Origin of the sequence: Variovorax sp. 679, assembly GCF_003952185.1 — a bacterium.
Lineage (GTDB): Bacteria > Pseudomonadota > Gammaproteobacteria > Burkholderiales > Burkholderiaceae_C > Variovorax.
On sequence record NZ_RXFS01000010.1, the window covers coordinates 55,827 to 276,414 of the forward strand.

The window sequence follows — 220,588 nt, forward strand, 5'->3', positions numbered from 1 at the left end:
AGTGAACGTCATCCATGCAGTGCCCTTGATCGACTGCGTCTGCACGCCGATCACATTCATTTTCTCGCGCGCGAACACATCGGAGATATCGCGCAGCAGGCCCTGGCGATCGGCCGCCTCGACGGCCACGTCCACCGCATACACAGGCGCGTCGGCTCCCTTCTTCGCAACGCCCCACTCCACATCGATGACGCGCTCGCCATCCTTCGCGGCCATTGTGCGAAAGTTGCTGCAGTCACTGCGGTGCACGCTGACGCCATGGCCTCGCGTGACGAAGCCGCGAATGGCATCGGGCGGCGCCGGCTTGCAGCACTTGGCAAGCTGCGTCATCAGCGACGACACCCCCACCACGAGCACGCCGCCCTTGCCCGACTTCTCGCTGCCGCGCGCCTTCTTGATGAGCACACCATCGTCGGGGCCCGGTGCGGGCTCCGGCGGACGCAGCAGCGTCTCGATGTTGCGCAGCGAGAACTCGTCCTTGCCCACCACTTCGAACAGATGGTCCGCCGACTTGAAGCCGAGCTGCGAGGCCAGGTCTTCGAGCCGCACCGCCGTCTTGCCCTCGCGCTGCAGCAGCTTCTCGACCGCCTCGCGCCCGCGCGCCACGGTCTCGTGCGTGATCTGCGCGTTGAACCACGCGCGCACTTTCGCGCGCGCACGATGGCTGGCCAGATAGCCCAGCTCCGCATTGAGCCAGTCGCGCGAAGGCCCGCCTTCCTTGGCCGCGATGATCTCGACCGTCTGCCCGTTCGACAGCGGCGTGTTCAGCGGCACCATCGCACCGTCGACACGCGCCCCGCGGCAGCGATGGCCCAGCGTGGTGTGCACCGTATAGGCAAAGTCGACTGGCGTAGCGCCCTGCGGCAACTCGACGATCGCTGCGTCCGGCGTCAGCACGTAGATGCGGTCGTCGAACAGCCCCTGCCCCTGCAGGCCGCCCGAAAGATCGCGCTCCCACGCCAGCAGTTGCCGCAGCACCGCGATCTTCGCGTCGTATTCGCCGCTGGCCCACACGCCCGCGTAGCCTTTATGGCCCGCTTCCTTGTAAGCCCAGTGCGCCGCCACGCCGTGCTCGGCGTGATCGTGCATCTCCTCGGTGCGAATCTGGATCTCGATCGGCTTGCCCGCCTTGCCGTCCACCAGCTCACGCACCACCGTGTGCAGCGACTGATACCCGTTGGGCTTCGGCCGCGCGATGTAGTCGTCGAACTCCTCGTCGATGGGCTGGAAGTGCGAATGCACCCACGCGAGCGCGGCGTAGCAATCCTTGACGTCGGGCACCACCACGCGCAGCGCGAGGATGTCGAAGACCTGCTCGAAGTCGAGCGACTTGCCACGCATCTTCTTCACGATGCTGTAGATGTTCTTGGGCCGCCCCTGCACCACGGCCTTGACGCCCTCGGCCTGCAACTCGCGTTCGAGCTGCGAGCGCAGTTGCTCGACGTGTCCTTCGCGCTCGATGCGCTTCTCGTCGAGCAGGCGCGCGATCAGCTTGTAGGTTTCGGGCTCGAGGAAGCGGAACGACAGATCCTCGATTTCCCACTTCACCTGCCAGATACCCAGCCGGTTGGCCAGCGGCGCGAACACCTGCAGCGACTCTCGCGCCACGCCTTCGGGCGCCGGCTGCTTGCTCGCAGCCGCATGCCTCAGCGTCTGCAGGCGCGATGCCAGCCGCAGCATCACCACGCGCAGGTCGCGCGAGAACGCAAGCAGCATCTTGCGCACGTTCTCGGTCTGCGCACCGGCGCCTTCGCTGTGATGCCCCTGCGAGGCCGAGCGCGCCTGCTCCTGCACACGCACGAGCTTGGTCGTCTCGACCGCGAGCGCCGCGAAGTTGTCGCCGAACACCTTGGCGATCACTTCCTGCGGGCGGTTCAGGTGCTGGCATGAATAGACTAGGTAGCTCGCAGCCTGCATGGCCTCGGAACCGCCCATCTTCGCGACGATGGCGGCCACCGCGTCTGCGTGCGCGAGCGTGTTCTCGCCGGTGTCGAGCTTCTCGTCGGCGATCAGAGGCTCGGCGAAGGCACGCGCGCGCGCCAGCATGTTCTCCATCACCGGCGTGCGCTCGGCCGTTGCCGCGGACAGCGGATAGTCGACCATCATCGCGTCGGACGCGGATGTCGTCTGGAGACTCGAAGAATCGCGCTTCACGCTTCGCTCACTCAATCGCTCGATCAGTCGAAAAGGAAGTTGGTGACGGCGGCGATCTGTGCGGGGTCGACGAAGGTCGGCGCATGGCCCACGCCCTCGAACTCGACCAAGGTGGCACGCGGGCCGCGCTGCGTCATGGCCAGGGCCGTTTCGCGCGACAACAGATCCGACTCGGCACCGCGCGTCAGCAGCGTGCGCGCCGTGATGGCGTCGTACAGGCTCCACATGATCGCGCCGCCCTGCGCCGCGGCCTCGGGCGTGATGGCGCGAAGCGCCACGCCGATGGCCGGGTCGTAGTGAAGCAGCCAGGAGCCATCTTCACCGCCGTTCGCCTCCATCTTTGCAGAGCCGTCGGCAGTGCGCTGCGAGGCAGGCACGACCATGTGCCGCGACAGCGCCAGCCACTGGGCCGGTGTATGGGGGCCGAAGGTGGTCGACAACGCCCACATGGCATCGGCCGCCGCCTGCACGCTCTTGAAGCTGCCGTTCTTGCCGACATAGGCACCGATGCGCTGCAATGCGACCGGCTCGATCGTCGGGCCGACATCGTTCGCGACGAAGCGACGAATGGAGCGGGCCAGCGGCAACTCCTTGTGCCCCGCCAGCACGAAACCGATCAGCCCGCCCATGCTGGTGCCTAGGTAGTCGAGCGTGTCGATGGCCTGTTCGCGCTGCAGTTGCGCAATCAGCGCAACCATGTCGGCCGCGTACACCGGCACCTGATAAAGAGACGGATCGCGCAACCAGTCGCTGCGCCCGCGGCCCGCCACATCGGGGCAGACCACGCGCACCTTGCCGCCGGTGCGCTCGACGACGGCCTGCGCCAGCAGATCGAAATCGCGGCCCTGCCGGGTCAGCCCGTGCACGCAGATCACGACGTGTGCGCTGCCCGCGTCGCCCCATTGCCAATAAGCCATGCGATGGCCGCCTTGGGCGTCATCGCACGCCACGTAATGAAGCGTCGGTTCGGTCATGGAAACGATGTTGTTCTGGTGCGGATAATTGTCTCGTCGCATCCTAATTCATCCGGAGATTGATCTTCATGCTCAAAGGCAAAACCGCGCTTGTCACGGGGTCCACCAGTGGCATTGGCCTCGCCATCGCCAAGGCTCTCGCCCAACAGGGAGCAAACATCGTGCTCAACGGCTTCGGGGACGCCGAAGCACCCAAGGCCGAGATCGCGGCGCTCGGCGTGCGCGCCGAGTACCACGGCGCCGACATGAGCAAGCCCGACCAGATCGAGGACATGATGAAGTTCGCCGCGTCGAAGTTCGGCCGCGTCGACATCCTCGTCAACAACGCCGGCATCCAGCACGTGGCCAAGGTGGAAGACTTCCCCGTCGAACGCTGGGACGCCATCATCGCGATCAACCTCAACAGCGCGTTCCATACGACGCGCCTGGCGATCCCCGCGATGCGCGAGGCCAATTGGGGCCGCGTCATCAACATCGCGTCGGCGCACGGCCTCGTGGCTTCGGCGCAGAAGTCGGCCTATGTGGCGGCCAAGCACGGCGTCGTCGGCCTGACCAAGGCGGTCGCGCTCGAAACCGCGACCACCGGCGTCACGGTCAATGCCATCTGCCCGGGCTGGGTGCTGACCGCACTGGTACAGAAGCAGATCGACGACCGCGCGGCACGCGAAGGCATCACGGTCGCACAGGCGCAGAACGACCTGCTGGGTGAAAAGCAGCCTTCGCTGCAGTTCACCACCGTCGAGCAACTGGGCGGACTGGCCGTCTTCCTGTGCTCGCCGGCGGCCGACCAGGTCCGTGGCCAGGCCTGGGCCATGGACGGCGGCTGGACTGCCCAGTAATGGGTAGCCCGCCGGTACGCGCCTCTCTTATTTGAGCTGCACCGAGCCCGAGACGTTGACCATCACGCTGGTCTTGCCGGCCTCGACCGGCACGGCCGAATCGGCGGACGAGAACGACTTGGCCTGCACCGCCATCATGCGCGGGCGGATCGGGCCGTTGTCGTTCGCATTCACCGACACCTCGCGCAGTGTGTAGCCGCTGAAGCCGAAGCCCTTGGCGAGCTCGTCGGCCTTCTGCTTGAAGTTCTGGATGGCGATGGTCTGCGCCTCGGTCTCGGTCTTGGCCCGCTGTTCGCGGCTCAAGCCGAAGCCCACGTTGCCGACGCTGAGCGTGGTGATGCGCCCGGCCGTCTGCGTGATGCGCGGGAAGTCGCGGCCCTCGAGCACCAGCTCGGTCGAGCCCTGCCAGCCGTTGATCTTGCCGTCCTTGGTGTAGCGCGGCGACAGGCTGAAGTTTCCGGTGCGCACGTCGAGTTGGCCGGCCTGGGCGCTCTTCTTCGCTTCGGCCAGCGCGGCGTCGAGCGCTGCCTTCAGTTGCGTCTGCACGGTGGCCGCGTCATTCGCGTCGCGGGTGGTCACGAGCGTCATGCTCAGCATGTCCTGCTGGACTTCGACCGCACCCGATGCCATGAGCTGCAGCACGTTCTGGGGCGCCGGCGCAGCGGCGTTCTGGGCCAGTGCGGTGCCGGCAGCAGCCAGGGCAGTGCAGGCCGCGAGCAGTTTGATTTTTTTCTTCAAGGCGAATCTCCCGATGTTGGTATGAAAGGACTTGGCCTGCGCCCGCAGGCCGGCTCATCAGCGCTGCGCTGCGTCAGCGGCGCTGGCTGGACGGCGCGATGGGCAACGGGCGGGCCGCAGCCGGCGGCACCGGCACGATCCGCTCGGCCGGCTGCGATTCTGCCGAATTGAGCAAAGCACCCGTGGCGGGCGGGGTCCATTGGCCGCGAACCTGCTGTCGCAACTCGAACAGCTCGGCGGGCGTGAGGCGCCGCCCGGCAATGGCCTCTCCGCGGCGGACCTCCTCGCGCTGTGCGGCCCGGTGCGCCGCCACGGCGTCTCGTACTTCGCTGCGACGCGTTTCGCCCACCCTGAAAAAATCGCCGGACATCGCCAGCGAGGACCCGCAGGCGAAAACAAGGATGAACGGCAAGGCGGATGTAGGACGTCTCATTGATCGGAAGTCGGCAGGAAGCGCGACTTTGCCACCTCCCGGCTAACGTCGGATGACCAGACCGCGAGCGTCCGCAAGTTTTGTAACTTAGTGTCAAACCATAAGTAAATCCGGCTCAACGACCCCTCAACGCCTTCAGAATCGGCCCTGTTACAAATTCAACGTTGTAGAAATGACTCAAGTTCCCGCTCGCACCGACAAGATCGTGATCGTCGACGACGACGCCCGCATCCGCGACCTGCTGCGCCGCTACCTGACGCAAGAAGGATTCGAAGTGATCGTGGCCGAGGACGGCAAGGCGCTCAACCGCATCCTGTTGCGCGACACGGTCGACCTGATCGTGCTCGACCTGATGATGCCCGGCGAAGACGGCCTCTCCGTCTGCCGCCGCCTTCGTGCCGCCAACGACCGCACGCCGATCATCATGCTCACCGCCAAGGGTGAGGACGTGGACCGCATCGTCGGTCTCGAAGTCGGCGCCGACGACTACCTCGGCAAGCCTTTCAACCCGCGCGAACTGCTGGCCCGCGTCCATGCCGTTCTCCGCCGCCGTCCGCCGCTCGAGGCGCCGGGCGCCCCCTCCACCGAGAACGAGACCGTCACCTTCGGCCCGTTCGCATTCGACCTCGGCTCGCGCACCCTGAAGAAGGATGGCGAAGAACTCTCGCTGACCACCGGCGAGTTCGCGATGCTGAAGGCGCTGGTGCGCCATCCGCGTCAACCGCTGTCGCGCGAGAAGCTGGCACAGCTGGCGCGCGGCCGCGAGTTCGAGCCCTTCGACCGCAGCCTGGACGTGCAGATCTCGCGCCTGCGCAAGCTGGTCGAGTCCGACGCCGCTGCGCCGCGCTACATCCAGACCGTCTGGGGCGTGGGCTACGTGTTCGTGCCGGACGGCACGGCCTGACGCCACGTTGACAGGTGGCCGTCGGCCAAACCACCGGACCAGGCTCTGCCCAGGAGGACGGCGCGCAGGTCACGATGCCGAGCCCGCTCGAAGCGAGCGCGCAACGTGACCGCCGCCCCGGCCTCAAGCTGGGCTTCAGCCTTTTCTGGCGCACCTTCTTCCTGCTCGCTTTGCTGCTGATCGGCTGCACGGTCGCCTGGCTGCAGACCTTCCGTTCGCTCGAATACGAGCCACGCGCCATTCAAACGGCGCACCAGATCGCCTCGCTCGTGAACCTCACGCGCGCGGCGCTGGTGTATTCCGACGCCATCACCCGGGTGTCGCTGATCAAGACGCTGGCCGACCAGGAAGGCGTGCGCATCCTGCCGCGCGAACCCAACGACCGCTTCCAGCCCTACACCAGCGGCGCGCTCGACCTGCGCGTGACCGAGGAGCTGATCGACCAGCTCGGCGAAGGCACCACGGTTGCAAGCCGGGTGAACGACGAGGCCGGCCTGTGGATCGGCTTCACCATCGAGAGCGACACCTACTGGCTGCTGCTCGACCCGACGCGCTTCAGCCGCGTGGGCGGGCGAACCTGGCTGGTGTGGCTGAGCACCGCCATGGCGCTGTCGCTGGCCGGCGCGGCATTGATCACCCGGCTCATCAACCTGCCGCTCAAGCAGCTGTCGCGCGCGACCATGCAGGTGCGCGAGGGTGAATACGAGGCGCACCGGCTCGACGAGCGCGCCCGCACCAACGAAATTCGTGCGGTCAACATCGGCTTCAACCGCATGGCCGACCAGCTCGCCAAGATCGAGCAGGACCGCGCCATCATGCTGGCCGGCATCTCGCACGACCTGCGCACGCCGCTGGCCCGATTGCGGCTCGAAACCGAGATGAGCGTGGCCGACGAGGACGCGCGCGACCACATGGCCGCCGACATCGCCCAGCTCGACGCGATCATCGACAAGTTCCTCGACTACGCCCGCCCCGACCACGTCGACCCCAAGCCGGTGCTGCTGCGTGACGTGGTCGACGCCTGCACCTACGCCGTGCAGGACTACGAGGAGATGAACATCAAGGTCGAGGTGCCGCCCGACCTGCGCGTGATGGGCGACGAGGTCGAGCTCACGCGCGTCATTTCCAACCTGGTCGAGAACGCGCGGCGCTACGGCAAGACGCCTTCCACGGGCGTGGCCGACGTGACGATCCAGGCGCAGGCCAACAACGACGCGGTGTTGATCAAGGTGCGCGACCACGGCGCGGGCGTCGAGCCCGCCCTGCTCGCCCAGTTGACCAAGCCCTTCTTCCGCGGCGATGCGGCGCGCACCTCGGCCGCAGGCGCGGGGCTGGGCCTGTCGATCGTTGCGAAGAACATCGAGCGCATGGGCGGCACCTTCGCGCTGACGAGCACGCCAGGGCGCGGCCTGGCTGCGCACATCCGCATGCCCCGTGCGATGCCCCCCGGCGCCAGGCCGGGCGAGCCGCAGGGCAGCGGCGCCAAGAAGCCGGCCTGAGCGCCGGCCGCTTCCTTCTCTACTTATTTGTGGAGAAGAACGGCCGCGCGGGCTTCCATCGCGCGGCCCTCGCCCACCGGGCCCAGCTTCTCGGCCGTCTTGGCCTTCACATTCACCTGTTCCAGTGCCACGCCCAGCGTGTCGGCGATGCGCTGGCACATGAGCGGGATGTGCGGCGCGAGCTTGGGCGCCTGCGCGATCACGGTGCTGTCGACGTTGCCGATCTCCCAGCCAGCCGCGCGCACCCTGCGCGCCGCCTCGGCCAGCAGCACCGCCGAATCGGCACCGCGAAACTGCGGATCGGTGTCCGGAAAGTGCCGCCCGATGTCGCCGAGCCCCGCGCCGCCCAGCAGCGCGTCGGTGATGGCGTGCAGCAGCACGTCGGCATCAGAGTGGCCCAGCAGCCCGGTGGTGTGCGGCACCTCGACGCCGCCCAGGATCAGCTTGCGCCCCGCCACCAGCTGATGCACGTCCCAGCCTTCGCCGATGCGGATATTGAAAGCGCCGGTCATGCCAGACCCTTCCTGCGGCCCAGCAGAACCGCTTCGGCCAGGGCGAAGTCTTCGGGAAAGGTCACCTTGAAATTCTGGGCGCTGCTCGGCACCAGCAGCGGCGACAGGCCGATGGCCTCGATGGCGCTGGCCTCGTCGGTCACGGCGTCTCCGGTGCGCTCCAGCGCATCGAGCAGCATGCCGATACGGAACATCTGGGGCGTCTGCGCCAGCCATTTGTCGGCGCGAGACAGGGTCTGGGCCACGCGGCTTTCGGCGGTGGACGACTTCAGCGTATCGGCCAGCCGCTGCGCCAGCAGGCCGCCGACGGCGTCGTGCTCGCAGGCGGCGATCAGCGCCTCGATCTGGCTGGAGCTGACCAGGCAGCGCGCCGCGTCGTGCACCAGTACCCAGTCGTGCGCGCCCGCGCCCTTCTGCCTCAGCGCCACCAGTCCGTTGCGCACCGTGGCCGCCCGGGTCACGCCGCCAACGCGCAGCAGGTATTCGTTCTCCGAGGGAAAGCGCGGTAGCACCGCATCCACGTCCCGGTCGTCCGGCGACACCACCAGCGCCAGCCCGGCGAAGCGCCCCGCCAGTGCGCGGAAGGCCTCCAGCGTGTGGGCCACCATCGGCAGCCCGGCCAGGCGCCGGTACTGCTTGGGCTGCGTGGACTGCGCATGCCCCGCGCGGTGGCCGGAGCCGGCGCACGGGATCAGCACGAATAGTCGGGAAGAGGACATGAGGGCCCTGCGTCGGCTGCGGCCGACAAGCGGATAAAGGGCCGCCATTCTAGAATTGCCCGCTACGCACACCCCTCGCCAGCCGGCGCGGGGTGTTGTGCATTTCCATCAAGCGTTCCATGGACCTCCCCCACCTCACGGCGGGCAAGCGTTTCACGCTGCCGCGTCCCCCGTTGTCGGCCGATGCACTGCTGCTGGCGCAGCTGGCCATGCGCGAGAAAGCAGCCGGACGCGCCACCGCGATGTTCACGGCCGACGCCAACGACGCCCAGCGCCTGATCGACGAGATCGCCTTCTTCGCGCCCGACCTGCGCTGCGCCCTGTTCCCCGACTGGGAGACGCTGCCCTACGACAGCTTCTCGCCCCACCAGGACCTGATCAGCGAGCGCCTGGCCACCCTCTGGCGCATCAGCCAGAAGGAGGCCGACGTGGTGCTGGTGCCCGCCACCACTGCGCTCTACCGGCTGGCGCCGCCGTCCTTCCTGGCCGGCTACACCTTCCAGTTCAAGGCCAAGCAGAAGCTGGAAGAGTCGAAGCTCAAGGCCCAGCTCACGCTGGCCGGCTACACCCACGTGACTCAGGTGGTGAGCCCCGGCGAATACGCGGTGCGCGGCGGCCTGATCGACCTGTTCCCGATGGGTTCGCCCGTGCCCTTCCGCGTCGACCTGTTCGACGACGAGATCGACAGCATCCGCACCTTCGACCCCGACACCCAGCGCAGCCTCTACCCCGTGCCCGAGGTGCGGCTGCTGCCGGGCCGCGAGTTCCCGATGGACGACGACGCGCGCGGGCGCTTCCGCAGCCGCTGGCGCGAGCTGCTCGAAGGCGACCCGACCAAGAGCCGCATCTACAAGGACATGGGCAACGGCGTGGCCACCGCCGGCATCGAGTACTACCTGCCGCTGTTCTTCGACGAGACGGCCACGGTTTTCGACTACCTCGGCCCTGACGCCACCGTGGTGCTGCACGGCGACCTCGAACCCGCCTTCCAGCATTTCTGGCAGGACACGAACGAGCGCTACCGGCTGGTGCGCGGCGACCCCGAACGCCCGGCCCTGCCACCCGAGGCGCTCTTCCTGAACGCCGAGCAGTTCTACCAGCGCGCCAAGCCCCACGCGCAGCTCGCCATACGGGGCGACGTGACCACCGATGCGCCGTACGCCGAGTTCGACAGGCTGCCGCCCTTCGCCGTGGTGCGCGGCGCCGAAGACCCGCTGGTCGGCCTGAAAGCGCACATCGCGAAGACACCGCACCGCGTGCTGCTGATCGCCGAGAGCGACGGCCGCCGCGAGAGCCTGCTCGACTTCCTGCGCGCCAGCGGCGTGAGCCCGCCGGCCTTCGATTCGCTGGCCGAGTTCGAAGCCTCCGCCGACGAGAAGACCGGTATCGCCACCGCCGCGCTGGCCTCGGGCTTCGCGTGGCGCGAGCAAGGCATCGACTTCGTCACCGAGACCGAGCTGTTCGCCACCGCGCCCACCACGCGCCGGCGCAACAAGAAACAGGAACAGGTCAGCGACGTCGAGGCGCTCATCAAGGACCTGTCGGAGCTCAACGTGGGCGATCCGGTGGTTCACAGCGCGCACGGCATCGGGCGCTACCGCGGCCTGATCCACATGGACCTGGGCCAGGGCAACGGCCCCGACGGCAAGCCGCTGCTGCAGGAAATGCTGCACCTGGAGTACGCCGACAAGGCCACGCTCTACGTGCCCGTCTCGCAGCTGCACCAGATCAGCCGCTACACCGGCGTCAGTGCCGACGAGGCCCCGCTGCACAAGCTGGGCTCCGGCCAATGGGAAAAGGCCAAGCGCAAGGCTGCCGAACAGGTGCGCGACTCGGCCGCCGAGCTGCTCAACATCTACGCCCGCCGGGCCGCGCGCGAAGGCCATGCCTTCCGCTACTCGCCGGCCGATTACGAGGTGTTCGCCAACGACTTCGGCTTCCAGGAAACCGCCGACCAGAAGGCCGCGATCCACGCCGTGGTGCAGGACATGATCTCGCCCCAACCCATGGACCGCCTCGTGTGCGGCGACGTGGGCTTCGGCAAGACCGAGGTGGCGCTGCGCGCCGCCTTCATTGCCGTCACCGGCGGCAAGCAGGTCGCCTTCCTCGCGCCGACCACGCTGCTGGCCGAGCAGCACTACCAGACGCTGGTCGACCGCTTCGCCAAATGGCCGGTGAAGGTGGCCGAGATGAGCCGCTTCCGCTCGGCCAAGGAAATCACCGCCGCCGCCAAGGGACTGGCCGAGGGCCAGGTCGACATCGTGGTCGGCACGCACAAGCTGCTCTCGCAGTCGGTCAAGTTCAAGAACCTGGGCCTGCTCATCATCGACGAGGAGCACCGCTTCGGCGTGCGCCACAAGGAGGCGATGAAGGCCATGCGCGCCGAGGTCGACGTGCTCACGCTCACCGCCACGCCGATTCCGCGCACGCTGGGCATGGCGCTCGAAGGCCTGCGCGACCTGAGCGTGATCGCCACCGCGCCGCAGCGGCGCCTGGCCATCAAGACCTTCGTGCGCAACGAGGGCACCGGCGTGATCCGCGAAGCCGTGCTGCGCGAGCTCAAGCGCGGCGGGCAGGTCTACTTCCTGCACAACGAGGTCGAGACCATCGAGAACCGCCGGCAGAAGCTGGAAGAGATCCTTCCCGAGGCCCGCATCGCCGTGGCCCACGGCCAGATGCCCGAGCGCGAGCTGGAGCGCGTGATGCGCGACTTCGTGGCGCAGCGCTACAACCTGCTGCTGTGCTCGACCATCATCGAGACCGGCATCGACGTGCCGACCGCCAACACCATCGTGATGAGCCGCGCCGACAAGTTCGGCCTGGCGCAGCTGCACCAGCTGCGCGGCCGCGTCGGGCGCTCTCACCACCAAGCCTATGCCTACCTCATGGTGCCCGACACCGAGGGCCTGACCAAGCAGGCGGCGCAGCGGCTCGACGCCATCCAGCAGATGGAAGAACTGGGCTCCGGCTTCTACCTCGCCATGCACGACCTGGAGATTCGCGGCACCGGCGAGGTGCTGGGCGAGAACCAGAGCGGCAACATGATGGAAATCGGCTTCCAGCTCTACAACGAGATGCTCAGCGAGGCGGTTCGCGCGCTCAAGGCCGGGCAGGAGCCCGACCTGCTGTCGCCGCTGTCGGTCACGACCGAGATCAACCTGCACGCCCCCGCCCTGCTGCCCGACGACTACTGCGGCGACGTGCACCTGCGGCTATCGTTCTACAAGAAGCTGGCCACGGCGAAGACGCCCGACCAGATCGACACGCTGCTGGAAGAAATCGTCGACCGCTTCGGCAAGCTGCCGCCCCAGGCGCAGACGCTCATCGACACCCACCGCCTGCGCGTGCTCGCGCGGCCCTATGGCGTGGTGAAGGTCGACGCTGCGCCGGGCATCATCAACATCACCTTCAAGAAAGATCCGCCGGTCGATGGCATGGCCATCATCCAGCTGATCCAGAAGAACAAGCACATCAAGCTCGCGGGCAACGAGAAGCTGCGCATCGAGCGTGAGCTGAAGGAACCCAAGGATCGGGCCCAGATGGTGCGCGACGTGCTGCGCAGCCTGGGCCAACCCACAGTCAAGGAAACCGTCACCGCATGAGCGCTACTGAAATCTCCCCCGGCCTCGTCATCCAGCGCGTGAAGCCGCCGCTGAAGCTCGCCGACTTCAAACTGATCGCCTTCGACATGGACTCGACGCTGATCAACATCGAATGCATCGACGAGATCGCCGATGCCGTCGGCAAGAAGGCCGAAGTCGCCGCCATCACCGAAGCCACCATGCGCGGCGAGATCAAGGACTTCAAGGAAAGCCTGCGCCGCCGCGTGGCGTTGCTCAAAGGCGTGCCGGTCGAGGCGCTGCAACAGGTGTACGACGAGCGCCTGAAGCTCAACCCCGGCGCGAGCGAGCTGGTGGCCGCATGCAAGGCGGCCGGCCTCAAGGTGCTGCTGGTGTCGGGCGGCTTCACCTTCTTCGCGAACCGCGTGAAGGACCGGCTGGGCATCGACTTCGCGCGCTCCAACCTGCTCGACGAGGCCGGCGGCAAGCTCACGGGCGAGGTGGTCACACAGAGCTGGGGCGACATCTGCGACGGCGCCGAGAAGCGCCGCACGCTGCTCGAGGTGGCCTCGCTGATGGGCATCTCGCCGCAGGAAACCATCGCCGTGGGCGACGGCGCCAACGACCTGCCGATGATGGGCGAGGCCGGCCTTTCCGTCGCGTACCACGCCAAGCCGAAGGTTCGCGAGCAGGCCATGGTGGCCATCAACGAAGGCGGCCTTGACCGCGTGCTGGAAATACTGAAATGACCGACACCGCCCCGCTCTACCGTGCCGACGCGCTCAGGGACTACGCCAGTGCCTTGCTGCAGAAGGCCGGGCTCGCACCGTCGAAGGCCGACAGCGTGGCCCGCACGCTGGTCGAAGGCGACCTGCTGGGCCACGACACGCACGGCCTGGCCCTGCTGGCGGGGTACGTGAAGGAACTCGAATCCGGAGGAATGACGCGCGACGGCGCCCCCGAGGTGCTGTCCGACCGCCCCGCCGCCGTGCTGTGGGACGGCAAGCGCCTGCCCGGCCCCTGGCTCATGGACCAGGGCATGGACCTGCTCGTGCCGCGCGCCCGCGAGCTGGGCACGGCCTCGCTGGTCATCCGCCGCAGCCATCACATCGCCTGCCTTGCCGTCTACATGCTGCGCGCGCTGCAGGAAGACATGCTGATGCTGCTGGCCTGCTCCGACCCCAATGCCGCCAGCGTCGCGCCCTTCGGCGGCACACAGGCGGTGTTCACGCCGAACCCGCTGGCCATGGGCTTTCCGCTGTCGCAAGGCGGCGTGATGGTCGACATTTCGGCCTCCATCACCACCAACGGCATGAGCAACCGCAAGCGCGCGGCAGGCGAGACCTTCGCCGAGGAGTGGCTGATCGACGCCGCCGGCAAGCCGTCGAACGACCCGCAGGTGCTGTTCGACCAGCCGCCCGGCACGCTGTTGCCGGTCGGCGGACTGAGCCACGGGCACAAGGGCTACGGCATGGCACTGCTGGTGGAAACGCTCACGGCCGGCCTCGCGGGCCACGGCCGGGCCGACCCGCGCGAGGGCTGGGGCGCGACGGTGCACATCACGCTGCACGACCTGAACGCCTTCGGCGGCAAGGACGCCTTCCTGCGCCAGATGGACCATGTGGCGGCAGAGTGCCGCGGCAACGTGCCCATCGACCCGGCGAAGCCTGTGCGGCTGCCGGGCGAAGGCGGATTGAAGCGTCGGGAAGTTCAGTCGAAGGACGGGGTGCTGCTGCACCCGTCGATTGCGCGCTCGCTGCAGGATGCGGAGCAGCGCCACGGCCTGCGGCTGGCGCAGGCGCTGGTCTGAGCGAGGGTCAGTCTTCGGCGTCGGGCGACGCCGCTTCTTCGCCCGCGGGGCGCGGCTTGCGCTTGGCCGGCCTTGCCAGGATCTCGATGTAGAACTGCTTGCCGGCCTCTTTCACCACGCCGTCGATCAGGCCGGTGATGGCGGAAAGGTGAACGACTTCGGCCGATTCCTGCGACGCGCCGAACCTGCAGTCGAAGTCCCAGAAGTCGGCGCCTTCGGGCAATGCGCGCCGCCGTTCGCGCTTGATGTACTTGCGGATCTCGTGCTTGATGGCTTCGAGTAGACGGTCGGGGTGCTTGCCCTCGACCTGAAGCTGGAAGGTTTTTCTCATGGGTGATCGTAACCAATGTGGGATGGGCACCGAACTTGCTGGCTACCATGGCCGCCGGGCCCATTCCGCGGCGACCACGCCGAGTCATCCATGCTGACCTTTTTTCATCCGGAACAACTGTTGCACCACCCGCGCAGCTACCTGTCGCGCGGGCAGATGCGCACCCCGCAGGAAGTCCCCGAGCGCGCGCTGCGGCTCGTCGAAGCCGTGCGTTCGCTGGGCTTCGAGCTGCGGACGCCGGCCGATGCCGGCATGGCGCCCCTTTCCGCCGTGCACGGCGACGACTACCTGCGCTTCCTCGAGGAAGCCCATGCCGAATGGAAGCAGATGCCCTCCGACTGGGGCGACGAGGTGATGTCGAACATCTTCGTGCGCGAGCCCAACCGCCTGCGCGGCATCCTCGCCAAGGCGGCACGCTACCTGGCCGACGGCAGCTGCCCGGTCGGGGCCCAGACCTGGCGCTCGGCGTACTGGTCGGCCCAGAGCGCGGTGGCCGGCGCGGCAGCCATCACCGAAGGCGCCCGCGCGGCCTATGCGCTGTGCCGCCCTCCCGGCCACCATGCGCGCGTCGATGCCGCCGGCGGCTTCTGCTACCTCAACAACGCCGCCATCGCCGCCCAGGCGCTGCGCGGGCGCTTTGCCCGCGTGGCTGTGCTCGACACCGACATGCACCATGGCCAGGGCGTGCAGGAGATCTTCTATGGCCGCGGCGACGTGATGTACGTCTCGATCCACGGCGACCCGACCAATTTCTACCCGGCGGTGGCCGGCTACGAGGACGAGCGCGGGGCCGATGAGGGCGAAGGCTTCAACGTCAATTTCCCGATGCCGCACGGCGCACCGGAATCAGTCTTCTTCGAGCGGCTCGACGACGCGACGCAAGCGCTGCGCCGCTTCGCGCCCGACGCGCTGGTCCTGGCGCTGGGCTTCGACATCTACAAGGACGATCCGCAGTCGCAGGTCGCGGTGACGACCGAGGGCTTCGGACGGCTGGGCAAGGCCATCGGCGCGCTCGGCCTGCCGACGCTGATCGTCCAGGAAGGCGGCTATCACCTCGAGAGCCTGGAAGCCAACGCACGGTCGTTCTTCGGAGGATTCGCAACTGCAGCGTGATGGTCATGCCAGCGACCGGCGCCGCGCTGTGTACAGTCGGCGCTTCGAACGAAAGCAGGTGAAGACGACATGGCGCGCGCAAACGACTGGGCAAGCAAGGTGATGGCATTGATCAACGGAGGCAATCCCACCGCCGCCATCGCGCAGATCAAGGTCGCGCCCTCGGTCAAGGACCTGAAGGCGCTGCAGACCATCATGACGCTCTCGAAGATGAAAGGCCGCTATCCGAACGTGGATGCGGCCATCTCAGACAACCTGGACCTGCTCGCGGCGCCCAGGCTGCACCGGTCCCCCTGATCGACAGCGTCTTTTACAGCGCCTGGCCGAGGCGCTTCACGCCCTCTTCGATCTTCGCCACGTCGGCCGTCGCGAAGCTCAGGCGCAGCGTGGCCACGTCGGGCTTCTCGGCGAAGAACGGCGCGCCGGGCACGAAGGCCACGAGCTTCTCGATGGCGCGCTTCGCCAGCTCGTTCGCATCGGCCAGCTTGCCGTTGGCGCCCGTGAGGCGTGCCCAGAAGAACAGGCCGCCGTTGGGCTGGGTGAAGCTCACCGCATCGCCCAGCTCGCGCTTGAGCGCCGCGCCCATGGCCTGCGCACGCTGGCCGTACACCTCACGCACATGCGCCAGGGTTGCGGGCATGCGGCCGCTCTTGAGGTACTGGGCCGCCGTGGCCTGCGAGAAGGTGCTCGTGTGCGCGTCGCTGAACTGCTTGCACATGGTGGCCTTGGCCAGCAGCTCGGGCGGAGCGATCATCCAGCCGATGCGCAGGCCGGGGCTCAGCACCTTGCTGAGGCTGCCGCAGTGCGCGAGCAGCTCGCGGCTGCCGGGCACGTCCTTGCTCAGCGACATGATCGAAGGCGGCGGGGCTTCGCCGAAGTAGAGGTCGCCGTAGGGGTCGTCCTCGACGATCAGCGTCTTGTACTTCACGGCCAGCTCGAGCACCTTCTTGCGGCGCTCCAGGCTCAGCATGGCGCCGCTGGGGTTGCCGAAGGTGGGAATGAGGTAGACGAACTTGGGCTTGTGCTCGGCGATGAGCTTCTCGAGCTCGTCGGTCTTCACGCCGTTGGCGTCGATGGGCGCGCTGATGAGCTGCGCGCCGTAGAGGCGGAAGCACTGGATGGTGGCCAGGAAGGTCGGGCCCTCGACGATCACCTTGTCGCCGGGCGAGATCATGGTCTTGCCCAGCAGGTCCAGCGCCTGCTGGCTGCCGGTGGTGACGATCAGGCCGCTCGGCTCGACGTCGACCCCCTTGGTCTTCATGAAGGCGCCGAGCTGGGTGCGCAGCGGCTCGTAGCCTTCGGTGGCGCCGTACTGCAGGGCGGCGCCGGGTTCTTCGGTGAGTGCTTTATGGCTCGCCTCCTTGAGGCCCTCGACGTCGAACATGGCGCTGTCGGGGAAGCCGCCCGCAAAACTGATGATGCCGGGCTTGCCCAGCAGCTTGAAGAGTTCGCGGATGGCGGAGGTCTCGACGTTGTCGAGGCGGGAGGCGAATTGCATGGTCAGTCTCACTTTCTGGGTGCCATTGTCACCAAAGCCGGGGCAATAAAGCTGCGTAAGGCTATCGGCTTTCGACGATATATTGCGCGTGCCGCCCTCACGAAGCCCCATGAAAAAAGACAACATCCCCCTCTTCTTCGCCACCCTGCAGGCGGCCAACCCCGAGCCCGAGACCGAGCTCGAGTACACCACCCCCTTCGAGCTGCTGGCCGCCGTGCTGCTGTCGGCGCAGGCCACCGACGTGGGCGTGAACAAGGCCACGCGCAAGCTCTTCCCGGTGGCGAACACGCCGCAGGCCATCCTCGACCTGGGTGTCGAGGGGCTGGAGGAATACATCAAGACCATCGGCCTGTACCGCAGCAAGGCCAGACACCTGATCGAGGCCTGCCGCATGCTGGTGGAACTGCACGGCGGCGAGGTTCCGCGCACCCGCGCCGAACTGGAGGCGCTGCCCGGCGTCGGCCGCAAGACGGCGAACGTGGTGCTCAACGTGGCCTTCGGCGAGGCGACGATCGCGGTCGACACGCACATCTTCCGCGTCGGCAACCGCACCGGCCTCGCGCCGGGCAAGACGCCGCTGGAGGTGGAACTGAAGCTCGAGAAGCGCGTCCCACCCGAGTACCGGCTGCACGCGCACCACTGGCTGATCCTGCATGGCCGCTACATCTGCGTGGCGCGCAAGCCGCGCTGCTGGGAATGCGCGGTGGCGAGCTTCTGCTCCTACAAGCCCAAGACGCCCGCGCCGAAGACGGCCTGAGAGATGAAGAAAGAACACAGCGACGAATGACGAGAAGCAAGACCACATCGACGAACGCCCGCACGCTGCTGGGCGCGGCCCTGCTGGCCGCGCTACTCCCGGCCTCGGCCTGGGCACAACAGGGCGGCGGCCAGTTCCCCAACTCCATCGGGCAGTACACGGGCCGCTGGTCCGCCAACTGCGCCGACAACTCGGCTCCCACGCTGCAGGTGCGCCAGGACATGCTGATCGCCGAGAGCGGCAAGCGCCGCGTGGTCGCCCGCGAGCCGCAGACGGCCTACAGCTTCTTCGGCAACAGCCCGCCGCCGGCCGGCTTCGATGTGGCGCTGATGAGCGACGCGGGCAAGGCCGGTTCGATGACCTTCCTCGTCTACCGCGGATCGCGCGGCCAGTACATCGCGCTGGATGCCGACAAGCCGGTCGCCGGCCAGCTCGGGCCCGAGATGATGAAGCAGCGCTACTGGCGCTGCAACGGTGCCGAGCGGGCCCTGCCTCCCCCGTCCGAGCCTGCCGCCAAGGTGCCGCCCCCGCCCACCGGAAGCCCCGCCGCGCTCGCGCAGGGCCCCGCCATGCAGAAGGCCTGGCGCGCAGCTCTGGGCCCGCGCGAGAACGACCGCTGGCTGGTGCGCCGCGAAGGCCCGGCGCCGGAGCCGCAATGGGTCACGATCGACGGCACGCGCTACCTGCTGCACGCCTTCTGCAAACCGCACGACTGCTACGACAACAACGCCATTGCGCTCTACGACCAGGGCTCCGGCCGCATCTACGGCCTGGTGCAGCGCAACGGCGCCAACCGCCTCGTGGGCACGCCGCCGCAGGCGCTGGCGCCCCAGCTGGACAAGCTCTGGCGCGAACAGTGGCGGCAGAAGAACTGAAGAACTGAACGCAGGCCCGCTCAGGCCAGCTTGAACATGCGCACCGCGTGCACCAGCCCTGCGGCCTGGTCGTTCATCGACTGCGCCGCGGCCGAGGCCTGCTCCACCAGCGCCGCGTTCTGCTGGGTGGTGCGGTCCATCTGCTTGATGGCATCGTTGACCTGACCGATGCCGGCCGCCTGCTCCTGGCTGGCCGCGGTGATCTCGGCCATGATGTCCGTCACCCGCCGCACGCTGCCCACGACCTCCTCCATGGTCTTGCCGGCCTCGTTGACCAGCGTGCTGCCCGCCTTCACCTCGTCCACCGAATCGCCGATCAGCGTCTTGATTTCCTTCGCCGCGGCGGCAGAGCGCTGCGCCAGGCTTCGCACCTCCGACGCGACCACCGCGAACCCCCGCCCCTGCTCGCCCGCGCGGGCCGCCTCCACCGCCGCATTGAGCGCGAGGATGTTGGTCTGGAACGAGATGCCGTCGATCACGCCGATGATCTCCACCACCTTCCTCGACGAGGCGTTGATGGACGCCATCTTCTCCACCACCTGATCGACCACCGCGCCGCCGCGCGAAGCCACCTGCGAGGCAGAGTCGGCAAGCTGGTTGGCCAGCCGCGCGTTGTCGGCGTTCTGCCTGACGGTGCCGGTGAGCTCCTGCATGGCCGCCGCCGTCTGCTCCAGCGAGCTGGCCTGCGCCTCGGTACGCGACGAGAGATCGCGATTGCCCGAGGCGATCTGGCCCGATGCCGAGGCGATGGAATCGGTGCCGTCGCGCACCTGCCCCACCACCTTGGCCAGCTCGTCGTTCATCGAGCGCAGCGCGCGCATCAGCATGCCCGACTCCGAGGTGTCCGACACCTCGATGCGCGCCGTCAGGTCGCCGGAGGCCACCTGCTGCGCCACGTTCACCGCCTGGCCCAGCGGCCGCGTGATGGAGCGCGTCATGAGGAAAGCCAGCAGCAGGCCGCCGGCCAGCGAGGCACAGCTGATCCCGAGGATCATCCACTTCGCGCGCAGGTACGCGGCCTGCGTCGATGCCGTGCCTTCGTCGGCGCTCTTCCTCAGCAGCGACTGGAAGGCAGAGACATGCGCCAGCACCTGGTTGAGCAGCGGCATGCATTCCTGCGTCAGCACCTTGACGGCGGCGTCGGTCTGGCGCGAGGTGGCGAGGGCGACGACGTTGCCGGCGATGGGCAGGTACCGGGCCTCCAGCGCACGGAGCTGCTCTAGCATCCGGCGCTCCTCCGGGGTTGCGGCGGCGGGATCGGCCATCACCGTCGCCAGACCCTGCAGGCCCTTGTCGATCTCGCGCTGGGAGCTTCCGACGAGTTCGATGTCGCCTTTTTGCAAGGCCGAGTCCGTCACCAGCGCCAGGTTGCGCGCCGCGATGGCCCGCTTGCCGATGGCCGACTGCACGTTGTTGAGCTCGTCGAGCTTGCGTTCCCCGATCTCGGTCGCGAAGGCGACGCGCTCCGAGAGATTCGCCATCTCGTGCAGGCCGATGCCGGTGATGAGGAGCTGCAACAGCAGCAACAGCGCAAAACCCAGCCCGAGGCGGGCTCCGATCCTGAGATTCGAAAGACCGAACATGTGGCGTTCTCCAAATTGGTTGCGGGGTCTCCCCGCTCTCATCGGCAGCGCCACCGCGCGCCACCCCACCCTCGAAGGGTGGGAATGGGCAAACCCTTGAATATGGGATCCGATCCGCGCGCGAGATGACCCAGAATCCGCACGAATGCAATCTGCCTCAACACCCGGCACACCAGCGCAGCGCACCCGGAGCCGCCGTCTCCTGGTCCGCCAGGGCCTGCTCGACCGGCTCGACGGGCCCGACGGCCGCCGATGCGTGGTGCTGCGTGCACCCGCCGGCTTCGGCAAGAGCTCGCTTCTGCTCACCTGGCAGCGCGAACTCGTATCGGCCGACGCCGGCATCGCATGGCTCAGGCTCGCGGACCTTCCCGAGGGCGACCTGCACTTCATGACCGCCCTGATGACGGCCCTGGCCGGCATCGACACGGCGATTCCGAAGCAGGCGATGGCGCATGCCCGCCCCGACGCCCTGGCGATGGAGCGGCTGGTCATCGCGCTCGTGCGCGGCATTGCAGCGCACGGCCGCAGGGTCGTGCTGATCGTGGACGACGTGCAGTGCGCGCAGAGCGGCAACGTGCTGCACGCCCTGCGCCTGCTCGTCGAGTACGCGCCGGCCAACCTGCTGTGCGTCTTCGCCAGCCAGGACGAACTGCCGATGACGCTGGGACACACCCCGGCCTCGAAGACGGTGCTGGAACTGCGCAACGACGACCTGCGCTTCAGCCTGCCGGAGTCGATCGACTACCTCGGCATGCGCCTGCCGCAACTCGACGAGCGCGCCGCCGCTGCGATCCACCGGCTGACCGAGGGCTGGCCGGCGCTGCTTCGGCTGGCCAGCGCCGACGTGCGCCGCCGGCGCGGCGTGCAGTCGCCCCTGGTCCATGGCGTGCCCGATCCCGAGCCATTTGCCGCGTACTTCCACGCGCACGTCTTCCCCCGCCTTTCGGCGACGCAGTTGCGGCTGCTCATCTGCTGCGCCGCCTGCACGCGCTTCAGCGCGTCGCTGTGCGCCGACCTCGTGGGCGACGGGTACACGCCGGCCCAGTGCGCCGAGCTGCTGGAACCGCTGGCGCGCGAGGGCCTGCTGTCCGCCGCGCCGGAAGCGTCCGCCTCGCCCGCGCAGGAGCACTGGTGGCACATGCACCCGCTGCTGCGCAGCGTGCTGCTCCTGCGCTTCTCGGCCTGGCCCGAAGCCGAGCGGCTGAAGATTCATGCCACGGCCTGCCACTCGTTCATGGCCCGGGGCATGCACCACCAGGCCGTGCGGCACGCGCTGGCGGCCGGCAACCGCGAAACCGCCGCCTGGCTGGCCGAACACGGTGCGCAGGCGCTGTTCGTGCAGGGCCGCATGAGCGAAATGATCGCGCTGGTGCGCCAGCTCGACGCCGAAACGATCAAGGACAACTCCAATCTCGGTCTTTGGACTGCCTGGGTCGAGCTGGCCGACTACCGCCTCGACGACTGCGCCCGCAGCATCCAGCGGCTGCGCGGAAAGCCCGGCGCCCTCGAACCGGCCATGCGCTACCGGCTGACGCTGCTGGGCTGCCTGTTCGCCATCCGCAACGACGACAACGACGCGCTCTCGCGGCTGTTGCCCGAGTTGCTGGCCCCGCCGCCGTCGGCCGATGAGTTCGCGCTGGCCGGGCGGCGCAACGTGCTGACCTGGCTGCACCTGCATCGCGGCGAGTTCGTGCAGGCGCGGTGCATCCAGCGCGACGAGCCGACACCGCGCATCGACGGCGAGCCCGTCGTCGGCACCCTGTTCGGGTCGCTGGTGGGCCAGTGCCTGGTCGGGCTGTCGTATGCCGTCGAGGGACAGATGCACCGCGCGGAGCGCATCTACCGCCAGGTGCTCGGCGAGGCGCAGGAGCGCGGCGCGCGTTGCGCCGAGGCGGCCCGGCTCACCGCCCAGCTGCTGGTGGAGGTGCTGTACGAGCAGCACGGCCCGCTGGTGGCGGCGCGCTTCATCCAGGAACAACTCGGCACGCACGACGGCCTGATTCCCGACACCAGCCTGCGCATGATCCTGGTGGCGAACCGCGCCCAGCAAGCGGCCGGCCGCTGGCGCGAGGCGCTGGAACACCTCGCGCAGGCCGGGTGCTTCCTGCGGCGCTTCCGCATGGACCGCACGCTGGCCTGCGTGCTGCTGGAACAGCTCGGGATCCAGCTCGCGAACGACGAGACCGACGCGGCGCGAGCCTCCCTGCAGGAACTGGAAGCGCTGCACGACCGGCACCCGGGTGTCGAGCCCGGCACCCTCCGGCGCATTGCCGACATCGTGGAGCGGGCGCGGATCCGCATGGCGATGCACGACGGCGAACTGCTGCCCGTGCTGGCACGGATCGACGCCCTGTCGCAGTGCTACGAGGAACGCGGACAGCTCAGCCTCTCGGTCACGCTCCAGCTCCAGGCGGCCGAGGTCGAGCGCAGGCTCGGCCGCACCGAGGCGTCGAACGCGCGCGTCTGCAAGGCCTTGCGGCTGGGTCATTCGCTGGGGCTGCTGCAGACCCTGCTGGGCGCGCACGACAACGCCCTGCAGCTGATCCGCACGGCCGGCGCGATACCCAATCTCGACCCGGTCCTGGGCTTCTTCATCGAGCGCATCGAGGCGCTGGCGCAATCGCAGCTCGAGGTGCGCATCGAGCCTCCGCCGGTGCCGCATTTCCGGGACGACGAGCGCCTGACCCGCCTGCTCACGCTGCGCGAAGCCGAGATCGCCGAACTGCTGCTGAAGTCGCTGCCGAACAAGAAGATCGCGCTCACGCTCGGCGTGTCGCTCGACACGGTCAAGTGGCACCTCAAGAACATCTACATGAAGCTGGACGCCCACGGGCGCGGCGCCGTGGCCGAACGCATGCGGTACGAGCTCGAACGCGGCGGCAGCGGCAAATAGAGGGCGCCGATCAGGCACCGCCGCCCATGTCAGGTGAGCGATGGATTGTCGAAAACCAGCCAACCGCCGAATGGCATCTCGCCGGAAGGCCAGTCGCCCGCAGTGGCCGGGCAACGGATGCCGCGCTGCAGCAAGGTCACCGCGCGCAATACGCCGGCATGCGTGACCCAGAGCACGTCGCGCTCCTGCGCCAGCCATTCGTCGTGCGCCTGTGCAACCCGCAACATGAAGGCGCGCACGCTCTCGCCGTGCACGCCGGCCCGCAGGTCCGCGAAATCGGCGGTCCAGGCGTCGAAGTCCTCGCGGGGAATGTCGGCCCAGGGCCGGCCCTCCCAGGCGCCGAAATCCATCTCGGCCAGCCGGGCGTCGTGTTGCACAGGCAGGTCCGGGCGCAGTGCGGCGATGGCTTCCGCCAACGCGGCGCAGCGCCTCAGAGGAGAGCTGCGCAGCGCGATGCCGGCCGGCAGCAGCGGCGCGATCCGTTCGGCGGCGGCCAGCGTGGCGTCCGCATGGGCTTCGAGGTCCGTCGCCCCGTAGCAGAGGCCGGGTTCGGCCACTACCGGGGCGTGGCGCTGGAGCCAGAGGGTGGTCATGCGCTCCAGGCCAGCGCGAGGTAGATCGCGAGTTCGCAGACCTGCTGGGTCGCGCCCAAGCCGTCGCCGGTGAAGCCTTGCAGCCTGCGCAGGAAGAGACGCGCCATCCAGCCCGCGGCAAGAACGGCCGCGAGAACGGCGGCCACGACATGCACCGCGTCATGCGCGCACAGCAGCAGCGCCACCGCCGGAACAGTCCACACCACGGCGATCGCCAGCGCTCCCCGGCTGATCGCATCAGCCAGCGGCTTGGCCTTGCTCGCACCACTGTCGCCCACATAGGGCAGCCAGCGGATCAGGAAGAGCGGCATCAGCCGCGACAGCACGTGCGCGCCCACGATGGCAATGGCCACAGCCGCCAGGCCGCGCCCGGCCAGCAACGCGAGCAGCGCGAACTTCAGGCCCAGCGCCAATACAAGCGCGACGGTGCCGAAGGCGCCGATGCGCGAGTCCTTCATGATCTCCAGCGCCCGCTCCCGGTTGGCCGAGCCACCGAGGCCGTCGGCCACGTCGGCCAGCCCGTCCTCATGGAATGCGCCGGTGAGCATCACGGTGGCGACGGTGCTCAGCACGGCCGCCGCCAGCGCGCCACCGACGCCGGACAACCCAACGGCCACGCCCGCGAACACCAGCGCCGCCACCCCGCCTACCAGCCAGCCGATGCCGGGCAGGTGCGCCGCGCTCGCGCGCAGCATCTGCGGGCTGTAGCCGACCCATGCGGCCAGCCGCCCCGTCACCGGCACCCGGGTGAAGAACTGCAGCGCGAGCAGGAAATGGCGGATGCTGTTCATTGAAGTACCTTCGTGCTTCGCACTGCGGTGCGAGCTTGCTTGGGGCGGCCCGGCGCGACGCTCATGCGTCCTTGCGCGACACGCCGGCCGATTCGAAGCTCGCCATCTCGCGCAGGATGCGGCAGGCGGATTCGAGCAGCGGCCAGGCCAGCGCGCCTCCCGAGCCCTCGCCCAGCCGCAGGTCGAGCAGCAGCAGCGGCTCCAGCCCCAGCCGCTCCAGCAGCAGCGCATGCCCCGGCTCGGCCGAGCGGTGCGCCGCCACGCAGCGCTGCACCACGTGGGGCTGCAGCGCCTGCGCCACCAGCACCGCCGCGCTGGCGATGTAGCCGTCGACCACGATCACCCTGCGCTCGGCAGCCGCCTGCAGCACGGCGCCGACCAGCGTTGCCAGCTCGAAACCGCCGAAGGCCGCCAAGGCATCGAGCGGTGCCGCCGCGTCGGCGTGCAGCGCCAGCACCTGACGCAGCACTTCGCGCTTGCGCGCCAGCCCTGCCCCGTCGAGGCCGGTGCCGATGCCGATGCAGGCGTCGATGTCCAGCCCGCCCAGCCGCGACAGCAGCAGCGCGGCGGACGAACTGTTGCCGATGCCCATCTCGCCGAGCAGCAGCGCATTGCCCGGCAGCACCTTCACGACTTCGCGCCCGTTGGCGATCGCCTGGGCGCATTGCGCGGCGGTCATGGCCGGCTCCAGGGAAGCGTCGGCAGTGCCCGCGGCGATCCGGCGCGACACCAGCCCCGGGCGGGGCTGGAAGTCTTGCCGCACGCCGCAGTCGACCACGGTGAGCGCAAGCCCGTGCTGCCGCGCGAGCACGCTCACGGCCGCTCCGCCGGCGAGGAAGTTCTCGACCATCTGCCAGGTCACCTCGCTCGGGTAGGCCGAGACGCCGCGCGCCGCCAACCCGTGGTCGCCGGCGCAGACCAGCATCTGCGGAGCCTCGAGCACGGGGCTTTCGGTGCCGAGGATGCAGCCGATGCGCAAGGCCAGCGCCTCCAGCCGGCCCAGCGCGCCGAGCGGCTTGGTCTTGTTGTCCAGCACGGCCTGCAGGCGGGCGGCCAGCGCGGCGTCGCCGATGTCCGGAATGGCGGGAATGAGTTCGGTCATGCAATCAGTCCGGCGAGCACGCCGGCGTCGAAGTGGGTGTCGATGAAGTCGGCCAGGCCGTCGAAGGTGGCCTCGAGGGTGGGCGCCGAGGCGCCGAACAACGCATGCAGCGCGCCAGGGTCCTCGAACAGGCCGTGAAGGTAGATGCCGAGCACGTTGCCGCGCGCGCTCTGCCAGGCCAGCCCGTCGGGCATCACCGCCTGGCCGTCCTGCGCCATCTGCGGGTGCTCTGCGGTCTGGCCGTGATGGATTTCGTAGCCGGCGACCGGCACATCGGACAGCGCCGCCCAGGCACCGGTCAGCTCGCCGAAGCGCGCGACGCGATGCCGCACCGTCTTCTCGCGCTCGAACACCGTCACCAGCGGCAGCAGGCCGAGTCCCGGCGCGTTGCCGTCGATGCCGTGCGGATCGACCAGCGCCTCGCCCAGCATCTGCAGGCCGCCGCAGATGCCCAGCACCACCCCGCCGCGTTCGGCATGCGCGGCCACGGCGCGGTCCAGCCCCTGCGCGCGCAGCCAGGCCAGGTCGCCGCTGGTGTGCTTGGAGCCGGGCAGCACGATCCAGTCGGCCCCGGCCACGTCGGCCGGCGTGCGCGCCCAGACGAGGCGCACGCCGGGCACATTCTTCAGCGCCTGGAATTCGTCGAGATTGCTGATGCGCGGGTATGCGACCACCGCCACGGTTCGCGTGACCGTGCCGCTCGCGCGGCTGCGGTCGTCGAACACGCCGTCCTCCTCGGGCAGGCCGTGCTGCCACCACATGGGCAGCGTGGCAACGGTGGGCACGCCGGTCAGCTCCTGCAATTGCTGGGGCGCCGGCGCGAGCAGCGAGGCATCGCCGCGGAACTTGTTGAGCACGAAGCCGCGCAGCAGCGCGCGGTCGGCCTCGGGCAGCAGCGCCCAGGTGCCGTACAGGTGGGCGAAAGCGCCGCCGCGGTCGATGTCGGTCGCCAGCAGGCAGCGCGCCTGCGCGTGGCGGGCGATGCGCATGTTGACGATGTCGCTGGCCATCAGGTTGATCTCGGCCGGCGAACCGGCGCCCTCGATCACGACCACGTCGTTTTCGGCGCGCAACTCGTCGAGCGCCCCCGAGATCTCGGGCCACACGCGCTCGCTGCGGCCGCGCCAGGGCAAGGCCGAGAGCTCCTCGTTCACCTGCCCCATCAGCACCACCTGGCTGTGGGTGTCGCGCTCGGGCTTGAGCAGCAGCGGATTCATGCGCACGTCGGGCAGCGCATTGGCGGCCAGGGCCTGGAAATACTGGGCGCTGCCGATCTCGCCGCCATCGACCACGCGGGCGTTGTTGCTCATGTTCTGCGCCTTGAAGGGCGCCACTTTCAGGCCCCGGCGCGCATACCAGCGGCACAGCGCCGTGGCCAGCCAGCTCTTGCCGGCGCCGCTGGTCGTGCCCAGGACCATGACGCACCGCGCCGGCCCGCTATTCGCCTTTGAACTCATCGGCGGATTGTCGTTGAGCGCCGCGAGCGCCCCCAAAGGGTCGGCTGGAACCCGCTAATTGCGACATCTTTCACGGTGTGGCGCGGCAAATGCACCCCGGTGAATCCGGTTGCGGATTTCCTGCGTACACCCGCGACAGCACGTTCGCATCGCACCCAGGGAACCCATGCCAGCCTTGAACGATTTGGCGCTGACCGTCGAGGAGCACGAGCCCGGCCAGTTCTTCTGGACCCTGCTCGAGGCCCACCACGGCGACGCAAGCACCGAGACCCTCGACTACCGGATCTACCGGACCGCGGCCAGCCCGCAGACCAGCTATTCCAACGCCATGGCCATGGGCGCGCTGGAGCTGCAAAAAATAAGCGCCGCCGCGAACCTCGCCGGCAATGCCGGCTGAGCCCACGACGGCGCAAGACCGCCTTGCGGCGTTCAGGCTGTCAATTTCTACAAGGCCGATCGCGCCTCGGCCCCCGATTCAGCGCACGGCCACGGTGGTCTTCGCGCCGCCGGCCGCCGCCACGGGCGCCGGCACGTCCCAGCCCCCGCCGATGGCGCGGATCAGGCCCACGGCCGCCTGGTACTGCGCCGACTTCACCTGCAGCGCCTGGCGACGGTTGCGCAGTTCGCTGCGGCGCGCGTCGAGCAGGTCGAGCTGGCTGATGTAGCCGTTGCGGTAGCGGGTGTCCGACAGGCTGGTCGCACGCGCCGCCGAGGTCACGGCCTGCGCCTGCACCACCGACTGTTCCTGCAGCGTGCGGATGGCTGCCAGCTGGTCCTCGACCTCCTGGAAGGCCACCAGCACCTGCGTGCGGTAGCTCGCGAGCGCACCGTCGAGCTGGGCATTGGCGCCCTGCACGCCGGCCTCGCGGCGGCCGCCGTCGAAGATCGGCAGCGACAGCAGCGCGCCCACGCCCCACGAGCGTGCCGACCACTTGAAGAGGTCGCCGATCTCGGGCGAGGCATAGCCGGCGGCGCCGGTCAGCGAGATGTTCGGGAACCACGCGGCCTGCGCCACGCCCACGCGGGCCTGTGCGGCCAGCACGGCGCTCTGCGCGGCCGACACGTCGGGCCGGCGCGTCAGCACCGTGGCCGGCAGGCCGGCAGGAATCGACGGCAGCGCCGTCGACCAGTCATCGCTGCGCAAGCCGAAGCTGGAAGCCGAATCGCCCACCAGCACCGCGAGCGCGTGCTCGACCTGGGCACGCTGGCGGTCTAGCGCGAGCGCGTCCGACTCGGTGGACGACACCTCGGTCTGCACGCGCGCCACGTCGAGCTCGGCGATGTCGCCGGCCTGCTCGCGGCGCTGCGACAGGCGCAGCGTGTCGCGGTAGGCCTCGACCTGTTCGCGCACCAGCACGCGCTCGGCGTCGAGCGCGCGCAGCTGCAGGTAGGTCTGAGCCGTCTCGGCCTGCACCGCGAGCCGGGTGCTCTGCAGCAGGGCCTCGCGGCCGGCGGCATCGAGATTCGCCGCGTTGCTGGCGCCCGAGAGGCGGCCGAACAGGTCAACCTCGTACGAGAAGGTGGCGCCGATGTTGGTCATCGTGGCCGGGCGCGTGCTGGCCGTGGCCTTGTCCAGGCCGGCGCCGCGGTTGGCACCGCCGCTCAGGCCGATCTGCGGCAGGCGGTCGGCGTTGGCGCTGCGCGCCAGCGCGCGGGCCTCGGCCAGCCGCGCGGCAGCGGCCTGGATGTTGCCGTTGTTGACGTCGGCCTTCTCGACCAGCGCATTCAACGTCGTGTCGTTGAACGCCAGCCACCATGCACCGCGCGATTGCGCCTCGGAAGGCACAGCACGCGTGAAGCCGGCGGGCGGCGTGGGCCCCTGCTCCTTGAACTGGGCCGTGGTCGTGATCTCGGGCAGGCCCGAGGGCACGGTGGCACAGCCGGCGAGCACCAGGGCAGCCATCAGCGGCAGCAAGGCGGTACGAAGAGGCCTCACCAAGGGTTGTACTGAGAATTTCATGATCAGCTTTCTTTGTTCTTCCCGATCAGTCATGCGAACCGTGCGAGGGGCGCGGCGACGCAGGCACCGGATGCAGTCCGCCACCGCCCGAGCCGCCGTGCGATGCCGGCGTCACGGGATGGTCGGCCGAGACGAAGTCGTCGCCATGCGGCACTTCGCCATGCAGCTTGAGCGGACGGTTGCCCGCGAGGCGGCGCAGCAGCACATAGAACACCGGCGTCAGGAACAGGCCGAAGGCCGTCACGCCGATCATCCCGGCGAACACCGCCACGCCCATGGCCTTGCGCATTTCAGAGCCCGCGCCGGTGGACAGCACGAGGGGCAGCACGCCCATCACGAAGGCCAGCGAGGTCATGAGAATCGGGCGCAGGCGCAGGCGGCTGGCTTCGATGGCGGCCTGCACGGGTGTGCGGCCGGCGAATTCGAGCTCCCGCGCAAACTCCACGATAAGAATCGCGTTCTTCGCACTCAACCCGACAAGCACTATCAGCCCGATCTGCGTGAAGACGTTGTTGTCGCCTCCGGAGATCCACACGCCGGTCATCGCGGCCAGGATGCCCATCGGCACGATCAGGATGATCGCGATCGGCAGCGTCAGGCTTTCGTACTGCGCGGCCAGCACCAGGAACACCAGAAGAATGGCCAGCGGGAACACCAGGAAGGCGGAGTTGCCAGCCAGGATCTCCTGGTAGGTCAGCTCGGTCCACTCGAAGCTCACGCCCTTGGGCAGCGTCTCGGCAGCGATCTTCGTGATCGCGTCCTGCGCCTGGCCCGACGAGTAGCCCGGCGCCGGACCACCGTTGATGTCGGCGGCGAGGTAGCCGTTGTAGCGCATGGCGCGTTCCGGACCGAAGGTCGAATTCACCTTCATCAGCGCGGCCAGCGGCACCATCTCGCCCGAGGTCGAGCGCACCTTCAGCAGGCCCACGTCTTCGGCACGGGCGCGGTAAGGCGCATCGGCCTGGACGCGCACGGAGTACGTGCGGCCGAACTTGTTGAAGTCGTTCGCATACAGGCTGCCGAGGTAGATCTGCATGGTGTCGAAGATGTCCGTCACCGGCACGCCGAGCTGGCGCGCCTTGGTGCGGTCGATGTCGGCATACAGCTGCGGCACGTTGACCTGCCAGCTCGTGAACATGCCGGCCAGCTCGGGCGCCTGGTAGGCCTTGGCCATGAAGGCCTTCACTGCCGCGTCCATCTGGTCGTAGCCCACCGAGGCGCGGTCTTCCAGCTGCAGCTTGAAGCCGCCCGTGGTGCCCAGGCCCGCCACCGGCGGCGGCGGGAACATCACGATGAAGGCGTCCTGGATGCCGGCGAAGGCACCGTTGAGCTGGCCGGCCACCGCGCCGCCGCTCTGGTCGGGGCGCTTGCGCTGGTCGAAGGGCTTGAGCGTGGCGAACACGATGCCCGAGTTCGAGCTGTTGGTGAAGCCGTTGATCGACAGGCCCGGGAAGGCGATGGCGTCTTCCACGTTCGGGTTCTTCTTCATGATCTCGCCCATGCGCTGGATCACTTCGTCGGTGCGGTCGAGCGTAGCGCCGTCGGGCAATTGCGCAAAACCGATCAGGTACTGCTTGTCCTGCGCCGGCACGAAGCCGCTGGGCACCGCCTTGAAGAGGCCGAAGGTCACACCGATCAGCGCGAGGTAGATGGCCAGCATCAGGGCCTTGCGCGAGATCACGCGCTTGACGCCGCCGCTGTAGGCCTCGGAGCCGCGATGGAAGAAGCGGTTGAAGCCGCGGAACAGCCAGCCGAAGACGCGGTCCATGCCGCGCGTCAGCGCGTCCTTGGGAGCGTCGTGGCCGCGCAGCAGCAAGGCGGCGAGCGCAGGCGACAGCGTCAGCGAGTTGATCGCCGAGATCACCGTCGAGATCGCGATGGTCACCGCGAACTGGCGATAGAACTGGCCCGTGAGGCCGCTGATGAAGGCCAGCGGCACGAACACGGCCACCAGCACCAGCGCGATGGCGATGATCGGGCCCGACACTTCACGCATTGCGCGATAGGTCGCTTCACGCGGCGTGAGCCCCGCCTCGATGTTGCGCTCGACGTTCTCCACCACCACGATGGCGTCGTCCACCACGATACCGATGGCCAGCACCAGGCCGAACAGGCTCAGCGCGTTGATCGAGAAACCGAGGATGTGCAGCACCGCGAAGGTACCGATCACCGACACCGGCACGGCCAGCAGCGGGATGATGGAAGCGCGCCAGGTCTGCAGGAACAGGATCACGACCAGCACCACCAGCATGATGGCTTCGAGCAGCGTGTGGATCACCGATTCGATGGACGCGCGCACGAACTGCGTCGGGTCGTAGGCGATGCGGTATTCCAGGCCCTCGGGCATGTTCTTGTTGAGCTCGGCCATCGTCTTGCGCACATTGGCCGAGATGTCGAGCGCGTTGGAGCCCGGTGCCTGGAACACGCCCATGCCGACGGCCGGGTCGTTGTTCAGCAGCGAACGCAGCGAGTAGTCGGCGGCGCCCATCTCGAGGCGGCCGATGTCGCGAAGACGCGTGACGGCGCCGTCGGTGCCGCTCTTGACGATGATGTCGCCGAACTCTTCCTCGCTCTGCAGGCGGCCCTGCGCATTGATCGACAGCTGCATGTCCACGCCCGACAGGCCAGGCGAAGCGCCGACCACGCCGGCCGCGGCCTGCACGTTCTGGCCGCGGATGGCGGCCACCACGTCGGAAGCCGAGAGGCCGCGCTGCGCGACCTTCTGCGGGTCGAGCCACACGCGCATGGAGTAGTCGCCGCCGCCGAAGATCTGGACCTGGCCCACGCCTTCGATGCGCGCCAGCGGGTCCTTCACGTTCAGCACTGCGTAGTTGCGCAGGTAGTTGATGTCGTAGCGATTGTTCGGCGAGACGAGGTGAACCACCATCGTCAGGTCGGGCGCGCTCTTGACGGTCGTGATGCCGAGCCGGCGCACTTCCTCGGGCAGGCGCGGCTCGGCTTGCGAGACGCGGTTCTGCACGAGCTGCTGTGCCTTGTCGGGATCGGTGCCCAGGCGGAAGGTGACGGTGAGCGTCAGCACGCCGTCGGTGGTCGCCTGGCTGCCCATGTAGAGCATGCCTTCGACGCCGTTGATCTGCTCCTCGAGCGGAGTGGCAACGGTTTCGGCGATCACCTTCGGGTTGGCGCCGGGGTACTGGGCGCGCACCACCACCGAGGGCGGCGCGACTTCCGGGTACTCCGAGATCGGCAGGCCGCGCAAGGCGATCAGGCCCGCTATCAGCATCAGTAGCGACAGCACGCCCGCAAAGATCGGCCTGTCGATGAAGAATTTTGAGAGATTCATGTTCGTTTACTCCACCGCGTCGTGCGCGGTCCACGCCGCATGCAATGCATGCGGCATCCAGGTGGCTCCCATATCAGGATCAGGAACACCGCGGAACCGGCTCTGCCGGGCCGCTGGTGTTGCCCCCGCGAGGGGGTTGGCGGCTACACGAAGTGAGCAAGCCTGGGGGTGGTTCAAGATTTCGCAGCCTCGGCCACGCGTTCCGGTTGTTGTTGCTTGGGGTCCGCCTTGGCGTCCATCGTCACTTGCTGCGGCGCCACCAGCGCACCCGGGCGGATGTGCTGCAGGCCGTTGACGATCACGCGGTCGCCCGCCTTCAGGCCCTTGCTCACGACACGCAGGCCGTTGATCGAGGCGCCCAGCGTCACTTCGCGGTAGACAGCCTTGCTGTCCTCACCCACGACCATCACGAACTTCTTGTTCTGGTCGGTGCCGATGGCGCGTTCGCTCACCAGCAGCGCGGTGTCGTTGCGGGCCTGGCCCATGCGGATGCGGGCGAACTGGCCGGGGATGAGCGCGCCGTCCTTGTTGTCGAACGAGGCACGCACGCGCACCGTGCCGCTGCGGGCGTCGACCTGGTTGTCGATCAGCTGCAGCTTGCCGGTGAAGGGCGTGCCGTCGAGGCCGGCGGTGCCCATCTGCACGGGAATGCTCTCGATCTGGCCGCGGGCGCTGGAGCCGCTCGGCAGGTCTTTCAGGGCCCGCGTGATGACTTGCTCGTCAGCGTCGAAGCTCGCGTAGATCGGGCTCACCGACACCAGCGTGGTCAGCACCGGGGCGCCCGGACCGGCCGCCACCAGGTTGCCCACCGTCACCTCGATGCGGCCGATGCGGCCCGACACCGGGGCGCGAACCTGGGTGTAGCCCAGGTTCAGTCGCGCCGACTGCAGCGAGGCTTGCGCCGCACGCAGGTTGGCTTCGGCTTCGCGACCGGCGTTCACACGCTCGTCGTACTCGCGCTGGGCGATGGCCTTGTCGTCCCACAGGCGCTTGGCGCGCTCCTGCTCGCTGCGGCTGAACGACTGGCGGGCCTGCGCGGAAGCCACCTGCGCCTCGGCGCGCTCGACCTCGGCCGCGTACGGCGCGGGGTCGATGGTGACCAGCAGGTCGCCCTGCTTCACCAGAGCGCCTTCACGGAAGTGCACTGACTGCACTGCGCCCGCGACGCGGGAGCGCACGTCGACGCGCTGGACGGCTTCGAGGCGGCCCGAGAACTCGTCCCAGGCGTTGATCTCGCTCGACGCCACCGTGGCGACCGACACCGGCGTGGCCTGGGGCGCCGCCGGAGCGTTGTTGGCCTCGGCCTTGAAGCTGTACATGCCCACCACCGCGGCAGCCACTGCCAGCAATGCGGTGAGGCCGGTCACGGCGGGCCAGAGGCCCTTGCGGGCGGCGGAAGACAGCTTTTTCTCGTTGTTCGACATGATGATGAGTCCTTCTCGATGACTTTGGGATGCAACAGGCCACCCCGGCGCTTTTGGCACCAGGAGGCGGATTTCAGGGAAAAAGAGGCCCCGGCACGCTGCCGCGCTGGCAGCGTGTCGATCAGGCAGCCGGTGACCGGCGGGAAACTAGCTGGGGTGGTTCGCCGTCACGGGTGGCGGCGTGGTCGCGCTGAAGAATTCGCGAAAGTGCTGCTGCACCGATGCTTCGCAGGCCACGCAGCCCGTGTTCTCGGTGTCGTACAGCGCCTTCGGCCAGTTCGACGCGCTCGGCAGAACGCTGCTCGTGACCTCGATGCCGGCTGCACGCAGGCGGCCCGCGAAGGTCAGCGCCTCGTCGCGCATGGCGTCGTCCGCGCCCACCAGCACCAGTGCGGGGGCCAGCGATGACAACCGCAGCGAGCCGCTCGGCACCGCATAGGGGTGCATGGCGTTCGAGGGGCAGCTCAGGTACTTCTCCCAGCCGCTGGCCCAGCGGCATTCGGCCGCGTCGTTGGTGGCATTGCGCAGCGAGGCGGTGCCGGCGCACGGGTCGAGCATGGGCGACAGCAGGATCTGGCCTGCGAGCGGCGGATGCGCCCGGTCGCGGGCAATCAACGCCACCGCGGCCGCCAGGTTGCCACCGGCTTCCTCGCCGGCCAGGTACACCTGCGCGCCCTTGCCGCCGAGCTTGGTGCGCTGCTTGTAGAGCCATTCAAGTGCGGCATAGCCCACCTCGATGGGCTCGGGGAACGGCGACTGCGGTGCCAGCGGGTAGGCCAGCGACACCACCACCGCACCCGCCCCGGCCAGCAGCCGCGCCACGTTGCGGCCGTTGTCGAGGCCGCCGCAGACGAAGGTGCCGCCATGGAAATGCAGCACCAGCGGTGCCACGTCACCCTTGGCGCGCTGTCCGTACACACGGGCACCGACCGGTTCGCGGCCGGGCAGCTCGATCGACAGATCGGCTTCCACGCCTTGCGCCGCAGCGCGGGCAGCAGCTTCGGCAGAACGGGACGATGGAACGGGTGACATGGGCGACCTCGGGGATTTGGGCGATGGTTGAAATATAAGTCGCCCGATGCAGCGTTAAACAGGAAACATGCCCCCACTCTGTTTCCAAACCGACAACAATCCGGGCGCTCCGCAAAGGTCGGGCGGCTTGTGTGAGAATCCGCGTCCCCCGGTGTGGGCCGGGTACCAAGAACAGGCATTCAATGGATCAGATCCAGGCCATGCGGATCTTCGTCCGCGTCGTGGAAGCCGGCACTTTCACCCGGGCGGCTGACTCGCTCGCCCTGCCCAAGGGCACCGTCACCAAGCAGATCCAGGCGCTCGAGTCGCGCCTGCGCGTGAAGCTGCTCAACCGCACCACGCGGCGCGTCACGGTCACGCCCGACGGCGCGGCCTACTTCGAGCGGGCCGCGCGCCTGCTCAACGACTTCGACGATATGGAAGCCAGCATGACGAATGCGCAGTCCAACCCCACGGGTCGGCTGCGCATCGACGTCGGCACTTCGGTGGCGCGGCTGATCATCCTGCCCGCGCTGGCCAGCTTCTGCGACCGCTACCCCGACATCCAGGTCGACCTGGGCGTGAGCGACCGCACCGTCGACCTCATCAGCGACAACGTCGACTGCGTGATCCGCGCGGGCGAGCTCAACGACCAATCGCTGGTGGCGCGCCGCATCGGCACGCTCGACTTCGTCACCGTGGCGTCACCGGCCTATGTAAAGCGCTACGGCGTGCCGCAGCACCCGAACGACATCGAGAAGCGCCACCACGTGGTGAGCTACTTCTCGGGCACCACGCGGCGCGTATACCCGCACGAGTTCAGGAAGGGCGACGAGCAGATCGAGCTGAACGGCCCCTACCGCGTGGCGGTGAACGAGAGTAACGCCCACATCACGGCGGTGCTGGGCGGCTTCGGCATCTCGCAGTGCATCACCTTCATGGCCGAGCCGCTGATCGAGAGTGGCGAGCTGATCCAGCTGCTGCCGGACTGGAACCGCGAACCGCTGCCGATCCACGTGGTGTACCCGCCCAACCGCCACCTGAGCGCCAAGGTGCGCGCCTTCGTGGACTGGGCGGCCGAACTCTTCGCGAAGAATCCGAGGCTCCAGCGGCGCTGATTGCGCAGCACCTGCAACACACGATTCACGCCGGCGCCCTAAATTCTGGCCGGTTGGTGCCGTTAATAAGATCGGCCCGACACCGGAAAGCCGCCCGGATTTCCGGTTGAACGCGCGTACCGCGGCCTCGACGGAGGCCGCCCGAAGGCCCGGGAGAGCCCCTGGCACGCGCCCGCAAGAACATACATACCGGCAAGCTCATGGATACAGACCAGTCGAACGGCGAGACCGAAGCGCTCGATCAGCCGCACGCCCCGCCAGACGAGGGCACGAGCGAATTCGGCCGCCGCACGCCGGTGGAGATCGGCGTTCACCTGCGCAACCTCGCCAGTCGCCGCGACAACCTCACCGTCCAGTACGCGGGCGGCCACCTCGTGACGCAGCTCCTCGACGTGGACACGCGCGCCCGCGTCTTCACCTTCGACTGGGGTGCATCGCCCGAGCAGAACCGGGGTCTGCTGGCGGCGCCGCGCTGTCATTTCGAGGCCCAGCAGGACGGCGTGCGCATCGAGTTCTCCATCGCCACGCCGCGCGAGACGCGCTACGAGGGCCTGCCGGCCTTCGAGGCCGACTTCCCCGAAACGCTCTTCTACATGCAGCGCCGGGAGTATTTCCGCGTCGATGCGCCGATCGCCGATTCGTACACATGCACGGGCAGCCTGCCCAAGGGCGACGCGTTCTCCTTCGAAGTGCAGGACCTGTCGCTCGGCGGCGTCGGCCTTCGCACCCGGGACGAACGCGCAGCCGCATTGCCGATCGGCTCATACCTCCGTGACTGCGAACTGTCGCTCGGCACGCTCGGCCGGCTCGCGCTCGACATGGAACTCGTGTCCAGCCGCTCCACCACGCTGCCGAACGGTGCGCTGCAGCACCAGCTGGGCTTCCGTTTCCTGGCGCTGCCGCCGGGCGCCGAAAGCGCGCTGCAACGCCTGATCACGCGGCTCGAAATGAAAAGCCGCTCGCTGGTCGGCTGACGCCGTCAGAACACCGGCTCGCAGCGCACCTCGGTCTTCACCGAGTTCGCGATGAAGCACTCTTCGTGCGCCCGGTGATGCATCTGCACGATCTGCTCGCGCGTCGGCAGGTTGTCGCCGGAGAAGACGACCTCCGGCCGCAGCGTGACGACGGTCATCGCCATCTTGCCTTCCGCGTTCTTCTCCATCACGCCGGTGGCCGCGTCGAAATACCGGTCGACGACGAACTTGCGCTTCACCGCCATCGTGAGGAACCACAGCATGTGGCAGTTCGACAGCGAGGCCACGAACATCTCCTCGGGATCGACCGCCGAGGCATCCGACATCGGCAGCGGCACCACGTGCGGCGACGACGAGCCTGCAACCTCCGCTCCGCCGTCGAAGCGCAGCGAATGCCGCCTGCTGTAGGTGTTTGCGAGAAAGTCCTGCTCGCCCCGGAGCCAGAGGATTTCTGCTGTGTACTGGGCCATGGGATTCCTTTTTCCGATGTTCAAAGATCGATGCGATATCGCAACTTGGTCAGGCTGCCCTGGCTCGGCAGCGTGATGAAGGTCTCGATCAGCACGCCGCCGTTGGCCTCGATCACCTTCTGCGACGCGAGGTTGCCCGGGCTAGTGGTGATCTCGACGCGGCCCAGGCCCTCGCCCGCGGCCAGCTTCAGCATCGAGCCCAGCGCGCGCGTCGCGTAGCCTTTGCGCTGCTTCCAGGGCACGACGTTGTAGCCGATGTGGCCCAGGCAGTAGAGCGGCAAGGCGTCTGTGCCCGGCTGCCAGCGCAGGTCGATGCTGCCGCAGAACTCGCCGTCCCACATCCAGCACTTGTAGCCCGGCAGGCGCCGTACCTTGGAGCCGTCGGGCATGCGGATGCGCCCTCCCCTGGCTTCGCGGTCCACGAGGCTGGCAAGAAAGCGGTCGGGGTCGGCCTTGATGGCAGCGCGCTCCTCGGCACCCGACTCCGGCCGCGTCTCGTCGCGCGCCCAGCCGCGGTTCAGCGCCGACACGTAGCTGGCCAGGTAGGCCCTCGCAGGCCAGACCAGTTCCATCGGATACGCCCCTGGTACGGGCTTCGCCATCCTGCCTAGGCTCCCATCAACCTGACGATCAGCGGCACCAGCAACGCCGTGGCGATGCCGTTCAGCCCCATGGCGAGCGCCGAGAAGGCGCCCGCCGTCTCGTTCACCTGGATGGCCCGCGCCGTGCCGATGCCGTGGGCGGCCATGCCGACCGCGAAGCCGCGCACCGCCGGCTCCCGGATGCGCAGCAGGTTCAGCAGCCCGGTGGCCATGATCGCGCCCGAGATGCCGGCAATGGCCGCAGCCACCGCCGCCAGCGAAGGCAGCCCGCCGATCTTCTCGGCCACGCCCATCGCGATGGGCATGGTGGCCGACTTGGGTGCGAGCGACATCATCAGCTCGTGCGAGCCGCCCAGCACCCAAGCGATGCCGACGGCCGACACGATGGCCGCCACCGACCCCACCAGCAGTGCCACGCCGATGGGCAGCCACAGCCGCCGCAGCCGGTCGATCTGCCCGTACAGCGGCACGGCCAGCGCCACGGTGGCGGGGCCGATCAGGAAATGCACGAACTTCGCGCCCTCGAAGTACGTGTCGTAGGGCGTGCGCGTGAGCAGCAGCACCGAGACGATGACGATCACCGACACCAGCACCGGGTTGACCACCGGATTGCGCCCGCTGCGCGCATGCAGCCACAGCGCGCCCAGGTAAGCCAGCAACGTGAGCGACAGCCACAGCAGCGGCGACTGGGCCAGGAACACCCAGATCTCGAAGAGCTTGGCGGGCGCGCTCACTGGGCGTCCTTGCCGGTGATGCGGATCATCCAGCGGAATGTGAGCGCCGTGACCGTCATGGTGAAGGCCGCGCCCACGATGCCGGCCGCGAGAAATGGCAGCCACTCGCGCCCGACCCGCTCGAAATGCAGCATGACGCCGGTCACGGCCGGGATGAACAGCAGCATCAGGTTGCGCAGCAGATGCCCCGAGGTGTCGGTCAGCACCTGCGGCACGCTGCCGCGAACCAGCAGGCCGATGAACAGCAGCACCATGCCGATCAGCGGTCCGGGAATGGGCAGGCCCAGCCACTGCACGAGCAGTTCGCCGGCAAGCTGGCAGAGAAAGAGCGTGGTGATGGCGTAGAGCATGTTCTTCTTGTGGTTGTCGTGGGTGTATGTGTTCAGGGCACGCTTGTCCAGGCGTCCTTCAAAGCCTGCTGGCTGGCGGGGGGCTGCACTCCCAAGCGCACATGACCCGGCAGGCCGAAAGAAGCGCAGTCGCGCAGCTTGATGCCAGCGGCGCGCAGCGCGGCGGCCACGCCGGGATACGGCCGGTCGGTGCGTGCGCAGAAGAAGTTGGCGTCGCCCGGAAGGCATTGCCAGCCCAGCGATTCGCACAGCGCGCGTTGCCGGGCTTTCCAGTCCTTCAGGGTCTGGAGGCTTTGCGCGAGCCAGCGTTGCGCCTCGTCGCCGGTCCAGGCTTCCAGCATCGCGACACCGTGCGTACCCAGCGGCCATGACGGAGCCAGTTCTTCGACGCGCTGAATGAAAAGCGCATCGACGTCCTCGGGGGCGATCGCGTAAGCGGCGCGGATACCGGTCAGGCCCATTGCCTTGTTCGGCGTCCACAGCTGCCAGATGCGGTTGCGCTGTACGGCATCGAGCGATGGCCGGCCTTCGAGCCGCAGCGGTTCGTAGGCCATGTCGAGCACGCAAGCCCCATGGGTGCTCGCAGCCTGCACCGGCAGATCGGCTTGCGGCTGCCCCATCGGGCTCGACGGTTCGCAACACCAGCGCAGCGCGGCATCGGCATGTGGCTGCGGCGCGCGTACCACCTGCAAGCCCCAGGCTCGGGCGGAACGCTCATAGTCGCCGTAGCTGTGCGCCGGCAACCAGACTTGCTTGCCCCCGCCCTGCGCGACAACCGCGCTGATGCGATGAATGAACTCGCTCGCACTCGCCGCGATCACGATGCGATCGGCCGTCACGCCATGAAAGGCCGCCAGACGGCCTCGCAGCGCCGTGTAGTGCGGGTCCGGATAGTGCGCGGCATCGGCAGCGCGCAGCGCGAACAGCACTGCCGGGCACGAACCTACCGCGTTGCCATTGGTCGAGAAGTCATGCGGCGCCACGCCTATCGCGTCGGGACCGCCGTGCAGGACCGTGCTCATGCCCATCTCCAGCCGGTGGTCGCCACGATGGCCAGCGACGCGAACACACCCAGGGCCAGGGCGGCCCGTCCGCCCAATTGCGCGGTGCGTTGCATGTCGGACGTGGAAGGCGCTCGCCCCTCCGCGTTCAGTGCATAGACACCCGGCTTCGCCAGCCGCACGCCCAGTAGCAGCGCCATGGTCGCCATCGGCCAGCCGCTGTTGGGCGACGGTGTGCGGCGCGCCTCTTCAGGCAGCCCAGCGGGCCAGCGCCACGCAGCCAGCGCAAGCAGCAGCACGGTGATGCGCGCAGGAATCCACGAGAGCACGTCGTCCGCGCGCGCAGCCCATTTGCCGAGCCAGGTCCAGTCACGGCCATTGCGCTCGCCGCGGTAGCCCCACATCGCATCGGCGGTGTTGGCGAAACGGTAGAGCGCCGCACCCGGCAAACCGAGCAGCACGAACCAGAAAACCGGGGCGACCAGCGAGTCGTTGAGGTTTTCCGCGAGCGATTCGATGGCGCTTTCGCGCACCTCGCGCTCGCTGAGCTGTGAGACATCGCGGCTCACCAATCGCGCCAGTTGCTTGCGACCGGCATCGAGCGAAACCGCCAGCGCGGATTCGACCGCGAGCACTTCGTCGCGCAGCATGCGCCAGGCAAAGAGCGGCTTGAGCAGGAGGCCCAGCAACAGCGCGACCGCCCACGCGGGCAGCGACAGCGTGACGAGCGTCTGCAAGGCCATGGCGATGCCCCAGACGCATGCCGCCCCCACGCACCACAGCAACGCACCGATGAAGAACATCGGCAGATCCACCCGCTTCGCCGGGTACGCCGGCGGCGCAATGCGCGAACCCATACCGAGGTAGCGCCCCATCCACACGACCGGATGCAGCGGCGCGGGCGACTCGCCCAGCCAGCGGTCGATGGCCAGCGCGATCCACAGCGCGGCGGCGACAGCGAGGGCGTATTCGGGGATCTGGTGAGGCATGGAATCCGCCATTCTCGCCTCGCGAATCAGGCGTGCGCCCTGCCCCGGCGCCACTGCATCAGCGCACCGAGCGCAACGAGCAACGCGGCGCCCAGAGCCACCCAGAGCCGGAGGACGACTGTCTCGGCCTTGGGCGATGGCACCTCGGCCGGCGTCGGCTCGAGCTTCAAGCCCCTGACGGGTTGGGAATCGTCCGATGCAGGCTCCGCCGCCGGGGCTTCGGCCGGAGCGGGCACAGGCGGCTGCACAATCACGGGAGTCGCCGCCGGCATCGATCTGGGCGAAGGCGCATGCGGCACCAGCTCCGCCTGGGCGAACCGCTGCACGCCCGCATTGCGCTCGCGCAGCCCGGTCGCGCGCACAGCCTCCGCATAAGCCTTCGCCAGTTCGCGCCTCGTGGCGGCATCGGGCTTCCAGTAGTTCAGGCGCACCGCGTCGAGCATGCGCTCCAGCGTCTGCGCAAAGGCCGCGCGGTTGTCGCCCTCCAGCCATTCGCGCGTGCCCAGCCGGTACCCGTCGCGCACGTAGACGTCGTGCAGCGATTGCCACTGGTCCTGCCGCACGGTGGCCGGCGCCGTGACCTGCCAGCCCCAGAGGAACTGCGCGGTCTTCAACACCTGCAGCGTGCCGCTGTAGCCCTCGGCCTTCTGCGCCTCGATCCACTGCGGATGCAGGTAGCGGGTCTGCATCTCGCGCGCGATGGCGCCAGCCGCGGTATCGGTGCGCACCGCGCTACCGTCGCGCAGGTTCTGCACGTACAGCGCCGGGTCCTTTCCGGTGAGCTGCCGCACGGCCTGCGAGATGCCGCCGAGATACTGGAACGGGTCGTCGTTGGTCAGCACGCCGTACAGGTTGGAGCTGCGCGCCATCAGCGCCGCATCGACCTGCATGAGATTGCCCGCGTAGGCGCCCGGCCGGGCCGTGCCGTCGAGGCCCTTGCCGTAGGCGTGGCCCATGCGGTCCATGTAGAGCTGCGCCATCTGCGCATCGCCGCCGCCGCGTTGCTGGCTCTTCCACACATCGCTGGCGAGCGCCGCTTCTTCCAGCCCCGCGCCGTAGCTGCCCTGCTCGTTCGAGAACACGCGCGCCGTCGACCAGCGCCGGGCCTCCTGCTCCGACGCGCCTTCCGCACGCAGCCTGCGCGCCATCGCGTCGCTGTGCTGCGCGACCGCATTGCCGGGCTCGCGCAGGGCCGCCACCTGCTGCACCGCCTCGTCGAGCCAGCGCATCACGGCGGGGAACTGGTCGCGGTAGGAGCCGGTGACGCTGACCAGCACATCCATGCGCGGCCGCTTCAGCATCGAGCCCGGAATGATCTCGATGCCGGCCATGCGCCCACCCTCGTCCCAGCGCGGCTTCACGCCCATGGCGTAGAAAGCCTGGCTTTCGAGCACGCCCTGGTGGCGCGAGGCCTCGCCGGCCCAGAGCGTGAAGGCGATCTTTTGCGGCGCCTTGCCCGCATGGGACTTCGCGTGTTCGGCGATCCAGGCATCCATTGCGGCGACGCCTGTGTCCCAGGCCGCGCGCGTGGGCACGCGGCTCGGGTCGAAGCCATAGAGGTTACGGCCGGTGGGCAGGCTATCGGGATTGCGCACCGGGTCGCCACCGTAGCTGGACTTCAGGTAGCGGCCGTCGAGAGCGGTCAGCAGGCCTTCGATTTCCTCGTTGTGCGCGAGCACGGCGTCGAGCTTCTGCGCGCGCTGCGCCAGCTCGCGCAGGCTCTGCGCGTCGGCAGCGGTTTTGCCCATCGCCGCGGCAGCTTGCGCATCGCTCAGCGCAAGCTCGACCCAGCGCGCCGGCCGCGAGCCGGCGACGTTCTTCGCGTCGATCAGGAAGGCCTCGTCGATGTCTTCGCCAAGCGCTTCGACCAGCGGCTTGCCCAGGATCTGCAGGATCGTCATGCGCCGCCGCTGCGCATCGGGCGCCTGCCCGAAGGTCGCAAGGCCCAGCGGCTGCGCGGTCTGCGCGAGTTCGTCGAGATACGGGTGCAGCACGGCGATGAAGCCCGCGAAGTCCGAGCGGATGCGCGCGGGCGTCCAGCCGAGGTCACGGTCGTAGTGCTGCCCAACGAACTCTGCTGTCAGCTGTTTCTCCAGCGCTGTCTTCACGGGTCCGGGCGACAGCGTCTCCCAATCGTGCATGCGCTCGTGCGTTTCCTGCACGCCGGGGCGAAAGCCCGCGGGCGCGAACATCGGCGTCGAATGGCTCACCATGGTCGCGCGGCCGCGGCGCTTGGCGGTGGTGGCCTCGCCGAGGTTGTCCATGATGTACGGGTACACGTTGGGCAGGTCGCCCAGCGCGAGCAGCGGGTCGTCCTGCACCGACAGCCCGCGCTCCTTGCCCGCCGACCATTCGACGGTGCCGTGCGTGCCCACGTGCACCACCGCGCTGGCGCCGAACTGCGTGCGCAGCCAGAGGTAGGTGGCGAGGTAGCCATGGCTCAACGGAATTGAAGAGCGGTGATACACCTGCTCGGCCTTGCCCGCCACCTGCGTGCCGGGCTCGAAGCGCGGCGGCTGGCGCAGCACGACGACGTTGCCGAACTGCACACGTGGAATCACGAAGGCCGGCTCGCCCGCGACGGGGCGCAGCATGGTCGATTTCTCGGGTGCACCCCAATAGTTTTCGATCCGGCGCTGCGTTTCCACCGGCAGCGACCGGAACCACGCGAGGTAGCGCGGCAGCGGCATCGCATCGGCCAGTCCCTTGTCGAGCAGCGGCTGCAATTCGTCGCCATGCCCCGTCGGGTAGTAGGCGCGCATCGTCGCCTGCACCTGCGCGATGAGCGCGTCGGCGCCCGGCAGTTCGGTGCGGTAGCCGGCCGACTTCATCGCGGCGAGCATGTTGTTCACGCTGCGCGGCACATTGAGGAACGAGGCGCCGAAGTTGGCTTCGCCCGGCGGGTAGTTGTAGACCAGCATCGCCACGCGGCGCTCGGCGGACGGCGTGCGCTGAAGCCGCAACAGCGCGGCCGCCTTGCCGGCCACCGCGTCGATCTGCGCGGGCAACGGCTGCAGCGTGCCCGTGGCGGCGTCGCGGGCGCTCACGAGCATCGGATCGGTCATGCCGGCCAGCTCGCTCGGGCTGTAGTAGGCGGCGATGTCGGTCTGCGCGAGGCCGTCCCTGCTCTGCGCCCATTGCGTGGCATCCATGGCCAGCGAGGGCAATGTCTGCAGCACCGACACGCCGATGCGCTCGAGCTCTGCCTTGCGCTCGTTCGGGCTGAAGACCAGCGAGGCATTGACGATCGCATCGGCCACGCGCCGCTCGCCGGCATGCGTCATGCGGAAGAACAGGTCCTTCTGCTGGCGCGGGCCGTAGAACGCGTAGGCGCGCAGGCCACGCTGTTCCAGCGAGGCGATCAGCGCGTCGAGCCAGCCGGTGTCGTCGCTTGTCACGGTGGCGCTGTTGATGGCAATGGCGACGGTGCCGCCGCTGCCGGGCAATCGCTCGACGGCGGAGATGTCCGTCTCGATGCGAGGCCAGCCCGGGTGATAAAGGCCGGCCAGCGGCTGCGGCACGGGATCGGGCAGGCCGTCCAGCCTGCCGGGCTGCGACAGGGCCTTCATCGCCGCGCCGAGGTTGGCTGGCCCGGAGAAGCGCCAGTATTCGCGCAGCCGCTGCGCCCACGCGGCATCGACGCCGCGCTCGGCCGCGAGCGGCGCGGCAACGGAAGCCTGCCCCTTGGCCACCAGCGCGAACTCGCCGATCAGCACATATGGCGTTGCGCCGCGCGAGATCGTGTCGCCGAAGCGCGCAGCTGCCGCCTGCGCGACGCTGATGTGCGGTGCGTCGATGACGAGCAGCCGTGCGCCTTCGAGCGCGGCGGCCAGCGTCTCCGGCGAATCCTGCGACGCCGACACCACCTGCAGCGGCAACCCGGCCTCGCGCGCAGCGGACTGCAGCCGCACCACCCGCGCCGGCGACACCAGCGACGTGCTCAAGACGACAACTCGCTCACCTGCAGGCTGGGCCCGCGCTGGCGCCACGAACCCGAGCACCACCGCCAGGAACCAGAAAAGAAAGACCCGCGTCACTTCCCGTCCTGCGCGGGCACTGCATCCGCCGGCACATAGACCATCGTGCCGTCCTTCAGCCGCCAGGCGGTACCGGCCTTCTCGCCGTCACCCTGCCCGGTCGCACCGCTGGCCTTGAAGCGCGTGATCTTGCGGCCCTCGCGCGTGACGATCTCCATGTTCGGCTGGCCCTCGTTGCGGATGATCGTCACCTTGTCCTGCGCGAAGGGGTTCATCGGGTTGTTGATGACCGCGATCATCAGCATGCCGATCACCACCATGAACACGTCGATCAGGTTGATGGTCGAGAGCACCGGGTCGTCGTCGTCGCTGTCCAGGCTGCTCAATATCGAGAACTGGCGACGGCTCATCGGTGCACCCTTGGCGCTGCGCGCCTTCCCGCCGGGCGGGAGCGAGCTTGATTGGGGCGGCCCGGCGCGGCGCTCATGACAGCCGGTCCCGCGCGTCGAGCACCGTCACCAGCTCGCGCATCAGCCAGCGGCGGCGCACGGTGTAGACAACGAAGGTGATCGAGGCCGATGCCAGCGCCACGATCACGCTCGCGAACGCGGGAGCCAGGCTCTGCGCCACGCCCTGCGATTCGCCCGAGGCCACGGCCACCAGCGCGGGCCCCATCGGGATCATGGTGGCGATCAGCCCCAGCATCGGTGCCACGCGGCTGCACAGGCGCACGCCTTCCAGCTGCTTGAGCACGACCAGCTCCATCTGCTCCTGGCTGGCCTGCGCGTGGGGCTGCAGCACCAGCGCGCGCAGGGGGTCGCGGCGGCGCTGCCAGTACTCGACCCCGAACGCGCCGAGGCAGTACACGGCATAGACGAAGGACAGAAGCACGCCCAGCGTCACCGGCCAGAGGAACAGGCGCGCCAGCTCGAAGAGAACGGTGTCGAAGGCCAGCATCAGGTCGGCTCCACGGAGGACGGTTGATCGAAAAGATCCGAAGGCCGGCCCCAGCCCTCGTCGAACACCAGCGACGCGAGCGGCTCGCGCTTCGCCCAGCGTTCGCGCTGCAGCATCGGCTCTTCATAGAAGCCGTGCACGGGCCCCAGGCACAGCAAGGCGATGGGCTCGGCGCCCTCGGGCAGGCCGAGCAGCGCCGACACCTCGGCCGGATCGAAGAGCGACACCCAGCCCATGCCCAGCCCCTCGGCACGCGCCGCGAGCCAGAGGTTCTGGATGGCGCAGGAGGCCGAGGCCAGATCCATCTGCGGCAGGGTTCGGCGACCGAACACGTGCTTCTCGCGGCCGTCGGCCAGCGTCACCGCCAGCAGCTCGGCGGCGTCGAGCAGGCCCTGCACCTTCAGGCGCATGAACTCGTCCTCGCGTTCGCCGAGCGCGCGGGCCGTGAGCACGCGCTCGTTCTCGACGACGCGGTGCAGCCGCTGCCGCAACGCCTCGCCGCGAATGCGGATGAAGCGCCACGGCTGCATGAAGCCGACGCTGGGCGCGTGGTGGGCCGCATCGAGCAGCCGGCGCAGCACTTCCGGCGCAACCTCGCCACCCGCGAAATGGCGCATGTCGCGCCGCTCGTGGATGGCGCGGTACACCGCCCTCGCCTCGCCGGCCTCGAACGCTTGCGCCATGGCGCTCAATCCTCGATGCCGCGCTGCGCCGGAATGCCGGCCTTGAAGGCGTGCTTGACCAGCGTCATCTCGGTCACGGTGTCGGCCAGCTCGATGATCTCGGGCGGGCAGCGCCGGCCGGTGAGCACCACATGCACATGCTTGGGCCGCGCGCGCAGCGTTTCGAGCACGCCTTCGAGCGGCAGCCAGCCGTAGATCAGCGGGTATGTGATCTCGTCGAGCACCACGAGGAAGAATTCGCCCGACAGGATCGCCGCCTTGGCCTTCTCCCAGCCGTCGCGCGCGAGCTGGCCCGAGCGTTCGAGGTCCTGGCTCTTCCAGCTGAAGCCGTCGCCGAGCCCTTCGATCGGAATGCCGATCTGCTCGAACATGCGGTGCTCGCCGAAGCGCGCGGTCGGCACCTTCATGAACTGGTAGATCTTCACGGCCTTGCCTCGACCATGCGCGCGCAGCGCAAGGCCGAAGGCGGCCGTGCTCTTGCCCTTGCCGTCGCCGGTGTTGACGATGACGAGGCCGCGGCGTTCGCCCTCGGGTTTTTCGTACGGTTTCTCGCTGGGGGGTGTTTCGATCTGCATGGTGTCGGTTCCTGTGTTCTGTGCTTACTTCGGCAATGCGATCCATTGGTCCGCCACCCGGTGCACGCGGATGCGGTGGTCGAACACCTGTTCCAGCGCGGCATGGGTGGCCGGGTCGTCGCAGCCGCCGTGGTGCGTGACGCGGCCTTTGTCCATCACCACCAGTTCGTCGCTCGCCAGCGCCATCGGCAATTCGTGCAGCACGCTGACCACGGTGCGGCCTTCGGCGACCAGCGCGCGCACGGTCTGCATCCAGTCGGACTGATGCGGCGGGTCGAGGTTGGCGAGCGGCTCGTCCATCAGCAGCAGCTCGGCCTCGACCGCGAGCGCGCGCGCCAGCAGCACGCGCTGGCGTTCGCCGCCGGATAGCTGGCCCAGCGGGCGGTCGCGCCAGTCCCAGGCCTGCGTGGTGCGCAGCGCCCGCTCGACGGCCTCGCGATCGGCCTCGCCCGGCACGGCCAGCCAGCGCTGGTGCGGAAGCCGGCCGAGCATGGCGACGTCGTAGACCATCAGGTCGTCGGCGCTGCCCTCGCCCGTGCCGCTCTGTCCGAGCCAGGAAAGACGCTGGGCACGGATGCGGGCCGGCACCTTGTTCTGCGCCTCGCCGAAGAGCAGCACCTCGCCGCGGTGCGCGAGCAGGCCCGAGAGCGCCTTGAGCAGCGTCGACTTGCCGGCGCCGTTCGGGCCGACGATGCTGGTCCAGCGCGCGGCCGACAGCTTCAGGTCGATGTCGTGCAGCACCTCGGTGGCGCCGAGCGTGGCGCTCACGCGGCGTGCCTCGAGCGCGGGCGCGTTGTTCTGCCGGCCGCTCATGCCACGCCTCCGCGCGCGCCGCGCCGGTGCATCAGCCACAGCAGGTAGCTGCCGCCCAGCACGGCCGTGAGCACGCCCACCGGCAGTTCCTGGGGCGCGATCAGCCAGCGCGCCAGCAGGTCGGCCGCCATCAGCAGCAGCCCGCCCATCAGCGCCGACAGCACGATCAGCCGCGCATGCGTGGTCTTGACGACCGAGCGTACGAGGTGCGGCGCCGCCAGGCCGACGAAGGCGATCAGCCCGGTCTGCGCCACGGCCGCACCGGTGGCCAGCGCCAGCACCACGATCAGCGCCGCGCGCATCGCGCCCAGCGGCAGGCCCAGGCTGCGCGCCGTGGCCTCGCCGAGCGCGAGCCCGTCGAGCACGGGCGCCAGCGCCCAGCCCGCCAGCAGGCAGACCGCGCCCACCATCGCCATCACCGCGCAGGCGCTCCAGCCGACGAGGCCGGTGCTGCCGAGAATGAAGCCCTGGATGGCCTGCAGGATGTCGGCCGAGGCGATGGTGATGAGGTCTTTCGCGGCGCCGAGCACCACGCCGACGATCACGCCAGCCAGCAGCAGCCGCAGCGTCTGCTGCACGCCGCGCGCCAGCATCAGCGTGAGCATCACCGCCAGCACCGCGCCCAGGAAGGCGGCGCCCGTGAGCCCGAGCCGCATCACCCACTGCATGCTGGCGGCCGAGCCACCGAACATCAGCAGCGCCAGCGCCACGCCCAGCGAGGCGCCCGAGGCGCTGCCCAGCAGGTACGGATCGGCCAGCGGATTGCGGAACAGCCCCTGCGCCACCGCGCCGGCCAGCCCCAGCAGCGCGCCCGCCAGCCACGCGCCAAGCGTGCGCGGCAGGCGGATGTCCCAGACGATCTGCAGCGCCACCGGGTCGTGCCGCGCCGCGAACAGGCTTTCGAAGCCGGTGCTGCCGATGCCCAGGCCCAGCAGCAGCAGCGCCGCACCCAGCACCAGCAGGCCGGCACCGAGCAGCAGGACGCGGCGCAGGTGAATCGTGTGCCTTCGCGCCGCGTTCACCGACTGCCTTCCTTGCCGCTGCCGCCCTTGTCGACCAGGCACTGCGCCATCAGCCGCGCGGCCTCGTCCATGCGCGGGCCGGGGCGCACGAGCACGTCGGACTGTTCCGCGCTGAAGCGGCAGATACGACCTTCGCGCACCGCGCGGATGCCGGCCCAGCCGGGCCGCTGCTCCAGCCCCTGCGCGCTGCGCACGCTGACCATGATGAGGTCGGGATTGGCTCGCACCACGTACTCGGGGTTGAGCTTGGGAAACGGACCGAGCGATGCCGGCACGATGTTCTTCACGCCGAGCCGCGTGAGCGTTTCGCCGATGAACGACGACTCGCCCGCCGCGTACGGTGCGCTGTTCACTTCGAAATACACCCGCATGCCCTTTGCGCCCGCGGGCACCGACTGCGCGGCGGCCGACACGCTGGCATCGATCACGCGCCAGACCTTCGGCGCCTCGTGCGTGCCCAGCACCTGGTCGAGCTTGTCGAGTACGCGCCGCACGTCGGCGTGGCTCTTGGGTTCGAGCACCAGCACCTTCATGCCCAGCGCCTCCAGCCGCTGCGTGACGCGCGAGGACTTGGCGAGCAGCACCGCGTCGGGCTTGAGCGCGACGATGGCTTCCACGTTCGGATCGATGCCGCCGCCGAGCTGCGGCAGCGCCTTCACCTGCCCGGGGGAATTGGAATAGCGGTCCACGCCCACCAGCCGGTCGCAGGCGCCGAGCGCGCAGACCGATTCGGTGAGCGACGGCAGCAGCGAGACGATGCGCTGCGGCGACTGCGGCAGGCTCACGGAAACGCCGCGCTCGTCGACCACGTCCAGGGCATGCGCCGACAGCGCACACAAGGCAAGGCCGAGCATGGCCAGCAAAGTACGCATCGTCTTCATGCCGCGGGCGCCTTCAGGCTCAGCGGCAGGCCGGCTGCCATCAGCGTGACGCGCTCGCAGGCGGCGGCCACGTCCTGGTTGAGCCGGCCGAGCGCGTCGACGAAGGCTCGCGTCTCGCGACCCATCGGGATCACGCCGAGCCCGATCTCGTTGCCCACCAGCACCACCGGCCCGGGTACATCGCGCAGCGCGACCAGCAGCATCGCGATGTGCGTCGCGGGGGTGCGCGTCACGGGGCGGGCGTCTTCGGAGGGCATCGGCATCAGCAGGTTGGTGAGCCACATCGTGAGGCAGTCGACCACCACCAGCGTCTCGGGCGTGCTCTGCGTGACGATGGCACGCGCGAGCTCGACCGGTTCCTCGATGGTGCGCATGCCGGGCACCCGCTCGGCGCGGTCGGCCTGGTGGCGCACGATGCGCTCCTGCATCTCGTCGTCGTAGGCCTGCGCGGTGGCGATCAGCACGGCGCGATGCGTTCGGGCGTCGGCAGCGAGCCAGTCGATGGCGCGCTGCTCCGCGCGGCGCGACTTGCCGCTCTTCTGGCCGCCCAGGATGAACTCGTGCCCTGCTGTCCTAGGCTTGGTCGGTTGATGCGGCATGGCTCTCCAACTCGATGGGCATGGCGCCGAAAAGGCGGGCCGTGGCTTGCGGACTGGACGCAAACCACGCATGGAAGTAACTCGCGCGCACCGGGCCGTGCACATACAGCGCTTCGCCGCCGCGCGGGCCGGCGGCCTGCGTCGCGCCGGGCCGGGTGGTGCGGGCAGCGGGTACGAGCGGCGTTTCGCAGCTCGAATAGTGAAAGGTGTGGCCGCGCAAGACATGCTTGCCGAGCGCGAGCTGCTGCGGGCCGAGGCCGGCGAGCCGCTTCTGCATGGTCACGCGGCCCGGCAGCAGGCCCCAGAGGCGATGGACCTGCGGGTCGTCCTGCCGGGCCAGTTCGTCGAACAGCGCCATCATCCCGCCGCACTCGGCCCAGACGGGCTTGCCCGAGGCGACATGCTCGGCGAGCGATTCGCGCATCGGCGCGCAGGCGCCCAGCGCTTCGGCATGCAGCTCGGGGTAGCCGCCGGGCAGCCAGACCGCGTCGCAGGCCGGCAAGGCGTCACCTGCGAGCGGCGAGAAAAAGGACAGCCGCGCGCCCAGCGCTGTGAGCACATCGAGGTTTGCCGGGTAGATGAACGAGAAGGCAGCATCGCGCGCAATGGCGATGGTGCGGCCGGCAAGCAGCGGCGGCACGGCCTCCGCATCACCGGACGCGGGCGCTTCGAAACGTACCTGCGGCAGATCGCCAACCTGCATGCGCCCCAGCGGCGTGCCGGCCAGAACGTCGGCTGCCGCATCGAGTCGCGCCATCGCGTCGCCGAGCTCTGTGGCGGCCACCAGCCCCAGGTGCCGTTCGGGCAGCGTGAACCCCGCATCGCGCGGCAAGGCACCGAGCCACTGCGAGGGGTCGCGCAGCGCATCCTTCAACATGTTCGAGTGCCTTTCGCTGGCCACGCGGTTCGCCAGCACGCCGGCCCACGGCAGGCCGGAACGAAAGTTCTGCAGCCCGAAGGCCAGTGCGCCGAAGGTGCCTGCCATGGCGTGCGCATCGATCACCGCCAGCACCGGCAAGCCGAAGCGCTGCGCCAGGTCGGCGGCGCTGGGCGTGCCGTCGAACAGGCCCATCACACCTTCGACGATCAGCAGGTCGCATTCGGCCGCTGCCGCGTGCAGGCGCTCGCGGCAGTCGGCCTCGCCAGTCATCCAGAGATCAAGCGAATGCACCGGCGCGCCGGTGGCCAGCGCCAGCCAGTACGGATCGAGGAAGTCGGGTCCGCACTTGAAGGCGCGCACGCGCCGGCCCTGCCGCGAGTGCAGCCGGGTCAGCGCCGCCGCGACGGTGGTCTTGCCCTGCCCCGAGGCCGGAGCAGCCACCAGCACCGCGGCGCACGAGGCCGCCGCGGCACCGGCGGTGCCGCCTGGCTGGAGAGCTTGGCTTGTCAGTGAGGCGTCCACTTGAGACCGACGTACGCGGTGCGGCCTGCCGTGGCGTACAGCCGCGCGAACTGGTAGTCCTTGTTGCCCACATTGTCGACGCGCGCGACGAGGTTGAGGTCGCGCGTGATCTGCGTGGTGGCCGACAGGTTCAGCACGGTGTAGCCGCCGAGCTTGACGCTGTTGGCTGCGTCGTCGTAGCGGCGGCCGGAGGTCTGCACCTCGGCGCCCAGCGTCCAGCCGGCGATGCGCCAGTCGGCGCCGAGGGTGGCGTGGCGCTGGGCACGGCGGGCCAGCAGGTTGTGGGTGGCAAGGTCGCGCGGGTCCTGGAAGTCGAACGAGCCGCGTAGCGTGACGTCGCCGATGCGGTGGCTGCCCGACAGCGTGACGCCCTGGTAGCGCGCGCGCGCCGTGCTCGCGTAGCAGCCGAAGGAGGAGGCGCAGCCCTTGGCCGAACCGTCGAACACGATCAGGTTCTGCACGCGGCTGCCGTACGCCACGACGCCCAGTTGCGTGGCGCCTTCGGTGTACTGCAGGCCCAGCTCGACGTTGCGGCTCGATTCGGGCTTGAGCGTGGCCAGTCCGTATTCGCTGAAGCGCTGGTACAGCGTGGGCACGCGGAAGGCGGTGCCGGCCGATGCCGTGAAGCGCAGCGAAGGCGTGATGGCGTAGCCGTAGGCCGCGCTGCCGGTGGTCCTGCCGCCGAACTCGCTGTCCTTGTCGTGGCGAACGTGCAGCTGCAGCGAATGCGGGCCCTGCACGAAGCCGTAGCCGAGCGAGATCGCGTCCTGCGAGCGGTCGCGCGACAGCAGCTTGGAGGTGGTGGTGGGCGCGTTCTCGAGGGCGTCCTCGCGGCGCTCCAGGGTGGCCGTGACGAGGTGCGGGCCGAAGCGGAACTCGTTCTGGAACAGGTAGCCGCGCAGGTTGGTCTCGGTGCGGTAGAACGAAGGCTGCGTCTTGTAGACGGACTGCGAGTCGGTCACCTGCACGCGGGTGCTGTAGACGTCGTTCCACTTGGCCGACCAGGTCAGGCCGGCGGTGCGCAGCGTGTTGCTCGACTCGTCGTTGCGGAAAATGATCGGCAGCTTGGTCTTGTAGGCAACGGTGGTGTCGTAGCCGGCCTTGATGTCGCTGCCGAGCAGCGTGGCCTCGATGCGCTGGTCGGGCGTGATCTGGAAGCCCAGCTTCACGTTGCCCGAGGTGCTGTTGTAGCCGTCGCGGTCGGGGCTGGTGAAGCCGTCCTTGACCACGTTGCGCTTTTCCACCGGCTGCACGTTGAAGCCCTTGCTCTCCTCGTGCGCCACGCCGAACGAGTAGTCGAACAGGCCCGATTTGCCGCTCACGCCGCCTTCTATCTTGCGCAGGCCGTAGCTGCCGATGCCGATGCCCGCGTAGGGCGACACGCCCTCTTCGCCACGCTTGGTGAAGAGCTGGATCACGCCGCCCACGGCGTCGGAGCCGTACACCGCGGCGGCCGGGCCGCGCAGCACTTCGATGCGGTCGATCTGCGCGAGCGGGATGCCTTCCCAGCCGGCGCCGCCGGTCGATTGCGAGTCGATGCGCACGCCGTCGAGGTACACGGCGGTGAAGCGGGTTTCCGCGCCGCGGATGAACAGGCTGGTGGTGTTGCCCACGCCGCCGGAGCGCGAGATCTCGATGCCGGGCAGGCGCGCGAGCACGTCGGCCACGCCGGTCGCGCCGCTGCGCTCGATGGCCTGGCGGTCGATGATGGAGACGTCACCCACGAGGTCCGACAGCGGCTGCGGCGTGCGGTTGGCCGTGACCACCGTTTCGCCGAGGGTGGGCGCCTGTTGCGCATGGGCCGCCAGGCCGCCGAAGGCGGAAACCAGTGCCAGCGGCAGGCAGGCGTGGCGGAAACGGCGCGCGGGAGCGCGGCTGCGGGAAAAGCAAACGTGGGAAATCATGAATCAAGCGAACGGACGTCAATACCCCTGGCCGGCCTCCCCGCCGGCGCCTGGGCGCAATGGCTGCGACATGCGTCGTTGTCGACACATGCGGCAGCCGCCTTGTTGGCCGGTATCCGGGCTGGCAGAACGGCCCCTCGCCGCCTTCCCAGACACCTGTTTCAGGGCGTCCAGTGGCTTCGATGGAAAGGGGTTGGCGCCTTTCGGCGCCGTCTGCTTGACCGTTGCGGGGGCAGCGCAGGCGGCTTCGGCCTTGTTCCGGTGTGAACCGGGGGCTTCCACTCCTGCTTCCCGTTGAACTGCGCCGTGCGAACCACGGCGCGAGCACCAACGGGCGGAATTCTATGCCCTGCCCGGCGGTGCTTAAGTCGAAAGTTGCGGTACCGCTAACATCGGCGGCCATGATGCGGCCCGCCTCGGTCTTCCTGAATCTTCGCTCGGCGCTGCAGCGTCTCTTCGGTGTCTCGGGCTGGCAGTCGATGCTGCTGTGGTCCATCGTGGCCGGCCTGCTCGGCACGCTGGCGACCGAACTCTTCCGCGCGGCGCTGCTGGCCTTCGAGCACCTGGTGCTCGGGCCGGGCGAAGGGCTGGTGGCGATGGCGAAGCACCTGCCGTGGTGGGCGCGCATCGCCTGCCCCACGCTGGGCGGGCTGGTGGCAGGGCTGCTGCTGGTGCTCGCAAAGCGCGTGGCCGTGCGCAGCGCCACCTCCGACTACATGGAGGCCATCGTGCTCGGCGACGGGCGCATTCCCGTGGCACAGACGCTGGCGCGCAGCGCGTCGTCGCTGGTGAGCATCGGCACCGGCGGCTCCATCGGGCGCGAGGGTTCGATGGTGCAGCTGGCGGCGCTGGCCTCTTCGCTGCTCGGGCGGGTGTTCCGCTTTCCGGCCGAGCGGCTGCGGCTGCTGGTGGCCTGCGGTGCGGCGGCCGGCCTCACGGCCGCCTACAACGCGCCCATCGCGGGTGCCTTCTTCGTTGCGGAGATCGTTCTCGGCTCCATCGCGATGGAGAGCGTGGGGCCGATCATCATCGCCTCGGTGGTCGCCAACGTCGCGATGCGTGCGCTGCCCGGCTACCAGCCGCCGTACAGGATGCCGGCCTTCCCGGAGATCCACGGCACCGAGGTCGTACTGTTCTGCGTGCTCGGCGTGCTGCTGGGCTTTGCGGCCGTCGGCTTCCTGCGTGCGCTGCAGGGCAGCCGGGCACTGTTCTCGCGGCTGCCTGTCGCGCTGCCGTGGCGGCTGGCCCTGGGCGGGCTCGTGATGGGCGCGGTGTCGGTGCCGATGCCCGAGGTCTGGGGCAACGGCTACAGCGTGGTCAACTCGGTCCTGCACACGCCCTGGCCGTGGACGCTGATCGCGATGGTGCTGGTCGCCAAGGCGGTCGCCACGATGGCGACTGCCGGCTCGGGCGCGGTGGGCGGCGTGTTCACGCCGGCCCTCTTCTTCGGCTGCATGGTTGGCGCGCTGTTCGGCCAGGGCGTGCAGGCGCTGTGGCCGGCAGCCACCTCGGCGCCGTTCGCCTACGCCATCGTCGGCATGGGCGCCTTCCTGGCGGGCGCGACGCAGGCGCCGCTGATGGCCATCCTGATGATCTTCGAGATGACGCTGAGCTACCAGGTCATGCTGCCGCTGATGGCGGCGAGCGTCATCGCGTACTTCGTCGCGCGCTCGGCCAACGCGGGCTCCATGTACGAGATCACGCTGCACCGCAACGAACAGCGCGACGCGCAGATGCGCCTGCGCGGGCTTCACATGCGCGACCTCGTGCAGCCGGCCGAGACAGTGGTCGGCCCGCAGGCGGACCGCGAGGCCATGAGCAAGCTCTTCCTGCAGTACCCCGTGAAGTACCTGTACGTCGTCGACACGGACAACCGCTACCTCGGCGTCGTGCCGCTCTCGGCGCTCGGCACGGCGCCCCGGGAGACGACGGCAGCCGCCCTGCTCTCGCAGATCATCCAGCCGATCACCGCCGACACCGGGCTGGGCGAGGCGCTGCAGCGCTTTCTCGACCACCTGGGCGAGCGCCTGCCGGTGATCGAGAGCGCCGGCAACCCCGTGCTGCTGGGCGTCGTCGCCAAGAGCGCGCTGCTGGCCACCTACGTGCGGCTGAGCGAGTAGCGGGCGCGCACGCTGCCTTGTCCGGCTTACTTGGCCGGACGCACCGCCGTCACCTCGATCTCGACCAGGTAGGCCGGATTGACGAGCGCCGCCACCTGCATCGTCGAACGCACCGGCAGCCGGGGCTGCGCGGTGGTGCCGAAGAACTGGGTGTAGCCCTCCATGAAACCGGCGAAGTCCATCTTGTTGTCCTTGGCCGGGTCGCCGACGAGAAACACCTGCATCTTCACCACGTCGCCCATGGTCAGGCCCAGGCCCGCAAGGCTCTTCTCGATGGCCTTGAGCACACCGACGGTCTGGCCCTTGGTGTCGCCGCCATAGGCCGCCGCGCTGTTCTTCGGCGCAGCCGCGTCCTGCAGCGGCGGCACCTGGCCGGAGAGGTAGACGTTGGTGAACGACGACGGGACCTCCACCGCCGCCGCGATCGGGAAGGTCGAATTCGGAATGCGGTGGCGGATGATTTCATCGGCCGCGTTGGCTGCGCCGCAGCCGGCTGCGAACACTGCGGCGACGAGCGCCAGCTTCTTCGTGATGGAGGTCATGGTCATGCGGGTTGTCTCTCTGCTGGAGTGGAGGAAGGGTGTGCCGGACAGCGGAAGAAGAAGCTTCATCAAGGCCGCAGCTTCTTGACGCTCTCCGCCTCGATGGCGTCGGGGTACTGGTTGCCGAAATGGGTGCGCGCGTAGCCGACCACGGCGGCGATCTGCTCGTCGCTCAACATCTTGCCAAAGGCGGGCATGCCCTTCTGGCCGTTGATCACCACGTAGAGCGGGTATTCGGGGCTCGCGAGCCTCGGGTTCGAGGCGAGCGCCGGGTACGCGCCCGCGCCCTTCGCCCCTTGCCCCTGCGCCATGTGGCAGCCCTGGCAGGTCGCGCGGTAGATCGATTCGCCCGAGCTTTCCTGGAACCGGGGGCCGACGGAAAAGGCCGGCTCCGGCGACTGCGCAAAAGCGGCCTGGCCAGCCACCGAGGCCAGCGTGGCGAACGAAAGGCCGAGCAGTGCGCGCCTGATGAAGGTTCTGGTGCCGTGATTCATGATGCGTGTTTCCTCCTTCATTCGTTCACGCGGCCTGCGCCACGGCGCGGGCATGCAGCCGCTGGATGGCATCGAGCGACGAGAGCAGTGCGCCCTCCTGCCAGGCCGGGATGTAGGAAGCGTGCTCGCCGGCCAGCGCGATGCGGCCATCGACCTGGCACAGGTTCCTGTAGTGCTTCTGGCGCGTCTCGTCGGTCCACATGCCGTAGCAGCCATGCGAGCCCGGAACGCGGTGCCAGCCCACCGAGATGCCGTTGTCGAATTCGCTCGCGTACTGCGGATGCAGCTGCGTGCCGAACTCGACCGCGCGGCGCACGCGCTCTTCGGGAGCCATGGCCGTGAATTCGTAGGAGTTCGGGCCGTCGAACACATAGGCGCCCAGCAGCACCGACTTGCCCTTGGCTCCGTATCGCGTCGAGGGATACGAGATGCGCGAGATCGGCAGGTCGGTGTAGCTGATGCCGCCGTAGATGTGCTCGTCCTCCTCCCAGAAGCGGCGCTTGAACTGCAGGCCCACCTTCACCGATGCGCCGTAGGGCACGGCGTTGATGGCCTCCTGCATTGCCGAGCCCACCTGGATATCGATCTGGCTGAGCACCGACAGCGGAATGGTGCACAGGCACCAGTCGGCCTTGGCCTGCGCGACCGCACCGCCCTTGGACGCATCGGCGTAGGTGACCGTCACGCCGCGGTCGTTCTGCTCGATCTTCGTGACCTTGGCTCCGTAGCGGATCAGGCTGCCGACTTCCTTCTGGAACGCCTTGGCGATCATGTCCATGCCGCCCACGGGCTGGAAGATCGCGCTCTGGAATTCGTAGTCCTGCCCACTCGCGATGTAACGCCAAAGATTCGATTGCAGCAGCTCGCTCATGTCGAGCGGCTTCGAAGGCTTCGCCAGCGGCATGAGGCCGCCGCCCGCGTCGACTTCATAGCCGCGGCGGTCGCTGCTGACGGTGCCTTCGCGATAGCGGAACTGCGTGTCGAGCGCACCCCAGCGGCGCAGGCCTTCGAGCAGTTTCTCCTTGTCTTCCTTCGTCAGGGCCGCGTCGAGGTTGCCTTGCGTCGCGGCCTTGCCGAGCAGTTCGGCGACATGGCCCTGGTAGTCGGCCTGCACGTGGCGGTAGCGCTGAGGCTTGCCGCCGTAGGCCTTGCTCGAATGCACCAGCGCGTTGTAGTTGACCTGAATGAAGGGCTCCAGCGCCACGCCCAGCCGCTTGCAGTAGCCCAGCACCGCATGGTGGTGATAGGGAATGCGCCACGGCCCCGGATTGAAGTACTCGCCCTTGGCGAAACCGCATTGCTGCACGGCACCACCCAGCTCCGTGAAGGTATCGCCGCCGCGCAGCGTCCAGCATCGGCCGCCTGCGCGATTGCTGAACTCGAGAACCTTGACCGAGTAGCCCGCGTTGCGCAGCTCGAGCGCGGCGACCATGCCGGCCAGGCCTGCACCAAGAACCAGCACCGACGCACCCTTTCTCGCGCCGTCGAGCTTCGGTGGTCCGTTGTAGCCGGATTCGGCAGCAAAGCCGAGAGAGGTCATCGCCTGGTACATCGCGCCGCCCCCTGCGGTCTTGCCGATGAGCGCGAGCAGGTCGCGCCGGCTGAATAAAGTGTTGCTCTTCGTGGTCATTGGCTGCTTCTAGGAGTTTGAAAGGCAACTGGAAGGCAGCAGAATCCATGCCACGCCCCAGCCTCGGCGGGACCGCCTTCCCCGGGAAACTACAATCGCCAACCATGCCCGCCTCCAGCCCCATCGATCAGATCGCCGAGCGCGTCGAACGACTGCTCGTGCGTCATGAAGAGGTGCAGCGCACCAACGCGCTGCTGCAGGAACAGGTCGATGCGCTCACGCGCGAACGCGACGCCCTGAAGTCGCGCCTCGTCGCTGCCCGCACGCGCCTCGATGCCCTGCTCGAACGGTTGCCGGCTGAACCACCTTCCGAAGATTCCCCCGCATGAAGCAGATTGAAGTACAGATCATGGGACAGAGCTATCTGCTCGGCTGTCCCGATGGCGGCGAGGCGCAGTTGCGCGAAGCCGTCGAACGCGTGGACGCTGCCATGTGCAAGATCCGCGACGCGGGAAAAGTCAAGGCCCGCGACCGCATCGCCGTGCTGGCCTCGCTGAATCTCGCATTCGACCTCGCCGCCCAGCAGGCGGCCGCCACCGCCGCACCCGTGGTTGCCGCAGCACCGGATACCACAGAGACCGACCCGAAGGCCGCCCAACTCATTCAAAGACTCGATCAGGCCCTGGCGGGCGATGGACATTTGCTCTGAGCGGGTTCCACCGGCACGGCCGGAGCGGTAAAATCCGATCCGTCTGCGGTGCGCGTTGGGCTTTATATGTCCTTGTTCCAATGCTCTACGGAGCCGGGCTTGGTAAATCGCTCGACGGGTGTGATCATCTCGCGTCAGATGAACCCGAAGTCTTGCTGCCCTCGCCCACCTGAACCCCGGTTCAGGATGCGAGTCCGGCGCCCACTTGCAGACACCTAATTCCGCCACGGCCCCCTGCACGCACTGCTCGGGGCCGTTGCCTTTTCTGAAACATCATTTCCGTGAACGTCTCCAGCCTGCTCGACCCCATCCTCATCGCCGAACTCGCCGTCCTCGGGCTCGGCACCGGTTTTCTCGCAGGCTTGCTGGGCATCGGCGGCGGCATGCTGATGGTGCCGTTCATCACGATCATCATGGGCCATCGCGGCGTGCCGGCCGATCTCTCGGTGAAGATGGCCATCGCAACCTCGATGGCGACGATCATCTTCACCTCGGTGTCGAGCGTGCGCGCGCACCACAAGCGCGGCGCGGTGCGCTGGGACATCGTGAAGCGGCTCGCGCCCGGCATCGTCATCGGCAGCCTGATCGGCAGCCTCGGCGTGTTCTCTCTGCTCAAGGGCACTGCCCTGGCGATCTTCTTCGCGCTGTTCGTGGGCTTCTCCGCCACGCAGATGTTCCTCGACAAGAAGCCCGCCCCCACGCGCCAGATGCCGGGCACGGGCGGCCAGCTCGCTGCGGGCGGCGCGATCGGCTTCATCTCGGGCCTCGTGGGCGCAGGCGGCGGCTTCATCAGCGTGCCGTTCATGACGTGGTGCAACATCTCGATCCACAACGCGGTGGCCACCAGCGCGGCGCTGGGCTTTCCGATCGCGGTGGCGAACGTGCTGGGCTATGCGGTCAGCGGCCAGTCGGTGCAGGGCCTGCCGGCCGGCTCCTTCGGCTACATCTGGCTGCCTGCGCTGACAGTGATCGCCATATGCAGCGTGCTGACCGCGCCCCTGGGCGCGAAGGCAGCGCACAACCTGCCGGTGAAGAAGCTCAAGCGGGTGTTCGCGAGCATCCTCTACCTGCTTGCGGCCTACATGCTCTGGAAGGGCCTGCACGGCTGATCCGGCGGGGCCCAAAGCCCTTCGCCGGGAGGTGCGACTCGTTGCCGCCCCGAAAGGGCGCGCCGTATAACGAGGCCATGAAAATCCTCATCGCAGTCGACGGCAGCGCCTACACGCAGAAGGCACTGTCCTATCTCATCGCCAACCGCGCCATGTTCGTGGACGGCCATGACCTCGTGATCGTGCATGTGTCCACCGGCATCTCGGGCCACGTCACGCGCCACCTCAGCAAGGAGATCGTCTCCGACTACTACGCCGAGGAAAGCGCCAAGGTCATCGAGCCGGTGAAGGCGCAGCTCGCCGCGCAGGGCGTGAGCAACTACACGGTCGATGCGCGCCACGGGCACATCGCCGAAGAGATCCTCAAGTCGGCCGCCGCGGCGCAGGCGGGGCTGATCGTTCTCGGCACGCACGGCCACGGCATCTTCGGTCGCGCGCTGATGGGCTCGGTCGCCACCAAGGTGATCGCCGAGACGGACACGACGGTGCTGCTGGTCCAGTAGCAGCAGCTAGTGCGTGCGCTGTTGCTGCTGCCGCCACTCGCGCGGCGAGCAGCCGAAGCGCTCCCTGAACGCGCGGCTGAAGTGCGCCGCGTCGTTGAATCCCCTGCCATAGGCGATGTCGGCCACCGGGCGGCCCGCGAGGCGCGGCTCCAGCAGGTCGCGGCTGCACGCCTCCAGCCTGCGCTCCCAGATGTACTGCGACGGCGTGAGCGGCTCGCTCCTGAACACGCGGTGGATGTGGCTCACCGACACGCCCAGCCCGGCAGCCAGCGTGCCCACCGACAGCGAAGGATCGGCAAGTTGCTCGTCGATGAGCCGCTTCACGCGCGCAAGGTGATATGCCGTCAGATTGCTCAGCGATGGCGCACGCGCGGCGGGCAGCGTCTGCAGCCCCGCCACAAGGATGCTCTGCACGCCGTTGGCCACCGCGAGCGCCGACGCAGGCTGCAGCGTGTCGATGTCCTCGCGCAGCGTGTGGATCATGCCCAGCAGCAGGTGCCCCGCGCCCTCGCGGCCCGACACCGTGGTGGCCGTCAGCGCCTCGGTGTCGCGCAGTTCGCTGCGCAGACGTTCGCCGGGCAGCTTGAGCACGATCTGCTCGAAAGACTCGTCGAACAGCAGCTGGTAGGGCCGCGTGCTGTCGTACAGCGCGAAATCGCCGGCCGACAGTACCGCGTCGCGCCCGTCCTGCCGCACCACGCCGCGGCCGCGCGCCTGGATGCTCACGAGGAAATAGTCGTCGCCTGAATGCGAGATGTGCCCCGGCGTGCGCATCACCTTCTGCGGGCTCGAGGTGACGACCGACACGTCGAGACCGGGCAGCGTGTGCTGGCGGATGCTGCCCTCGAAGTCGCCCACATCGCCTTCGCGCGCGGGATCGCAGCCCAACTGCACATACACGTTGCAGATCATGTCGGTCCAGTAGGCAAGCCGCTGGTCGCGCGGAACGGCGTCGGTGCTGAGCAACTGGTTCATCGGGGTTCCTCGGAAAGCCTGGGCGGCAAGGGCATGCAACGCTGGAACAAGAACGCCGCCAATCCGGGTCAAGGCGTTCCGGCGGCGCGAATCTACGCTTCAAGCAACCCGCATGCCACAGCGCAAACCCGGTGCAGGCATGCGGCGGACGCTTCGTTACTTTCATTGCATCTGGAGAACCACCATGCCGACCACCGTCCATCCCAAGCTGCGCGTTGCCGCAGTGCAGGCCGCCCCCGTGTTCCTCGACCTCGACGGCACCATCGACAAGACCATCGACCTGATGGCGCAGGCCGCGAAACAGGGCGTGAAGCTCATCGCCTTTCCCGAGACCTGGGTGCCCGGCTACCCCTGGTGGATCTGGCTCGACTCGCCGGCCTGGGGCATGCAGTTCGTGCAGCGCTACCACGACAACTCGCTCGTCGTCGGCTCGGCCGAGTTCGAACGCATCGCGCAGGCGGCGCGCAAGCTCGGGATCTGGGTATCGCTCGGCTACAGCGAGAAGGCGGCCGGCAGCCTCTACATCGCACAGGCACTCATCGACGACCAGGGCCGCACGGTGCAGACGCGGCGCAAGCTCAAGCCCACGCATGTGGAGCGCACCGTGTTCGGCGAGGGCGACGGCTCGGACCTTGCCGTGGTCCAGACACCGCTGGGCAACATCGGATCGCTGTCGTGCTGGGAGCACCTGCAGCCGCTGAGCAAGTACGCGATGTATTCGCAGAACGAGCAGATCCACTGCGGCGCGTGGCCGAGCTTCTCGCTCTACCGCGGCGCGGCCTACGCACTGGGCCCCGAGGTCAACAACGCGGCGAGCCAGGTGTATGCGGCCGAGGGCCAGTGCTTCGTCGTCGCGCCCTGCGCCACCGTATCGAAGGCCATGAGCGAGCTGATGTGCACCGACGCGGGCAAGCAGCAGATGCTGCGCACCGGCGGCGGCTATGCGCGCATCTACGCACCCGACGGCTCGCCACTCGGCACGCCGCTGGCGGAGGACGAGGAAGGCCTTGTCGTCGCCGACATCGACCTCGGCATGATCTCGCTCGCCAAGGCCGCCGCCGATCCCAGCGGCCACTACTCGCGCCCCGACGTCACGCAGCTGCTGCTGAACAAGACGCGCCGCGAACCCGTGGTGGTGCAGCAATCACCCGAGCCCGAGAGCAGCGTGCCCGAGCCGGTCGCGGCCTGAACGCACGGAGGCACGCCATGGAATCCGCCATCGCAGAGCACCTCAAGTGCCCCCGCACGCGCCATCGCCGCGTGGAAGACGACTACGTGCCGCCCTACCCCGTGTGGTCGGCACGGGCTCCCGTTGCAGTGAAGCAGGTCGTGATGGGCTACTTCGGTGTGCAGTCTCGCGGCCCCGAAATGCAAGGCCGTGCCTGCGCCGCGCTGATGAAGATCGCTCGCGACTTCGCGCTGCCCGACGGCCCGGGACACCACGACCTGACGCACTACGTCGACGCGCAAGGCTTCGACAACATGATCGCCATCGCCTACTGGGGCGATGCTGCAGCCTTCGCACGCTGGTGCGCCACGCCCGAGATCGACGCATGGTGGCGTTCGGACGAACGGCTCGGCGAGGGCCTCGGCTACTTCCGCGAGATCGCGTCGCCGCGCGTAGAGCACTTCGAGACCAGGTTCAACACGCCCGACCGCTTCGAAGGTGTCGGCGTGATCATGGGCGGCGCCAGCGGCGAGCTGCAGGAGCACGGCTACTGGGGTTCGATGCGCGACCGCATTCCGCTGTCGCAGACCGATGCGATGGCGCCTTCGGGCGCTCGCGCGGTGATCGCAGGTGCCCCAGCACCCGGGCAGCGCGTGCGCATCGCAGGCCACGAGAACATCGCGATGATCCGCTCCGGCCAGGAGTGGACCGACACCACCGGCCAGGAACGCAAGCTCTACCTGGAAGACATGGAGCCCGTGCTGCGCGAGGGCATGGACTTCCTGCGCGACCAAGGCCAGCCGATCGGCTGCTACAGCAACCGCTACATGCGCCACCTCGACGCGCACGGCTCGCCGCTGCAGAAGTCATTCGGCCTGAGCTGGTGGCGCTCGCTGGCCGACATGGAACGCTGGGCCGAGTCGCATCCGACGCACGTCGCGATCTTCGGCAGCTTCATGCGCTACGTGCAGGCGCTGAACTTCCAGCTGCAGCTGCGCGTGTACCACGAGGTGTCGGTGCTGAAGGCCGACGAGCAGAGCTACGAGTACATCAACTGCCACGCGGGCAGCGGGCTCATGAACGGGCTCGCACCCGCCGCATGAGCACGCGGGGGCGCTCAGGCGGAGAACAGCTCCTTGTGCTCCGCCCGCAGCAGCGCCTTCTGCACCTTGCCCATCGTGTTGCGTGGCAGCTCGGGCACCACGAAACAGCGCTTCGGAATCTTGAAGTTCGCGAGCCGGGCTTTCAGCTCGGCCACGATGGCATCGGCGTCGAGCGCCGCGCCCGCCTTGGGAATGACAATCGCCACGCCCACCTCGCCGAAGTCGGGGTGCGGCACGCCGACCACGGCGCTCTCCGCCACGCCGGCCATCTCGTTGATGTAGCCCTCGATCTCGGCCGGGTACACGTTGTAGCCGCCGCTGATGATCAGGTCCTTGCTGCGCCCAACGATGACGGCGTAGCCCAGGCCATCGATCTTGCCCACGTCACCGGTCTTGAAGAAACCGTCGGAGGTGAACTCCTCCTTGGTCTTCTCGGGCATGCGCCAGTAGCCCGCGAACACGTTGGGACCGCTGACCTCGATGTTGCCGATCTCGTCGGTTGTGCACTCGCGGCCGCTGTCATCGCGCACGCGCAGCTGCACGCCCGGCAGCGCGAAGCCCACGGTGCCGCCGCGGCGCTCGCCCTGCTCCGGCTTGTAGGGGTTGGAGGTGAGCATGACCGTCTCGCTCATGCCGTAGCGCTCCAGGATGGTGTGGCCGGTGCGTTCGCGCCATTCGTCGAAGGTCTCGATCAGCAGCGGCGCCGAGCCCGCGACGAACAGGCGCATGTTGCGCACTGCCTCGCGCGTGAGGCCCGGCTCGGCCAGCAGCCGCACGTACAGGGTGGGAACGCCCATGAACACCGTGGCCTCGGGCAGCTTCTGCACGACGCGCTTCGGATCGAACTTCGCGAACCACAGCATCTTGCTGCCGTTGAGCAGCGCGCCATGCAGCGCGACGAACAAGCCGTGCACGTGGAAGATGGGCAGCGCGTGGATCAGCACGTCGCCTTCGGTCCAGCCCCAGTAGTCCTTCAGCACCTGCGCGTTCGACAGCAGGTTGCCATGCGTGAGCATCGCGCCCTTGCTGCGGCCGGTGGTGCCGCTGGTGTAGAGGATGGCGGCCATGTCGTCGGCCTTGCGCTTCGCAGGCGTGTGCCGGTCGCTGCATTGCGCGGCCACTTCGAGCAGCGTGCCGGTGCGGTCGTCGTCCAGCGTGAAGACGTGCTTCGTGCCCGCCGCGACGGCAATCGGAGCCACCCATGACGCATTGCGGCTGGTGCACACCACCACGGCCGGCTCGGCGTTGCCGATGAAGTACTCGATCTCGGCACTCTGGTAGGCCGTGTTCAGCGGCAGGAACACATAGCCCGCGCGCAGCGTGGCGAGGTACAGCAGCATCGCCTCGACCGATTTCTCGACCTGCACCGCGATGCGCGCGCCTTTCTCCAGCTTCAGCGCATCGAGCAGGTTGGCGATCATGGCGCTGGCGCGCTCGATGTCGCGCCAGGAATAGAACAGGCCGTTGTCGGTCTCGACGGCGATGCCGTCCAGGTCGGAGGGAAATGCCGCGCGCAGGGCGGCGAACAGGTTGGCGTTGGCGGTCTTCGTCATTCGGACAGGTCTTCTCTTCAGAAATTCGGGGTGCGCTTGGCGAGAAACGCGGCGATGCCCTCGCGGTGCTCCGCGGAATCGGCGTAATCGTAGGCAGTCGCAAGCAAGCCGTGGGCCGAGGGGGCGCCGGCGCGCAGCACGGCGAAGGTCGCCTTGTGCAGGCGCGCGGCCTGCGGCGAGAGCACGGCGATGCGCTGGGCGTGCGACTGTACGGCGAGCGCCACCTCGTTGTCGGGCAGCACCTGCAGCAGGAAGCCCGCGTCGTACAGGCGTTGCGCACCGTGCACGCCGGCGGCCAGCAGCATGTCGCGCGCGAGCACGTCGCCGATGGCTCCATGCACCAGCGCGGCTTCGCGCGGCGCCATCGGAAAGCCCAGCTTCGCAATGGGCGCGCCGAACTTCGCGGAAGCGCCGGCCAGGCGAATGTCGCAACAGCTCGCGATCTCGATGCCCGCGCCCATGCAGGCGCCTTCGATCTGCGCGACCAGCGGCAATGGGCAGTCGAGCATGGCCTGCAGCGCCGCCCACACTTCGTTCTCGTGGAATTCGCGCAGGCTGGGCTCTTTGAAGCGGAACGACGGGTACTCGGAAATGTCGCCGCCCGCGCAGAAGGCCCCGCCCTCGCCGCGCACGATCACGCAGCGCGGGGCGTCGTTGCCGTCCCCGCGCAGGCCGTCGAACACGGCGCGCAACTCGCGCCACATGGCGCGCGTCATGGCATTGAGCCGCCCCGCGTTCGACAGCGTGACGACCGCGATGGCGCCTTCGCGGCGCAATGAAATGGAACTGCCTGCGGTCATTCGAGCTTGGCGCCCGACGCCTTCACCACCGCTGCCCAGCGCTTGATCTCGGCATTGACGAAGGCGCCGTAGGCCGTGGTGGTGAGGGTCGGGATCTCGGAGCCGTTCTGGGCCCAGATGGCCTTCAGGTCGTCGGTGGCGAGCGCCTTCTTCATGTCGTCGATGGCGCGCGCCTGCGCATCGGCCGGCGTGCCCTTGGGCGCCCAAAGGCCGTACCAGGTGGTGACGGTGTAGTCGGGCAGGCCCACTTCGGCGGCACAGGGCACGTCGGGGAAGGCGGGGTTGCGCTTGCTGCCGGCCACCATCAGCGCCTTGATGCGGCCGCTCTTGATGTGCTGCGACGAGGAACCCAGGCCGTCGAACATCAGGTCGACGTTGCCCGAGATCAGGTCGGACAGCGCCGGGCCCGCGCCGCGGTACGGAATATGGGTGATGAAGGTACCGGTCTGAAGCTTGAACAGCTCGCCCGCCAGGTGGTGCGAGGTGCCCGAGCCGGCCGAGCCGTAGTTGAACTTGCCGGGGTTGCGCTTCACGAGCGCGATGAATTCCTGGATGGTGTTGGCCTGCACGCGCTTCGGGTTGATGACCACCACCTGCGGCACGTTGGCCAGCAGCATCAGCGGCACGAAGTCTCTCTCGATGTCGTAGTCGAGCTTCGGATAGACGGACGGCGCGATCGCATGGTGCACCGCGCCCATGAACAGCGTGTAGCCGTCGGCCGGCGCCTTGGCTGCGATGCTGGCGCCCAGCGTGCCCCCTGCCCCACCGCGGTTGTCGATGACCAGCGTCTGGCCCGCGATGCGCGAGAACTGGCCCGAGATCGGCCGCGCGAAGGCGTCGGTGCCGCCACCGGCCGGGAACGGCACGATCATCGTCACGGGCTTGGTCGGCCAGCCCTGCTGGGCCCGCGCGGCGCCGCACAGGACAGCCGCACCGGCGGCGGCCACGCGCAGTACGTCGCGGCGTTGAAAGCTTGGGTTCATTTGTCTCATCTCCTGTCTGTCGTTGTGGATCTTGCCGCACGATGCGGCTGCCGGCCTTTGGCGCGCCGGCTCTTGACTGAACTTCTTCCGGACCTCAGCCTTTTTTGAAATACAGGCCTTCGACGTCTCCCGATACAGCCACCTTGCCGTCCGCCAGCCAGGTGCGATGCTTGTCCAGGCGCTTCAGGTCATAGAGGTAGTTGACCATGAGCCCGTACGACTGCTTGTGCCCCTTGGGCGACGGATCGCCCGCCCAGTTCAGGCGCTCCACGCGGGCGCCGTTGCCCAGGTGAAAGCGCGCGACCGGGTCGGCCGGCGTGCCGTCGACCAGCGCGCGGCCGAGGTATTCGGCGGCGGCCTGCAGCAGCCATTGGCGCAGCGGCGATTTCGCGTCGAAGGTGGCGGCTGCGTCCACAGCGGCGAGCAGGCGCTCGGCGGTCGGCGGCAGCGAACCGATGAGACGGCCGAGCTCGGCCTCGCGCTTCTCGTCGAGGCGGGGCAGCAGGTCGGCGGCGTTCTTCGCGAGCCAGGTGCGAAAGCCCGGTATCGGCGAGAGCGTGGCGAAGGTCTTCAGGCGCGGCAGTTCTTCCTGCAGCGTCTCGACCACGCGCTTGATGAGCGAATCGCCGAAGCTCACGCCGCGCAGGCCGTTCTGCGTGTTGCTGATCGAATAGAAGATCGCAGTGGTGGCCCTTGCCGGCAGCACCGGCACGGCGGCCTCGTCGAGCAGCGGCGTGATGCCGTCGCTGATGCGGTCGACCAGCGCCACCTCGACGAAGATCAGCGGCTCGTTGGGCAGGCGCGGATGGAAGAAGCCGTAGCAGCGGCGGTCGCTGTCGTCGAGCCGGTTCTTCACGTCGGACCAGCTCTTGATGTCGTGCACCGCCTCGTAACGGATGAGCTTCTCGATCAGCGAGGCCGGCGAGTCCCAGTCGATGCGGCGCAGCTCGAGGAAGGCCACGTCGAACCAGGTGGAGAAAAGCTGTTCGAGCTCGGCGTCGAGCGCGAGCAGGCGCTTGTCGGACTTCAGGCACGGCAGCAGGTCGGCGCGCAGGTCGACCAGGAAGCGCATGCCCTCGGGCTCGACCGCGAAGCGCTGCAGCAGGCGCATGCGGGGCGACACCAGTGCGCGGCGCAGGCGCAGCTCGGCCTGGCCTTCGTCGGGCGTGCCGACAGCCGCCTGGTGCTGGTCGCGGGCGGTCTTGAGCTTTTGCGCGTCGGCGGCGAAATGCTCGCTCATCAGCGCCCAGTAGTCGCGGCGCTCCTCTGCGGTGGCGGCGCGGTAGGCGTCCGCGATGGCGTGGGCGCGACGGCCGCCCTCGACCTCGCTCACGCGCGGGTCGATCACGGCCTGCAGGTCGGCCAGCACACGGCGCAGCGCGCGCGGAGACAGCGCCTCGTCGGCCTTGCGCAGCGTGGCCTGCAGGCGCTCGGCGATCGGACGCGCACTGGGCTTGGGCGCATTCTTCGACGCGCCCTTCGACGCGCCTTCGGGTGCCACCGGCACCTTCGACTTTTCGCCAGAACGCAGCCGCGCCTGGAACCATTCGGTCGCACTCATCGAAACACTCCAATGCTTGATGGGACGGTCACGGCATGACCCTGGATTTCTGATTGCGCATGACCTCTCGCAGCGCCTCGCGCTGGCGCGTCATGTGGGTGCGCATGGCGGCGTCGGCGCCTTCGCTGTCGCGCGCCTTCAGCGCCGCGAACACGGCAAGGTGCTCCGACAGGCTCTGGTCGAGCCGCCCCGGCGCATGCAACTGCTGCAGCCGCGCGAGCTTGAGGATCTTGCGCAAGTCGCCGATCACCTGCGCCAGCCACTTGTTGTCGGCGAGCTTGATGATCGCCTCGTGAATGATGTGGTTGGTGGCGTAGTAGTCATTGATGCGCTTCGCCTTGGCATGGCGCACCAGCCGTTCGTGCAGCGCGTCGAGTTCCTGCAGTTCGGCATCGCTGGCATTGCGGGCGGCCTCGTAGGCGCAGCGGCCTTCGAGCAGCGCGATGACGGGAAAGATCTCGTCGAGGTCGCGCTCGGTCACCTCGTTGACGAAGCAGCCGCGCCGCGGCTCGTGCCGCAGCAGGCCTTCGGCGGTGAGCACCTTGAGCGCCTCGCGCAGCGGCGTGCGCGAGATGGAAAGCCGCTCGCACAGGGCGACTTCATCGACGAAGCTGCCGGGAGCCAGCGTGCCGGCGAAGATCTGCTCGCGCAGCGTGGCGGCGACTTCGTCATGCAGGGAGTTGGGGACCAGGCGCATACGGATCGGGGCAGCAAGTGCAGCGTAATTTCCTGTAATTACGCGTAATTCTGAGCCCGCATCCGATCCGGCGCAAGGGCCGCGCACGCCGTGCGCGGCTGGTACTTACCCTGCGAACTTCCGGCTGAAGCAGCCGGAACGGCTCAGGCGCGCGCGGCAGCGGCCTTGCCGGCGGTGCGGCCGAACCAGAACCAAAGCGCGATGCCGGCGATGACCATCGGCACGCTGAGCCACTGGCCCTGGCTCAGGTTGAGCGCCCGCAAGCCCAGGAAATCGTCGGGCTCGCGGAAGTACTCGGCCACGAAGCGCAGCACGCCGTAGCCGATCAGGAACACCGAAGCCACCTGCCCCTGCTTGCGCTCCTTGCGCGCATAGAGCCACATCACCACGAAGAGCAGCAGCCCCTCGAGCAGGAACTGGTAAACCTGCGACGGGTGGCGCGGCAGCATCGAATTGCTCTGCGGAAACACCATGCCCCAGGGCAGGTCGGGGCTGCTGAAGCGCCCCCACAGCTCGCCGTTGATGAAGTTGCCCACGCGGCCGGCTGCGAGGCCGGTAGGCACGCAGGGCGCGACGAAGTCCATCACCTGCCAGAACGGGCGCTTGCGCGAATGCGAAAACCACACCATCGCGCCGATCACGCCGAGCAGCCCGCCATGAAAGCTCATGCCGCCCTGCCACACGTAGAGGATTTCGAGCGGATGCGTGAGATAGAACTCGGGCTTGTAGAACAGGCAGTAGCCCAGCCGCCCGCCGACGATGACGCCCATCACGCCGAGGAAAAGGATGTCCTCGATGTCCTTGCGCTGCCATGCGCCCGCCCCCACCAGCGAACGGAACGGCTCGTGCCGCAGCCGGCGCGTGCCGAGAAAGTAGAACAGCGCGAACGCGGCCAGATAGGTCAGGCCATACCAGTGGATGGCCACCGGCCCGAGCTGCAGGGCGATGGGGTTGATCTGCGGATACATGAGCATCCGCGGATTGTGCCCCGGCCGAATGTCGGGCCCGAGGCGGGGCTTTTCAGGCGGAAATCAGCGCCCGAACTTCCACCACAGCAGCCCCGCGACCACGGCCGGCGCCGCGAAGATCAGCAGGAAAATCGGCAACTCCTCGGCCACCGAGTACCCCGCCTTGATCACGCCCACGGCCATGTTGATGCCCGCGCCGACGAACCACGCCGGAATGAACCACCTGGCCGCCACCGCCAGCGCCGCCGCGGAGCCATCGCCCAGCAGGCGCCCGGCCAGCAGGAACACCACCAGCAGCGCGAAGCCGCCGCCCATCACCATGATCGTGTGCATGTCGTTCGTCCTCCAGGCGGCATCTTGCCGGATCAGCGAGTCGTGTAGCCGCCATTGGCAAAGATCGTCTGGCCGGTGATCCACCAGCCTTCGGTGACAAGGAAGCGCACGATGGGCGCGATGTCCTCGATGTCGGTCAGGCCCTTCTTCGAGAACTTGCTGAGCGCGGCGGCGCTGCTGTGATATTCGACGGCCTCCTTGCTCTCCTGCCCGTAGAAGAACGGCGTGTCCATGGGGCCGGGGCCGATGGCGTTGACCGAGATGCCGCGCTCACCGAACTCCTTCGACGCGGCGCGCGTGTAGTGCTCCACCGCCGCCTTCGAGCCCGGGTAGATCGCATAGAACGGCGTGTACGCCGCCAGCAGCGAGCTCACCAGCGTGACGATGCTGCCGCCGTCGGCCAGCGTGCGGCCCGCCTGCTGGATGAAGAAGAAGGCGGCCTTGGCGTTGGCGTCGAAGCTCTTGTCGTAGTCGGCCTCCGTGACGTCGAGGATCGGCTTCTTGATGACCACGCCTGCGGTGTTGATGGCAATGTCGACCTGGCCGAAGTGCTTCACGGATTGGTCGAACAGCTTCACGCTGTTCTCGACCACCGAGAGGTCGCCCTGCACCAGCAGCGTGTCGGCGCCCTTGGCCTTGAGCGCGGCGGCGGTTTTCTCGGCGTCGGCGCGCGAGGCGTCGCTGTTGTAGTGGATGGCGATGCCGCGGGCGCCGCCGTCGACCATCTGGTGGCCGATGAGCGCGCCGAGGTTCTTGCCGCCGCCGGCGATGACGACGACCTTGTTCTTGAGGGTACGTGCGGACATGGGTGAGCTCCTTGAAGTAAAGCGTGATGCGTGACGAGAGCCTTCAGTCTATTGATGGCACAGTCGCTGATAAATCACTCATCCAAGGCTAGACTGTTCAATAAATCACGAACAATCAAACCGATATCGAACAGCGACGATGGACCGCATCGACCTCCTCCAGGTTTTCGTGAGCGTGGCCGAGACAGGCAGCTTCACGCGCGCCGCCGACCGGCTGGGCCTGCCGCGCGCGAGCGTCTCGACGGCCGTGCAGCAGCTCGAAACCCGCCTCGGCTCACGCCTGCTGCACAGAACCACGCGCCGCGTGGGCCTCACGCCCGACGGCGAAGTGATGCTGGAGCGCGCCCGCGCGCTGGTGGCCGACATGGAAGACATGGAACAGCAGTTCCTGCCCGCGAACGGCCAGGTCAGCGGCCGGCTCAAGGTCGACGTGCCGAGCCGCATCGCGCGGCGGCTCATCGCGCCTGCGCTGCCGGATTTCTTCGGGCGCCACCCGGCCATCGAGCTCGAGCTGGGCTCCAGCGACCGGGCGGTGGACCTCGTGCTCGAAGGCGTCGATTGCGCGCTGCGCGTGGGCCCGATGGCCAGCAGCAGCCTTGTGGCGCGGCCCCTCGGACAGTTCACGCTGATCAACTGCGCGAGCCCTGCCTACCTGGCCCGTCATGGCACGCCGCGCACGCCCGCCGACCTGCCGCAGCACACGGCCGTCAACTACGCCTCGCCGACCAGCGGGCGCGCCGCGCCGTGGGAATGGCAACGCGACGGAGAAACCGCGACGCTGCGCATGCGCAGCCAGGTGGCGGCAAACAATGCCGAGACCTACATCGCCTGCGCGCTGGCCGGGCTCGGCCTGATCCAGATTCCGGCGTACGACGTACGCGAGCACCTCGCGGCCGGAGAGCTGATCGAGGTGCTGCCCGACGCTCGCGCCGAGCCGCTGCCGGTGCAACTGGTGTACCCGCATCGACGCAATCTTTCGCGGCGCATGCAGGCCTTCGCGGGCTGGCTTGAAACGGTGCTGGGCGATGCGCTCGATCGACCCGCGCAACCCACTGCCGGACGGGCCCGCAAGGCGCGCTGAGCCGGCCCCGGGGACGTCAGTCAGGCCGAGGTCCCGCCTTCACTCGGTGCCCTCCTCCCGGTTCTTCGAACTGGCGCCTCGCTCGCGCACGAAGGCAACGAAGCGCGCGAGCGCCGGATTGGCCGCGCCCTCAGGCCACACCAGACTGGTTTCGCAGCCGGGCAGCTCAGGCGCACTCCGGCGCCGCGCGGCCGGCGCGAATTCCGCAGCACGCCGGTACACCACGCCCGCGCGGCGGAACTGCGTGACGCTCTCCGGCACCCAGGCCACGCCGATGCCGCCCGAGACGAGGTTGACGATGGTCTGCATCTGGATAGCTTCCTGCCCCAGTTGCGGCGTGCGACCGGCCGCGTGGTACAGGTCGAAGATGGCGTCGTGCAGCGAAGGCACGATGCGGCGCGGGAAGATCACCAGCGGCTCGGCAAGCACGTCGGCGAGCAGCAGCCTGTCGATGCTCGCGAGCGCATGCCGCGCGGGCAGCGCGAGCACCAGGGGCTCTTCCGACACGGCAAGTCGCGCAAGCCCTGGCGGCGCGGCGCCGGGCGAATGCAGCATCAGCCCGGCGTCGATCTCGCCGCGCGCGAAGGCTTCGAGCTGCACGTCGCCGGTGGCCTCAACCAGTTCGAGTGCCACCTCGGGGCACAGCACGCGGAATTCGCGCACCCACGCCGGCAACTGCTCGAAACCCACCGTCGAGACGAAGCCGATGCGCACCCGCCCCACCTGCCCCGCCGCCGCCGCCCGGGCCCGCGCCGGCAGCGCCTGTGCGCGGGCCAGCAGCTCGCGCACGTCGGGCAACAGGGCCTCGCCGGCGGGCGTTAGCGCCACGCGGCGCCGGGTGCGGTCGAACAGCACCACGCCGAGCGTCTTCTCGAGCTGGGCGATGGCCTGCGTGACAGGCGGTTGCGTCATGTGCAGGCGCAGCGCGGCGCGGCCGAAGTGCAGCTCTTCGGCCACTGCGACGAACTGGCGCCAGGCCCGCAGGTCGATCAGGACTTCATTCATATGCCAAGCATATCAATCTGCACTCGAAAATGGATTGGAAGCAATCAATCAGAAGTCCGATACTTGGGCTCCCACCGATCTCCCCACGACAGAAGAGACACCATGGACACCAAGCCAATCCAGATCAACCGCCGCAGCGCCAACATCGTCGAAGGCAAGAGCCGCGCCCCCAACCGCTCGATGTTCTACGCCATGGGCTACGAAGAAGGCGACTTCAAGAAGCCGATGGTCGGCGTCGCCAACGGCCACAGCACCATCACGCCCTGCAACTCGGGCCTGCAAAAGCTGGCCGACGCGGCCATCGCGGGCATCGAGGAAGCCGGCGGCAACGCGCAGGTGTTCGGCACGCCCACCATCTCCGACGGCATGGCCATGGGCACCGAGGGCATGAAGTACTCGCTGGTCAGCCGCGAAGTCATTTCCGACTGCATCGAGACCTGCGTCGGCGGCCAGTGGATGGACGGCGTGCTCGTGGTCGGCGGCTGCGACAAGAACATGCCCGGCGGCCTCATGGGCATGCTGCGCGCCAACGTGCCGGCCATCTACGTGTACGGCGGCACCATCCTGCCGGGCCGCTACAAGGGCCAGGACCTGAACATCGTGAGCGTGTTCGAAGCCGTGGGCCAGAACGCCGCCGGCAACATGAGCGACGAAGACCTGCTCGAGATCGAGAAGCGCGCCATTCCCGGCACCGGCTCGTGCGGCGGCATGTACACCGCCAACACCATGTCGAGCGCATTCGAGGCGCTGGGTATCTCGCTGCCCTACTCGTCGACCATGGCCAACCCGCACGACGAGAAGGCCAACTCGGCCAAGGAGTCTGCCAAGGTGCTGATCGAGGCGATCAAGAAAGACCTGAAGCCGCGCGACATCGTGACCAAGAAGGCCATCGAGAACGCGGTGGCGGTCATCATGGCCACCGGCGGCTCGACCAACGCGGTGCTGCACTTCCTGGCCATCGCGCACACGGCCGGCGTCGAATGGACCATCGACGACTTCGAGCGCATGCGCAAGAAGGTGCCGGTCATCTGCGACCTGAAGCCTTCGGGCAAGTACCTCGCGGTCGACCTGCACCAGGCCGGCGGCATTCCGCAGGTCATGAAGGTGCTGCTGAACGCGGGCCTGCTGCATGGCGACTGCATCACCATCAGCGGCCAGACCATCGCCGAGGTGCTGAAGGACGTGCCTGACGTGCCGCGCGCCGACCAGGATGTGATCCGCACCATCGACAACCCCATGTACGCCGAAGGCCACCTCGCGATCCTGAAGGGCAACCTGTCGCCCGAAGGTGCGGTCGCCAAGATCACCGGCCTGAAGAACCCGGTCATCACCGGCCCGGCGCGCGTCTTCGACGACGAGCAGTCGGCGCTCAAGGCCATCCTGGACGGCAAGATCAAGGCTGGCGACGTGATGGTGCTGCGCTACCTCGGCCCCAAGGGCGGCCCGGGCATGCCCGAAATGCTGGCGCCGACCGGTGCGCTGATCGGTGCGGGCCTCGGCGAGAGCGTGGGCCTGATCACCGACGGCCGCTTCTCGGGCGGCACCTGGGGCATGGTGGTGGGCCACGTGGCGCCCGAAGCGGCGGCCGGCGGCACCATCGCCTTCGTGAACGAGGGCGACTCGATCACCATCGATGCGCACGAGCTCAAGCTCGAACTGAACGTGCCCGAAGCCGAGATCGCCAAGCGCCGCGAAGGCTGGAAGGCACCGGCCCCGCGCTACACCCGCGGCGTGCAGGCGAAGTTCGCGTTCAACGCGTCGAGCGCCAGCTCGGGCGCGGTCCTCGACAAGTTCTGACCCTTCGAGAAACACCGAGGAACCGGCTCCGCCGGGCCTCAGGTGTTGCCCCCGGTTGGGGGAAGGCGTAGCGACACGAAGTGCGCGCAGCCTGGGGGCGAGCCTTGTCTAGGCCATCATCCACGCGCCGTAGCCGAAGGCGATAAAGCCAAGGCCCACGATCGCGAGGATGCTGCGCGACTGGAACTCCATCGCTGGCGGCAGGCTTTGCACGAGAAAGTGCAGCATGGCGCCGGCACCGATGGTCATGAAGCCCGCTCCGAACTGCTTCATCGGGTTCGGATCGGGATAGAGAAACACCAGCGCGAAGCCGGCCAGGAAGACGAGGTTGGCAAGCACGGTGCCGCGCGTGCGCCAGAGCTTCTGTCCGGGGGTGGGTTCGCGCGCCGGTGGCGGCCTGCTGCCGTAGCCGTACCCGCTGCGCCCTTCCTTCAGCGCCATGCCGATGAAGAACAGGCCGAACATCGCCGGAAACGCGCCGAAGATACCGAGCCCCCAGACACCGCCCCACATGTTCTGGAAATCGGCCACCAGTGCCTGCGAAGGGTCGGCCACGCTGTAGCGCACCTCCACCGGATCGCCCCACTCCTTGTCCGACAGTCCGCCGCCCAGCCCCTTGACGCGGCGCTTCTGCCCATCCGATGCGGTGTATTCGACGACGGGCGCGCGCGACACCGTAGTGCGGCCCTTGCCATCCGTGGTTCGCTCGTCGACGAACTCGACCAGGCTGCCCTGCACGCTGGCGGTGCCGGCAATCGACTGGTACCGGTGCCAGCCGATGGTGGCCGAGCCATAGAGCCCGGCGCAGCCGATCAGCAATGCGCCTACGCCCACGCCCCAGAAAAAGTTCTTGAGCCACCCCACGAGCCCGCCGATGGCCGGGCCAAGCAGCAGCGAAAGTCCGAAGACGATCAGCGCTCGGGTGGTGGCTTCCTCGTCCATGGCACGTCAGCGTGAAGCATGCAGTGCGGGGACTCGGGCCGACGGCGGCTGCGACTCAGCGGCGCGGGCGCTGCCCGTTGCTGGTCTTCATGCCCATGTTGGTCTTCTGCCGGTCGATGCGCGCCTGCTTGCGCCGGTCTTCCCGCTCGACGACCTTGCGCTTCGTATAGCCCGACGAGTCGGCCCAGGCCCACCATGCGACGGCCATTGCGAACGGGGACAGCACGATCCACCAGCTCCAGCTGGCAACCATGCCCACTTCGAAATACTTGAGGGCCAGCGCAAGCAGGCCCAAGCCGAGAAACCACATCGCGAATCCCTCCGGGTCGTACTGGCAACGCATCCGTGCGCCGTGCACGGTGCTACCTACAATCGCGTTGAGTCGAATGTAACTCAGCCCTTACCAATTACATCCCCATGAAAAGAGTCTTGTTGTCGGCAGCCCTGGGCCTCGGCCTTGCGGCACTCGCCGCGCCCGCCTTCGCCGACCTGGCGCTGGCAACCTCGAAGAACTGCATGAGCTGCCACGCGGTGGAACGCAAAGTGCTCGGCCCGTCGTTCAAGGACGTGGCCGCGAAGTACAAGGACGACAAGGGCGCGGTCGACGCCCTCGCCAGCAAGATCATGAAGGGCGGCTCTGGCGTGTGGGGGCCGGTGCCGATGCCGGCGAACAACCAGGTCAGCGAAGCCGACGCGAAGAAGCTCGCCGCCTGGGTGCTGTCGACGAAGTAAGCCCCGGAGGCCTCAGGCCTGCGGATTGATGTCCGCGGGCACCGGCCGGCGCTCGATGCGGTCCTCGAGCTGGCCGATGTGCGCGGCCATGGTGTTGTCGGTCTGATCCGAGCGCAGGCGGATCGCGGTCTCGAGCTGCTCCAGCCGCGCCAGCATCGCCGACTGGCGATCGGCGTTCTGCGCCATGTGCTTGTTCTCCTGCGCCTCCAGGAAGTTGCGCAACTCGGTGAAGCGCGAAGCCTCGGCCTTGTCCGCCAGGTCGCGCTGGACCTGCATTTCCTTGGTGTGGCGCTTGGTGTCCAGGAGCACCGAGCTGTGCAGGTACAGCACGTAGACGAGGAAGAAGGCGGCCAGCACCGTGGTCAGGCCAAGCATGATCAGGCCCAGCGGTGCCGAGACGGTCATGAAACCCAGCCACACATCGGTGGGCGCGGACAGCGTGCCCCAGTTCAGCGTGGCCAGCGCCGCAATGAGCAGCACGACGACAAAGAGAAAAGCGGATCTCACGCCCATGGGGGCCTCCTTCGGAAAGATCGAACACGTCGGAACCCGTGCGCATCGAGGCGCACGGTGGTTGCGACGGTTTTACCTCAGCGAAGAGCCCCGTTCGGCGCAAATGGCCGCATTAACGGCCACGTCCTACAGCACTAGTGCTCAGTTGGTCTGAGACAGCTGCTCCAGGATCGCAGGATTCTCAAGAGTCGACGTGTCCTGCGTGATCGCTTCGCCCTTGGCGATGCTGCGCAGCAGGCGCCGCATGATCTTGCCGCTGCGGGTCTTGGGCAGGTTGTCGCCGAAGCGGATGTCCTTCGGCTTGGCGATGGGGCCGATTTCCTTGGCGACCCAGTTGCGCAACTCGTTGGCGATCTGCTTGGCCTCCTCGCCGGTCGGGCGCGCGCGCTTGAGCACGACGAAGGCGCACACCGCCTCGCCGGTCACGTCGTCGGGGCGGCCCACCACGGCGGCTTCGGCCACGAGGTCGGTCTTCGAGACCAATGCGGACTCGATTTCCATCGTGCCCAGGCGGTGGCCCGACACGTTCAGCACGTCGTCGATGCGGCCGGTGATGCGGAAGTAGCCGCGGTCGGCGCTGCGCACCGCGCCATCGCCGGCGAGGTAGATCGTGCCGCCCATCTCCTCGGGGAAATAGCTCTTCTTGAAGCGCTCGGGGTCGTTCCAGATCGTGCGGATCATCGAGGGCCACGGCCGCTTGATGACCAGCATGCCGCCCGCGCCGTTGGGCAGGTCTTTACCCGTCTCGTCGACGATGGCGGCCATGACACCCGGCAGCGGCAGCGTGCACGAGCCCGGCACCAGCGGCGTGGCGCCCGGCAGCGGCGTGATGACGTGGCCGCCCGTTTCGGTCTGCCAGAAGGTGTCGACGATGGGGCAGCGCTCGCCGCCGATATTGCGGTGGTACCACATCCACGCCTCGGGATTGATCGGCTCGCCGACCGAGCCCAGGATGCGCAGGCTCGTGAGGTCCCAGTTCTTCGGATGCACCTTCTCGTCGCCGTCGGCCGCCTTGATGAGCGAGCGGATGGCGGTGGGCGCCGTGTAGAACACGCTGACCTTGTGCTTCTCGAGCATCTGCCAGAAGCGGCCCGCGTGCGGGAAGGTCGGGATGCCCTCGAACACCACCTGGGTGGCGCCGGCCGCGAGCGGGCCGTAGGCGACGTAGGTGTGGCCGGTGATCCAGCCGATGTCGGCCGTGCACCAGAACACGTCTTCGGGGCGGATGTCGAAAGTCCAGTCCATCGTGAGCTTCGCCCACAGCAGGTAGCCGCCGGTGGAGTGCTGCACGCCCTTGGGCTTGCCGGTGGAGCCCGAGGTGTAGAGGATGAAGAGCGGGTGCTCGGCGTTGACCGGCACGGGCGCGCATTCGGTGCCCTGCCCCTTCAGCGCCTCGGTGAAGCTGATGTCGCGGCCCTCGACGCGATTCCACGCGGTGGGCGTGCGCTCGTACACGAACACGGTCTTGATCGACTCGCAACCGCCGAGCGCGATGCCGTCGTCCACGATGGCCTTGAGCGGCAGTTCCTTGCCGCCGCGCAGCTGGTAGTTGGCCGTGATGACCGCCACCGCGCCCGCGTCGATGATGCGCTCCTGCAGCGCCTTGGCCGAGAAACCGCCGAACACCACGCTGTGGGTGGCGCCGATGCGCGCGCAGGCCTGCATGGCGACGACGCCCTCGATGGTCATCGGCATGTAGACGATGACGCGGTCGCCCTTCTTGATGCCCCGCGCCTTCAGCGCATTGGCGAACTGGCTCACGCGGGCCAGCAGCTCCTTGTAGGTGACGCTGGTGACAGTGCCGTCGTCGGCTTCGAAGATGATCGCGGTCTTGTTCTCGACCGGGGTGCCGACGTGCCTGTCGAGGCAGTTGGCGCTGGCGTTGAGTTCGCCGTCGCCGAACCACTGGTAGAACGGCGCATTCGATTCGTCGAGGGTCTTCGTGAAGGGCTTGGTCCACTGCAGGTTGCCCTTGGCCAGGCGGGTCCAGAACCCTTCGAAGTCCTGCTCGGCCTCCTTGCACAGGGCCTCGTAGGCAGCCATGCCGGAAATGCGCGCGCCATCGGTGGCGCGGGCGTCGGGCGGGAACACGCGGTTCTCGACCAGGACGGATTCAATGTTCTTCGATGCGCTGCTGCTCATGCTCTTTGTCTCCAGGATGGGTGCGGCCGTAATGTCGGCGGACCCACTTACGGGTCACTGACGGTTGCGATGTTAGAGCCTGTCCGATAGCCCACTCGGGGTTATCACGAGTGCGTCACTGGGACACCCCTAGAATCCCCGGTCCTCAAACACCGCCCTGCCGATGTCCGCACCCGATCCCTTCGACACCCGGAACCCGCCCGTACCACGCCGTGGTTCGCCGCTGCGGCCCCTGCCCAAGCTGATTTTCGCGAGCCGCTGGCTGCAATTGCCGCTGTACCTGGGCCTGATCGTGGCGCAGGCCGTGTACGTGGTGCACTTCCTGGTCGAGCTGCTGCACCTGGTCGAGGCCGCCTTCGGCAGCAAGGAAGCGCTGCAGGCGCTGATCACCAGCATCGGCTACAAGACCACCGCACCGGTCGGCACGCTGAACGAGACGGTCATCATGCTGGTGGTGCTCGCGCTCATCGACGTGGTGATGATCTCCAACCTGCTCATCATGGTGATCGTGGGCGGCTACGAGACCTTCGTGAGCCGCATGGACCTCGAAGGCCACCGCGACCAGCCCGAGTGGCTGAGCCACGTGAATGCCTCGGTGCTCAAGGTGAAGCTGGCCACCGCCATCATCGGCATCAGCTCCATCCACCTGCTGAAGACCTTCATCAACGCGGACAACTACACCGACCGCGTGCTGATCGCGCAGACCGTGATCCACATCGCGTTCCTGCTGTCGGCCATGGCCATCGCCTACACCGACCGGCTGATGAGCCCGCCGCCCCACGCCGGCGACGGCCACTGAGCCCTGCCCCTAGCCTGCGTGCTGCACAACGTCCCACGCAGGCACTTCGGTAAAACGCGCGGCCAGGAAGTCGAGCATCGTGCGCAGCGTTGCCGGCATGTGCTTGCGCGAGGCATACACCGCGTACATGCCCACCACCTGCGGCTCGAAATCGGTAAAAAGCCGCACCAATTCCCCCTTCTGCAACAGCTCCGACGTGAGGTAGGTCGGCAGCATCGCGATGCCGGCCCCTGCCCTCGCCAGGTGCATCAGGCTCGCCGCATCGTTGGTCGACACGTTGCCGCCCACGGCCACCGACACCGGCTCCCCGCTTTCCTTGCGCGTGAAGTTCCACAGGCTGCGCCCGAAGTAGGAATGCGTGAGGCAGTTGCGCTGCGCCAGCTCTTCCACGCTCGACGGCCGGCCGTGCTCCTTCAGGTAGCCCGGTGACGCGCACACCACCGAGCGGCAGTCGGTGAGCCTCCGCGCGATCAGGTTGGGGTCGATCTCCGCCGCCACGCGGATCGCGAGATCGATGCGCTCGTCGACGAGATTCACCGCACGGTCCAGCAGCACCAGGTCGACCGCCACGCCCGGGTACAGGCGCACATACTCGGCCATCGCATCGGCCAGCTGGGCCTGCGCGAACGAGGTGCTGGCGGTGATGCGCAACTGCCCGCGCGGTGCCTCGGCGGGGTGCCGCACCGCGGCCTGCATGTCGCCCGTGAGCTCGAGCACCTGACGGCAGCGTGGCAGCAATTCTTCGCCGGCGGCAGTGAGGCTCAGGCGGCGCGTCGTGCGGTGCAGCAGGCGCGCGCCGGTCCATTGCTCCAGCTCGGCCACGTAGCGCGTGACCACAGGGCGGGACATGTCGAGCTTGTCGGCAGCGGCTGAAAGGCTGCCCGAATCGACCACCGCCACGAACACGCGCATTGCATTCAATCGGTCCATTCGAACGATTTTAGGAATAAACAAGCGCGTAAATCGAGGTATTTCTTTCGAAAGCAGAAACCTAAGATTCGACTCATCCCATCCGATCTTTCACAGGAGTCACTCATGAGCCATATCGCCATCATCGGCGCCACCGGGCGCGCCGGCAGCCAGCTTCTCGAAGAGGCCCTGCGCCGCGGCCACACCGTCACCGCCATCGCTCGCAAGGCCAGCACCAAGCTGGCCGGTCGCGCCAACGTGAAGGCCATCGACCTCGACGTGCTCGACGGCGCCGCCCTCGAAAAGGTTCTGGCCGGCCACGACGCCGTGTTCAGCGCCGCGCACTTCGCCACGGTGCCCCCCGCAGCCATCATCGAGCCGACGAAGCGCGCCGGCGTGAAGCGCCTGCTGGTGGTCGGTGGCGCGGGCAGCCTGTTCGCAGCGCCCGGCCTGAAGGTGATCGACACGCCGAACTTCCCCGATGCCTATCGCGCCGAAGCCTCGGCCGGCGGCGTGTTCCTCGACACGCTGCGCAACGAGAAGGACCTGGACTGGACCTTCCTTTCGCCCTCCGCCGAATTCGTCGAAGGCGAGCGCACGGGCAAGTTCCGCCTGGGCAGCAACGACCTGCTCGTGAGCGCCGAAGGCCGCAGCTGGATCACCTTCGCGGACTACGCGATCGCGTTCATCGACGAGCTCGAAAGGCCTGCGCACTCGCGCCAGCGCTACACCATCGGCTACTGAGCCGCAGGCAACAAAAAAGGACCCTCGCGGGTCCTTTTTTGTTTGAGCGGGCCTGGTCAGCGGCCGGTCATGTTCTCCGGCACCACCCATTGGTCGAACTGCTCGGCCGTCAGGTGACCCGAGGCGATCGCCGCCTCGCGCAGGCTGGTGCCTTCCTTGTGCGCCTTCTTGGCGATGTAGGCCGACTTGTCGTAACCGATGTGCGTGTTCAGCGCCGTCACCAGCATCAGCGAACGCTGTACCAGCTCGGTGATGCGCTCGCGGTTGGGCTCGATGCCCACGGCGCAGTGGTCGTTGAAGCTCACCATGCCGTCGGCCAGCAGGCGCACGCTCTGCAGGAAGTTGTGCGCCACCATCGGGCGGAACACGTTCAGCTCGAAGTTGCCCGAGGCGCCGCCGATGTTGATGGCCACGTCGTTGCCGAACACCTGCGCGGCCAGCATCGTCACGGCTTCGCTCTGCGTCGGGTTGACCTTGCCCGGCATGATCGACGAGCCTGGTTCGTTCTCGGGAATGCTCAGTTCGCCGATGCCGCTGCGCGGGCCGCTGGCGAGCCAGCGCACGTCGTTGGCGATCTTGTTCATGCTGGCTGCGAGCGTCTTCAGCGCGCCGTGGGCGTGCACCAGCGCGTCGACGCTGGCCATGGCCTCGAACTTGTTCGGCGCGGTCACGAACGGCAGGCCCGTGAGCTTCGCCAGCTCGGCCGCCACCTGCTCCGCATAGCCCTTGGGCGCATTGAGCCCGGTGCCGACGGCCGTGCCGCCCAGCGCCAGTTCGCACAGGTGCGGCAGCGCGGCGCGCACGTGCGCCTCGCCGTGCGCGAGTTGCGCGACATAGCCCGAGAACTCCTGGCCCAGCGTGAGGGGCGTGGCGTCCTGCAGGTGGGTGCGGCCGATCTTCACGATGTCGGCGAAGTCCTTCGACTTCTGCTCAAGCGTGCCGCGCAGCTTGGCGATGGCGGGCAGCAGCCTGTGCGTGATGGCCTCGACGGCGGCCACGTGCATGGCGGTCGGGAACACGTCGTTGCTCGACTGGCTGCGGTTCACGTCGTCGTTGGGGTGCACGAGGCGGCCTTCGCCGCGCTCGCCGCCGAGGATTTCGCTGGCGCGATTGGCCAGCACCTCGTTGACGTTCATGTTGGTCTGCGTGCCCGAGCCGGTCTGCCACACCACCAGCGGGAACTCGCCCGGGTGCTTGCCGGCGACGACTTCATCGGCCGCGGCCACGATGGCCTTGGTCTTCTTCTCGTCCTGCAGGCCCAGCGCGTGGTTGACCACGGCGGAAGCGCGCTTGACCTGGGCCAGCGCCTTGATGATTTCGCGCGGCTGCTGCTCGCCGGAGATGTCGAAGTTCTGCAGCGAGCGCTGCGTCTGCGCGCCCCACAGCTTGTCTGCCGGCACGTCGATCGGTCCGAAGGTATCGCGCTCGGCACGGGTCTTGGGGGAAGTCGTCATGAGAAAAAGCTCCGCAGGATCATGAAAGGTCGCGCCGCTTTCCGGCGCGCCCCGGAGTATCGCCCCGATGAGAGTAGCTCTCATCTGACGAGGGCATTGCGCTGTCGCCGACAGAGGCGCCACGGCCTTCGCCTTGACCTCATCATGTCAAAAAGTTATGATCCATAGCTTCTGACGACCAACAAGTCATGATGACGCTGTTGGTCAAGCCTTCACTACTCGCGGATCCTCGAATCCCGTCGCGGTGCAAGGTGCTCCCGCCGGGCCATGCCCGGCAAACCGGCCGGATCTTTCCGTCCCCATTGCCACGTCACGCTCATCCAGGCGGCGCCCCTCGACCAGGCCCGTCGCGCTGCGAATGAAGCATCCGGCGGGCACTGGCTTCGTCGCCCTGTCGTCCTCAGTGCCTGTCGGCAGCCCACATCCGTTGGGCTGGGGGCGTGGTCGCGTCGCCCTTTCGGAGGGTGGCGATCTGTCAACCCTTCACCCAAGGAGCCCCGACGTATGGCCAAAGGAATTCTCATCGACCATGTCTTCAAGGTGTTCGGCGACGAGCCCGAGCAAGCCCTGGAGCTGGTCCGGCAAGGACTTTCCAAGAAAGAGATCCTGGCGCGCACCGGCCAGTCGATCGGCGTGTTCGACGCCACCTTCGAGATCCAGGCTGGAGAAATCTTCGTCATCATGGGCCTCTCGGGTTCGGGCAAGTCGACGCTGGTGCGCCTGCTGAACCGGCTGATCGAGCCGACCGCGGGTCGCATCGTGATCGACGGCGCGGACATCAACGAGCACTCCGACGCCCACCTGCGCGCGCTGCGCCGCAAGGACATCAGCATGGTGTTCCAGTCGTTCGCGCTGATGCCGCACATGACGGTGCGCGAGAACACCGCCTTCGGCCTCGAACTCTCGGGCACCGGCAAGAAGGAGCGCCTCGCGCAGGCCGACAAGGCGCTCGCGCAGGTGGGCCTGGCCGGCTGGGGCGACAGCTACCCCGACGAGCTCTCCGGCGGCATGCAGCAGCGCGTGGGCCTGGCACGCGCGCTGGCTTCCGACCCGTCGATCCTGCTGATGGACGAGGCCTTCTCGGCGCTCGACCCGATCATCCGCACCGAGATGCAGTCGGAACTGCTGCGGCTGCAGCAGGAGCAGCGCCGCACCATCGTCTTCATCTCGCACGACCTCGACGAAGCCATGCGCATCGGCGACCGCATCGCGATCATGAAGGACGGCCAGGTGATCCAGGTCGGCACGCCCGACGAGATCCTGCGCAGCCCCGCCAACGACTACGTGCGCAGCTTCGTGCGCGGCGTGGATGCTGCGGCGGTGTTCAAGGCGGGTGACATCGCGCGCAAGTCGCTCACGGTGGTCTGCGAGCATCCGGAGCGCGGCGCACGCGCGGCGCTCAAGCTGCTGGAAGACCAGGACCGCGACTTCGCCTACGTGACCAGCCCGAACAGGCGCTACCTGGGCGTGGTGTCGGCGGACACGCTGCGCAGCGCGCTCGACGGGCACTCGGGCCCGCTCGGGCTGCAGCACGCGTTCCTCGACGACCTGCCGCGCATCGACGCCGAAGCCCCCGTGGCGGGCCTGATCGGCCAGCTCGCGCAGGCGCCGTGCGCACTGCCGGTGGTTGCGAGCGACGGCCGCTTCTGCGGCGCGATCAGCAAGACGACGCTGCTCAAGTTCCTCGACCGCGACACGCCGCCGATCGAGCCCGTCTCGCCCAACGCCGCCCCCGCACTCGCCGCCGAGCCGCACTGAATTCACGGAGGACCTTGAACGATGAACGACAACACACTTCCTTCCGACCTGAGCGCGCCGGTGCTGGATGCGCCCGCGGCCCCGACCTTCGTCGATCCATGGGAAGCGCTCTCGGCCGCGCCCGACGCCTCGGCAACCAGCGCCTGGCTCGACGCTCCGGTGAACGCCGCCCACCAACTGGCCGGCCAGGCCGACGCCGCCACCGGCGGCTTCCAGTTGCACCGTCTCTGGGACGGCTCCCTTCCCGTCGAGTCCTGGATCAACAGCGGCTTGGGCTGGGTGGTCGAGCACTTCCGCCCCTTCTTCCAGACCGTTCGCCTGCCCATCGACAGCACGCTGAACTGGGTGCAGGCCATGCTCACCGGCCTGCCCACGCTCGCGATGATCGCGCTCATCGGCCTGCTGGCCTGGCAGTTCGCCGGCCGCGCGCTGGCCATCGGCACCACGGTGGCGCTGCTGCTGGTAGCCATGCTCGGCATCTGGCCCGAGGCGATGGTGACGCTGTCGCTGGTGCTGACCTCGCTGGTGTTCTGCATGGTCATCGGCCTGCCGCTGGGCGTGCTGCTGGCCAGCAGCGACCGGGCGCAGCGGATCATGCGGCCGGTGCTCGACGCGATGCAGACCACACCCGCCTTCGTGTACCTCGTGCCGGTGGTGATGCTGTTCGGCATCGGCAACGTGCCGGGCGTGATCGTCACGATCGTCTTCGCGCTGGCACCGCTGGTGCGCCTGACCAACCTCGGCCTTCGCCAGGTGCGCCCCGACCTGATCGAAGCCGCGCGCGCCTATGGCGCCTCACCGTGGCAGATGCTGGTGAAGGTGCAGCTGCCGCTGGCCATGCCGTCGATCATGGCGGGCATCAACCAGGCGTTGATGCTGTCGCTGTCGATGGTGGTGATCGCCTCGATGATCGCCGTGGGCGGCCTGGGCCAGATGGTGCTGCGCGGCATCGGCCGGCTCGACATGGGCCTGGCGACCGTGGGCGGCCTCGGCATCGTGCTGCTGGCGATCTCGCTGGACCGGCTGACGCAGGCCATGGGCAAGTCGCGCCGCAGCGGTGGCCGCCGCTGGTGGCATACCGGACCGGTCGGCCTTGGGCTGCGGATGCTGCAGCGCGCCGTGGCTCCCGGCCGCGCGGACGCCGAGCCGGCACCCGCCCTGTCAACGCAGGCCCAGTGACAGGAGGCGCCGGACACATGCTCAAGAAACCCCACCTCATCGCACGCGGCCTGCTGGCCTTCGCCTTCGTAGCCTCGGGCGTGGCCGCCCAGGCCGCCAACGACCTTCCGGGCAAGGGCATCACGGTGCAGCCGCTGAAAAGCTCGCTCGCCGAGGAAGCCTTCCAGACGCTGCTGGTGATGCGCGCGCTCGAGAAGCTCGGCTACAAGGTCGAGCCCATGAAGGACCTGGAGCCCGCCACCGAGCACCTGGCCATCGCCAACGGCGACGCCACCTTCATGGCCAACCACTGGAGCCTGCTGCACGCCGACTTCTACAAGAACAGCGGCGGCGACGCCAGGCTGTGGCGCAAGGGCGTGTACTCCGACGGCGCGGTGCAGGGCTACCTGATCGACCGCAAGACGGCCGAGCAATACGGCATCACCAACATCGCGCAGCTGAAGGATCCGGCCATCGCGAAGCTGTTCGACACGGACGGCGACGGCAAGGCCGACCTCACGGGCTGCAACCCCGGCTGGGGCTGCGAGCTGGCCATCGAGAGCCACCTCACGGCCTACCAGCTGCGCGACACCGTCACCCACAGGCAGGGCAGCTACGCCGCGCTGATGGCCGACACCATCGCCCGCTTCAGGCAGGACAAGCCGGTGCTGTACTACACGTGGACGCCCTACTGGGTGAGCGCCGTGCTGCGCCCGGGTGCCGACGTGGTGTGGCTGCAGGTGCCCTTCTCGTCGTCGCAAGGCGACGGCGGGAACGTCGACACCCAGTTGCCCAACGGCAAGAACTACGGCTTCCAGGCCAACCAGGAGCAGATCGTCGCCAACCGGGCCTTCGTCGAGAAGAACCCGGCGGCAGCGAAGCTCTTCGAGGTGATGAAGCTGCCGATCGGCGACATCAACGCCCAGAACCTGCGCATGAGCCAGGGTGCGAACACGCAGCAGGATGTAGAGCGCCACACGGATGGGTGGATCCGGGCGCACCAGCAGCTGTTCGACGGCTGGGTGGATCAAGCCCGGGCTGCGGCGCACTAGGCGCCCCGGCTGAGATAATCGGGGGGCGTTTCACACTCCAAAAAACTCCCCCCACCATGACGACCACGATCCAGCAGGCCGACCTGATCGAATCGATCAGCGCCGCGCTGCAGTACATCAGCTACTACCACCCCGCCGATTACATCGCCCACCTGGCCCGCGCCTACGAGCGCGAGCAGAGCCCCGCGGCCAAGGACGCCATTGCGCAGATCCTGACCAACAGCAAGATGAGCGCCACGGGCCAGCGCCCGATCTGCCAGGACACCGGCATCGTCAACGTGTTCCTCAAGGTGGGCATGGACGTGCGCTGGGGCGGCTTCACCGGCAGCCTGGACGACGCCATCAACGAAGGCGTGCGCCGTGGCTACAACCACCCCGACAACACGCTGCGCGCCTCGGTCGTGGCCGACCCGCAGTTCGACCGCAAGAACACCAAGGACAACACGCCCGCGGTGATCTTCACGGAGATCGTTCCGGGCGACAAGCTCGAGGTCACCGTGGCCGCCAAGGGCGGCGGCAGCGAGAACAAGAGCAAGCTGGTCATGCTGAACCCCGGCGACAGCGTGGTCGACTGGGTGCTCAAGACCGTGCCCACCATGGGCGCCGGCTGGTGCCCGCCGGGCATGCTGGGCATCGGCATCGGCGGCACGGCCGAGAAGGCCGCGCTGATGGCCAAGGAAAGCCTGATGGACGACCTCGATATGCACGAGCTGCTGGCCAAGAAGAAGTCGGGCGCCGAGCTGAGCAAGGTCGAGGCGCTGCGCATCGAGCTGTACGAGAAGGTCAATGCACTGGGCATCGGCGCGCAGGGCCTGGGCGGCCTGGCCACCGTGCTCGACGTCAAGATCCAGATGTACCCCACGCACGCGGCGAGCAAGCCCGTGGCGATGATCCCCAACTGCGCGGCCACGCGCCACGCGCACTTCACGATGGACGGCAGCGGCCCGGTCTACCTCGAGGCGCCCTCCCTCGACCTGTGGCCCGACGTGAACTGGGCACCCGACGAAAAGAAGAGCAAACGCGTCGACCTCGACAAGCTCACGCCCGCCGAAGTGGCGAGCTGGAAGCCGGGCGACACGATCCTGCTCAACGGCAAGATGCTCACCGGCCGCGACGCCGCGCACAAGCGCATCCAGGGCATGCTGGCCAAGGGCGAGAAGCTGCCGGTCGATTTCACCAACCGCGTCATCTACTACGTCGGCCCGGTCGACCCGGTGGGCGACGAGGCTGTCGGCCCCGCCGGCCCCACCACCGCCACGCGCATGGACGGCTTCACCGAGATGATGCTGGCCGAGACCGGCCTGATCGCCATGATCGGCAAGGCCGAGCGCGGCCCGGTCGCCATCGAGGCCATCAAGAAGCACAAGAGCGCCTACCTCATGGCCGTGGGCGGCGCTGCCTACCTCGTCAGCAAGGCCATCAAGACCGCCAAGGTGGTGGGCTTCGAGGACCTGGGCATGGAAGCCATCTACGAATTCGACGTGGTCGACATGCCCGTGACGGTGGCGGTCGACGCCGGCGGCACCAGCGCGCACATCACCGGCCCGGCCGAGTGGCAGAAGCGCATCGCCAGCGGCGAGTTCAAGACCATCATGATGGAAGAAGCTTGAGCCCCGTAGGCGTCTTCGACAGCGGCGTCGGCGGTCTCAGCGTGCTGGCCGCGCTGAGGGCCGAGCTGCCGCACGAGAACTTCGTGTACTTCGCCGACACGGCCTATGCGCCGTACGGCGAACGCGGAGACGCCTACGTGATCGAGCAGTCGCGCAGGGTAATCGAGCACCTGCGGCGCGAGCACGGCATCAAGGCGCTCGTCATCGCGTGCAACACGGCAACGACCGCCGCAGTGCACCTGATGCGGGCCGAGAACCCCGACCTGCCGATCGTGGGGCTGGAACCTGGCCTCAAGCCCGCTGTGGCCTCAACCCGCACCGGGCGCATCTCGGTGCTGGCCACGCGCGGCACGCTTGCCAGCGCCAAGTACGCCGCGCTGCGCGCCTCGTTTGCCGGGTCGGCCGACGTCCGGCCCGTGCCCTGCGACGGACTCGTGAAAGCCATCGAAGGCTTCGATTCGGCCGGCATCGCGGCACTGAGCGAACGCTACATGGCCGAGGCCGGCCCCTTCGGCGATGCGCCCGGCGAGGTCGACACGGTGGTGCTCGGCTGCACGCACTATCCACTCGTGAAGGAGGAGCTGAGCAGGCATGCGCCGGCAACGCTGCGCTTCATCGACACGGGCGTGCCGGTCGCCCAGCAGACGCGGCGCCTGCTCGCCTCGGCGGGCCAGCTTGCCGAGGGCAGCAGCGGTAGTCTTCTGCTGCAGAGCAGCGGCAATGTCGCCGTGCTCGAAGCCGCAGCCGCCAAATGGCTCGGGCTTTCCGTTGCAGCCACGGCCTGAGCCCAAAGACCGAACCATGCGCCTGCCGCGCCGCGCCGCCTTCTCCGCCCTCTTCCTCCTGGGCCTTTCGGTTGCCGGCCTGAGCCATGCAGCCTGCGAGAGCGGGCTTGCCGAGCGCATGCACGCCAAGCTGCATCCCAATCGCCAGCTCGACGAGCGGCTCGCGGCCTGCAAGGTGTGGCCGGCCTTTCCGGGACGCAGCATCGTCGTGCTGCCGATGCCGCGCGAAACAACCGACCGCGGCGCCAAGGTGTTCGACCTCGAGATCCTGCTGATCCAGCGCCCCGACAACGGCAACACCGACCGCGACACCGTGATCGGCCGGCTCATGCAGCCCGAGGCGCTCGACGAGGACGCCGCCACGTCGATCCAGGACATCCGCATCGACACCGCGCGCTACGTGCTGTCGCCCGAGGCGCGCGCCTTCGGCCTGCGCGTGCGCTATCGCGGCAGCGACTCGCCCGGCAACCCGCTGGCCAGCGAGACGGTGCGGCTCTACGTGCACCACGGCAAGCAGCTGCGCCAGGTGCTGCAGGAGATTGAGCTCGATCACGACCACGGCGGGTGGGACTCCACCTGCACCGGCCATTTCGAGAAGCTGCGCACCATGCTGTCGGTCGGCAAGGGCAGCAGCAACGGCTTCGGCGACCTGCAGCTGTCGCGCACTCTGCTGCAAAGCCGGGCGCAGGAGCAGGAAGACCAGGGCTGCGTGGAGAAGGCGCTGCCCCCGAAGTTCAACACCGTCACGCTGCGCTACGACGGAGAGCGCTACAAGGTGCCAAAGTCGCTCCAGCAGCAGACACCCTGACGGAGGCCTGACCCGAAACTACTTTTTCACCGGGTCGTCACACAAAAGTACCAGCATGCGCGGTTTGTCAAAAAGTATTGCCGCGCACAATGAACTCACACTTCCAGGCCCGCATTCCCTTCAAGCCCCTCCTGCTCGCCGGCGCGCTCGCGCTGATGCTGGGCGCCTGCGGAGGCGGCAGTAGCGGCTCAGGCTTCGGTGGATTCCTCCCGCCCACGAACACCGCGCCGCCAGCGGCCCAGCCGGCACAACCTCCGGCCGCGCAGCCCGAGCCCGACCAGCTCGTGTCGGAGGCCCGCTTCACTCCCAATGCGGGCACCACCAAGGGCTCTTCCGACGCATCGACCGCTTTCGCACTGCCCGACAACTTCATGATCGTGGCGGACGACGAGGCCAACGTGCTGCGCGTCTACCCCCGCGGCGGCGGTGCCGCCGTGAAGGAATGGAGCTACGAGCTCGAAGGCCCCAAGCTGGCCAAGGAACTCGACCTGGAGGCTGGCACGCGCATCGGCGACACGCTGTATCTCACCGGCTCCAACAGCAACAAGAAGGACGGCGCCGACGCGGCCGCCGATCGTTCGCACCTCTTCGCGGTCAAGGTTGGCGGCACCGGCGCGGCCACCACCTTCGACTATGTCGGCAAGTTCTCGCAGCTCGAGGCACAGCTGGTCGCCTGGGACGTGAGCAACGGCCACGGCCTCGGCGCCAACCGCCTCGGCTTCGCGGTGTCGGCCGGCGCCGGCATCGTGCCCGAGCGCGTCGACGGCTTCTCCATCGAGGGCATGACAAGTTCGCCGGGCGACACCGCCCTGTGGCTCGGCTTCCGCGCGCCGCAGACGGGCGCGACGGTGCGTGCCAAGGCGCTGATCGTGCCGGTTCAGAACTACGCAGCACTGATCGCCGGCACCGCCACGCAGGCCGCCTTCGGCGCCCCCATCGAGCTGGAACTGGGCGGCCGCGGCATCCGCTCCATCGACAAGGGCACCGACGGCAACTACCTGATCACCGCCGGCCCGGCGGGCCCCAGCGTGCCGGAGGTGGACCGCAACTTCGCGCTGTTCGCCTGGGACGGCAACCCGAACAGCGCGCCGGTCGAGCTGTCGAACGACCTCGACACGCTGCGCAAGAAAACCGGTGGCAGCTTCGAGTCAGTGGTCGAGGTACCGGGCCCCGTGAAGGCCGGCACGCAGGTCCAGCTGCTGCTGGACAACGGCGACACCAAGTGGGACGGCAAGACCGCCTCCAAGGACCTGCCCCCCGCGGACCAGAAATTCGACGGTTTCGTCGTACGCCTGGGCAAGCCCCTGGTCGATACCGCCGCCCCGATGCTGAAGAAATCGATGCCGGCCGCCGGCCGCGTGGGCGTCAACCTCGACACGTCGATCACGCTGTCGTTCAACGAGGCCGTGCGCCTGGGCTCCGGCAGCATCGTGCTGCGCAAGGCCGACGGCACCGTGATCGAGACCTTCCACGCCAACAGCCCCGCCGCGCGCCTGCAGGTGGCCTTCAACGTGGTGAAGCTGGTGCCGACGGCACCGCTCGAACTCAGCACCGGCTACTACGTCACGGTGGATGCGAACGCCGTCACCGACGCGGCCGGCAACGCCTTCGCGGGCATTTCCGATGCGACCAAGCTGAGCTTCACGACGACCGCCGGCGCCACGCCGCTGATCGCCGGCGACCTGCTCTTCATGGCCGCCAATGCCGAAGCACCCGATGCCTATGCCTTCGTGCTGCTGAAGGCCGTGAGCGGCGGCACGCAGGTGCTCTTCACCGACCGCGACCGCAAGGCGGGCACGGCGGAATTCACCGGCATCACCAATGAATCGGCCTTCTTCTGGACCGCCGACCAGAACCTGCCGGCCGGCACCATCGTGACCATCCAGACCGACGTCACGGGCAATCCGATCGCGGACAAGGGCTTCACGCTCGGGTCGCCGGGCGGTATTGGCAAATCGGAAACCGTCTATGCCATCGCAGGCGGCACCATCGCCGGACTGGGCGACGGTCAGGCGGGACAGATCACAGCTGTCGGCAACTACCTTGCGACCATCACTCTGGGCGGCACAGCGGGCAGCATCCCCGATGCCGTCACGACGGCCGGCACGGGCATGAGCTTCACGGTGACGCCCGCCAACCAGACGAATGCGATCTACACCGGTTCACTCGACCGCACGGACCTGGCGGCCTTTGCGGCTCGAGTGAAGGACCCGGCGAACTGGACCAAGCGCTACGCACCGGAGGTTGGCTGGCCGCTGACCAACGACAGCCTCTTCGGCGACAAGCTGCCTTGATCCAAAGGCTGGTCAAGCACGCAGCGCGGCTTGCCGGCCGCGCTGCATGTCGATCGGCAGCAGCAACAACAGCCCCGCCACGAACAACACCGCGGTCGATAGGATCGCGATGCGCTGGTTGCCACCGGTCATCCAGGTGATGGCGCCGAAGCTCAGCGGACCGACGATGCTCGCCAGCCGCGTAGCGAAGGTCCAGAGGCCGAAGAACTCCGCGAGCTGCAGCGGCGGCGCCAGGTAGCCCGTCATGGCGCGGCCCGCCGACTGGCTCGATCCCATGGCCAGCCCGGCGATGGATGCGGCCCACCAGAAGCCGCCCTTGGTCGTCACCATCGCGGCAATGATGCAGACCGCGATCCACGCGACCAGCGTCGCGGCCAGCGAGACCTTGTGGCCGATGCGGTCCTGGACGTAGCCGAAAGAGAAGGCGCCCAGCGCCGCCGCGATGTTGAGCACGAAGATCAGTACCATGGTCTCGCTCGCCACGAAGCCGATCACCTGCTCCGCATAGATGGCCGCAAGCGTGATGGCCACCGCCACGCCGCCCTGGTAGCAGACCGTGCAGGCCAGCAGCCACATGAAGTCGCGATAGGCCCGTGCCTGCCTGTACGTGGCGCGCAACTGCTGCCATGCACCGAGCCCGGCATCAGCGGCTCGGGGCTGCGCGCGCTCGGGCAGCAGCGCGAAAGTGGCGCAGGCGGCCAGCCCGTAGATGGCGGCCGTAATCAGCATCGTGACCGGCACGAAATGCGCCGCCGGCAGGCCCCTTGCCTGCGACCACAGCACGTAGGCAAGGCAGATGCCCAGCGCCAGCATGCCGCCGACATAGCCGAAGGCCCAGCCCCACCCGCTTACCTTGCCCATACCCTCGGCCGTGGCGAGCTCTGGCAGAAAGGCGCCCGTCAGGGACTCTCCGTAGGAATAGAAGGCGTTGGAGACGACGATCAGCGCCATCGCCAGCGCGACGCCGGTGGCGCCCGAGAAGCTGGGCGTGAAGGCAAGCGCCGCCGTCGCGAAGACACAGCCGATGGTCGCGAGGACGAGCACCCGCTTCTTTGCCGCGCGCAGGTCGGCCCAGGCGCCGATGGCAGGCATCGTGAGCATCACGATGGCATACGAGGTGCTGAGCGCGGCCGTCCAGGCGAAGGCGGCCCATGGTGCGCCCTTGGCGATGCCGCCCACGAAATAGGCGGCGAATACAGCGGTGATGACGACCGTGGTGTAGCCCGAGTTGGCGAAGTCGTACATCGCCCAGCCGAACACCTCGCGCTTGCGCACGCCAGGGCGCAGCGCGGAGGCGGGAAACAGGGCCATGAGGCCTCTTCTCGCGAGCTAGCGGGTCTGGATCAGTGCAGGTGGCGCGGACGGCGGCCGCCGCCATGGCCACCACCGCTGCCTCCGCTGCCCGGCCCACCGGTACCACGCGGACGCTTGCCGATCTCGAGCGAGTTCACGAGTGCGTCGAAGCGGTCGCTGAAGAGGCGGTCGATCTCAGCGACCACGCCGCCCAGTTCCGCGCCGTCGAAGTGGCGCTCCATGAGATTGACGACGTCTTCCACCAGCAGGTCGCGCTGCACCTGCATGATCGCGGCCGGATTCGGGCCGACGAACAGCATCAGGAAGTCGTCGCGCGATTCTTCTTCGGGGTCGCCCTCTTCCTCGTCGAAATCGGTGTCGTAGAAGGTGACCTCGATGGCCGCCCCGCGTTCGGAGAGCTCGTTCAGGCCCATGCACATCTCGTCGAGTGCCTGGCGGAAATCCTCGTCGCCGGCCACAGTCCAGCACATCTGGAGCATGTGGTCCTTCTGCTCGAAGCGGATGCCGGGTTCTTCCTCGTAGCTGCTGGTGGCGCCATCGGCCAGCGACTTGGCGCCAGCGTATTTCCAGAGCGGCTTGAGCGCCTCCTGGATCTGCTCGAAGGTCGCATCCGAACGCAACGGCACGTCGCCGTGCACATGGATCTCAAATGGAGCGTTGTAGCGAGGCATCTAATGCTCCCTTGTAAGTTTGGTACCCGGAACGGGGGTCGAACCCGTATGCCCCGATTAAGGAAGCGGCGGATTTTAAGTCCGATGTGTCTACCAATTTCACCATCCGGGCGTCAGGTTGGACATCGACGATAACCCAAACAAAACAAGCCCCGGCAACGTCGGTTGGCGGGGCTTGGTGTTCGGGGTCGAATCTGGTTGAACCGAGAGAGTGGAGGCGCGACCCGGAGTCGAACCGGGCTAGACGGATTTGCAATCCGTTGCATAACCGCTTTGCTATCGCGCCACGCAGAAATACGAAATCGAACTAGCGAAAAAAAGGGAAGCTGCTGCTTCCCTTTTTCAAAACTGGAGCGGGAAAAGAGTCTCGAACTCTCGACCTCAACCTTGGCAAGGTTGCGCTCTACCAACTGAGCTATTCCCGCGTTTCGAGCCTTGAATTATATACCAGTTTTTCGAGGCTCTACAAGTTCTGCGATTGCTCGATCAATGCTTGACCGAACCTTCGGAAGCGGGCGCGCCTGCCCGCTGCTTGGCCAGTTCGGCCACGGCAGCCGCTGACGCAGCGACTTCTTCGTCGGACAGCGGCTCGGGCATCTTTTCAAGCGCGATCTCAAGCACCTTGTCGATCCACTTCACAGGCACGATCTCGAGACCGTTCTTCACGTTCTCGGGGATCTCCTGCAGGTCCTTCGTGTTTTCCTCGGGGATCAGCACGGTCTTGATGCCGCCACGCAGCGCGGCCAGCAGCTTTTCCTTCAGGCCACCGATGGCCGTCACCTCGCCTCGCAGCGTGATTTCGCCGGTCATCGCAACGTCGCCGCGCACGGGGATGCCCGTGAGCGCCGACACGAAGGCCGTTGTCATCGCCGCGCCCGCGCTCGGGCCGTCCTTCGGCGTTGCGCCGTCGGGCACGTGGATGTGGATGTCGCGCTTCTCGAACGCCTCGTCCTTGATGCCCAGGCGCCGCGAGCGGCTGCGCACAACCGTGCGCGCGGCCTCGACCGATTCCTTCATCACGTCGCCCAGCGAACCGGTGCGGCTGATCACGCCCTTGCCGGGCATGGTCACGGCCTCGATCGTCAGCAGGTCGCCGCCGACTTCGGTCCACGCGAGGCCGACCACCTGGCCGACCTGGTTCTGCTTCTCGGCGAGGCCGAAGGTGTACTTGCGCACGCCCAGGAACTCGTTGAGGTTCGCGCCATTGACCGTGACCTTGGGCGTGAGCTGCTTGAGCAGCAGGCCCTTCACCACCTTGCGGCAGATCTTGGACAGCTCGCGCTCGAGCGAACGCACACCCGCTTCACGCGTGTAGTAGCGCACGATGTCGCGCACGGCCTCTTCGGTGACGTGCAATTCGTCATCCTTCACGCCGTTGTTCTTCATCTGCTTGGGCAGCAGGTACTTGATCGCGATGTTGGTCTTCTCGTCCTCGGTATAGCCCGAGAGGCGGATGACTTCCATGCGGTCCAGCAGCGCCGGCGGGATGTTCATCGAGTTCGAGGTGGCGACGAACATCACGTCGCTCAGGTCGAAGTCGACTTCCACGTAATGGTCGCCGAAGGTGTGGTTCTGCTCGGGGTCGAGCACCTCGAGCAGCGCGCTCGACGGGTCGCCGCGGAAGTCCGTGCCCAGCTTGTCGATTTCGTCGAGCAGGAACAGCGGATTGCGCGTGCCGATCTTGCTCAGGCCCTGCAGCACCTTGCCCGGCAGCGCGCCGATGTAGGTGCGGCGATGGCCGCGGATCTCGGCTTCGTCGCGCATGCCGCCCAGCGCCATGCGGGTGTACTTGCGGCCGGTCGCCTTGGCGATCGACTGCCCCAGCGAGGTCTTGCCAACGCCCGGAGGCCCCACGAGGCACAGGATAGGCGCCTTGACCTTGTCCACGCGCTGCTGCACCGCGAGATATTCGAGGATGCGGTCCTTGACCTTCTCGAGGCCGTAGTGGTCGGCGTTGAGCACGGCCTCGGCATTGGCCAGGTCGTGCTTGATCTTGGTCTTCTTGCTCCAGGGCAGGCCGATCAGCACGTCGATGTAGTTGCGCACCACGGTGGCCTCGGCCGACATGGGCGACATGAGCTTGAGCTTCTTGAGCTCGCCCTCGGCCTTCTTCAGGCCTTCCTTGGACATCTTCGCGAGCTTGATCTTCTTCTCGATCTCCTCGATGTCCGCGCCCTCTTCGCCTTCGCCGAGCTCCTTCTGGATGGCCTTGACCTGCTCGTTGAGGTAGAAGTCGCGCTGGTTCTTCTCCATCTGGCGCTTCACGCGGCCACGGATCTTCTTGTCGACGTTGAGGATGTCGACTTCGCGCTCGAGCTGGCCGAACAGGTTTTCCAGGCGCGCCTTGACGTCGTCGAGGTCGAGCACGGCCTGCTTGTTGTCGAGCTTGAGCGGCAGATGGGCGGCAATGGTGTCCGCCAGGCGGCCCGGATCGTCGATGCTCGAGATCGAGGTCAGGATCTCGGGCGGAATCTTCTTGTTCAGCTTGACGTACTGGTCGAACTGCTGCATCACCGCGCGGCGCAGCGCCTCGACCTCGGTGCCCTTCTCGCCGCCTTCGGATGCCTCGACGGGCGTCACGTTGGCCGAGAAGTGGGTCTCGCCGTCATCGATGCGGTTCACGCGTGCGCGCTGCTGGCCCTCGACCAGCACCTTCACAGTGCCGTCGGGCAGCTTGAGCATCTGCAGGATGGTCGAGACGCAGCCGACCTCGAACATGTCCTCGACCGAGGGCTCGTCCTTGGCGGCGGCTTTCTGGGCCACCAACATGATGCGGCGCTCCGCCTCCATGGCCAGCTCGAGCGCCTTGATGCTCTTGGGGCGGCCGACGAAGAGGGGAATCACCATGTGCGGAAACACCACGACGTCGCGCAGCGGCAGCAGCGGCAGGTCGAGTGCTTCGGGAGGCAGAGGGGTATGGCCAGACATGCAGATCCTTCGCGTCTTTGGCTTTAAGCCTTTTTCGCCGCTTCGCGGTACACGAGCAGCGGGGGCTTGTTTTCGTCGATGGTCGATTCCTCGACCACCACCTTGTCGACATTGGTCGCGTTCGGCAGTTCGAACATGGTGTCGATCAGCGACTGTTCAAGGATCGAGCGCAAACCGCGTGCACCGGTCTTGCGGGCCAGCGCCTTGCGCGCGATCGCCTTGAGCGCCGCCGGGCGGATCTCGAGGTCCACGCCCTCCATCTGCAGCAGCTTGGTGAACTGCTTGACCACCGCGTTCTTCGGCTCGGTCAGGATCTGCACCAGCGCGTCTTCGGAAAGCTCAGCGAGCGAGGCCACCACAGGCATACGGCCTACGAGCTCGGGGATCAGGCCGAACTTGATCAGGTCTTCGGGTTCGACTTCACGGAACACCTCGGTGATGCTGCGCTGCTGCTTGCTCTTGACCGACGCGCCGAAACCAATGCCCGAGGCCTCGGTGCGGTTCTCGATGACCTTCTCGAGGCCCGCGAACGCGCCACCGCAGATGAACAGGATGTTGGTCGTGTCGATCTGCAGGAAGTCCTGGTTCGGGTGCTTGCGCCCGCCCTGCGGGGGCACGCTAGCCATGGTGCCTTCGATGAGCTTCAGCAGGGCCTGCTGCACGCCCTCACCCGACACGTCGCGCGTGATCGATGGGTTGTCGGACTTGCGCGAGATCTTGTCGATTTCGTCGATGTAGACGATACCGCGCTGTGCGCGCTCGACCTCGTAGTTGCAGCTCTGCAGCAGCTTCTGGATGATGTTCTCGACGTCCTCGCCCACGTAGCCGGCTTCGGTCAGCGTGGTGGCGTCGGCCATCACGAACGGCACGTCGAGCATGCGCGCCAGCGTCTGCGCCAGCAGCGTCTTGCCCGAACCCGTGGGGCCGATCAGCAGGATGTTGCTCTTGCTGAGCTCGACGTCGTCGCCCTTTGCCTTTTCCTTGTGGCGCAGGCGCTTGTAGTGGTTGTAGACCGCCACCGACAGCATGCGCTTGGCCGGCTCCTGGCCGATCACGTAGTTGTCGAGGTTGGTCTTGATCTCGAGCGGCGTCGGCAGGTCGTTGCGTGCCTCGCGCGCTTCCTCACCCGCAGGGAGTTCGTCGCGGATGATCTCGTTGCAAAGGTCGATGCACTCGTCGCAGATGAAGACCGAAGGGCCCGCGATCAGCTTCTTGACCTCGTGCTGGCTCTTGCCGCAGAACGAGCAATAAAGCGTTTTTTCGCTGGAGGAGCCTTTTTTATCGGCCATGGACTTTTGCCTCGTTACAGGGTATGGACAATGATAACTAAACAAAAACGGCGTTTCCCGTGTGGAAAACGCCGTTTTTTGCCATTTGGCGCCCTCGGCGCCGGCGTTCAACCGCGCTTGGCGACGACCTGGTCGACCAGACCGTAGTCCTTGGCCTCGTCGGCCGTCAGGAAATAGTCGCGTTCGGTATCGGCCTTGACCTTTTCCAGCGGCTGGCCGGTGCGCTCGGCCAGGATGCGGTTCATCTGGTCCTTGGTGCGCAGGATGTCGCGCGCGTGGATCTCGATGTCCGTCGCTTGGCCGCGTGCGCCGCCCAGCACCTGGTGGATCATGATCTTGGAATTGGGCAGCGAGAAGCGCTTGCCCTTCTCGCCGGCCGCCAGCAGGAAGGCGCCCATGCTGGCCGCGAAGCCCAGGCACATGGTCGACACGTCGGGCTTGATGAACTGCATGGTGTCGTAGATCGCCATGCCGGCGCTCACGCTGCCACCCGGGGAGTTGATGTAGAACGAGATGTCCTTGTCCGGGTTCTCGCTCTCGAGGAAGAGCAGCTGGGCCACCACGAGGTTGGCGGTCTGGTCGTTGACCTCGCCCACCAGGAAAATGATGCGCTCCTTGAGGAGACGCGAATAAATGTCATAAGACCGCTCGCCGCGGCCCGATTGCTCGATGACCATCGGGACCATGCCGAGGCCTTGGATTTCCTGTGCGCTCATGAATTTGCTCTCCGAGAAATGGAATCGTTCGCTGTTTCTGAACTGTACGTCAGAGTGAAATGGGGCTCGTGCCGCAAAGCACAAGCCCCATTCGCGTTGCGGGCGGCGGAGGCGGAAATCAGCCTTGCTGCTGCGCCATCAGTTCGTCGAACGACACCGACTTTTCGTTGACCTTGGCCTTGCCCAGGACGAAATCGGTCACGTTGTTCTCGATGACCACGGCCTCGACTTCGGCCAGGCGGTTGTTGTCGCTGAAGTACCAGCGCACCACGTCGGCCGGCTTCTCGTAGCTGGCGGCCAGCTCGTCGATGTGGGACTTGATCTGCTCGGGCTTGGCCTGCAGGTTGTTGGCACGCACCAGCTCGGCCACCACCAGGCCCAGGCGCACGCGGCGCTCGGCTTGCGGGCGGAACACTTCGTCGGGGATCGGAGCCTTGTCGGCGTCCTTGATGCCGCGCTGCTTGAGCTCGGCCCGGGCACCTTCGACCATGCGGCTGACTTCCGACTGCACGCTGGCGTTCGGCAGGTCGAGCTCGGCGTTGGCCACCAGGGCGTCCATCACGGCGTTCTTGTTGCGGGCCAGCAGGCGGAACTTCACTTCGCGCTCGAGGTTGCGCTTGATGTCGGCGCGCAGGCCTTCCACGGTGGCTTCGGCAATGCCGAGCGACTTGGCCAGTTGCTCGTTGACTTCGGGCAGGTGCGAGGCTTCGATCTTCTTCAGGGTGACCATGAAGTCGGCCTGCTTGCCGGCCACGTCCTTGCCGTGGTAGTCGGCCGGGAACGACAGCGGGAAGGTGCGGCTGTCGCCGGACTTCATGCCGCGCACGGCGTCTTCGAATTCCTTCAGCATCTGGCCTTCGCCGACGACGAACTGGAAGTCTTCGGCCTTGCCGCCCTGGAAGGGCTCGCCGTCGATCTTGCCTTCGAAGTCGACCGTCACGCGGTCATCGTCTTGCGCCACGGCGTCTTGCGCGCGCTGGGCGAAGGTGCGGCGTTGCTTGCGCAGGATGTCGAGGGTCTTGTCGATGGCGTCGTCGCCCACTTCGGCCGAGAGCTTCTCGACTTCGGCGCCCGACAGGTCGTTGATCTTGACGTCGGGGAACACTTCGAAGATCGCGTCGAAGGCCAGTTCGCCTTCGGGCGAGTCTTCTTTCTCGGTGATGCGGGGCTGGCCGGCAACGCGCAGCTTGGCTTCGTTCGCGGCTTGCGAGAAGGCCTCGCCGACCTTGTCGTTCATGACTTCGTAGTGCACCGAGTAGCCGTAGCGCTGGGCCACGACGTTCATCGGCACCTTGCCGGGACGGAAGCCGTCCATCTTGACGGTGCGCGCGAGCTTCTTGAGGCGCGAATCGACTTCGGACTGGATGGTGCCGACCGGCAGGGTCAGCGTGATCTTGCGTTCGAGCTTCTCGAGAGTTTCAACGGTCACGGTCATGATGTCTTCCTGGTAAGGGGGCTGTTGCGCGGGGCCTGCATCTTTTTTATCAATACAGATCAAGGACTTACACGCGCTGGCGGGATTTATGCGGAGGCACGCGGGTGCCGCCTGCAAAACTGGGCAACCCGGGATTCTAATCCGGCGGGAAAGCGGGTTTTCACGGGGTTGAAGCACAGCCAAGACGGCGGTCAGGTTTGGCCAATATTCGGCTCGTAGAGTGACCGTCGATTCATCGTCCTTCACGGGAACGCACAGGAAAACTCTCATGCTCCAGCGAATGTTCGCCGCCCTCGCCTTCTCCCTCGCCGTGGCATTCGTCATGCCATCGCTCGCGCAGGCCAGGACCGACGCGCCGGCTCCGAAAGGGCCGACCATCCAGCAGATCTACGAAGCCGCCAACGGCGGTCGCATGTCCGATGCCGACGCGATGATCGCGAAGGTGCTGAAGAATCACCCCAACAGCGCCAAGGCGCATTTCGTCCATTCCGAGCTGCTCGCGGCCGAAGGCAAGCTCGACGACGCGAGAAGCGAACTGGCGAAAGCGAAGACGCTGTCGCCCGAACTCGACTTCGCCAAGCCCGAGGCCGTCGAACGGCTCACGAACAAGCTCGACAAGCCGGCGCCGCAAGTCGGAAGCACGCCCTCGCGCGTCAGCGAGCCCGCCACGCCGGCACCGCGCGTTGCCGAGAGCAAGACAGGCTCCGTGCCGTGGATGCCCATCGCCCTGCTGGGACTGCTGGTCGTCGGCTATCTCGCCTTCCGGCGCCGGGTTGCGCCGCCCGCGGCACCGGTTGCTCCGTCGTACGGCCCCGGCCCGGGCATGCCCGGCATGCAGGGCGCGCCGGCGGGCTATGGAAGCTATGGCCCGGCTGCCGGCAACTGGACGCCCGCGCCACCGCCCGCCGCCAGCCCCGGAATGGGCCTCGGCTCGGCCCTCGCCACGGGAGCGGCAGTGGGCGTCGGCGCAATGGTCGCGCAGGAAGCGGTGCGCCACTGGATGCATCGCGGCGACAACAACGTGATCGACAGCGGGGACAGCGGCAGGCCCCACACCGCCGACAACGGCAACACCGAAATGGGCCGCGGCCTCTGGCCTTCGTCGACCACCCCGGAGTCCGATCGCATCGTCGACAACGACTTCGGCATCAAGGACACGAGCTCCTGGGACGACTCGAGCAGCGGCGGCAGTTTCGGCAGCGACAACAGCAGCAGCGGCGACAACGACTGGTGAGAACTGGTGGAAAAGAAAAAGCCCCGCTCCTCACGGAACGGGGCTTTTTCACTGCTCGATAGAACGGGCTACGTAGCAGAGGGCTGGTGCGCGGGGCCGGACTCGAACCGGCACGTTCTTGCGAACGTCAGGACCTAAACCTGGTGCGTCTACCAATTTCGCCACCCGCGCAGTGCCAATCTTTCAGGTGAATGCAAAAGCGGACGGCCTCTGTGCGCCACGGATTCCCGTGGGCCGAAGACCATCCGCTTGAAATCGGTCAGCTCTCGATTTTAAACGCTAATCGGGACCGCTTTTGGCTCGGGCAATCCCTGCGGTTCGTCGGGTTCGCGTTTGATGCGGAACGCCGCTGCATACATCGCCGGCAAGGCCAGCAGCGTCAGCACCGTCGCCACGATCAGGCCGCCCATGATGGCCACCGCCATCGGCCCCCAGAACACGCTGCGCGACAGCGGGATCATTGCCAGCACCGCCGCAGCGGCCGTCAGCACGATCGGCCGCAGCCGGCGCACCGCCGACTCCACGATCGCGTCCCACGCCGGCACGCCGGCCGCGCGGTCGAGTTCGATCTGGTCGATCAGGATCACCGCGTTGCGCTGGATCATGCCCATCAGCGCGATCACGCCCAGCAGCGCGACGAAGCCGAAGGGCCGGTTCAGCACCAGCAGCGCGCCGGCCACGCCGGCAATGCCCATCGGGCCGGTGATGAACACCAGCAGCGAGCGGCTGAAGCTGTGCAGCTGCAGCATCAGCAGCGTGAACACCAGGAACAGCATGATCGGCACGCCGGCCACGATGGAGGCCGAGCCCTTGCTGCTTTCCTCCACCGCGCCTGCCACCTCGATGCGGTAGGCGCCCTGCCCGGCCGCCACCCAGCCTGCTTCGAGCTCGCGCAGCTTCGGCAGCAGTTGCGCCGTCACGGTCGCGCCCTGCAGGCCCTCGACCACGTCGCCCTGCACGGTGATGGCGTAGTCGCGGTTCTCGCGCCACATCACGCCCGGCTCCCAGGTGAACACCGGCTTGGCGATCTGCGTCAGCGGAATCGAGCGGCCCGAGGTCGTCGGGATGTAGGCGTTGCCGATGTCCGAGATGGCCTGCCGCTCGTCGGGCGCCTGGCGCAGCACGATGTCGATCAGCAGGTCGTTCTCGCGGTACTGGCCCACGGTGGTGCCGCTGAACATGGTCTTGGAAGCCTGCGCGATGGCCTGGCTCGTCACGCCGAGCGCGCGGGCCTTGGCCTGGTCGATCTCGAGGCGGATCACCTTCACCGACTCATTCCAGTTGTCGTTCACGCCGCGCATGTTGGCGTTGTCGCGCAGCACGGCCTTCACCTCGTCGGCATGGCCGCGAAGCAGCGCCGGGTCTGGGCCGATCACGCGGAACTGCACCGGGTACGGCACCGGCGGGCCGTTGGGCAGCAGCTTGACGCGGCCGCGCACCTCGGGAAACTCCTGAGCCAGCACCTGCGGCAGCTTGATGCGCAGCGTCTCGCGCACCTTCAGATCCTTGGCGAGCACGATCAGCTGCGACACGTTGGTCTGCGGGAACACCTGGTCCAGCGGCAGGTAGAAGCGCGGCACGCCGGAGCCGATCCAGGTGCTGACCGTCTTCACGCCGGCCTCCTGCATCACGCGCTGCTCGACGCGCTTCGCCACCTCTTCGTTGGCCGCGAACGAGGTGCCTTCGGGGAACCAGATGTCGACCAGGATCTCGGGCCGGCTCGAATCCGGGAAGAACTGCTGCTGCACCTTGCCCATGCCGAAGATGCCGAGCGCGAAGATCAGCACCGTGGCACCGATGGTCATCCAGCGGTGCTGCACGCACCAGTTCACCGAGCGACGGAAGGCGTTGTAGAACGGCGTGTCGAACAGCTCATGCGGCGGCGCGTCGGGGTCGTGCGGCTTCACCTTGAGCAGCAGGGTGCCGAGGTACGGCACGAAGTACACCGAGACGATCCACGACAACACCAGCGCGATCACCGTCACCGCGAAGATCGCGAAGGTGTACTCGCCCGTCACCGACTTGGCGATGCCGATCGGCAGGAAGCCCGCCGCGGTGATGAGCGTGCCCGTGAGCATAGGCTTGGCCGTCACGTCGTAGGCGAAGGTGGCGGCGCGGACCTTGTCGTAGCCCTCTTCCATCTTCCGCACCATCATCTCGACCGCGATGATCGCGTCGTCCACCAGCAGGCCGAGCGCGATGATGAGCGAGCCCAGCGATATCTTGTGCAGCCCGATGCCGAAGTAGTTCATGGCTAGGAAGGTCACGGCCAGCACCAGCGGAATGGTGATCGCCACCACCAGCCCCGGGCGCATGTCGATGTACCAGCCGAAGCGCCCGCCCTTGTGCAGGCCGAGCGAGATGATGCTCACGGCCAGCACGATGGCCACGGCCTCGATCAGCACGCCGACGAACTCGTTGACCGAGCTCGCCACGGCCACCGGCTGGTCCTGCACCTGCGCCAGCTTCACGCCGGCCGGCAGGCGCTGGTCGATGGTGGCTGTGGTGGCCTTCAGCGCCTTGCCCAGCGCGATGATGTCGCCGCCCTTGGCCATCGACACGCCCAGGCCGATCACTTCCTTGCCCTGGTGGTGCATCTTGACCGACGGCGGATCGATGTAGCCGCGGTGGATGTCGGCGATGTCGCCCAGCTTCAGCTGGTTGCCCGAACTGCCGCGGATGGGCATCTCGCGCAGCTGGTCGACGCTGGTGAACTGGCCCGCGACGCGCACCTGCACCACGTCGAGCGGCGACTGGATCGTGCCCGCGCTCTCGATGGCATTCTGCGAGCCGAGCTGCGCCAGCACGGCGTTGAAGTCGAGCCCCAGCTGGGCCAGGCGCTTCTGCGAGATCTCGATGTAGACCTTCTCGTCCTGCACGCCGAACTGGTCGACCTTGGCCACGTCCTTCACGCGCAGGAGTTGCTGGCGCACGTCGTCGGCCAGCGTCTTGAGTTCGGCGTAGCTGAAGCCTTCGCTCTCCAGCGCGTAGATCACGCCATAGACGTCGCCGAAATCGTCATTGAAGAACGGCCCCTGCACGCCGGCTGGCAAGGTGGCGCGCATGTCGCCGATCTTCTTGCGCACCGTGTACCAGACGTTGGCAACCTCGGTGGACTTCGAAGAGTCCTTGATGTTGAAGATGATCTGCGACTCGCCGGGCTTCGAATAGCTGCGGATCTTGTCGGCGTACGGCGCCTCCTGCAGCGTGCGCTCGAGCTTGTCGGTGACCTGTTCGGCCACCTGCTGGGCGGTGGCGCCGGGCCAGTAGGTCCGCACCACCATCGCGCGAAAGGTGAACGGCGGGTCTTCGTCCTGCCCGAGCTGGAAGTACGCGAACGCGCCCAGCACCATCAGCACCACCATCAGGTAGCGCGTGAGGGGCGCGTGGTCCAGCGCCCATTTGGAGAGATTGAAGCCTGAGGGCTTGTCAGTGGGAGTCGCTGCGCCGCCGCTCATTTGCCGGCACCCGCTGCGATCTCCTTGTTCGTCGCGGCAACGGCCGTGACCGGCTGTACCGACTCCTTCGCACCGGCATTGGCGGCGGCGGCCGCCGCCTCCTTCGACTGGTAGATGGTGACCTTCTGGCCCGGCGAAAGCACATGCACGCCCGCGGCCACGACCATCATGCCGGGCGTGATGCCACCGGCGATCACGGCTTCATTGCCGTCGGCCGTGGCCACCTGCACCGGCTGCGAACGCACCGTCATGGTCGACTTGTCGAGCACCCACACGGCGGAGCCCTTGCCTTCCTGGCGCAGCGCGCTGGTCGGCAGTTTCATCACCGTGGCGCCGGCGTGCGCCAGCGCCTGCGGACGCGCGTAGACCGTGGCGCCGAGCGGTGGCGCGGTGGCTGCATCGATGCTCACCTTGACCGAGTAGGTGCGCGTGACCGCGTCGGCGCTGGCCGCCACTTCGCGAACCTGGCCCTGCAGCTCGTTGCCGCCGGACCAGCCACGCACCGTCACGGGCGAGCCGGCCTTGATCAGCGTGGCGCGGTCTTCGGGCACTGCGAACACCACGTCACGCGCACCGTCCTGCGCGATGCGCACGACCGGCGTGCCGGCCTGGACCACCTGGCCCGGCTCGGCCTCGATGGCGGTGACGATGCCGGCCACGTCGGCCACCAGCGTCGTGTAGTTGGCCTGGTTGCCCTGCGAGGCGAGCTGCGCCTGTGCCTGTTCGAGCTGGGCCTGCGCAGCCTTCCAGGTGGTTTCGCGGCGCTCCAGCTCGGCGCCGCTGATGAAGTTCTGCGACCGCAGCTCCGTGTAGCGCTTGAGGTCGGCAGCGGCCAGGTCACGGTTGGTCAGCGCGGCGGCCTGCTGGGCGCGTGCTGCTTCGGCGGCAAGGCGATAGTCCTGCGGATCGAGCTGGGCGAGCACCTGGCCGGCCTGCACGTGCTGGCCGAGTTCGGCCTGGCGCTTCGTGATCTTGCCCCCGACGCGGAAGCCCAGCCGCGACTCGACGCGCGCCCGCACCTCGGCAGAGAACTCGGGCTGGGCATCGAACTCGCTCGCCCCCACGGTCACGAACTTGACCGCGCGGACGGGGTCTTCAGCCGCTGGCTTGGGCGAACAACCGGCCAGAAAGATGGCGGGAAGCAGCAGCCATGCGGCGCTGCGCACACGGGACGGGAAGACTGTGGAGGCGGTCATGAGACACCCTGGAAAGGACGAACCGGATCATTACTGACCCACTGGTTAGTAATCTAGGGTAAACGTGAACCAGTGTCAATGACCCGTTGGTCACTAGGGCCTGGATCGCCCTTCTCCCGGCCCCTCCGGCTACGTGCGCTGCCCCATCTCCACGAGGCGGTTGTCGGGCAGCTCGAAATAGTCCGAGGCCCGCCCCGCATTGCGCTGCAGCCAGCCGAAAAGCGCGCGCCGGATCGGGTTCATGCCCGGCAGGTTCTCTTCCCCGACCGAGGCGCGAGAGACGAAGTAGGACGTCTTCATCGAGTCGATGGCCAGCGTCTTCTGGTACGCCAGGATGCGGATGAATTCCGGCACGTCGGGTCGCTCCATGAAGCCGTGGCGCGCCGTGACCATCCAGATGCCCTCCATCAGCTGCTCGGCCTCGATGCGAATGCGCGCGTCGACGCGGGGCGTGTCGCAGGGCATCACGCGCAGCACGATCACCTGCTCGTGCAGCACCTGGTTGTGCTTGAGGTTGTGCAACAGCGCATGCGGCACCGCCGTGGCGTCGGGGTTCAGGAACACGGCCGTGCCGCTCACCCGGTGCGGCATGTGCTGCGCCAGCGATTCGACGAAAGGCCTCAGCGGCAGGCTCTCGGCCGCGGCCGCCTCCAGCCCCAGACGGCGGCCCTTGACCCAGGTGGTGAAGAGCACCATCACCACGGCCGCCACGGCCAGCGTGAGCCAGCCGCCCTCCGCCACCTTCAGGCTGTTGGCGATCACGAAGGTCAGGTCGACCACCGCGAAAGCCGTCACGCCGACCACCACCGCCACCTTGTTCCAGCGCCACAGCCCCCAGGCCACGATGCCGGCCAGCAGCGTGGTCGTCACCATCGTGATCGACACCGCGATGCCGTATGCCGCCGACAACGCCCCCGAGCTGCGGAAACCCAGCACCAGCAGCAGCACGCCCACCATCAGCAGCCAGTTGACGGCCGGCACGTAGATCTGCCCGATGGCCGTGCCCGAGGTCTGGATCACCCGCATGCGCGGCAGGTAGCCCATGCGCATCGCGTGCGCCGTGAGCGAGAACGCGCCCGAAATCACCGCCTGCGAGGCGATCACCGTCGCCATCGCGGCCAGCACCACCATCGGCAGCACGCCCCATGAGGGAAAGAGCCGGAAGAACGGGTTGTCGATGGCCGCCGGGTTCGCCAGCACCAGCGCCCCCTGCCCGAAGTAGTTCAGCACCAGCCCGGGCAGCGCGATGAAGAGCCACGCCAGCCGGATCGGCTTGGCACCGAAATGCCCCATGTCCGCATACAGCGCCTCGCCACCCGTGAACGCCAGGAACACCGCGCCCAGCACCGCCAGGGACTGCGCCCGGTGTTCGACCAGAAAGCCGAGCGCGCGCCGCGGATCCAGCGCCGCCAGCACCTGCGGCTGCTGCAGCACCTGCCACGCGCCCGCCACCGCCAGCACGATGAACCACAGCAGCATGACCGGCCCGAAGATCTTGCCCACCGTGCCCGTGCCCTTCTTCTGCACCATGAAGAGCGCGACCAGTATCGCCACCGTGATCGGCAGCACAGCGCGCTGCAGCACGGGCGCCTGCACTTCCAGCCCCTCGACCGCCGACAGCACGGAGATGGCCGGCGTGATCAGGCTGTCGCCGTAGAACATGGCCGCGCCCACCAGGCCCAGCAGCCCGATGGCGTTCCACACCCAGGGCCTGGTCTTCGGTCCCGCAACGGCGTTGCGCGCGAGCGCCTGCAGCGCCAGGATGCCGCCCTCGCCGTCGTGGTCGGCACGCAGCACGAACACCACGTACTTCAGCGTGACCACGAACATCAGCCCCCAGAAGATCAGCGAAAGCAGCCCCAGCACCGAGTCGGGCGAGAACGGCACGCCGTGCTCGGGGTTCATCGTCTCCTTGAAGGCGTAGAGCGGCGAGGTGCCGATGTCGCCGAAAACGACCCCCAGCGCCGCGATCATGAGCGTCGGTCCCGCCGGATGTGCCGCCTCGCCGTACGCTGGAACCTGGGGCCCGGAAGCCGGAGCGGATGCTTTCATGAAGCGGAAATTCGTAGTGGCGACGCCGCGAGCATAGTGCCGGGGCATTGCGTCGTCGCTGACAATCGTGGCGTGTCCGCCACTCCCCACCTCGCCGCGCCGCCCGCGCACTACGAAAACTTTCCCGTAGCCTCGTGGCTATGCCCGCCGCACCTGCGCCCGCCGATCGCCGCGATCTACCACTTTGCGCGCACAGCCGACGACATCGCCGACGAAGGCAGCGCCTCCCCCGGCGAGCGGCTGGCCGATCTGCGCGCCTACCGTGAGGAACTCGCCGCCGCGGCCCGCGGCGAAGCACTGCCCGAATCGCGCTGGCCCCACGTCTTCGGCCCGCTTGCCCACAGCATCGCCCGCCACGGCCTGCCCGAGGACCTGTTCGCCGACCTGCTGAGCGCCTTCATGCAGGACATCGAGAAAACCCGCGACCGCGGCACCTACGCCGACCGCGCCGAGCTGCTCGACTACTGCCGCCGCTCCGCCAACCCGGTGGGCCGTCTGCTGCTGCACCTCTACGGCGTGCACGATGCGCAGGCGCTGGCGCAGAGCGACGCCATCTGCAGCGCCCTGCAGCTCATCAACTTCTGGCAGGACCCTAGCGTCGACCTGCCGCGCGGCCGTTTCTACTTTCCACTGACCGACTGCGACCGGCGCGGCCTGACGCCCGAGAACTTCAAAGTCTTCGCCCCGCTATCGCGCGCCGAACCACCACAGGAAGCTATCAACCTGATAGCAGTGGTGGTCTACTGGGCGCGCGAGCTCATGCACCGGGGCGCCCCCCTGGTGCACCGCCTGCCGGGCCGGGCCGGCTGGGAGCTGCGCCTGGTCGTGCAGGGCGGCCTGCGCATCCTCGACAAGATCGAGGATCTGAGCTTCGACACCTTCTCCCAGCGCCCCGCCATCGGCAAGATCGATGCGCCGGTGCTGCTCTGGAAGGCCATGCGGATGCGGAGACAATCAGCGCCCATGAAAGCAGCGCCTCCCCGATGACCCCCGAGCAATACGTGCAAGACAAGGCCGCCGCCTCGGGCAGCAGTTTCTATTACGCCTTCCTGTTCCTTCCCAAGCCGCGCCGCGCCGCGATCACGGCCTTCTATGCCTTCTGCCGAGAAGTCGACGACGTGGTCGACGAAGTCAGCGACCCCGGCGTGGCCGCCACCAAGCTCGCCTGGTGGCGCACCGAGGTAGCCCAGGCCTTCGCTGGCACGCCGCGCCATCCGGTCATGCAGGCGCTGATGCCGCACGCCACGGCCTACGGCATCGAGGCGCGTCAGCTCAACGAGGTGATCGACGGCTGCCAGATGGACCTCGACCAGACCCGCTACCTCGACTTCCAGGGTCTCTCGCGCTACTGCCACCTGGTGGCCGGCGTGGTCGGCGAAGTCGCAGCCCGCATCTTCGGCCAGACCGACGCGCAGACCACCGCCTACGCCCACAAGCTGGGCCTGGCGCTGCAGCTCACCAACATCCTGCGCGACGTGGGCGAAGACTCCCTGCGCGGACGCATCTACCTCCCGGTGAACGAGCTGCAGAAGTTCGACGTGAAGGCGCACGAGATCCTCAACCGCGTGCACTCCGAGCGCTTCGTCGCACTGATGAAGTTCCAGGCCGCACGCGCCCACGTCGCGTACGACGAGGCGCTCGCCCTGCTCCCGCTGGCCGACCGCCGTTCGCAGAAGCCCGGCCTGATGATGGCCAGCATCTACCGCACCCTGCTGCGCGAGATCGAGCGCGACGACTTCCAGGTGCTGAACCAGCGCGTGAGCCTGACACCGGTGCGCAAGTTCTGGCTGGCGTGGAAAGTACAGGCGCTGGGGCGGATATGACTCGCCCCCAGGCTCCGCGCACTTCGTGTCGCTTCGCCACCCCCCTACCGGGGGCAACACCTGAGGCCCGGCAAAGCCGGTTCCTCGGTGTTTCTGCAAGTGGGGGCTTATCACCATCGCGTCGCGACGCTGAAGACGAAGATCGCGGCCGCTTCATCGCCGAGCACCTGTATTCATGAGAGTCGCCGTCATCGGCGCCGGCTGGGCCGGCCTCGCCTGCGCGGTCGAGGCCACGCGCCTCGGCCATGCGGTCACGCTGTTCGAAGCCGCGCACATGCCGGGCGGCCGCGCGCGGCGGGTCGACAACATGCAAGGGCTGGCGCTGGACAACGGGCAGCACATCCTGATCGGGGCATACACCGCCACGCTCCAGCTGATGCGCGACGTCGGCGTGGATGTCGAAGGCGCGCTGCTGCGCTTGCCGCTTTCCCTGCGCTTCGCCGACGGCGGCGGACTCAAGCTGCCTCGGCTGCCGGCACCGCTCGATCTGCTTGCCGGCATCTTCACGGCGCGAGGCTGGAGCTGGAGCGACAGGTCCTCGTTGCTTCGCACCGCGATCGGATGGCGGCTTTCGGGCTTTCGCTGCGGTCGCGCCACGACGGTCGCAGACCTTTGCACCGGCCTCACGCCGCGCGTGATGCAGGAGCTCATCGAGCCACTGTGCGTTTCCGCGCTCAACACGCCCGTGGCGCAGTCGAGCGGCGAAGTCTTCCTGCGCGTGCTGAAGGACGCCCTTTTCAGCGGCAGCGGTGGCGCCGACCTGCTGTTGCCGCGCGCCGATCTGGGCGCGCTGCTGCCTGACGCCGCCATTCGATGGCTGGCGCGGCACGGCGCCGAAGCGCGCATCGGCACCCGCGTACGAGCCATCGCACCGGATGGCGGGCAATGGCGCGTCGACGATGAAGTCTTCGACCAGGTCGTGCTGACCTGCGCACCATGGGATGCTGCGCGGCTGGTCCGCGCATCCGGCCTGCAGGCGGACCGCTGGTGCGAAACAACCGAAGCCCTGCGCTTCGAGGCCATCGCAACCATCTACGTGCGTGGCGCAACGCCGCTAGCGGAGCCGATGCTCGCGCTGCGCAGCGATCCGGCCAAGGCGCCGGCCCAGTTCGCGTTCGACCGCGGTCAGCTCGGTGGATTGAAAGGCGTGCTCGCCATGGTCGTGAGCGCGAACGAGGCTTCACGCGAGGTCCTGGAAGAGCAGGTCATCGCGCAAGCCGCTGCGCAGTTGGGCCAGGCGAACCTGCAGCTCGTGCAGACCGTGGTCGAGAAACGCGCCACCTTCGCCTGCACGCCCGGCCTCGCACGGCCACCCTCGGCCATCGCGCCGGGCCTGCAGGCCTGCGGCGACTACGTCGAAGGCCCCTACCCCGCCACCCTCGAAGGCGCGGTCCTCAGCGGACTCGCCGCTGCAAAGGCACTCGCCCCATGACGACCGAGCTGCGCTACCTCGACTTCGACTACAGCGAGGACACCGAGGGCCACGGCACCTTCGACGCGATGGCATCGACATCGCCGGACAGGACACCCGAAGTGCGCGCCGAAATCGCCATCGTGCTGGCCTGGGCCGAGGCCACGTTTCCCGATGCACGCGGAGCCCTCGACGAAGGCGCAACCTGGGACTGCGACCTGCAGGAGTCGAGCGAGGACGACCCGAGCTACGACACCATCACCCTGTCGATCAGCGGCACCGCAGACTTCTGCGCGGCGCTGCGCGAGCGCTTCGGGCTCGACTGAGGAGAAGAACGGGATCAGGCCGTCTTGTTGCGCAGCCGCAGCAGGCTGAGCCCCAGCAGCACGAAGGCTCCGCCCGACACCTTGTTGAAGATGCGCGTGCGACGCGGATCGGAAAGCTGCTTGCGCAGCAGGCGCGCCAGCAGCACGTAGAACGAGTGCGCGACCACCGAGGCCGCGGCGAAGGTGCCGGTCAGCACCGCAAACTGCGTGAGGATGGGTGCGTCCTGCGTAAGGAACTGCGGGAACAGCGCCGAAAAGAAAAGAATGCCCTTGGGGTTGGTCAGCGCCACCGTCATCCCGTGGCCGAACAGCCGCCAGCTCGAACGCGGCGCCGCGGCACCCTGGCTGCCCTGAACGTCGGCGAACACGCTGCCCTGGCTGCGCCATTGCTTGATGCCCAGGTAGATCAGGTAGGCTGCGCCGGCCAGCTTCAGCACCATGAAGGCGTGGGCCGAAGTGGAGAGCACCACGCCCAGCCCGGCCATCGCGGCAGCGGACACCACGAAGAGCCCTGCCGCATTGCCCAGCGAACTGATCATCGCCCGTCGCGGGCCCACGCTCATCGAATTCGAGACCGCGAGCAGCACGGCCGGCCCCGGGGTGAAGACAACGAGCAGCGTGACGCCGCAGAAGATGAGCCAGTTGGAGAGATGCACTTTGGGTTCCTGCCCGGCGCGAGGCCGCAAGAGTGGCGTTGGAAAACGAACGGGAAACTATAGTCAGCCAGGCGCCTCGCTGCAGAGGCCGCGCCAATTACCCCTCATCAGCCCACCTTCCGGAACGGACACCATGGTCACCTGCTACCTGCGCTACATCGTCGATGCCTACAAGCTCAAGGAATTCGAGCACTACGGCCGGCTCTGGATCCCGCTGGTCGAGAAGTTCGGCGGCAAGCACCACGGCTACTTCCTGCCGTCGGAAGGCACGAACAACGTGGCGCTGGCGATGTTCAGCTTCCCGAGCCTGGCCGCCTACGAGAAATACCGCGCCGACTCGATGCAGGACCCGGAATGCCAGGCCGCATTCAAGTACGCGGAAGAAACCCGCTGCATCCTCAGCTACGAACGCAGCTTCTTCAGACCTGTATTTGGCTAACCCCCAGGCTTCGCGCACTTCGTGTCGCTTCGCCTACCCCCTTGCAGGGGGCAACACCTGCGGCCCGGCGGAGCCGGTTCCGCGGTGTTTCTGGCCTGACCGTGTTGCTGCTCAGGCGCCGAGCGCCATGCACAGCGCGTGCAGGTTCGGCACGATCAGCTGCGGCCGGGCCCCGTGCACCCACGGGCGCTCGTCGCGCACCAGCCACGCCGCCTGCATGCCGGCATTGAGCGCGCCGACCACGTCGAGCTCGGCATCGTCACCCACATGCAGCACGTCCTTCGGCAACAGGCCGATCGATGCGGCGGCGGCGCGAAAGATCGGCGCATGCGGCTTGCCGCTGCCGAAGGCGCGCGCATTGAAGGCGGTGCGGAACCACCGGCCGACGCCGGTCTTGTGGATGTCCGCGTTGCCGTTCGAAATCGCCACCAGCGGATAGCGCTCGCTGAGCCACTTCAATGCCGGCAGCGCGTCGTCGTACAGGGTCACGCGCTGGCGCTCGGCAAAGAAGGCATCGAAGGCCGGCTCGGCCAGCGCAGGGTCTTCGCCGGCACGCACGAGCGCGGTGCGGATCGATTCACGGCGCAGCGCGCTCAGGTCGTGCGCAAGGTCCGAGCGCTCCCTGGCGGTGGCTTCGCGCAGTTCGCGCAGGATGCCCGGCGTCATCAGCAGCGTGGCCGTCTTCGGCGCTTCGCGCAGCAGCCAGGCATGCAGCACGGCCTCGGCGCGTTCGATGGTCGGCCAGATCGGCCAGAGGGTGTCGTCGAGGTCCAGCGAGATCGCCGAGATGCGCTTGAGATCGAGGGGCGCGGCGCCCGCTTGCGCCGGGGAAACGGAAGTCATGCCTGAGAGAATATCGCATGCCTCCAACCCAAGAGAACGCCTCCCCGAGTACCCCGCGCACCGCCGTGCTCTGGTGCAACCTGGGCTCCCCCGACGCCCCCACCGCAGCGGCCGTGCGCCCCTACCTCGCCGACTTCCTGGGCGACCCGCGCGTGGTCGAGATTCCGAAAGCGATCTGGGCACTGATCCTGCACGGCATCATCCTGCGCACGCGCCCGGCCAAGTCGGCCGCCAAGTACGCGAGCATCTGGATGCCCGAAGGCTCGCCGCTGAAGGTTTGGACGCAGAAGCAGGCCACGCTGCTCGCCGGCTGGCTCGGCGAGCGCGGCTACCGCGTGATGGTGCGCGACGCGATGCGCTACGCCAGCCCCTCCATTGCCTCCCGGCTCGATGCATTGCAGGCCGAAGGCGCCACGCGCGTGCTGGTGCTTCAGGCCTACCCGCAATACTCGGGCACCACCACCGCAAGCGTGATCGACGCGGTGAACGACTGGAGCCGCAAGCAGCGCCGTGTGCCCGAATTCCGCTTCGTCAACGACTATCACGACGACCCTGCCTACATCGAGGCGCTTGCACAAGGCATCGAGAAGCACTGGAAGACCGAAGCCCGCGGCGAAGTGCTGCTGATGAGCTTCCACGGCATTCCCGCGCGCAACATCGCGCTGGGCGATCCGTACCAGTCGCAGTGCCTCGAAACCGCCCGCCTGCTCGCGACGCGACTGAGGCTTTCGAACAGCCAGTACCGCGTGACTTTCCAGTCGCGCTTCGGCCGCGCCAAGTGGCTGGAGCCTTACACCGAGCCGACGCTGCGCGAACTCGGCGCATCCGGCGTGAAGCGCGTCGACGTGGTGTGCCCGGGCTTCCCGGCCGACTGCCTAGAAACGCTGGAAGAAATCGCCATGGAAGGCCGCGAAGCCTTCCTGCACGCAGGCGGCCAGGCCTTCAGCTACATCCCCTGTCTCAACGACAGCCCGGCATGGATCACCGCGCTCGCGGACATCGCCGAACGCAACCTGGCGGGCTGGCACACGCAACGAACACCCATCATCAAATGAAGCAAGAACTGCACGAGGCCAACCGGCTGTCGTGGAACGCGGCCACCGTCGCGCACAACAGCCACAAGGGCGACCAGGCCGCCTTCTTCCGCAAGGGCGGCTCCACCCTCTTCCCCGAGGAAGCCGGCCTGCTCGGCGACGTGAAGGGCCTGCGCGTGCTTCACCTGCAATGCAACGCGGGGCAGGACAGCCTGAGCATCGCGCGCCTCGGCGCCGAGGTGACGGGCGTGGACATCGCCGACGAAGCCGTCGGTTTCGCGACGCGGCTCTCGCAGCAGTCGGGCATCGCGGCGCGCTTCGTGCGCTCGGACGTCTACGACTACTTCCGTGAGGCGCAGATGCGCGGCGAACGCTTCGACGTCGTGTTCTGCTCGTACGGCACGCTGTGCTGGCTCTCCGACATCGCGGCCTGGGCGCGCGGCGTGGCGCAGATGCTCGAGCCCGGCGGGCGCTTCGTCTTCGTCGAGTTCCATCCGTTCGCGCTGGTGTTCGACCCGGCCTGGAAGTTCCATTACGACTACTTCAACGAAGCCCCCGTGCCCGAGGAAGGCGTTGGCGACTACGTGGCCGAGTCCGGCGACGGGCTGGTGCGCGAAGGCTACGAGCGCGGCGTGGAGAACTTTGCCAACCCGCACCCGAGCTTCGAGTTCACCTGGGGCCTGGGCCAGGTGACGACGGCGCTGTCGCAGGCCGGGCTCGTCATCGAGCGGCTCGACGAGTACCCGTACGCCAACGGCTGGAAGCCCTTCGAGGGCATGCGCGACATCGGCGGCCGCCGCATGGCGCCGCCCGAAGGCATGCCGCGCATTCCGCTGATGTATTCGATCTCCGCGCGCAAGCCATGATCCCTCTCCACGCTCGATGCCTTGGCAGCCTCCTGATGCTGTCGCCCATGCTGGCCTGCGCGGCCGGGCCCGCCGAAGTACCCAGGGGTGTATGGGAAGGCACGCTCGGCACCAAGGCCATCGTGGCCTGCTTCAACTCCGACTATCCGAGCGGCAGCTACTTCTACAAGCAGTACAAGAAGGCGATCGCGCTGGGCCGCTCCGACAAGGACAGCTTCTGGCGCGAAGGCGGCGAAACCGGCCTGTGGGCGCTGGACCCCGTCAAAGGCACGATGCTCACAGGCACCTGGAAGAGCGTGAAGGGCGCGCCCGCCACGCTGCCGATCCGGCTGAGCCTGACCGATGCGACGGGCGGCGACAAGGCCTGCGCAAGCGACGGCTACGCAGGCCAGCTCGAAGCACCGCCGAAGATCGAGATCGGGAAGAAAGAGGAATACGCGACCGGTCGCAGCTTCCGACGCCTGCGCTTCGCCGGGCAGGAAACCATCGAGCTTTCCGGCCCCGAGCCCACGCTGGCGGCCATCAACCGCGAACTCCGCCGCGACTTCGACACCAGCAAGGAAACGGTCCAGGAGTATTTCGACAAGCGCCGCCATTTCCTCGGGCAAGTCGGCGAGCCGGCCGAAGACGAGAACACAGCCGCTCCGTCCTACTGGACCTCGCAGTGGCTCAGCATCCGCAACTACACATGGGCGGCCGGCACGGGCCGCGCCGGCATCTCGTGGTTCTACCGCACGTGGGATCTGCAGACGGGCAAGCAGGTCGACCCGTGGTCATGGTTCGGCCCGCGCCCGCAGGTGCAGCCGCAGAAAGCGCCGGGGCAGATCGCCGGCACCGAAAGCGGCCCGATGCCGCCGAAGCTGCGCCGCTTCCTGTTCAAGTACGCGGGCATCCAGCCGTCGAAGGCCGAGGAGAACTGCAAGTCCAACTACGAGGAAGACGCCCACTACGACCTCACGCTGGAAGCCAAGGGCATGCGCTTCTCGCAGCCCGAATACGGCACCGGCTGCGAGATCGCCATCGAAGTGCCCTACGCCGAACTCGGCCCGGTGCTCACGCCCGCGGGCAAGGCCGCGGTGCGGCGCATCGTCGAGCCGGCGAAGTAGCCCGGCGCCCTGCTCAGGTCGGCTGCCTGCGCCCCAGCAGCGTCTCGATCGCAGCCTCCATCTCGGCGTACTCTCCCTCGCCGAAATGCTGCCGCATCACCTGCCCCTTGCTGTCGGCCAGGTAGAACGCGGGCCAGTACTGGTTGTTGTAGGCCTTCCAGGTGGTGAAGCTATTGTCCTGCGCCACCGGGTAACGGATGCCGAAGCGCTGGATCGCGTCCTGCACGTTGCGCGTCGACTTCTCGTAGGCGAACTCGGGCGAATGCACGCCCACCACCACGAAGCCCTGGTCCTTGTACTTCTCGTACCAGCGCACCACGTACGGCAGCGTGCGGATGCAGTTGATGCAGGAGTAGGTCCAGAAATCGACCAGCACCACCTTGCCGGCCAAGCCCTGCATCGTGAGCGGCTCCGAGTTGAGCCACTTGTCGATGCCCGCGAACTCGGGAGCCTTGCCGTAGTCCCGCAGGCCCGGCGACACGGCCAGCGCACTGCGCACCGGCCACGCGCCGCCCACCGCGGCCGCGAGCGCGGAGGAGCCGACGGCGAGCCCCGAGAACGCCCTTCTGGACAACATGTTCATGATCGCAAACCTCGCTCGAATGTCAGACCGACAGCGGTCTGGCGCGATTGTTCGCGGCGCGCGCCGGGCGTGCGCATGTGTCACGGCAATTTGAAGTTTGTCCCGGCGGCGTAAAGACCAAGGTCAGGGCCGCCGGCCTTCATCGCCTCAGAACTTGCCGAGATAGTCCATCTTGCCGATCGGCATGCCCTTGTGGCGCAGCACGTCGTAGGCGGTGGTCACGTGGAAGAAGAAGTTCGGCAGCGCGAACTGCAGCAGGTAGCGCTGCGCGGGGAATTGCGCCTCGCCTTCGCGGGTCTTGATGGTCACGGCGCGCTCTTCCTGGCCGTCGACCTGCGCACGGTCCACGCTCGCCAGGAAGTCCTGCGTCTTTGCGATGCGGGCGACCAGATCGTCCCAGGTCTTCTCCTCGTCGGGGAAGCTCGGCGCGGTGATGCCCGAAATGCGTGCGATACCCAGCTTCGAGGCATCGCTCGCACGCTGGATCTGGCCGACCAGCGTGAGCATGTCTGGCGCAAGGCGGGCCTCGACCAGCGTGGCCGGGTCGATGCCATTGGCCTTGGCATGCGCCAGGCTCTTGTCGAGCAGGTGGGTGAGTTGGCCGAGGCCGCGCGCGAAGACGGGCACGGAGATGTCGTACAGCGAAAGCGCCATGATGTTCGAGGCCTGTTGCTCGGCCTGGTGGTTGAGGTGGGCGGCGATTGTCACGCCGCCGCAGCCTCAGCGGCCGGCCGCGCGGATAAACCCCTCGATGGGCTCAAGTTGTCCGGGTACGTTGAGCGCGGGCGCGTGACCACAGGCAGGAACTTCGATCACCTGCAGCCTGCCGGCCGCGCCGGGGCCGCGCCGCTTCATTTCCTCGACCACGCCGGGCAGCACCAGGTCGGACTCCGCCCCGCGCAGGCACAGCACCGGCGCCTCGATGGCGTCGTAGTGCGGCCAGATCAGGTAGTCGTTGTCGTGCGCGCTGAACTGCCGGACCATGGCCGGGTCGTAGTGCGGCGTGACGCGGCCGTCGGGCAGGCGGCGCGTGGAGCTTTCGGTCAGCCGGCGCCACTGCGCATCGCTCAGCCAGCCGTAGGGCTTGTAGACCGTGCGGAAGAAGGCCTCCAGCTCGGCCACCGTGTCGAACGCGGGCGGCTCGCCCGCATAGGCGCGGATGCGCTCGATGGCCGGCTGCGCCAGCTCGGGCGCGTTGTCGTTGAGCACCAGGCTCGCGATGCGCGCCTTCATGCGCGGCTCGAACAGGCCCGACGCGCAGACCGTGCCGATCGCCCCGCCCATCGAGGTGCCGACCCAGTGCACGCGCCCCAGCCGCAGCTCGTCGCACAGCGCATTCGCGATGCGCGCGTAGAACGAGAGCTTGTATTCCTCGTCGGGCAGCGGGCTCCACTGGCTCAGGCCGCGGCCGATGGTGTCGGGGCAGATCACGCGGAAACCGCGCGACGCGAAATGCTGCGCCAGCTCGTCCATGTCGCGGCCGGTGCGCGCCAGGCCGTGCCAGGCGATGACCACGGGCGCCTCGGGCGAGCCCCATTCGAGCCAGTGGATCTCGCGGCCCGCGAGCTGCGCGTAGCGGGAAAGTGGAATGTTCATTTCTGTGAGTCCCGTTCAGACGTGCAGCGGAACCGGCTTTGCCGGGCCGCTGGCACGGCCCCCTGCAAGGGGGTAGGAGTAGCGACACGAAGTGCGCGAAGCCTGGGGGTGGGCTTCATTTGGCCGCTCTCGCTCGAAGTTTTCCGACGATGCCGGTTGGGAAGTAGTAGACGGACAGCACGAACAGCACGCCCAGCCACAGCAGCCAGCGGTCGGGCGACAGCAGTGCGGCCAGCCACGGCAGCCCGCTGGCGGCCTCGTTGCCGATGCGCAGCAGGTCCTGCAGGTAGCTCTGCGCCACCACGAACAGCACCGCGCCGATGGCCGCGCCGTAGATGGTGCCCATGCCGCCGATCACCACGATCAGCAGCACGTCGATCATGATCTCGAAGCTCAGCGAGGTGTCGGGGCCGTTGTAGCGCAGCCAGATCGCGAGCATGGCGCCGGCCAGCGTGGCGAACAGCGCCGACAGCACGGCGGCCGTGGTGCGGTACACGACCACGCGATAGCCGATGGCCTCGGCGCGGAACTCGTTCTCGCGGATCGCCTGCAGCACGCGGCCGAAGGGCGAATTCACGATGCGCAGCAGCGCCAGCACCAGCACCACCGCCGCCACGAAGAGCAGGTAGTAGCAAAGCAGGCGCCCATCGAGCGAGACACCCAGGAAAGGCTCTTCCGCGAACTCGAAGCTCGGCGAGATCAGCTCGGGCAGCTTGAAGGTCAGGCCGTCCTCGCCGCCGGTGAAGTCAGACAGCTGCGAAGCCAGCGTCTGGAAGGCCGAGGCCACGGCCAGCGTGATCATCGCGAAGAAGATCGCGCGCACCCGCAGCGAGAACAGGCCGATGGCGAACGAGAGCACCAGCGAGATTGCCAGCGATGCGCCCAGCCCCACCAGCACCGCGCCCCAGTTGGGCCCGAGCCGGGAAGCGGAGATGGCGATGCCGTATGCCCCGATGCCGAAGAACATGGTGTGCGCGAAGCTCACGATGCCGGTGTAGCCCAGCAGCAGGTCGAAGCTGGCCACCAGCACCACGAACACCAGGATCTTGGCCGCGACGCTGAGCGCCTTCACGCCCGGGAAGATGAACGGCGCGAAGGCCAGCGCGATGAACACCGCCAGCAGCAGCAATGCAAGCAGCCGGCTGCGGGGCATGTCGTTGGAGAGGAGTCGTTTCAGGAACATGTGATCTTCTCCCCCTTTCAGCGGTTCGCCACCGGGTACACGCCCTGCGGGCGCCACAGCAGCACGGCCACCATCAGGAAGATGCTCGCGAACTGCGTGAGCGTGGGCAGCAGGAAGCCGATGTAGTTGGTCATCAGCCCCACCAGCAGCGCGCCGATGAGCGCCCCGCCTGTCGAGCCCAGCCCGCCGATGATGATGACGATGAAGATCAGCACGTTGACCTGCGCGCCCATCTGCGGCACCAGGTTCTGCTGGAACAGGCCCCACATCACGCCGCCCAGGCCGGCCAGCGCACTGCCCACCACGAACACGCCGACGAAGAGGCGCCCGATGCGGTAGCCCAGCGACTCGACCATCTCGCGGTCCTGCACGCCGGCGCGGATGAGCAGGCCGATCTTGGTACGGCCCAGCGTCCACGCCAGCACGCCGAAGACGACCACGCCCACCGCCACCGCAAGCAGGCGGTACTTGCTGATGGCCGCGTCACCCACCAGCAGCGAGCCGCGCAAGGCGTCCGGCAGCGGCAGCGGAATCTGCGCCGGGCCCCAGATCACCTTGATGAGCTCCTCGCCGATGATCATGCCGCCCATGGTGATGAGGATCTGCTTCAGGTGCTGGCCGTACACGGGCCGCACGATGAAGCGCTCGAAGGCGAAACCGATCGCGCCCGCTACCGCCATCGCGGCCAGCATCGCCGGGAACACCGCCACGAGGTTGCGCCACAGCTCGCCCGAGCCGGTCCAGTCGCCCATCAGGCCGAGCACGCTGCTCGCCACAAAGGCGCCGAGCGCGATGAACACGCCGTGGCCGAAGTTCAGCACGTCCATCAGCCCGAACACCAGCGTGAGGCCCGAAGCGATGATGAAGATGATCATGCCCATGGCCAGCCCCGCCACGGTGAGCGTGAGCCAGGTGGAGAACGATCCGGTGAGCGGCAGCGCTACCAGCGCGAGGATCGGGGCCAGCAGCAACGGCCGCCAGTCGAATTCGAGTTTCATAGTAGTACCCCCACGCTTGCCATTTCATGTGCTGCGCTGCCCCCCGAGGGGGCGCGAGCTTGTTTGGGACGGCCCGGCACTGCGCTCATAGGGCCAGTCCGAGCAGCGATTGCTGCAATTGCGCGTCGGCGGAGAACTCCGCCATGGAGCCGGCGTGCACCACGCGGCCGTTGTCCATCACCGCGACGGTGTCGCCCAGTCGCTGGGCGAAGTTGATGTTCTGCTCCACCAGCAAAATCGTTACGCCGCTGCGCTTGAGTTCGGCGAAGGCGTCGATCATGTTGTTGATCATCACGGGCGCCAGGCCCTTGCTGGGCTCGTCGATGATGAGCAGCTCGCGCGGCTCCACGATGGCGCGCGACACCGCCAGCATCTGCTTCTGCCCGCCCGAGAGCTTGCCCGCCGGGTGGTTCCAGAACTTCTCGACCGCGGGGAAGAGCTTGAAGATCCACTTCAGGCGCGTGTCGTCGATCTGCTGCGCGCTCTTCGCGCCGCGTGCGGCGAGCAGCATGTTCTCCTTCACCGTGAGGTCGGAGAAGATGCCCATGTTCTCGGGCACGTAGGCAATGCCCAGGCCGGCGATCTGCGGCGTGTGCTGGGCGGTGATTTCTTTCTCGCCGAAGCGCACCCTGCCCTGCGACGCATGCCACAGGCCCATGATGGTTCGCAGCGTGGTCGTCTTGCCCGCGCCGTTGCGGCCCAGCAGCATGGTGAGCTGGCCGCGCGGCACGGCGAGGTCCACGCCGTGGAGGATGTGATAGGCCCCGATGTGCGTGTGCACGCCCTCGAGGGCCAGCAGGTTTCCAGCGGTGCTGCTCATGCGGCCTCCTTCGAAACGCCCAGGTAGGCCTCCTGCACCACCGGCGAGGCGATCACCTCGGCCGGTTCTCCATCGGCCACCAGCGTGCCGTTGTGCAGCACGATGATGCGGTCCGCGAGTTCGCGCACCACGTCCATCTTGTGCTCGACCAGCAGGATGGTCTTGCTCTTGTCCTGCTTGAGCTTGCGTATCAGGTCGAGGATGACGGGCGCCTCGGCTGCGTTCATGCCGGCCGTGGGCTCGTCGAACATGAAGACCTTGGGCTCCAGCGCCATGAGCAGAGCCACTTCGAGCTTGCGCTGGTCGCCGTGCGGCAGGCTCGCCACCGTCGCGTGCTCGCGCGACTTGAGCGCCACGTCGGCCAGGATCTGGTCGGCGCGCTCGGTCAGCGCCTTGTGGTCGCTCCAGATGCTCCACAGGTTGAGCCCGCGCCGGTGCGCGCCATCGCGTGTGGCCTGTACCGCAAGGCGCACGTTCTCCAGTACCGTGAGGTTGGGAAAGAGATTGGTCAGCTGGAAGGCCCGCCCCAGCCCCGCGTGCGTGCGTGCGGAGGGGGACAGGCCCGACAACGAATGCCCGTCGAGCGACACGGTGCCCGCGCTCGCCTTGAGCTGGCCCGAGATCAGGTTGAAGTAGGTGGTCTTGCCCGCCCCGTTGGGGCCGACGATGGCCGTCAGCGTGCCCGGCGCGAAAGCGCAGCTCACACTGTTGACGGCCACGTGCCCACCGAAGCGGATGGTCAGATCTCGGGTCTCAAGCATCGTTGTTGGTCATTGCGAATCGGAAAACAGAATGAAGACCGGCCTGCCTCAACAGGTGCCGATCACGTAGTAGTTGGGGCCGGTCTGCTTCAGCGTGGTCGTCACGTAGATGTTCCACAGGCCCATGGACTGGTTCGAGCCGTAGGCATAGGTCAGGCCCCACAGCGCGTAGGCACGCCCGGCGACGGTGTGCGTGTAGTTGCTCGCGGTGTAGCACGTTCCGCCACCGCCGGAACCCGCGGTGGTCGTGCCGGTGGCCGCCGTCGACATCGCGCCCTCCACGTTGCTGGCGTCGAGCGCCGCCACGGTCCAGCTGTAAGTGGTGGACGCAGCCAGGCCGGTGTCGGTGTAGCTGGTGGCAGCGACGGGTGCCGAGTTGACCTTGCTGCCGCCGCGGTACACGTTGTAGCCGCTCGCGCCCATCACGCCGGCCCAGCCGATCACCATGCTGCTGCTGGTCGCACCCGATGTGCCCACGCCGGTGGGCGCCGGCAGCCCGCTGCCGCCCGAGGAGCCGGTGACGCGGTCGATCATCGCCTTCATTGCCGCCATCTGCGGGCCGGACTTCTTCGCGTAGTTGGCGTTGTCGTAGCCCCACCAGTCCCAGCAGCTGTTGGTGGCCGCCGTGCTGGTCTGCGGGTAGATCAGCACGATGTTGTTGGTGTCGGCCCAGCGGTTGTAGCCGGTCTTGCGCACGTACTGGTCGCTCACGTCGGTGTAGTTCTGCTTGCAGCCGTGCAGCACCAGGTGCACGCGGCACGAGGTGGTGGTGCAGGCCTGCGGCACGTAGATCCAGCCGGTGGCGGCCATGCCGTGCCCGGAGACGAACTCCGACTGGTTGAACTCGGTGAAGGTGCCACCCAGCGTGCCGTTGTTGCGCGGGTTCAGCGGCCCGTAGAGCTGCGTGAGGATCTCGCCCGCGAGGTCGAAGCCGCAGTTGTTTATGTATGGAGCGGCGGTGGTGCTGCAGGCGCTGCCGTAGTCGTCGGTGACCATCGCATGGCCCGCGCCGATGTTGTTCTTGTAGACGACGTTGGCCGCCGGCACGAAGCTCTGGTAGTAGGTCTTCAGGTCGTCCATCACCGGCTGCTTGACGGTGTTGTCCGAAGTGCCCGAGAACATGTACACCTTCGAATTGCTCATGTTCGACACCGGGTCGATCGTGCCGCTGGCCGCCCAGCTGTTGGTGGTGCTCACGAGCGACGACACCGGGATGCTGGTGCTGTGGGTCATGCAGCGCCCGGTGGCGTTGACCACCGAACCCTCGGCGCAGTAGTACGGGCCACCCGCCACCACGCCTGCGCCGCGCTTGAAGGTGGCCGAATAGGCCACGTGCAGCTGCACCGCCATGAAGCCGCCGGCCGAAAGGCCCGACACGCTCACCTCCGCCGGATTGGCACCGAGCGCGGGCAGCGGCACCGCCGCCTGCGCGGCATGCGCCGCCACCGTCATCGCCGCGGCCGCGGCAAGTCCCTTCCAGTTCTTCCATTTCATCGCTGGCATCGCTGTCTCCTTCTGTTGTGGGTATCGAACGTTTGCTTTGCTGACTGACGAATCGAATCGGCCGTGGGAACAACACGCCGCCGCGAAAGGCGCAGGCTGGCGCTTCGCCCGGCGGCCATCCGGGGCGAAACTGAAATTAATTCGAGGAACACCGCGGAACCGGCTTTGCCGGGCCGCAGGTGTTGCCCCCGGTAGGGGGTTGGCGTAGCGACACGAAGTGCGCGCAGCCTGGGGGCGAGCTCTTATCTCTTGTTCTTGATGGGGATGTCCATCTCTTCAGGCTTGATCTCGCGCACCAGCTCCGGCACGCCCCAGGCGAACGCCGGGTCGACCTTGATCTTGAAGTGGTACATCGACTGCATCGCCTGGTGGTCTTCCTTGCGGAAGGTCATCTTGCCCTTGGGGGTGTCGAAGCTCATGCCTTCCATGGTGCTGATGAGCTTGTTGGTGTTGGTGTCGCCGTTGGTCTTCTTCAGCGCCGTCACCACTGCCATCGCGGCGGAGAAGCCGCCAGCCGTGAAGAAGTCCGGCGGCGTCTTGAATTCCTTGTAGTGAGCCGACACCATCGCCTCGTTCACCGGGTTCTTCGGGATGCCGAAGTAGTAGTAGGCCGCGCCCTCCATGCCCGGCAGCGCCTTGTAGGCGGCCATGGCCGGCAGGATGTTGCCGCCGGTGGCGATCTCGATGCCGTAGCGCTTGAGGTCGAGGTCGACGATCTTGAACGGGTTGCCCGCGCCGGCCCAGACGATCCAGATGATCTTGCGGCCCGGCTGGTCCTTCAGCTTGTCGATCAGGCGCTGCGCGCCGGCCGTGAAGTCGGTGGTGGCGGGCGGCAGGTACTCCTCATGCACGAGCTTGGCCTTCTTGAGCGCCGAGCCAAAGGCCTTCACGCCGTCGCGGCCGAAGGCATTGTCCTGTGCGAGCGTGGCGACGGTCACGCCGGGCTTGTCGATGGCCACCGCGTTGGAGATCGCGTCCTGGCTCGAATTGCGGCCGGTGCGGAAGATGTACTTGTTCCACTTGTCGCCGGTGATCGAATCGGCCACGGCGGGCTCCACGAGCAGGATCTTCTTGTACTCCTCCGCTACCGGCAGCATCGCGAGCGCGACGCCCGATGACGACGGACCTACCGCGAGCGCCGCCTTGTCGTCGGCATAGGCCGTCGCCAGCAGCGACTTGCCCACGTCCGGCTTGCCCTGGTCGTCCTTCTCGATCACCACGATCTTCTTGCCGTTGACGGCCATGGTGCCGCCGGTGGCGTAGTCCAGGCCCATCATGAAGCCCGTCTGCGTCTGCTTGCCGTAGGCCTCGAACGGCCCGGTCTTGCTATAGATGTGGGCAATGCGGATTTCGTTGGACTGGGCCCATGCCGGGGCGGCTGCGGCGCAGGTGGCGAGCGCTGCCAGCGCGACGAGGTGGCGACGGTTCATTCTTTGTCTCCTGAAAAAGGTGACTGAATATTGCACACTCCGTGCCATCCTCTAAGCCATTGATAACAAACATTTCTTCATTCGAGAGAAACGCCGTCAGGCTGAATTCAGAACACTTGCATTGCCTGGATTTCAGACGAGTGTCTATTTTTCAGTCAGGGCTTTCCCGGAGACCTGCCGCTCCGCGACCCACTGCTCGAACTGGCGCTCGGCCTGCATGCGGAACTCGTTGCGCGCGTGGTTGCAGGCCGCGTGTGCCAGTCGCCGGTGCTTCGACGAGCGGATACCGCCAAAGGTCGAGTCGACGAGATGCTCGATGGTGGCGGACTCCGGCCGCCCCGCGGGCTCGTCGAAATCCATGGGCAGGCCGCACCAATGGCAGTTGGGGCCGAAGGTGGAGCGCAGCGCCTTGATGCTCACAGGCTCGCGTACTCCAGGATTTCCTGGCCCATCAGGGTGCAGTCGGCACCCGACGCGTGATAGATCAGCCTCATCCGATAGTTGCCCTTGTAGATCGATCCCCAGACCTCGAGCACCTTGAACTGCTGCTTGCTGTTCGCGGGATTGCGGATGGACGGCAGCTCCTTCACGTCGGGACTGATGCTGATGCGGTCGTCTTCGCCGAAATGGAAGGTCAGGAGTTTCTTCGCGCGGACGACTGCGTCGCTGGAGCACTGGGGTGCGGCGTTGGCGAGGCCGACGATAGCGCACGCTGCGACAAAAACAAGGGAACGGATCGATGTCTTCATGAGTAGCGGGATAGCGAAATAGCAAGAGCAGGCGCCATTGTCATGTGGGTGTATCGACATCGTCCCAGTCATGATCCTCAAAGCGCACGAGCCAGTTCAATGCACGGTGCCGCTCCAGCACGACACCAGCGTCGACGCCTTGTGGAAGCACCTCCTTCTTGAGGCGTGCCTGGCGCACAAGCCAGTGAAGCCGGTAGTGCAAATCCAGTGCATCGAGGATCTCACTGTCCTCGCGCATCTTCAGAGTCTGCATCGCATCGGCAGAGGCACCAACATTCAACATCACACGAGTGGCAAGCGGTACATCGCAGATCGCTGCGGGAAATGGCAGCTCGTCAACCAGGCCCAAGACCCACTCGAGCGTGAAGAGACACTCGAAACGCCACCCGAACTGCACCACTGTCGATTCGTCGGGCATGTCTGCGGCAAGAAAGGCTCGCTCGCCCGCTGTCAAGTTCTTCTGCGCGAAAGGCAGTCGCCTGAACAGGTCACCCATCGACAACGGTTCACCACTCACCACCGACTCGGCGCGGGCCGACACAGCCAGCAGCGCGAACGCCCTGCCCGCGAGTTCCTGCGGTGCGCGCAAGCGCAACTCGGGCTCCGAAACAAGAGGCGGCAGATGCTGCGGCACCGGCATGCCGCGCGACGCAAGCATCGCCTCGGTCCGCGCCTTTCGCTCCCAAGCCTCGACGGGATAGGGAAGCGCGGCTGCCTCATCAGGCGCATCCCCTGCTGCGGACAACAACACCCGCCCGTTGGGATCGCGGATACCACCGTCCGGCAGGAACAGGATTGCATTCGCGCGCTGTGCCCATCCCGAAAGTGCGTCAAGTTGTGACTCCTCGACCGAGAAACTCAAATGCTGCTGCACGCGCTGAATATGGCGCATCACGTGATAGCGGTTGCGCGACATCTCACCGGTCCCCCTGCTCAGCACATACCCAACAAATCCCGACAGATGTTTCGCGAGTTCCGGATCGGAGAGATCGCGGCGCGCAAAAGGCACGTGGGGGAAATCGGGCTCCGGGACATCGCTGTGCGTGCAGTACGCATTGATCAGCACGCCTGCGCTCTCCTGCCGAGCAGACTGCACCGTCGATCCGGCCGACACACCTCCACGGCCACCCAACCCCTTGAGTCGTGCAAGCAAACCCTTCATCGAGATCCCCCTCCCATTTGACTGAAATTCGATTGCAGTTGACTACTGATTTGTCATCCGCTCATACAGCGTCGCCCGCGAAATTCCCAGAAGCCGCGCCGTCGCCAGCTTGTTGCCGCCGGTGGAGGCCAGCGCCGCCGCGATCGCCTTGCGCTCGAGCTCGGCCACCTGCTGCGCGAGCGGGCGCAGCAACGCCGCCTCTTCGTCCGCATCGTGCGCGCTCTGCAAAGCGGCCGGCAGCTCGATCTGCTCCAGTCCCGCTTCCCGCAGGATGCGTTCGAGTTGCACGGCATCGATGCGCTGCGAGTCGCTTCGCATCGTCACCTGCTCCAGAACGTTGCGAAGTTCGCGGATGTTGCCGCGCCAGTGCTGGCCCGCCAGCAGTGCGAGCGCGTCGGGCGTGAGTTCGGGTGGGGCTTCGCCGCTGCGCAGCGCCATGTCTTCGCCCAGCGCCTCGACCAGCGCTGGAATGTCGGCGCGCCGCTCTCGCAACGGCGGCACACGCAGCGGCAGCACGTTGAGGCGGTAGTACAGGTCCTCGCGGAACTGGCCGCGCCGCACCAGCTCGGGAAGGTCGCGCGAGGTGGCGGCGATCACGCGGGCGTCGAAGGGCACGAGCTTGTTGGAGCCCAGCGGCTCGATCTCGCCTTCCTGCAGTGCGCGCAGCAGCTTGGCCTGCAGGCCCAGCGGCATATCGCCGATCTCGTCCAGGAACAGGCTGCCGCCGTCGGCCAGCTTGAACTTGCCTTCGCGGCCTTTGCGGTCGGCGCCGGTGAATGCGCCAGGCGCGAAGCCGAAGAACTCGGCTTCGAGCAGCGTGTCGGGCACGGCGGCGATGTTCACGCTGACGAACTGCCCCTTGGCGCGCGCGGACGAAGCATGGATGGCATGTGCCAGCAGCTCTTTGCCGGTGCCCGTCTCGCCCAGCAGCAGCACCGGGCTGGTCGACTGCGCCGCGCGCCGCGCATGTCGTTTCACTTCCACCGCCGCCGGACTGCTGCCGATGAAGCTCGCGAAGGTGTACTTGGAACGGCGCTGGCCGTCGGGCGCATGCTGGTAGAGCGGGTTGTTGCGCTGGCTCGCGAGCTCGCGCCGCGCGTCGTCGAGGTCGCGCTGCAGCAGCGCGAACTTGCTGATGAGCGGCTGCAGCGTGGTCTCGGGCTGGTCGAACAGCACGATGCCGATGGCGCCAATGACCTTGCCCAGGCCGCCCTCGCCGCCTTCGCGCTCCTCGCGCAGCGGGATTCGGCTGACGACGAATGTGCCGGCCTTGTTGGTCAGCAGGTCGATCAATATCGGCTCGCCGGTTTCGAGCACGCGCCGCATCTGGGTGTTGGGAATCACGTCCTCCACCATGTGCCCCATGAACTCGTCGATGGACGAGAAGCCAAGCGCCGGCAAAAAGCGCCGGTAGCCCTCGTTCACCCACACGATGCGCCCGGTGCTGTCGACCAGGAACATGCCCTGGCTGATGCTCGAAAACAAATGAAACATCGAGCGCGCGGCGAGCGCGAGAATTCCCTCGGCATCGAGGGGCAGCGAGGGCGTTGCGGTGGCAGGGGCAGCGGGCATGGCGGGATCGTAGCGCGCCTGCGAACGAGGCCTGCCCGGCACCGCCGGTCTTCAGCAATCGCTCAGGCTACGAGTTCTCGTAGAAAACCCTTCAGCAAGCCTTAAGTAAATCAATCGTTTGATTTCATGCATGGTGTAATGCCGGCCATGAACGCGAGAGACCCGATCACCCAGGCCCCGCGCCGCGCGCCGCGCGCCGATGGCGCCGAGGCCCGCCACCGGCTGCTCCACACCGCGCTGCGGCTCTTCGCGCAGAAGGGGTTCGCCAAGACCTCCACGCGCGAGATCGCCCGCGAGGCCGAGGTCAACATCTCGGCCATCAGCTACTACTTCGGCGACAAGGAGGGGCTGTACGCGGCCACCTTCAGCGAGCCGATGGGCGGCGACTCCAGCGACCTGATCGCCGCGTGCAATGCGCCCGGCCAGTCGCTCGAAGACACGCTGCGCCTGTGCATGGTGTCGATGATCGACCCGCTCAAGCAGGGCGAGATCGTGCGGCAATGCATCCAGCTGCACATGCGCGAGATGCTGGAGCCCACCAGCCGCTGGGCCGAGGAGCTGGAGCGCGACATCAAGGGCCCGCACCGCGCCATCGCCGACCTGCTGTGCCGCCACCTGAAGGTGGAGCGCGCCGACGACGACATCCATCGCCTGACCTTCGCGATCACCGGGCTGTCGATGCAGCTCTACGTGAGCCAGGACTTCATCGAGGCGATCCGCCCCTCGCTGCTGCGCACGCCGCGCGCCATCGACGCCTGGGCAGACCGGCTCACGAGCTACGCGCTGGCGCTGGTCGAGGTCGAGGCGGCCCGCAGGCGCGCCGAGAGAAAGCAGAAGAAGCAATGAAGAGAAAACTCCGACTGAATCTGATGACGGCCCTCTGCCTCGGCGTCGGCCTTTCCGGCTGTGCGTTGACGCGCCCCCCGGCGCAGGTGGAAGCACCCGTGCCCGCGCAATGGCATGCGCCCCTGCCCCACGGCGGCTCGCTGGCTTCGCTGGCCAACTGGTGGAGCCAGCTCGACGATCCGCTGCTGGTCGAGCTGATCGCCGCCGCCGAAGCCGCGAGCCCCAACGTCGCGAGCGCCGCCGCGCGCGTGGCCGAGGCGCGCTTCACGCGCGTGCAGACCGGCGCCGCGCTGCTGCCCAGCCTCGACGGCACCGCATCCGCCAGCCGCGGCACCTCGGGCTTTTCTTCCGGCAGCAGTTCGAGCAGCAGCCTTTCGGCCAGCACGCCGATCACCACGCTGCAGGCCGGCCTGCAGTCGAAATGGGAGATCGACCTGTTCGGCCGCCTGCGCGCCGACCGCGACGCCGCCGAGGCCAAGCAGAGCAGCGCCAACGCCAAGTGGCACGACGCGCGTGTGGCGGTGGCGGCCGAAACGGCCAACGCCTATTTTGCCGAGCGCGCGTGCCAGCAACAGCTGCGTGTGTCCGAATCGGATGCGCGCTCGCGCTCCGAGACCGCGCGGCTCACCGACCTCTCGGCAAAGGCCGGCTTCACCGCACCGGCCGACGCCGCGCTTGCCCGCGCCAGCGCTTCGGACGCCTCCGGCCGGCTCACGCAGCAGCGCGCCCAGTGCGCGGTGCAGCGCAAGGCGCTGGTCGCGCTCAGCGGCGTCGACGAGACCACGCTCGAAGGCAAGCTCGCGGCCGCGCCGGCGCAGCGCGCGCTGCCCGCCGTCGGCAGCATCGCCAGCGTGCCGGCCGAGGCGATCTCGCAGCGGCCCGACGTGTACGCAGCCGAACTCGGCGTGGCCTCCGCCAGCGCCGACGTGGGCTCGGCCGAGGCCGAGCGCTACCCCAAGCTCACCCTGTCGGGCTCCATCGGCCGCACGCAGTACCGTGTCGACGGCGTGCGCCAGTCGCTCGAGACCTGGACGGTGGGCCCGCTGTCGCTCACCGTGCCGCTGCTCGACGGCGGCTCGCGCAAGGCGAACACCGAGGCGGCCAAGGCCCGCTATGCCGAGGCCGTGTCGCTCTACCGCTCGAACGTGCGGCAGGCCGTGCGCGAAGTCGAGGAGGCGCTGGTCAACCTCGACGCCACCAACGCCCGCACGGCCGATGCCGATGCCGCGGTAAAGAACTACCAGGCCTCCTTCGACGCCACGCAGGCACGCTACAGCGGCGGCCTCGCCAGCCTGTTCGAACTGGAGGATTCGCGGCGCACGCTGTTCTCGGCGCAGACCGCGCGCGTCACGCTGCAGCGCGAGCGCACCGAGGCATGGGTGGCGCTGTACCGCTCGATGGGCGGCGGCTGGAACCGCCAGTCGGCCCCGGCGCCCTCCTCTTTCGAATCGTCATCTATGACCACCACCCCGGCCACCAAGGTCGCGACGTCGCCATGAAAACAATGAAGCGTTCCACCCTCGCCATCGCGCTGATCGCGCTGGCCGTCGTCATCGCCGCGATCTTCTTCATGACGGGCGGCAAGCCGTCGGACAAGGCGGCCCAGCCCGCATCCGCCGCCGGGGCCAAGGGCACTGCGCCCTCACCCAAGCCGGCACTGACCGTCACCGTCGCCAGGCCCGAGGCCACCGAGCTGATGCTCACGCTCGCGGCCAACGGCAACGTGGCCGCCTGGCAGGAGGCGGTGGTCGGCTCCGAATCCAACGGCCTGAAGCTGGCCGAAGTGCGCGTGAACGTGGGCGACGTGGTCAAGAAGGGCCAGGTGCTCGCGGTGTTCTCGCCCGAAACGGTGCAGGCCGACATCGCGCAGGCGCGCGCCTCGCTGGCGGAAGCCCGTGCCACGGCGGCCGACGCCGCCGGCAATGCCGCGCGCGCCCGCACGCTGCAGGCCACGGGAGCGCTGAGCCAGCAGCAGATCAACCAGTACCAGACCACCGAGCAGACCGCCAAGGCGCGCGCCGAGGCTGCCGAAGCCGTGCTGGCCGCGCAGCAGGTACGCGGTCGCAACACCCAGGTGCTGGCGCCCGACGACGGCGTGATCTCGGCGCGCACCGCCACGGTCGGCAGCGTGGTGTCGGCCGGCACAGAGCTGTTCCGGCTGATCCGCCAGGGCCGGCTCGAATGGCGTGCCGAAGTGACGTCGGCCGAGCTGAGCCGCGTCGCGGTCGGCACCACCGCCTTCGTGGTGAGCGCCAGCGGCGCGCAGGTGCGCGGCAAGGTGCGCAGCGTCGCGCCCACGGTCGATCCGCAGACGCGCGCGGCGCTGGTGTATGTCGACCTGCCCAACGTGCAGCAGAACACCGGCATCAAGGCCGGCATGTTCGCGCGTGGCGACTTCGAGCTGGGCCGCAGCACGGCGCCGACGGTGCCGCAGGCATCCATCGTGCCGCGCGACGGCTTCAACAACGTCTTCCTGCTCAAGCCCGACAACAAGGTGGCGCAGTTGAAGGTGCAAATCGGCCGGCGCCTGAACGACCGCATCGAGATCACCAGCGCGCTGCCCGACGGCGCCCAGGTGGTGGTGCAAGGCGCGGGCTTCCTCAACGACGGCGACCTGGTGCGCGTGGTGGATGCACCAGCGCCCACGGCGCAGCCGGCCAGGTCGGCAGCCTCCGCAGCCACGGCCAAGTAAGCGGCCGCAGAAATTCATCAAAGGAACACGCCCATGAACGTTTCCGCCTGGTCCATACGCAACCCGATTCCGGCGGTGATGCTGTTCGTGCTGCTCACCTTCGGTGGGTTGCTGTCGTTCAACGCGATGAAGGTGCAGAACTTTCCGGACATCGACCTGCCGACCGTGACGGTCTCGGCCTCGCTGCCCGGCGCCGCGCCTTCGCAGCTGGAGACCGATGTCGCGCGCAAGCTCGAGAACTCCATCGCCACGGTGCAGGGCCTGAAGCACATCACCACCAAGGTGCAGGACGGCGCCGCCACGCTGATCGTCGAGTTCCGGCTCGAGAAGCCGGTGCAGGAAGCCGTGGACGACGTGCGCTCCGCAGTGCAGCGCGTGCGCGCCGACCTGCCGGCCGACGTGCGCGACCCGGTCGTCACCAAGCTCGACTTCGCGGCCCAGCCGGTGCTGGCCTTCACCATCGCCTCCTCCGCCATGGATGCCGAGGCGTTGAGCTGGTACGTCGACAACGACGTCACGAAGAAGCTGCTGGCCCTGCCCGGCGTGGGCGCGGTGAACCGCGTGGGCGGCGTCACGCGCCAGGTGCACATCGACCTCGACCCGAGCAAGCTGCAGGCGCTGGGCGCCTCGGCCGCCGACATCTCGCGCCAGTTGCGCCAGGTTCAGACCGAAAGCGCGGGCGGCCGCTTCGACCTGGGTGGCAGCGAGCAGCCGGTGCGCACCATGGCCACCGTGAAGTCGGCCGACCAGCTCGCCGACATGCAGATCGTGCTGAGCGACGGCCGCCGCGTCCGCCTCGACCAGGTGGCGCGCGTGAGCGACACCATCGCCGAGCCGCGCGCGGCCGCGCTGCTCAACGGCAAGCCGGTGGTGGGCTTCGAGGTGGCGCGCAGCCGCGGCGCCAGCGAAGTCGAAGTGGGCCACGCGGTGATGAAGGCGCTGGCCGACATGCGCGCCGCGCGCCCCGACATCGAGCTGACCGAGGCCTTCAACTTCGTCGATCCGGTGGAAGAGGAATACAACGGCTCGCTGCACCTGCTGTACGAAGGCGCCATCCTCGCGGTGATCGTGGTGTGGTTGTTCCTGCGCGACTGGCGCGCCACCTTCGTGTCGGCCATTGCGCTGCCGATGTCGGTGATTCCGGCCTTCATCGGCATGCACCTGCTGGGCTTCTCGGTCAACGTGATCTCGCTGCTCGCGCTGTCGCTGGTGGTGGGCATATTGGTGGACGACGCCATCGTGGAGGTAGAGAACATCGTGCGCCACCTGCGCATGGGCAAGACGCCCTACCAGGCGGCGATGGAGGCGGCCGACGAAATCGGGCTGGCGGTGATCGCCACCACCTTCACGCTGATCGCGGTGTTCCTGCCCACGGCCTTCATGAGCGGCGTGGCCGGCAAGTTCTTCAAGCAGTTCGGCTGGACGGCATCGCTCGCGGTGTTCGCGTCGCTGGTGGTGGCTCGGGTACTCACGCCGATGATGGCCGCCTACATGCTCAAGCCCGTGGTCGGCGCCGAGAAGGAGCCGGGCTGGCTCAGCTGGTACATGAAGGCGGTGACGTGGAGCACGCACAACCGCTTCAAGACGATGGTGCTGGCCACCCTCTTCTTCTTCGGTTCGCTGGCGATGATCCCGCTGCTCAAGACCGGCTTCATTCCGGCTGACGACAACTCGCAGACGCAGATCTACCTCTCGCTCGCGCCCGGCTCCACGTTGGCGCAGACCACCGCGGCAGCGGAGGAAATCCGCAACCGCGTGATGAAGATCCAGCATGTGAAGAGCGTCTACACCACGGTGGCCGGCGGCAGCGCGGGCGGCGATCCGTTCGCCAACTTCGGCACGCCCGAGACGCGCAAGGCCACGCTCACGATCAAGCTCGACCCGCGCGGCGACCGGCCGCGCAAGCAGGTGATCGAGAACCAGATCCGCACCGCGCTCGAAACGCTGCCCGGCGTGCGCAGCACGGTGGGCCTGGGCGGCTCCGGCGAGAAGTACATCCTGGCGCTCACGGGCGAAGACCCGGTGGCGCTGTCCAGCGCGGCGAGCGCGGTCGAAAAAGACCTGCGCACCATTCCCGGCCTTGGCAACATCACCTCCACCGCGAGCCTGATCCGCCCCGAGATCGCCGTGCGCCCCGACTTCGCGCGCGCCGCCGACCTGGGCGTGACCAGCGCCGCCATTGCCGAGACGCTGCGCGTGGCCACGCTGGGCGACTACGACCAGTCGCTGGCCAAGCTCAACCTCGCGCAGCGGCAGGTGCCGATCGTGGTGAAGCTGGAAGACTCGGCGCGCAAGGACATCGACCTGCTCGGGCGCCTCTCGGTGCCGGGCACGCGCGGGCCGGTCATGCTGAGCCAGGTGGCCTCGCTCAGCATGGAAGGCGGCCCGGCCGTGATCGACCGCTACGACCGCTCGCGCAACGTGAACTTCGAGATCGAACTCTCGAGCGTGGGCCTGGGCGACGCCAAGGCCGCGGTGACGAAGCTGCCGTCGATCGTGAACCTGCCGCCGGGCGTGCGCATCGCCGAGATCGGCGACGCGGAAGTCATGACCGAGCTGTTCGCCAGCTTCGGCCTGGCCATGCTCACGGGCGTGCTGTGCATCTACATCGTGCTGGTGCTGCTGTTCAAGGACTTCCTGCACCCGGTGACCATCCTGTGCGCGCTGCCGCTGGCACTGGGCGGCGCGTTCGTGGGGCTGCTGATCGGGCAGAAGGCGCTGTCGATGCCGTCGCTGATCGGGCTCATCATGCTCATGGGCATCGCCACCAAGAACTCGATTCTTCTGGTGGAGTACGCCATCGTGGCGCGCCGCGACCACGGCATGAACCGCTGGGACGCGCTGCGCGACGCCTGCCACAAGCGCGCGCGGCCCATCATCATGACCACGCTGGCCATGGGCGCCGGCATGCTGCCGATCGCGGTGGGCTTCGGCACCGCGGATTCGAGCTTCCGTTCGCCGATGGCGATGGCCGTGATCGGCGGGCTGATCACCTCCACCGTGCTGAGCCTGCTGGTGGTGCCTGCCGTGTTCACCTACATCGACGACATCGAGCACTGGATCAGGCGCACCGTGCGCAAGCTGCGCGGGCAGCCGGCCGATCCGCACATCGACGACGACCTGGTCGAGACCCCTGCGGCGGGACGGTAGAACGCCCCGTCGGAAATGAAAAAAGCTGCGGCAATGCCGCAGCTTCTTTTGCTTGAGCCCACCGAAGCGGGCTTCGAGGAAGCTCAGGCGTCCAGCTGCGCCAGCCTCTGCAGCTTGCGTTCGCTCATGCGCTTTGCAAGGCGCGGAAGAATCAGCACGGCCACCACGATGACGACCAGCGTGATCGACATCGGGCGCTGGAAGAACACCGCCGCGCTGCCCTCGCCGATCGACATCGCGTTGCGCAGCTGCGCTTCGGCGAGCGGGCCTAGGATCATGCCGACCACCACGGGGGCCGTCGGGAAGTCGAAGCGGCGCATCACCACGCCCAGCAGTCCGATGGCGTACAGCAGGAACAGGTCGAACGCGCTCTGGCGCATGCCGTAGGCACCCACCGTCGCGAAGATCAGGATGCCGGCGTAGAGCTGGGGCTTCGGAATCTTCAGCAGCTTGACCCACAGGCCGACCATCGGCAGGTTCAGCACCAGCAGCATCACGTTGCCGATGTAGAGCGAGGCGATCAGCGCCCAGACCAGCGCGGCCGAGGTGGTGAAGAGCTGCGGGCCCGGCTGGATGCCGTAGTTCTGGAACGCGCCCAACAGGATGGCGGTGGTGTTCGAGGTGGGAATGCCCAGCGTGAGCAGCGGGATCAGCGCGGCCGTCACCGTGGCATTGTTGGCGGCTTCGGGGCCTGCCACGCCTTCGATGGCGCCGGTGGTGCCGAACTCGGCCTTGGCTTCCTTGTCCTTGGCCAGCTTCTTCTCGGTCGCGTAGCTCAGGAAGGTCGGAATCTCGGTACCGCCGGCCGGAATGCAACCGAAGGGCGTGCCGATGGCGGTGCCGCGCAGCCAGGCGGGAATCGAGCGCTTCCAGTCGCGCTTCGTCATGTGCACGCGACTGAGCTTGTTCTGGCCCTCGACCACCTTGCCTTCATACAGCACGGCGTACAGCACTTCAGCCACGGCGAACAGGCCCACGGCCACGAGCACGATCTCGATGCCGTCGAGCAGCTCGGGAATGCCGCCGGTGTAGCGGCCCTGGCCCGAGATCTGGTCGAGGCCGATGCAGCCGGCCGCGAGGCCGACGAACAGCGCCGTCATGCCGCGCAGCGTGCTCTTGCCGAGCACCGCGCTCACCGTGGTGAAGGCCAGCAGCATCAGCAGGAAATATTCGGGCGGGCCGAGCTTGACCGCGAACTCCGCCACGAAGGGCGCGAACAGCGTGACGATGACGGTGGCGATGGTGCCGGCCACGAAGGAGCCGATGGCGGCCGTGGCGAGCGCGGCGCCCGCGCGTCCGCTCTTGGCCATCTTGTTGCCCTCCATCGCCGTCACCATGCTGGCGGTTTCGCCGGGCGTGTTCAGCAGGATGGAAGTGGTCGAGCCGCCGTACATGGCGCCGTAGTAGATGCCCGAGAAGAAGATCATCGAGGCCGTGATGTCGACCTTGCCGGTGATGGGCAACAGCATGGCCACCGCCACGGCCGGGCCGATGCCGGGCAGCACGCCCACGGCCGTGCCCAGGGCACAGCCGACCAGGCACCAGAGCAGATTGACGGGAGTGATGGCGGCCGCGAAGCCCGCCATGAGTGCGTTGAAGATTTCCATGTCAGATCCACCCGGTCGAAGTGAGTCCAGGCAGGTTGATGGCCAGGAATTGCGTGAACGTCCAGAACACGGGTGCGGAGATCACCGCGCCGGCGATGAAGTCGGTGAGCCAGGTGCGCGGCGAATTGACGCCGGCCTGCCCGCTCGCGCGGCGCAGCCCCTGCACGGCCAGCACGTAGCACAGCGTGCAGCTCAGGATGAAGCCAAGCGTGGTGATGAGCGCCGCATTGAGCAGCAGGCCCGCCGACACCCAGACGAAGCCGGGCCAGTAGGCGTGCTCGGCACCCGAGGGAGCGTCGAGCTCGCGGAAGCCGCCGGTGCGCGCCTCCCAAAGGATCCAGGCGCCGCACAGCACGAGCACCACGGACACCAGCCAGGGCAGGAAGTTGGGGCCGACGCCGCCGTAGCCGGCATCGGAGGAAATGCCGATGGCACCGAAGGCCAGCGCAATGCCGGTCAGCAGCACGCCGGCGCCGACGAGGGTTTGCGGCCAGGTGACCGCGGGTTGCGGCGGGGCCGAGGATTCTGGAGTTGTCATTTTTTCTCCCGGTGTCGGGGTACGAGAAGCCCCCTTCCAGGAACACCGAGGAACCGGCTCTGCCGGGCCTCAGGTGTTGCCCCCGGTAGGGGGAAGGCGGAGCGACACGAAGTGCGCGCAGCCTGGGGGCGAGCCAAGTTCAGACCATGCCGGACTTGGCCATGATGGCGCGCAGGCTCGCGAAGTCGTCGTCGACGAACTTGGCAAAAGCCTCGCCCGACAGCACGGCCGGGGTCCAGTCGTTCTTCTTGAGCGACTCGGCCCACGACGGGCTCTTCATGGCGGCCAGCACCATGTCGGTCAGCGCCTTGCGCTGCTCGGCCGAGATGCCGGGGGCGCCGTATACGCCGCGCCAGTTGCCGATCTCGACGTCGATGCCCTGTTCCTTCAGCGTGGGCACGTTCACGCCCGGCAGGCGCTGGCCGGAGGTGACGGCGATGGGCTTCATCTTGCCGGCGGCGATGTACTCGGCGAACTCGCTGTAGCCGCTGCCGCCGATGGTCACGTTGCCACCCAGGATGGCGGCGGTGGCCTCACCGCCCCCACGGAAGGCCACGTAGTTGATCTTGGACGGATCGGCGCCGACCTTCTGCGCAATCATGGCCGCGGCGATGTGCTCGGTGGAGCCGCGCGAGCCGCCGCCCCACTTGACGCTGCCCGGGTCCTTCTTGAGCTGCTCGACCACGTCCTTCATGGTCTTGAACGGCGAGTTGGCCGGCAGCACGAACACGTTGTATTCGGTGGTCAGGCGCGCGATGGGCGTGGCCTGCGACAGGTTGACCGGCGGCTTGCCGGTGATGATGCCGCCCAGCATGACCGAGCCCATGACCATCAGCGCGTTCGCGTCGCCCTTGGAGCCGTTCACGAACTGGGCCAGGCCCAGCGCGCCGGCGGCGCCGCCCTTGTTGTCGTAGGTGACGGTGTCGGCCACCTTGGCGTCGCTGAGCGCCTTGCCCAGTGCACGGCCGGTGGTGTCCCAGCCGCCGCCCGGGTTGGCCGGGATCATCATCTTGACGTTGGCGCCAGCCCGCGCGGACAGTGGCAGGGCCCCGGCGGCGGCCAGTGCGGCCAGTGACTTCAGAAAGGTGTCGCGACGCATGCGTGTCTCCTGGATTGGAAGGAATTTGAAAGGTAGCTGACTTGGAGCTGAGCGCTATCATGCGCCGCCCCGCTGTCAGTTGGCTGTCCGCCAGACTGGGGAAAACACCAAAGTACGCACTCCCGCCCCCACCGTATGAAGCTGCTGCTGGTCGAAGACGACCCCTCGATGCAAATCACCCTGCAGCGCACCCTCGGGCGCCGGCGGATCGATGTGCGCGTCTGCGGCGACGGTGCCGAGGCCGTCGCGCAATGGCGCGCCATCGAGCCCGACGTGGTCGCCCTCGACCTGAGCCTGCCCAACATCGACGGCCTGCAGGTGCTGGCCCAGGCCCGCGCCGAGGGCCTGCGCACGCCGGTGCTGCTGCTGACGGCGCGCGGCACGGTCGGCGACCGCATCGTCGGCCTGAACGCCGGCGCCGACGACTACCTGCCCAAGCCCTTCGACCTCGACGAGCTCGAGGCCCGCATCCGGGCCCTGCGCCGGCGCAGCCACGGTGTTGCCGGGCAGGACGCGGGGCTGAACCCGCAGGAAATCGGCGGGCTGCGCTTCGAGCCCGACAACGGCGCCATCTACAACCGCGCCGAGCTGCTCGAACTAACGCCGCGCGAACTGGCGCTGCTGAAGGCGCTGATGATGAAGCCCGGCCATGCCGTGACCAAGGAACGCCTGTTCGAACTGGTGTTCCCGGGCGAGGCCAACGTGCAGTACGAGGCCATCGAGGTGGTGGTGTACCGGCTGCGCAAGAAGCTCGTGGGCACCGGCGCGGTGCTGATGACGATGCGCGGGCTGGGCTATCTGCTTCGCCCTGAAACATGATCCACCCCCAGGCTTCGCGCACTTCGTGTCGCTTCGCCAACCCCCTTGCAGGGGGCAACGCCTACGGCCCGGCAAACCCGGTTCCGCGGCGTTTCCCGACCTGCAAGTCAACTCCATGACCCGTGCGATCTCGCTTCGCGCCAGGCTGCTGCTCGGCATCCTCGCGCCGATTGCCGTGTTCATCGTGATCAACAGCGTGAGCCTGTACCGCCAGAGCATGGCTGCTGCCACCACGGCCTACGACCGCACCCTGCTCGCATCGGCCAAGACCATCGGCGAGCAGCTCGACGTGGAGGGCTACGACGACATGGCGCGGCTGCGCGCCATCGTGCCCTACTCCGCGCTGGAAGCCTTCGAGGCCGACAACCGCAGCCGGCTGTTCTACCGGGTCTCGGCGCTCGACGGCGAAATGATCTCGGGCTTTGCCGAGCTGCCCTTCTGGCGCGGCCGCATCCCCGACCGCAGTGCCTACGCGGCGCTGGTCGACTTCTATGACGCGCAGTTCCGCAACCAGCCGGTGCGCGTGGCGGTGCTGCTGCAGCCGGTGGCCAGTGCGCGCGGCCGCGGCATGGCGGTGGTGCAGGTGGCCGAGACGCTGGAGCTGCGCGAGACGCTGGCGCGCAAGCTGCTCATCGACACGCTGTGGCGCCAGCTGCTGCTGATGGGCGTGATCGCGCTGGTCACGGTGTTCGTGGTGCAGCGCGCCACGCGGCCGGTGCGCGAGCTGGGCGAAGCCATCGAGAAACGCCAGGCCGACGACTTCTCGCCCATCGACGCGCCCGACGCGCCGCGCGAGCTGCGCCCGCTGATCGACGCCACCACGCAGGTCATGGGCCGGCTGCAGCGGCTGCTCGATCACCAGAAGCGCTTCGTGCGCGACAGCGCGCATCAGCTGCGCACGCCGCTGGCGGTGCTGAAGGCACAGGTGCAGTCGGCGCAGCGCGGCGACGTGGCGCCCGAACAGGCACTGGGCGAGATCAGCGGCACCGTGGACCGCGCGACCACACTGGCCAACCAGATGCTGTCGCTCGCCAAGGTGGAGCAGCTGCGGCAGCAGCCGGAATCGGTGACGCTCGACCTCGGCGAGGTGGCGCGGAACATCGCGCTCGACCTCTCGCCGCTGGTGGCCGACAAGGCGCTCGACTTCGAACTCGCCATCGACGAGCCCGTGCCGGTGCGCGCCCACCAGTGGATGCTGCAGGAACTCACGCGCAACCTGCTGCACAACGCGATCAAGCAGAGTCCGCCGGGTGCCGCGCTGTCGGTGACGGTGCGCACGGAAGGCCCGGATGCCGTGCTCGTGGTGCGCGACGGCGGCCCCGGCATCTCGCCCAAGCTGCGGCAGCGCCTGTTCGCGCCCTTCGCGGCGGGTAGCACGTCGAGCGGCTCGGGGCTGGGGCTGGCGATCTGCCGCGAGATCGTGCTTGCGCTGGACGGGCGCATCAGCCTCGACAACCGCACCGCGCCAGACGCACCGGGCCCGACGGACGGCGCCGCCCGGGTGATCGGGCTGGACGCGGTCGTGCGCCTGCCACTCTGGCAGGCCGTCTCGGGGCACAATTCCTGACCTCCACTTTCAGACATCCATGGACCGTCTGCGCATCGACAAATGGCTCTGGGCCGCCCGCTTCTTCAAGACGCGCTCGCTGGCCGCGGAGGAAATCGGCAAGAACCGCGTGCAGGTGAACGGCGACGTCGCCAAGGCTTCGCGCGAGGTCAAGGCGGGAGATACCGTCGCCATGCGCATGGGCCCGCTGACACGGACCGTGACGGTACGCGGCCTCAGCGGACAGCGCGGGCCAGCGCCGGTCGCGCAGCAGCTCTACGAGGAAACCGCAGAGAGCCTGGCAGCGCAGGCCGCCTTCCGCGAGATGCGCCGCGTGGGCAGCGAGCCCGCGCTGGCCATCGAACAGGGCCGCCCCACCAAGCGCGACAGGCGCGAGCTCGACGGCGCGGTGCGCCAGCACGCCGACTGGGACAGCCGCTGGAGCGCCTCGCTGCCTCCCGAAGACGACGGGCGCTGACGACCATCCGCCGGGTCCGATCGCTTACGCTGTCGGCTTCGTTGTTCTTCACGGAGTCCCGCTTCATGGCCAGCTTCAAGAAATACCGCGTCGGCGGCAAGTTCAAGCTCTCGCACATCGACCCTGGCGACACGCCCTTCTGCGAAGGCGACGAAGCCTCGCAGCGGACCGAGGTCGACGCGCTGGCGGTCGAGCTCGACGAACTGCAGGACCTGCTGAACGCCGAAGGCCGGCGCAAGCTGCTGCTGGTGCTGCAGGGCATGGACACCAGCGGCAAGGACGGCACGGTGCGCTGGGTGTTCTCGCGCACCTCGCCGCTGGGCGTGCGCGTGACGGCCTTCAAGGCGCCGACCGTGGACGAACGCGCGCGCGACTACCTCTGGCGCTGCCACGCCGCCGTGCCGCGCACCGGCGAGATCATGGTGTGGAACCGCAGCCACTACGAGGACGTACTGGTGCCCGTGGTCGAAGGCTGGATCGACAAGGCCGAGACGAAGCGCCGATACGCGCAGATCAACGACTTCGAGCGGCTGCTTACCGAGACCGGCACGGTGGTCGTCAAGTGCATGCTGCACATCGACAAGGACGAGCAGCGCGAGCGCCTGCAAGCGCGCATCGACACGCCCGGCAAGCAATGGAAGTTCAGCATGGACGACCTGGAAGTGCGCACCAAGTGGAGCGCCTACCAGCAGGCTTACCAGAACGCGCTGGCTGCCACGTCGACGGAGCATGCGCCGTGGTACGTGGTGCCCGCCAACAGCAAGCGGCACCGCAACGTGATGATCGCCCAGCTGCTGGTGAAGACGATGCGCCAGATGAAGCTCAAGGCCCCGCCGCCGGACCCGGCGCTCAAGGGAATGATCGTCAAGTGAGCCTGGGGCTGGCGAGGCAGCCCGGCCCGGGAATCAGGAGCGGCGGATGACCGCCTGCGCCAGCACGCGGCACTTGCCGAACTCGCAGCGCACCGCCCAGGTTCCGCCGTTGTCGCAAGGCACGTTGTAGGTTTCGTAGCCGGGGCCCTTGGCCGTGAGTTCGGCGCGCGGCTGCAGGTTGCAGCGGCCGGCCTTGGCCAGCGTTTCGACGTTGTAGGTGTCGACACCCGTGCGGCGCGGCTTCACGATGACGCCCGGGTCGAAGGTGTTGCCGTAGAACGAGTCGCGCACGTTGGGGTCGAGGTTGCGATAGCCGCGCTTGGCCATGCAATGCACGATGGCGATCTGCTGGTGCTCGGCAATCAGCTCAGGGCTGGGGCGGCCGTTCCAGTCGATGATGGCGGCGGTGATGCCGGTGTACGACGCCGCGGCCACGATGCCCTGCCCGTGCACCGTGATCAGGCCCAGCCCCAGCGCGCCCCACATGGCGTCGCCGGTATCGCTGCGTGCCGAGATGCGGTTGGCGGCCGTGCGGCAATCGGCAACGTCGTTGTCGTAGCGCACCTTGTCCACGCCTTCCATGGCGACCATGGGCACATAGGAAGTGCCGGTGCCCGTTCCGGGCTCGGTGGGTGTGGTCGGTGCGCTGGCGCAACCGGCCAGGGCCACGGCGGCGAACGCAATGCTCAGCAACAGCTTCATGCAATCCCTCGTCTTCTTCGCGATAGTTGCGGGGATTTAACCATACATATAGTTACTCTTGAATCACCTTGTCGTGAATGCACGACGACCGGCGCAGCCTGCCCGCTGTGCGACGATGCCCCGGCAGAAGTCATCCCGCCACATGAAGATCGAGACCCCCGGCAAGTTCCTTTTCGCATTCACGGGCAGTGCGCTGGCCATCGCGCTGGCGATCCACCCCGCCACGGCAATGGCCCAAACGACGCCCGTGGACCTGGCCCGCAAGAACGCCTGCCTGGCCTGCCACGGCCTCGTCCACAAGCAGGTCGGCCCGGGCTTCGCGCAGATCGCCGAGCGCTATCGCGGCGACGGGGAAGCGGCGGCGCGCCTCGCCGGGAAGATCCGCGACGGCAGCGTGGGCACCTGGGGCCGCGTGATCATGCCCCGGCAGACGCAGGTTTCGGAGGCCGACGCACAGGTCCTGTCGCAGTGGATCCTGTCGCAGCGTCCGCCACGATGAAAACCCCAAGGAAGCAAGACACCGCCCAGATGGTTACAAAGTGAGAAAATAGGTTACATGCTTGCGCGTCGGCTTCGGACGCGCCTCCTGCTCCTGCATTTCTTGAACTACCGTCCCGCGCCCTTCTTCGCCAACGTGGTGCTCGTCCTTTCGATGGCGCTGCTGGGTGTCATCGGCGTCTTCCTGGTGGGCGCGACCGGCTTGCGGCAATCCGATGGCCTGCTGCACCTGACGCGGGCGGACTGGCAGGTCGACGACGCATCGGGCTTCAGCGCACCGCCGCCCAGGCAGGACAGCCATGCCCTGCCCGACAGCTGGAAGCAGGTCGACTTGCCGCTGGCCCTTCCCATCGCGCTGCTGCGCCAGGCAGAGAACACCTCGACCAACACGACACGCACCACCTGGATCAGGCTGGGCACCCGTGGCCTGCCAGCCGGCTCCGGGCCGCTGGCGCTGTACGGCGCACGCATCAAGACCGACGGGACCATCGCGGTCTACGTCGACGGCCGGCTGGTCCATCGCGCGCAGCAGTCGGGCCCGCTGTGGAACAGCACCCGCACACCGCTGTGGGTCCAGCTCGACGACAGCGGCGCCGGCAACACCCCGCCCACCGAGATCCTCCTTCGCCTCGAACACACGCGCGGCGCGCAGGTGGCGCTGTCGTCTCTGTGGCTCGGCCCGGTCGACGCGCTGAGAGGTCGCCACGGCATGCGCCAGTGGCTGCAGCAGGAGCTTCCCGCGATGCTGGGCGCGGCCTTCATGGCGGTGGGCGTGTTCGCCCTGTTCGTGTGGTTCAGGCGCCGCGACGAGACGGGCTACCTGCTCTTCTTCAACCTCGCCGCCACCTCCTTCATGCGCGGGCTGCATTTCTACGTGAGCCTGCCGGTCGTCAACGACTGGTTCGCATGGCTGACCGTCAATTCGCTCTTCTGGCTGGTGATGGTCGTGCACTTCTTCCTGCGCCAGTTGCACGGCCGGCAACTCAAGTGGCTCACCCGGGGCGTGGTCGTGGCGACCACTGCTGTCGGAATCGTCACGGTGCCCGGCCTGGCCATCGTGCAGAACACGCCGCAGGTGACGCCGCTGATCTACGCGATCGCCGCACTCATGGGCACCGCGGTCTGCCTCGTCGGCGGCGTCAGCGCATGGCGCCGCTCCACCGAGGGCCGGCTGGTGGCCGCGGGCATCGGCATCTGCGTGCTTCTGGGCATCACCGACTGGCTGCTGCAGAACAACTTCATCAGCCCCGAAGGCTGGTACCTGGGCGCGTACACCAACGCCGTCACCTTCAGCGTGTTCGGCGTGCTGATGTACCGCCGCTACATGCACGCCATCGGCGAAGTCGAGCAGCTCAACGCCAGCCTCGCGCAGCGCCTGCAGAAGCGCGAGGCCGAGCTCGAAGTCAGCCACCGCCGGCTGCGCGAGATCGAGCGCCTGCAGACCATCAGCGACGAACGCCAGCGCCTGATGCAGGACATGCACGACGGACTGGGCTCGTCGCTCATCAGCGCGATCCGCTCCGTCGAGGGCGGCGGCATGAGCGACGACAAGGTGTCGCAGATCCTCAAGAGCTGTCTCGACGACCTGAAGCTCACGCTCGATTCGCTGGAGCCTATCGAGGCCGACCTGCTCCTGCTGCTGGCCACGCTGCGCTACAGGCTGGAACCGCGGCTCGAAGGCACGGGCGTCTCGCTGCGCTGGGAAGTGCGGGAGCTGCCCGCGCTGGAATGGCTCGACCCGTCGAGCGCGCTGCACATCCTGCGCATCGTGCAGGAGAGCATCTCGAACATCCTGCGGCACACGCGCGCGACGGAGATACGCGTGGCAACCTCGCTGCACGACGCCGGCGTGCAAGTGACGATCGAAGACAACGGACAGGGCTTCGACATCGACAAGGCGATGTCCTCGTCATCGGGCCGGGGCCTGCAGAACCAGCGGCGGCGCGCGCGGTCGATCCACGGCACCGTCAGCTGGGAATCGCGGCCGACGGGGACGCGGTTCGTGCTGTGGCTGCCGCTGCGGCGCGAGGCTCAGGCGGCTTGAGCGCAAGCCCGCGCCGGGCAACTACAGGCGATCGACGGGGATCTTCAGGTAGGCAACGCCGTTGGCCTCGGCGGGCGGGAGGCTCCCGGCGCGGACGTTGACCTGGACCGAAGGCAGCATCAAGGCAGGCATCGCCAGCGTGGCATCGCGCGCGCGACGAAGGGCCACGAATTCCTCTTCGCCGATGCCGTCGCGCACATGGATGTTGCCTTCCCTCTGCGCGGCCACGGTGGTGCTGGAGGTCGGCTCGCGCGAGGCGGGCGGGTAGTCGTGGCAGAGGTAGAGACGGGTGTCGCCGGGCAGTGCGAGCAGCCGCTGTATGGAGCGATAGAGCTCGCGTGCATCGCCGCCGGGAAAGTCGCAGCGCGCCGTGCCTGCGTCGGGCATGAACAGCGTGTCTCCCACGAACACCGCCGCAGGCCCGCCGGCCGGGTCCTCGACGAGATAGGCCACGTCGGCAGGCGTGTGGCCGGATACATGAAGGGCCCTGGCCCGCAGCCGCCCTATGCGGAATGCCTCGCCGTCGGCGAACAGATGCTGGAACTGCGAACCGTCGACCGCAAGATCTTCGGCGTTGAAGACGCCCCGGAACACGCGCTGCACTGCGGTGATGCCGCTGCCCACGGCCAGCGTGCCGCCGAAGCGCTGCCGCAGATATGGCGCCCCCGACAGGTGATCGGCATGCGCATGCGTCTCCAGCAGCCACTGCACGGTCAATCCGCGCCGGACGATCACCTCGGCCACAGCTTCCGCCGGAGCAGGGTCGGTCCGCCCCGAATTCGCCTGGTAGCCCATCACCGGGTCGATGACCGCGCAGGAGCCCGCGCCGTCATCGACCAGGTAGGAAAAGGTCGAGGTTGCGCGGTCGAAGAAAGGCTCGATCGTCAGCGAAGCTTGGTTCATATAATGAAAGACATTTCATTGAACAAAATAAATTATATGACCCGAAACCCGGAATCGGCCCTGGCGGCACACCTCGTTGCCCTGCAGGACCGCCCTGTTGCCCAAGCGACTCGAGACCGGCTGGCCCAGGCCCTGCTCGACTGGTTCACCGCCGGATGGGCCGCGATCGACACGCAAGGCGCCGCCGCGCTGCAACGTCTAGCGGCTGCCGGCATGCCGGGGCACGGGCCGGCCTCGGTCTTCGGCGGCGACCCGCTGCAGCCGCTGGCTGCGGGCTTCGCCAACGCCGGCATCGCTCACCTGCGCGAGATCGACGACGCGCACCGGGCCGCGATGCTGCACCCGGGGGTGGTCGCCATCTCGCCGGTGATGGCTCTGGCCGCGGCACAGCCGCTGCCCAAACGACGAGCGGCCGACGCGATCATTGCCGGCTACGAGGTGGCGCTGCGTGTCGGCGAAGCGCTGGGCACCCGCCATGCCGCCAGCTTTCATGCCACAGCCACGGCCGGCTGCGTAGGCGCGGCGGCCGCGAGCGCGGTTGCGCTGGGCTTGCCGCAAGCGCAGCTGCACCACGCGATGGGGATCGCAGCGACTCAATCCGCCGGCTTGTGGCAACTGGTGGACGACGAGGCGCACGAGTCGAAGTCGCTGCACCCGGCCTTTGCGGTGCGCAACGGCATGATGGCCGCATGGGCCGCGCAGGCGGGATTCCCCGGCGCGCGCGCCTTCGTCACCGGTCGGCGCGGCCTCTACGCGCTCTTGCAGGGAGACGGCCCGCTGGCCGCCCTGGACGGCGATCTCGACGCCCCTGAACGGCTGAACACCGCCACCATCAAGGCCTGGCCCTGCTGCGCCCAGCTCTTCACGCCGCTGGATGCCACACGCGAAATCATGGACAGGCACAGCCCCGCGTCGCAGGAAATCGAGTCGGTGGACGTGACCATCTTTCCCCACGCGCTGAAGATCGCCGGCGTGCACTGGCCGTCCAAGGCGGCGGAGACCGCCTTCTGCCTGCGCTACGTGATGGCCACCCTGCTGTCGAGCGGCCGGCTGGGCATCGAAGACATGGAAACGCCCGACCTGCACTCGCCGACGCTGCTGGCGTTGGCCGAGCGCGTGCGCGTGGCGACGGACGACGGCTTCCAACAGGCCTTTCCGCAGAAGCGTCCCGCGCGCGTGACCATCACGATGAAGGACGGACGCAGCTTCAGCGCATTGCGCGAACTGCGCCGCGGAGACCCGGAAGATCCTTTCGACTGGCCGCAGCTGCAGGCACGCATGCGCGCATTCGTGCCGGCGATGACCGATGCGCAAGCCACGCGGATCGCCGACTGGTGCGCCACCTTCGCGGATGCATCGCAGGACGGCGAACGATGCCTGCCGGCGGCCGGGCTCTTCGGCCACTGACCGTGCCCGGCGTCGGCGTCAGGCCTGCAGCACCGGCCTCCAGCCGCTCGGGGCCTTGCTGGCGAACCCCTGCAGGGCCAGTTCGTGCCGCACGATCTCCGCGGCCTTGCGCTGGGCTGCCACGCTGTGGCGCGACGCCAGGCCGATGACCACCAGCGCCCCGAGAAAGGTGCCGTCGCCGTCGAATACCGGAAGCGCGACCGATGCCATCTCGGCGACGCGTTCGGCGCGCGTCATCGCATAGCCCTTCGCGTCGATCTCGGCCTGATGCTCGGTAGTGCCGCCGGTGAAGGCCAGGAGTATGTGGGCCGAGGAGCCACCGGCGGCGAGCGGAATGCGCGTTCCCACCTCGACGTGGTGGCGCACCTCCCTGGCCGTGTTCTCGCGGTAGAGGCACACGCGCTCTTCCCCGCTGCGGATGTAGAAGGCCACCGTCTCGCCGGTCTGCCGCATCACCTCGTGCAGCACCGGCTGCAGCCGCGTGCCGAGGTCGAAGGTGCTGCGGTAGAGCATGCCCATGTGCAGCAGCGCCGGACCGGGCGCGTAGCTGCCGCTTTCGAAGCGGTGAATCATCCGGGCGCGCGTCAGCACGCCGAGCAGCCGCAGCAGCGTGGCCTTGTCCAGGCCCGTGCTCTCGGCCAGCTCGCGCAGGGACATGCGCAGCCGGTCTTCGCTGAAGCACTCGAGGATGGAAATGCCCCGCTCCAGCACGCCGGCGGGAGGCTTGGGTCCGACGGACGCTGCGGTATCGATTTCTTGATTTTTCATGGTGGGCGCTCCGGGCTGCGGATTATCCGGGTTGACAGTTGCCTCCTGCGATCCTACAGTTTCATTTATTGAAGTTTGTTTTATTCATTGAAACAAACGAGAAAACGAAGAGACAACCAGCCGCCCCGCGGCGCAGCCATCGCGGAACCGCGCAATCCATGTCGAAACCTGCCGACCCATTCGTCGAAGAGCTCCGTGCCATCACCGGCGCAGCCCATGTGCTCACTGACGACGCATCCACGGCGCGCTACGTCAGCGACTGGCGCCGCAACTACCCTGGCACCGCGCGCGCCGTCGTACGGCCGGCAAGCACCGAAGAGGTTTCGCGCGTGGTCGCGATGTGCGCGGCACGGGGAGTTCCCGTGGTGCCGCAGGGCGGCAACACGGGACTGGTAGGTGGCTCCACGCCGGACGCATCGAGCCGCGAAATCGTGCTGAGCCTCGACCGCATGACCAGGGTGCGCCATGTGGACCCGCTCGACAACAGCATGACCCTGGAAGCCGGCTGCACCGTGCTCGCGGCGCAGGAAGCCGCTGCCGCCGCCGGCCGGCTGTTTCCCCTCTCGCTGGCGTCCGAAGGCAGCGCCACCGTCGGCGGCGTGGTCTCGACCAACGCCGGCGGCGAACAGGTGCTGCGCTACGGCAACACGCGCGACCTGACCCTGGGCATCGAGGTCGTGCTGGCGGACGGTCGCGTGCTCGACGCATCGGGAGCACTGCGCAAGGACAACACCGGCTACGACCTGAAGCAGCTGTTCATCGGCGGCGAAGGCACGCTCGGCATCGTGACGGCGGCCACTTTCAAGCTCCATGCAAGGCCGGACAAGGTCGTCACCGGCTGGGTGGCCGTGCGCGATCCGCAGGCAGCGGTGCAACTGCTGGCCCGCCTGGGCGACGCCGTCGGCGAACGGGTAACGGCCTTCGAGTTGATCGGACGCGAGGCGCTGGCCCAGGTGCTCGCGCACGGCACGCCCGGCATGCGCGACCCGCTGGCGGGCGAGCACGCCTGGGCCGTGCTGTTCGACGTTTCCGAGACCTCCGCCCTGCTCGACCCGACGCCCGCGGTGGAAGACGCACTGGCCGGCGCGATGGAGCAAGGCCTCGTGCTCGATGCGGTGCTCGCCGCGTCCGGCCAGCAGGCCCACGCACTGTGGGCTCTGCGCGAACACGTGCCCGAGGCCCAACGACTCGACGGACCGTCGATCAAGCACGACATCTCCGTCGCCGTGTCGCGCATCCCTGAATTCATCGCCGAAGCCGGCGCCGCGCTGGAAGGCCTGCTTCCCGGCATTCGCGTGGTCTGTTTCGGCCACGTGGGCGACGGCAACCTTCACTACAACCAGAGCAAGCCGCCCGGCATGCCCGACGCGGAATTCCGCGCGCGCGAGGAAGCCGTGCACGACGTGGTGCATGCGATCACTGCGCGCATGCAGGGCTCGATCTCCGCCGAGCACGGCATCGGGCGTCTCAAGCAGGGCGCCTTCCTGCAATACAAGCAGCCCGTCGCGCTGGAACTGATGGCGCGCATCAAACATGCGCTCGACCCCGCGAACACCTTCAATCCGGGGCGCGTGTTGCCCCTGCCCGTCGCCACCCCACGCCCTTCTTCCCTCTAGCACTTCAGGACTCAAATGCCAGTTTCCGTATTCGACATGCAATCGCTCCAGCATCTGTGGGGCACCGACGAACTGCGCCGGATCTTCGGCGAGGAGAACCGCGTGCAGAAGTGGCTCGACTTCGAAGCCGCGCTGGCCGCCGCGCAGGCCGAGCTGAGCATCATCCCGCCAGCCGCCGCGCGCGAAATCGCCATGCAGGCGCAGGTGGAGAACATCGACATCGGCGCGATGTCGGTCGAGATCCGCCGCATCAAGCACTCGCTGGTGCCCGCGCTGAAGCAGCTGCAGTCGCGCTGCTCGAAGGAGAACGGCGAGTGGGTGCACTACGGCGCCACCACGCAGGACGTGGTGGACACCGGCGTGGCGCTGCAGCTCAAGGAGTTTCACGCCGTGGCGCTGCGCGACATCAAGGCGGTCGGCAAGGAGCTCGCCCGCCTCGCGACCACTCACCGCGACGTTCCGATGGCCGGCCGCACGCACGGCGTGCAGGCCCTGCCCATCACCTTCGGCCACAAGTGCGCGGTGTGGCTCGACGAGCTGGGCCGCCATCACGAGCGGCTGGTGCAGGCGGCCCCGCGCGTGCTGGTGGGCATGCTGGCCGGTGCCGTGGGCAGCCAAGCGTCGCTGGGCCCGAAGGCCGAGCAGCTGGAACGCCTCATGCTCGACAAGCTGGGCCTCGGCACGCCCGCCATCAGCTGGGCGCCGGCGCGCGACCGCTTCACCGAGTACGCCAACCTGCTGGCCATGCTGGGCGCCACGCTCTCGAAGATCGGCAACGAACTCTTCAACATGCAGCGCAACGAATTCGGCGAGGTGGAAGAAGGCTTCTCCGACGGCAAGCTGGGCTCGTCGACCATGCCGCACAAGCGCAATCCGACATCGGCCGAGAATCTGGCCGGGCTGTCGCGCCCGCTGCGCTACAACGCCGCGATGATGGTCGAGGGCATGGTCCAGGAGAGCGAACGCGACGGCATCGCCTGGAAGATGGAATGGAAGGCGCTGCCCGAGTGCTGCATGATCGCCGGCGCCATGCTGTTCCAGGCGAAGAACCTGCTGGCCGGGCTCAAGGTCAACGCCGACGCGATGGCCGCCAACCTCGACCGGATGCGCGGCTATCTGCTGTCCGAGCGGGTCATGCTGGAACTGTCGGAGCGCGTGGGCAAGCAGACTGCGCACGAATGGATCTATGAAGCCTCGATGCACGGCATCACGTCGAAGCTCGACTTCGCCGACGCCATGCGCAGCCATCCCGGCCTCTCGAAGCTGCTGAGCGACGCCGAGATCCGCGACCTCACCGACCCGCTGCAGTACCTGGGCCAGTGCGGCGCCACCGTCGACCGCGTCGTCGAGCAGCAGAAGGCCTGGCTGCAGGACTGAGCCGCCGCGCCTGAATCGCCGATCGGTACACACAAGAGCAAAACGGAGACAGCCCATGACAACCTTCGCAAGCGCGGCCATGCGCCGCCGCCGCATGGCGCTGGCATTGGCCGGCCTGCTGGGCCTGGCGGCCATGCCGGCACTCGCCGCCTATCCCGCGCAGCCGGTCAGGCTGGTGGTCGGGTTTCCTCCCGGCGGAGGCGGCGACCTGTACGGCCGGCTGATCGCCAACGCACTCGGCAAGACGCTGGGGCAACCCGTGATCGTCGACAACCGCGCCGGGGCCGGCGGCAACATTGCGGCGGACGCGGTGGCCAAGGCGAAGCCCGACGGCTACACGCTGCTGCTCGCGATGAGCGGCAACCTCGCGGTGGCGCCCGCACTGAGGCCGCAGGCGATCCCGTACAAGGTGCCCGAAGACTTCACGCCCGTCGGGCTGATCCTGGAAGCGCCGCATGGCCTGTTCGTGGCCCACAACTCTCGCTTCAAGAGCGCGCGCGAACTGCTCGACGCAGCCCGGACGCAGAAGCTCAGCTTCGCCTCCACGGGTGCCGGCGCGGCTGCGCACATCGGCATGGAGATGGTCAAGAAGGAGGCCGGCATCGAGATGCTGCACGTGCCCTACCGGGGCTCGGGTCCCGCCATCACCGACATGCTGGGAGGCCAGGTCGACTGCTTCTTCGCGACCGCCTCGCCGCTGGTGGGTCAGGTCCGCCAGGGTCAGCTGCGCCTTCTCGCCATCACGGGCAATGCGCGCAACCCCGCCATTCCCGACGTGCCCACCTTCAAGGAGCTGGGCGTGAACGTTCCCGTGACCCAGTGGTACGGCCTCGTCGCGCCGGCCGGCACACCCGAGCCGGTGGTGAAGCACCTGGCCGGGCATCTGCGCCGGGCACTCGCGACCGCTGAAGTGCGCGATGCGATCCGGCGCGACGCCGCGACGGAGCGCGACCTTCCGATGGATGCATTCGGCAGGTTCATCGAAGAAGACATCGCGCGCTACAAGGGTGCCGTCACCCCGGCCCTGCTCAGGGAGATCTCGCCCTAGGCGAGGCACGCACCCCCTTCCTTCCGCACCTTTCACCGACTCTTCTCCTCCATGATCTTCGACACCCTGATTTCCCCCGACCAACTCGCCGCGGCACAGAAACAAGACCCCGCGCTGCTGCTGCTCGACTGCAGCTTCGAACTCACGGACCTGCAGGCGGGCCAGCGCGCCTACGACGCAGGGCATATTCCCGGCGCCTTCTACCTGCACCTGGAACACGCGCTGTCCGCCGCCAGGACCGGACGCAACGGCCGCCACCCCCTGCCCTCGCGCGAAGCCTTCGCAAGGACCATGGCTGCGATGGGCCTGAACGCCGACGCGCAGGTGGTGGCCTACGACAACGCCGGCGGCATGTACGCCGCGCGCCTGTGGTGGATGCTGCGCTGGGCCGGGCACCGGCAGGTTGCCGTGCTGGACGGCGGCATCGCCGCGTGGAAGGCCGCCGGCCACGCGCTCGACACCGAAAGACCGGCACCGCGCCCCGAGGGCAGCTTCAGCCTGAAGGCTCCGCTGGTCGCGACGGTGTCCTACGACGAGGTCCGGGCCAACATCGACGCCGCGCAACGGCTGGTGCTGGACGCCCGCGCTCCTGATCGCTTTCGCGGCGAGAACGAGACGATGGACCCGGTCGGTGGGCACATTCCCGGCGCCCGCAACCGGCTCTTCAAGGACAACCTGGGGCCGGACGGTCGCTTCAAGGCGCCGGCCCTGCTGCGCGGCGAATTCGACGCCGTCACCGGCGGACGCCCCGGCGCCCAGCTCATCAACCAGTGCGGCTCGGGCGTGACCGCCTGCCACAACCTGCTGGCGATGGAAGTCGCGGGACTGCAAGGCGCGGCGCTGTACCCCGGCTCGTGGAGCGAATGGAGCGCCCAGCCGGGCGCGCCCATCGCCACCGGCGCGGCCTGAACCGTTCCGCCCCTCTACACAAGAACAGACTGGAGACAACCCGTGCAAAGAATCCCTTCGATCGGACGCTGCTTCCGCATGGTCGCCGCGGCATACCTGGCAGGCGCTGCAATGGTGGCCATGGCCGCCGGCTATCCCGAGCAGCCGATCCGCCTGCTGATCGGCTTTCCCCCCGGCGGCGGCGGCGACCTCTACGGCCGGACCATCGCCAACGAAATGGGCAAGCACATCGGCAAGCCCATCGTGGTCGACAACAAGCCGGGCGCCGGCGGCAACATCGCGGCCGAGCTGATGACGCAGGCCAAGCCCGACGGGTACACCCTGCTGCTGGCGATGAGCGGCAACGTCGGCAGCGCGCCTGCCATACGCCCCAACCTGCCCTACAAGGTGCCCGACGACTTCGTCTTCATCAGCCAGCTGGTCGAGACGCCCTACGGGCTGGTCGTCAGCGGCAACTCGAAGATCAAGACCATCCAGGACTACGTCGCCGCAGCCAAGGGCGGCAAGCTCACCTACGCATCCACCGGTGCCGGCGGCGCGGCGCAGATCGTGATGGAAATGGTCAAGCAGCAGGGCAACCTCGACATCCTCCACATTCCCTACAAGGGATCGGGTCCGGTCATGACCGACCTCATGGGTGGGCTGGTCGACAGCTTCTTCGCGCCCTACACCCCGTTGATGGGGCAGATCAGCAGCGGCAAGCTACGGCTGCTGGCCGTGAGCAGCGATAGGCGGATCCCGGCCATGCCCGACGTGCCCACGCTCAAGGAGTCGGGGATCGACGTGGTCATGACGCAGTGGTATGGCCTCGCCGCACCCAAGGGCACGCCCAAGCCCGTCATCGACAAGATCGCCCAGTCCGTGAAGCAGGCCATGCAGGCACCCGAGGTGCTGCGCGTGTACCGCGCGGACGGCGCGCAGGAAGCGACGCGCACCGGCGCCGCCTTCAAGGACTTCGTGCTGCAGGACATCGCGAACTACAGGCGCGGCGTGGAGCGCGGCAATCTCAAGGTGGAGTGACTCCCAGGTGCCCCTGTCCACCATCGCGCCGGAAGCCGGCATTGCCATGCGCCCGCACAGCGCCCATTGGGGCGTCTTCTCCGCGGGCTGGAAAGACGGGGCGCTGGTCGTGCGGCCATATCCCGGCGACCCGGACCCGAATCCGCTGATCGAGAACTTCGCGACCGCCATTCACCACCGCGCACGCGTCACCACACCCATGGTGCGCCGTGGCTGGCTCGAGCGCGGACCGGGCCCCGATGCGCGGCGCGGCGAAGACAGCTTCGTTCCCATGGCCTGGGACGAGGTCCTGGACAGGCTGGCGGCCGAACTGCGGCGCGTGCAGCGCGAGCACGGCTGCGAGGCCATCTTCGGCGGCTCCTACGGCTGGTCGAGCGCGGGGCGCTTTCACCACGCGCAGAGCCAGGTCCATCGCTTCCTGAACACCACGCTGGGTGGCTACGTGCGCTCGGTCAACAGCTACAGCGCCGGCGCTTCGGGCCCGATGCTGCCGCACGTCGTCGGCACCATGGAGGAAGTGGCAAGGCGCAACGTGACCTGGGAGCAGATCGTCGAGCACACCGACGTGGTGCTGGCCTTCGGGGGCATGGCGCTCAAGAACTCGCGCGTGGCCTCGGGCGGAATCAGCCGGCACGTCGAGCGCGACTCCATGCGCTCGGCCGCGGCACGAGGCTGCCGCTTTGTCTCCATCAGCCCGCTGAAGAGCGACCTTCCCGAGGAAGCGGCCTTCGAATGGCTGAGCGCCGTGCCGGGCACCGACACCGCGCTGATGCTGGCCCTCGTCCACCAGCTGGTGACCGACGGTTCGCACGACCGCGACTTCATCGAGCGCTACTGCGACGGCTGGAACACCTTCGAGGACTACCTCATGGGGCGCAGCGACGGCGTGCCCAAGAGCTGCGACTGGGCCGCCCCAATCTGCGGGCTGCCCGCGGCGCAATTGACGCAGCTGGCCCGCGACCTGGTCGGCAAGCGCGTGCTGGTGGTGGTCTCGCATTCGCTGCAGCGCTCCGAGCACGGCGAGCAGCCCGTATGGATGGGCGCGGTGCTGGCAGCCGCGCTCGGCCAGCCCGGCCTGCCCGGCGGCGGCTACAACTACGCCCTGGGCACCCTGGCGCACTACGGCAAGCGCAACAACGCCGTACCCACCGCGGCGCTGCCCCAGGGCGACAACGGGGTCAAGGCATTCATTCCGGTGGCCCGCATCAGCGACATGCTGCTGAACCCCGGCCAGCCCTTCGACTACAACGGCAAGCGCCATACCTATCCGCACATCCGGCTCGCCTACTGGGCCGGCGGCAACCCGTTCCATCACCACCAGGATCTGCGGCGCCTGAGCGAGGCCTTCCGTACCCTCGACACCTTCGTCGTGCACGAGATCGCATGGACAGCCACCGCCCGCCACGCCGACATCGTGCTGCCCTGCACGATGACCCTGGAGCGCGAGGACATCGGCGCCACGCCCACCGATCCGCTGATGGTGGCCATGCACCGCGTCTGCGAGCCCCACGGGCTCGCGCGCGACGACTACGACATCTTCTGCGACCTGGCTCGGCGCCTGGGCGGGCTCGAAGCTTTCAGCGAAGGACGAGGCACCCGCGAATGGCTCGCGCACCTGTACGAGCGCACGCGCGCGGGCCTCGAGGCACTCGGCCTCGAAGCACCGGACTTCCAGGCCTTCTGGCAGCGCGGCGAGATCACGCTGCCGCAGCGGGACGACGACGGCGGCATCCTGCGCGCATTCCGCAACGACCCCGAAGGCGCGCGGCTGGCCACTCCCAGCGGAAAGATCCAGGTCAGCTCTCCCACGGTGGCGGGCTTCGGCTACGCGGACTGTCCCGGCCATCCGGCATGGCTGCCGCCGAAGTTCGCGCCTGACGCGGTCCACCCGCTATGGCTGGTGGCCAACCAGCCGCACACCAAGCTGCACAGCCAGCTCGACTTCGGCGCCCACAGCCAGGCCAGCAAGCGCAACGGGCGCGAGGTCTGCACCATGCACCCCTCGGCGGCGGCCGCGCGCGGCATCCGCGAGGGCGACATCGTCCGCCTCTTCAACGAGGTCGGCGCCTGCCTGGCCAGCGCGCACCTGTGCACGGACATGCGCGAAGACGTCGTGCAACTGCCCACGGGCGCCTGGTACGACCCCGTGCTCGACGCCAGTAACAGGCCGATGTGCGCGCACGGCAATCCGAACGTGCTCACGCGCGACATCGGGACATCGTCGCTGGCGCAGGGATGCGCCGGGCAGTTGAGCACCGTGCAGATCGAGCGCTTCGACGAAGCGCTGCCTCCGATCCGGGCCTACGACCCGCCGGGCTTCACCGCCCGTTGAGTGCGGCGCGCGAGACGATGTCTCGCAGGTCCGCTCCCGCGACGAGCGTTCCCATCACGCCGGCGTGATGGCCGCCCAATCGCGATTCGACGAAGCGCTGCGCGACCGCACCGTCGCTGTGCCTGAGCATCTCGCTCGCCTGTAGCGCAAGGGCCATGCGCGTCACGATGGCGCGCGCGTTGCCTTCGTCGATCGCACCCGCACCGAGATCGTCGCGCAGCCCGGCAATGAACTTCGCATGCGCGGCATTGCCGGCCGCCTCCGGCACGGACACCTCGTCCAGGAACACATCGAGCGCGCCTTTCTCCCGGCCCAGTGCGCGCACCACGTCCATGCACATCATGTTCGTCGTGCCTTCCCAGATCGAATTGAGCGGCGCCTCGCGGTACAGCCGCGCGATCGGGTTCTCCATGATGAAGCCGTTGCCGCCGTGCACCTGCAATGCCTCGTAGACGAAGTAAGTCGCGCGCTGGCAGTTCCAGTACTTGACCACCGGTGTCGCCACGCGGGCAAGAAGCCGCTCGCGTTCGTTCGACACCATGCCGTCGGTCGCGCGCGCGACGCGCATCGCCGACAGCATGGCGGCTTCGCTTTCGAGCGCGAGGTCGGCCAGCACGTTGGTCTGCATGGGCAGGTCGGCCATGCGTCTGCCGAAGCCGTCGCGCGTCGATGCGTGGCCTATCGCCAATGTCAGCGCCTGTCGCATGAGGCCCGCCGAGCCGACCGCGAAGTCCAGCCGCGTCAGGTGCGCGTGCGTGAGGATCTCGCGGATGCCACTCCCCTCTTCGCCGACCAGCATCGCCCAGGTCTTGTTGAACTCCACCTCGCTCGACGCGTTGGAGCGGTTGCCGCATTTGTCCTTCAGGCGCTGCACCGCGACGCGGTTGGCGCTGCCGTCCGGAAGAAAGCGCGGAACGAAGAGGCAGCTCACACCCGATTGCGTTCGCGCCAGCGTGTAGAAGCCATCGGAGGTCGGCACCGAGAAGAACCACTTGTGGCCCGTGATGCTGTAGACCTGCACGCCGTTGTCGATGCCGATGAAGGCAGCCGTGGTCTGCGTCTGGCGCAGGTCGGAGCCGCCCTGCTTCTCGGTCATGGCATAGCCGATCACCGCGCCAGTCTTCTGCGAGAGCGGAAGGCGACGCGGGTCGTACTGGCCCGAGAGCGTCTTCTCTCGCCACAGCGCGAATTCAGGCCGCCCTTCGAAGCCGGCGCACGCGGCGTACGCCATGCCGGTGGGGCAGCCGGTGCCGTTCTCGACCTGGTTCCACAGGTAGCTCAGCACCGCGCGCGCGAAGTGGCCTGATTGTTCGCTGGTCGTCCATGCGAGGCCGGGCACGCCATGCGCAAAGGCCAGGCTCATCAGCTGATGCCACGCGGGATGGAACTCGACCCAGTCCAACCGGTTGCCGAAGCGGTCGTGCGTGCGCAGCTGGGGGTTGTGCTCGTTGGCCAGTCGCGCGAGGTCCTGCACCTGCTCGTCGCCTGCCAATGCACCGAGAGCCGTCGCGTTCGGAATGCTCCATGGTGCATGCTTGCGAGCTAGTTCCCGTAGAGCCACGTCGCCCGTGAACGCGTTGTGGCCGATGCAGGGCTCGGCCTGGTTGAATACCTTGTGCGTTTCGACGCCGTCGGCCAGCGAAAACTGAAACGCCAGTTCTGTGCTCTCGAGAGGCATGTTCATGAAGATCTCCATGGAATGGCTTTGCGCCGCGCAGCATGGTGAATCATTCGCCGCGATTCGTGAACCTGATCTTTCCCGCATCGGGCATCGCGCACGAACGGCACGCAAGCCTGCCTGCAGGAATGGCATAGCGTTTGCTTGAAGCAAGGTATCGCGACCGGAAGCTCCCCGCTTCACCCAAGATCGCGCTGTAATCACCGGAACGAGACGGCCCTGCTCACCATTCAGGTGCCATCGACCGGTTGAACGAAGGGTGCGTTGCAACCGCTGATCCAAACGGAGGTTTTCGTTGGCCAAGCTGGACCCTCTGAACACGTCGCGCTACTGGCATGCATCCGGCATCCCCGGCATGGACATGCTGCACGCCGACTTCACCACGCACGAATACGCGCCGCACGTGCACCATTCCTTCGTGATCGCGGTCACCGAAGTGGGCGGCGCGGAATTCAAGAGCCGCGGCCGCACGGGCATCGCCCAGCAGCAGGCGCTGCTGGTCTTCAATCCTTCCGAGCCTCATTCGGGTCGCATGGGCGGCAGCACACGCTGGCGATACCGGGCGCTTTACCTCGCCGACCCGGGCATCAGGCACCTGATGAACACGCTGGGCATCGACCAGACCCGATACTTTGGTTCCAACATCTTCAGCGACCCGGAGCTCATCGCCAGCTTCCTGGAACTGCATCGGGCCTTCGACGGGGACAGCGATCAATGGGATCCACTGCGACAGCAGGAGCTCTTCGTCCACAGCTTCGGAACGCTTTTCCAGAACCACGCGCAGCCGGGCCAGCGCGTGCTTCCGGTGCCGGCCGACCGCGGCGTGCTCGCACCGGTTCTCGAACTGCTGCGCGATGCCTTTGCAGAACGACTGACGCTCGAGCAGATGGCGTCGGCCGCCGACCTGACGCCCTTCCAGCTGATCGGCGCGTTCAACCGCCTCATCGGCCTGACACCCCACATGTACCTGACGCAGCTGCGTCTGCGGGCGGCTCTCAGTCATCTCACCGCAGGCCGGCCGCTCATCGAGGCGGCCGTGGCGAGCGGCTTCTACGACCAGAGCGCCCTCACCCGGCATTTCAAGCGCACCTTCGGCATGACGCCCCTGCAGTACGTCCGCGCGCGGATCAACTGACCCGCTGAATTCCCCCTCGCGGTACGCGCCGAGGGCCTGCACTTTTCCCATCCATACGGCTCGCGCGGGATGAACGCGCCGGGCCGGCTTTTATTCGCCTGCACCGCCCTCACCCCGACCGATCGAATTCTTTCGGGGCTTCTTTCTTTGCGCATGCTGCTATGCCGCAATTTTTGCCAATACGGGTTCCGGCGCGCTGACTATCGTGCAACTAAATGGTTTCGGCCATAGCAAAGTAATCAGTTCGTTTTCAATAGTGTTTAACCCACAGGTGACCCATGCAAAATGTTGATCGCGGCATTACTGGTTCTTCTCTCGCAGGCTCCGCAATCCTGCTGGAAATAGGCGCTGAATACGGAGTCATCGATTTCCTCCAGAAATCGCCGATCGTGGACGCGGCGGCCGCATCCCGGTCCTGCGGAATCAAGGAATCCGTCATTTCGGCCTACCTCGATTCGCTGAGCAAGGCCGGCATCATCGAAGACCTCGGCACCAAGGCACCGCCGACCTACAAGGTCGGCAGCAATTTCGATGAATTGATCAACGAGGTCGGATACCTTTCCTGGGCGCTTCGCGCCTGCGCGCCCCTGATCAACAACGCGAAGGAATTCTCGGAACGCAACGAGGAGGCGCAAGCCAAATATCCGCGCAGCGGCGGCCTGGTTGCCCGGACGTCGAAATGGATGGGGGAAAAATCCTTCTACCCCCAGCCGGAGAACGCCATCGTCGCGATGGCACCAAAGAAAATCGTGGATCTTGGATCGGGCTCGGGCGGCTTCCTGATCCGCATGCTGCGCAAGATTCCCGGCTCCACGGGCGTGGGCATCGACCTGAGCGCATCGGCCACCGAGCAGGCCGTCCAGGCCGCCAAGGACGCCGGCATGAGCGACCGGCTGCAATTCGTGACGGCCCCCATCCAGGTGCTCGTGGAAGACGCGTCGCTCATCAAGGACGCCGACATCATCCACGCGGGCTTCGTCATGCACGACCTTCTTCCCGCCGAGGAAGAAACGCTCGATGCATTGCTGCGCGCCTGCTGCGCCCATGCGATCAAGGGCACGCTGATCATCGTCGATGCAATTCCGGTTGCCCAATCCAATTGGGAAAAACCGTTTGCCGCGGCATTCAACCACCTTCACAACCATTTCATGTCCAGGAGGCTTCTGAGCGAAGAAGAATGGTCTGAAAAATTGTTCCGCGCTGGATTTTCCAATGTGCGGATCGAAGTACTCGATCACCCTGGAGGGCGCATGCTGATGGCAAGCAAGTAATCAAGCAATTCAATTTCTTCCGTTTTCCCCATGGCGTTTTTTAACCAACCGTAATTAGGAGAAAGAAATGAGCGTTACCATTTCCGATCTGGTCGAAAGAGTTAAAAGTCATCGTTGCTATTCGCACCCGATTTTCAAGAATTGGGCGAAGGTAGAACCGGAGCCGCCCGTCGTCGGGGCACTTTTCCACCAGATCCAGAGCTTCTGCGCGTCGACGCGTCCGGGATGGGCCTTTCCCGACGCACTGAAGGCGCACGGGCTGCACAGGCAAAGCGAGCTGCTCGAGGAAATCGTCGAAAGCGAATCGGGCCACGGCCCCGAGCTGGCAACGATGGCGGGATACATCATCAACCAGTCGGCCGAGAAGCCGGTGTTCGCGGACCTCTACAACCAGGAAAAAGTCGAGGCGAAGCTCAAGGCCTTCTCCGACCAGCTGCTCGGCTCCCTGCCCGGCTACGACATGGAAACCGGCCTGACCACGCAGGTCCGCAAGGCCATCGGCGTGTTCGACCACCGCAAGCTGACGGACATCGAGAACACCTACCGCAACCTCGGCACCACGCTGGCGCTGGAAATGATCTCCAACCAGCAGCTGATTCCGGGCGAGAAGTACTGCCTGGTGGACAGCGGCATCTACAACGCCGATCTCGAGGTGCCCGAAATGCACTACCTGCTGGAGCACTGGGGCGAAGTCGGCGCCGAGCAGCACCACGAGCAGAACGCACGCACCGCCGTCGAGCTCGCGCTGAAGACGGAGTACGCCCACCTGGTCATCGAAGGCGCGGACGACTTCCTCGACTCGCTGACCGGCCTCTGGGACGTTCTGGACGCAGCCCTGCTGCAGTCCGGCGTCGCCGCCGCCGCGCAGTCGCAGCGCAAGGTGGCCTACGTCTAGTCCACGGGCGGTTGGATCCATCCACGCTCGGACACGGCGTTCACCACCACTGAAGCGGATCGGGTAGCCACATGGTCGCCTATCTGATTGGCCGGATGTCCATCGTGGATCCGGACCAATACAACGAGTACAAGCAACTCACGCCCGGGATCATCGAGAAGTTCGGCGGCAGGTTTCTGACGCGGGGAGGCGAGCGCATGCACCTTGAAGGCGCTCACGATGACAGGCGCGTGGTTCTTGTCGAGTTCAAGACAGCGGACGCGGCGAAGAAGTTCTACGAATCACCGGAATACACCCATGCAAAAGGGTTGAGAAAAGACGCCGCGGTCGACATGCAGCTCATGGTGATCGAAGGCTTCGAAGAGCCTCTACGGCCCTAGCTCTTCGCTTTCGCCGCCATGTCTGTCCTCCAGATCATTCACAACAAACCGAGCGATACGACCGATGGAGACTCGGTCGTATCAAACAGAACATGACGACAACCATCGCACTACCGGCTGCCTCGAAAAGCAGCTTCTTCTCATTCGTTGCGCTGCTGCTGGGCGCAGCGGCCCTGGCGCTGGGCGGCGTATTCCTGCGCCACAGCGAATTGCCCCCGACCGCCAGCGCGGTCTACCGGGTTGCCCTTGCTATCCCGATCTTCTTCCTGCTCGACATGCTTGCGGCCAGGGCCGAGCCCGTGGCCACGGGCAGCCCATCCTCCGGACAGCAACGCTTGCCGGCCATTCCGGTCAAGCTCATTCTTGTCGGCTTCATCTTCTCGGGAAACCTGGCGCTCTACCACTGGTCGATGACGCTGACCACGCTGGCCAACTCCAACCTGCTGGCCAACCTCGCGCCCATCTTCGTGGTGCTCGGCTCCAACATCTTTCTCGGAAAGAGGTTCAAGCGCGGCTTCCTGTTCGGAATGCTCTTCGCGCTGACCGGCGCGTTCATCCTCATAGGCCACCGCCTCGACTTCGGCTCCAACTACATGGCGGGCAATCTGCTGGGGCTGCTCACGGCGGTCTTCTACGGCTCCTACCTGCTGGCGGTGAGCCTCGTGCGCTCCAACTACCGGACGATGACCGTCATGGCATGGAGCAGCGTGGGCACGTTCATCGTGCTGCTGCCCATCACGCTGCTGCGCGGCGAATCGCTCGTTCCGCACACGCTTCACGGCGTGCTGATGCTGGTGGCGCTGGCGGTGGTTTCGCATGTCGGAGGCCAGGGCCTCATTGCCTATGCGCTGGCCAAGCTGCCAGCCGCGATGTCGTCGATCACGCTGCTGATACAGCCTGTCATAGCCACCGTGTTCGGCGCGTACCTGTTCCACGAATACCTGAGCGTCACCGAATTCGTGGGCGCCGTGATCATCCTGGCCGGCATCGTGACAGCCCGGCGTTTTTCCTGAGCAAGCAAAAAAAGCATCCCGCACAACCCGAGGAATTCATGTCTCCTTACCTTTGCCATATCGAACCCGATTGCCTCCGATTCGAGGCCGACGTCATTGCGCGCCGGCCGAATGCAGTTCTTCTCAGCAAGTCTTACTTCTATCCGGGTGGCGGCGGGCAACTGGCGGATCGCGGCACGCTGCAGTGGAACGGCAGCGAGGTGAAGATCGACCGCATCGAGATGGAGGGCAACAACGCCTGGCATTTCTTCGACGAGGCGGACATCGGCAAGACGCCGGGCGACAAGGTCGTCGCGAGCGTGGACCAGGACTTCCGCTCGATGATGAGCCAGCTGCACACGGGCCTGCACATCCTCAACGCGCTCGTCTACCAGCGCTTCGAAGGCTCGCTGGTCACCGGCGTGCAGATGGCGGCAGACGGCACCGCCCGTATCGACTTCGACTTGCCGGCGGTCGACAACAACGAGTTGCGCAAGCTCGAGCCGCAGCTCAACAGCCTGATCTCCGACGGCCTGCAGGTGAACGCGGTGTACCTCGACTCGGCCGCGCTCGCGCGCGAACCCGGCGTGCTGCGCAGCCGCTCGGTCGCACCGCCCGCCCAGGCCGACGGCACCACGCGCATCATCGAGATCGTCGGCCTCGACCGGCAGGCCTGCGGTGGAACGCACCTGACGAAGACTTCGCAGTCGGCTCCCTTGCGCATCCTGAAGATCGAGAACAAGGGACAGCACAACCGGAGAATCCGGATCGGCCTGGTCAAGTAGACAGAGACAGAGGCGGGGAAGACATGCAGCAAGTCGAAGCATCGAAAGAAGCGGCTTCCTCACGCCCCCTGCCCGAGGGCTTTGTTCCTTCGAACTGCACCTATTCCGAACAGGATTGGCCTGTTCTGGCAAGGCAATGGTTTCCGGTCTGCCGCGCCGACGCCGCGCTCGCCAAGCCCAGGCAGGTGGTGGTGCTGAACCTGCGGCTGGTCGTCTACCGGCTGCCCGACGGCATCCGCGTCGGCCGCGACATGTGCCCGCATCGCGGGCTGCCCCTGAGCGGCGGCCGCATCGAGGGAGAGGAACTGGTTTGCGCCTACCACGGGCTGCGATTCGGCTCCGACGGGCAATGCACGAAGGTGCCGGAGAAGCTCGCGCCGAAGACGGCGGATTGCTTCATGGTCACGATGTTTCCCGCCGTCGAACGGCACGGCCTTGTCTGGACTTGCCTGATCCCGGATGGTGAGCCTGCGATACCCGGTATTTCGTTGGCGATGGAATCGGATGGGCAAGGCGATCCGGCTCCCTTGTTCAAACTTCTTCCAGAAAATTCTGCCGATGCAGGACAGTTTGATATTTCGGTCATCAAGCTGAACTCCGATCTCGAAAATCATCAATCCCTGCGGAACCTTGCACTCGATGAGTACCAAAGACTCTTCGATGAGATCGGCTCTGGCAGCCAGACAAACGCAGATCGCAAATCTCTCTCCTGATCTTCTGCCGAGAGAAATTTTCGCCAATATAACGGTGCTTCCTCCTGTCATGCTGCACCTCAAAGCGAGGCCAACACATGACGCAATCATTTCGCCAGGCAAGCTCTGAAGTCCTTCCCCTATCGGGCATGGATCTCGATGTCCGCCAAGTGGAGCTGCTGCTGTATCTACGTCGCCTGTTGCTGTTTCTATCCCGCTTCCGCGGGTATTGATGCGGCGGCCTTGCATTGAAGCCGGTCCGCGCTCGTTCACACGAAATTCAAGAAGAACCAGATGACAGTTTTTTCCACCGAGTCCTTCGCGGACCACGAACAGGTCGTTTTCATATCCGATGACCGGGTCGGGCTGCGGGCCATCATCGCCATCCACAGCACCCGGCTCGGGCCGGCCCTGGGTGGCTGCCGCATGTACCCCTACGCCGACGAAGCCTCCGCCCTGCGAGACGTGCTCCGGCTGTCGCGCGGCATGACCTTCAAGGCCGCGGCCGCCGGGCTCGGCCTGGGCGGCGGCAAGTCGGTGATCATCGGCGACCCGCGCAAGAGCAAGACACCCGAGCTGCTGCGGGCCATGGGCGTGGCGGTCAACCGCCTCGGGGGCCGCTACATAACGGCGGAGGACGTGGGCACCACCGTCGACGACTTCGCCTGGGTGCGGCAGAGCACGCGGCACGTGGTCGGCCTGCCGGAGGCTCTGGGCGGCACGGGAGATCCTTCGCCGACCACGGCGCTGGGGGTCTATCACGGCATCGTCGCCAGCGTCGCGCACCGGCTCGGCCGCGACCTGCGCGGGCTGACGGTGGCCGTGCAGGGCCTGGGCAACGTCGGCTGGAGCCTGTGCGGGCTGCTCGCCGGCGCCGGGGCGCACCTCGTGGTGACCGACGTCGACGGGACACTCGCGCGCAGGGCCTCCGTCGAATTCGATGCGCGGGTGGTGGAACCCGATGCGATCTACGCCGCGCAGGCCGACGTGTTCGCGCCCTGCGCGATGGGTGCCGTCGTGAACGACCGGACCCTGCCGCAGATGAAGTTCCGGGTGATCGCCGGTGGCGCCAACAACCAGCTGGCCCGCGACGAACACGGCAGGCAGCTGCGAGACATGGAAATCCTGTACGCGCCGGACTTCGTGATCAACGCGGGCGGGCTGATCCGCGTGGCCTCGGAGCACGAGGGCTTCAACCGCGCGAAGGTGGATGCGCAGGTGGAAGCCATCGGCGCCACGCTGCACCGCGTCTTCGAACTCGCGGACCGCACCGGCACGCCGACGCAAGCCGCGGCGATGCGGCTCGTGCAGGAGCGGCTGGGCGGCGGCCACGCCGACACCGCCGGAAGCAACGGCAATAACGGCAACAACAGCGCCAGGAGTCCCCTGGCCGAGCGTGTCGCATGAACACCATCGAAATCCTGCGCACCCTGGTGGCCTTCGACACGACCTCGCATCGATCGAACCTCGACCTGATCCACTGGATCGCCGACTACCTCGCGGGGCACGGCGTCAAGGTGCAGCTCGTGCACAACGAGGACAAGCGGAAGGCGAACCTGCTTGCCAGCATCGGCCCCGACGCGCCAGGCGGCATGGTGCTCTCGGGGCACAGCGACGTCGTGCCCGTGACCGACCAGAACTGGAGCGCCAATCCCTTCAAGCTGGCGGAGCGCGACGGCCGCTTCCACGGCCGCGGCGCGGCGGACATGAAGGGCTTCATCGCCGCATGCCTGTCGGCCGTGCCCGCGTGGCGGCAGCACGCCTTGAGTCGCCCGATCCACCTCGCCTTCTCGTACGACGAGGAAATCGGCTGCCTCGGCGTTCCGCAACTCGTGGAGCAGCTGAAGACCCAGGTGCCGTCGCCCGCGCTGGCCATCATCGGCGAGCCGACGGAGATGCGGGTCGGCGTCAGGCATCGCGGCTTCTTCGGGCATCGGGCGATCTTCACGGGGCTGCCGGCGCATTCGAGCGATCCGTCGCTCGGCGCGAGCGCGATCGAACCGGCCGCGTACCTGGTCACCCGCCTGGCCGGGTTGCGGCGGCGCCTTGCCAGCGAAGGCGGCGAGGCAACCATCAACATCGGCCGCATCGACGGAGGCACCGCGATCAACATCGTGCCTGGCTGCTGCGAGGTGCTGTGGGAGTTCCGCCCGCAGGACGAGGCGGCGGCCGAGCTCGTGCGCGCCACGGTCCGCGAGGCGCTGGCCGATCTTCCCGCGGGCGTCACCGTCCAGGCGATGCAGGTCGCCGGCGTGCCGGCGCTGTCGGCGCGCGACAACGACACGGCCGTCTCGGTGGCGCGCGAACTCGGAGCGCTCTGGCCCGAGGCCGACCTGCCCTTCGGCACCGAGGCGGGCTTCTTCCAGCAGGTCGGCATCCCGACGGTGGTGTGCGGCCCGGGCTCCATCGTCCAGGCGCACCAGCCCGACGAATGGATCTCGGCGACCCAGCTGCTGGCAGCCGACCGCTTCATGCAATCGGCCGGCGCCTGGGCGCTTTCCAGGCCTGCCGCGCGTTCCACTTCAACTCTCAAGACAGCATGAAAAATCTCGACGCAGCCGCGCTGGCGGACGCCAGCAGCAACTTCGCGCCCCTCTCCTCCAACGCCCCAGCGGCACAGGGCGCACAAGCCCAGGACGCCACGCGCCGGACGATTCTTGCGGCGGTCATCGGCAACACGCTGGAGTGGTTCGACTTCGCCGTCTACGGCTTCTTCGCGCTCACCATTTCCAGGCTCTTCTTTCCCACTGGCGACGAGACCTCCTCGCTGTTGCTGACGGTGGCGACCTTCGGCGTGGGCTTCGTGATGCGCCCGATCGGCGCGGTGGTGCTGGGCTCGCTCGGCGATTCGCGCGGGCGCAAGGCCGCGTTGTCCACCACGATCCTGCTGATGGCACTGGGCACGGCCATGATCGGCTTCGCACCGACGTACGCCGACGCCGGCCTCTGGGCGCCCGTGTGGCTCGTGCTGGCGAGGCTGATCCAGGGCTTCTCCGCCGGCGGCGAAGTCGGCGGCGCGACGGCATTTCTCGTCGAACACGCGCCCAAGGGCCGCAGGGGCTACTTCGCGAGCTGGCAGCAGGCGAGCCAGGCCGGCGCGCTGCTGCTGGGTTCGGTATTCGGCGCGACGCTCACCGACGTGCTGACCCCGGAACAGCTCGAGGCATGGGGATGGCGGGTTCCGTTCCTGTTCGGGCTGATCATCGGACCGGTGGGCTGGTACATCCGCACCCGGACCCAGGACCCCGAGAGCTTCCGGCAGGCGAAGGCGGTGCACCGGCAGGCGTCACCGCTGAAGCAGGCGCTCGGCTCCTACCGCAAGGAGATCATCGCCGGCTTCGGCGTGACCATCGTGTGGACGGTGTGCACCTATTTCTTTCTCGTCTACATGCCGACGTATGCGGTGCGCACGTTGAAGCTGCCGCAAAGCGTGTCGCTGTGGGCGAATGGCGCGGGGCTGATGGTGCTGGTGGTGCTGGCGCCGTTCTTCGGCGCGCTGTCGGACCGGATCGGACGCAGGCCCCTGCTGATCGGCTTCGCCACCGCGATCCTCGTGCTGGCCTATCCGGCGCTGTGGCTTCTCACGGCCGTGCCCAATCCCTCGACCCTGACCATCGTGCTGCTCGTCTTCGCTGTGCTGATCGCCGGCTTCACCGGCCCCGCGCCCGCTGCCATGGCGGAGCTCTATCCGCCGGAGGTGAGGTCCACGGGCCTTTCCATTGCCTACAACTTCGCTGTCACGATCTTCGGAGGCTTCGCGCCGTTCATTGCAACGGCGCTGATCGCGCGGACCGGGAATCCGCTCGCTCCTGCCTGGTACGTGGTGTTCGCGGCGGCGGCGAGCCTCATTGCGCTGCTGGCCGCCGGCTCGGCCTTGCGCAACAGGGATTGAGGCCGACGCCGCCGATCGCTTCCTTCGACAAGAACAAACCATCACATGCCAGACCTGAAGAACACCCTGAACCTGCTGACGACCCCGTTTCCGATGAAAGGAGACCTGCCCCGGCGCGAGCCGGCATTGGTCGAGCGCTGGGCCCGGCTGCGCATCTACGAGCGGATGCGCGCGGCGGCCGCGGGACGCCCGCCGTTCGTGCTGCACGACGGCCCGCCCTATGCGAACGGCGACATCCACATCGGGCACGCGGTGAACAAGGTGCTCAAGGACATGGTCTTCAAGAGCCGCTTCTTCGATGGCTTCGATTCGCAATGGATTCCCGGTTGGGACTGCCACGGCATGCCCATCGAGCACCGCATCGAACAGACGAACGGCCGGGGACTGCCGACCGAGCAGGTGCAGCGACTATGTCGTGAATACGCCCTCTCGCAGACACAAAGCCAGAAGAAGGACTTCTTGCGCCTGGGCCTGCTCGGCGACTGGGACAGGGCCTTTCGCACCATGGATTTCGAGACCGAGGCCAACGAGATCCGCTTTCTCGACCGCATCCGGCAGCGCGGCCTGCTGTTTCGCGGCCAGAAGCCGGTGAACTGGTGCGTCGATTGCCAGTCGGCCCTGGCCGAGGCGGAGCTGGAATACGCAAGCAAGCGCTCGACGACCGCCTATGTCGGGATGCGGGTCGTGGATGCCGTCGATCTCGCATCGCGCTTCAAGTGCGCACCCGAACCCGGCAAGCAGGCCCGGCTCGTGATCTGGACCACGACGCCCTGGACGCTGCCCGGCAATGCGGCCGTGGGCCTCGACCCGCAGGCCGGCTACGGCCTGTACGACACACCCGATGGCCTGCTGGTGCTGGCAGCGGAAACCGGCGGGAAGCTGCTGCAGGCCTTCGGAGTCGAGCACGAACTCTGCGCGACTGCCTCCGGCACCGACCTGGTCGGACTCATGCTGAAGCATCCGCTGCACGACGTCTCGGTGCCCCTGGTGGCCGCCGATTTTGTCTCGCTGGACACCGGCACCGGCCTCGTCCACCTCGCGCCGGCGCACGGCTCAGAAGACTTCGAGCTGTGCCGCGGCCTCGGCATCACCGGAGACAACGTGATCGATGGCGCGGGCCGCTTCGTAGCAAGCCTGCCTGCCATCGGTGGCATGTCGCTCGAGGAAGGCAGCAAGGCGATCCTCGAAATGCTGAAGGCCGACGGCTCGCTGCTCAGGCAGGAGCGCATCGAGCACTCGTACCCTCACTGCTGGCGCCACAAGACGCCGATCCTGTTCCGCTCGACGACCCAGTGGTTCATTGCCATGGACCGCCCCGCAACAGGCGACGCGCGCACGCTGCGCGAGACCGCGCGCGAGGCGATCAGCGACGTGCCGTTCTACCCGGCCTCGGGCCGCTCGCGCATGGAAGCGATGATCGACGGCCGGCCCGACTGGTGCGTCTCGCGCCAGCGCACATGGGGCGTTCCCCTCGCGTTCTTCGTCAGGCGCAGCGACAACTCGCTGCACCCCGAGACCGCGCGCCTCATAGAGGAAGTGGCGCGGCGCGTGGAGCTCGAAGGCATTTCCGCCTGGACTCGGCTGAGTCCCGCGGACCTGGGCGTGGATGAGTCGGAGTACGAAAAACTGTCCGATACCCTCGACGTGTGGTTCGACTCCGGCTCAATCCACGCAACCGTGTACAGGGACGCGCGGCGCCCCGACGCGCACGGCTATCCGGCGGACCTGTACCTGGAGGGCTCCGACCAGCACCGGGGCTGGTTCGGCTCCTCGCTCATGACGGGCTGCGCGGCGGACGGCCGCGCGCCGTTCAAGGCAGTGCTGACGCATGGCTTCGCCGTCGACGGAAACGGCAAGAAGATGAGCAAGTCGCTGGGCAACACGGTCAGCCCCCAGCAGGTGGCGAGCACGCGAGGGGCGGACATCATCCGGCTGTGGATCGCGAGCACCGACTATTCGACGGACATCTCCGTGTCGGAAGAAATCCTGGACCGTGTCGTCGAGATGTACCGGCGCATCCGCAACACGATCCGCTTCCTGCTGCTGAACGTGTCGGACTTCGATGCAAACGCCGATCGGGTGCCCGTGAGCGATCTCGAAAGCGTCGACCGGCACGCGCTGGTTCGCTGCCGCGAGCTTGCCGCGCAATGCCGCGAGGGCTACCGCGACTACGACTTCGTCGCCGTGACGCGGCTCGTGCACGGCTACTGCGCCGAGGAACTCGGCGGCTTCTATCTCGACGTGCTGAAGGACCGGCTGTATGCCAGCGCGCGCGACAGCCGCGAAAGGCGATCCGCGCAGACGGCGCTGCACGCCATCCTGAAGAACCTTCTGCTGCTCGTGGCGCCCATCCTCAGCTTCACGGCCGAAGAGGCCTGGACGGTGCTGCTCGGGGACGCGGAGGACAGCGTGTTCCTCCACACCTGGGACGAAGCCATGCCACCCCGCATGAGCGACGACCCGAAAGCGGCTTCGGAACTGGAGTACTGGCGGCATGCGAGGCAGCTGCGACCGAGCGTGATGAAAGCGATCGAGGAGCTCCGATCCTCGGGGGCCATCGGCCGCTCGGGCGAAGCCAGCGTCGTCATCGAGGCGCCTGCCGAAGTCGTCGAATCGCTTTCCCTCATGGACTCTGAGTTGCCGTCGATCTTCATCGTCGCCGACGTGGCCCTGAAGGAAGCCGGCAGCGTCGACGTGAAGGTCAGGCGCACCGCATCGCTGCGCTGCAGAAGGTGCTGGAGGCACGACGCTTCGCTGGATGGGGACACCGATGGCGACGAGGGAATGCTCTGCGACCGGTGCAGGACGGTTCTGGCAGGGTTTCCGGAGCTGCTCGGTACATAGGGCCTAGGGCCGGCGGGACAGGAGCGCCGGCCAACCAACGGGCTTCGGCGCCTCCGCCGGCGGAGCCGTGCCGGATCGCCCGTGCACATCCCTCCATCTATTACTCCATGTATCAATACAAGTGATTGGAGTCCTATTTTTTGCATCTCATGCAATCAATACAGTTTCATGCAACCGGCGAGCGATAACGAAAACCCGCCGCCGGCCTTCCTGAAACCCAACCAGCATGAGGTACACCATGAGCAACTCCGAACACAACACCGTCGTCATCACCGGCGCCAGCAGCGGCATCGGCCTGGGCCTGGCCGAGGCTTTCCTGAAGCAGGGCTACAACGTGGTCGGCACCGGCCGCTCCATCGAGCGCCTGCAGGCGGCCGCCAGGAAGCTGGATGCGGGAAACCGCTTCCTCGCCGTCGCGGCCGATGCCGGCCAGCCCGACTCCGCAAGGCACCTGTTCGAACAGGCCATCGCCCGCTTCGGCCACGTGGACGTGCTGGTGAACAACGCCGGCATCTTCACCGCCAAGCCCTTCGTGGAGTTCACCCCGGAGGAAATCGAGCAGAACATCTCCACCAACCTCAAGGGCGTGCTGTACGCCTCGCAGGAAGCGGCTCGCCACATGATCGGACGCAAGCGGGGCAAGATCGTCAACATCACGGCGGCACTGGCGATGCAGCCGCACAGCAACGTGCCGGCGCTGCTGGCCGTGGCGCTCAAGGGCGGCATCAACGAGGCCACGCGCGCATTGGCGCTCGAGTTGGCGCCGCACGGGATCACCGTCAACGCCGTCGCGCCGGGCCTGGTCGATACGCCGATGCATGCGCCGCAATCGCACGACTTCCTGGGCAAGCTGGCGCCGCTGAACCGCATCGCCAGCGTGGACGAGGTCGCGGACGCGGTGCTCTACCTGGTCAACGCGGATTTCGTGACCGGCACGGTGCTGCCGGTGGACGGCGGCTTCAGCGCGGGCCGCTGAAGCGCCCTCTTCCATCGACACATCCAAGGAGCACACCATGCCATTCGTCAGCATCCGCATCACCCGTGAAGGCAACACCGCCGAGCAGAAGGCCCAGGTCATCAAGGAGGTCACCGAGACGCTGGAACGCGTACTGCACAAGCCGCCGGAGTGGACTCACATCGCCATCGAGGAAATCGACACCGACAACTGGGGCTTCGCCGGTGTCACCACGACACAGCGGCGCAAGGAGCAGGCGCCGAAGAGTCGCTAGGCCAGACCCACTGTGAACGGACGCATGCCCCTGAACTGACCGGGAAGATCCGGGAAGTGGCCGGAAGAAACGGGCCGCCCCAATGAAATCGGGCCTTTTGGGGCCATCTGGACTGTTGAGGCGGCCAACCCTCGCGGACGCATGGCAATGCGCCCCTGCGCCCCGTCTGATGCCTCGGCCAGTAGCCCTGAAAGACCGCGCCCGCCCCAGGGGACTCCCTTGGTGGAGCGGTCCTGCTGCCATAGCTCTGGATGGCCCCACCACGTCCCCGCTCCTGCCCAACTTGCACGCTACCGTGCGAGTTCAGATGTGGCGTGCGAGTTGGGTAACTCATTGAAATCTCAAGAGATTTTCTAGAAGGCTCAACAAGGGAGGAGTTCGAACTCGCACGCAATTTGCCCACCATTTAGGCAGAACTCGCACCAAACTCGCACGCAGCAACCGAAAAAAAGCCCCTTTTCAGGGGCTTTTTGTCTGGCTAAATCCGCCTGTGGATAACCAAGATATCGCGCGCCGCTTCACCCAGTCAAGCTACTTTGACCTGTCAGGCATGTCAGCCACTTCCTCGCCGAACTTGGACGCCACGTAGGCCCGCATCGCCGCAATCAACGGTGTCGGACCTTGGTACTCGTCAGAAAGGAATCCCCCAGTGGTCTTCACCAGGGCATGCCAACCGCTTCCTGGTCGCCCATTAGGCGCGACGCAAAGGTTTTCCCGCTCGATGATTGGACCGGCCAACGCCCAGTCCTGAGAGAACTTGTGGCTCATCCAGCCGACAGCCGGACTGATCGCACGAGGCGCTTTCCACATGAAGTCCCCCTTTGGGATCGTCTTGCCGGACACGGGTTCATAGCCTTCCGCCTCGGCAACCCAGAAGTCGAGCACAACACCAGTCAGTTCAGCAGTTTTCATGGTCTTCAAACAGATTTTTTAAGCAGCCGGAAGAGATAGGACCGGCTGAACTTGTACCTCCGGCGGATCGCATCGAAGGGCTCACCGGCATCGTAGCTCTGAATGATCTCGCGGTTCCGATGCACCTTCAATGCGGCCTCGCACTTCGCGACGTACACACTGACGCCGCCAAACCGACCGACGAGCTGGACCGCCGCCTCGCGCCCAACGCACTCGACCAACACCGCCCACATGCGCGACGTGCCGTCGACCACCTCTGGGATCTTGATCTCGTCGCCGGCGAACATCTTGACCAGGTCGATGGTGGCATCGATACCGATCACGTCGACCAGGGCCTGAGCGGTCTTCGGCAAGGAGTCGACGTGCTCGATCTGGCGCAGTTGCACCGTCTCGTCGAACAAGCTGAACTGCCCATCGTTGACCGCTTTGTGGCTCATTGCGTGGCGGCGCCTTCCCGGCGTTGCTGAACGCCCAGCGCGGCGGAGAGACGATGCAGCTGGTCGTGGTTACACCACTCGTAGAAATCCGGCGCCTGCTCACCGAACATCTGCTTCGCGATGCCATCAGCGTAGGTGTCTGGCTTGCGATCGAGGCTGATGAGCTGCGCGCGGATCCGGCGGATGAGCTTCAGCTTGTCTGCTGGCGGTACCGGGCGCCGTGGCCGCTTGCCGCCGGGCTTCGCGATGGTCTTGAAGCCGATCTTCTTGAGGTACTCCAGCACGTTGGCGCGGCCAACGTGATCGAGATCTTTGGAGCTGCGGACGCGGCCCTGTGTCCACAGCATGTCGCGATAGTCCTCGTCGCTCATGGCGAGCTGCTTCTTGGCCAGGTGGATTTTGGCCAGGTCGGAGTTGCGATGGTCGCGGGCTAGCTTGCTCATTCGCCAGGCCTCCGCTCCACGACGATGTGTTCGCCCGACGAGTCCTTCGCCAGCGCCACGTACCCGCGCCGCTGGAGCCATTCGAAGGCCTCAACGAGGTACTCATCGGCCTCGGTAAGGGAGTGAACCTCGACAGCATTGGCGTTGGTGAGTCCCAAGACCAGGTCGTGACCGTCTTGGTCCACGCAACTGACCTGCAGCACATCGAACATCGCGTCATCTGCGATCTGCAGGGCGCGATGGAGCAATGCGACATCGTCGTCGGTTGTGCCCTTGGATGTCCGTGCTGCTGATGCCGACGCGTAGAGAGCGCGGCATTCGTAGGTGTCAGGGAACTGGGCCTTTGCTTCACGGCAGGCGACCTCCGTCGACTCTTTCCAGTCGGTCCAGCGGCCACCTTCGATGGCCCAACGACCTTGCCACGCATCGGGTGGCAACGGATGCAAAACACAAGGTTCGGTGCTGATGAATTCAGGAGGGTTCATGGCTCGATCAGGTGAGTGAAAAGGCTGCGCTGGCCGATCCCTTCGATGGCCTCGGTGCGGCAGCGCGGGCAGAGGTGGCTATCGGGGCCGACCTGGGTTGCATGACGTGGGCACAGCGGGCGATCGCAGGTGCCGTGCGCGTCTTGACGAGGGCCATCACAGAGAAACTCGCTGGGGTAGGCACATAGCACCAGTTGCCCATCGAGCAGCAGTTGCTCGCTGCATGGCGCCGGCAGCTTGGCGCCTCTCATGTGGATCACGCCGCCCCCTGGGATTCGATAGAAGGGCATCACGCGGTCCCCCTGCTACATTGGCGACCCACTCTGAAGGAGCCCGCATGAACATCCAAGGATTGAACGCAGCGATACCTACCAGCGATCAGCTTCACGGGCTGAATCCGGCACAACGAAAGAAGAGCGTCGAAGACGCGATCGAGGTGGTTCTGAACGCAATCGAGCAGGAGAGGCATGCCCCAGATCTGTGGGAAACCGAGTTCTTGCTCCTGGCAATGGCAGCAGTTCTTCGAGGGCAGCATTGGCTCGCGGCCACGAACATTGCGAAAGCCCTCGCCTTGGCCGAAGAGCGCAGCCCAGAGGCCAAGATGGAAACTGCCGAACCTTGGCCAATGCACCGAATGCATGCGACTCTGCAGGCCGTGCGAGCGGCTCCGTTTCAGTAAGCCGCCATGTCCAAGCCCTCTCGCACTGCCGCGCAACTGCAGCAGATGTTGATTGAGCGGATTGAGGCGATCCCCGACCTTCGAGGGCTGCTCACCGATGTGCATCGTGGGGGCGTTGTCGGTACCGGAGGCGATGGTGAAGGCGGTCCGACCTGGACGGTGCCGATACTGACCGACCGCAGCGCTCATCGGCGCGACATCGCGCGGATCATTCGAACGCTGCAGGGACAGTTCGACCTCGAAGACTGACGCGGGCGATACTGCATCCATCGAACACTGGAGGCAGAGATGGCTTACGAGATCGGACAGACCTGCATGCTGATCAACATCGGCTTGTCGAGGAGCGAATGTGCATCGTGGGTGCAAGCCTGGGGCGCCATCACAGCTCTGGCTGTCGCCGGGGGCATCGCGGTGGCACAGATCAGAGCGACGCGCAAGCACGCAGCCGAGGTGGAGCGAGACAAGCAACGAGCGCTGATCGAGGTGATCGCCACCCTCGCACGGCTGCTCATGTTGGAGATCGAGTCCCGAACCGCGCTCGTGACTGCGGAGACCGACGAGCAGACCCGCAGATCGTTGTTCTTGGCCAAGGAGCCATTTGGCGACGTATACGACGCGGCGAAGGCGATGCCGATCCATGAACTGCCCGACGTCGAAATAGTCCAGCTCGCCTTCGGTCTGCGACGGCTCACGGCTTTGGCAATCAATGTGTTCGAGCGCCTCGTTGCCGAGTACGACACGCAAACAGGCATCTTCCTTAGAGCTGGGAAGCCGTTCTCCGCAGTCGTCATGGGCCTTGAGGGACTTGTCGAAAGTTGCAAGCAGGCGTCGATGGCCCGAGAGGCACGCTAGTTTGTTGTCCATCAGGAGTCTCCAGATGGCGAGTCGTCAAGCATCTCGGTCGCCACTGTTTCGCAGCGATCGGCCAACTCTTCCAGCGCGCTGAGGTTGAACTGGTCGAGGCCATCCCACTGGGCAGCCATCGAGAGAAGTTTCTTGCGTAGCGCGCGCAGACTGCGGATCTGACCCGCAGCCAGTTGCCGATTGGTGGGGGCTCTCATGTCGTGGCCTTTCGCTGCGCAACGCGCAGCAGTCGGTGATAGGAGCCTGGGCCAGCCTGGTGCCCCGCGCCGAACTCGCTACGGGCAATGCCGTCGATGGCGTCAACGCAGGCCTGCAGATAGACGAGGTCACTGAGAAAGCCGAAGTTGGCCCGGCCCGCTCGGTAGCGCGCGTTGATGGTCTGCTGCGTGGCCACGGGCACCATGCGCCAGTGATTCGGGCACAGAAAGCGGCCCGACTGCACGGTGGCGCCGCACTTGAAAGCGTCACAGAAGCGATTCATGGTGTGTACGGAAGTCCGATGACTTCGAAGTGGTTGTGATCGGAGTGGTCCTTGCCGGCCGGGTGGCGCTCGCGCCAGCGCTCCAGCTTCTTCCACCACGCTTCATGCTCTGCGTCGTTCTCGGGTGTGTCGACGCACTCGGCTGGTGCTGGCGGGCGCCTGGCGCTGTAGGTTTCGAGCTTGTCCTTGAATGCCGCTGCGGCGCCCGCTTCGGCAAAGCCACGCAGCGGTCTGTCGCCTTCGTAGTCGGTGCAGGCCATCACGACGTGGATCTGGCGTTTCATCGTCACCCCTCCTCGCTTTCGAGCGGGACGTCTTCCCACCACGGCTCTCCGCCAGATGGCGAGCGCCAGAGCTGCTGCAATACGCGGATGCGGTTGTGCGCTGGATCCACGCCGAACCCAGGAGGGTTCATCGAAGGGCGTACAACGAAGCGCAGAAATCCTTGCGCCACCTTGGCCGAGCTGACCGCCGCGTGCTTCGTCGTGAACTTCCAGGTCCGTGGCGTGGCGCCTGGCTCAAGTTCAAGCGACTCAGCGATTTGCCGGCGTTCAATCACATGGGCTGCAATGACAAGGCGAGCAAAACCGACGAAGTCGAATGCATGGCCAGGCTTGGGCTGCATGCACTCAACCAACTCCAGAATCTGGGCGTCTTTCATTGCCTACCCCAGCACCAGCGGCCCGAGCCACCAGTTCCACAAGCCAATGAGGCTCGAGCCCAGAAAGAACAGCTGCTGCACGAGCAGCCAGCGATGCCGCAAGGTCGCGCTGAAGGCGATCCAGCCAAGGTTGCTGACCAGGAACGCACCGAAGCCCCAGGCTGGATGGAACTGCGTGGCAAGCAGCCATGCGCCTGCGATGCCAAACAGGGAGCCGAGGATCTCCGAAGGTGTTGTCGGGCCGGGCCTGCGCGCCGTGTTCGCCCGGAACTTCCAGGCGGCCCATGCAGCCATCTTCGAGCGGCCGTCGCCGGCCTTCTCCCAGTAGCCCTCGAAGGCCGCGTGTTCGTCGCCGTGCGCCGGCGTGCCCTTTCGGAACACGGAGCGCATGTCCACTGGCTGCCAGCCGCAGAGCCACGCCACGCCAGCGAACACGGCGAAGGCGACGACGAACCAGAACAAGGCAATGACGGTGCTATCCATGCTGCACCGCCTTCCAGCCCTTGCCGGGCGTCCACTCGGTCATCACGTCGGCATCCTGGCCGGTGAAGGCGGGATCCTCTCGCACGATCCGGAAGCGCGAACGATCGCCGAAGCTGTTCCGGCCGAGCGTGGCCGCCGCGTCCATCACCTCCATCGACTGGAAGTCGTTGTCGGCGTCGAAGCGAACCACGTCCTTCCAGGTGGTCGAGAAGATGTTGACCTGCAGCTTCGCGGGCTTCTTGCGATCAGCGGTGGCCATCGTTGCCCCCAGTGCGCAGAAGGATGCTGCCCATTGCGACGTGCTGCGCGTCGGCCTCGCTCGTATCCAGCGACGGCAGATCGAGATCCAGCCCTTCACCGCAGCCGGACGTGTCGAGCTTGATCGCCTGAAACCAGTTCGCCAGCGACGCCGCCGAGCTGACGGTATGGTGCAGGGCCTTTTCCTTGTCACCAGTGATGACGGCGCGCAGGCACTTGCCCGCCAGCTTGCCGAGCAGCCAGTGCCAGTTCTCCGCGCTTTTCTGGCGGTCGTGCGCCTCGCCGAAGCGATAGCGCTGATGCGCTGCTTCATACTGCACCGCAGAGAGAAACTCTTCGGTGTGCGGGTTGTTGATCAATCCGCGCAGGTACGCGATCTCGGCGGCGGCTCGCTGCATCAGATCGCCGGGGACGGGGTAGAAGCCGTCCTGCAGTATCTGCAGCTCGGCGTCTGTCAACTTGGACATGGAAGGCCTTTCAAGAAAGGCCCCGGCACCCGAGGGTGCCGGGGAGAAGACCAAGCGGCCGGTGGTCGGCTCAACCTGATCAAGGAGGGAGACGGAATCAGCCATGAGTGAGCTTCAGTGGCTCGCGCCCTATGGCCAGTGGCGCTGGTGATGCGGTGGGCGGCTTCGGCATGCGCACCTGGCCGGCCTTGATGGCGCAGTACTCGACGTCGACTTCGCCCTGGATCTCGAAGACGCGATCGACGGCGGCGTCATAGCGCAGGTGGCCATCCACGGCACCGCGCAGCAACGCGGCGACCTTGAGGCCCGCATCTGCGGGCAGTAGGATCTGAACGAAGCCCACGGTCAGGCAGCACATTGCCTGGTTGGACTTGCTGGCGGCACGGGTGGCCATTACGCGACCTCCTCCCCGTGGATCCGCCACATGGATGCCCCCGCCTCCAGGCGGGCCAGTTCTTCGACGCGAAGGAAGCCCTCGCCGAAGATCTTCTCGCCCAGTCGCTTCGCAGCTTCTTGAGCACTGTGCGTGCAGCTGCAGCGCCGCCCGCGCACAGTACCGGTGACATAGGCGCCAGAGAGATCGCGCACCTTCACATCGATGGCAACGGTTGCGGCGGCCATCACTCGGTCCTCCAGATGCGCAACGTGTTGCCATCGATCCGGCGGATCGTGAATTTCTTCTGAGTGCTCTTCGCGTACTCGCTGACGCATTTCTGGAGCGACGCACGCACCGAGTAAGGCAGCTCGGCACTGTCTTGGCGGTCCATGCGATCGAGTAGCGCAGCCCACTTCGTGCGACCGTTGCCGGCGTGCGCTGGAATCGGAACGTCGCAGTCGATCTGGATCGCTGACGCATCGATGTAGGTGCGAGGCCTGCGCGTTGCAGCGCCGCCCGTCAGGGCTGCACCCACCGGACCGAGTGCGGGATGGACGCTGGGCCTTGCCTTGATCTTCGGGTGGCCAGCGCCGAGCCGGTACACCATCTCATCCTCGTCCTCGTGTTCGGCACGCACCAAGGCGCCGGAATCGACCGCCGGTGTCAGCTGGACAGGCAGACCGCGCACGGGCACACCGAACTTGACACTGATGTCATCGACGGTGAGCGTCTCGTCCGGGTTGGTGGTCAGGAACTCGATCACCTTCCAGGGCAGCGTGCCCTTCATGGGGGTGTAGACGGTGCTCATACAGCCGCCACGTCCAGGCTGATGGGGAAGTAGTCGCCCGAGTGCGGGTCGCGCTCGTAGAAGCGGATGTAGGGCTTCGTGCTGGCGACCTGCATGCTGTCGCCGATGGCTTTCATGGCCAACTGCCACTTTTCATCGTCGATGTCGTGGCGGCGCAGGCCGAGCACGCGGCCAGTGCTGATCTTGCCCTGCTGGTCGACCTGGAACGCGTCATTCACCAGCACCTTGAGGTTGACGTTGCTGCTCTTGCTCCAGCTCTGGATGCATTCGTCGATCAGGGCTTTCGCCGCCTGCAGGCGCTCGTCGAAGGTGATCGACTCCTGCATCTGACGCACGATCTTGTAGCGGCCGTCGAAAGTCACCAACGTGACGTTGCCCTTCTTGCCGCCATGCTTCACTTCATAGGCAGCAAGGCTGCGCTCGACGAAGTCGTTGACGGCCTGCATTGCAGCGACCTTGAACGCCACCAGGCGCGAACTCTCGACCTTGGCCTGCTCGACGAGCTGGGTCACCACGCGATGGCGGTCCTTGTCGATCTCTTTGATCTTGCTGGTCGGGATCAGGGCGCCGTTGGCGTCTTCCCAATAGCCGGGGTGAATGGATCTTTCGTTCATGAGGTTCTCCGGATGAAAAATTGGTCAGGTGGGAAGACGAAGCTGCCCGCGCAGATCGGGCAGTGAGACGCCCTGCATGGCACTGATCTGCACGAGAGTGGTCATCGCGCGGTCGTAGAGAAAAACGCATGTCTCGATCAGCTCCTCCGCGCTCTCGGCCATGAAGTAGCCGGCGGCGGGCGTGGCGCAGATGTGAAGGCCCTGCTTGCGCAGCTCGACCACGATGTCGCGCACCTGGCGCTGGAACATGTCGGGGTTCGCGAGCTGCCCCGTGATGCGCTGTACCAGCTCACGAACGTGGATTCCGTTCGCCTTGCCGATGTGGTGCTGTAGCTCGGCCAGCACCTGGGCGGAGGTGATCTGCATCATGGTGATGCCTTCAGTGGACCGTCGCGCCAGGTGTGGTGCTGGTCGCGGCCGTCGTGAGCATCTGGGATGCCTGGAGAGCAGCTTGGGCACTGACGCCTGTGGATTCGGGGTACTGGCGCGCGATGCGTGTGAACAGGTTCAGCAGCGCAGTCAGCAGCACGTAGATCGGAGTGCCTTCAAGTTGCACTTCCAACTGATCCATCAGCGCGTTTGAAGCCGCCATGAAGTCAGGAATCGAGCTGGCGACCGGTCTGGCGCTTTCGGATGCATCCTTCGCCCCGGCGGGCTTCTCGATCTGCTGCACGGTCGCGACCACGTGCTGCATGGCCTTCGAGGCGGTCTTGAGGCGATTGGTCTTGAGCGCCAAGTTGACGTAGGCACCGAGCAGCGCGTTGAGCGCGATGTCGGCATCGGTCGATTCGACCGCGTTCATGAGCTGCTGAAGCAACGCGCCTATCTCGTCGACACGCTTGCTGGGGACCGCGTCCAAGCGATCGGTGATAACGACGGTCTTCATTGCGGGGATTCCTCCTGGCGGCTGGGGACGGCGTGGAATTGCTCGGGCATCGGGGCGCGGTAGGCAACGCGTCGGCCTCCGATGAGGCTCGGGATCTGCGTGTGGGCGGCGGCGCCGGCGCGCGCTGGCGCAGACATGGCGGGCCGATAGACCGCACCGAACATCACATCGATGTGCCGTGGCGCCGCAACCGTGGTGGGTGGCTGAAACTCGGGGACCTGTGCGACGCTCTCCACCGGCTCGGTGCCGACGAACCACACCACCTCGCCGGCTTGGTTCGTCCGCTTGCAGACGTACCCTTGCGCGCGCAGTTGGCCGAGATGGTCGGGAAGCCAGTTCCTGTGTGCGCCAGGCACGCTGTCGGCGGTGATGCGCCAGGTCGAGAACCGGTGCACGCCGGCCGCCAGTTGCTCCTGTGTGCACTCGCCATGCATCTGCAGGTACTGCAGGATGGCGCGCTGGGTCGGGCTGGTCAGGTGCGGCCGGCGGGTGTTGGATGCGACGGTGCTCATGCCCAGCTCCAGATCGCAGAGGCGGCGACACGCAGCCAGGTCAGGATGACGGAGGCATCGCCTGCGCCACGTACATCCAGCACGATCACGAGGGCAGCGAGCACCATGATCGCGATGAACAGCGGATCCGACAGCTCGTCGTAGCCGGGGTTGTCCTGCCGGAAGCGTTTGGCCAGGGCGCGCTCGGTGCGACGGATCTCGGCGCGTGCAGCGCGCAGACGCCGTGCGCTGCGCGCGTCGGCAAACAGGCGGCTCATGAGGTTCATACGGGTCTCCATGCGGTTGCGGCCGAGCCTCGGCCTACGAAGAAGCGGTAGTCGTTGGCCGCGTCCTGGACTGCGTCATGACGCGGCACGCCGTGGCAGCGCATCAACCTGCGTGCACGGCGCCGGATCCAGGGCAGCAAAGGACGGTCGTAACGTGAAGCCATCACTTGCCTCCCTTGAAGTTGCTGGGGTTGTTGGGGCAGCTCTTGCAGGCGCGCCAGATCTGCACTCGCATCGGGTTGGCGGTGTGAAACGGCTTCTCGCGCTCGTCCTGGCAGATCCGCGCGGTGATGGAACCCAGCACCGGGCACTCCACCACTGCGTTGAGCAGCTCGCCACGGATGCGCTCGGCCAGGCGCTCGACGTTGCCGATGTAGCGGCCCTTGAGGGCGCCACTGACGGCCGCATCGCTCACGCCCAGCCGCCGAGCCGCTGCCGCCTGGGTGGTCGCGCCGCAGAGCTTCTGCAAGGCTTCCAGCGCATCGGCGGGCAGTGGCTTGGCCGCAGGCGTCTTACTCGATGCCATCGCACACCTCCTGAGCCGTCTCAAGGTTGGAGAACTCGCCCGTGTTCCGATCGAAGACAACCTTGCGGCGCGTGATGGCGGGCGCTTGTGCGCCGGTGTCGCGTATCAATCGGTATTGCGCTGGCACCTTCGGCTTGGAGGGGCGGGTCGTCCGGAAGTAGCCTGCTCGGCTGAGCGCGTTGACATAGGCCTTTGCCGACTGCTGGCTGACCTGGCATTCCCCGACGCTCGCGGCTCGCTGTATGTCGAGATAGTCGAACTGGCGCAGCACTTTCATCGCTCGCCACATCGCCAACGTGGCCACGCCCTGTTCAACCTTGCCGCCTTCGCCCGTCACGCGCGGGGCCTCGAACGAGTCCTTGATCACGCGATAGGTGAACTCTTGAAACAGCGCTGCGGACCCCGCATCGCGCTCTTCGGCTGCCAGGTAGCCAGCCTTCGCGAGCCACTGGACGTATGTCTTGCAGGTCCACAGGTTGACGACCGGCGAGGTCTTGTCCTGCAGTTCCATCACGGTGAAGCTGCGAAGCTTGCGCATGGTCTGCCACAGCCGCTGGCGCGGGGTGAGCATGCCCACCAGCTCGTGCTGGATCGGCTTGCGTGCCATCAGGCGAGCCTCCGGCCCGGCGCGGTGCCGGTGTACAGATCCACTTGGGCATCCGCCGGTGCAACCTTGGTGCCTTGGCGATCACACCAGCGCTTGATGTTCTCCAGGTTGACCACGACGCGCCGCGTGATGCCGTTGGTCTCATTGAGCACGCGCTTTTTGAGTTCAGGCGCGATCTCGATGTCGCCGACGTACTGTTTCGCGAGGTGATCGAAGTCGGCCGGCGTGCAGCGCACGGCCGGTTGCCACACCAGCACGCGGTTGTCGAAGCGCTCGTGCTTCTTGAGCTTGGCGGGCAGATGCTCTTCGCCGATCAGCAGCACGGCCGCCCCCGAGGCGTCATGCAGATCGCGAATGAATTCCAGTGTGCGGCTGTCGACGATGTAGTCGACCTCGTCCACGATCAGCGGCCGGTTGCTGGCCACCAGCACCTGCACGATCTCGTCGAAGATGGCTGGGACGTTGCCGCGCGCCTGGATGCCAATCGACTTGCAGATCAGTTCGGCGAAGCTCTTCTTGGTCTCAATGCTGCGGCAGCACACATAGATTCCGTTGAAACCGGCAGGGTGGCTCGCGTAGCTAGCGCCGAAGCTCTTGCCAAGGCCGCTGGGGCCGTAGAAGGTGCCGATGCCCGGCAGGCCCGCAGAGCGCTCCGTCAGCGCTTCCATCGTGGTGTGGATGAGGCCGATGTTGCTGGTCGGCGCGACCGAGCCGCCCGCTGTTGCCAATTTTTTTGTCATACTCCGTTCCTTCACTTCAAGTGATTGCCCGGTTCGGCCTGCCAGCCTTGCCGGGCGTTTTTTTGCCCGCCGCCTGATCGCTCAGCCAGCCAGCACCTGTTCGGGGGTCAGCCCAAACGTCTCGAAAAAGCGCCGTTGCGATGCCCACTCGGCACCATTCACGTAGCCTTCAAACCAGTTCTTTTCTTCGGGGGTGAGCGCCTCGCCGCGCTGCGCGCGCGCCTCCAGCAGCAGCCACCGCGCATAGCGCTCCTGGGGCGTGGTCTGCAGGGGCTTCACCTCGGCCGGCTTGACCATTCGCTCGGCCAGCGCCACCTGTGCGGCGGTGATCTGCGCATCGCTGACCACGGGCGCATCTGCGGCGGTGATCGATTCGATGGTCGGGCTGGTGTGCTCCATCGGCGCGCGATGGATGGGCACCACGTTGGCGGAGGCTTCAATGGCCGCGTCGGTGTTGCGGCGGTTGATGGCCGCGATGGCGGCGTTCGTATCGAATTCGCTCGTGAGCGCCTTGAGCTGCTTCTTGGACGCGCGCAGCACCTTGAGCTGGTGCGACTTGCGCTCAGCCGCGACCTCGGCGCTGTTGATGCCCAGGCGGGCGTAATCGAGGGCCTCGCAGACAAAGATGCCGTCGAGATCGAACACCCAGCAGCGGCCGATGTTCGTGTCGTCAATCTTGACCTGGACGGTCTGCCCCTCCATGCCACCGAGCAGCGCGTGGTTGTAGAAGCCGCCTCGGCCGATCCGAAGTCCCTTCTTGCCGACGCGGGCTGTGCCGTTGTGCGCGCTGGGTGCTAGCAGTACGTCGAGCGCACGTTCGCCGATCGACTTGATCTGGAAGCCCGTCGCCATCTGGCGAGGCGTGCGGTCGGCGAGGTAGCTGCGTGGCTTGTCGAGAAGGCGATTGCAGTAGGCGTCGATCTCGCCCTGCAGTTGCTCGGGCGACAGCCTCATTTCCGCCGTGAAGGATTCGTCCTTCATGATCCGCTCGGCAAAGCCCTTGCGGGCCTCGATGCCCTTACGCTCGGCGACGCTGTGGCCGACGTACCCGCCCAAGGTCTCGTACAACTGGTGCATCAGCGAGCCGATGGCACGCTCGATGTGCGGCTTCTCGTGTGGGGAGAACTTGTGGCACAGCGAGTGCTTGATGTTCAAGCCCAACAGCCCCGATTCGAGAACTTCGGCGACGTAGTCGGCACCGTTGTCGGTCTTGATCTCCTCGGGTACGCCCCATGCCAGGATCGCTAGCCTGATCAGGCTCATGATCGCGTTGGCGCGGCTAGTGCGCGTGACGATGAACAGGCGGCGGCGCGTGAAGACGTCGATCACGCCGACCACATGGTGGCGCCGGCCATCGGTGAGCATCACGTCGCCCACCGTGCTGTCCATTTCCCACTTCTGATTGGGTGCGGTGATGCCCTCGCTGTAGCTGCCAGCGGCACTCATGTACTTGTTGCGCCAGCCATCCGGGTTGACGACGGCTTCGAGCAGTTGGGCGTTCTGCGACTTCCAGTACCCCAGCGCGCGGCGGAATGAGCGCACGGTGGGGAGATTGGGGAACTGGGTTTCCAGCGCGTCGTAGAGGCTTTGAGCCGAGAGGTGCGGCTTGTCGATCAGGAGAGCGAGCATCGCGTTGCCAACCTCGCCGGCCAATGCGGCGTACTGGCCCTTGCGGTGGTGCTCGCGCGGCGTGATGGCCGCCAGTCCCTTTTCTTGCACGCCGAGGTGCCAGGCACGCAGGCTGCTGAAGGTGATGCGGGGGAAGGCTTCGCGCAGAGAGGCGTCAGCCGGGATATCGATCGAGCACAGGCCACCGCTCCAGGCATGGCAGAACGCCTTGAGCGCAGGCGTCAGCGGACCACCGTAGGCCTGCCAGAACCGCTGAAAAAGCACGAGGACGCGCGCGATCGCGTCCTGGCGATCCTTGCGCCAGCCTGTGACCAGCGCCGGCCCACGGGAAGCTGATGCGCGGGCTTGGGTCGCGGTTTGCGTGGAGGCCATCTGGCCTTCATTCGCGGCTGAGCAACGTGCGGCCCATGCGAGCCGGGCCGCTGGAGGCAATGCCTCGACTGCATATTCAAGGCCGCCGCCTCGACCGGGGCGGGGACGGCTCGGGAGTCCAAGGCGCGCTGCTGCTGCCCTGGCTCGAAATTCGGATGAGGGGAAGCCGGGCAGCCCGGCCAGATCGGATGCTGTTGCGTATGCAGTCACGCAGCCCTCCGACGAATCTCACGAAGCGCGCGCTTGTTGCGCGTCAGCTTTTTCGCGTGTTCTCGCGAGACGCCAGGCGCGTAGCGGGACGGCCAGATCTCTGCCGGCGGCAGCTGTAGCGCACTTGCCACGATCTGCTCGACCGCCCACCACGGGCGAGTCAAAACCCCTTGAATGTGTGTGTAGCCGTGAGCCACACCAATCTTATTGAGTGAAGTACCCCTCTTTCGGAGGGCCGCCACCACGTCGGCGGGGTGCCAATCCTCGGTGACTTCAACCGTTTGTGTGTCCATGATTGGAATCATAAACACAATTGAGTGAATTCAAAAGAGGTCTGCTCAACTTTTTTTGTGACGACCCACTCCGAGGGGTTCCCCTGTTGACCGTATGTATGGATCCACAGTTGACCGGCCAGTCTCGCCAACATCTAATTGTGTTTATGGACACAATTAAGAGTGAAGTAGCCGCGTCTCGTCATGTTCCAGGAGTGGATGCAGACGAGGGCGATGCCATAGAGGGGGTCGACGTCGCCAGCGTGATTGGCGGACGGGTGAAGCTGGCGCGCGGCGCCACAGCTCAGCAAGACCTCGCCGATGCCATCGGAGTCCACAGCAATACGGTCAGCAAGATCGAGAGAGGCAAGGCCGTGCCGGATGCTTCCTTGATTCTCAAAATTGCGAAGGCGACCGACGTCTCCGCAGCGTGGCTACTTCTAGGGTCACCGTTTCCTCAAGGCCGCTTTGAGTCTGGGCACGGCGACGGCACGGAGACACAGATCACGCGAGCATCAGCAGCCGAGTCGGTGCCCATGTCCCTCGTAGCTGTCGAAGTCGGGGACTACATCTATGTTCCGCACTTCGACATCGCGGCAAGTGCGGGCCCGGGCGTCTTCAACGATCTGGAGTTGGTCAAGGCCATGCGCCCGTTCGAGCGGTCCTACATCCGCCACGCACTGGGTATCTCTCACAATGAGCTGGCGCTGGTTGGTGTGCGTGGCCGGTCGATGGAGCCCCTACTGCATCCCAGCGACGTTGCGATGTTGGATCGCAGAGATTGCGATGCCACGACTGAAGGTGTTCATATGGTTCGCCTCGACGGCGCGCTCTTGATCAAGAGCCTTCAACGCTTGCCAGGCCGCACGCTTCGCGTATCGAGCAAAAATCAAGCGGAGTTTCCGCCGTTCGACATCACGGCGGATGATGACGGCGAACGCGACTTTCAGATTCTGGGCCGTCTGCGCTGGGCAGGCATCACACTGAATTGACGAGGGTAGAGATGAAGCTTCATGTCTTGTGCGGGTTGGCACTCGCGGCGCTTGCGATGGTCGCCCACGGCCAGCCACTAGATGTCTCCAAGTTGGAGCAACAACTGTCCTCGCCGGTGCGGGCCCGCCTCACCTTGAGCGAGGCGGCGGCACGCAAAGGGGACTACCAAGCAATGCGAAATTTTGCGTATGTCTGGGCATCTGAAGCCGCTCGGGAGCAGCCGCCCGCTGCGATCGTGGGGTGCGCGTGGTATGCAGTGATCTTGAAGCGTCACGCTGATAAGGCGCACGCTGGCGACGTGTCCAACAAGGATCTGTACTGCGGGCGCCTCACCGCCGATCAAGCACGCCAAGCCGGGGCACTGGTCGTGAGCATTGAGTCGCAGTTGCCGGCGCCTTGACCGAGCAGTAGGCGGAGTGACGGCCGTCACACTGCCTTGATCGCCCCCCGCCCGGCATTCTGCCGGGCATGCTTTCCCTTCAACAGATCGCCGCCTGCACCGGCGCTGCCTTGCAGCGTGCGGAGGCCTTCGTCGTGTACCTCAACGCGGCGATGGTCGCCTATGCCATCAACACGCCCCAGCGCCAGGCCGCGTTCTTGGCCCAGCTCGGCCACGAATCGGCCGGGCTGAGCCGACTGGTCGAGAGCCTCAACTATTCCGCCGAGGCACTGATCGCGAAGTTCTCGCGCGATCGCATCAGCAGACTCGATGCGCTCACCTATGGGCGGACCGCCGCACATCCCGCCGACCAGGTGGAGATCGCCAATCGCATCTACGGCGGCGAGTGGGGGCGAGTCAACCTGGGCAACACCCAGCCTGGCGATGGCTGGCTCTACCGCGCACACGGGCCTGTCGGCACCACTGGCCGAGCCAACTGCATCAAGGTGCGCGATCGCCTGCGCGTGCGCTTTGGCACGCGCGTGCCGAACTTCGAAGACCACCCCGAAAAGCTCTGCGACCCCGAGTGGGGCGCCTACAGCGCAGCCGACTTCTGGGACATGAGGGGCCTCAATGCGCTGGCTGATGCCGGCAACTTCGAGCAGATCACCCGCCGTATCAATGGCGGCCTCAACGGTTACGCCGATCGCCTGAATCGCTGGGCGATCGCCAAAGAAGCCCTCGGCATCGTTTGAACGACCTTCGAAAGGACTGAAATGCTTGGTCGATCCTCCCTCTTTGCGAGTGCGCTCGCGTTCAGCGCGGTCTTCGCGAACCCGATTGCCGTGACTAACCAGGTAGAGCGCGCGGCACCGCCCGCGACCGCACGGCGCGGCCGGGCCATCCTCCCCGTGTTCTCCGGCAACCCTGGCAATCGAAGCTCAGCCAGGCGCGCCGCCTATGGCTGGAGCAATCGCCACGCACAACGCGTAGCGGCGAAGAAGCGCAATGTGGCCCGCCATCGCAAGACAGCCCGGGGGCACGCATGAAACTCATCCCCGAGATCCGCCAGGCCTGGAAGATGGCCAGCATCTGGGCTGCTGTCGCGCTGGCCGCCCTCTCGATGGTGCAGGCCGACGTCCTGCCCCTTCTGCAGCCACTGGTGCCCCAGAACTGGTGGCCGTACATCAGCCTCGCCTTCGCTGTGCTGATCGTGGTCTGCCGGGTGTTGCTGCAGCCCGGTCTGCATGTCGACCAGGAAGACGCTCCGAAATGAACTGGATCCGCCTCGCAGTCCTGGCCGCGATCGCCGCCGCAGTGGTCGCTGCCGGCGTGGCGCTTCGCGCGCATTGGGTCGGCCTGGGCGAAGCCAACGTGCAGGGCCGCTGGGACGCCCAGACGCGCACCGATCTGGAGGCCAGCGCGCAGCTGCAGCGCCAGGCCAACGCGGATCTGTTGATCCGAATGAAGAACTCCGAAAGGAATGCCGATGAACAAGCCCGCCTGGCGGCGCTTCGCGATGCTCGCGATGCTGCTGCCGCTACTGAGCGTGGTCGCCTGCTCGCCACCATTGCAGCCCTCAATCGGCGTCAGCTGCCCGCGTCCTGTGACGCTGCCTGCGTTGCCGCCCTCGCTCGCGAAGCCGCCACCGGCCGAGAGCTTCTCGGAAGCTGCGCAACGCGATATCAGTCAGTGGCAGCAGCAGCTGATCAGCTCCGCGACCAAGTGATCGGCCTGCAGGCCGATGCGGCCAACGTGTGCCGCGCCCCTCAACCAGCAGCCGACATCACCCCATGAAGATTGAACTTGAGCTCTGGCAGTTCATCACCCTAACCACCATGATCCTCGGCGCGTTCTGGGGCATCGCCAAGATGATGCTCGCCCAGTCCGCGAAATCCCTGGACGAGAAGTTCAACGCCATCCACCAGCGCCTCACCACGCAGGACGAGAGCGATCGCCGGTTGGAGCGCGATCTCACGGATCTGCGCGTCGAGCTGCCGCGCGACTACGTGCGGCGCGAGGATTTCACGCGTGTCATCGCTTCGTTCCAGGTCACCGTCGACAACCTGCGACTGACCATCGAACGCATGCTCATCGAAGGGAAGAACCGTGGCTGAAATCATCAACCAGATCCTGCTCGACAAGGCACGGCGCGAAGCCGTGCGCTGGCACCTGCTGCAGATCACCAACGTGTCGCGGCCGCAAGGCCTTTACACAAGCGCCATGCTGCCCATCATCCGCACGGTGTACCCCGATGCCTCCGAACTGGAGGTGCGCCGCCAGCTCGACTATCTGGAAGAGCGCGAGCTGGTGAAGATCAATCGCGATCCGCTGGATCGCTGGTTCGTCGAGTTGACCCGCTGGGGCGTCGACCTGGTTGAGTACACCGTGGACTGCGAGCCTGGCATCGCTCGGCCCCAGAACTATGCGAAGGGCTGATTCATGCCCAAGCGAAGCACCGTCGACGCGCTACCGCGCGAGCTGAAGGAATGGCTTGACGACGAGCTGGTAAAGCGCGGCTTCAGCGACTACGTCGCGCTGGCCATCGACCTCAAGGCCAAGGGCGCCGCGATCTCGAAGAGCTCGCTGCATCGCTACGGCAGCAAGTTCGAAGAGCGCATGGCGCAGTTGAAGGCCAGCACCGAGCAGGCCCGCGCCATCGTGGCCGCCAGCCCGGACAACGAAGGGGCCATGAGCGAGGCGCTGGTGCGTCTCACCCAGGAGAAGATGTTCGCCATCCTGATGGATCTGGAGATCGACCCCAAGAAAATCGACCTCACCAAGTTCTCGCGCTCCGTCGCCGACATGACGCGCAGCGCCGTCAGCCAGAAGCGCTGGGCGGCGGAGGCTCGGGCGGAGGCCCGGCGCGAGCTGCTGGAAGAGCAGCGCGCGAAACTCGAAGCCATGCCGAACAAGGGCGGCGTGACGCCTGACACCAAGGCTGCCATCCGCGAGGCGCTGGGCATCGTTTGAGCATGAGCACACTCAAGGGCCGCGCCAAGTGCATCCCGAAGGATCGGGACGCCATCTTCCTTCCCTTTCAGTCGAAGTGGATCAAGGACGAATCGCGCATCAAGCTGATGGAGAAGTCGCGCCAGATCGGCATCAGCTGGTCGACGGCGTATGGCGCCGACGAGCGCGCAGCGGCACAGGGCGCCCGGCATGATGAATGGGTGAGCAGCCGCGACGACATCCAGGCGCGCCTGTTCATCGAGGATTGCAAGCTGTGGGCCACAGTGATGAACCGCGCGGCCAAGGATCTGGGCGAGGTGGTGCTCGACGCTGAGAAGCGCATCAGCGCCTACGTGCTGCAGTTCGCCAGCGGTCGGCGCATCCACAGCATGTCCAGCAACCCGGACGCCCAGGCCGGCAAGCGCGGCAGCCGCATCCTGGACGAGTTCGCGCTGCACGCCGACCAGCGCAAGCTCTGGGCGATCGCCTATCCCGGTATCACCTGGGGTGGCAGCATGGAGCTGGTGAGCACGCACCGCGGCTCGCACAGCTTCTTCAACCAGCTGGTGCGCGAGGCCCGCCACGGCGGCAACCCCAAGCGCATCAGCCTGCACCGCGTCACGCTGCAGGATGCCCTGGAACAGGGTTTCTTGTTCAAGCTGCAGCAGGCGCTGCCCAAAGACGCCGAGCAGCAGAGCATGAACGAGGCCGAGTACTTCGACTTCGTGAAGAACGGTGCAGCCGACGAAGAGTCGTTCGACCAGGAATACCAATGCATCCCAGCTGACGACGATGCCAAGTTCCTGGAATATGGCCTCATCACCGCATGCGAATACGCTGGTGGCGTGGATTGGAAACGGGGTCTCGAAGGCCCCTTCGTCGGTCCGCTGTACGCCGGCGTGGACATCGGTCGCAAGAAAGACCTGACGGTGCTGTGGGTGGTCGAGCAGCTCGGGGATGTGCTCTACACCCGCCACATCGAGACGATGGAGAAGATGCGCAAGAGCGACCAGGAGAAGATCCTGTGGCCGTGGTTCGAGATCTGCAAGCGGGTATGCATCGACCAGACCGGTCTGGGTATCGGCTGGGTCGATGACGCACAGGACAGGTTCGGCACCTCGCGCATCGAGGGTGTCAGCTTCACCGGCCAGGTCAAGGAAGCGCTGGCCTACCCGCTGAAGGGGGCGATGGAGGACCGGAAGCTCCGGATCCCCGAAGACCCAAAGATCCGCGCCGACCTGCGCAAGGTCCAGAAGGTGACCACGCCCGCCGGCAACATCCGCTTCGTGGCCGAGAGCACGCCTGACGGGCACGCCGACCGGTTCTGGGCGCTGGCCCTGGCCCAGCACGCCACGGAAACGGCGGCTGGGCCAGTCAACGTGGCCAGCCGGCCGGCGTCGTCTTCCGGATCGGTCAACAACCAGCTCAAGGGGTACCTGTCATGACCGATTTCCGGCCAGCCCCAAATCGGTGCCTCGGCGCCCCTGACGCACCCATCCCCCCAGAAAAATCTTTGAAAGCGCACTTAAGGCGCCAAAACGCGCCGGCGGGGCACTTTTGGACCGGAGGAAGCCTATGAATTCCGGATTGTGGATTTCCCCGACCGAGTTCCGGTCGTTTGCCGACAAGGATCCGCAGACCGCCAGCGGCCTGTCCGGCCAGATCGCGACTCGCCTGGCGGCTGGCGATCTGTCCGGCTTCATGGGCCTGTTGCCGAACCCCGACCCGATCTTGAAGGCGATGGGCCAGGATCAGCATGTCTACCGCAACCTGTTGGTCGACCCGTTGATCAAGGGTATCCGCCGCCGCCGGTCCTCGGCGGTGCTGGCAATGGAGCGTGGGTTCGACAAGGAGCGTTCGAACACGCCCGCGCGGGTGCTCAAAGCCTGCAACACCTTGATCGCCAAGCTCAACGTCCAGCAGCTGGTGCGCGACCTCAATGACGGTGCCTTCTTCGGTTACCGCGTTGGCGAGGTGATGTGGCGCCAGGCCGATGGCCTGCTGATGCCTGACCTGATCTGCAAGCCGGGCGAATGGTTCGGCTTCGACGCCACGGATGCATCGCTGCGCTTCAAGCCGAGATCCAACATTGCGGGCATTCCCGTGGACCCGCGCAAGTTCATCGTGGTCGGCAAGATGCGCAGCTGGGAGAACCCTTTCGGCGAAGCCGACCTGGCTGCATGCTTCTGGCCCGTTGCCTTCAAGCGCGGAGGCCTGAAGTTCTGGGTGGCCTTCACTGAGAAGTACGGCATGCCGTGGGCTGTGGGCAAGCTGCCGCGCCAGGCCAAGGAGACGGAGGTCAACGATCTCGCGGAGAAGCTTGCACGCATGGTGCGCGACGCGGTGGCCGTCATTCCCGATGACGCCAGCGTCGAGCTGCTGCAGACCGGCAGCACCGCCAGCGCCGAGATGTACAAGGAGCTGCTGATGTTCTGCCGAAGCGAGATCAGCATCGCGCTGCTCGGCAACAACCAGTCAGTCGAGATGCAGAGCAACAAGGCCAGCGCCGAGGCCGCAGCCGGCATCGAGGAGCACCTGCGCGACGACGACGCGGAAATGGTTGGTGATGGCCTCAACCAGCTCGTGCGCCTTTTCTGCGAGGTCAACTTCCCGGGCGCCGAGCCGCCGGTGTATTGCTTCTGGGAACAGGAAGAGGTCGACGATGTGCTGGCCGGCCGCGACGAGAAACTGCGGCGTGCGGGCGCCAATCTCACCCCCAAGTATTTCGAGCGCGTCTACAACCTGCAGCCTGGCGATCTAGCCGCACCTGCCAGCACCGGCGGCGGCCCGCCCGCCGATGGCGACTCAGCCAGCTTTGCAGACCTGGCCAGCACCAGCCCGACTGGCGGCATGCCCGTCGACCAGGCCGTGGTCGACGCGGCGATCGAGCAACTGCCGGCGGACGCCATCACCTCCGCCGTGCGCAAGATGCTGGCTCCCGCCCTGCGTGCGATCGAGGCGGCTCGCACGCCCGAGGAGGTGCGCCAGGCGCTTGAGGCGGCGTGGCCCGAAATGGACGCCACCGACCTGCAGGAGCTGATGACGCAGGCGTTCTTCGTGTCCGATCTGATCGGCCGCGACTCGGTTCAAGGAGAGGCCCAATGAAACTCTCGGTGATCGACCAACCTTGGTTTCCGGTCGGTGCGCCTTGGGGCGATGGCACCTGGATCAACGCTGGGTGCGAGGATCCGGCCGGCGGAGAGTTCGTGGTTGACCTGGTCTCGCCGCTCAGCGACAACGACCGCGATCGCGATCAAGCAGCCGAGATCGCGGGCCACATCTGCAAGGTTCACAACACGGATCTGGCGCGCCGTGTGGTGGAGCGCAAGCTGGGAGTGCGCGATTGACCATCTCTGCGGCAGATGCCAGTTTCGCAATAGGCCTGCCTCCCGAGAAGGCGATCGCGCACCTGCAGGCCAAGCAGGCCCAGGTGACCGGGCCGTGGACTGAGTGGCTGGACGGACAGCATGCGCGCGGCTTCACGGCCGCGAACGTCGCGAAGCTGGACGTGCTCCAGGACATGCAGGACTCGCTGACCAAGGCGCTCAAGAATGGGCAGACGCTGCAGCAGTGGAAAGACGGCCTGGTGCCCGAGCTGCAGCGCAAGGGCTGGTGGGGGCGCTCGGGCACCACGGCCGAGCTGCAGGCGGCCGGCCGCGTCGACGCCGAGGGCGTCATCGCCAAGGGCCTGACGCCCACGCGCCTTAAAACCATCTTTCAGACCAACATGCAGAGCGCCTACATGGCCGGGCGCTATGCCGACATGATCGAGGAGGCCGAGGAGCGGCCGTACTGGCAGTACGTGGCCATCCTCGACGCGAAGACGCGGCCGGCGCACCGCGCCATGAACGGCAAGATCTTCCGGTACGACGATCCGGGCTGGAAGACCTTTTATCCGCCGTGCGGCTTCAACTGCCGCTGCCGCGTGCGCAACTTCTCGAAGACCGACATCACCCGACGCAAGCTGCAGGTCGACAGCACCGAGGGCAAGCTGCAGGAGGTCCAGGTGCCACTGCGCTCGGGCGGCAGCGCGAACGTCACGCGCTACAGCGACAAGTCGTTGCCTGGCGGAAAGTTCCAGCCGGATGCAGGTTTCAGCAACAGCCCGGGCGCCGCGACCTGGCAGCCCTCACTGGCCGCGAACGACGTGCAGCTCTCGAAGCGCTACGTCGAGACCGCCGTGCAGGGGCCGGCCTTCGAACGCTTCGTCCAGGCGAAGGCACCGGAAGGCAGCTTCCCAGTCGGGATCGCGGCGCCCGCGCGCCAGGCCGAGCTGGACTTCGACGGTGCGGTGGTCACGCTGGGCGCCGAGCTGCTCAAGCGGCAGCAGCTTGCCCGGACCAAGCTCGGCGTGGATGAATACCGCCGCATCCCCGACGTGCTCGAGCGCGGTGTGCTGACGACGGATCTCGACGATCGCTGGTTGGTTCTGGACGAGCCCGATGCCGTCTATACCCTCGACCTGGAGGCTCAGCCTGGCGGCGCTCGCGTGCAGAACTTCCAGAGGAAGGCGAAGACTCGGTGATCCAGTTCGGCATCGAATACAAGCCGGTGCTCGCCGCGCTGCAGCGCGCCGCGAACGAGATGGCCGACAAGCGGCCTCTCATGCGCTCGGTGGCCGGGATCATGATGCGCGCCGTCGAGGACAACTTCGAGCAGCAGGGACGCCCTGCGTGGGTGGATCTGCACCCGGGCACCAAGATGGCCCGCGCGAAGGAAGGCACCTGGCCGGGCAAGATCCTGCAGCGCTCGGGACAGCTCGCCTCGTCGATGGTCCGGCAGTCGGACTCCAACACGGCCACGGTCGGCTCCAACAAGGTCTACGCGGCCATTCAGTTCCTCGGCGGGCAAACCAAACCGCATGTGATCCGGGCTCGGAACAAGCGCGCGCTGTCGTTCGGGGGCATCGTGGTGCGCCAGGTCAACCACCCGGGCAGCAAGATCCCGGCGCGCAACGCGCTGCGCATGACGCCGCGAGATCTGCGCGATATCGTCGAAGAGTCGCAGCGTTTCTACAACCGAGCCATCGCCCGCAACGGGCTTGCATCCCCGCCGTGATGACGTGACGCGCGTCACTCTGCGCAGTTGAACCATCGGCCGGCACAGTCGCCGGCATGGCAACCATCAACATCTCCAGAGTCGGCAAGGCCACCAGCGTCGAAGGCGTGGTGGTCGACTTCACGGAGGACGTCCTGCGCCAGGTCGTGGAGACCTACGACCCGAACCTGTGCGAAGCACCCATCGTGGTCGGGCACCCCAAGTTGGATTCGCCCTCCTTTGGCTACATCGACAAGCTGAGCTTCGCCGATGGAAAGCTGGTCGGTGTCGAAGATCAGGTCGATCCTGACTTCAACGAACTGCGGCGCAAAGGGCGTTTCAAGCATCCCAGCGCCAGCTTCTTCACTCCCACCGCACCCAACAACCCCACGCCCGGGAAGTGGTACCTGCGGCACGTCGGATACCTGGGCGGAGCGACGCCTGCGCTCAAGGGGCTGAACGGGAAGGTCATCAGCTTCGCGGATGCCGACGATGGCGTGGTGACGGTTTCCTTTTCCGATGGCGACCTGCCGGCCTTCAGCGGTGCGGGCATCGCCCGGATGTTCCGTGGGCTGCGCGACTGGCTCATCAGCAAGGAGGGGCAGGAGGTCGCTGACCGCCTGCTGCCCGACTGGGAGATCGACGGCTTGCGCGCGGTCAGTCAGCGCGCGGCCGAGCAAGGCGATTCTCAGCGCCCCTTCGGCAGCGCTTCATTTGCCGATCCCCGATCCGTCACTCAACAGGAGCACATGCCTACACCGAAGACCCCCGAACAGCTGCAGACCGAGCTGGACGCTGCCAGGCAGCAGATCCAGACGCTGCAGAACGCCGAGCGCACGCGCGAAGCGGACACGCGCCACGCGGAGCATGTGAGCTTCGCCGACACGCTGATCACCCAGGCCCGCTGGCCTGCTGGTGCCAAAGAAGTGCTCGTAGCTTCGCTGGACCACCTCGCCACGCCGGTTGACTCCGCATGCGTGAGCTTCGGTGACGGCGAAGCCGCGCGCCCCCTGCACGAGGTGCTGCGCGAGCAGCTGCAGGCGCTGCCTGCGATCGTGAGCTTCGCCGAGGTCGCCGGCAAGGGCGGCGGCGGCAAGGCACCGACCGACCGACAGGTCTCCGACCGCGCGGCCGCGTACCGCAACCGCCTGGCCGAAAAGGGCCAGCACATCAGCATGGGCCAGGCGATCGACGCCGTCGAGGCCGGAACCGACAAGGAGTGAGCGCGATGCGCAATGAACTGTTCAGCAAGAACTACAGCGCCGAGGGCGCGATCCCGTCATACCGCATCTTCAAGTTCGGCGCGGCTGATGGCGGCATCCTCGCTGGCGCTGCAGCCACCGACAAGCTGGTCGGCGTCACCGGTCGCATCGCCGCTGCGGTGGCAGGCGATCGCATCGATGGCGTGCGCTTGGGCATCGCGGAGGTCGAGTACGGCGGCGCCGTGGCAGCAGGTGATCCGCTCACCAGCGACGCCAGTGGCCGGGCCATCGTGGCTGCGCCGGCTGCAGGCGCCAACGCGCGGCTCGTCGGCTTTGCCGAGGTCGCGGGCGTCCTGGGCGACATCGGCTCGGTCTTCATCTCGCCCTGCGTGATGCAAGGCTGACCCGAACTTTCAACCTGAAGGAATCCAATGAGCACCAACACCGCTCCGTTCTCAGTCCAGCCGCGTCTCACGCAGATCGCGATGGGCATCAAGCCCACAGGCTTCATCGCCGACGACGTCTGCCCGCGCATCCCGGTGCCGTCCGAGAAGTTCATCTACACCAAGTTCGCGACGGACGAGGTCTTCACGATCCCCGACGTGCGCGTCGGCCGGACGGGCTCGCCCAACACCGTCGAGTTCGGCGGTACCGACGTCACCGACTCCACCGAGGACTACGGCCTCGACGATCCGGTGCCGAACAAGGACATCAAGAACGCCCAGGGCACCAACTACGATCCGCGCGATGCCGCGGCGGAGCGCACCGCGTTGCTGGTCAGGATGGCTCGCGAGAAGCGTGTGGCGGACCTCTACTTCGCCCTCGGCACCTACGCTGCCAGCCTTCGCACCACGCTCGCCGGCACTAGCCAGTGGAGCGACTACGCCAACAGCGATCCCGTCAGCGCAATCCTGACCATGTTCGACTCGATGCTGGTGCGCCCCAACGTCGGCGTGTTGGGCCGTGCCGTGTGGACCAAGCTGCGCATGCATCCGAAGGTGGTCGCCGCAGTGCTGAACGCCGATCGGGGCATGGGCGGTGCTGGCGCAGCGGGTGTGATCCAGCGCAAGGCCGTCGCCGACCTGCTGGAGCTGGACGACGTGCACGTGGGCGAGAGCTTCGCCAACGCCTCCAAGAAGGGCCAGGCGGCCGCCTATGCGCGGTTGTGGGGCAAGCACGCGGCCTTCCTGCGTGTCGACAAGTCGGTGCGCGACACGAAGGGCGGTCTGCCGACCTTCGGTTTCACTGCCCAGTGGGGCGACATGGTCTCCGGCACCATCCCCGACGCCAAGATCGGCTTGGACGGCGGTGAATGGGTGCGGGTGGGTGAGCACGTCAAGGAGCTGGTGGCCTTCCAAGAGGTCGGCTGCTTCTTTCAGAACGCCGTGGCGTAAGGGAGGCACAACGATGGCAACCCGCAACAAGCGCACCGTCGCCGAGGCCGGCCCCACCGCCACCTTCGAGGTGCTCAGCAACCTGTCGCTGGACAACGAGGACTTCGTGCCTGGCGACACGGTCGAGCTGTCCGAAGAGCAGGCGATCGAAATCGGCCCGCAGGTCGTCAAGCCCGTCGCGGCCAAGGCCGAGTAAGGCGGGTCAACATGCCCTACGCCACGCCCCAAGACCTGATCGCCCGCCTGGGCGAGCGGGAAGCCGTCGCACTCAGCGACCGCGCCAAGACCGGGTCGCCTGACCTGGTCGAGTTGGCGCGGCTGCTGGCCGAGGCCGAGGACGAGGTGAATGGGCACGTGGGTCGCCGCTACCTGCTGCCGCTGGCCGGCTCGGATGGCCAACCCGCCGCGACGCCCAAGGCACTGCAACGGGTGGTGATCGACGTGGCCCGCTACCACGGCACCGGCACCGAGATCATGGTCACCGAGGAGATCCGCAACCGCTACAAGGACGCCGTGCGCTTCCTGGAAGGTGTTGCGAAGGGCGACATCCTGCTGGGCGATCTGTTGCTCGCTGGAAGCGGCGGTCCCGCGCCTACCGGTGGCTCGACGGCCGTGCGCACGGGCGACCGGATGTTCGGCGATCTGCCGGGGGTGCTGTGACCAGTCCCATCCAACAGATCGAACAAGCCATGCTGGCGCGTCTGCGCGCTGTCAGCCGGCCCTACACCGGCCTGACGATCGAGAGCTACGGCGCCCAGCTCGACGACGAGCTTTTCGGTTGGGTTCGCACGGTGCCGGCCGCCTGGGTGACCTTCGACAAGGTGACCGAGTCGACTCGCATCAGCCGCCGTTGCTTTCGTCTCACCGGCACCTTCGAGGTTCTGAGCGCGCAGCGCTCCCTCGGAGAGAACGATGGCCGCATGGGCGGCCCTGTGCTGGCGCGCGACGTGGGCGTGTACCAGCTGATCGAAGACAACAAGCTGGCCCTGGCCAACCAGAAGCTGGGGCTAGCGATCCAGCCGCTCACGCCTGGTGCGATCCGCTCGGTGATGAAGGGCATGGCGCAGCGCGACGCGATGGCGATCTATGCGCAGGCGTTCAGCACCACGTGGGTCGAAGAGATCCCCGACGACAACAGCGGCAGTGATGACCTGCTGCGAATCGGCCTGAACTACCTGATCAAGCCTGGTGACGAGGAAGTCGACACCAGTGACCTGCTCACCCTGAGACCCTGAAGGAGTCCTTGAAATGCTCGTGAAAGCCGCCCCTGGCGTGAAGGTGCCGCGCGAAGACGATCCGCGCAAGTACATCACCGACGAAATGTCGGTGGATCTGGAAATGACCACGTACTACATCCGCCGGCTGGCGGATGGTGACCTGGTCGAAGTGACCAAGCCCGCCAAGTCGGCTGCGCCGGCAGCCACCAACAAGGACTGATCCACATGTCCAGCCCCAACATCTCCTTCGAAAAAATCCCTGCGAGCATCCGTAAGCCGGGCAAGTACTTCGAGTACAACAACCGCCTGGCGGTGCGCACCCTGCCGAGCAACCTGCAGCGCGTGCTGATCGTGGCTCAGATCACGACCACCACGGTGGGCTTGGCCAGCTCCATCACGCAGGTTTTCGATGCCGAGACCGCTGCCGGCCTGTTCGGTCGTGGCAGTCAGGCACACCGCATGGTTAAGGGCGCGATCATCGCCAACCCCTACCTGCAGCTGTTCGTGCTGGCCGTGCCGGACAACGCCGCCGGCGTGGCCGGTGCTGCGACGATCACCTACACCGGGCCGGCCGCTGATGCGGGTTCGGTGTACGTCAACATCGCTGCCACCGAACTGGTCGTGCCGGTGGCGACCGCAGATACAGCGACGATCATCGCGGCCGCAGTCGCTGCGGCCATCAACGCCAAGATCGACCTGCCCGTTACGGCGGCAGCCGTTGCCGGCGTGGTGACGCTGACGAACCGCAACAAGGGCTTGGTGGGCAACAACGTCAAGCTCGCCGCCACGGCCAGCGCCACCGGTGTGACGGCCGTTGCAACAGCCTTCACGGGCGGTCTGAACGACGCCGACATCACGGCACCGCTTGCAGCCGCGGCACAAGGTGGACACGAAGTCCTGGTGACTTCGTACCAGCTGCAGGCCTCGCTGCTGCCGCTGCGCACGCATCTGAACTTCGTCAGCGGCCCGATGGAGCAACGGCGCGCGATCGGCGTCTTCGCGCTCACCAGCACGCTGGCCACTGCCACCACTCTCGGCCCGCTGCTCAACTCGGAGCGCATGACGATGGCGTGCCTGCCAGGCACATACACGCCAGCCGAAGAGGTCGCGGCGGGCTACGCCGCAGTGATCGCGGGCGAAGAAGACCCGGCTCGACCGCTGAATACGCTCGCGCTGGTCAACGTGGCGCCGCCGCCGATCGCCAGTCGTCTGTTGCGTACCGAGGAGGAGTCGGCCCTGAACAACGGCGTGACGCCGCTGGAAGTCGGCCCTGGCGAGGTGGTGCAGATCGTGCGCGCCATCACCACCTACACGCAGAACCCGGCCGGCGTGGCCGACATCAGCTGGCTGGACCTCACCACCATCCGCACGATGGACTACGTGGCCAAGGCCTGCCGCACGCGCATCGAGCTGCGCTTTCCGCGCGACAAGCTCAGCGAGCGCACGCCGGCCAAGGTGAAGAGCGAGCTGCTCGACGTGCTGCTCAAGTGCGAGGAGCTGGAGATCGTCGAGGCCGTGGAGGCGAACAAGGACGCGCTGCTGGTCGAGCGTGATTCGCAGGATCCGAATCGCCTGAACGCCAAGATCCCGACCGACGTGGTCAACGGGCTGCATGTGTTCGCAGGTCGCCTCGACCTCCTGCTGTGAGGCCGAACATGGGTGCAACACCGCAAGTCGCTGGCTACCGCCAGCTCAGCGCCGACGAGGTGGCGCTGATCGAGGAGATCAAGGTCAAGGCCGCCGAGGTCGGAGCGCTCGTGGAGCGCGTCCAGGCCGCAACCGGCCTAGTCGACGGCCGCGCAGCCGCGATAGCGAAGACCGAACTGCAGACCGGCTTCATGTGGCTGGTGCGCTCGGTCGCCAAGCCAACGAGCTTTTGAACAGGAGTCAGCATGGCACTGAAGGAATACGTCGGCTCGATCAGCCTGGAAGTCGATGGCGTCGAAGTCGAAGTGGCGACCGTGTCGCCGAAGACCAATACCGGGCGCCGTCCGGTCAAGACGATGAACCGTCTGCGCAATATTGCCGGGTTCAGTCGCGGGATCAAGACATACGATCTGCGCGTCACTGCAGTGATCCCGATCGAGGGAAGTCCGCTCGACTGGGACAACATCGAGGGCGCCAAGCTCACGATCGATCCGGGCGATGGCGGCCAGCGCGTGAGCTACCTGGACTGCTTCAGCACCGACGTGGGCGAGGAGTACCAGGCCGAAGGCGAGGCGCGCCGTGACATCTCCCTCGTGGCCGTGCGCAAGGTGACCGAATGAGCGTCAAGGGCATCACGATCACCGGGACGCTGAAGCAAGGCGTCGAGGTCGCTGGTGTTCTGCACCGCGATTTCGAGATGCGCCTGCCAACGCTGGGCGACAACATCGACGCGGTCGACCAGGTGGGCGGGCACAACGGCGTCGCCGTCAATGCGGCGCTGATGGCCCGCCAGCTGGTCCGCCTCGGCACGCTGGAGCCCAAGCAGATCACCTACGACCTGCTGTGCTCGATGCACCCGTCGGACTACAACCAGCTCGACGCTGCCTCGGGGGAACTCGAAAAAAAGCGGCAGGCCGCGATCGCGGCCGCGCCGAACTCCTCCGCATCCGCCACGGACTCGTCAAAGCCGGTCTGAGCTGGACGGAGTCGGCCGACGTCACGATGGCCGACGCAGTGGTGATCCTTAACGCGGCGGCCGGCCGCAAGGGCCACGAATACCCCACGGTCTACGTGAGCCGCCGCGAGAAGCGCAAGCCACCCCGAACTCCACGCCGCAAGCCTCCGCCGACATGACAGATCTTCGCATCGCCCTCACCACCAGCTTGAACGACAAGTTGGTGGCGCCCTTGCGGCGCGCGATGGGTGAAGTGGAGTCGAACCTCAAGCAGATCGAGAAGGAGCTGCAGAAGGGCAACGCCTCCAGCACGCAGCTCGGAACCACGCTGGCCAGCATGAAGGGGCCGCAGCAGGCCACCAGGCAAGCAGCGGACCTTGCCCGTGAGACGCAACGCGCGATCAGTCTCGCCGAGCGGCTGCGTAGCGCCTGGAGCGCTACCGGCAACATCGTCAAGGGCGTGGCGGCTGGCGCGGCCGCATTCCAGGCGGCGAAGATGGTGGTGGCGCAGCCCCTGCAGCAGGCCCGCACCTACGACCGGCAACTGGCCGATGCGGCCAATACTGCTTTCGCCGATCGAAATCTGCCCGGCCGCATCAAGGGCATGCGCGAGCTGGATGACATCGTGGTCGCTTCTATGCGCGCTGGCGGCGGCAAGCGTGAGGACATCCTTGGTGGCCTGAACGACATGCTGGCCAGCGGTTCGGTGACACCCGATCAGGCGAAGAGTCTGCTGCCCACCGTGTCCAGATACGCCGCCGCCGGCAATGCCAGCGTGGGCGATCTGTCGACCATCGTCGTCAGAGCATTGCAGAACGGCTTCAAGGAGGCTGACATTCCGAAGATGCTCGACATGGCGCTGGCAGCCGGCCAGGCTGGTGGTTTCGAGCTGAAGGACATGGCCAAATGGCTGCCGAAGCTCCTTGCCTCGGCGCAGATGTCCGGTCTCAATGGCATGGAGGGATATGCCCGGATCCTTGCGTCGGCTCAAGGTTCGGTGATCACTGCTGGCAGCAAGGACGAGGCAGGGAACAACCTGCTGAACCTGCTGCTCAAGATCAATTCCTCCGACACGGCACAAGACGCGAAGAAGCTGGGCATCGACCTTTCCGGCTCGCTCGCTGCGGCGCGTGCCAAGGGCGTGAACTCGCTTGACGCGTTCGTTAACCTGGTCGACCAGATCGCAGGCAAGGACCCGCGCCTGGTAGCGTTGCGCAAGAAGGCCTCTGAGGCAGGAAGCGACGAAGAGCGGAAGGCATCTTTGGATTCGCAGGTTGACATCCTGCAGGGCAGCGCGATCGGGAAGATCATCCAGGACCGGCAGGCCCTGATGCCTTTGATCGCGGAGCTCAACAAGAAGGACTACATCAAGGGCGTCAACAAGACGGTGCTTGGTGCCAACGGTCAATACGGGGAAAGCAACTTCGCGCTGATTTCTCAGACCGCTGACTTCAAGGTGCAGCAGAGCGAGAACGAGAAGCTCATAGCCCAGACGAATGGCCTTGGCGGGGCCAATGAAGCGATCGGCAAACTCGCCGAGCACACGACTCAGCTCTACCAGAAGTACCCAGAGCTCGGCACCGCGATGGAGACGCTCAAGCTGGGCATCACCGCCCTGACAGCAGCGGCAGCTGTCGCGAGTGGCGCATTGATGCTGTTGGGCGGTGGCGCCATCAAGAATCTGTTGGGTGGATCTGCAGCCGCTGGTGCCGGCGGTGCTGCAGCAGCTGCAGCGCGCAGCGGCATCATGAACGGTCCCGCTGCAGGCGCAGTCAGCACGGCCGGTGGCGTGGCGCTGGGTACAGCAGGCGTCGTCGTTGGCGGTACGGCCGCCGGCCTCGTGGCCGTGGGCGCACCGATCCTCGCCACCGGATATGCGCTCAGCGAGCGCGCCAACAGCAAGGAGGGCCTCACCGATCGCATCGCCTCGCGCAACGCGCGCATCAGCGAGCTGGGCCAGCTCGCCGACGCATCGCGCGAGGGAGGTGCCTCCCCGGCCTATATCGCCAAGCTTGAGCAGGAAAAGGCCCAGCTCGAGCAGGACCGCAACACGCTCACCCAGAAGCTCGACCAGTTGATCGCCGAGACGAAGGCGGCAGGCAATCGCCCGATTCAGGTGTCGCTCGACGGCCGCGAGATCGCCGCGTCGACCAACCAGCAAAACAGTCTCGACGCGCGCAGGAACTGACCGATGGCCTGGCAAGACACCCTTCTCGACGCGAGCTTCCGCGGAATCCCGATCCAGATCGAGCGCGTCGGCCGCGCTGGCGATCGCGCAGTGGCCGAGCACCAGTACCCCTATACCGCAGGGGCCGAGCTTGAAGACATGGGCCTCGGCCCGCGCCGGGTGCGCGTGCGCGCAGTGTTCTTCGGCGACGACTACGAGAGCGAGCTGCAGCAGTTCGTCGACGCGCTGGAGCTGCCCGGTACCGGCGACCTGGTGCACCCGATTCACGGCCTGATGACCGTGATGGCGACGTCCTGGGAAGACGAGCACGATGCCGACTTTGTCGACGGCGCCGTGGTCCACGTCATCTTCACGGAAGACAGCGTCCGCGAGCTGGTGTTCTCCGAGAGCAGCACGTCGACCATGACGGACGCGATCGCCTCGGGCGCGCAGTCGTGCAGGGCAAGCGCAGATGATGCTCTTGAGCGCTTCGTGGGAAGTACTTCCTTCGACCTGCCGCGCATCTCAGTGCTCACGGACGCATTCAGCCAGGCACAGAGCTACGTGGGTCGGATCCTGTCCATCACGGGCTCCTCGGGACTTCTGCTCAGCGCACTGGATCCGCTGCTGTATCCGAGGGCCTACGCGGCCGACCTCGTGGCCACGGTCGACCGGGCGTTTCAGGGACTGTCCTTCGGCGGCCGCAGCGCGGTCTACGAGGGCCCAGCGGTCGCGCTCACGGCGGTATCGGCCATCGCGGATTTCAACGTCGTGCGCACGCAGCTAGCGCCCGCCACTTTGGTGCTGCTCCCCAATGTCCCTGTGCCAAGTGCCGCCATGCTGACCGACGTGGCGATCGTCCAGGCGCATGCGCGAGTCCACTGCGCGGCGGCGATCGCCGAGGCTGCCGCGATCGTGCTCGCCGGCGAGGCCGACGTGCCCATGCTTCAGCGCAAGGACATCGAGCAACTGACGGCACAGACACGCACTACCTGCCAGATTGCGATCGACGCGGCACGCTCTGCATTGAGTCCGGAGGCCAGCGGCCAGGCCAGCACCGCGCTGGCCACGCTAGCCTGGCAGGTGCAGGAGGCCGCGCGGGCCGTGATCAACCTGCGCCCACCGCTGGTGCAGCGCGAAAGTCCTGTGTCGGGCCCGGTGCGCTTGGTCGCCCATGCCATGTACGGCACGCCGGACCGGGCATCCGAACTGGTGGCACTCAACCAGCTGGGCCGCCAGGTGCTGATCGAACGGGGGGACGTGCTCTATGCATACGCCCGTTGAAGTCGAGGTACTGATCGGTGGAAAGGCCCAGCGTGGCTGGACTCACTACGACATCGACAGCGACCTCTTCATCCCCGCCGACGCCTATCGCATGAGCCTTTCGAAGACGCGGATGGTGTTGCCGCCCGAGGTCAAGGAAGGTGCGGCGGTCGAGGTGCGCCTGGTGCGCGAAGGCACGTCGACCACGGTTCTCAGCGGCAGCCTCGACGATCGCGAGCTGGACGTGCACAAGAATGGCCAGGATCTGCAGCTGAGCGGCCGCGACGGCGCCGGCGTGCTGCTGGATTGCTCGACGCCGATCCTCTCCATGCGTCAGCTCAGCCTGGGAGACGTCGTGACCAAGATCGTGCGGCCGCTGGGTGTGACGCGGATCCGCATCGACGCCGAGAACAAGATCCTGCGGGAGAAGGTCAACCTGGAGCCGGGCGATACGGCGTGGGATTCGCTGCGGCGTGCGGCCGAAGCGAATGGCCTGTGGCCGTGGTTCGACCCGGACGGCACACTCGTGGTCGGCCGCCCGCGCTATGACTTGCCGCCGGTGGCCACGCTGGTGCTCAACAGCGACGGCAAGGGCAACAACGTGGAGCGTCTCTCGGAGCGTCGCTCGATCTCCGAGCGATACAGCGAGGTCACCGTACTGGGCCAGGCGCATGCCGGCGGCACTGGCGGTGGTGAGCGCTCTGGGCGCAACAACGTGCGCGCGAAGGTACGCGACGACGGGATGACCGTGTACCGGCCGAAGGTGGTGGTCGACCACGAAGCCATCAACGAAGAAGTGGCGCGCGCCCGTGGGCGCAAGATCATCAGCGATGCTCGCCTGCGTGGTTACACGCTCACCGCCACGGTGTTGGGCCACTACACCGAGGACGGCGTGGCCTGGATGCCTGGCCAGCGGATCTCGGTGAAGAGCGAGCCGCATGGCATCGACGGCATCTACTTCCTGACGGGGCGCCGCTTCACGTCGAACAAGCGCGTCGGCACCACGACCACCCTGACAATGAAGGAAGACGGGGTATGGCTGCTCGACGCTCACCCGAGCAACCGCAAGCACCGGCGTGGCAAGAACTCGCTGCCTGGTCGGGTGGTCGACCTCACGGGAGGTTCGTCTTGAGCCCGATCGACGTCATGCGCCGGGAGATGAGCCGCATGCAGGCTGGCGTGCGCCAGGGCCTGCGCGCCGTACTCTCCAGGCTGACCATCTCCACGAAGGTGCAGCGGGTTTCCGGCGAGGGCTTGGCCGGCGAAGACCTGGAAGAGATGGAGCTGATGCAGCACTTCGGCTTCACCTCCGCGCCGCCGAGCGGGACCGAGTACATCGTGCTGCCGCTCGGCGGCCGCACCAGCGCATCGGTGGTGGTGGCCACCGAGCATGGCGACTACCGTTTCGTCGTCGATAACCAGGGCGAGAGCTGCGCCTACAACCAGTGGGGCGACTTCGCGCACTTCAAGAAAGACCGCTCGATCCACGTCAAGGCGCAGGAGAAGGTCTTCGTGGAGACCAAGGTGTTCCGCGTCGAGGCCTCGGAGCGCATCGAGCTGGTGACCCCGGATCTTCTCGTGCAGACGTCGACCAAGTCTCGCTTCGAGACGCCTCGCCTCGAGACCACGCAGCTGCTGCAGGCTATGCAGCTGACCGTGGGCGGGGTCACCGGCGGCATTGGCGCGGCCGTGGCCACGATGGGCGGCGGCACCGTCAACTTCAACAACGTTGCCTTCAACTACCAGAGTTGCAACCTGACCTATGACGCGGCCAGCTCCATCAGGCAGGACGGCAAGAACCTCGGCAGCACACACAACCACAACGAAACCGGCGCCGTCACTCTCGGCCCCAATCCCTGATGGATGCATGGATCAATCCCCTCACGCGCGACTACGAGCCCACCACCGCGCCCGTGGGCGACCTGGTGCGCGATCCTGCCAACGGCCTGGTCAATGCGGCCTATCTGCGGCTGGAGACACCGCTGGGCCAGTGGTTCGGCGATATCACGCTGGGCTCACGGCTGCATGAACTGCAGCGCGAGAAGGACACGGCCCGCGTCGAACGCCTGGCACTGCAGTACTCGCACGCGGCCTTGAAGCCGCTGCTCGATGACGGGCGGGCCAAGACCATCGACATCAGCACTGTGCGTGAGAAGGATGCCACCGCAGGCGGGCGTCTGCTGCTTGCCATCGAGATCGTCGACGCGGTCGGCACCCGGCACACCTTCCAGTTCCCGGTGCGCGTCGCCTGACCCCTTCACGCCCCTTTGAAGAGGCTTTCAACATGTCTTCGTACCCCGTTCCATCCTTCGACCAGATCCGCAACCGCTACCTGCAGGCTGTTGCGAACCAGTGGCCCGACGCGGCGATCGGCCCGGACAGCGACCACTTCGTGCGTGCCACGGCTACGGCCGCCGTCGTGGAGGGGCTGTACGCCCACCAGATGTGGGTCTACCGCCAGGCGTTTCCCGACCTGGCCGACGACGACCTGATGGAGAAGATGGCCAACCAGCGCAACATCTACCGCAAGGCGGCATCGGTGGCCACTGGTACGGTGCGCTTCTTCGGGACAGAGGGCTCGCCTGTGGCCGTGGGGCAGCAGGCCTTCACGGCGCAGTCGATCTACTACGCAGCGACTGCCGCCGGCGTCGCTGGCGCCGGCGGCTACGTCGACCTCGCGGCCGCCGCGACTGCGGCCGGGGCCGCCGGGAACCAGTCGCCCAATACGGCCGCGACGGTCAATGCTCCGCCAGCCGGGATCACGGGCAATGCCACGATCCTGACGATGACGGGCGGAGCGGACATCGAGAGCTACGACTCGTTGCTCTCGCGCCTGTTGCTGTGGCTCGGCGAAGAGGCCCAGGGCGGCAACATCGACGACTACAAGCGCTGGACCCTCGCGGTGCCGGGTGTGGCTCGGGTCTTCGTGTTCGATGTCCGCCGCGGTGCCGGGACGGTCGACGTTGTTCCCATGCCCGCCACCGGCCTGCCGGATGCACCGCTGCTCGCGGCCGTCCAGGCGGTCCTGGACGTACGGCGTCCAGTCGGCATGCGCAACAGCAGCCCCGTCCTGGCCTTGGCTCCTACGCCCATCGTCACGCCAGTGACGGCCATGCTTGCGCTGGCTTCCGGCTACACGCTCGATCCAGTCGTGGCCGAAGCGACTGGCGCGACGTATCTGCTGCCAGCACTCACAGCGGCGATCGATGCCGTGTTTGCAGCACTGGCTCCTGGTGAAACGCTCGTGCGTGCCGCGTTGATCAAAGCCCTCATGAACGTACGCGGAGTGACGGACGTCACGCTGGTTGCACCTGCAACCAACGTGACAAGCTCGGTGACATCCCTGGCCCTCCAAATCGTTACCTGCGGCCTGAAGACGCTGACCTGACCGTGAACACCCAAGACGCACTGATCGCCTGCCTGCCGCCGCAAGCCTATGAGCGCAATGCGCCAGGTGTGCGCGCGGAGGCGGCGTCGACGGCGGCGGTCCTGGATGAAGCTCTGAACAGTGCGGACACATTGTTCGCGGAGCAACAGCCTGATCGGACCGTTGTCTTGCTCGGGGACTGGGAGCGCAACTACAGCCTGCCGGATGCCTGTATCGGCGGAGCTGGTGCTCCTGCCGACGCTCGGCGATTGAATCTGCTGGCGCGCATCCGTGGTCGTGGCGACCTCTCGCGCCCGTACATGATCGCGCTCGCGGCGAGTCTGGGCTATCCAGGCTGCACGATCACCGAGTTCGACCCGATGACGTGCATGGATCCGTGCGACAGCCCGGTCAACGGCGAGGACTTCATCGGGCTCTGGCGTCTGAATGTCCCGATATCGACGGCCATCTTCGAGGCCACTTGCGAGAGCCCCTGCGACGTGCAACTGCGTCGATGGGGCAACACCCAGCTCGAATGCGTGATCGGGCGCCACAAGCCAGCACACACCGTTGCCCTCCTGGGCTACGCACCTTAAGGCGAACATGGACTTCATTCAAACCTCCAACAAGGTTCTAGACCTCTTCGGGGTCGGCAAGCACGGCTTCGGGCCCGGCAATCCGGGCGCAGGCGTGTTGGCGACCTACTTCAGCTACCTGTGGGCGAACGGTGTACAGCAGGAGATCGTCAACACGCTGGAGGCTGGTGGTCTCGTCGCATCTGGCGGCGACCTCACGCAGATGCTGCAAGCCATTCGCCGCATGGCGGGTGCCGGCACCCGGGTGATCGGGAACGGCACGACGACGCTGACGCCTGGAGACGGAGGGCTGCTCCTCATCAATGCGGCAGCTGGCAATGTGATCCTCAATTTGCCAGGGGCGTCTGCCGTGCGCGGGCTGCCTCTTGCGCTGCGCCGCACCGATACCTCCGCCAACACCGTGACAGTGAATTGCGCGGGTGCGGACATCATCGACATTGGCTTGACCACGAACTTCACGATGGCGCAAGGTGAGATCGTGCACCTTCGCTCGAATGGCGTTTCTGCGTGGCTCGTCGAGATGCTGCAGGGCCCCCGCGTCAGCCGCTTTCTCAGTACCAGCATCTGGGTCTGTCCTGCTGGGGTGTATCAGGTTTGGGGATCGGGGACCGGCAGCGGCGGCGGCGGTGGTGGCGGTGGTGGCGCAACGAACTCTCTGGGTGTCGGCGGCGGTGGCGCAGGCGGCAGCGTTGGATCTCCAGTGATCTGCCTGCCCATTGCCGTCGTTCCCAACACGGCCTACACCATCACCGTGCCAACAACGGGGGGCACCGGAGGGAATGCAGGTACCCCAACTGTGGCCGGTGGTGCTGGCAGCAATGGGACAGCGACGACCATGACATCGGGCGCCACGACGCTGGCGACTTGTGCGCCGGGTGGCGGCGGATCTGGTGGGGTGCCGTGGTCAGGCGCGGGCACGCCCGCAGGAGGCACGCCTGCCAACGGAGACCCATTGGGCGGCTACGGGAACGACGGCGCGGGAGGGATCAACGGCGGCGTAGGCAATGGTGGCCAAGGCGCCAGCGGGCCTTTTGGTGGCGGTGGCGGCAGTGGGCGCGCCGGCAGCACCGGCGTTCAAGGACGCCCAGGCGGCAACTACGGCGGCGGTGGCGGGGGCGGCGGTGGCGGCTACGGAAGCTCCGCTGGCGGGAGCAATGGTGGCATTGGCGGCGCTGGTGGCCCAGGATTCTTCATGCTGCAGAGGTGATATGAAATACGCGTTGTACCTTCTCTCGAATCTGCAGGTGATCCAGTGGCAGGACACGGATGCCTCGACCTATCCCGACGTGGAGAGCTGGCAAGGGAGGATTGAGCTCGAAGAGCCGCTGCCGCCCGAGTTCGATCCTTACGCAACGCCAACTGGGTACTGGGTCGTCGACGGATTGCTCACCAATGTCGCGCCGCCACCTCCGCTCTCGGATGTCGCGATGTATGCGACTTGGGCCGTTTCGGGCAAGCGCGTGTCGCTGATCGCCGAAGGCGTCGAGCTGGCGGGCGGGCGGCGGTTCCGTCCCACCGATGCGGACCTCGCGCGAGTCGGACCTATCGCGTTGCAACATACGGCACTTGGCGTGTCCTCGATCGATATCCAGCTCGACCAGCCGCCGACCTGGTATGCCATCACGGCCGCAGATCTTGAGACAGCCTATGCCGCATTCATCGTGAAGCGCGAGCAGTGCTTTTCCAACGAGAGGGTGCACCTGGAGGCGATCGCCATGCTGCTCGCAGCGAATGATCGCCCCGGCCTGGAGGGTTACGACACGACAACGGGCTGGCCGAGTTAGCCAGCAAAAAAAGACAGGGCGAGTGGTTTGGGTGCAGGAACACCCGCTCCACCCGTCTCCGCCGTGATCGCGCACGGCATCGACCGAAGACCCTGCCACCTAGCTAGGCGGGGCGAATCATAGGTGGTGCCGAATGCAGGAAGTCAGATGCGGCCATTGCGGGCGAAAGCTCGCGATGGCCGATGCAGTAAGGATCGAGATCAAGTGCCCGCGCTGCGGGACCATGAACCATTGGAGGGCCAGTGCCGCTGATCGCAGCGACCCGAGCCCCACACCAGCACGCCGGCGAGCGTCACACCACGAGGAACGTGATGGCGCAACAGAAAAGCCCGTTGGCGTGGCTGGGCGGCAAGAGCCGCCTCGCTGACCAGATCATCGAGCGGATGCCCGCTCACCAGACCTACTGCGAGGTGTTCGCAGGCGCGGCCTGGGTGCTCTTTAAAAAACCGGAAAGCAAGGTTGAGATCATCAACGACATCAACCGCGAGCTGACCAACCTGTATCGCTGCGTGAAGCATCACCTGGCCGAGCTGGTGGCGCAGTTCCGCTGGATGCTGGTGGCGCGTGATGACTTCGACGCCTTCCTGTCACTGCCCCCGGATGCCCTCACGGACATCCAGCGGGCAGCGCGGTTCTTCTACCTGGCCAAGACCAGCTTCGGGGCCAAGATCCACAAGCCGACCTTCGGGATCGCGGCCACGGCCGGGCCGAGGTTGAACCTGCTGCGCATCGAGGAGGAGCTGAGCGACGCGCACGTGCGCCTGGCGCGCGTCTTCATCGAGAACAAGCCCTACGACCAGGTCATCCAGCGCTTCGACAAGCCGGGCACGCTGTTCTATGTGGACCCGCCTTACTGGGGCAACGAAAAGGACTATGGCGAGGGTGTGTTCAGTCGAGACGACTTCGCGCGCTTGGCGGGCCTTCTGGCAGGCCTGAAGGGCAAATTCATCGTGAGCCTGAACGACACGCCCGGTGTACGAGAGACCTTCGCCGGGTTCCGCATCGAGGCGGTCAAGACGCGGTACAGCATCAGCGCCAAGGGCAACCAAGCCGTGGGCGAGGTGCTGATCAGCAACTTCAAGGCGGTGCGGTAGTGCCAGACTGCCTTGGTCTGGATAGCTTGCTGGGGCGCGGCACCAGAGCGGTACTGGAGGCATCGCAACTCACCGCCCACCAGCAATCATGAAAACGCTTTTCCTCGCCATCGCCAAGAAGCACTTCCGCATCGAGACTCTCGAAACCCGCAACAGGGACGCCCTCGATTTCCATGAGGTTTCGGTCTGGGGCATCCAGGCGGCGCTGCAGGCGGCCTTTGACGCCGGCCGGCAGGCAGCCAAGAACGGCGGCGAGCTGGCTGTTCCCCCGGCTGTCGGCGGCGAGCTGCTTAAGGTCTCGCGTCGTTGCAGCGCGACCGAGGCCTACAAGATCCGCAGTGCCAACATCACGGTCCTCCTCGCCCAGCTTCTCGACCAGAAGCGTCTGCATGCCGAGCGGGCGGCCAAAGAGCCCCAGCACTGGGGCTTCGCTGGCGACCTGGCCGAACTGGAGGCCGCCATGCGGCGGGCCATCGCGGCGGTCGGCGGGGCCTATACCGACGACTGATTGCCTCCCGGGCTATGCCCGGCACCACGAAAGAAAGCCCCGCTAACCGGGGCTTTTCTGCTGGTACAAACGGCTTTGAAACGCCGTGGGATCGGGGTTTTAGGGCCTGTGGGCAACTAGGCTGGAGGTGCCGGCATCGGCCCTCAGGGGCGCGGACGCATGTTACAAACCGGACGCATGGACAGCGAGTTCAGTTCCATGCGTCCGAAAGTTCAGCGCCACGCGGCCGCTTACACCCACTTCCGCGAGGAAAAGCAATCGCACTGCGTTCGAAGCTGTGCGGCAAGGGAAAAGAAAAAGCCCCGTCGATCAAACGATCGACGGGGCTTCATCAACTTGGCGGAACCGGATGTTTTCGACCCTAGTCGCTCCGCTTCTTCCAATAGTCCGCGCCCTTCGTTACACGGTAGACAGCACGCTTAACAACCGAGGGCGATACGCCATATGCCTGAGCTAATTCCCGGTAAGTAACACCACCTTCACGGTACAGCGCCACAACCTTAGCCTCAACGTCAGCATCGAGATTGCGACCACGCCCAGGTTCCCTGCCACGCTCACGTGCTGCCAGCTGACCAGCCATCGATCGCTCCCGAATCATCGAACGCTCCAACTGGGCAACCGCCCCCAGTATCTGCACCACGAACACACCCATGCTGTTCGTCGTATCAAGCGGCTCAGTCACACTCTTTATCGTTGCCCCAACACGCTCCAACCGACGCAATATGTCGAGCAAGTCGAAGAGGCTACGAGCAATCCGGTCGATCTTGTAGACCACCAACACATCACCGCGCTTCAGCGACCCCAAACAGCGCGCCAATTCCGGCCGGCCCCTCTGTGACGCACCACTGGCCTTCTCGTGAAAAATCACCTCGCACCCTGCCTTGTTGAGCGCGTCAAACTGAAGGTGCGTTTCCTGTTCGCGCGTTGATACGCGTGCATAACCTACGAGCATTTAATCCTCCAAATGTAAGACGCCCAAAGGCGTGATGCATTTGGCCGGACACAGTCAACACCAAAGACGACGACATAGGCCAGCCCCAAACATGTGAGCGCCAATAAACTAACGCAAAGGAGAAGACCAATGCGTACCCAAGAATTCGAGCGGCTCATCGCACAGGCATGGCTTGCGGGCATTGCCCTAAGCATCATCGGAACAGCCATCGCGCTGACCGTCCTCTACTTCGTAATTCGCTGGGCAGTCCGCGACGGCATGCTCGACGCACAACGAGGCATGCGCTCAGAGCGGGAACCAGCAAGGCACCGCACAGCCTCAACAGCTCACCTGCCCGACATGCGGGCCGACTGACTCTTTGCAGAACCACAACCTATCGTTGAAGTGGTTCGCTCGCAGGGCAATCGTGGTGTCGCCCGGCAGGTGCTCGTAGCACAGACCGATCAGCTCCGCATAGCTGCACTCGACTTCCATGGTGTGAACCTCGCCCACCTGGACACCATTGCTGCGGCTGTAGCGATTGGACTCGCTGGGCGCGTCCTTGTAGTCCTTGGTGATGTACTTCGAGACGTAGGCCGCCATCTTGGCCAGCGTCCATTTGCGATGCCACTTGCCACGCTTCTTTCCACCGACGAAGCACAGGCCGTTGTCCTTACCCACGATGGACCGCCAGACCTTGGTGCCCAGCTCGAACGCTTTGATGCGGACACCCTCGTACATCGGGTTCTTTGGCAGCTTGTGCGTCGCCAGATGAACGTGCATTGAGCCTCGGTCTTGCCGCTCGAACGCTGCGCAGTAGCGGAACTGACCACCAAGGGCACGCTTCATTCGGCGGACCCATTCCTTGAAGTGGACCTTGCACAGCTCGCGGTCCGGCTGGTTGTCGCGGTAGGTCAGCGTCAGAAGCTCGTTAAAGCCTTCGGTGATGATCACCCTGCGGCAAGTCGTCTTGGCCCTGTTGGCGGCCGATCTGAGGGCCTTCTCGCGCCTTTCCTCGATCAACTCCGCATCCTCGACCGGATCGACCGGGCGAATCGGTGTCCACCCGTCGTGCTTGAACCCGAAATCGTGAATCTCGCGCCACATGACGTAGGGCGCCGCGCTGCGCTCCATCACGCCATTGGCCTCCCAGGTGCGGATCACCCACTTGTCGGGGACCACTACCCCTTCGAACCACAGACCGTTAACATACCGCTCCATTGGCATGGTTTCCTCCTAGCTTCTCTGCCAATCCGGACCCGGGACGTTGACGCGTCGCCGGGTCTTTTTTTGCCGCGCCGGCCTCAAACCGGAACTCACGGCCGACCCTGCCGGTTTCAGAGCCAGGCTCTAAAACCGGAACGAAGAGATCTCACCGCAGTGCATCGAGCAACTGTCGATGCAACAAGCGCCCAGCCTCCTTACCGTTAGGCCAGTCGTGCCGCTCATGCTCGCGAACAGCGCGCTCCGAGCAACCAGCAGCCTGCGCAAGACGAGCCTGCGTCCATCCCTTCGCCATGCGGATACGAGCCACATCGGACATGCGTCCGATGGTTCTTTGATAAGCCCCACGAGGGCCTCGGTACTGACGAGCCATAGAGGTGTGTTCCAAAGTGTTTTAAGAACAAGTTAGGCCGCGCTGCGCGCGGCCTCGGTCGGCGCAAGCGCCTGACCTTCGCCGCGCGCACACGGCCTCGCGCGCACCGATAGCCCGCGTGCCGGCGCATAGCTGGCATTGAGGGCCGGAGCCCGCAGCCGCTGGCGCTCCCTCGCATGGCAAGCAACCGAGCAGGCGCACAGGCAGAGCCGCACACGTGCCATGAGCATCTAGCCGCGACGACAAGTCACCAGTCGCGCCAGTCGGCTTCGCCTTGTCGCTTCGCTGTGGCACGCCCGGTGCATTTGTCGTCGCTACGCCCGGAAAAGTCCGACCAGCTTGGAACCCCGCAAACACCCCCGTTGACCCCGCGCTTTTGCGAGGGGCGCAACGGGGGTGTTTTCTATGCGGGGTTCCGGCACTGGCCGGACTTTTCTTGTTGCATGAGCAACCCACCCCCTCCGCCCCCGCCCTGCGGGGGAACGAGGAAGCGACTGCTGAAGGTATTACCGAAAGACCCACACCATGATCGCAGCCAACTACCGCAAGCACCCCGACGCCATGGCGCTGCAACTGCCACTGCCCTTCGGCCGCCTGCTGGTGTGGGCCACCTCGCGCCCGACGACGAAGGCCCTTCGCGCGATCCGCAGTCTGCGCGGCGCGGCATTCAAGGCTGCAGGGCGCATCAGCTATCCCGAGCCAAAGACCACCCCCGACTGGGCGCGCGCGGCAGGCAAGAAGGCGCGCAAGCTGGCTGCACAGGTGAAGAGGGCACAGCGCAAACTGACTGAACGCAGCAGCAAGGAACTCACCGGATACGCCGCACACGTGGCCCGGTGCCGCGAAACGCTCAGGACCTACAGCTTCACCCTTCACTGACCACCGCCGACCTGAAACGACCACTTCGAGCCAGCCGGCACCCGGGGCTGCGCTGGGGTCTGCTGGAGCGGCGCGGCCGGGGCCGCTGGGACACCTGAACCCTTCGAGCCGTCGATGATCATGAGCCCGGGAGGAGCTAGAGGCGTGCCGGCGACTGCATCGTCCGTTCGTGCCTCGCGCCCTCCGCCCCTGATCTGTTCCTGCCTGGTCTGCGACACCCGGCCCTCTGACTCATCGGCCGGCCACATCGTGACCAGCGTTTTCCAGTCACCCGCCTCGAGCAGCAGCGTGTCGCGATTCACTCTGACCGTGACACCCACCTCGCGCAGCGTCTCGATGCTGACGCGCTCGATGACACGCGTGTTCCCGTCGAGCCATTCGACAGTGCCCACGAGCTTGTCATGCGAGCGCAGCAGGCCAGCCAGGCGGACCCTTGCCCCCTTTTGCGTCAGGTCACCGAAATAGCGCTCCGCGGGCGTTCTGTTATCGGGCGCGGCCTCACCCTTGCCCTGAGCATTTCGTGCGCCTGTAGCGCCCGTGGGCACCGTAGGCGGGCCCTTGCCGCCCCACATCGGTTTGAAACCTAGCGGTAGATCGCCATTCGCTGCGACCGCAGTCACAGGCTTCGGGTGAAAGTAAGCCCAGAGGTTGTACGCGCCCCAGATGCCGAGCGCGATGGTCAGCGGGACGCCGTATTTGAACGCTGCGCCCTTGAACACCAGCACGCGGTTGTCGGTGTACGTGTCGGTGTCGGTGTCGGTGCTGACGTGGCTGCTGTACGTACCGAAATACTTCGGGTCGTACTTGTTGAGCTTGTCGCCGACCTTGACGAATTCATCGTTGCCCTGCCCCTTGTAGACGGTCACGCGGTAATTGCTGTCGCGGCCGAGCGCACTGAGCTTCAGGTACGTGAATTTCTGGTCGACACGCCGGCGCCAGAGCGCGAGCACGTCCATGAGCGATTGGCCCATCAGCACGATGGTGATACCACGATGGCCGTGCTCCGTAACGAACTGCGTGAGCGCGTCGCTGGGCTTGGTGCGATTGGGCCACCAGTTCTGCGCCTCATCGTAGACGTGCAAAGCGTTATCGCGGGTCTTCTCGATCCACAGGCCGTCGATCTGTGCGAGCTTGCCGCCGCGCTTCTCCTCACGTGGGCGCATATCTTCACGCGTCAGCGGAAACAGCAACTGCTGCACGCGCTCCAGGGGGATACCGGCGACCTTCGCAATCTTCTCTTGGCACTCGACGGTTTCGAGACCCTCGATGTACGCCACCACCTCGCGGCCCTTCTGCAGCCACGGGATGATGTGCTTGACCATCGTCTCGTAGCTCTTGCCCGACCTGGGAAGACCTTCAGCGAACAGGATTGCCATGTCAGGTCACCACTGGAACAGCGTGAGGAACTTGCGCAGCATGCGGAAGGCGTAGCCCGCACCGATGATGGCCAGCGCCTGGGGCACGCCGCACTGCGTCGCGATCCACAGAACACCGCCGTCCATGCCGGACCACATGGACTGCAAACCGCCCGACAGCCACGCCGGAATGGGGATCGCGGTGATCAACGCGACAGCGGCACTGATGACGGCATCGGCGAACGCGATGAACGCGTCCTGCACGAATTGCCAGATGGCCAGGAAGACGGCCTTGATCGCGTTCCACAGCCAATCGGTCAGTTGCTGAAGCATGCTGGCGACCCTCAGTTGTCTACTGCAATGCGGAAGGCCATGAACGCGGCCACGACCATCAGGACCGTCTTTACGATGGCCAGCACGTTCGTCGCGAACGACGTCGACCAGATGTCGAAATTGAGTGCAACGGTCCTACCGAAGATGCTGATGCTGCCGCTGCTGACAGGCGGGCTGCCACCACCGGCAACGCTGAAGAAGTTACCCACAGCGCCGCCAAGCGGAGACTGCTGGAGGTTGTTCTTTGCGTCACCAAGCACCTGCTGCATG

At 66.9% G+C, this 220,588-nt stretch carries 230 protein-coding genes, 4 tRNA genes and 1 riboswitch (2 of these 235 only partly in view); of the genes, 116 read left to right on the plus strand and 118 right to left on the minus strand.

Going from position 1 to position 220,588, the window contains the following annotated elements:
• Positions 1 to 2,103 carry the 5' portion of a bifunctional (p)ppGpp synthetase/guanosine-3',5'-bis(diphosphate) 3'-pyrophosphohydrolase gene (locus EJO71_RS24750; protein ID WP_240651519.1) on the minus strand. Its footprint begins 87 nt before the window's first position, so only the first 2,103 of its 2,190 coding nucleotides appear in the window; it begins with the start codon at positions 2,101 to 2,103; its stop codon lies beyond the left edge, outside the window.
• 74 nt (positions 2,104 to 2,177) lie between these two features.
• Entirely contained in the window at positions 2,178 to 3,170 is a 993-nt protein-coding gene (locus EJO71_RS24755) for an alpha/beta hydrolase (protein ID WP_125951490.1), read from the minus strand.
• Positions 3,171 to 3,196: 26 nt separating this feature from the next.
• Between EJO71_RS24755 and EJO71_RS24760 the strand changes: the two genes are divergently transcribed.
• Positions 3,197 to 3,967, plus strand: coding sequence for a 3-hydroxybutyrate dehydrogenase (locus EJO71_RS24760; protein ID WP_125951489.1), 771 nt, complete (start codon positions 3,197 to 3,199; stop codon positions 3,965 to 3,967).
• Positions 3,968 to 3,994: 27 nt separating this feature from the next.
• Here the strand turns inward: EJO71_RS24760 and EJO71_RS24765 are convergent, their stop codons facing one another.
• Together EJO71_RS24765 and EJO71_RS24770 are read right to left on the minus strand one after the other, a co-directional pair.
• A complete protein-coding gene (locus EJO71_RS24765; protein ID WP_125951488.1) occupies positions 3,995 to 4,705 on the minus strand; it encodes an SIMPL domain-containing protein in 711 nt (236 codons plus the stop codon).
• 73 nt (positions 4,706 to 4,778) lie between these two features.
• Entirely contained in the window at positions 4,779 to 5,117 is a 339-nt protein-coding gene (locus EJO71_RS24770; protein WP_240651513.1) for a hypothetical protein, read from the minus strand.
• 193 nt (positions 5,118 to 5,310) lie between these two features.
• On the opposite strand from EJO71_RS24770, the gene ompR reads away from it, so the two are divergent.
• Positions 5,311 to 6,042, plus strand: coding sequence for a two-component system response regulator OmpR (gene ompR, locus EJO71_RS24775; RefSeq protein ID WP_007837017.1), 732 nt, complete (start codon positions 5,311 to 5,313; stop codon positions 6,040 to 6,042).
• A gap of 74 nt (positions 6,043 to 6,116) precedes the next feature.
• Positions 6,117 to 7,541, plus strand: coding sequence for a sensor histidine kinase (locus tag EJO71_RS24780; RefSeq protein WP_125951556.1), 1,425 nt, complete (start codon positions 6,117 to 6,119; stop codon positions 7,539 to 7,541).
• Between the two features lie 23 nt (positions 7,542 to 7,564).
• Here the strand turns inward: EJO71_RS24780 and ispF are convergent, their stop codons facing one another.
• Together ispF and ispD are read right to left on the minus strand one after the other, a co-directional pair.
• The gene (gene ispF / locus EJO71_RS24785; RefSeq protein ID WP_125951486.1) at positions 7,565 to 8,053 is read right to left on the minus strand and encodes a 2-C-methyl-D-erythritol 2,4-cyclodiphosphate synthase; all 489 of its coding nucleotides are present in this window, start codon (positions 8,051 to 8,053) and stop codon (positions 7,565 to 7,567) included.
• Complete coding sequence (gene ispD / locus EJO71_RS24790; protein ID WP_125951485.1) at positions 8,050 to 8,772, minus strand: 2-C-methyl-D-erythritol 4-phosphate cytidylyltransferase; 723 nt, start codon at positions 8,770 to 8,772, stop codon at positions 8,050 to 8,052. Before ispD ends, ispF begins: the two co-directional genes overlap by 4 nt.
• A gap of 119 nt (positions 8,773 to 8,891) precedes the next feature.
• On the opposite strand from ispD, the gene mfd reads away from it, so the two are divergent.
• The 3 genes from mfd to EJO71_RS24805 are packed head-to-tail and all read left to right on the plus strand — an operon-like array spanning position 8,892 to position 14,142.
• Positions 8,892 to 12,374 carry a transcription-repair coupling factor gene (mfd, locus tag EJO71_RS24795; RefSeq protein WP_125951484.1) on the plus strand — a complete coding sequence of 1,161 codons (3,483 nt, stop codon included), beginning with the start codon at positions 8,892 to 8,894 and terminating at the stop codon, positions 12,372 to 12,374.
• The gene (gene serB, locus EJO71_RS24800; RefSeq protein WP_125951483.1) at positions 12,371 to 13,081 is read left to right on the plus strand and encodes a phosphoserine phosphatase SerB; all 711 of its coding nucleotides are present in this window, start codon (positions 12,371 to 12,373) and stop codon (positions 13,079 to 13,081) included. Before mfd ends, serB begins: the two co-directional genes overlap by 4 nt.
• Positions 13,078 to 14,142 carry an Ldh family oxidoreductase gene (locus EJO71_RS24805; protein WP_125951482.1) on the plus strand — a complete coding sequence of 355 codons (1,065 nt, stop codon included), beginning with the start codon at positions 13,078 to 13,080 and terminating at the stop codon, positions 14,140 to 14,142. The genes serB and EJO71_RS24805 overlap by 4 nt, the downstream gene beginning before the upstream one ends.
• 7 nt (positions 14,143 to 14,149) lie before the next feature.
• Here EJO71_RS24805 and EJO71_RS24810 read toward each other — a convergent pair whose 3' ends face one another.
• Positions 14,150 to 14,473, minus strand: coding sequence for a DUF6172 family protein (locus EJO71_RS24810; RefSeq protein WP_125951481.1), 324 nt, complete (start codon positions 14,471 to 14,473; stop codon positions 14,150 to 14,152).
• Between the two features lie 90 nt (positions 14,474 to 14,563).
• On the opposite strand from EJO71_RS24810, the gene EJO71_RS24815 reads away from it, so the two are divergent.
• Entirely contained in the window at positions 14,564 to 15,586 is a 1,023-nt protein-coding gene (locus EJO71_RS24815; RefSeq protein ID WP_125951480.1) for a histone deacetylase family protein, read from the plus strand.
• Positions 15,587 to 15,655: 69 nt separating this feature from the next.
• Positions 15,656 to 15,883: a hypothetical protein gene (locus EJO71_RS24820; RefSeq protein WP_093202405.1), complete on the plus strand. Its 228-nt coding sequence runs from the start codon at positions 15,656 to 15,658 to the stop codon at positions 15,881 to 15,883.
• A 13-nt stretch (positions 15,884 to 15,896) separates the two neighbouring features.
• Here EJO71_RS24820 and EJO71_RS24825 read toward each other — a convergent pair whose 3' ends face one another.
• Entirely contained in the window at positions 15,897 to 17,084 is a 1,188-nt protein-coding gene (locus tag EJO71_RS24825; protein ID WP_125951479.1) for a PLP-dependent aminotransferase family protein, read from the minus strand.
• 109 nt (positions 17,085 to 17,193) lie between these two features.
• Between EJO71_RS24825 and nth the strand changes: the two genes are divergently transcribed.
• Both nth and EJO71_RS24835 read left to right on the plus strand, forming a co-directional pair.
• Positions 17,194 to 17,841 (plus strand): endonuclease III, encoded by a 648-nt coding sequence (gene nth, locus EJO71_RS24830; protein WP_125951478.1) that lies wholly within the window; start codon positions 17,194 to 17,196, stop codon positions 17,839 to 17,841.
• Between the two features lie 26 nt (positions 17,842 to 17,867).
• The gene (locus EJO71_RS24835) at positions 17,868 to 18,716 is read left to right on the plus strand and encodes an Ivy family c-type lysozyme inhibitor (protein ID WP_125951477.1); all 849 of its coding nucleotides are present in this window, start codon (positions 17,868 to 17,870) and stop codon (positions 18,714 to 18,716) included.
• A 20-nt stretch (positions 18,717 to 18,736) separates the two neighbouring features.
• Here the strand turns inward: EJO71_RS24835 and EJO71_RS24840 are convergent, their stop codons facing one another.
• The gene (locus EJO71_RS24840) at positions 18,737 to 20,299 is read right to left on the minus strand and encodes a methyl-accepting chemotaxis protein (protein ID WP_125951476.1); all 1,563 of its coding nucleotides are present in this window, start codon (positions 20,297 to 20,299) and stop codon (positions 18,737 to 18,739) included.
• A 145-nt stretch (positions 20,300 to 20,444) separates the two neighbouring features.
• On the opposite strand from EJO71_RS24840, the gene EJO71_RS24845 reads away from it, so the two are divergent.
• Positions 20,445 to 23,192, plus strand: coding sequence for a LuxR C-terminal-related transcriptional regulator (locus tag EJO71_RS24845; RefSeq protein WP_125951475.1), 2,748 nt, complete (start codon positions 20,445 to 20,447; stop codon positions 23,190 to 23,192).
• Positions 23,193 to 23,221: 29 nt separating this feature from the next.
• Here EJO71_RS24845 and EJO71_RS24850 read toward each other — a convergent pair whose 3' ends face one another.
• The 4 genes from EJO71_RS24850 to EJO71_RS24865 form a co-directional block, all read right to left on the minus strand.
• A complete protein-coding gene (locus EJO71_RS24850) occupies positions 23,222 to 23,785 on the minus strand; it encodes a histidine phosphatase family protein (RefSeq protein WP_125951474.1) in 564 nt (187 codons plus the stop codon).
• Complete coding sequence (locus EJO71_RS24855; protein WP_125951473.1) at positions 23,782 to 24,576, minus strand: adenosylcobinamide-GDP ribazoletransferase; 795 nt, start codon at positions 24,574 to 24,576, stop codon at positions 23,782 to 23,784. The genes EJO71_RS24850 and EJO71_RS24855 overlap by 4 nt, the downstream gene beginning before the upstream one ends.
• A 61-nt stretch (positions 24,577 to 24,637) precedes the next feature.
• Positions 24,638 to 25,678, minus strand: coding sequence for a nicotinate-nucleotide--dimethylbenzimidazole phosphoribosyltransferase (cobT, locus tag EJO71_RS24860; protein WP_125951472.1), 1,041 nt, complete (start codon positions 25,676 to 25,678; stop codon positions 24,638 to 24,640).
• A complete protein-coding gene (locus EJO71_RS24865) occupies positions 25,675 to 27,135 on the minus strand; it encodes a cobyric acid synthase (RefSeq protein WP_125951471.1) in 1,461 nt (486 codons plus the stop codon). The genes cobT and EJO71_RS24865 overlap by 4 nt, the downstream gene beginning before the upstream one ends.
• Before the next feature lie 166 nt (positions 27,136 to 27,301).
• Between EJO71_RS24865 and EJO71_RS24870 the strand changes: the two genes are divergently transcribed.
• On the plus strand, positions 27,302 to 27,532 hold the full coding sequence (locus EJO71_RS24870) for a hypothetical protein (protein ID WP_125951470.1): 231 nt from the start codon (positions 27,302 to 27,304) through the stop codon (positions 27,530 to 27,532).
• Between the two features lie 78 nt (positions 27,533 to 27,610).
• Here the strand turns inward: EJO71_RS24870 and EJO71_RS24875 are convergent, their stop codons facing one another.
• From EJO71_RS24875 to EJO71_RS24890, 4 genes are all read right to left on the minus strand, one after another.
• A complete protein-coding gene (locus EJO71_RS24875; protein ID WP_125951469.1) occupies positions 27,611 to 29,095 on the minus strand; it encodes an efflux transporter outer membrane subunit in 1,485 nt (494 codons plus the stop codon).
• Between the two features lie 25 nt (positions 29,096 to 29,120).
• Positions 29,121 to 32,399, minus strand: a complete 3,279-nt coding sequence (locus EJO71_RS24880; RefSeq protein ID WP_125951468.1) for an efflux RND transporter permease subunit — start codon at positions 32,397 to 32,399, stop codon at positions 29,121 to 29,123.
• Positions 32,400 to 32,572: 173 nt separating this feature from the next.
• Entirely contained in the window at positions 32,573 to 33,823 is a 1,251-nt protein-coding gene (locus tag EJO71_RS24885) for an efflux RND transporter periplasmic adaptor subunit (RefSeq protein WP_125951467.1), read from the minus strand.
• Between the two features lie 147 nt (positions 33,824 to 33,970).
• Complete coding sequence (locus EJO71_RS24890) at positions 33,971 to 34,855, minus strand: alpha/beta hydrolase (protein ID WP_125951466.1); 885 nt, start codon at positions 34,853 to 34,855, stop codon at positions 33,971 to 33,973.
• 182 nt (positions 34,856 to 35,037) lie between these two features.
• Between EJO71_RS24890 and EJO71_RS24895 the strand changes: the two genes are divergently transcribed.
• The gene (locus EJO71_RS24895) at positions 35,038 to 35,952 is read left to right on the plus strand and encodes a LysR family transcriptional regulator (protein WP_125951465.1); all 915 of its coding nucleotides are present in this window, start codon (positions 35,038 to 35,040) and stop codon (positions 35,950 to 35,952) included.
• Positions 35,953 to 36,152: 200 nt separating this feature from the next.
• Entirely contained in the window at positions 36,153 to 36,926 is a 774-nt protein-coding gene (locus EJO71_RS24900) for a flagellar brake protein (protein WP_125951464.1), read from the plus strand.
• Positions 36,927 to 36,931: 5 nt separating this feature from the next.
• Here EJO71_RS24900 and EJO71_RS24905 read toward each other — a convergent pair whose 3' ends face one another.
• The 17 genes from EJO71_RS24905 to EJO71_RS24985 form a co-directional block, all read right to left on the minus strand.
• Positions 36,932 to 37,396, minus strand: a complete 465-nt coding sequence (locus EJO71_RS24905) for an OsmC family protein (RefSeq protein ID WP_125951463.1) — start codon at positions 37,394 to 37,396, stop codon at positions 36,932 to 36,934.
• A gap of 20 nt (positions 37,397 to 37,416) precedes the next feature.
• A complete protein-coding gene (locus EJO71_RS24910; RefSeq protein ID WP_125951462.1) occupies positions 37,417 to 37,968 on the minus strand; it encodes a GNAT family N-acetyltransferase in 552 nt (183 codons plus the stop codon).
• Positions 37,969 to 38,003: 35 nt separating this feature from the next.
• Positions 38,004 to 38,732: an LrgB family protein gene (locus EJO71_RS24915; protein ID WP_125951461.1), complete on the minus strand. Its 729-nt coding sequence runs from the start codon at positions 38,730 to 38,732 to the stop codon at positions 38,004 to 38,006.
• Positions 38,729 to 39,082, minus strand: a complete 354-nt coding sequence (locus EJO71_RS24920; RefSeq protein WP_125951460.1) for a CidA/LrgA family protein — start codon at positions 39,080 to 39,082, stop codon at positions 38,729 to 38,731. Before EJO71_RS24920 ends, EJO71_RS24915 begins: the two co-directional genes overlap by 4 nt.
• 32 nt (positions 39,083 to 39,114) lie before the next feature.
• Positions 39,115 to 40,104, minus strand: coding sequence for an aminotransferase class I/II-fold pyridoxal phosphate-dependent enzyme (locus tag EJO71_RS24925; protein ID WP_125951459.1), 990 nt, complete (start codon positions 40,102 to 40,104; stop codon positions 39,115 to 39,117).
• Complete coding sequence (cbiB, locus tag EJO71_RS24930; RefSeq protein WP_125951458.1) at positions 40,101 to 41,072, minus strand: adenosylcobinamide-phosphate synthase CbiB; 972 nt, start codon at positions 41,070 to 41,072, stop codon at positions 40,101 to 40,103. Before cbiB ends, EJO71_RS24925 begins: the two co-directional genes overlap by 4 nt.
• A gap of 26 nt (positions 41,073 to 41,098) precedes the next feature.
• On the minus strand, positions 41,099 to 45,109 hold the full coding sequence (gene cobN, locus EJO71_RS24935) for a cobaltochelatase subunit CobN (RefSeq protein ID WP_125951457.1): 4,011 nt from the start codon (positions 45,107 to 45,109) through the stop codon (positions 41,099 to 41,101).
• Complete coding sequence (locus EJO71_RS24940; RefSeq protein WP_125951456.1) at positions 45,106 to 45,459, minus strand: DUF2149 domain-containing protein; 354 nt, start codon at positions 45,457 to 45,459, stop codon at positions 45,106 to 45,108. Before EJO71_RS24940 ends, cobN begins: the two co-directional genes overlap by 4 nt.
• A gap of 73 nt (positions 45,460 to 45,532) precedes the next feature.
• Complete coding sequence (locus EJO71_RS24945; protein ID WP_125951455.1) at positions 45,533 to 46,006, minus strand: MotA/TolQ/ExbB proton channel family protein; 474 nt, start codon at positions 46,004 to 46,006, stop codon at positions 45,533 to 45,535.
• Positions 46,006 to 46,689, minus strand: a complete 684-nt coding sequence (gene bluB, locus EJO71_RS24950) for a 5,6-dimethylbenzimidazole synthase (RefSeq protein ID WP_125951454.1) — start codon at positions 46,687 to 46,689, stop codon at positions 46,006 to 46,008. Before bluB ends, EJO71_RS24945 begins: the two co-directional genes overlap by 1 nt.
• A gap of 5 nt (positions 46,690 to 46,694) precedes the next feature.
• Positions 46,695 to 47,264, minus strand: a complete 570-nt coding sequence (cobO, locus tag EJO71_RS24955; RefSeq protein WP_093056498.1) for a cob(I)yrinic acid a,c-diamide adenosyltransferase — start codon at positions 47,262 to 47,264, stop codon at positions 46,695 to 46,697.
• A 24-nt stretch (positions 47,265 to 47,288) separates the two neighbouring features.
• Entirely contained in the window at positions 47,289 to 48,077 is a 789-nt protein-coding gene (locus EJO71_RS24960) for an ABC transporter ATP-binding protein (RefSeq protein WP_125951453.1), read from the minus strand.
• A complete protein-coding gene (locus EJO71_RS24965; protein ID WP_125951452.1) occupies positions 48,074 to 49,099 on the minus strand; it encodes an iron ABC transporter permease in 1,026 nt (341 codons plus the stop codon). The genes EJO71_RS24960 and EJO71_RS24965 overlap by 4 nt, the downstream gene beginning before the upstream one ends.
• A complete protein-coding gene (locus EJO71_RS24970) occupies positions 49,096 to 49,980 on the minus strand; it encodes a helical backbone metal receptor (RefSeq protein WP_125951451.1) in 885 nt (294 codons plus the stop codon). The genes EJO71_RS24965 and EJO71_RS24970 overlap by 4 nt, the downstream gene beginning before the upstream one ends.
• Positions 49,977 to 50,579: a bifunctional adenosylcobinamide kinase/adenosylcobinamide-phosphate guanylyltransferase gene (locus EJO71_RS24975; RefSeq protein ID WP_125951450.1), complete on the minus strand. Its 603-nt coding sequence runs from the start codon at positions 50,577 to 50,579 to the stop codon at positions 49,977 to 49,979. Before EJO71_RS24975 ends, EJO71_RS24970 begins: the two co-directional genes overlap by 4 nt.
• Positions 50,554 to 51,981, minus strand: a complete 1,428-nt coding sequence (locus tag EJO71_RS24980) for a cobyrinate a,c-diamide synthase (RefSeq protein WP_240651512.1) — start codon at positions 51,979 to 51,981, stop codon at positions 50,554 to 50,556. The genes EJO71_RS24975 and EJO71_RS24980 overlap by 26 nt, the downstream gene beginning before the upstream one ends.
• Complete coding sequence (locus tag EJO71_RS24985; protein WP_125951449.1) at positions 51,966 to 53,885, minus strand: TonB-dependent receptor; 1,920 nt, start codon at positions 53,883 to 53,885, stop codon at positions 51,966 to 51,968. The genes EJO71_RS24980 and EJO71_RS24985 overlap by 16 nt, the downstream gene beginning before the upstream one ends.
• Before the next feature lie 89 nt (positions 53,886 to 53,974).
• A riboswitch (cobalamin riboswitch) is annotated at positions 53,975 to 54,232 on the minus strand.
• Between the two features lie 54 nt (positions 54,233 to 54,286).
• Here EJO71_RS24985 and EJO71_RS24990 point away from each other — a divergent pair.
• Complete coding sequence (locus tag EJO71_RS24990) at positions 54,287 to 56,005, plus strand: ClcB-like voltage-gated chloride channel protein (RefSeq protein WP_125951448.1); 1,719 nt, start codon at positions 54,287 to 54,289, stop codon at positions 56,003 to 56,005.
• Between the two features lie 26 nt (positions 56,006 to 56,031).
• Here EJO71_RS24990 and EJO71_RS24995 read toward each other — a convergent pair whose 3' ends face one another.
• The 3 genes from EJO71_RS24995 to EJO71_RS25005 all read right to left on the minus strand — a co-directional run bounded on the left by EJO71_RS24995 (position 56,032) and on the right by EJO71_RS25005 (position 58,671).
• Positions 56,032 to 56,553: a RidA family protein gene (locus tag EJO71_RS24995; protein WP_206169052.1), complete on the minus strand. Its 522-nt coding sequence runs from the start codon at positions 56,551 to 56,553 to the stop codon at positions 56,032 to 56,034.
• Between the two features lie 62 nt (positions 56,554 to 56,615).
• A complete protein-coding gene (locus EJO71_RS25000; RefSeq protein WP_240651511.1) occupies positions 56,616 to 57,041 on the minus strand; it encodes a cytochrome c in 426 nt (141 codons plus the stop codon).
• A gap of 25 nt (positions 57,042 to 57,066) precedes the next feature.
• A complete protein-coding gene (locus tag EJO71_RS25005) occupies positions 57,067 to 58,671 on the minus strand; it encodes a flavin monoamine oxidase family protein (RefSeq protein WP_206169051.1) in 1,605 nt (534 codons plus the stop codon).
• A gap of 104 nt (positions 58,672 to 58,775) precedes the next feature.
• Between EJO71_RS25005 and EJO71_RS25010 the strand changes: the two genes are divergently transcribed.
• From EJO71_RS25010 to EJO71_RS25025, 4 genes are all read left to right on the plus strand, one after another.
• Positions 58,776 to 59,000, plus strand: coding sequence for a hypothetical protein (locus tag EJO71_RS25010; RefSeq protein WP_019652365.1), 225 nt, complete (start codon positions 58,776 to 58,778; stop codon positions 58,998 to 59,000).
• On the plus strand, positions 58,997 to 59,320 hold the full coding sequence (locus EJO71_RS25015) for a cell division protein ZapA (RefSeq protein WP_125951447.1): 324 nt from the start codon (positions 58,997 to 58,999) through the stop codon (positions 59,318 to 59,320). Before EJO71_RS25010 ends, EJO71_RS25015 begins: the two co-directional genes overlap by 4 nt.
• A 281-nt stretch (positions 59,321 to 59,601) precedes the next feature.
• Positions 59,602 to 60,429, plus strand: a complete 828-nt coding sequence (locus EJO71_RS25020) for a sulfite exporter TauE/SafE family protein (RefSeq protein WP_125951446.1) — start codon at positions 59,602 to 59,604, stop codon at positions 60,427 to 60,429.
• Between the two features lie 77 nt (positions 60,430 to 60,506).
• A complete protein-coding gene (locus tag EJO71_RS25025; RefSeq protein WP_125951445.1) occupies positions 60,507 to 60,932 on the plus strand; it encodes a universal stress protein in 426 nt (141 codons plus the stop codon).
• Positions 60,933 to 60,938: 6 nt separating this feature from the next.
• On the opposite strand, the gene EJO71_RS25030 is transcribed toward EJO71_RS25025, so the two are convergent.
• Positions 60,939 to 61,907, minus strand: coding sequence for a helix-turn-helix domain-containing protein (locus tag EJO71_RS25030; RefSeq protein ID WP_125951444.1), 969 nt, complete (start codon positions 61,905 to 61,907; stop codon positions 60,939 to 60,941).
• A gap of 184 nt (positions 61,908 to 62,091) precedes the next feature.
• On the opposite strand from EJO71_RS25030, the gene EJO71_RS25035 reads away from it, so the two are divergent.
• On the plus strand, positions 62,092 to 63,096 hold the full coding sequence (locus tag EJO71_RS25035) for a carbon-nitrogen hydrolase family protein (RefSeq protein ID WP_125951443.1): 1,005 nt from the start codon (positions 62,092 to 62,094) through the stop codon (positions 63,094 to 63,096).
• Between the two features lie 17 nt (positions 63,097 to 63,113).
• Positions 63,114 to 64,178, plus strand: a complete 1,065-nt coding sequence (locus EJO71_RS25040) for a phenylacetaldoxime dehydratase family protein (RefSeq protein ID WP_125951442.1) — start codon at positions 63,114 to 63,116, stop codon at positions 64,176 to 64,178.
• Between the two features lie 14 nt (positions 64,179 to 64,192).
• Here the strand turns inward: EJO71_RS25040 and EJO71_RS25045 are convergent, their stop codons facing one another.
• The 8 genes from EJO71_RS25045 to EJO71_RS25080 all read right to left on the minus strand — a co-directional run bounded on the left by EJO71_RS25045 (position 64,193) and on the right by EJO71_RS25080 (position 71,879).
• Positions 64,193 to 65,731, minus strand: coding sequence for a malonyl-CoA synthase (locus tag EJO71_RS25045; protein WP_125951441.1), 1,539 nt, complete (start codon positions 65,729 to 65,731; stop codon positions 64,193 to 64,195).
• 17 nt (positions 65,732 to 65,748) lie between these two features.
• Positions 65,749 to 66,531 (minus strand): enoyl-CoA hydratase/isomerase family protein, encoded by a 783-nt coding sequence (locus tag EJO71_RS25050; protein WP_125951440.1) that lies wholly within the window; start codon positions 66,529 to 66,531, stop codon positions 65,749 to 65,751.
• Positions 66,528 to 67,514: a tripartite tricarboxylate transporter substrate binding protein gene (locus EJO71_RS25055; RefSeq protein WP_125951439.1), complete on the minus strand. Its 987-nt coding sequence runs from the start codon at positions 67,512 to 67,514 to the stop codon at positions 66,528 to 66,530. Before EJO71_RS25055 ends, EJO71_RS25050 begins: the two co-directional genes overlap by 4 nt.
• Before the next feature lie 94 nt (positions 67,515 to 67,608).
• The gene (locus tag EJO71_RS25060; protein WP_125951438.1) at positions 67,609 to 69,075 is read right to left on the minus strand and encodes a malonyl-CoA decarboxylase; all 1,467 of its coding nucleotides are present in this window, start codon (positions 69,073 to 69,075) and stop codon (positions 67,609 to 67,611) included.
• Between the two features lie 28 nt (positions 69,076 to 69,103).
• Positions 69,104 to 69,772 carry a GntR family transcriptional regulator gene (locus EJO71_RS25065; RefSeq protein ID WP_125951437.1) on the minus strand — a complete coding sequence of 223 codons (669 nt, stop codon included), beginning with the start codon at positions 69,770 to 69,772 and terminating at the stop codon, positions 69,104 to 69,106.
• 143 nt (positions 69,773 to 69,915) lie between these two features.
• Entirely contained in the window at positions 69,916 to 70,746 is an 831-nt protein-coding gene (gene lgt / locus EJO71_RS25070; RefSeq protein ID WP_125951436.1) for a prolipoprotein diacylglyceryl transferase, read from the minus strand.
• A gap of 57 nt (positions 70,747 to 70,803) precedes the next feature.
• The gene (locus tag EJO71_RS25075; RefSeq protein ID WP_125951435.1) at positions 70,804 to 71,073 is read right to left on the minus strand and encodes a hypothetical protein; all 270 of its coding nucleotides are present in this window, start codon (positions 71,071 to 71,073) and stop codon (positions 70,804 to 70,806) included.
• A gap of 32 nt (positions 71,074 to 71,105) precedes the next feature.
• On the minus strand, positions 71,106 to 71,879 hold the full coding sequence (locus tag EJO71_RS25080) for an SDR family oxidoreductase (protein WP_125951434.1): 774 nt from the start codon (positions 71,877 to 71,879) through the stop codon (positions 71,106 to 71,108).
• Between the two features lie 139 nt (positions 71,880 to 72,018).
• On the opposite strand from EJO71_RS25080, the gene EJO71_RS25085 reads away from it, so the two are divergent.
• Positions 72,019 to 72,960 (plus strand): LysR family transcriptional regulator, encoded by a 942-nt coding sequence (locus EJO71_RS25085; protein WP_125951433.1) that lies wholly within the window; start codon positions 72,019 to 72,021, stop codon positions 72,958 to 72,960.
• Positions 72,961 to 72,999: 39 nt separating this feature from the next.
• Here EJO71_RS25085 and EJO71_RS25090 read toward each other — a convergent pair whose 3' ends face one another.
• Positions 73,000 to 73,965 (minus strand): LysR family transcriptional regulator, encoded by a 966-nt coding sequence (locus EJO71_RS25090; protein WP_125951432.1) that lies wholly within the window; start codon positions 73,963 to 73,965, stop codon positions 73,000 to 73,002.
• A gap of 102 nt (positions 73,966 to 74,067) precedes the next feature.
• Here EJO71_RS25090 and ilvD point away from each other — a divergent pair, with 102 nt between their 5' ends.
• The gene (gene ilvD, locus EJO71_RS25095) at positions 74,068 to 75,762 is read left to right on the plus strand and encodes a dihydroxy-acid dehydratase (protein ID WP_125951431.1); all 1,695 of its coding nucleotides are present in this window, start codon (positions 74,068 to 74,070) and stop codon (positions 75,760 to 75,762) included.
• A 108-nt stretch (positions 75,763 to 75,870) separates the two neighbouring features.
• Here ilvD and EJO71_RS25100 read toward each other — a convergent pair whose 3' ends face one another.
• Complete coding sequence (locus EJO71_RS25100; RefSeq protein WP_125951430.1) at positions 75,871 to 76,704, minus strand: DUF3592 domain-containing protein; 834 nt, start codon at positions 76,702 to 76,704, stop codon at positions 75,871 to 75,873.
• 55 nt (positions 76,705 to 76,759) lie between these two features.
• Positions 76,760 to 77,014: a TIGR04438 family Trp-rich protein gene (locus tag EJO71_RS25105; protein WP_125951429.1), complete on the minus strand. Its 255-nt coding sequence runs from the start codon at positions 77,012 to 77,014 to the stop codon at positions 76,760 to 76,762.
• A 107-nt stretch (positions 77,015 to 77,121) separates the two neighbouring features.
• Between EJO71_RS25105 and EJO71_RS25110 the strand changes: the two genes are divergently transcribed.
• A complete protein-coding gene (locus EJO71_RS25110) occupies positions 77,122 to 77,436 on the plus strand; it encodes a c-type cytochrome (protein ID WP_125951428.1) in 315 nt (104 codons plus the stop codon).
• Between the two features lie 12 nt (positions 77,437 to 77,448).
• Here the strand turns inward: EJO71_RS25110 and EJO71_RS25115 are convergent, their stop codons facing one another.
• Positions 77,449 to 77,949 carry a LapA family protein gene (locus EJO71_RS25115; RefSeq protein ID WP_125951427.1) on the minus strand — a complete coding sequence of 167 codons (501 nt, stop codon included), beginning with the start codon at positions 77,947 to 77,949 and terminating at the stop codon, positions 77,449 to 77,451.
• Positions 77,950 to 78,090: 141 nt separating this feature from the next.
• Positions 78,091 to 80,091: an acetate--CoA ligase gene (gene acs, locus EJO71_RS25120; RefSeq protein WP_125951426.1), complete on the minus strand. Its 2,001-nt coding sequence runs from the start codon at positions 80,089 to 80,091 to the stop codon at positions 78,091 to 78,093.
• A 163-nt stretch (positions 80,092 to 80,254) separates the two neighbouring features.
• Here acs and EJO71_RS25125 point away from each other — a divergent pair, with 163 nt between their 5' ends.
• A complete protein-coding gene (locus EJO71_RS25125) occupies positions 80,255 to 80,890 on the plus strand; it encodes a YqhA family protein (RefSeq protein ID WP_125951425.1) in 636 nt (211 codons plus the stop codon).
• Between the two features lie 9 nt (positions 80,891 to 80,899).
• Here the strand turns inward: EJO71_RS25125 and EJO71_RS25130 are convergent, their stop codons facing one another.
• Positions 80,900 to 81,820: a LysR family transcriptional regulator gene (locus EJO71_RS25130; RefSeq protein ID WP_125951424.1), complete on the minus strand. Its 921-nt coding sequence runs from the start codon at positions 81,818 to 81,820 to the stop codon at positions 80,900 to 80,902.
• Positions 81,821 to 81,925: 105 nt separating this feature from the next.
• Between EJO71_RS25130 and EJO71_RS25135 the strand changes: the two genes are divergently transcribed.
• Positions 81,926 to 82,543 carry an NAD(P)-dependent oxidoreductase gene (locus EJO71_RS25135; protein WP_125951423.1) on the plus strand — a complete coding sequence of 206 codons (618 nt, stop codon included), beginning with the start codon at positions 81,926 to 81,928 and terminating at the stop codon, positions 82,541 to 82,543.
• A gap of 56 nt (positions 82,544 to 82,599) precedes the next feature.
• Here EJO71_RS25135 and fumC read toward each other — a convergent pair whose 3' ends face one another.
• Complete coding sequence (fumC, locus tag EJO71_RS25140) at positions 82,600 to 83,997, minus strand: class II fumarate hydratase (RefSeq protein ID WP_125951422.1); 1,398 nt, start codon at positions 83,995 to 83,997, stop codon at positions 82,600 to 82,602.
• Positions 83,998 to 84,501: 504 nt separating this feature from the next.
• On the opposite strand from fumC, the gene proV reads away from it, so the two are divergent.
• From proV to EJO71_RS25175, 7 genes are all read left to right on the plus strand, one after another.
• Positions 84,502 to 85,755 carry a glycine betaine/L-proline ABC transporter ATP-binding protein ProV gene (gene proV, locus EJO71_RS25145; protein ID WP_125951421.1) on the plus strand — a complete coding sequence of 418 codons (1,254 nt, stop codon included), beginning with the start codon at positions 84,502 to 84,504 and terminating at the stop codon, positions 85,753 to 85,755.
• A 21-nt stretch (positions 85,756 to 85,776) separates the two neighbouring features.
• Positions 85,777 to 86,934: a glycine betaine/L-proline ABC transporter permease ProW gene (gene proW / locus EJO71_RS25150; RefSeq protein ID WP_125951420.1), complete on the plus strand. Its 1,158-nt coding sequence runs from the start codon at positions 85,777 to 85,779 to the stop codon at positions 86,932 to 86,934.
• A gap of 17 nt (positions 86,935 to 86,951) precedes the next feature.
• Positions 86,952 to 87,965, plus strand: a complete 1,014-nt coding sequence (gene proX, locus EJO71_RS25155) for a glycine betaine/L-proline ABC transporter substrate-binding protein ProX (RefSeq protein WP_125951419.1) — start codon at positions 86,952 to 86,954, stop codon at positions 87,963 to 87,965.
• Positions 87,966 to 88,021: 56 nt separating this feature from the next.
• Positions 88,022 to 89,575 carry a fumarate hydratase gene (locus EJO71_RS25160; RefSeq protein WP_125951418.1) on the plus strand — a complete coding sequence of 518 codons (1,554 nt, stop codon included), beginning with the start codon at positions 88,022 to 88,024 and terminating at the stop codon, positions 89,573 to 89,575.
• On the plus strand, positions 89,572 to 90,360 hold the full coding sequence (gene murI / locus EJO71_RS25165) for a glutamate racemase (protein WP_125951417.1): 789 nt from the start codon (positions 89,572 to 89,574) through the stop codon (positions 90,358 to 90,360). The genes EJO71_RS25160 and murI overlap by 4 nt, the downstream gene beginning before the upstream one ends.
• A 16-nt stretch (positions 90,361 to 90,376) precedes the next feature.
• Complete coding sequence (locus tag EJO71_RS25170) at positions 90,377 to 91,168, plus strand: hypothetical protein (RefSeq protein ID WP_125951416.1); 792 nt, start codon at positions 90,377 to 90,379, stop codon at positions 91,166 to 91,168.
• Between the two features lie 89 nt (positions 91,169 to 91,257).
• Positions 91,258 to 93,462 carry an Ig-like domain-containing protein gene (locus EJO71_RS25175; RefSeq protein ID WP_125951415.1) on the plus strand — a complete coding sequence of 735 codons (2,205 nt, stop codon included), beginning with the start codon at positions 91,258 to 91,260 and terminating at the stop codon, positions 93,460 to 93,462.
• Positions 93,463 to 93,474: 12 nt separating this feature from the next.
• Here the strand turns inward: EJO71_RS25175 and EJO71_RS25180 are convergent, their stop codons facing one another.
• From EJO71_RS25180 to tig, 9 genes are all read right to left on the minus strand, one after another.
• Positions 93,475 to 94,773, minus strand: coding sequence for an MFS transporter (locus tag EJO71_RS25180; protein ID WP_125951414.1), 1,299 nt, complete (start codon positions 94,771 to 94,773; stop codon positions 93,475 to 93,477).
• 32 nt (positions 94,774 to 94,805) lie between these two features.
• Positions 94,806 to 95,447: a DUF6806 family protein gene (locus EJO71_RS25185; protein ID WP_125951413.1), complete on the minus strand. Its 642-nt coding sequence runs from the start codon at positions 95,445 to 95,447 to the stop codon at positions 94,806 to 94,808.
• A gap of 20 nt (positions 95,448 to 95,467) precedes the next feature.
• Positions 95,468 to 95,559 (minus strand) — tRNA-Leu (locus tag EJO71_RS25190).
• A gap of 100 nt (positions 95,560 to 95,659) precedes the next feature.
• Positions 95,660 to 95,733: transfer RNA gene (locus EJO71_RS25195), tRNA-Cys, on the minus strand.
• A 63-nt stretch (positions 95,734 to 95,796) separates the two neighbouring features.
• Positions 95,797 to 95,872, minus strand: a tRNA-Gly gene (locus EJO71_RS25200).
• 61 nt (positions 95,873 to 95,933) lie between these two features.
• A complete protein-coding gene (lon, locus tag EJO71_RS25205; protein ID WP_125951412.1) occupies positions 95,934 to 98,375 on the minus strand; it encodes an endopeptidase La in 2,442 nt (813 codons plus the stop codon).
• Between the two features lie 23 nt (positions 98,376 to 98,398).
• Entirely contained in the window at positions 98,399 to 99,664 is a 1,266-nt protein-coding gene (gene clpX / locus EJO71_RS25210) for an ATP-dependent Clp protease ATP-binding subunit ClpX (protein ID WP_125951411.1), read from the minus strand.
• A gap of 107 nt (positions 99,665 to 99,771) precedes the next feature.
• The gene (clpP, locus tag EJO71_RS25215; RefSeq protein ID WP_081270880.1) at positions 99,772 to 100,380 is read right to left on the minus strand and encodes an ATP-dependent Clp endopeptidase proteolytic subunit ClpP; all 609 of its coding nucleotides are present in this window, start codon (positions 100,378 to 100,380) and stop codon (positions 99,772 to 99,774) included.
• 118 nt (positions 100,381 to 100,498) lie between these two features.
• A complete protein-coding gene (gene tig / locus EJO71_RS25220; RefSeq protein WP_125951410.1) occupies positions 100,499 to 101,815 on the minus strand; it encodes a trigger factor in 1,317 nt (438 codons plus the stop codon).
• Positions 101,816 to 102,083: 268 nt separating this feature from the next.
• On the opposite strand from tig, the gene EJO71_RS25225 reads away from it, so the two are divergent.
• Positions 102,084 to 103,049, plus strand: coding sequence for a hypothetical protein (locus EJO71_RS25225; RefSeq protein WP_125951409.1), 966 nt, complete (start codon positions 102,084 to 102,086; stop codon positions 103,047 to 103,049).
• An 84-nt stretch (positions 103,050 to 103,133) separates the two neighbouring features.
• Here the strand turns inward: EJO71_RS25225 and EJO71_RS25230 are convergent.
• From EJO71_RS25230 to EJO71_RS25245, 4 genes are all read right to left on the minus strand, one after another.
• Positions 103,134 to 103,220: transfer RNA gene (locus EJO71_RS25230), tRNA-Leu, on the minus strand.
• Positions 103,221 to 103,321: 101 nt separating this feature from the next.
• Positions 103,322 to 106,507, minus strand: coding sequence for an efflux RND transporter permease subunit (locus EJO71_RS25235; protein WP_125951408.1), 3,186 nt, complete (start codon positions 106,505 to 106,507; stop codon positions 103,322 to 103,324).
• Complete coding sequence (locus EJO71_RS25240) at positions 106,504 to 107,703, minus strand: efflux RND transporter periplasmic adaptor subunit (RefSeq protein ID WP_125951407.1); 1,200 nt, start codon at positions 107,701 to 107,703, stop codon at positions 106,504 to 106,506. Before EJO71_RS25240 ends, EJO71_RS25235 begins: the two co-directional genes overlap by 4 nt.
• 129 nt (positions 107,704 to 107,832) lie before the next feature.
• The gene (locus EJO71_RS25245; protein ID WP_125951551.1) at positions 107,833 to 109,677 is read right to left on the minus strand and encodes a potassium transporter Kup; all 1,845 of its coding nucleotides are present in this window, start codon (positions 109,675 to 109,677) and stop codon (positions 107,833 to 107,835) included.
• 150 nt (positions 109,678 to 109,827) lie between these two features.
• Between EJO71_RS25245 and hpnC the strand changes: the two genes are divergently transcribed.
• The 4 genes from hpnC (at position 109,828) to EJO71_RS25265 (ending at position 113,315) form a co-directional block, all read left to right on the plus strand.
• Positions 109,828 to 110,742, plus strand: a complete 915-nt coding sequence (gene hpnC / locus EJO71_RS25250) for a squalene synthase HpnC (protein WP_125951406.1) — start codon at positions 109,828 to 109,830, stop codon at positions 110,740 to 110,742.
• A complete protein-coding gene (hpnD, locus tag EJO71_RS25255; protein ID WP_125951405.1) occupies positions 110,739 to 111,578 on the plus strand; it encodes a presqualene diphosphate synthase HpnD in 840 nt (279 codons plus the stop codon). The genes hpnC and hpnD overlap by 4 nt, the downstream gene beginning before the upstream one ends.
• A 175-nt stretch (positions 111,579 to 111,753) precedes the next feature.
• Positions 111,754 to 113,010: a hydroxysqualene dehydroxylase HpnE gene (gene hpnE / locus EJO71_RS25260; RefSeq protein WP_125951404.1), complete on the plus strand. Its 1,257-nt coding sequence runs from the start codon at positions 111,754 to 111,756 to the stop codon at positions 113,008 to 113,010.
• Positions 113,007 to 113,315, plus strand: a complete 309-nt coding sequence (locus EJO71_RS25265) for a hypothetical protein (protein WP_125951403.1) — start codon at positions 113,007 to 113,009, stop codon at positions 113,313 to 113,315. Before hpnE ends, EJO71_RS25265 begins: the two co-directional genes overlap by 4 nt.
• Before the next feature lie 14 nt (positions 113,316 to 113,329).
• Here EJO71_RS25265 and EJO71_RS25270 read toward each other — a convergent pair whose 3' ends face one another.
• Complete coding sequence (locus EJO71_RS25270; RefSeq protein WP_125951402.1) at positions 113,330 to 113,971, minus strand: LysE family translocator; 642 nt, start codon at positions 113,969 to 113,971, stop codon at positions 113,330 to 113,332.
• A gap of 133 nt (positions 113,972 to 114,104) precedes the next feature.
• On the opposite strand from EJO71_RS25270, the gene EJO71_RS25275 reads away from it, so the two are divergent.
• Positions 114,105 to 114,410, plus strand: a complete 306-nt coding sequence (locus tag EJO71_RS25275) for an NIPSNAP family protein (RefSeq protein ID WP_125951401.1) — start codon at positions 114,105 to 114,107, stop codon at positions 114,408 to 114,410.
• A gap of 111 nt (positions 114,411 to 114,521) precedes the next feature.
• Here the strand turns inward: EJO71_RS25275 and EJO71_RS25280 are convergent, their stop codons facing one another.
• Positions 114,522 to 115,253, minus strand: coding sequence for an HAD-IA family hydrolase (locus EJO71_RS25280; RefSeq protein WP_125951400.1), 732 nt, complete (start codon positions 115,251 to 115,253; stop codon positions 114,522 to 114,524).
• Positions 115,254 to 115,270: 17 nt separating this feature from the next.
• Here EJO71_RS25280 and hemH point away from each other — a divergent pair, with 17 nt between their 5' ends.
• Genes hemH through EJO71_RS25295 form a run of 3 tightly spaced genes read left to right on the plus strand, consistent with a single transcriptional unit; the run spans position 115,271 to position 118,259 of the window.
• On the plus strand, positions 115,271 to 116,308 hold the full coding sequence (hemH, locus tag EJO71_RS25285) for a ferrochelatase (RefSeq protein ID WP_125951399.1): 1,038 nt from the start codon (positions 115,271 to 115,273) through the stop codon (positions 116,306 to 116,308).
• Positions 116,305 to 117,153 carry a methyltransferase domain-containing protein gene (locus EJO71_RS25290; protein WP_125951398.1) on the plus strand — a complete coding sequence of 283 codons (849 nt, stop codon included), beginning with the start codon at positions 116,305 to 116,307 and terminating at the stop codon, positions 117,151 to 117,153. The genes hemH and EJO71_RS25290 overlap by 4 nt, the downstream gene beginning before the upstream one ends.
• Positions 117,150 to 118,259, plus strand: coding sequence for a hypothetical protein (locus EJO71_RS25295; RefSeq protein WP_125951397.1), 1,110 nt, complete (start codon positions 117,150 to 117,152; stop codon positions 118,257 to 118,259). The genes EJO71_RS25290 and EJO71_RS25295 overlap by 4 nt, the downstream gene beginning before the upstream one ends.
• Positions 118,260 to 118,272: 13 nt before the next feature.
• On the opposite strand, the gene EJO71_RS25300 is transcribed toward EJO71_RS25295, so the two are convergent.
• The 13 genes from EJO71_RS25300 to EJO71_RS25360 form a co-directional block, all read right to left on the minus strand.
• A complete protein-coding gene (locus EJO71_RS25300) occupies positions 118,273 to 118,836 on the minus strand; it encodes a thioredoxin family protein (protein ID WP_125951550.1) in 564 nt (187 codons plus the stop codon).
• Positions 118,837 to 118,989: 153 nt separating this feature from the next.
• A complete protein-coding gene (locus EJO71_RS25305) occupies positions 118,990 to 119,496 on the minus strand; it encodes a DUF1993 domain-containing protein (protein ID WP_125951549.1) in 507 nt (168 codons plus the stop codon).
• Between the two features lie 66 nt (positions 119,497 to 119,562).
• Positions 119,563 to 120,438, minus strand: a complete 876-nt coding sequence (locus EJO71_RS25310) for an alpha/beta hydrolase (protein ID WP_125951396.1) — start codon at positions 120,436 to 120,438, stop codon at positions 119,563 to 119,565.
• 115 nt (positions 120,439 to 120,553) lie between these two features.
• Positions 120,554 to 121,621, minus strand: coding sequence for a branched-chain amino acid ABC transporter permease (locus EJO71_RS25315; protein ID WP_125951395.1), 1,068 nt, complete (start codon positions 121,619 to 121,621; stop codon positions 120,554 to 120,556).
• A gap of 17 nt (positions 121,622 to 121,638) precedes the next feature.
• Entirely contained in the window at positions 121,639 to 122,619 is a 981-nt protein-coding gene (locus tag EJO71_RS25320; protein ID WP_125951394.1) for a branched-chain amino acid ABC transporter permease, read from the minus strand.
• Between the two features lie 85 nt (positions 122,620 to 122,704).
• A complete protein-coding gene (locus tag EJO71_RS25325) occupies positions 122,705 to 123,439 on the minus strand; it encodes an ABC transporter ATP-binding protein (protein WP_125951393.1) in 735 nt (244 codons plus the stop codon).
• Positions 123,436 to 124,200, minus strand: coding sequence for an ABC transporter ATP-binding protein (locus EJO71_RS25330; protein WP_125951392.1), 765 nt, complete (start codon positions 124,198 to 124,200; stop codon positions 123,436 to 123,438). Before EJO71_RS25330 ends, EJO71_RS25325 begins: the two co-directional genes overlap by 4 nt.
• Positions 124,201 to 124,248: 48 nt before the next feature.
• On the minus strand, positions 124,249 to 125,703 hold the full coding sequence (locus EJO71_RS25335; RefSeq protein ID WP_125951391.1) for a PHB depolymerase family esterase: 1,455 nt from the start codon (positions 125,701 to 125,703) through the stop codon (positions 124,249 to 124,251).
• 242 nt (positions 125,704 to 125,945) lie between these two features.
• On the minus strand, positions 125,946 to 127,133 hold the full coding sequence (locus tag EJO71_RS25340; RefSeq protein WP_125951390.1) for a substrate-binding domain-containing protein: 1,188 nt from the start codon (positions 127,131 to 127,133) through the stop codon (positions 125,946 to 125,948).
• Positions 127,134 to 127,277: 144 nt separating this feature from the next.
• Positions 127,278 to 127,553, minus strand: coding sequence for a hypothetical protein (locus EJO71_RS25345; protein WP_125951389.1), 276 nt, complete (start codon positions 127,551 to 127,553; stop codon positions 127,278 to 127,280).
• Entirely contained in the window at positions 127,550 to 127,882 is a 333-nt protein-coding gene (locus EJO71_RS25350) for a hypothetical protein (protein WP_125951388.1), read from the minus strand. Before EJO71_RS25350 ends, EJO71_RS25345 begins: the two co-directional genes overlap by 4 nt.
• A 40-nt stretch (positions 127,883 to 127,922) precedes the next feature.
• Positions 127,923 to 129,044, minus strand: a complete 1,122-nt coding sequence (locus EJO71_RS25355; RefSeq protein WP_125951387.1) for a DUF4272 domain-containing protein — start codon at positions 129,042 to 129,044, stop codon at positions 127,923 to 127,925.
• 42 nt (positions 129,045 to 129,086) lie between these two features.
• Positions 129,087 to 130,616: a sigma 54-interacting transcriptional regulator gene (locus EJO71_RS25360; RefSeq protein ID WP_125951386.1), complete on the minus strand. Its 1,530-nt coding sequence runs from the start codon at positions 130,614 to 130,616 to the stop codon at positions 129,087 to 129,089.
• Between the two features lie 147 nt (positions 130,617 to 130,763).
• Between EJO71_RS25360 and EJO71_RS25365 the strand changes: the two genes are divergently transcribed.
• From EJO71_RS25365 to EJO71_RS25380, 4 genes are read left to right on the plus strand one after another with little or no spacing between them, the layout of a single operon-like run.
• A complete protein-coding gene (locus EJO71_RS25365; RefSeq protein ID WP_125951385.1) occupies positions 130,764 to 131,462 on the plus strand; it encodes a CerR family C-terminal domain-containing protein in 699 nt (232 codons plus the stop codon).
• A 23-nt stretch (positions 131,463 to 131,485) separates the two neighbouring features.
• A complete protein-coding gene (locus tag EJO71_RS25370; RefSeq protein WP_240651860.1) occupies positions 131,486 to 132,961 on the plus strand; it encodes an efflux transporter outer membrane subunit in 1,476 nt (491 codons plus the stop codon).
• Entirely contained in the window at positions 132,958 to 134,154 is a 1,197-nt protein-coding gene (locus EJO71_RS25375; protein ID WP_125951383.1) for an efflux RND transporter periplasmic adaptor subunit, read from the plus strand. Before EJO71_RS25370 ends, EJO71_RS25375 begins: the two co-directional genes overlap by 4 nt.
• Before the next feature lie 33 nt (positions 134,155 to 134,187).
• A complete protein-coding gene (locus EJO71_RS25380; protein WP_125951382.1) occupies positions 134,188 to 137,304 on the plus strand; it encodes an efflux RND transporter permease subunit in 3,117 nt (1,038 codons plus the stop codon).
• An 83-nt stretch (positions 137,305 to 137,387) separates the two neighbouring features.
• Here EJO71_RS25380 and EJO71_RS25385 read toward each other — a convergent pair whose 3' ends face one another.
• The 3 genes from EJO71_RS25385 to EJO71_RS25395 all read right to left on the minus strand — a co-directional run bounded on the left by EJO71_RS25385 (position 137,388) and on the right by EJO71_RS25395 (position 140,548).
• Entirely contained in the window at positions 137,388 to 138,911 is a 1,524-nt protein-coding gene (locus tag EJO71_RS25385) for a tripartite tricarboxylate transporter permease (RefSeq protein WP_125951381.1), read from the minus strand.
• 1 nt (position 138,912) lies between these two features.
• On the minus strand, positions 138,913 to 139,449 hold the full coding sequence (locus tag EJO71_RS25390) for a tripartite tricarboxylate transporter TctB family protein (protein WP_125951380.1): 537 nt from the start codon (positions 139,447 to 139,449) through the stop codon (positions 138,913 to 138,915).
• Positions 139,450 to 139,588: 139 nt separating this feature from the next.
• Entirely contained in the window at positions 139,589 to 140,548 is a 960-nt protein-coding gene (locus tag EJO71_RS25395) for a tripartite tricarboxylate transporter substrate-binding protein (protein WP_125951379.1), read from the minus strand.
• A 135-nt stretch (positions 140,549 to 140,683) separates the two neighbouring features.
• Here EJO71_RS25395 and EJO71_RS25400 point away from each other — a divergent pair, with 135 nt between their 5' ends.
• The 4 genes from EJO71_RS25400 to EJO71_RS25415 all read left to right on the plus strand — a co-directional run bounded on the left by EJO71_RS25400 (position 140,684) and on the right by EJO71_RS25415 (position 144,263).
• Positions 140,684 to 141,367, plus strand: a complete 684-nt coding sequence (locus tag EJO71_RS25400; RefSeq protein WP_125951378.1) for a response regulator transcription factor — start codon at positions 140,684 to 140,686, stop codon at positions 141,365 to 141,367.
• Between the two features lie 115 nt (positions 141,368 to 141,482).
• Entirely contained in the window at positions 141,483 to 142,934 is a 1,452-nt protein-coding gene (locus EJO71_RS25405; RefSeq protein WP_125951377.1) for a sensor histidine kinase N-terminal domain-containing protein, read from the plus strand.
• A gap of 19 nt (positions 142,935 to 142,953) precedes the next feature.
• Positions 142,954 to 143,391 carry an RNA-binding S4 domain-containing protein gene (locus tag EJO71_RS25410; RefSeq protein WP_125951376.1) on the plus strand — a complete coding sequence of 146 codons (438 nt, stop codon included), beginning with the start codon at positions 142,954 to 142,956 and terminating at the stop codon, positions 143,389 to 143,391.
• Positions 143,392 to 143,456: 65 nt separating this feature from the next.
• Positions 143,457 to 144,263 carry a PPK2 family polyphosphate kinase gene (locus EJO71_RS25415; protein WP_125951375.1) on the plus strand — a complete coding sequence of 269 codons (807 nt, stop codon included), beginning with the start codon at positions 143,457 to 143,459 and terminating at the stop codon, positions 144,261 to 144,263.
• A gap of 33 nt (positions 144,264 to 144,296) precedes the next feature.
• Here the strand turns inward: EJO71_RS25415 and EJO71_RS25420 are convergent, their stop codons facing one another.
• A complete protein-coding gene (locus EJO71_RS25420) occupies positions 144,297 to 144,965 on the minus strand; it encodes a hypothetical protein (protein WP_125951374.1) in 669 nt (222 codons plus the stop codon).
• Positions 144,966 to 145,107: 142 nt separating this feature from the next.
• On the opposite strand from EJO71_RS25420, the gene EJO71_RS25425 reads away from it, so the two are divergent.
• On the plus strand, positions 145,108 to 145,464 hold the full coding sequence (locus EJO71_RS25425; protein ID WP_125951373.1) for a c-type cytochrome: 357 nt from the start codon (positions 145,108 to 145,110) through the stop codon (positions 145,462 to 145,464).
• 153 nt (positions 145,465 to 145,617) lie between these two features.
• Positions 145,618 to 147,507: a sensor histidine kinase gene (locus tag EJO71_RS25430; RefSeq protein ID WP_125951548.1), complete on the plus strand. Its 1,890-nt coding sequence runs from the start codon at positions 145,618 to 145,620 to the stop codon at positions 147,505 to 147,507.
• Positions 147,508 to 147,528: 21 nt separating this feature from the next.
• On the opposite strand, the gene EJO71_RS25435 is transcribed toward EJO71_RS25430, so the two are convergent.
• Positions 147,529 to 148,410 (minus strand): MBL fold metallo-hydrolase, encoded by an 882-nt coding sequence (locus EJO71_RS25435; protein ID WP_125951372.1) that lies wholly within the window; start codon positions 148,408 to 148,410, stop codon positions 147,529 to 147,531.
• A gap of 36 nt (positions 148,411 to 148,446) precedes the next feature.
• On the opposite strand from EJO71_RS25435, the gene EJO71_RS25440 reads away from it, so the two are divergent.
• Positions 148,447 to 149,817: an MmgE/PrpD family protein gene (locus EJO71_RS25440; protein ID WP_125951371.1), complete on the plus strand. Its 1,371-nt coding sequence runs from the start codon at positions 148,447 to 148,449 to the stop codon at positions 149,815 to 149,817.
• Positions 149,818 to 149,835: 18 nt separating this feature from the next.
• Here the strand turns inward: EJO71_RS25440 and EJO71_RS25445 are convergent, their stop codons facing one another.
• Positions 149,836 to 150,585, minus strand: a complete 750-nt coding sequence (locus tag EJO71_RS25445) for an IclR family transcriptional regulator (protein WP_240651510.1) — start codon at positions 150,583 to 150,585, stop codon at positions 149,836 to 149,838.
• Positions 150,586 to 150,743: 158 nt separating this feature from the next.
• Between EJO71_RS25445 and EJO71_RS25450 the strand changes: the two genes are divergently transcribed.
• The 6 genes from EJO71_RS25450 to EJO71_RS25475 are packed head-to-tail and all read left to right on the plus strand — an operon-like array spanning position 150,744 to position 158,887.
• A complete protein-coding gene (locus tag EJO71_RS25450; protein WP_125951370.1) occupies positions 150,744 to 152,201 on the plus strand; it encodes an FAD-binding oxidoreductase in 1,458 nt (485 codons plus the stop codon).
• Between the two features lie 15 nt (positions 152,202 to 152,216).
• Positions 152,217 to 153,578 carry an adenylosuccinate lyase gene (purB, locus tag EJO71_RS25455; protein ID WP_125951369.1) on the plus strand — a complete coding sequence of 454 codons (1,362 nt, stop codon included), beginning with the start codon at positions 152,217 to 152,219 and terminating at the stop codon, positions 153,576 to 153,578.
• Positions 153,579 to 153,633: 55 nt separating this feature from the next.
• On the plus strand, positions 153,634 to 154,626 hold the full coding sequence (locus EJO71_RS25460; RefSeq protein ID WP_164546905.1) for a tripartite tricarboxylate transporter substrate binding protein: 993 nt from the start codon (positions 153,634 to 153,636) through the stop codon (positions 154,624 to 154,626).
• Positions 154,627 to 154,677: 51 nt separating this feature from the next.
• A complete protein-coding gene (locus EJO71_RS25465) occupies positions 154,678 to 155,535 on the plus strand; it encodes a sulfurtransferase (protein ID WP_125951368.1) in 858 nt (285 codons plus the stop codon).
• A 42-nt stretch (positions 155,536 to 155,577) separates the two neighbouring features.
• On the plus strand, positions 155,578 to 156,555 hold the full coding sequence (locus EJO71_RS25470; protein WP_240651509.1) for a tripartite tricarboxylate transporter substrate binding protein: 978 nt from the start codon (positions 155,578 to 155,580) through the stop codon (positions 156,553 to 156,555).
• A 46-nt stretch (positions 156,556 to 156,601) separates the two neighbouring features.
• Positions 156,602 to 158,887 (plus strand): molybdopterin-dependent oxidoreductase, encoded by a 2,286-nt coding sequence (locus EJO71_RS25475; protein ID WP_125951544.1) that lies wholly within the window; start codon positions 156,602 to 156,604, stop codon positions 158,885 to 158,887.
• On the opposite strand, the gene EJO71_RS25480 is transcribed toward EJO71_RS25475, so the two are convergent.
• Positions 158,874 to 160,565, minus strand: coding sequence for an acyl-CoA dehydrogenase family protein (locus EJO71_RS25480; RefSeq protein WP_240651517.1), 1,692 nt, complete (start codon positions 160,563 to 160,565; stop codon positions 158,874 to 158,876). The genes EJO71_RS25475 and EJO71_RS25480 overlap by 14 nt on opposite strands.
• A 4-nt stretch (positions 160,566 to 160,569) precedes the next feature.
• Between EJO71_RS25480 and EJO71_RS34440 the strand changes: the two genes are divergently transcribed.
• From EJO71_RS34440 to EJO71_RS25545, 15 genes are all read left to right on the plus strand, one after another.
• Positions 160,570 to 160,713: a hypothetical protein gene (locus tag EJO71_RS34440; protein WP_164546904.1), complete on the plus strand. Its 144-nt coding sequence runs from the start codon at positions 160,570 to 160,572 to the stop codon at positions 160,711 to 160,713.
• Between the two features lie 147 nt (positions 160,714 to 160,860).
• The gene (locus tag EJO71_RS25485; protein ID WP_125951366.1) at positions 160,861 to 161,700 is read left to right on the plus strand and encodes an AraC family transcriptional regulator; all 840 of its coding nucleotides are present in this window, start codon (positions 160,861 to 160,863) and stop codon (positions 161,698 to 161,700) included.
• Between the two features lie 278 nt (positions 161,701 to 161,978).
• Entirely contained in the window at positions 161,979 to 162,971 is a 993-nt protein-coding gene (locus tag EJO71_RS25490; protein ID WP_125951365.1) for a class I SAM-dependent methyltransferase, read from the plus strand.
• 67 nt (positions 162,972 to 163,038) lie between these two features.
• Positions 163,039 to 163,866, plus strand: coding sequence for a hypothetical protein (locus EJO71_RS25495; protein WP_125951364.1), 828 nt, complete (start codon positions 163,039 to 163,041; stop codon positions 163,864 to 163,866).
• A gap of 71 nt (positions 163,867 to 163,937) precedes the next feature.
• Positions 163,938 to 164,246 (plus strand): DUF1330 domain-containing protein, encoded by a 309-nt coding sequence (locus EJO71_RS25500; protein ID WP_125951363.1) that lies wholly within the window; start codon positions 163,938 to 163,940, stop codon positions 164,244 to 164,246.
• A gap of 92 nt (positions 164,247 to 164,338) precedes the next feature.
• Positions 164,339 to 165,259: a DMT family transporter gene (locus tag EJO71_RS25505; RefSeq protein WP_125951362.1), complete on the plus strand. Its 921-nt coding sequence runs from the start codon at positions 164,339 to 164,341 to the stop codon at positions 165,257 to 165,259.
• Positions 165,260 to 165,297: 38 nt separating this feature from the next.
• Positions 165,298 to 166,023 (plus strand): alanyl-tRNA editing protein, encoded by a 726-nt coding sequence (locus tag EJO71_RS25510; protein ID WP_125951361.1) that lies wholly within the window; start codon positions 165,298 to 165,300, stop codon positions 166,021 to 166,023.
• Between the two features lie 23 nt (positions 166,024 to 166,046).
• Positions 166,047 to 166,736, plus strand: a complete 690-nt coding sequence (locus EJO71_RS25515) for a Rieske 2Fe-2S domain-containing protein (RefSeq protein ID WP_125951360.1) — start codon at positions 166,047 to 166,049, stop codon at positions 166,734 to 166,736.
• A 77-nt stretch (positions 166,737 to 166,813) separates the two neighbouring features.
• On the plus strand, positions 166,814 to 166,948 hold the full coding sequence (locus EJO71_RS34980; RefSeq protein ID WP_276311684.1) for a hypothetical protein: 135 nt from the start codon (positions 166,814 to 166,816) through the stop codon (positions 166,946 to 166,948).
• A gap of 61 nt (positions 166,949 to 167,009) precedes the next feature.
• Positions 167,010 to 168,122 (plus strand): amino acid dehydrogenase, encoded by a 1,113-nt coding sequence (locus tag EJO71_RS25520; protein WP_125951359.1) that lies wholly within the window; start codon positions 167,010 to 167,012, stop codon positions 168,120 to 168,122.
• On the plus strand, positions 168,119 to 169,258 hold the full coding sequence (gene argE, locus EJO71_RS25525; protein WP_125951358.1) for an acetylornithine deacetylase: 1,140 nt from the start codon (positions 168,119 to 168,121) through the stop codon (positions 169,256 to 169,258). Before EJO71_RS25520 ends, argE begins: the two co-directional genes overlap by 4 nt.
• Positions 169,255 to 170,607, plus strand: a complete 1,353-nt coding sequence (locus EJO71_RS25530) for an MFS transporter (protein WP_125951357.1) — start codon at positions 169,255 to 169,257, stop codon at positions 170,605 to 170,607. Before argE ends, EJO71_RS25530 begins: the two co-directional genes overlap by 4 nt.
• A 45-nt stretch (positions 170,608 to 170,652) precedes the next feature.
• On the plus strand, positions 170,653 to 173,451 hold the full coding sequence (gene ileS / locus EJO71_RS25535) for an isoleucine--tRNA ligase (protein WP_125951356.1): 2,799 nt from the start codon (positions 170,653 to 170,655) through the stop codon (positions 173,449 to 173,451).
• A 238-nt stretch (positions 173,452 to 173,689) separates the two neighbouring features.
• The gene (locus EJO71_RS25540) at positions 173,690 to 174,427 is read left to right on the plus strand and encodes an SDR family oxidoreductase (RefSeq protein WP_125951355.1); all 738 of its coding nucleotides are present in this window, start codon (positions 173,690 to 173,692) and stop codon (positions 174,425 to 174,427) included.
• A gap of 37 nt (positions 174,428 to 174,464) precedes the next feature.
• Positions 174,465 to 174,680, plus strand: coding sequence for a 4-oxalocrotonate tautomerase family protein (locus EJO71_RS25545; RefSeq protein ID WP_125951354.1), 216 nt, complete (start codon positions 174,465 to 174,467; stop codon positions 174,678 to 174,680).
• Positions 174,681 to 175,211: 531 nt separating this feature from the next.
• On the opposite strand, the gene EJO71_RS25550 is transcribed toward EJO71_RS25545, so the two are convergent.
• From EJO71_RS25550 to EJO71_RS25565, 4 genes are read right to left on the minus strand one after another with little or no spacing between them, the layout of a single operon-like run.
• Complete coding sequence (locus tag EJO71_RS25550) at positions 175,212 to 175,592, minus strand: phage protein NinX family protein (RefSeq protein WP_125951543.1); 381 nt, start codon at positions 175,590 to 175,592, stop codon at positions 175,212 to 175,214.
• Positions 175,593 to 175,597: 5 nt separating this feature from the next.
• The gene (locus EJO71_RS25555; protein ID WP_125951353.1) at positions 175,598 to 176,029 is read right to left on the minus strand and encodes a Mor transcription activator family protein; all 432 of its coding nucleotides are present in this window, start codon (positions 176,027 to 176,029) and stop codon (positions 175,598 to 175,600) included.
• Positions 176,026 to 176,472, minus strand: coding sequence for a regulatory protein GemA (locus EJO71_RS25560; protein ID WP_164546903.1), 447 nt, complete (start codon positions 176,470 to 176,472; stop codon positions 176,026 to 176,028). The genes EJO71_RS25555 and EJO71_RS25560 overlap by 4 nt, the downstream gene beginning before the upstream one ends.
• Positions 176,469 to 176,957, minus strand: a complete 489-nt coding sequence (locus EJO71_RS25565; protein ID WP_125951351.1) for a hypothetical protein — start codon at positions 176,955 to 176,957, stop codon at positions 176,469 to 176,471. The genes EJO71_RS25560 and EJO71_RS25565 overlap by 4 nt, the downstream gene beginning before the upstream one ends.
• A gap of 337 nt (positions 176,958 to 177,294) precedes the next feature.
• Between EJO71_RS25565 and EJO71_RS25570 the strand changes: the two genes are divergently transcribed.
• Genes EJO71_RS25570 through EJO71_RS25580 form a run of 3 tightly spaced genes read left to right on the plus strand, consistent with a single transcriptional unit; the run spans position 177,295 to position 178,488 of the window.
• Complete coding sequence (locus tag EJO71_RS25570) at positions 177,295 to 177,636, plus strand: hypothetical protein (protein WP_125951350.1); 342 nt, start codon at positions 177,295 to 177,297, stop codon at positions 177,634 to 177,636.
• 6 nt (positions 177,637 to 177,642) lie between these two features.
• A complete protein-coding gene (locus EJO71_RS25575; RefSeq protein WP_125951349.1) occupies positions 177,643 to 177,885 on the plus strand; it encodes a hypothetical protein in 243 nt (80 codons plus the stop codon).
• Positions 177,886 to 177,924: 39 nt separating this feature from the next.
• Entirely contained in the window at positions 177,925 to 178,488 is a 564-nt protein-coding gene (locus EJO71_RS25580) for a hypothetical protein (protein WP_125951348.1), read from the plus strand.
• 11 nt (positions 178,489 to 178,499) lie between these two features.
• Here the strand turns inward: EJO71_RS25580 and EJO71_RS25585 are convergent, their stop codons facing one another.
• From EJO71_RS25585 to EJO71_RS25680, 21 genes are all read right to left on the minus strand, one after another.
• Positions 178,500 to 178,697 carry a hypothetical protein gene (locus tag EJO71_RS25585; RefSeq protein WP_125951347.1) on the minus strand — a complete coding sequence of 66 codons (198 nt, stop codon included), beginning with the start codon at positions 178,695 to 178,697 and terminating at the stop codon, positions 178,500 to 178,502.
• Complete coding sequence (locus tag EJO71_RS25590; RefSeq protein ID WP_125951346.1) at positions 178,694 to 178,981, minus strand: hypothetical protein; 288 nt, start codon at positions 178,979 to 178,981, stop codon at positions 178,694 to 178,696. The genes EJO71_RS25585 and EJO71_RS25590 overlap by 4 nt, the downstream gene beginning before the upstream one ends.
• Positions 178,978 to 179,265 (minus strand): hypothetical protein, encoded by a 288-nt coding sequence (locus EJO71_RS25595; RefSeq protein WP_125951345.1) that lies wholly within the window; start codon positions 179,263 to 179,265, stop codon positions 178,978 to 178,980. Before EJO71_RS25595 ends, EJO71_RS25590 begins: the two co-directional genes overlap by 4 nt.
• Positions 179,266 to 179,267: 2 nt before the next feature.
• Positions 179,268 to 179,642: a hypothetical protein gene (locus EJO71_RS25600; protein WP_125951344.1), complete on the minus strand. Its 375-nt coding sequence runs from the start codon at positions 179,640 to 179,642 to the stop codon at positions 179,268 to 179,270.
• 3 nt (positions 179,643 to 179,645) lie between these two features.
• Positions 179,646 to 180,125 (minus strand): hypothetical protein, encoded by a 480-nt coding sequence (locus EJO71_RS34830; protein ID WP_240651508.1) that lies wholly within the window; start codon positions 180,123 to 180,125, stop codon positions 179,646 to 179,648.
• Complete coding sequence (locus EJO71_RS25610; protein ID WP_125951343.1) at positions 180,118 to 180,384, minus strand: hypothetical protein; 267 nt, start codon at positions 180,382 to 180,384, stop codon at positions 180,118 to 180,120. Before EJO71_RS25610 ends, EJO71_RS34830 begins: the two co-directional genes overlap by 8 nt.
• Entirely contained in the window at positions 180,371 to 180,955 is a 585-nt protein-coding gene (locus EJO71_RS25615) for a hypothetical protein (protein ID WP_125951342.1), read from the minus strand. Before EJO71_RS25615 ends, EJO71_RS25610 begins: the two co-directional genes overlap by 14 nt.
• A complete protein-coding gene (locus tag EJO71_RS25620; RefSeq protein WP_125951341.1) occupies positions 180,948 to 181,244 on the minus strand; it encodes a hypothetical protein in 297 nt (98 codons plus the stop codon). The genes EJO71_RS25615 and EJO71_RS25620 overlap by 8 nt, the downstream gene beginning before the upstream one ends.
• On the minus strand, positions 181,244 to 181,471 hold the full coding sequence (locus EJO71_RS25625) for a hypothetical protein (protein ID WP_125951340.1): 228 nt from the start codon (positions 181,469 to 181,471) through the stop codon (positions 181,244 to 181,246). The genes EJO71_RS25620 and EJO71_RS25625 overlap by 1 nt, the downstream gene beginning before the upstream one ends.
• Positions 181,471 to 182,034 carry a hypothetical protein gene (locus tag EJO71_RS25630; protein ID WP_125951339.1) on the minus strand — a complete coding sequence of 188 codons (564 nt, stop codon included), beginning with the start codon at positions 182,032 to 182,034 and terminating at the stop codon, positions 181,471 to 181,473. The genes EJO71_RS25625 and EJO71_RS25630 overlap by 1 nt, the downstream gene beginning before the upstream one ends.
• Complete coding sequence (locus EJO71_RS25635) at positions 182,031 to 182,648, minus strand: DUF3164 family protein (protein ID WP_125951338.1); 618 nt, start codon at positions 182,646 to 182,648, stop codon at positions 182,031 to 182,033. Before EJO71_RS25635 ends, EJO71_RS25630 begins: the two co-directional genes overlap by 4 nt.
• A 24-nt stretch (positions 182,649 to 182,672) precedes the next feature.
• Entirely contained in the window at positions 182,673 to 183,014 is a 342-nt protein-coding gene (locus EJO71_RS25640) for a hypothetical protein (RefSeq protein WP_125951541.1), read from the minus strand.
• Between the two features lie 13 nt (positions 183,015 to 183,027).
• Positions 183,028 to 183,534 carry a hypothetical protein gene (locus tag EJO71_RS25645; RefSeq protein ID WP_125951337.1) on the minus strand — a complete coding sequence of 169 codons (507 nt, stop codon included), beginning with the start codon at positions 183,532 to 183,534 and terminating at the stop codon, positions 183,028 to 183,030.
• Positions 183,531 to 184,046: a hypothetical protein gene (locus EJO71_RS25650; protein ID WP_125951336.1), complete on the minus strand. Its 516-nt coding sequence runs from the start codon at positions 184,044 to 184,046 to the stop codon at positions 183,531 to 183,533. The genes EJO71_RS25645 and EJO71_RS25650 overlap by 4 nt, the downstream gene beginning before the upstream one ends.
• Positions 184,043 to 184,312: a hypothetical protein gene (locus EJO71_RS25655; protein WP_125951335.1), complete on the minus strand. Its 270-nt coding sequence runs from the start codon at positions 184,310 to 184,312 to the stop codon at positions 184,043 to 184,045. The genes EJO71_RS25650 and EJO71_RS25655 overlap by 4 nt, the downstream gene beginning before the upstream one ends.
• A complete protein-coding gene (locus EJO71_RS34445) occupies positions 184,309 to 184,476 on the minus strand; it encodes a hypothetical protein (RefSeq protein WP_164546902.1) in 168 nt (55 codons plus the stop codon). Before EJO71_RS34445 ends, EJO71_RS25655 begins: the two co-directional genes overlap by 4 nt.
• Positions 184,476 to 184,838 carry an XRE family transcriptional regulator gene (locus EJO71_RS25660; protein ID WP_125951334.1) on the minus strand — a complete coding sequence of 121 codons (363 nt, stop codon included), beginning with the start codon at positions 184,836 to 184,838 and terminating at the stop codon, positions 184,476 to 184,478. The genes EJO71_RS34445 and EJO71_RS25660 overlap by 1 nt, the downstream gene beginning before the upstream one ends.
• Positions 184,825 to 185,445 (minus strand): hypothetical protein, encoded by a 621-nt coding sequence (locus EJO71_RS25665; protein WP_125951333.1) that lies wholly within the window; start codon positions 185,443 to 185,445, stop codon positions 184,825 to 184,827. The genes EJO71_RS25660 and EJO71_RS25665 overlap by 14 nt, the downstream gene beginning before the upstream one ends.
• Positions 185,445 to 186,113: an ATP-binding protein gene (locus EJO71_RS25670; protein WP_164546901.1), complete on the minus strand. Its 669-nt coding sequence runs from the start codon at positions 186,111 to 186,113 to the stop codon at positions 185,445 to 185,447. Before EJO71_RS25670 ends, EJO71_RS25665 begins: the two co-directional genes overlap by 1 nt.
• Positions 186,114 to 186,266: 153 nt before the next feature.
• Entirely contained in the window at positions 186,267 to 188,396 is a 2,130-nt protein-coding gene (locus tag EJO71_RS25675) for a DDE-type integrase/transposase/recombinase (protein WP_125951331.1), read from the minus strand.
• Positions 188,393 to 188,689: a helix-turn-helix domain-containing protein gene (locus EJO71_RS25680; RefSeq protein WP_125951330.1), complete on the minus strand. Its 297-nt coding sequence runs from the start codon at positions 188,687 to 188,689 to the stop codon at positions 188,393 to 188,395. The genes EJO71_RS25675 and EJO71_RS25680 overlap by 4 nt, the downstream gene beginning before the upstream one ends.
• Before the next feature lie 110 nt (positions 188,690 to 188,799).
• On the opposite strand from EJO71_RS25680, the gene EJO71_RS25685 reads away from it, so the two are divergent.
• The 37 genes from EJO71_RS25685 (at position 188,800) to EJO71_RS25860 (ending at position 215,223) form a co-directional block, all read left to right on the plus strand.
• Positions 188,800 to 189,660, plus strand: a complete 861-nt coding sequence (locus EJO71_RS25685) for a helix-turn-helix domain-containing protein (protein WP_164546900.1) — start codon at positions 188,800 to 188,802, stop codon at positions 189,658 to 189,660.
• A gap of 11 nt (positions 189,661 to 189,671) precedes the next feature.
• Positions 189,672 to 190,061: a hypothetical protein gene (locus EJO71_RS25690; protein WP_125951328.1), complete on the plus strand. Its 390-nt coding sequence runs from the start codon at positions 189,672 to 189,674 to the stop codon at positions 190,059 to 190,061.
• Positions 190,062 to 190,129: 68 nt separating this feature from the next.
• Complete coding sequence (locus tag EJO71_RS25695) at positions 190,130 to 190,795, plus strand: glycoside hydrolase family 19 protein (RefSeq protein WP_164546899.1); 666 nt, start codon at positions 190,130 to 190,132, stop codon at positions 190,793 to 190,795.
• A 290-nt stretch (positions 190,796 to 191,085) separates the two neighbouring features.
• A complete protein-coding gene (locus tag EJO71_RS25700; RefSeq protein WP_125951327.1) occupies positions 191,086 to 191,316 on the plus strand; it encodes a hypothetical protein in 231 nt (76 codons plus the stop codon).
• Entirely contained in the window at positions 191,313 to 191,837 is a 525-nt protein-coding gene (locus tag EJO71_RS25705) for a hypothetical protein (RefSeq protein WP_125951326.1), read from the plus strand. Before EJO71_RS25700 ends, EJO71_RS25705 begins: the two co-directional genes overlap by 4 nt.
• A complete protein-coding gene (locus EJO71_RS25710; RefSeq protein WP_125951325.1) occupies positions 191,834 to 192,157 on the plus strand; it encodes a hypothetical protein in 324 nt (107 codons plus the stop codon). The genes EJO71_RS25705 and EJO71_RS25710 overlap by 4 nt, the downstream gene beginning before the upstream one ends.
• The gene (locus tag EJO71_RS25715) at positions 192,150 to 192,479 is read left to right on the plus strand and encodes a hypothetical protein (RefSeq protein ID WP_240651507.1); all 330 of its coding nucleotides are present in this window, start codon (positions 192,150 to 192,152) and stop codon (positions 192,477 to 192,479) included. The genes EJO71_RS25710 and EJO71_RS25715 overlap by 8 nt, the downstream gene beginning before the upstream one ends.
• Positions 192,480 to 192,482: 3 nt before the next feature.
• Positions 192,483 to 193,013: a DUF3486 family protein gene (locus tag EJO71_RS25720; RefSeq protein WP_125951324.1), complete on the plus strand. Its 531-nt coding sequence runs from the start codon at positions 192,483 to 192,485 to the stop codon at positions 193,011 to 193,013.
• Positions 193,014 to 193,015: 2 nt separating this feature from the next.
• The gene (locus tag EJO71_RS25725) at positions 193,016 to 194,437 is read left to right on the plus strand and encodes a terminase family protein (RefSeq protein ID WP_240651506.1); all 1,422 of its coding nucleotides are present in this window, start codon (positions 193,016 to 193,018) and stop codon (positions 194,435 to 194,437) included.
• Between the two features lie 112 nt (positions 194,438 to 194,549).
• Positions 194,550 to 196,097, plus strand: a complete 1,548-nt coding sequence (locus tag EJO71_RS25730; protein ID WP_164546898.1) for a DUF935 family protein — start codon at positions 194,550 to 194,552, stop codon at positions 196,095 to 196,097.
• Complete coding sequence (locus tag EJO71_RS25735; RefSeq protein WP_125951322.1) at positions 196,094 to 196,339, plus strand: hypothetical protein; 246 nt, start codon at positions 196,094 to 196,096, stop codon at positions 196,337 to 196,339. The genes EJO71_RS25730 and EJO71_RS25735 overlap by 4 nt, the downstream gene beginning before the upstream one ends.
• Positions 196,336 to 197,517, plus strand: coding sequence for a phage minor head protein (locus tag EJO71_RS25740; protein ID WP_125951321.1), 1,182 nt, complete (start codon positions 196,336 to 196,338; stop codon positions 197,515 to 197,517). Before EJO71_RS25735 ends, EJO71_RS25740 begins: the two co-directional genes overlap by 4 nt.
• On the plus strand, positions 197,514 to 198,050 hold the full coding sequence (locus EJO71_RS25745; protein WP_125951320.1) for a phage virion morphogenesis protein: 537 nt from the start codon (positions 197,514 to 197,516) through the stop codon (positions 198,048 to 198,050). The genes EJO71_RS25740 and EJO71_RS25745 overlap by 4 nt, the downstream gene beginning before the upstream one ends.
• A 56-nt stretch (positions 198,051 to 198,106) precedes the next feature.
• Positions 198,107 to 199,252 (plus strand): hypothetical protein, encoded by a 1,146-nt coding sequence (locus EJO71_RS25750; protein ID WP_125951319.1) that lies wholly within the window; start codon positions 198,107 to 198,109, stop codon positions 199,250 to 199,252.
• A gap of 5 nt (positions 199,253 to 199,257) precedes the next feature.
• On the plus strand, positions 199,258 to 199,635 hold the full coding sequence (locus EJO71_RS25755; RefSeq protein WP_125951318.1) for a capsid cement protein: 378 nt from the start codon (positions 199,258 to 199,260) through the stop codon (positions 199,633 to 199,635).
• A gap of 27 nt (positions 199,636 to 199,662) precedes the next feature.
• Complete coding sequence (locus EJO71_RS25760; RefSeq protein ID WP_125951317.1) at positions 199,663 to 200,625, plus strand: phage capsid protein; 963 nt, start codon at positions 199,663 to 199,665, stop codon at positions 200,623 to 200,625.
• Positions 200,626 to 200,638: 13 nt separating this feature from the next.
• Positions 200,639 to 200,821, plus strand: coding sequence for a hypothetical protein (locus tag EJO71_RS25765; RefSeq protein ID WP_125951316.1), 183 nt, complete (start codon positions 200,639 to 200,641; stop codon positions 200,819 to 200,821).
• A gap of 11 nt (positions 200,822 to 200,832) precedes the next feature.
• Positions 200,833 to 201,285 carry a DUF1320 domain-containing protein gene (locus EJO71_RS25770; RefSeq protein ID WP_125951315.1) on the plus strand — a complete coding sequence of 151 codons (453 nt, stop codon included), beginning with the start codon at positions 200,833 to 200,835 and terminating at the stop codon, positions 201,283 to 201,285.
• Positions 201,282 to 201,860, plus strand: a complete 579-nt coding sequence (locus tag EJO71_RS25775; protein ID WP_125951314.1) for a phage protein Gp37 — start codon at positions 201,282 to 201,284, stop codon at positions 201,858 to 201,860. The genes EJO71_RS25770 and EJO71_RS25775 overlap by 4 nt, the downstream gene beginning before the upstream one ends.
• A 13-nt stretch (positions 201,861 to 201,873) precedes the next feature.
• Positions 201,874 to 202,062, plus strand: coding sequence for a DUF2635 domain-containing protein (locus tag EJO71_RS25780; protein WP_125951313.1), 189 nt, complete (start codon positions 201,874 to 201,876; stop codon positions 202,060 to 202,062).
• 5 nt (positions 202,063 to 202,067) lie between these two features.
• Entirely contained in the window at positions 202,068 to 203,489 is a 1,422-nt protein-coding gene (locus tag EJO71_RS25785; RefSeq protein ID WP_125951312.1) for a phage tail sheath C-terminal domain-containing protein, read from the plus strand.
• An 8-nt stretch (positions 203,490 to 203,497) separates the two neighbouring features.
• On the plus strand, positions 203,498 to 203,722 hold the full coding sequence (locus EJO71_RS25790) for a hypothetical protein (RefSeq protein ID WP_125951311.1): 225 nt from the start codon (positions 203,498 to 203,500) through the stop codon (positions 203,720 to 203,722).
• A 12-nt stretch (positions 203,723 to 203,734) separates the two neighbouring features.
• The gene (locus EJO71_RS25795) at positions 203,735 to 204,109 is read left to right on the plus strand and encodes a phage tail protein (RefSeq protein WP_125951310.1); all 375 of its coding nucleotides are present in this window, start codon (positions 203,735 to 203,737) and stop codon (positions 204,107 to 204,109) included.
• Entirely contained in the window at positions 204,106 to 204,465 is a 360-nt protein-coding gene (locus tag EJO71_RS25800; protein ID WP_125951309.1) for a phage tail assembly protein, read from the plus strand. Before EJO71_RS25795 ends, EJO71_RS25800 begins: the two co-directional genes overlap by 4 nt.
• A 26-nt stretch (positions 204,466 to 204,491) precedes the next feature.
• Positions 204,492 to 204,623: a hypothetical protein gene (locus EJO71_RS34985; protein ID WP_276311682.1), complete on the plus strand. Its 132-nt coding sequence runs from the start codon at positions 204,492 to 204,494 to the stop codon at positions 204,621 to 204,623.
• Complete coding sequence (locus EJO71_RS34990) at positions 204,620 to 206,632, plus strand: phage tail tape measure protein (RefSeq protein WP_125951308.1); 2,013 nt, start codon at positions 204,620 to 204,622, stop codon at positions 206,630 to 206,632. Before EJO71_RS34985 ends, EJO71_RS34990 begins: the two co-directional genes overlap by 4 nt.
• Before the next feature lie 3 nt (positions 206,633 to 206,635).
• A complete protein-coding gene (locus tag EJO71_RS25810) occupies positions 206,636 to 207,895 on the plus strand; it encodes a DNA circularization N-terminal domain-containing protein (protein WP_125951307.1) in 1,260 nt (419 codons plus the stop codon).
• Positions 207,879 to 209,006 carry a phage baseplate assembly protein gene (locus tag EJO71_RS25815; RefSeq protein WP_125951306.1) on the plus strand — a complete coding sequence of 376 codons (1,128 nt, stop codon included), beginning with the start codon at positions 207,879 to 207,881 and terminating at the stop codon, positions 209,004 to 209,006. Before EJO71_RS25810 ends, EJO71_RS25815 begins: the two co-directional genes overlap by 17 nt.
• Positions 209,003 to 209,734: a phage baseplate assembly protein gene (locus EJO71_RS25820; protein WP_240651505.1), complete on the plus strand. Its 732-nt coding sequence runs from the start codon at positions 209,003 to 209,005 to the stop codon at positions 209,732 to 209,734. The genes EJO71_RS25815 and EJO71_RS25820 overlap by 4 nt, the downstream gene beginning before the upstream one ends.
• On the plus strand, positions 209,734 to 210,126 hold the full coding sequence (locus tag EJO71_RS25825; protein WP_125951304.1) for a phage GP46 family protein: 393 nt from the start codon (positions 209,734 to 209,736) through the stop codon (positions 210,124 to 210,126). Before EJO71_RS25820 ends, EJO71_RS25825 begins: the two co-directional genes overlap by 1 nt.
• A 32-nt stretch (positions 210,127 to 210,158) precedes the next feature.
• Entirely contained in the window at positions 210,159 to 211,262 is a 1,104-nt protein-coding gene (locus EJO71_RS25830) for a baseplate J/gp47 family protein (RefSeq protein ID WP_125951303.1), read from the plus strand.
• Between the two features lie 2 nt (positions 211,263 to 211,264).
• Positions 211,265 to 211,837 (plus strand): putative phage tail protein, encoded by a 573-nt coding sequence (locus EJO71_RS25835; protein ID WP_164546897.1) that lies wholly within the window; start codon positions 211,265 to 211,267, stop codon positions 211,835 to 211,837.
• A gap of 7 nt (positions 211,838 to 211,844) precedes the next feature.
• Positions 211,845 to 213,044, plus strand: coding sequence for a hypothetical protein (locus EJO71_RS34450; protein WP_164546896.1), 1,200 nt, complete (start codon positions 211,845 to 211,847; stop codon positions 213,042 to 213,044).
• 1 nt (position 213,045) lies between these two features.
• Positions 213,046 to 213,621, plus strand: coding sequence for a DUF4376 domain-containing protein (locus tag EJO71_RS34455; RefSeq protein WP_137860896.1), 576 nt, complete (start codon positions 213,046 to 213,048; stop codon positions 213,619 to 213,621).
• A 175-nt stretch (positions 213,622 to 213,796) separates the two neighbouring features.
• Complete coding sequence (locus EJO71_RS25850; protein WP_240651516.1) at positions 213,797 to 213,988, plus strand: Com family DNA-binding transcriptional regulator; 192 nt, start codon at positions 213,797 to 213,799, stop codon at positions 213,986 to 213,988.
• Positions 213,933 to 214,715 carry a DNA adenine methylase gene (locus tag EJO71_RS25855; RefSeq protein ID WP_125951299.1) on the plus strand — a complete coding sequence of 261 codons (783 nt, stop codon included), beginning with the start codon at positions 213,933 to 213,935 and terminating at the stop codon, positions 214,713 to 214,715. The genes EJO71_RS25850 and EJO71_RS25855 overlap by 56 nt, the downstream gene beginning before the upstream one ends.
• Positions 214,716 to 214,803: 88 nt before the next feature.
• Complete coding sequence (locus EJO71_RS25860) at positions 214,804 to 215,223, plus strand: hypothetical protein (RefSeq protein ID WP_125951298.1); 420 nt, start codon at positions 214,804 to 214,806, stop codon at positions 215,221 to 215,223.
• A 361-nt stretch (positions 215,224 to 215,584) separates the two neighbouring features.
• Here the strand turns inward: EJO71_RS25860 and EJO71_RS25865 are convergent, their stop codons facing one another.
• Entirely contained in the window at positions 215,585 to 216,175 is a 591-nt protein-coding gene (locus EJO71_RS25865; protein WP_125951297.1) for a recombinase family protein, read from the minus strand.
• A 129-nt stretch (positions 216,176 to 216,304) separates the two neighbouring features.
• On the opposite strand from EJO71_RS25865, the gene EJO71_RS25870 reads away from it, so the two are divergent.
• A complete protein-coding gene (locus EJO71_RS25870) occupies positions 216,305 to 216,529 on the plus strand; it encodes a DUF6019 family protein (RefSeq protein WP_125951296.1) in 225 nt (74 codons plus the stop codon).
• On the opposite strand, the gene EJO71_RS34620 is transcribed toward EJO71_RS25870, so the two are convergent.
• Positions 216,494 to 217,381 carry a hypothetical protein gene (locus EJO71_RS34620; protein ID WP_206169049.1) on the minus strand — a complete coding sequence of 296 codons (888 nt, stop codon included), beginning with the start codon at positions 217,379 to 217,381 and terminating at the stop codon, positions 216,494 to 216,496. The two genes, EJO71_RS25870 and EJO71_RS34620, sit on opposite strands and share 36 nt — an antisense overlap.
• An 895-nt stretch (positions 217,382 to 218,276) precedes the next feature.
• On the opposite strand from EJO71_RS34620, the gene EJO71_RS25880 reads away from it, so the two are divergent.
• Positions 218,277 to 218,630, plus strand: a complete 354-nt coding sequence (locus EJO71_RS25880) for a hypothetical protein (RefSeq protein ID WP_125951295.1) — start codon at positions 218,277 to 218,279, stop codon at positions 218,628 to 218,630.
• Here EJO71_RS25880 and EJO71_RS25885 read toward each other — a convergent pair.
• The 3 genes in view from EJO71_RS25885 to EJO71_RS25895 are tightly spaced (at most 11 nt apart) and all read right to left on the minus strand, a layout consistent with a single transcriptional unit that may run on beyond the window.
• Positions 218,624 to 220,006 carry a zonular occludens toxin domain-containing protein gene (locus tag EJO71_RS25885; RefSeq protein WP_125951294.1) on the minus strand — a complete coding sequence of 461 codons (1,383 nt, stop codon included), beginning with the start codon at positions 220,004 to 220,006 and terminating at the stop codon, positions 218,624 to 218,626. The two genes, EJO71_RS25880 and EJO71_RS25885, sit on opposite strands and share 7 nt — an antisense overlap.
• 6 nt (positions 220,007 to 220,012) lie before the next feature.
• Positions 220,013 to 220,318 carry a hypothetical protein gene (locus EJO71_RS25890; RefSeq protein ID WP_125951293.1) on the minus strand — a complete coding sequence of 102 codons (306 nt, stop codon included), beginning with the start codon at positions 220,316 to 220,318 and terminating at the stop codon, positions 220,013 to 220,015.
• Between the two features lie 11 nt (positions 220,319 to 220,329).
• Positions 220,330 to 220,588, minus strand: the 3' portion of a protein-coding gene (locus EJO71_RS25895) for a hypothetical protein (RefSeq protein ID WP_125951292.1). The gene runs 1,208 nt beyond the window's last position; only the last 259 of its 1,467 coding nucleotides appear in the window; the start codon falls outside the window, past its right edge; the stop codon is at positions 220,330 to 220,332.

Bases quoted from the DNA above. Each gene is read 5' to 3' on its own strand.
- EJO71_RS24755 (WP_125951490.1), bottom strand. From the start codon at position 3,170: ATGCGACGAGACAATTATCCGCACCAGAACAACATCGTTTCCATGACC.
- EJO71_RS24760 (WP_125951489.1), top strand. From the start codon at position 3,197: ATGCTCAAAGGCAAAACCGCGCTTGTCACGGGGTCCACCAGTGGCATT.
- ompR (WP_007837017.1), top strand. From the start codon at position 5,311: ATGACTCAAGTTCCCGCTCGCACCGACAAGATCGTGATCGTCGACGAC.
- EJO71_RS24780 (WP_125951556.1), top strand. From the start codon at position 6,117: ATGCCGAGCCCGCTCGAAGCGAGCGCGCAACGTGACCGCCGCCCCGGC.
- ispF (WP_125951486.1), bottom strand. From the start codon at position 8,053: ATGACCGGCGCTTTCAATATCCGCATCGGCGAAGGCTGGGACGTGCAT.
- ispD (WP_125951485.1), bottom strand. From the start codon at position 8,772: ATGTCCTCTTCCCGACTATTCGTGCTGATCCCGTGCGCCGGCTCCGGC.
- mfd (WP_125951484.1), top strand. From the start codon at position 8,892: ATGGACCTCCCCCACCTCACGGCGGGCAAGCGTTTCACGCTGCCGCGT.
- serB (WP_125951483.1), top strand. From the start codon at position 12,371: ATGAGCGCTACTGAAATCTCCCCCGGCCTCGTCATCCAGCGCGTGAAG.
- EJO71_RS24805 (WP_125951482.1), top strand. From the start codon at position 13,078: ATGACCGACACCGCCCCGCTCTACCGTGCCGACGCGCTCAGGGACTAC.
- EJO71_RS24810 (WP_125951481.1), bottom strand. From the start codon at position 14,473: ATGAGAAAAACCTTCCAGCTTCAGGTCGAGGGCAAGCACCCCGACCGT.
- EJO71_RS24815 (WP_125951480.1), top strand. From the start codon at position 14,564: ATGCTGACCTTTTTTCATCCGGAACAACTGTTGCACCACCCGCGCAGC.
- EJO71_RS24820 (WP_093202405.1), top strand. From the start codon at position 15,656: ATGGCGCGCGCAAACGACTGGGCAAGCAAGGTGATGGCATTGATCAAC.
- EJO71_RS24825 (WP_125951479.1), bottom strand. From the start codon at position 17,084: ATGCAATTCGCCTCCCGCCTCGACAACGTCGAGACCTCCGCCATCCGC.
- nth (WP_125951478.1), top strand. From the start codon at position 17,194: ATGAAAAAAGACAACATCCCCCTCTTCTTCGCCACCCTGCAGGCGGCC.
- EJO71_RS24835 (WP_125951477.1), top strand. From the start codon at position 17,868: ATGACGAGAAGCAAGACCACATCGACGAACGCCCGCACGCTGCTGGGC.
- EJO71_RS24840 (WP_125951476.1), bottom strand. From the start codon at position 20,299: ATGTTCGGTCTTTCGAATCTCAGGATCGGAGCCCGCCTCGGGCTGGGT.
- EJO71_RS24845 (WP_125951475.1), top strand. From the start codon at position 20,445: ATGCAATCTGCCTCAACACCCGGCACACCAGCGCAGCGCACCCGGAGC.
- EJO71_RS24850 (WP_125951474.1), bottom strand. From the start codon at position 23,785: ATGACCACCCTCTGGCTCCAGCGCCACGCCCCGGTAGTGGCCGAACCC.
- EJO71_RS24855 (WP_125951473.1), bottom strand. From the start codon at position 24,576: ATGAACAGCATCCGCCATTTCCTGCTCGCGCTGCAGTTCTTCACCCGG.
- cobT (WP_125951472.1), bottom strand. From the start codon at position 25,678: ATGACCGAACTCATTCCCGCCATTCCGGACATCGGCGACGCCGCGCTG.
- EJO71_RS24865 (WP_125951471.1), bottom strand. From the start codon at position 27,135: ATGAGTTCAAAGGCGAATAGCGGGCCGGCGCGGTGCGTCATGGTCCTG.
- EJO71_RS24870 (WP_125951470.1), top strand. From the start codon at position 27,302: ATGCCAGCCTTGAACGATTTGGCGCTGACCGTCGAGGAGCACGAGCCC.
- EJO71_RS24875 (WP_125951469.1), bottom strand. From the start codon at position 29,095: ATGAAATTCTCAGTACAACCCTTGGTGAGGCCTCTTCGTACCGCCTTG.
- EJO71_RS24880 (WP_125951468.1), bottom strand. From the start codon at position 32,399: ATGAATCTCTCAAAATTCTTCATCGACAGGCCGATCTTTGCGGGCGTG.
- EJO71_RS24885 (WP_125951467.1), bottom strand. From the start codon at position 33,823: ATGTCGAACAACGAGAAAAAGCTGTCTTCCGCCGCCCGCAAGGGCCTC.
- EJO71_RS24890 (WP_125951466.1), bottom strand. From the start codon at position 34,855: ATGTCACCCGTTCCATCGTCCCGTTCTGCCGAAGCTGCTGCCCGCGCT.
- EJO71_RS24895 (WP_125951465.1), top strand. From the start codon at position 35,038: ATGGATCAGATCCAGGCCATGCGGATCTTCGTCCGCGTCGTGGAAGCC.
- EJO71_RS24900 (WP_125951464.1), top strand. From the start codon at position 36,153: ATGGATACAGACCAGTCGAACGGCGAGACCGAAGCGCTCGATCAGCCG.
- EJO71_RS24905 (WP_125951463.1), bottom strand. From the start codon at position 37,396: ATGGCCCAGTACACAGCAGAAATCCTCTGGCTCCGGGGCGAGCAGGAC.
- EJO71_RS24910 (WP_125951462.1), bottom strand. From the start codon at position 37,968: ATGGAACTGGTCTGGCCTGCGAGGGCCTACCTGGCCAGCTACGTGTCG.
- EJO71_RS24920 (WP_125951460.1), bottom strand. From the start codon at position 39,082: ATGCTCTACGCCATCACCACGCTCTTTCTCTGCCAGCTTGCCGGCGAA.
- EJO71_RS24925 (WP_125951459.1), bottom strand. From the start codon at position 40,104: ATGAGCACGGTCCTGCACGGCGGTCCCGACGCGATAGGCGTGGCGCCG.
- cbiB (WP_125951458.1), bottom strand. From the start codon at position 41,072: ATGCCTCACCAGATCCCCGAATACGCCCTCGCTGTCGCCGCCGCGCTG.
- EJO71_RS24940 (WP_125951456.1), bottom strand. From the start codon at position 45,459: ATGAGCCGTCGCCAGTTCTCGATATTGAGCAGCCTGGACAGCGACGAC.
- EJO71_RS24945 (WP_125951455.1), bottom strand. From the start codon at position 46,006: ATGCTGGCCTTCGACACCGTTCTCTTCGAGCTGGCGCGCCTGTTCCTC.
- bluB (WP_125951454.1), bottom strand. From the start codon at position 46,689: ATGGCGCAAGCGTTCGAGGCCGGCGAGGCGAGGGCGGTGTACCGCGCC.
- cobO (WP_093056498.1), bottom strand. From the start codon at position 47,264: ATGCAGATCGAAACACCCCCCAGCGAGAAACCGTACGAAAAACCCGAG.
- EJO71_RS24960 (WP_125951453.1), bottom strand. From the start codon at position 48,077: ATGAGCGGCCGGCAGAACAACGCGCCCGCGCTCGAGGCACGCCGCGTG.
- EJO71_RS24970 (WP_125951451.1), bottom strand. From the start codon at position 49,980: ATGAAGACGATGCGTACTTTGCTGGCCATGCTCGGCCTTGCCTTGTGT.
- EJO71_RS24975 (WP_125951450.1), bottom strand. From the start codon at position 50,579: ATGCCGCATCAACCGACCAAGCCTAGGACAGCAGGGCACGAGTTCATC.
- EJO71_RS24985 (WP_125951449.1), bottom strand. From the start codon at position 53,885: ATGATTTCCCACGTTTGCTTTTCCCGCAGCCGCGCTCCCGCGCGCCGT.
- EJO71_RS24990 (WP_125951448.1), top strand. From the start codon at position 54,287: ATGATGCGGCCCGCCTCGGTCTTCCTGAATCTTCGCTCGGCGCTGCAG.
- EJO71_RS24995 (WP_206169052.1), bottom strand. From the start codon at position 56,553: ATGACCATGACCTCCATCACGAAGAAGCTGGCGCTCGTCGCCGCAGTG.
- EJO71_RS25000 (WP_240651511.1), bottom strand. From the start codon at position 57,041: ATGAATCACGGCACCAGAACCTTCATCAGGCGCGCACTGCTCGGCCTT.
- EJO71_RS25005 (WP_206169051.1), bottom strand. From the start codon at position 58,671: ATGACCACGAAGAGCAACACTTTATTCAGCCGGCGCGACCTGCTCGCG.
- EJO71_RS25010 (WP_019652365.1), top strand. From the start codon at position 58,776: ATGCCCGCCTCCAGCCCCATCGATCAGATCGCCGAGCGCGTCGAACGA.
- EJO71_RS25015 (WP_125951447.1), top strand. From the start codon at position 58,997: ATGAAGCAGATTGAAGTACAGATCATGGGACAGAGCTATCTGCTCGGC.
- EJO71_RS25025 (WP_125951445.1), top strand. From the start codon at position 60,507: ATGAAAATCCTCATCGCAGTCGACGGCAGCGCCTACACGCAGAAGGCA.
- EJO71_RS25030 (WP_125951444.1), bottom strand. From the start codon at position 61,907: ATGAACCAGTTGCTCAGCACCGACGCCGTTCCGCGCGACCAGCGGCTT.
- EJO71_RS25035 (WP_125951443.1), top strand. From the start codon at position 62,092: ATGCCGACCACCGTCCATCCCAAGCTGCGCGTTGCCGCAGTGCAGGCC.
- EJO71_RS25040 (WP_125951442.1), top strand. From the start codon at position 63,114: ATGGAATCCGCCATCGCAGAGCACCTCAAGTGCCCCCGCACGCGCCAT.
- EJO71_RS25045 (WP_125951441.1), bottom strand. From the start codon at position 65,731: ATGACGAAGACCGCCAACGCCAACCTGTTCGCCGCCCTGCGCGCGGCA.
- EJO71_RS25050 (WP_125951440.1), bottom strand. From the start codon at position 66,531: ATGACCGCAGGCAGTTCCATTTCATTGCGCCGCGAAGGCGCCATCGCG.
- EJO71_RS25055 (WP_125951439.1), bottom strand. From the start codon at position 67,514: ATGAACCCAAGCTTTCAACGCCGCGACGTACTGCGCGTGGCCGCCGCC.
- EJO71_RS25060 (WP_125951438.1), bottom strand. From the start codon at position 69,075: ATGAGTGCGACCGAATGGTTCCAGGCGCGGCTGCGTTCTGGCGAAAAG.
- EJO71_RS25065 (WP_125951437.1), bottom strand. From the start codon at position 69,772: ATGCGCCTGGTCCCCAACTCCCTGCATGACGAAGTCGCCGCCACGCTG.
- lgt (WP_125951436.1), bottom strand. From the start codon at position 70,746: ATGCTCATGTATCCGCAGATCAACCCCATCGCCCTGCAGCTCGGGCCG.
- EJO71_RS25075 (WP_125951435.1), bottom strand. From the start codon at position 71,073: ATGCACACGATCATGGTGATGGGCGGCGGCTTCGCGCTGCTGGTGGTG.
- EJO71_RS25080 (WP_125951434.1), bottom strand. From the start codon at position 71,879: ATGTCCGCACGTACCCTCAAGAACAAGGTCGTCGTCATCGCCGGCGGC.
- EJO71_RS25085 (WP_125951433.1), top strand. From the start codon at position 72,019: ATGGACCGCATCGACCTCCTCCAGGTTTTCGTGAGCGTGGCCGAGACA.
- EJO71_RS25090 (WP_125951432.1), bottom strand. From the start codon at position 73,965: ATGAATGAAGTCCTGATCGACCTGCGGGCCTGGCGCCAGTTCGTCGCA.
- ilvD (WP_125951431.1), top strand. From the start codon at position 74,068: ATGGACACCAAGCCAATCCAGATCAACCGCCGCAGCGCCAACATCGTC.
- EJO71_RS25100 (WP_125951430.1), bottom strand. From the start codon at position 76,704: ATGGACGAGGAAGCCACCACCCGAGCGCTGATCGTCTTCGGACTTTCG.
- EJO71_RS25105 (WP_125951429.1), bottom strand. From the start codon at position 77,014: ATGTGGTTTCTCGGCTTGGGCCTGCTTGCGCTGGCCCTCAAGTATTTC.
- EJO71_RS25110 (WP_125951428.1), top strand. From the start codon at position 77,122: ATGAAAAGAGTCTTGTTGTCGGCAGCCCTGGGCCTCGGCCTTGCGGCA.
- EJO71_RS25115 (WP_125951427.1), bottom strand. From the start codon at position 77,949: ATGGGCGTGAGATCCGCTTTTCTCTTTGTCGTCGTGCTGCTCATTGCG.
- acs (WP_125951426.1), bottom strand. From the start codon at position 80,091: ATGAGCAGCAGCGCATCGAAGAACATTGAATCCGTCCTGGTCGAGAAC.
- EJO71_RS25125 (WP_125951425.1), top strand. From the start codon at position 80,255: ATGTCCGCACCCGATCCCTTCGACACCCGGAACCCGCCCGTACCACGC.
- EJO71_RS25130 (WP_125951424.1), bottom strand. From the start codon at position 81,820: ATGGACCGATTGAATGCAATGCGCGTGTTCGTGGCGGTGGTCGATTCG.
- EJO71_RS25135 (WP_125951423.1), top strand. From the start codon at position 81,926: ATGAGCCATATCGCCATCATCGGCGCCACCGGGCGCGCCGGCAGCCAG.
- fumC (WP_125951422.1), bottom strand. From the start codon at position 83,997: ATGACGACTTCCCCCAAGACCCGTGCCGAGCGCGATACCTTCGGACCG.
- proV (WP_125951421.1), top strand. From the start codon at position 84,502: ATGGCCAAAGGAATTCTCATCGACCATGTCTTCAAGGTGTTCGGCGAC.
- proW (WP_125951420.1), top strand. From the start codon at position 85,777: ATGAACGACAACACACTTCCTTCCGACCTGAGCGCGCCGGTGCTGGAT.
- proX (WP_125951419.1), top strand. From the start codon at position 86,952: ATGCTCAAGAAACCCCACCTCATCGCACGCGGCCTGCTGGCCTTCGCC.
- EJO71_RS25160 (WP_125951418.1), top strand. From the start codon at position 88,022: ATGACGACCACGATCCAGCAGGCCGACCTGATCGAATCGATCAGCGCC.
- EJO71_RS25170 (WP_125951416.1), top strand. From the start codon at position 90,377: ATGCGCCTGCCGCGCCGCGCCGCCTTCTCCGCCCTCTTCCTCCTGGGC.
- EJO71_RS25175 (WP_125951415.1), top strand. From the start codon at position 91,258: ATGAACTCACACTTCCAGGCCCGCATTCCCTTCAAGCCCCTCCTGCTC.
- EJO71_RS25180 (WP_125951414.1), bottom strand. From the start codon at position 94,773: ATGGCCCTGTTTCCCGCCTCCGCGCTGCGCCCTGGCGTGCGCAAGCGC.
- EJO71_RS25185 (WP_125951413.1), bottom strand. From the start codon at position 95,447: ATGCCTCGCTACAACGCTCCATTTGAGATCCATGTGCACGGCGACGTG.
- lon (WP_125951412.1), bottom strand. From the start codon at position 98,375: ATGTCTGGCCATACCCCTCTGCCTCCCGAAGCACTCGACCTGCCGCTG.
- clpX (WP_125951411.1), bottom strand. From the start codon at position 99,664: ATGGCCGATAAAAAAGGCTCCTCCAGCGAAAAAACGCTTTATTGCTCG.
- clpP (WP_081270880.1), bottom strand. From the start codon at position 100,380: ATGAGCGCACAGGAAATCCAAGGCCTCGGCATGGTCCCGATGGTCATC.
- tig (WP_125951410.1), bottom strand. From the start codon at position 101,815: ATGACCGTGACCGTTGAAACTCTCGAGAAGCTCGAACGCAAGATCACG.
- EJO71_RS25225 (WP_125951409.1), top strand. From the start codon at position 102,084: ATGCTCCAGCGAATGTTCGCCGCCCTCGCCTTCTCCCTCGCCGTGGCA.
- EJO71_RS25235 (WP_125951408.1), bottom strand. From the start codon at position 106,507: ATGAGCGGCGGCGCAGCGACTCCCACTGACAAGCCCTCAGGCTTCAAT.
- EJO71_RS25240 (WP_125951407.1), bottom strand. From the start codon at position 107,703: ATGACCGCCTCCACAGTCTTCCCGTCCCGTGTGCGCAGCGCCGCATGG.
- EJO71_RS25245 (WP_125951551.1), bottom strand. From the start codon at position 109,677: ATGATCGCGGCGCTGGGGGTCGTTTTCGGCGACATCGGCACCTCGCCG.
- hpnD (WP_125951405.1), top strand. From the start codon at position 110,739: ATGACCCCCGAGCAATACGTGCAAGACAAGGCCGCCGCCTCGGGCAGC.
- hpnE (WP_125951404.1), top strand. From the start codon at position 111,754: ATGAGAGTCGCCGTCATCGGCGCCGGCTGGGCCGGCCTCGCCTGCGCG.
- EJO71_RS25265 (WP_125951403.1), top strand. From the start codon at position 113,007: ATGACGACCGAGCTGCGCTACCTCGACTTCGACTACAGCGAGGACACC.
- EJO71_RS25275 (WP_125951401.1), top strand. From the start codon at position 114,105: ATGGTCACCTGCTACCTGCGCTACATCGTCGATGCCTACAAGCTCAAG.
- EJO71_RS25280 (WP_125951400.1), bottom strand. From the start codon at position 115,253: ATGACTTCCGTTTCCCCGGCGCAAGCGGGCGCCGCGCCCCTCGATCTC.
- hemH (WP_125951399.1), top strand. From the start codon at position 115,271: ATGCCTCCAACCCAAGAGAACGCCTCCCCGAGTACCCCGCGCACCGCC.
- EJO71_RS25290 (WP_125951398.1), top strand. From the start codon at position 116,305: ATGAAGCAAGAACTGCACGAGGCCAACCGGCTGTCGTGGAACGCGGCC.
- EJO71_RS25295 (WP_125951397.1), top strand. From the start codon at position 117,150: ATGATCCCTCTCCACGCTCGATGCCTTGGCAGCCTCCTGATGCTGTCG.
- EJO71_RS25300 (WP_125951550.1), bottom strand. From the start codon at position 118,836: ATGTTGTCCAGAAGGGCGTTCTCGGGGCTCGCCGTCGGCTCCTCCGCG.
- EJO71_RS25305 (WP_125951549.1), bottom strand. From the start codon at position 119,496: ATGGCGCTTTCGCTGTACGACATCTCCGTGCCCGTCTTCGCGCGCGGC.
- EJO71_RS25310 (WP_125951396.1), bottom strand. From the start codon at position 120,438: ATGAACATTCCACTTTCCCGCTACGCGCAGCTCGCGGGCCGCGAGATC.
- EJO71_RS25315 (WP_125951395.1), bottom strand. From the start codon at position 121,621: ATGTTCCTGAAACGACTCCTCTCCAACGACATGCCCCGCAGCCGGCTG.
- EJO71_RS25320 (WP_125951394.1), bottom strand. From the start codon at position 122,619: ATGAAACTCGAATTCGACTGGCGGCCGTTGCTGCTGGCCCCGATCCTC.
- EJO71_RS25325 (WP_125951393.1), bottom strand. From the start codon at position 123,439: ATGAGCAGCACCGCTGGAAACCTGCTGGCCCTCGAGGGCGTGCACACG.
- EJO71_RS25330 (WP_125951392.1), bottom strand. From the start codon at position 124,200: ATGCTTGAGACCCGAGATCTGACCATCCGCTTCGGTGGGCACGTGGCC.
- EJO71_RS25335 (WP_125951391.1), bottom strand. From the start codon at position 125,703: ATGCCAGCGATGAAATGGAAGAACTGGAAGGGACTTGCCGCGGCCGCG.
- EJO71_RS25340 (WP_125951390.1), bottom strand. From the start codon at position 127,133: ATGAACCGTCGCCACCTCGTCGCGCTGGCAGCGCTCGCCACCTGCGCC.
- EJO71_RS25350 (WP_125951388.1), bottom strand. From the start codon at position 127,882: ATGAAGACATCGATCCGTTCCCTTGTTTTTGTCGCAGCGTGCGCTATC.
- EJO71_RS25355 (WP_125951387.1), bottom strand. From the start codon at position 129,044: ATGAAGGGTTTGCTTGCACGACTCAAGGGGTTGGGTGGCCGTGGAGGT.
- EJO71_RS25360 (WP_125951386.1), bottom strand. From the start codon at position 130,616: ATGCCCGCTGCCCCTGCCACCGCAACGCCCTCGCTGCCCCTCGATGCC.
- EJO71_RS25365 (WP_125951385.1), top strand. From the start codon at position 130,764: ATGAACGCGAGAGACCCGATCACCCAGGCCCCGCGCCGCGCGCCGCGC.
- EJO71_RS25370 (WP_240651860.1), top strand. From the start codon at position 131,486: ATGACGGCCCTCTGCCTCGGCGTCGGCCTTTCCGGCTGTGCGTTGACG.
- EJO71_RS25375 (WP_125951383.1), top strand. From the start codon at position 132,958: ATGAAAACAATGAAGCGTTCCACCCTCGCCATCGCGCTGATCGCGCTG.
- EJO71_RS25380 (WP_125951382.1), top strand. From the start codon at position 134,188: ATGAACGTTTCCGCCTGGTCCATACGCAACCCGATTCCGGCGGTGATG.
- EJO71_RS25385 (WP_125951381.1), bottom strand. From the start codon at position 138,911: ATGGAAATCTTCAACGCACTCATGGCGGGCTTCGCGGCCGCCATCACT.
- EJO71_RS25390 (WP_125951380.1), bottom strand. From the start codon at position 139,449: ATGACAACTCCAGAATCCTCGGCCCCGCCGCAACCCGCGGTCACCTGG.
- EJO71_RS25395 (WP_125951379.1), bottom strand. From the start codon at position 140,548: ATGCGTCGCGACACCTTTCTGAAGTCACTGGCCGCACTGGCCGCCGCC.
- EJO71_RS25400 (WP_125951378.1), top strand. From the start codon at position 140,684: ATGAAGCTGCTGCTGGTCGAAGACGACCCCTCGATGCAAATCACCCTG.
- EJO71_RS25405 (WP_125951377.1), top strand. From the start codon at position 141,483: ATGACCCGTGCGATCTCGCTTCGCGCCAGGCTGCTGCTCGGCATCCTC.
- EJO71_RS25410 (WP_125951376.1), top strand. From the start codon at position 142,954: ATGGACCGTCTGCGCATCGACAAATGGCTCTGGGCCGCCCGCTTCTTC.
- EJO71_RS25415 (WP_125951375.1), top strand. From the start codon at position 143,457: ATGGCCAGCTTCAAGAAATACCGCGTCGGCGGCAAGTTCAAGCTCTCG.
- EJO71_RS25420 (WP_125951374.1), bottom strand. From the start codon at position 144,965: ATGAAGCTGTTGCTGAGCATTGCGTTCGCCGCCGTGGCCCTGGCCGGT.
- EJO71_RS25425 (WP_125951373.1), top strand. From the start codon at position 145,108: ATGAAGATCGAGACCCCCGGCAAGTTCCTTTTCGCATTCACGGGCAGT.
- EJO71_RS25430 (WP_125951548.1), top strand. From the start codon at position 145,618: ATGGCGCTGCTGGGTGTCATCGGCGTCTTCCTGGTGGGCGCGACCGGC.
- EJO71_RS25435 (WP_125951372.1), bottom strand. From the start codon at position 148,410: ATGAACCAAGCTTCGCTGACGATCGAGCCTTTCTTCGACCGCGCAACC.
- EJO71_RS25440 (WP_125951371.1), top strand. From the start codon at position 148,447: ATGACCCGAAACCCGGAATCGGCCCTGGCGGCACACCTCGTTGCCCTG.
- EJO71_RS25445 (WP_240651510.1), bottom strand. From the start codon at position 150,585: ATGAAAAATCAAGAAATCGATACCGCAGCGTCCGTCGGACCCAAGCCT.
- EJO71_RS25450 (WP_125951370.1), top strand. From the start codon at position 150,744: ATGTCGAAACCTGCCGACCCATTCGTCGAAGAGCTCCGTGCCATCACC.
- purB (WP_125951369.1), top strand. From the start codon at position 152,217: ATGCCAGTTTCCGTATTCGACATGCAATCGCTCCAGCATCTGTGGGGC.
- EJO71_RS25460 (WP_164546905.1), top strand. From the start codon at position 153,634: ATGACAACCTTCGCAAGCGCGGCCATGCGCCGCCGCCGCATGGCGCTG.
- EJO71_RS25465 (WP_125951368.1), top strand. From the start codon at position 154,678: ATGATCTTCGACACCCTGATTTCCCCCGACCAACTCGCCGCGGCACAG.
- EJO71_RS25475 (WP_125951544.1), top strand. From the start codon at position 156,602: ATGCGCCCGCACAGCGCCCATTGGGGCGTCTTCTCCGCGGGCTGGAAA.
- EJO71_RS25480 (WP_240651517.1), bottom strand. From the start codon at position 160,565: ATGCCTCTCGAGAGCACAGAACTGGCGTTTCAGTTTTCGCTGGCCGAC.
- EJO71_RS34440 (WP_164546904.1), top strand. From the start codon at position 160,570: ATGAAGATCTCCATGGAATGGCTTTGCGCCGCGCAGCATGGTGAATCA.
- EJO71_RS25490 (WP_125951365.1), top strand. From the start codon at position 161,979: ATGCAAAATGTTGATCGCGGCATTACTGGTTCTTCTCTCGCAGGCTCC.
- EJO71_RS25495 (WP_125951364.1), top strand. From the start codon at position 163,039: ATGAGCGTTACCATTTCCGATCTGGTCGAAAGAGTTAAAAGTCATCGT.
- EJO71_RS25500 (WP_125951363.1), top strand. From the start codon at position 163,938: ATGGTCGCCTATCTGATTGGCCGGATGTCCATCGTGGATCCGGACCAA.
- EJO71_RS25505 (WP_125951362.1), top strand. From the start codon at position 164,339: ATGACGACAACCATCGCACTACCGGCTGCCTCGAAAAGCAGCTTCTTC.
- EJO71_RS25510 (WP_125951361.1), top strand. From the start codon at position 165,298: ATGTCTCCTTACCTTTGCCATATCGAACCCGATTGCCTCCGATTCGAG.
- EJO71_RS25515 (WP_125951360.1), top strand. From the start codon at position 166,047: ATGCAGCAAGTCGAAGCATCGAAAGAAGCGGCTTCCTCACGCCCCCTG.
- EJO71_RS34980 (WP_276311684.1), top strand. From the start codon at position 166,814: ATGACGCAATCATTTCGCCAGGCAAGCTCTGAAGTCCTTCCCCTATCG.
- EJO71_RS25520 (WP_125951359.1), top strand. From the start codon at position 167,010: ATGACAGTTTTTTCCACCGAGTCCTTCGCGGACCACGAACAGGTCGTT.
- argE (WP_125951358.1), top strand. From the start codon at position 168,119: ATGAACACCATCGAAATCCTGCGCACCCTGGTGGCCTTCGACACGACC.
- EJO71_RS25530 (WP_125951357.1), top strand. From the start codon at position 169,255: ATGAAAAATCTCGACGCAGCCGCGCTGGCGGACGCCAGCAGCAACTTC.
- ileS (WP_125951356.1), top strand. From the start codon at position 170,653: ATGCCAGACCTGAAGAACACCCTGAACCTGCTGACGACCCCGTTTCCG.
- EJO71_RS25540 (WP_125951355.1), top strand. From the start codon at position 173,690: ATGAGCAACTCCGAACACAACACCGTCGTCATCACCGGCGCCAGCAGC.
- EJO71_RS25545 (WP_125951354.1), top strand. From the start codon at position 174,465: ATGCCATTCGTCAGCATCCGCATCACCCGTGAAGGCAACACCGCCGAG.
- EJO71_RS25550 (WP_125951543.1), bottom strand. From the start codon at position 175,592: ATGAAAACTGCTGAACTGACTGGTGTTGTGCTCGACTTCTGGGTTGCC.
- EJO71_RS25555 (WP_125951353.1), bottom strand. From the start codon at position 176,029: ATGAGCCACAAAGCGGTCAACGATGGGCAGTTCAGCTTGTTCGACGAG.
- EJO71_RS25560 (WP_164546903.1), bottom strand. From the start codon at position 176,472: ATGAGCAAGCTAGCCCGCGACCATCGCAACTCCGACCTGGCCAAAATC.
- EJO71_RS25565 (WP_125951351.1), bottom strand. From the start codon at position 176,957: ATGAACCCTCCTGAATTCATCAGCACCGAACCTTGTGTTTTGCATCCG.
- EJO71_RS25570 (WP_125951350.1), top strand. From the start codon at position 177,295: ATGAACATCCAAGGATTGAACGCAGCGATACCTACCAGCGATCAGCTT.
- EJO71_RS25575 (WP_125951349.1), top strand. From the start codon at position 177,643: ATGTCCAAGCCCTCTCGCACTGCCGCGCAACTGCAGCAGATGTTGATT.
- EJO71_RS25580 (WP_125951348.1), top strand. From the start codon at position 177,925: ATGGCTTACGAGATCGGACAGACCTGCATGCTGATCAACATCGGCTTG.
- EJO71_RS25585 (WP_125951347.1), bottom strand. From the start codon at position 178,697: ATGAGAGCCCCCACCAATCGGCAACTGGCTGCGGGTCAGATCCGCAGT.
- EJO71_RS25590 (WP_125951346.1), bottom strand. From the start codon at position 178,981: ATGAATCGCTTCTGTGACGCTTTCAAGTGCGGCGCCACCGTGCAGTCG.
- EJO71_RS25595 (WP_125951345.1), bottom strand. From the start codon at position 179,265: ATGAAACGCCAGATCCACGTCGTGATGGCCTGCACCGACTACGAAGGC.
- EJO71_RS25600 (WP_125951344.1), bottom strand. From the start codon at position 179,642: ATGAAAGACGCCCAGATTCTGGAGTTGGTTGAGTGCATGCAGCCCAAG.
- EJO71_RS34830 (WP_240651508.1), bottom strand. From the start codon at position 180,125: ATGGATAGCACCGTCATTGCCTTGTTCTGGTTCGTCGTCGCCTTCGCC.
- EJO71_RS25610 (WP_125951343.1), bottom strand. From the start codon at position 180,384: ATGGCCACCGCTGATCGCAAGAAGCCCGCGAAGCTGCAGGTCAACATC.
- EJO71_RS25615 (WP_125951342.1), bottom strand. From the start codon at position 180,955: ATGGCTGATTCCGTCTCCCTCCTTGATCAGGTTGAGCCGACCACCGGC.
- EJO71_RS25620 (WP_125951341.1), bottom strand. From the start codon at position 181,244: ATGGCCACCCGTGCCGCCAGCAAGTCCAACCAGGCAATGTGCTGCCTG.
- EJO71_RS25625 (WP_125951340.1), bottom strand. From the start codon at position 181,471: ATGGCCGCCGCAACCGTTGCCATCGATGTGAAGGTGCGCGATCTCTCT.
- EJO71_RS25630 (WP_125951339.1), bottom strand. From the start codon at position 182,034: ATGAGCACCGTCTACACCCCCATGAAGGGCACGCTGCCCTGGAAGGTG.
- EJO71_RS25635 (WP_125951338.1), bottom strand. From the start codon at position 182,648: ATGAACGAAAGATCCATTCACCCCGGCTATTGGGAAGACGCCAACGGC.
- EJO71_RS25640 (WP_125951541.1), bottom strand. From the start codon at position 183,014: ATGCAGATCACCTCCGCCCAGGTGCTGGCCGAGCTACAGCACCACATC.
- EJO71_RS25645 (WP_125951337.1), bottom strand. From the start codon at position 183,534: ATGAAGACCGTCGTTATCACCGATCGCTTGGACGCGGTCCCCAGCAAG.
- EJO71_RS25650 (WP_125951336.1), bottom strand. From the start codon at position 184,046: ATGAGCACCGTCGCATCCAACACCCGCCGGCCGCACCTGACCAGCCCG.
- EJO71_RS25655 (WP_125951335.1), bottom strand. From the start codon at position 184,312: ATGAACCTCATGAGCCGCCTGTTTGCCGACGCGCGCAGCGCACGGCGT.
- EJO71_RS34445 (WP_164546902.1), bottom strand. From the start codon at position 184,476: ATGGCTTCACGTTACGACCGTCCTTTGCTGCCCTGGATCCGGCGCCGT.
- EJO71_RS25660 (WP_125951334.1), bottom strand. From the start codon at position 184,838: ATGGCATCGAGTAAGACGCCTGCGGCCAAGCCACTGCCCGCCGATGCG.
- EJO71_RS25665 (WP_125951333.1), bottom strand. From the start codon at position 185,445: ATGGCACGCAAGCCGATCCAGCACGAGCTGGTGGGCATGCTCACCCCG.
- EJO71_RS25670 (WP_164546901.1), bottom strand. From the start codon at position 186,113: ATGGAAGCGCTGACGGAGCGCTCTGCGGGCCTGCCGGGCATCGGCACC.
- EJO71_RS25680 (WP_125951330.1), bottom strand. From the start codon at position 188,689: ATGGACACACAAACGGTTGAAGTCACCGAGGATTGGCACCCCGCCGAC.
- EJO71_RS25690 (WP_125951328.1), top strand. From the start codon at position 189,672: ATGAAGCTTCATGTCTTGTGCGGGTTGGCACTCGCGGCGCTTGCGATG.
- EJO71_RS25695 (WP_164546899.1), top strand. From the start codon at position 190,130: ATGCTTTCCCTTCAACAGATCGCCGCCTGCACCGGCGCTGCCTTGCAG.
- EJO71_RS25700 (WP_125951327.1), top strand. From the start codon at position 191,086: ATGAAACTCATCCCCGAGATCCGCCAGGCCTGGAAGATGGCCAGCATC.
- EJO71_RS25705 (WP_125951326.1), top strand. From the start codon at position 191,313: ATGAACTGGATCCGCCTCGCAGTCCTGGCCGCGATCGCCGCCGCAGTG.
- EJO71_RS25710 (WP_125951325.1), top strand. From the start codon at position 191,834: ATGAAGATTGAACTTGAGCTCTGGCAGTTCATCACCCTAACCACCATG.
- EJO71_RS25720 (WP_125951324.1), top strand. From the start codon at position 192,483: ATGCCCAAGCGAAGCACCGTCGACGCGCTACCGCGCGAGCTGAAGGAA.
- EJO71_RS25725 (WP_240651506.1), top strand. From the start codon at position 193,016: ATGAGCACACTCAAGGGCCGCGCCAAGTGCATCCCGAAGGATCGGGAC.
- EJO71_RS25735 (WP_125951322.1), top strand. From the start codon at position 196,094: ATGAAACTCTCGGTGATCGACCAACCTTGGTTTCCGGTCGGTGCGCCT.
- EJO71_RS25750 (WP_125951319.1), top strand. From the start codon at position 198,107: ATGGCAACCATCAACATCTCCAGAGTCGGCAAGGCCACCAGCGTCGAA.
- EJO71_RS25755 (WP_125951318.1), top strand. From the start codon at position 199,258: ATGCGCAATGAACTGTTCAGCAAGAACTACAGCGCCGAGGGCGCGATC.
- EJO71_RS25760 (WP_125951317.1), top strand. From the start codon at position 199,663: ATGAGCACCAACACCGCTCCGTTCTCAGTCCAGCCGCGTCTCACGCAG.
- EJO71_RS25765 (WP_125951316.1), top strand. From the start codon at position 200,639: ATGGCAACCCGCAACAAGCGCACCGTCGCCGAGGCCGGCCCCACCGCC.
- EJO71_RS25770 (WP_125951315.1), top strand. From the start codon at position 200,833: ATGCCCTACGCCACGCCCCAAGACCTGATCGCCCGCCTGGGCGAGCGG.
- EJO71_RS25780 (WP_125951313.1), top strand. From the start codon at position 201,874: ATGCTCGTGAAAGCCGCCCCTGGCGTGAAGGTGCCGCGCGAAGACGAT.
- EJO71_RS25785 (WP_125951312.1), top strand. From the start codon at position 202,068: ATGTCCAGCCCCAACATCTCCTTCGAAAAAATCCCTGCGAGCATCCGT.
- EJO71_RS25790 (WP_125951311.1), top strand. From the start codon at position 203,498: ATGGGTGCAACACCGCAAGTCGCTGGCTACCGCCAGCTCAGCGCCGAC.
- EJO71_RS25795 (WP_125951310.1), top strand. From the start codon at position 203,735: ATGGCACTGAAGGAATACGTCGGCTCGATCAGCCTGGAAGTCGATGGC.
- EJO71_RS25800 (WP_125951309.1), top strand. From the start codon at position 204,106: ATGAGCGTCAAGGGCATCACGATCACCGGGACGCTGAAGCAAGGCGTC.
- EJO71_RS34985 (WP_276311682.1), top strand. From the start codon at position 204,492: ATGGCCGACGCAGTGGTGATCCTTAACGCGGCGGCCGGCCGCAAGGGC.
- EJO71_RS34990 (WP_125951308.1), top strand. From the start codon at position 204,620: ATGACAGATCTTCGCATCGCCCTCACCACCAGCTTGAACGACAAGTTG.
- EJO71_RS25810 (WP_125951307.1), top strand. From the start codon at position 206,636: ATGGCCTGGCAAGACACCCTTCTCGACGCGAGCTTCCGCGGAATCCCG.
- EJO71_RS25815 (WP_125951306.1), top strand. From the start codon at position 207,879: ATGCATACGCCCGTTGAAGTCGAGGTACTGATCGGTGGAAAGGCCCAG.
- EJO71_RS25825 (WP_125951304.1), top strand. From the start codon at position 209,734: ATGGATGCATGGATCAATCCCCTCACGCGCGACTACGAGCCCACCACC.
- EJO71_RS25830 (WP_125951303.1), top strand. From the start codon at position 210,159: ATGTCTTCGTACCCCGTTCCATCCTTCGACCAGATCCGCAACCGCTAC.
- EJO71_RS34450 (WP_164546896.1), top strand. From the start codon at position 211,845: ATGGACTTCATTCAAACCTCCAACAAGGTTCTAGACCTCTTCGGGGTC.
- EJO71_RS34455 (WP_137860896.1), top strand. From the start codon at position 213,046: ATGAAATACGCGTTGTACCTTCTCTCGAATCTGCAGGTGATCCAGTGG.
- EJO71_RS25850 (WP_240651516.1), top strand. From the start codon at position 213,797: ATGGCCGATGCAGTAAGGATCGAGATCAAGTGCCCGCGCTGCGGGACC.
- EJO71_RS25855 (WP_125951299.1), top strand. From the start codon at position 213,933: ATGGCGCAACAGAAAAGCCCGTTGGCGTGGCTGGGCGGCAAGAGCCGC.
- EJO71_RS25860 (WP_125951298.1), top strand. From the start codon at position 214,804: ATGAAAACGCTTTTCCTCGCCATCGCCAAGAAGCACTTCCGCATCGAG.
- EJO71_RS25865 (WP_125951297.1), bottom strand. From the start codon at position 216,175: ATGCTCGTAGGTTATGCACGCGTATCAACGCGCGAACAGGAAACGCAC.
- EJO71_RS25870 (WP_125951296.1), top strand. From the start codon at position 216,305: ATGCGTACCCAAGAATTCGAGCGGCTCATCGCACAGGCATGGCTTGCG.
- EJO71_RS34620 (WP_206169049.1), bottom strand. From the start codon at position 217,381: ATGCCAATGGAGCGGTATGTTAACGGTCTGTGGTTCGAAGGGGTAGTG.
- EJO71_RS25880 (WP_125951295.1), top strand. From the start codon at position 218,277: ATGATCGCAGCCAACTACCGCAAGCACCCCGACGCCATGGCGCTGCAA.
- EJO71_RS25885 (WP_125951294.1), bottom strand. From the start codon at position 220,006: ATGGCAATCCTGTTCGCTGAAGGTCTTCCCAGGTCGGGCAAGAGCTAC.
- EJO71_RS25890 (WP_125951293.1), bottom strand. From the start codon at position 220,318: ATGCTTCAGCAACTGACCGATTGGCTGTGGAACGCGATCAAGGCCGTC.